This is a genomic window from Aeromonas sp. s3, assembly GCF_040907805.1.
GTDB lineage: Bacteria > Pseudomonadota > Gammaproteobacteria > Enterobacterales > Aeromonadaceae > Aeromonas > Aeromonas dhakensis.
The window spans coordinates 225,449-456,134 of the sequence record NZ_JBFOCQ010000006.1 but is presented as its reverse complement, the minus strand read 5'-3'; the positions used below and the strand labels follow the sequence as shown (position 1 = coordinate 456,134).

Genomic DNA, 230,686 nt, shown 5'->3' with positions numbered 1-230,686 from the left:
GAAATCCCGGTTGAAGAAGTTATCTTCGCCCAGAAGATGATCATCGAGAAGTGCAACAAAGCCCGCAAAGTGGTCATCACCGCCACCCAGATGCTGGACTCCATGATCAAGAACCCGCGTCCGACCCGCGCCGAAGCCGGCGACGTGGCCAACGCCATCCTGGACGGTACCGACGCAGTCATGCTGTCCGGTGAGTCCGCCAAGGGCAAATACCCGCTGGAAGCCGTGACCATCATGGCCACCATCTGCGAGCGTACCGATGCCGTGATGCCGTCCAACCTGTCTGCTGCCAACGACAGCAACAAGCTGCGCATCACCGAAGCGGTCTGCAAAGGCGCGGTAGAGACCTCCGAGAAGCTGGACGCCCCGCTGATCGTGGTTGCCACCGAAGGCGGCAAGTCTGCCAAGGCCATCCGCAAGTACTTCCCGAAAGCCTGGATCCTGGCCATCACCACCAACAAGAAGACCGCAGCCCAGCTGGTGCTGACCAAGGGTGTGGTTGCTCACGTGGTTGACAGCATCGCCTCCACCGACGATTTCTATCGCATCGGTAAAGAAGCGGCCCTGGCCAGCGGCATGGGTCTGAAGGGTGACGTGGTTGTCATGGTCTCCGGTGCTCTGGTACCGAGCGGCACCACCAACACCGCTTCTGTTCACGTTCTTTAATCGGAACTGAACAAGCTGAAAACGGCGCCCGCGGGCGCCGTTTTTTTTATCTCGCCCCCCTGCTGCCCCTTTCTGCCCGGTGTTAGAATCCACGCGGATTTAATCCAAGTGGGACATCTCCCGAATATCGCGTAATAACCCGGAAGTTTTATGCTCTCAATACCGTTCAAAAGAGCCTCGGCCACCCTGTTGCCGCTGCTCTGCTTACTCGTCAGTCTCTGCGCCCCGCAAGCCATGGCGCAGGACGTGCCCCAACGAACCAGCGTACAACGGGCACTCGACGCCCTCGGCAAGTCGGACACCCTCACCGTCAGCCAGCAGGCCGACCAGAAATTCCTGACCGACACCCTCACCCTGCTCGACAGCATCGAGAAAGAGAAGAGCAAGGCCAGAAGCCAGAACGAGCGGGTTCGCTCCCTGCCGGCCGAGCTGCGCGACATCAGCGCCAGACTGGATGCCCTGACCCAGGGCAAGAGCGCCGAGCAGATCAAGAGCGAATACGCCAGCATGAGTCTGAGCGAACTGGAGAGTCGCCAGCCCGACGTCATGGCCAACATGCAGGATGCCCAGGAGGCCCTCGGCACCATCGGCAGCCAGCTCACCAACCTGCAGACCCTGCCGGAACGGGCCCAGGCCAGCATGAGCCGCGCCTATCAGCGCAGTCAGGAGATCCGTACCCGCCTCAACGCCGGTGACGGGGTGAGCAGCGCCGAGAAGATGAAGCTCAATGCCGAGCTGGCCCTGCTGGATCTGCAGCTGGCCAACCTGCAGAAGGAGCTGGACAACCGCACCAGCATGCAGGATCTGGCGGTCAAACAGCGCGACTACCAGACCGCTCGCCTCGCGAGCGAAGAGCAGAAGCTGCAACTGCTGCAGGAGCAGAGCAGTGCCAAGCGCCTGGGCGACACCGAGAAGACCGCCGAACAGACCGGTGAGCTGGTGGCCGCCGCCGACAGCCCGCTGGTGCAAAAGGAGCAGGAGCTCAACCACCAGCTCAGCCAGCAGCTGGTCAGCGCCACCGCCAGCCTCAACTCGCTGGTGCAGAAGAACCTGCAGGCCAAGAGCTGGCTGGAGCGCGGCACCCAGACCGAGCGCAACCTCAACGAACAGGTGCAGATGCTCAAGGGCAACCTGCTGCTGTCGCGCATCCTCTATCAGCTCTACCAGCAGCTGGAGTCCTCCCCCTCCACCCTGGTGAAGAACCTGGAGGAGCAAATTGCCGACCTGCACCTGGCCCAGTTCGAACTGAGCCAGCAGCGTGACCAGCTGTTCCAGAAGACCCAGTATCTGGACAACCTGATCGCAAGCAGCAGCGAGCCGGTAAGCGAGGAGGACAGAGCCAGCCTCTCCAAGCTGCTCGACACCCGCATCAGCCTGCTCGATCAGCTCAACCGCCAGCTGGATGCCCAGCTGACCAACGCCATCAGCCTGCAGCTGACCCAGCAGCAGCTGGCACGGATCTACTCCTCCATCGAGTTCACCCTGCAGCAGCACATCTTCTGGGTGAGCAGCAACAAGCCCATCGACGGCAAGTGGTTCATCAGCTGGCCGGCCCAGGCCTACAAGCAGGCCTCCGACTGGGTGCTGAAACCGGACTGGAGCGGCTGGGGTGAAACCTTGCTGCCCATCACCCTGCTAGCCCTGCCGCTGCTGCTGATAGGTGGCCTGCTGATCTGGAAGCGTCCGACGCTGATCGAGCGGCAGAAGAAGATCACCAAGGATCTGGGGCGCTTTCGCCAGGACAGCCAGTGGCATACCCCGGCAGCCCTCTGCTATACCGTGCTGCAACGCCTGCCGGGCAGCCTGTTCATCCTGGCTGCCGGCCTGCTGCTGACTGACTGCGGTCTGCTCAGTTCCAAGCTGATTTTCCAGATCACCCTCAACCTGGCACTCGGTTATCTGGTGTTCAGCGTCTATCTGGCGGTGATGCGACCGGGCGGCATCGCCGAGAGCCACTTCCGCATTCCGAAAGCCGATCTGCAGGCCAAGCGCACCAGCATGCGCTACCTCTGGGTGCCCTTGCTGCCGCTCATCATGCTGTCGACCAAGGCGGTGGTGGAACCCTCCTCCCTTGGCAACGACGTGGTGGGTCAAGCGCTGACTCTGGCCCTGCTGGGGCTGGCCGCCTACCTGGTGTTCCCCATCTCCCGCGCCCGCATCAAGGGCGAGGCGAGCATGCAGCAGTCCATCACCGCCATCGCCCTGGCACTGGCACCGGTGGCGCTGATCGTGCTGGTGGGACTGGGCTACTACTACACCGCCCTCAAGCTGACCGGCCGGCTGATCGAGTCCTTCTACCTGCTCATCCTCTGGAGCCTGGTCTACCGTACCGCCCTGCGCGGCCTTGAGCTCGCGGCCCGTCGCCTGGCCTATCGCCGTGCGGTGGCCAAACGCGAACACAAGGCCCAGGAGGATGCGGAAGGGGGAGACACCATCGAAGAGCAACCCATGGATCTGGAGGATGTCAGCCAGCAGTCACTGCGTCTGACCCGCACCGTGCTGCTGCTGATCTTCGGCGTCGCCTTCTACTGGCTCTGGTCCGATCTGGTGGCGGTCTTCTCCTACCTCGACAGCATGGTGCTGTGGCACCGCACTGAAGGGACAGGGGCCAATGCCGTGATGTTCCCCATCAGCCTGAGCGACGTGCTGATAGGCTTCCTGCTGCTGGGCGGCGCCTGGTCGCTGGCCCGCAACCTGCCGGGTCTGCTGGAAGTGCTGGTGCTCTCCAAGCTGAACCTGGCCCAGGGCACGGCCTACGCCATCACCACCATGCTCAACTACGTGCTGATCGGGGTCGGCTCACTGACCGCCCTCTCCATGATGGGGGTACAGTGGGACAAGCTGCAGTGGGTCGCCGGTGGTCTGTCGGTCGGTATCGGTTTTGGCATGAAGGAGATCCTCTCCAACTTCGTCTCCGGCATCATCATACTGTTCGAGCGTCCGGTGCGGATCGGTGACACCGTCACCATCGGCTCCTTCTCCGGCACCGTCTCGCGGATCCGCATTCGCGCCACCACCCTGACCGACTTCGACCGCAAGGAGGTGATCATCCCCAACCAGCAGCTGATGACCGAGCGGCTCATCAACTGGTCGTTGAGCGATACGGTCACCCGGGTCATCGTACGGGTAGGTGTGGCCTACGGTTCGGATCTGGAGCTGACCCGCACCCTGCTCAAGCAGGCGGCGGACGAGAACAGCCGCGTGCTCAAGGATCCGGCGCCCATCGTCTACTTCCTCACCTTCGGTGCCAGCACCCTGGATCACGAGTTGCGCTTCTTCGTGAGCGAGCTCGGCGATCGCAACCCGGCGGTGGACGAGCTGAACCGCAAGATAGACCAGCTGTTCCGCGAAAACGGCATCGAGATCGCGTTCAACCAGATGGATGTCTACATCAAGAACATGAAGGACGAAGAGCAGAAGGTGGAGTCCGACTCCGCTCAGCCTCCCGCCCTGCCGGGCCCCCAGCCCGGTTAAGACAGCTCCTCATCTCGTTCGAAGGCCCCGCAAGGGGCCTTTTTTGTGTCGGTGGCCCACCGCTTGCGCTGGTTTTGTGACGGGCCGGCCAGAATGGGGCACGGTTTGTCGCTAGCCTGAAACGCTTGCCTCCCCGGATGAGGGGCCTGCCAATCCCGGTCGGCCGCGATACACTGAGGAGCCGATCCCCCACATTTGCCAAGGTGCGCCATGAGTTCCCAACCCTCTCTGCTCTCTTTTCTCGGCTCTCCCCTGCTCGGGGTGGCCGCCACCTATGTCGACCCCGCCAGCAAGGAGACCGGCGTCTACATCTGCGGGGTCGAGATCCAGCCAGACGACGAGCTGCTGCTGACTTTCCCCAAGGGGCACCAGCTGACGGTGGGGGAGAAGATCACCCTGCATCTGGACAACCGCACCGGGGTCGACGAGTACGACGCCTCCTTGAGCGTCTATCGCGTCTCCTACAAGGGGGTGATCGCCCGCACCGCTCCGGACAGGGTGCAGGTCACCCCGCTGCAGTTCGAGCTCTGGTACGGCAACCGGGTGGTCTACGGCTTCGCCCAGCCGGGCTATCAACATCCGGCCGATGAACGCCCCGCTAACGAGCTGCCCGTCACCCCGCTCACCGGCCTGCCGGTGCCTGACTTGCGTGAGGTTGAGAACAAGATCGGGGTGCTGGTGACCCGGGCCCAGTCACAGCCCCACACCACGGTACTGGCGTTTCTCTCCTCCGATGAGGACGACATCTTCTTCATCACCTTCCCCGAGACCTTCAAGTCGCAGTTGCTCAAGCGCGACGGCCGCTGCCACTTCGCCATCGACTCGCGGGCGGTGTTCACCTACACCCGCGCCATCGAGTGGAACTACACCATCATCGCCGCCGATGCTTACCAGATCCCGCAGGATCACCCGCTGTTCGAACCTATCCGCGCCGCCTTCGTGCAGAAGAACCCGTGGGAAGTGGGCTTTTTCAGCCACCCGCTGGTGGAGCTCTACCACCTCAAGGCCCGCCAGGTGGTCTGCCCGGGCCGGGCAAAAGAGTAGGTCCAGCCGGGCGCGAAAGAGGATAAGATGGCCTGCGGTTGCCCATGACAAGGAGTGAGAAACAGATGCAGCAGGTCGTTTATGTGGCGAGCCCCGCCAGCCAGCAGATCCACGTGTTTGCCCTGGCCGCTACTGGGGAGCTCACGCCATTGCAGGTGGTCGACACCCCGGGCCAGGTCCAACCGCTGGTGATCAGCCCGAACGGGCGCTGGCTCCATGCCGCCGTGCGCCCCGATTTCGCCCTGATCAGCTATCGCATCGAGGCCGATGGCCGGCTGGAAACGCAGGGATCGGCACCGCTGGCGGGCAGCGCCTCCCACACCGCCATCTCGGCCGACGGCCGCTTCCTGCTGGCGGCCTCCTATGCCTTCAATCAGGTTACCCTCTCCGCCATCGGCGCCGACGGCCGGGCAGAGCCCCCCCACCAGCAGCTCGACGGCTTGCAGGCCGCCCATTCGGTCACCCTGCTGCGTGCAAATAAACAGGGCGAGCAGGAAGTGCTGGTCGCCTGCCTCAAGGAGGATTGCATCCGCCGCTTTCTGCTCTGCAAGGAGGGGCGGCTGCGCCCCCATCCGCTGGGGGATCTGGTGACCGCCAGCGGCGCCGGGCCGCGCCATCTGACGCTGCACCCGAGCAATGGCGACCTCTATTGCCTCAACGAGCTCGACTGCACCATCAACCGCTACCGACCCACCGCCGATGGCGGGATCCGGCTCTGTCAGAGCCTCTCCATGCTGCCAGCCGGTTATCAGGGGGAGCGCTGGGGGGCGGACCTGCACGTGACACCCGACGGGCGTTTTCTCTACAGCAGCGAGCGGGCAAGCAGCCTGCTGACCCAGTTCGCCATCGCACCGGATGGCGAGCTCGGCGTGGTCGGCCACTTCCCGACCGAGACCATGCCCCGCGGTTTTGCCATCGATCAGAGCGGTCGCTGGCTGCTGGCGGCCGGGCAGGCTTCCCACCAGCTGGCGGTGCATCGCATCGACCCGGTCAGCGGCACCCTGACCCTGCTGGCACGCTATCACGTAGGGGACGGGGCCATGTGGGTGCTCGTACTGGCACGCCATCAGCCATGATCAACAGACAGCAAAAAGCCATGGCAATGCCATGGCTTGCAAACCAGCGCCCAGGGTTACTTTGCGGAGATCTCTGCCAGAAAACCGACCAGGCGTTGCCAGGCAAGGGCATCGGCTTCGGCGTGGTACCTGTCTGATCCAAACACACTGAATGCGTGAGGGGCACCGCTGTAACTGGTCGCTTCATGGCTGATGCCGGCGCTCTCCAGCTCGCCGATCAAGGCGGCAAACTGCCCCAGGCTGACCGCCTCGTCAGCACTGCCATGCTGTATCAGCACACGTCCCCTGACCCGTTGGTAGTTCTGGCCTGGCGGCGTCTCCAACCCGCCATGCACGCTCACTGTACCGTGCAGATCCGCCCCGCTGCGGGCCAGCTCCAGCACGGCGGCCCCTCCGAAACAGTAACCGAGCGCAACAACCTTTTCCGGTTTGCCTCCCAACCTCGTGGCCTCGGCCAGCGCCCCGGCGAGCAGGGCCCGCATGCTCGCCCTGTCCTGGTATAGCGCCCCTGTCAGCCGCTTTTTATCCTCCACCTCAGTGGGTCTCACACCAACGCCGAACAGATCGGCGGCAAACACCCGGTAACCCAAGGCCGCCAGCATGTCGGCACGCTTCATTTCATACCCGGTCAACCCATCCCAGTCATGGACCAGCAGCACCAGGGTTGACTGCTGACTGGCCCCCGCCAGATGATAACCTTCGAACGTCCGCCCTTCGACCTGATACCTGACGGACCCGGCCTGCAATCCTCCTGCCCACAGAGCCCAGAACAGGACAAGCATCTTGGTTATTCCCATCATCCACTCCTCTGCCTTGACGGCCAGCTCGCTGACGCCCGGCGTTCACACCCTGAACTGTTTGAGCAGGCTGTCCAACTGAGCCGACAGCTGGCGCAAATCACTGCTGGCATCGGCTACCTGCCCCACCCGCGCCGCACTGTCGTTGTTGAGCCCGGCAATGCGATTGACGCTGTTGCTGACCTCTTCCGCCACCGAGTGCTGCTCTTCCGAGGCCTGGGCGATATACATGTTCATTTCACGGATAAGGCCGACCTGGGTCTTTATCTTCTCTACCGAGAGCTGCACGTCGGCGGCTTGCGCCCCCGCCTGGGAGGCCTTGTCCTGACTTTGCTGCATACCAGAAACCAGATTGTGGGTCGCCTGCTGCAAGCGCGCGATACTGGCACTGATCTCCTCGGTCGACTGGCGTGTACGGCCGGACAGCGTTCTCACCTCATCGGCCACCACGGCAAACCCGCGCCCCTGATCCCCGGCTCTGGCCGCTTCAATGGCGGCATTGAGGGCCAGCAGGTTGGTCTGTTCGGCAATGCCGTTGATCACTTCGATGATGTTGCCGATGCTGCTGCTCTCGCTCGACAAGGAGCGGATCAGGTTGGCGACCCGCTCCACCTCGCCGACCAGCTGATGAATGGCTTCATTGGCCTGGCCGGCCAGCTTGTAACCCTGCTCCACATAGAGGCTGGCTTCATCGGTCGCACCGGATGTCTTGACCGCATTGCCCGCCACTTCCTGTACCGCATGACTCATCTGGGTGATGGCGGTCGCGACCTGATCCAGCTCTGACTGCTGTTCGGCGCTGCCATGCCGGGTATCGGTCGCCAGCGAATCGCACAGCTCCGCCGTCTGCAAGACGCCTGCCGACAGGGTGTTTATCTCCGACACTGTCCCTTGCAGCTTGGCAATGAATTGATTGATGTTGCCAGCCAGCGCCCCCATCTCGTCATGCCGGCGGATCTTGAGGCGCTGGGTCAGATCCCCATCTCCCTGGGCCAGGTCGAAGACTGCGGAGTTCATCTGCCGCAAGGGGCGCAGCACATTGCGATGGATCAAGACCATCAGCAACAGAATGATGCCGACGTCCAGCACCACTATCTGCCAGACGGTGGTGATGAGCAGATGGCGCAACTGGATCAAAATGGCCCGATCACTGCTGACCACCAGCAGATTGGCCACCGTCTTGAGCTGGCCGTTGTCGTCGTAGACCAGCTCATGGCTGGCGTGGCTGCCCAGATCGGCGGGCAGCTTTGCCACTACCTGAATTTCACCGGCATCATCACGGACAAACCCCGCAACCAGCTTGTCCTTGTTGACCACCAGCAGGCTGCTAAGCGCATCGGTGGCCAGCTCGGATTTGAGGGATGCCTCGACAAAAGCCGATTCGTAATTCCACAGCGGACCAGGCAAGGAGAGCTGCAACCGGCTGATGGCCTGCTCCACCATCTCGGCCTGTCTGCGATAGCTCTCCTCCCTGGCGGCGTTGTAGTTATATCCACCAAACAACACCAGCAGCAGACTCACCGACAGGGAGGTCAGCACGGCAATCCTGAACGTCAGACTATTCCAACCCATGGTTCCCTCCCGATATCGGCAACGACGTCTTGTTACAACTTAATGGTACTTGGCATTGATCTTGTCGATGGTGCCATCCGCCTTCATGGCGGCCAGGATCTCGTTGAGCTTGTTGATGAGCTCATCCGGGGCTTCCTTGTTGAAAGCCAGGCTCATCTGGGTTTCCTTGAACACAAACACCGGCTTGGGACTGGACGTCTTCTCCTGGGCGGCCAGATAGGGGGCCAGGTACTCCCCGGTCGCCCAGAGATCGATGCGACCAGCCTCCAGTTTCTTCACGTTGGCGGTATCGTTGGCCGCCAGCTGCAGCTTGCCAAACCCTTGCGCCTTGAGATATTCGGCAGCAGCATCACCGTTGTAGCCCCCAACCGAATACTGCTTCGCATCTTCCAAGGAGTTGACCGTGATGGTGGAAGATGGATTGGCAAAGAAAACCCAGTTGTTGTTGACCAGCGGCCCGACCCACTTGAAGAGGTTTTCCCGCTCCGGCGTGCGCGTGGTGGAGTACAGGGCGGTATTGGGCGTGCTGAGGGTATCTTCGTAGGCACGCTTCCAGGGCATCATGCTCAGCTTGTATTCGACCCCGGCCCGCTTGAACAGCTCCTCCACTACCTCCGTGGAGAGGCCGACTATCTTGCCCCCCTCCCCCTGCATGTTGAACGGCGGATAATCCTCGGTCATCACGTTCAAGGGTGCCGCCTGTACGGCTCCCAGCGCCAGCACCGAAGAGGCCGAGAACAGGGCGCTTTTCCACAACAGTTGATATTTCATTGCAACCTCACTTTGCTCACAGCTCGTCCCTCAATGTCCGCACCAGTCGATGTGCGGACCCTTACGACCCTTACCGGATCGTGCCGGCTTGCACGGTTTGCCGCGCCTTCGTCATGTCGGCGGCAAGCAGATGGGGTGGTTTAACAGGGTGCAACGGCCAGAACAGCATCATAAGAAGAGAGGAAGAGGCATCCCATGATGGGGGGCATAAACGCCTCTTTTTTCATACTGATCCGCACAGCACAGTGTCAAACCTGACCTTTAGCAAAGGTCAGGAACAGGGATCCGTCAAATGGCGCCCTGGCCATACAGGCTTCAATCAACCCCTATTTTGAGGCTGGCGGATACTCTCGGACGACAACGCCTGCCGGCGAGCAAGCTATTGACTTTATACACACTAAGCCTCCGCCGGCCCAGCAATGTGTCAGATGGCGGAAAAGAGAGAGGCCACCCTGAGGTGGCCTCTGCAAGACAGGGATACGCCGTCCGTTGACTCAATCCTTGGCACTCTCCATGGCACCCTCTTCGGAGTGCTGGGGCAGGATGAGGTTGAGCAGGATGGCGGCCACCGAGGCCAGACCCACGCCCGCCAGGGCGAAGTCACCGATCTTCATCTCCAGCGCGCCGACACCCACGGTCAGGGTCACGGCCACGATGGCGATGTTGCGCGACAGTCCCAGATCCACCTTGGACTCCACCAGGGTCTTGAGACCGATGGCGGCGATGGATCCGAATAGCAGCAGCATGATGCCGCCCATCACCGGCATCGGGATGGAGGTGAGCAGGGCGTTGAACTTGCCGAAGAAGGCCAGAATGATGGCGAACACCGCGGCCCAGGTCATGGTGACCGGGTTGAAGTTGCGGGTGATCATCACGGCGCCGGTCACTTCGGCATAGGTGGTGACGGGAGGGCCACCGATGAAGCCGGCGAAGCAGACGCCGATGCCGTCACCGGCCAGGGTACGGTGCAGCCCCGGATTCTTGGTGTAATCCTTGCCAGTCACGCCACCGATGGCCAGCACGCCACCGATGTGTTCGATACAGGGGGCAATGGCTACCGGCAGCATGAACAGCGCCGCAGCCCAGTTGATCTCCGGGGTCACGAAGTGGGGCAGCGCCAGCCAGGGGGCGTTGACCATGCCGTCGAAACTCACCTGACCCATCAGCACGGCAGTGACATAGCCCGCAATCACACCACACAGGATGGGGATGAGCTTGATCCAGCCCTTGCAGAACACCGCCGCAATCAGGGTGACCGCCAGCGAGATGCCAGCCAGGGTCAGCGCCGTCGAGGCAGGCATCACCTGCTCACCGCCGGCACGGCCCATGGCCATGTTGCAGGCCACCTGGGCCACCGACAGGCCGATCACCATGATCACCGGGCCGATCACCACAGGCGGCAGCAGCTTGTGCACAAAGCCCATGCCGCGGGCGCGAATGAGCGCGGCCAGGATGAAGTACATGAAACCGGCGGCAAACAGACCGAACATGGTGGAGGGCAGGCCCCAGGTCTGGGTGGCGTAAATGATGGGGGCGATGAAGGCAAAGCTGGAACCGAGGAAAATCGGGACCTGGCGACGGGTGCAAAGCTGGAACAGCAGGGTGCCTACACCGGCGCCAAGCAGGGCCATGGAGGGGTTCAGTCCGGTGAGCAGGGGCACCAGCACCATGGCACCGAAGGCGACAAACAGGATTTGCAGCCCGGCGACGCTTTGCTTGACTAAGGAAAACATGGATGTCCTTAATTTTTTGATAACTGACAGGGATAATTGACACTTTTCAGTTATCACAAGACTTTTTCAAGGCACTGAATGAGCCATTCGGCTTCATTTGTTGCCTCTTACTGCTTGGGGAGGGCATGAAACTGGCTTTTTAGGCGGGATTCGTTGCTACAAGCATCGAGGAAGCGATTTTACGCACTTTTATGGCCGGCGCCAATCGTTTTTCCATGCTGTTTTGTTTGTCAATGGCTCCCCTGCCCCTCCATCAGCCCACCCTATACTTGATGACGTGAACCCAGCCGGACAAGGAGTCCCCCATGTCACTGCCCGCTTTCAAGCCCAGCCAGCGCCGACTGCTGGTGGGTTCGGCCATCGCCCTGGCCCTGTTTGCCACCCCGCTGAGCTATGACTTCAGCCACCATCAGTGGCAGGTGAATCAGGCCTATGCCAAGTCCTGTTTCGTGACCGGCACCCGCATCCTGATGGCCGACGGGAAGGAGCGTCCCATCGAGACCCTGCAGGCCGGTGAACGGGTGCGGGATCAATATGGCTGCAGCAACCTCATCCTCGCGGTCGAGCGGGTGCTGCTGGGAGCGCGCCGGCTCTACGGGCTCAACCGGCTGGCTCCCTTCTTCACCGCCGAGCACCCCTTCCTGACCACCCGGGGCTGGGCGGCCATCGCACCGGCCATGACCCGCACCGAAAACCCGACCCTCGCCGTGCTGCCGCTCTTTACCGGCATGCACCTGCTGGGCTGGTCGGAGCACGGCTGCGCTGGCAACCTGGCGCTGGCTCCGCAGCCTGCCCTGCTGCTGCTGGAGTCCCTCTGCTGGATTGATGCCCCACCCACCACGGCACTGTTCAACCTGATCCTGGATGGCAACCACAGCTATATCGCCAATGGGCTGATCGTTCACAACAAGGATGGCGACGGCAATAGCGGTGGGGGTGACAGTGGTGGTGGAAGCAGCAGTGGTGGTGGAAGCAGCAGTGGTGGCGGCGGTAGTAGCAGTGGAGGTGGAAGCAGCAGCGGTGGAGGTGGCAGTGACAGCGACGGCGGCAGCAACAGTGGCGGTGGTGGCAGTGACAGCGACAGTGACAGTGACAGCGATGGTGGCAGCCATGGCAGTGACGACAACGGCGGTGGGGAGCACGCCGGCGGCGAACAACATGCCGGAGGGGATCGCCATGCCGGTGGTGAACAGCATGGCGGCGGGGAGCGCCACGCCGGCGGCGATCGTCACGGTGGTGGACGAGGCCTGGGCAATGGCCTCGATGACAACGGAGTGGATGCCGTCGATGCCAATGGCAACGAGATCCGGGGTGATGGCACGGTCGATGACAAGGGGGTTGATGCCGTCGATGCCAACGGCAACGATATCCGGGGTGATGGCACGGTCGACGACAACGGCATGGACGCCGTCGATGCCAATGGCAACGAGATCCGGGGCGACGGCACGGTCGACGATCGCGACCAGACCCTGACCGATGCACAGGAGCAGGCCCTGATCCAGCAAGGGTTCAACAGCAAGGAGCAACCATGAGCCGTTATCTGCTGATCTGCCTGGCGCTTTGGCTGTCCGCCTGTGCCAGCCAAAGCGCCGCCCCGCTCTACCACCAGATGGACAAGCAGGACGTGGCGCTCGCCAACCAGGCCCTGGCCGAGGCGCTGCAAACCCGTCCCAAGGGTCAGAGTTTCACCTGGTTCAACCCCGCCAGCCGCCACTCGGGCAGCGTCACGCCGCTGCGCACCTTTCGCCATCCCAACGGTCTCTGGTGTCGCGACTATCGCGAGCAGCTCTACATAGGTCAGGCCAGCCAGCAGTGGCAGGACACCGCCTGCCGCAGCAAGGCGGGGCACTGGCTGCCGCTACGCGGCTGACAAGATAGCTGACCGCTCAGGTGACAAAACAAAGAGGGGTGGCCATGGCCACCCCTCTTCTATTGCAACTATTGCAAGTGCAAGCTTACGCCCGTCATACCCGGCGGTAGGGCAGATAGACCGGCTCCCACATGTGGTTGAGGATGTGCTGCTGCAGATCCTGGCCGATCAGCGGGTGGGAGGGATCCCGCCGCACTATGTCCTTGAGCACCGCCGTCGCTACATGCACTGAGATGCTGCGCAGCTCGCGAATGCGCGGATAGACGGCCCCCTTCGCCAGGTCCACCTCGCTCACGCACTCCGCCAGCGCAAAGGCCGCGGTGGTGAAGATGTCGGGGCTTATCTCGCGGATCTGACTGACGATGGCTGCCAGCCCCACCCCCGGGAAGATGAAGACGTTGTTGCCCTGGCCGACCCGGAACTCCTGCCCCTCGTAGTGCACATCCTTGAACGGGCTGCCGGTGGCAACGATGGCCTTGCCCTGGCTCCAGCGATAGATGTCCTCCGGCAGCGCCTCGCAGTTGGCGGTCGGGTTGGAGAGCGGGAACACCATGGGGCGCGCGCAGTGGTTGAGCATCTGCTGGATATGCTGCTCCTTGAAGGCGCCACCCGCACCGCTGGTGCCCAGCAGTACCGTGATGGGCACGTGGCGCAGCACGTCGGTCAGGTTGGCCTTGCCGGGCACTTCGGTGTCCCAGCCCGACAGCAACAGGCCCGGCTTGGCATAGCGGCGCTTGTATTCGTCGAGCCCCTCGCGGTTGTCGCACACCAGCCCCTGGGTATCCAGGATGTAGATGCGATCGCGGGCCGCCTGGGGGTCCAGCCCTTCGCGGATCATGCCCGCACAGATCTGATCCGCCACCCCGACCCCGCCGGCACCGGCACCATAGACCAGGTAGTTCTGCTGGCCCAGGGTCTCGCCCTTGACCTTGACCGCCCCTATGATGCCCGCCAGCACCACGGCCCCAGTCCCCTGGATGTCGTCGTTGAACGACGGCAGCGACTGCTGATAGCGGGAGAGGTTGTTGAAGGCGTTGGACTTGCTGAAGTCCTCCCACTGCAGCACGGCGTTCGGGAAGTGGCGCTTGACCCCGGCCACGAACTTGTCGATGAAGTCGTCGTACTCCTTGCCGCGAATGCGCTTGTGGGGCTGACCCAGATACATGGGGTCATCCAGCAGCGCCTGGTTGTCGGTGCCCACGTCCAGCGCGATGGGCAGGCAGCAGGCGGGATGGATGCCGGCACCCAGGGTATAGAGGGAGAGCTTGCCGATGGGGATGCCCATGCCGCCCACCCCCTGGTCACCGATCCCCAGGATCCCCTGGCTGTCGGTCACGACTATGATGCGCACCGACTTGGCATCGAGATGACGGGCCAGGGAGCCCATGTCCTCGACGTTCTTCGGGGTGATGTAGAGGCCGCGCGGCTTCTGGAAGCGGTGGCTGAACTCCTGGCACGCCTTGCCCACGGTCGGGGTATAGATGTAGGGGGTCATCTCCTCCACGTGGCGCGCCAGCAGGGCGTAGAACAGAGTCTCGTTGCGATCCTGCAATGCCCGCAGGTTCTGATACTTCTCGATGTCGCTGCAGGCGCTCAAAAAGCCCTGATAAACCCGCTCAAGCTGGGCTTCAAACGTTTGAACCTGGGGAGGCAACAGGCCGTCGAGCTCGAAGTCGGCGCGTTCCTGTTCGGTGAAGGCGGTACCCTTGTTGAGGTTGCGATCGTTGAGCAGATCGGTGCCAGTCAGTGCAACGGGGCGAAAATCTTGTCCCTGTGCATCTTTCCACAGCAGATATTGTCCGGTAGCCATAGTCATTCTCTTTGATTTACGTGAAATTGCCGTTCGGCAGGAGAGCAAGACTCATAATGAAATCAATCATATGACGTTTGGTCGTTTCATTTTGTGAGCTTGGGCATACCCTGCGGCCAAAAACCGTGGCAGGACGGACTTCGGCCTCATTCAGACCATTCCCGTCGGCCATGCTGCCACTGCAGCGGCGCTGAGCAGCAGGCATAACAAAGGGGCGCCGCAGCGCCCCTTCTCTTTCATTTTGATATCTTGGTCAATCTCAGCCGGACTTGCCCGTTTTAGGCTCGTCGAGCTGGTGCTTCACCTCTTCATACCAGAGGTCGTGGTGCTCCTTGGCCCAGGTCTCGTCCACCTCGCCAGTCACCATCCCCTCCAGCGCCCCTTCCAGTTGGAACAGGCCCATGTAGATATGGAAGATAAAACCGCAGATAAGGATCAAGGCGCCGACTATGTGGATAAAGCTGGCCCACTCCATCTGGCGGCGCAGCTGGCCGAAGATGGGGAAGTCGAGGAACAGCCCGGTCGCCACCACAATGCCGCCAAACCAGATGAGCAGCCAGAAGATCGCCTTCTCGCCGCCGTTGGAGAAGCCCGCCGAGGGGTGACTCCCCTTGTGGGGTCCCAGCATGCCGCCCGCCTTCATGAACCACTGCACATCCACCATGTTGACGATGTTGTGGCGGAACCACTTGATGAGCACCCCCATCAGGCAGAGGAAGAAGAGCGGCCCCACGTAGTTGTGGAACACCTTGGCGAACCAGATCCAGTTCTCCCACACCCCGAGGCTCACCACCGGCTTGATGAAGTACTTGCCGTAGATGATGGCCAGCCCCGACCCGGAGAGGGTCAGGAACATGGCCGCCGTGGTCCAGTGCAGCGCCCGATCCAGCCGACTCCAGCGCTTGAGCTTGCGCCCGGTGCGCGGTTTGGAGAGCTTGGTCGGCCCCACCACCAGATACATCAGACCGCACATGGCGAGCGACCCGAAGATAGCGATGGCACCGAGCGGCGACACCCACTTGGTCTTCACCTCGAACCAGAGCTGGCCCGGCACCGAGATAAGCACCCCGTGCTCCGGCGAGCGGGAGGTAGTCACCCCCTCCTGCCCATCCTTCACCGCCCGCCAATAATCGGCGCCGGCAAAGCCGATCGTCTCCTTCTGGGCATCGGCAAAGCCAGGTGCACTGAACAGCAGCAAGGCTGTCAGCAGCCCTGTCAGCCAGTGTCTCATTGGCCACCCTCCTGCTTGCCAGGCTTGAGCCCCTTGCCTCTGCCATCGCGGGGTTGGCTGGCGTCGTGGAACAGATCCTGCTCATCCCCGCCCCAGCCCGCGTGAGGGGCGCCGCGATAGGCCACCCGCTCGCGGAAGATGTCGGAGATGACCTGCGCATCCCCCGCCAGCAGCGCCTTGGTGGAGCAGAGCTCGGCACACATGGGCAGCTTGCCCTCGGCAATGCGGTTGGCGCCGTACTTCTGGCGCTCCGCTTCGCTGTGATCCTCTTCCGGGCCACCGGCGCAGAAGGTGCACTTGTCCATCTTGCCCCGATCGCCAAAGGCAGCGGTCTTCGGGAACTGGGGCGCCCCGAACGGGCAGGCAAACAGGCAGTAGCCGCAACCGATACAGAGATCCTTGTTGTGCAGCACGATGCCGTCGTCGGTGTGATAGAAGCAGTCGGCCGGGCAGACCGCCATGCAGGGGGCGTCGGTGCAGTGCATGCAGGCGACCGAGATGGAGGTCTCCCCCGGCAGGCCGTCGTTGAGGGTTACCACCCGGCGACGCTGGATGCCCCACTCGAGGGCATCGTCGTTCTCGTTCTTGCACGCCGTCACACAGCCGTTGCACTCGATGCAGCGCTTGGTGTCACACATGAATTTCATTCTGGCCATGGGATCAGGCTCCTACTTTGCGAAAACGGCACAGGGTGACCTTGGTCTCCTGCATCTGGGTGACCGGGTCATAACCATAGGTGGTGACTATGTTGACCGACTCCCCCAGCACATAGGGGTCAGACCCTTCCGGATATTTGGCTCGCAGATCCTGGCCCTCGAAGTGGCCGCCGAAGTGGAACGGCATAAAGGCGAGCCCAGGTTTGACCCGCGGGGTCACCAGCGCCTTCACCTTGACCCGGCCCCCTTCCGGCCCCTCGACCCACACATCCTGACCGTCGCGCACACCAACGTCGTTGGCATCCGCCGGGTTCATCTCGACGAACATCTCCTGCTGCAGCTCGGCGAGCCAGGGGTTGGAGCGGGTCTCGTCGCCGCCCCCCTCGTACTCCACCAGACGGCCGGAGGTGAGGATGATCGGGAACTCCTTGCTGACATCCTTCTCCTGCACCGAGGCGTACTGGGTCGGCAGGCGCCACAGGCTCTTCGAATCAGGCCAGGTGGCGTAGTCGGCCAGCAGATCCCGGCGCGGGGTGTAGAGCGGCTCGCGGTGCTTGGGCACCTGATCCGGGAAGGTCCACACTACGCAGCGCGCCTTGGCGTTACCGTAGGGGACGAAGCCGTGCTTGATGGCGACCCGCTGGATGCCGCCGGAGAGATCGGTCTTCCAGTTCTTGCCCTCGGCCTCTTTCTTCTCGGCCTCGGTCAGCTCATCCCACCAGCCAAGCTGTTTCATCAGGTCGGCAGTGATCTCGGGATAGCCGTCTTCCACCTCGCTCCCTTTCGGCCAGGAGTCTTCGGCGAGCAGCGAGACGCCCTGATACTCGATGCCGAAGCGGGCGCGGAAACCGCCGCCCCCTTCCGATACCGGAATGCTGGTGTCGTAGAGGATGTGGCTGCCGGGATGTTTCATCTCAGGGGTGCCCCAGCAGGGCCAGGGTAGACCATACACTTCGCCGCTGACCGGGCCGCCTTCGGCCTTGAGGTTGGTCTTGTGGAAGGTGTGCCAGTTCTGCTGGTGCGCCTTGAGCCGCTCCGGGCTCTGGCCGGTGTAGCCCACGCTCCACATGCCGCGGTTGTATTCGCGGGTGATGTCTTCCAAGAGCGGCTCGTTGTTCTCCACCTTGATGTGCTTGAACAGCTCATCGGCAAAGCCGAGCTTCTTGCTCAAGAGATACATGATCTCGTGGTCCACCTTGGATTCGAACAGCGGCTCGACCACCTTGTCGCGCCACTGCATGGAGCGGTTGGTGGCGGTGACGGAACCATAGGTCTCGAACTGGGTGGTGGCCGGCAGCAGATAGACGCCGTCGGTGCGATCGTTCATCACAGAGGCGACGGTGGGATACGGGTCGACAATCACCATCATGTCGAGCTTTTGCATCGCCTTCTTCATCTCCGGGCCGCGGGTCTGGGAGTTGACCGCATGGCCCCAGTAGAACATGGCGCGGATGTTGGCACCCTGCTCGATGAGATCGGCGTTCTCCAGCACACCATCCACCCAGCGGGAGACCGGAATGCCGTTGTTGTTCATCGGCAGCTTGCCGTTGTAGGCCTTGTTGTCAAAACGGGCCTTGATCCACTCGTAATCCACATCCCACACCCGGGCCCAGTGCTTCCAGGAGCCCTCTTCCAGCCCGTAGTAACCGGGCAGAGAGTCTGAGGTGACGCCAAAGTCGGTGGCACCCTGCACATTGTCGTGACCACGGAAGATGTTGGTGCCCGCCCCGCTCTTGCCCACGTTGCCCAGAGCCAGTTCGAGGATGCAGTAAGCGCGGGTGTTGTTGTTGCCGGTGGTGTGCTGGGTCCCCCCCATGCACCAGACCACGCAGCCGGGGCGATTGTCTGAAAGCAGCTTGGCGGCGCCATAGACCTCTTTTTCACTGAGGCCTGTCACCCGCTCCACTTCCGCCGGGGTCCAGCGCGCCACCTCTTTTTGCACCTCGTCCATGCCAAAGACGCGAGTGCGGATGAACTCCTTGTCTTCCCAGCCATTCTTGAAGATGTGCCAGAGCATGCCCCAGATAAAGGCGACGTCGGTGCCCGGACGCAGGGAGAGATACATGTCCGCCTTGGCAGCGGTGCGGGTGCGACGCGGGTCGACCACCAGGATCTTGCAGCCGTTGCGCTCTTTCGCCAGCAGGATGTGCTGCATGGCGACCGGGTGGGCCTCCGCCGGGTTGGAGCCGATGAACATGATCGACTTGCTGTTGTGCATGTCGTTCAGGCTGTTGGTCATGGCGCCGTAACCCCAGGTGTTGGCGACCCCGGCCACCGTGGTGGAGTGGCAGATCCGCGCCTGGTGATCCACGTTGTTGGTGCCCCACAGGGACGCCATCTTGCGAAACAGGTAGGCCTGCTCGTTGGAGTGCTTGGCGGAGCCGAGCCAGTAGACGCTGTCGGGGCCGGACTCCTTGCGAAGACGCAGCACCTCATTGCCCACCTCTTCGATGGCCTGATCCCAGCTGATGCGCTGCCACTTGCCGCCCACCAGCTTCATCGGGTACTTGAGGCGACGCTCGCCGTGGCCGTGCTCGCGCAGGGCTGCACCCTTGGCACAGTGACCGCCAAGGTTGAAGGGGTGATCGAAGGCCGGCTCCTGACCGGTCCAGACGCCGTTCTGCACCTCGGCATAGACGCCGCAGCCCACCGAGCAGTGGGAGCAGATGGTGCGCTTCACCTCGACCGGCACCCCGGCCGCCACGGTCTTGGCCTCGGCCCGCTGCATCATGGCTGGCGCCAGCCAGCCGGCGGCCACGGCGCCGCCGGCCACCAGACCGGAATTGACCATAAAGGCGCGACGTGTCAGCCCCTGACCGCGAGCGGCCCCATTATTTTGCAAGCCGCCTTGCAAGCTGCCCTGCTCGCCCGCCTGGGGCTGCTCGGCACGTTTCGTCAGTTTCATGAGTTCTCCTTCACTGATCCGGCTCAGTCGGTGCCGCGCAGGGTGCGATAAAAGTCGTGAACATGGGGGGTCTCCCGATAGCCCTTGTCAGGCTCGGTGTCGTGGGTCAGCACCTCTTTGCCCACCACCCGGCCGGTGGCACCGGCCAGCACGCCTATGGTGGCGACCACGCCAACTCCCTTGATCAGATTGCGGCGGGACGGGTCTTTCAGCTGTTCATCGCTCATTCTTGTGACCTCTGTTTTTGTAATGTCCGGCGCCTGCGCGCCAGCTTCGCGTCCAATGGGATATCTCGTCTTTTCGTTTTGTTATGCGCAGAACTTGTTATGCACAGCGTGTTATGCACAGATAGGGGCGTTCAGCCCGGCACCACGCAGGCGCCAAACGGCAGGCGCAATTCGTTTTCCAGCTTGAAGAAATCTTCGGCAAGGGCCCCGACTGCCCGGTAAAAGCTGCCCCCTTTCGCCTGTTGCTGATCGCTGCAGCAGGCGAGTACCCAGGGGGCAAGGTGGCGCTCATAGAAGCGGTTGCGATCCGGGTGCTGCTCGGCAATCAACACCGCCATCACCTCACAGAGGGCGGCCAGGTGATCTTCCGGCTCGCACACTCCGCTCTGGCGCTCAAAACCGAGGGACTGCAGATCAGCGCGCAGTACCGCCAGCGGCAGCTCCATCAATGAGCCGGTGAGATACCAGGAGGCAAACGGCACTATCTCCCCGCGCCCCAGCCCGATAAAGAGATCCTGATACTCCTCGGCAAGCTCGTGCTCGTGATGGCTGCTGGCCGCCAGCTGCACCAGTCCCAACCCTCTGGCAAAGGGGCCGGGCATGGCTTGCAAGCCTTGTAGCCAGGCGAGCTGTTCGCCACGAGGGGCGGCGCGCCAGAGGCTCGCCAGCAGGGCGTAGAGATCGGCGCTGCTCTGTTCCAGTTCGGTCATGGTCAGTTCGCCAGCCTTTTCATTATGTGGTTCGCTCATCACTGACCCCTCACACCTTGAGCTGGGAGACGGGATCCGCCGCCAGCGCCGCAAACACATCCTTGACCCGGCAGTCCTCGCACATCAGCAGCCGCTGGGCGGCCTCGTTCTGGAAGTGGGAGTGACCGGCCAGTTTTTGCTGGATGCGGCGGATAAGGGAGGCCGGCGCGAACGGCTTGGAGCAACGAATGCAGCACGCCGCCTCTTCGGCTTTGAGGCTCTGCACGGCGCGGCGTGCCTCGGGCACCGGTTGCAGGCGGGGCGTGAGCACTATGGCCTGCTCGGGGCACGCCTTTTCGCACATGCCGCACTGGATGCAGTCCTGCTCGATAAAGTTGAGACCGGGCGTGTGCCCCACCGCATGCAGGGCACGGCTCGGGCAAACCGCCACGCAGCCCATGCAGAGGGTGCAGTCAGCTTCTTTCAATTCAACGCTGCCGTAAGGGGCGCCGTGGGGCACCGCCAGCGGCTCGCGGCCGCCATTGTTGGCTTGCCAGAGGGCATCGAAGGCGGCGAACAGGTTCTCCCGCTTCTCCCCCTTGAGCGGTTTGTCCAGCAGGGCAACGGTTGGCTGGCCGGAAACAGGCTCACCAGCATCAGTGTCAAACAGAGCGATGCGATCGGCAGCAAGCCCAGCGCCCGCCAAGAGCACGGCGGCGCTCGCCAGCTCCCGCTCAACCAATGCCCGCACACTGGCAGGGGCATCGTCGCCCAGCGCGATGCGCACCGCGCTGGCGCCATAGGCGAGGGCGGCCAGCCAGCTCTCGATGCCTAAGCTGGCGCTCTCCTCCACCCAGACCGGCAGCCAGTTGGCGGGCAGGCGGGTGAGTTCGGCTTCCACCCATTCGCGCTCGTTATCAGCGGCGATCAGCAGCTGGGGCGCGTCGCCCCCCGCCTCCCGGTAGTGCTTGAGCAATCGGAAGAGGTAATCGCCGCTGGTGTTGGCATCGGGCTGGTGATAGGCAATCGCCCCGGTCGGACAGGCCGAGGCGCAGCTGCCGAAGCCCTGACAGAGATGGGGATCGATCTGGATGCGACCATTGATGGGCTTGAGGGCATCGGTCGGGCAGACATCGAGGCAGCGGCTGCAACCGGGCACGCCGCGGGCGGTAAAGGCGCAGGCCTCGGTGTCGAGGCGAAAATAGCGTGGCTTGTCGAAGATACCGGTGAGGGCACAGAGCTCAGCAAGCCGTTCGGCCAAGCCCGCGTCATCGGCAAGATGCAGATAACCCACCGGCGGGCGCTCCAGCGCAAACAGCGGGACGCGGCCCAGATCAGCCACCAGATCGAAACGCGGTTCGCTACCGACCGTCGCTTGTTGTGGAAAACAGAGCGCAGCCAGAGAAATACGCTCCCCCTGCCCATTGAGGCCGGTGAGCTGGAACTGGCCGAGATACCCGGTCAGGCCCGGCTCGCGCAGGGTCAGGGCATCCAGGGCGGCGGTAACCTCGAAGATGGCCTCGAGATCCGCCGCCTCGGCATCATGGACCGCTTCGGTCACCAGCAGAATGGGCGTCACCCCGTCTGGCAGCAGGCTGGCGGCGCGGCGAATGCTGTCTTCCGGGCCGACCAGCAGAAGGCGCCCCTGACTCTGGTAGGAGACGGTGGCCGGGATCAGGTTGTCGGTCTTGACCGTATGCTGCAGGGCATGGGCGCGGGCACGTTCATTGCGCGCGGCCACGCCATCGGCGGTCAGAGTTGCGACGGATGTCGTTATGGGTTGTTCGATGCTCACATGCACTCCTGTGCGCGCCACCTCGTGGGATGGCGTGCTTGTTGGTCAGCTGGGAGAGCAAGAGCCGAGCCAACTCCCCCAGGAAAAAAGTGACTGGCAGGGAGTCAGGATCCCAAATGCTCCATTCCCCCATCCTTGACTGGGACATTTTGTCCATCATGGTCAACCAAAATGTCCCGATCGTCGGTGGGGGTTTGAGAATGGTTATCAGCCAGCCCTTGCGGCTCGCTGGTTATGGCCGTGGCGGCCACCGTCGCCGGTTCGGGTACGGCAGCGGTTACGTGAGGGGCTTCACCATCCGGCGCCATCGCCTGCTCCACCAGCCAGTTGCGCAGCCCGGCGCTCAGGGCTGCGGGCAGCAATTCGGGCTGGCTGAAATCCTGGGTGTAGTCGTCGAGCCCATCTGGCTTGTGAGTGCGAAACATGGCCCGCAGCGCCTTCTTGTCGGGGAGAGCCGGTTTCTCTGAAGGGGCCGTTTTGGGCTCTGATCCGCGCGGCTTGTCCCCTTCGATGGGGAGCGGAACATCACTCCCCTTGTCAGTGCTGACTACGGGGCTATCCAGCGCAGTATCTGGCATTTCACCTTCGCCACTGCCTTCGATGGGGGTCGCAATCACCTCGGGGGTGGCCTCTTGCCGTGGCTGCAATGCCTGATGCTTGCGCGCCTCACTCTTGCGAGACGACCAGCGCTTTAGGAACTCACTCATGGGCGCTGTTTCCGCTGTGGCGACCATGCTTGCGGCCATCGGGGCCGGTGGCCTTGACGGCGCCGCAGCTGGCTTGATCCTGGCTGTCGACACCGAGCTGATCCTGCGCCCGTCCCTTGCCCTTCTTGCCCTTGCGACGGGCCTCCAGCAGCTCGCCGTGACGGCCGATAAAGGCCTCCACCCAGGCTTGCAGCGCTTCGGGCAGCGGGCAGGAGAGTACCTGCCGCTCACCATCCATATAGGCGGCGGCCACGGTCTGGCTCAGGGTGAGGCCATCGGCCACAAAGCCACTGTCCACGCGGCTTCCGGTCACAAACAGACGGGGCGAGCCGGAGCTCAGATTGAAGCGATAATCCCCCCGTTCGTCACGAAACAGGGTAAGGGGCAAGGCGCCGGCAGCTTCAGGCTCGGCGGGATGGAGCGCCGCAATCTCGAAACGGCGGCTCTGCCAGCGGCCCACCTGGCTGTCGATGGCATTTAACTCCAGCTGCAGCCAGCGCTGCGGGGAGAGGGGTTTGGTTGTCTCTTGCACTGTCACGGCTCCCATCAGAAGGTCTCTGCCGGGCCGCCCTCCCCCTTGCTTAGCCCCAGTCGGGGAAGGCCAAGACGGAAAATTCAGGGCAGCCACGGCCATCAATGGGATAAGACTTAGCAAGAGTGGGGCCAAGGCAGATTTGGTGGTTGATGGGGGCTTTGATGGGGGCTTTAATGCAGGTTGGCGCGTTGTGCGGGATATGGGTTGGCGCTGAGCGTAGGTTGGTGCAGAGCGCAGCGAAGTCCAACATGCGGCGTAACACCAATCCGCCAGCGCCTAATCAGTAGGGATGGCAATAATCAAATAAGGCCGAATTATCCGATTATTGCCTTTGGAAATTGCTCGCGGTAAACGTTGGGCTTCACTTCGTTCAGCGCCAACCTATGATTCAGCCCAATATTCAAGATCTCATATTAAATCACATATCTTTTCACTGTTCTTGCAATAGCCAACACTGAATCCTCAAAACCATTACAGATGACCTCTGCACTGTCTTTCTTTATTCTGTTTAACCATTCATTTGTGTCTTGAGGGTAAGGATCTACAACTAATAAATCAGCATGAGACTCCTCTAATGGCTGCCAAATATGAGAATCATGCTCGATATATTTTATACCGACTAAAACTATTAGGTCTGATGTCGAGATAACACCCTTATAATCTTCTTTAACTTTATTAATTAATGCCGAGTTAATTACTACCCGTTTCCCTTTTTCGTATAGAGAGAGCACAGGACTCAGATCACTATTTCTAGGATCACCACACCAGCTCACAACTTCCTCATGTGTAGATACAGCATCGGTTTGCAAACCTTCAAAGAAGGTTCCACAACCGATCATGGTATTACCACTAAAACTACAACCGTTTGGAATTCTAGGTAGAAAGTTTGATGAACCATGAGGCTTTAATACGTTAACCCCTTGACCTGAGCAGTTATAATCCGATGGATAACCAGTCAACCCCAAAGCCTGCTCAATTAATGTGTCATAATTTAATGTAACAATATTAATCTCACTCATATATCTACGAAGCTTATTGAAAAGTCTCGCATATGCATTCTCTGGTGTTATTTTAAATTTAGAAAGATAGCATGCAATTTCTTTTTGCAATGGATTTATCTTTCTGCTGTCGTTGGCTATGTATGCCATGCCTTCTTCAAAGCCACGCTCAATAAAAACATCTTTAATATCTTGTGGTAATGCGGCAAATGCTCTGTTTAAAGACACCAGATTGTCAAAAAGATAATTTCCTAATGGAGGATTATATGGAATGGTTCTACCAGAACCATAACTTGCACCAGCACCAAAAATCAATGTTATCAATCGATCCCCCTAAAATAAGACCACCATATCATTTAAAAGCACATCATTAATATGACACTACCATCATGCTAACAAACAAATAAACTAATGACATTCAAAATAATGTCCAGCTTTCGCCCACTGCATCAATACTGTTTGGCACCGACATTTTCTATGCTCATATCTACATGAATATGGAACAAAACTTGCTGTATCCCTCCCCTTAGATCCAGGCAACCGGTCGCGAGGGGCCCATGACACCGACCTTTATCAAAAGCAATGCCGCCGCCCAGCTCACCATGGCCGTCGAGGTGATGGATGAGCAGGGCACGCTGCAAACCCGCCAAATCGCCTGTGAGCGGCCACTGACGGTCTACCTCAACTGGAAGGAGATAGTAACCCTGATGACGCTGGGGGCCCGCCCCGAGGCGCTGGTACTGGGTTATCTCAAAAATCAGGGCTTTATCGAGGATATTTCGGCCATCGAGTCGGTGATCGTCGACTGGGAGAGCGAGGCCGCCGCCGTGGTGAGCAGCCAGCAGGCCGCCGATCTCGACAAATCCTTGGAGAAGAAGACCGTCACCTCCGGCTGCGGTCAGGGCACCATGTATGGCAGCGTGATGAAGAAGCTTGAAGGGGTGGTATTGGCGGCGCCCGAGCTTAAACAGAGCACCCTCTACGCCCTGCTGAAAGCGCTGTCGGCCCATAACGAAACCTACAAGATGGCCGGTGCCGTGCATGGCTGCGCCATCTGTCGCGGCAGCGAAATCCTCTCCTTTGTCGAGGACGTAGGGCGCCACAATGCGGTGGATACCCTGGCAGGCGAGCTCTGGATGCGCGGCGAAAGTGGCCACGACAAGATCTTCTACACCACCGGGCGGCTCACCTCTGAGATGGTGATCAAGGTGGCGCAGATGGGCATTCCGGTGCTGCTGTCGCGCTCCGGCGTCACCCAGATGGGGCTGGATCTGGCCCGCCAGCTCGGCATCACCATGATTGCCCGCGCCAAGGGGCGCCATTTCGAGGTCTTCAGCGGCCACGGCCAGCTGGTGCTGGACGAGAAGCCGCCGGTGCTGGCGCCCAGTTCGGCCGGTCGCGGGATGCGGGATTAAATCATGAACGAGTTGATGAGTACCCAGCAGATCGCGCTGTATCTCGATCAGACCAGCCAGAGGGCCAAACGCAAGCCATGAACGAGTTTATGAACGTGAAGCAGGTGGCCGAATACCTCGATCTCAACGAGAAGAAGGTCTACCAGCTCGCCAACGAGGCGCGCATCCCCGCCACCAAGGCGACCGGCAAGTGGCTGTTTCCCCGCTCCCTGCTCGATCGCTGGCTGCTCGGCAGCTGCCACGAGGGGGTGATGAACGACCGGCTGCTGCTGGCGGGCTCCGACGACGTACTGCTGCACTACGCCAGCAGCCGTTTGGCCCAGCAGCTCGGCACCCAGGCACTGGTGGGTTACACCCCGTGCGGCACCCGTCAGGGACTGGCGATGCTGGCGCGCGGCCATGTGGATCTGTGCGCCATCCACTGGGGCCAGGCCGAGGAGGCCCACCTGCGTCATCCCGCGCTGGTGCAGCAGTATCAGGGCCACCGACAATGGGTGATCGTTCATGGATTTCGGCGGGTGCAGGGGCTGGTGCTGCGCCGGGGCTTGCAACCGAAAGAGGCGAGACAGGCGCTCGACTGGCGCTGGGCCATGCGCCAGGAGGGGGCCGGCAGCCAGCGCGCCCTGCAGGAGTGGCTGCAAACCCAGGGGGAGTCGCTGACCCGGCTGGAGCGCACCCTCGAGGTCAACAGCGAGCGGGAGCTGGCCGCCGCCATCAGCCGTGGCGATGCCGATGTCGGGCCCGGTGCCCAGAGCACCGCCACCGAGTTTGGCCTCGACTTTATGCCGCTCTCCCAGGAGTGCTTCGATCTGGTGATGCCGCAAGGGGTCTTCTTTCGCACCCTGCTGCAGCAGCTGATCGGCTGGCTGCAATCCCCCGAGGGGCGCGAGCTGGCGGCCCGCCTAGGCGGCTATGACCTGACCCAGAGTGGCAAGCTGGTGTGGAGCCCGCAGTAAGTATCCCCTCACTCGCCCGTAAAAAAGCCCGCCACTATTGGCGGGCTTTTTTGTGCCTCACTCTGAATTGCGACAGTCACATCCCTCCCCCTTGAGGGCAATGCGCACCCTTCAAGTTCGGTAGGCTTTTTATGATGTCGTCATGACTGGGGCTCGACGCTTGCCTCACGCCCCTCGGCGTTGAGGGCGATGCGCCACCCTTCAAGCTGGGCTGGCTCGCCACCGCTGGCCAGCCGGGCGTGGCTGCGCAATCGGATGGTAAAGCAGCTGCCCTGCCCCGGGGTGGAATCTACTAACAGCTCCCCGCCCCAGCGGCTGATGATGCGGTGGCTCAGGGCCAGCCCCAGCCCGGTGCCGGTGGCGCGGGTGGTGAAGAAGGGGTCGAAGATCTTGTCGATGATGGCCGCCTCGATGCCGCTGCCGTTGTCGATGACCCGCACCTCGGCCCCTTGCAACTGGCCGGCCTCGTCGAACCAGTCACGGCTCTCGACCCGGATCTCCCCCTGCTCCCCCAGCGCATGGCTGGCGTTGACCAACAGGTTGATCAGCACCTGCAGCAGCTGCTGGCGATCCGCCTCGATGGGCTGCTGGGCCCTGAGATCAGCCACCAGGTTCACCTGCTGCTGGCGCAGGGCGGAGCGCACCAGGGTCAGGCTCTCCTCGATGATGGGGGTGAGGTGCTGCCACACCGGCGCCGTCTCGTAGTCGCCGGGGCGGGAATATTGCAGCAGGCTGCGGGTGATGGCGCGAATGCGCTCGATCTGGGCCAGCACCAGCGCCAGCTCTTCGCCCACCGGCTCTGCCGCCTCCCCCAGCTCCAGCTTCATCAGCTCCACGTTGCCGAGGATCACCGCGAGCGGGTTGTTGATCTCGTGGGCCACCCCGGCGCAGAGCTCGCCGAGGGCCGCCAGCTTCTCGCTGATCAGCAGCTGCTGGCGGGCCTGGGTCAGCATATGGATGTGGTGCTCGAGCTCGGCGGTCTTCTGCTCCAGGCTCTGGGTACGCTCGGCCACCTTCTGCTCCAGTTCGTCGGCGCTGCGGGCCAGCTGCTGGCGGTGCGCCGCCTGGCGATCCAGCATGGCATCGAACTGGCGGCCGAGCTGGGCCAGCTCGTGATCGGGGTCGAGGTAGAGCTCGCCGATGCGGGCCGGCCGACCCGCCTGCACCTGACGCACCACCTTGTGCATCCGCTCGATGGGGGTGAACAAGTCCCGCGCGCCGCGATAGACCAGCAGGCCCGAGAGCAGTAACAGCAGCACCACGCCGGAGCCCAGCTCCAGCAGATTGGTGAGGTAGGTGCGAACGATGGGCCACTCGAGAAAGCCGACGTAGAGCATGCCGATGCGCTCGCCATTGGCGCCCAGCAGCGGCTCGTAGCCCGACACATACCAGGCGTCGTGCACGAAGGCGCGGTCAATCCAGGGCTCGCCGCGGCCCAGCACCTGTTCGCGCACCGGCGCCGAGGCCCGGGTGCCCACCGCCCGCCCCAGCTGCTGGCTGCTGCTGGCGGGCACGTTGGTGCTCACCCGCAGATCGCCGAGAAACAGGGTGACGCTGCCGATGCTGCCGGCCGGCAGGGTGTTCTTGGCGAACACCTGGCCCTTGAGCTCGTCCACCAGCCGGGTGCTGCCGTTGATAAGCTCGCCCCCCTCCAGCACGCCCCAGAGGCTGCCGTCCCGCCCCATCACCGGGGTCAGCGAGAGGCTGATCAGACCGCGGGTCTCCTGCCCAGCGCCCGGCTCCAGCTCTTTGTCCAGCACGGCGCGGCTGGCCAGCGCCGGCGAGAGCGCCAGCAGTTGCTCCCGCGACCAGACCACGAAGTGGCTGACGCTGCGCCCGGCGGCGAGGGCCGCGCGATCCTGCTCTGGCAGCTGATCCAGCTCGCTGCCGCTGCGCAGGCGCAAAAAGTCGAGACCGTAGTTGGCGGCGAGCGGCATCACCCACTGGCGCAAGCGGGCGGGGGATTCACGCAGCTGCAGCTGGAAGGCCCAGGCATCGCGCAGGTGCTCAAGGTGCTCGGCCTGACGCTGCTGCTGCACGCTCACCGCGTGGTGGGCGACGCCAAGGTCGCTGCGCACCGTGGTGAGCAGGTTCTGCCAGCTGTAGGTGAGGGTCCAGTAGAGGGTGAGCCCTATCATGCCGGCCAGGGTCAGCATGATGGGCACCGAGGTGAGCAGCAGCAGGCGCCAGCGCACCTTGGTTCTGAGCAGCCCCGGGAGCTGCGCCAGCCTCACGGCTCACTCCGGCGGCAAGGGGTGAGCCGGCTCATTCGATGGCCCACTCCTTGAACTTGCGCTCCAGGGTCTTGCGCGCCACCCCGAGCACCCGGGAGGCGGCCGACTTGTTGCCGTCAAAGCTCGCCACCACCTGCAGGATGTGGGCCTTCTCCACCTCGGCCAGCGCCCACTCTAGCGGATAGCCCTCCTCCCCCCGTCCCGACTCGGCCGGCTTGGCGCTCTGCCAGTATTCGGCGGGCGGCTTGCCCAGCAGCAGGCAGCGCTCGATCAGGTTACGCAGCTCGCGCACGTTGCCGGGCCAGGGGTAAGCCTGCATGGCTACTACATCTTCATGGGTCCAGTGCAGGGCGCCCATGCCCATCTCGGCGGTGAGCTGGCGGGTAAAGTGGTGCACCAGGGCGGGGATGTCGTCGATGCGCTCGCGCAGGGGCGCCACCGGCAGCGCCACCACGTTGAGGCGATAGAAGAGGTCTTCACGAAAACGGCCCGCCTCCACCTCCGCCTTCAGGTTGCGGTTGGTGGCGGCGACGATGCGCACATCCACCGAAAGCTCCCGCTCGGCCCCCACCGGGCGGATGGCCTTCTGCTCCAGCGCCCGCAGCAGGGAGGCCTGCATGGCGAGCGGCATCTCGCCGATCTCGTCCAGAAAGAGGGTGCCCTGGTGGGCGACCCGGAACAGGCCGTCGCGCCCCTTGCGGGCGCCGGTAAAGGCCCCCTGCACGTGGCCGAACAGCTCGCTCTCCAAAAGCTCGGGGGCGATGGAGGCGCAGTTGAGCGGCACGAAAGCCCCCATCCGGCCGGAGAGCTGGTGCAGGGCGCGGGCCACCAGCTCCTTGCCGGTGCCGGACTCCCCCTCCACCAGCACGGCGGCGTTGGAGGGGGCGACCCGGGCGATCAGCGTCTTGAGCTCGCGGGTCTTGGCGCTGTCGCCGATCAGGGTGGGCGGGAACAGCTTGCTCACCTCCCGGCGCAGCAGCAGGTTCTCCCGCTCCATCTGGCGACGCTCGATGACCCTGTCCACCGCCTGCACCATCTGATCCAGGTTGAAGGGCTTGAGAATGAAGTCGCTGGCACCGAGTCGCAGCGCCTTGAGGGCGGTCTCCATGTCGCCGAAACCGGTCATGAAGATGATGTCGCTGCGCCGGGTGGCGGGGTCGATGGCCTCGTGCCACTCGATGCCGGAGCGCCCCGGCAGGCGGATGTCGGCAATGATGAGATCAAAATGCAGGCGACAGCGCAGGGCTTCGGCCTCCTCCACGCTGGCGGCCGTCTCTATCTGGGCGAAGCGGCGGGCCAGCGCCTTGGCGAGAAAGCTGCGCATGCCGGGTTCATCGTCGACGATGAGCAAGGAGAGGGCGGACCAGCGGCTGGCGGGTGCAGTCATGAAAAAAGTACCTCAGATTCGACAAGGTTCCGGGATTGTCCCACCGACCTTATAAACTGTGGGACATTTTGTCGCTAACCGGCCCCAAGTGCCAACTCCGTTTATTAAAAGCGACGGTGCCATCACGCAATTAGGGTGCTTAACCAACTGTTTTCACATTAAAAACCGTGCCGAACAGGGCATGTGGTCAGCTTGGCACCCTGCTTGCTTACTCCTGCCCTCTCTCCATCACCGGGTACCCTGACATCATGATCACAGCCACAGTGCGCAAACGCCTCGCCCTTGCCCTCTCCTCCGCCCTGCTGCTGAGCCTGCCGCTCTGGAGCGCTGCCAGCCATGCCGAGACCAGGGCGCCCATCCGCCTCGCCACCACCACCAGCACCGAACAGTCCGGCCTGCTGGGCTGGCTGCTGCCCCAGTTCACCAAGGAGACCGGCTACCCGGTGCAGGTGATGGCGGCCGGTACCGGCCAGAGCCTGAAGATGGGCGAGAACGGCGACGCGGATCTGGTGATGACCCACGCCCCCTCTGCCGAGAAGGCCTTCGTCGAGGCGGGCTTTGGCATCGAGCCGGAGCACCTGATGTACAACGACTTCGTCATCGTCGGCCCGGCGAAAGATCTGGCGGGTCTTGGCAAGCTGCACGACGCTGCCAAGGCGCTGCAAACCATCAAGGAGAAGGGGCAGACCTTTATCTCCCGCGGGGACGAGTCCGGCACCCACATCAAGGAGAAGACCCTGTGGCAGGCGGCCGACGTCAAGCCCGAGTTCGCCGGTTACAAGTCCATCGGCCAGGGCATGGGGCCAACCCTGACCATGGCTTCGGAGCTGGGTGCCTACACCCTGACCGACCGCGGTACCTGGCTCGCCTACCAGAGCAAGCTGGATCTTGCCGTGCTGCTGGAGGGGGACAAGCGGTTGTTCAACCCCTACCAGGTGATCCTGGTCAACCCCAAGCGCTACCCGGATCTCAACACCGAAGGAGCCCGTACCCTGAAGAACTGGCTGGTCTCAAAGCACGGCCAGCAGCTTATCGGTGACTTCAAGGTGGCCGGCCAGCCGCTGTTCGTGGCCGACGCCAAGCCGCAGTGATGCCAAGGCCGATCCTGCTCGAGATGCCTCTCGCCACCTTGAGTGACGGAGGCGCCCGATGCCGACCCTGATCGAAACCACACTGGCGGCCCTTTCGCTGCTGTTCAGTGGTGACGCCGAGCTGTGGCAGGTGGTGGGGGTCTCCTTCTCGGTGTCGGGCCTGGCGCTCGGGCTGGTGCTGCTGCCGGCCCTGCTGCTCGGCTTCGCGCTGGCCTATCTGCCCATTCCGGCGCGCTGGCTCTGGCTCTCCTGCATCAATACCCTGCAGTCGGTGCCGACCGTGGTGATTGGCCTCTTGCTCTACATGCTGCTGTCGCGGGCCGGCCCCTTCGGTGACTGGAAGATGCTGTTCACCCAGCAGGCCATGGTGGTGGGGCAGATGCTGATCGCTTTTCCGGTCATCGCCACCATGGCCCACGCGGCGTTCGTGCAGAGCGACCGGCGCGCCTGGGAGACCGCCCGCACTCTGGGGCTCTCCTGGCCCAGGGCGCTGCTCGGGCTGATGCGCGAGTGCCGCTTCGGCCTGTTGGCGGCGGTGATCGGCGCCTTCAGCCGGATCGTCACCGAGGTGGGCTGCTCCATGATGGTGGGGGGCAACATTTTGCACTTCACCCGCAACATCCCCACCGCCATCGCGCTGGAGACCCAGAAAGGGGCCTTCACCCAGGGGGTGGCGCTCGGTATCGTCTTGCTGAGTCTGGCCCTGCTGCTCAACCTGTTGCTGACCGCGTGCCGTGGTCACAGCTACCTGAAGAACTGACCATGGCACAGCGCACGATTATCCATAGCCAAATGCTGCTGACCCCACCGCTGTCGCGGTCACGGTTATGTGAAGAACCGATCATGCCCCCACCGTCCATCCACCGGAGTACGCCATGGCCCTGACCGCCCACCAGCTGATGATGCGCTTTGGCGAGCGCGACCTGTTCCAGATTGAGCAGCTCTCCATCGCGGCCGGCGACGCCGTCTGGCTGCGCGGCGCCAACGGGGTGGGCAAGACCACCTTGCTCAAGATCCTGGCCGGCCTGCTCACCCCCACCAGGGGCCACACCAACCTCCCCTCTGGCTGGCGCGGCAAGCTCGGCCAGTGGCTCAAGCGCGATCCGGGGCCGGGCCGGGTCACCTACCTGCACCAGACTCCCTACCTGTTTGATCGCAGTGTGCACGACAACGTGGCCTGGGCCCTCGGCCATCGCGCCGCCGACGAGGTGCGGGTGTTCGAGGCGCTGCGCCGGGTCGAACTGGAGAGCCTGGCACGGGAGCACATCAGCATTTTGTCTGGCGGCGAGCGTCAGCGGCTGGCCATGGCCCGCGCCTGGGCACTACAGCCCGCCTTTCTGCTGATGGACGAGCCCACCGCCAATCTGGATGCACATTCGGTTGCCCTGATGGCCGCCATGGCGCAAGATCTGCGGGAACAGGGCAGCGGCCTGGTCATCATCAGCCACCAGAGCAACGATCTGACCGACCTGTGCGAGCGGCAATGGACCCTCGCCCGGGGCCGGCTGCATGAACCCACTCCTTTGAAAATCATCGAGCGACATGACCTCACACAGCGAACCTCGTACTGACCGCTTTCCCGTCTCCGCCGTGGTGCTGGCCGGCGGCCGCGCCACCCGCATGGGGGGCGCCGACAAGGGCTGGGTCGAGTTGGCGGGCCGCCCGCTCATCGACCATGTGCTTGACCGGCTGAGACCCCAGGTGGACGAGATCCTGATCAACGCCAACCGCAGCCAGGCCCGCTACCAGGCACTGGCCCCGGTCATCGGCGACGACAACCCCGACTATCTCGGCCCGCTGGCGGGCATGCAGGCTGGCCTTGGTGCCGCCCGCCACGACTGGGTGCTGTTCGTGCCCTGCGACGGCCCCGCCCTGCCCCGCGATCTGATGGTGCGCTTTCGCGCCGCACTCACCCCGGCGACCGAGCTGGTGGTGGCCCATGACGGCGACTGGCTGCAACCCGTGGTGGCCCTGCTGCACAAATCGCTGCTCCCCTCCCTGTCCGCCGCGCTGGCCGAGGGGGAGCGCAAAATCGATATCTGGTTTGCCCGCCACCAAATGGCGGTGGTGAGCTTTGCCGACCAGCCGGATGCCTTCATCAATCTCAACAGCCCGGACGAGCTGGCCGCCTACGAGGCTCGCCTGCCAGACGCCGCCACCGGACAAGGAGCCACCTCATGACCCCGGCCCCCACCCTGCCCCTGCTCGGCTTTGCCGCCTGGAGCGGCACCGGCAAGACCACCCTGCTCGAGCAGCTCATCCCTTTGCTGGTGAGCCGCGGTCTGCGCCTCGGGGTACTCAAGCACGCCCACCACGACTTTGACATCGACCAGCCGGGCAAAGACAGCCATCGCCTGCGCAAGGCCGGCGCCAGCCAGATGATGGTGGCCTCCCGCCGCCGTCACGCCCGCATCGTTGAGACCGATCTGGGTGAGGCCGATTTTCGCGAGCTGCTGGCCAGCTTCGATCAGCGCAGCCTCGACCTGCTGCTGGTGGAGGGGTTCAAGCATGAGCACTTCCCGAAAATCGAGCTGCACCGCGCCGCCATCGGCAAGCCGCTGCTGTTCCCGATTGATCGCGACATCATCGCCCTGGCCAGCGATCAGCCCGCAGAGACCACCCTGCCCCGGCTCGATATCAATGATCTGGAGGCCATCGCCGACTTCGTCTGCTGCTGGCTCAAGGAGAGTCAGACGCAGGAGCAGGAGGCTGGCAACGGCTTTCTGTCGGTCGAGGCTGCCCGCAACGCCATTCTTGATGCACTCGACCCCGCCACCGCCTGCCGCGACCTGCCGCTCGCCCGCTGCCACGGCGCCGTACTGGCAAGCGACCTGGTGAGCCCCATCAATGTGCCGCCCCACGCCAACTCGGCGATGGATGGCATTGGCCTGCGCAGCGACGATCTCGCCGCCGGCCGCTGGCAACTGGTGGCGGAAGTGCTGGCGGGTCAGCCGCGCAGCGAGCCGGTGCTGGCCGGACAGGCGGTGCAGATCATGACGGGCGCCCCGCTGCCCCCCGGTGTCGATACCGTGGTGATGCGCGAAGAGACCCGGCTTGACGGTGAATGGGTCAGCGTCAGTGCCCCCGTCAAAGCGGGGCAGAACGTGCGCCAGGCCGGGGAAGATCTGGCGCTGGGCGCAGTCGCCATCGCGGCCGGCACCCGCCTCGGCGCCCCTCAGCTCGGGCTTGCGGCTTCTCTGGGACAGGCAACCCTGACGGTGCGCGCACCGCTCAAGGTGGCGCTGTTCAGCACCGGCGACGAGGTGCAGGCACCGGGCGAGACGCTCGCCCCCGGCCATATCTTCGACAGCAACCGCTTCACCCTGATGGCGCTCATCGCCGGGGCTGGCTGCGAGGTGATGGACCTTGGCATCATCCCCGATGATCCCGCCATCCTGCGCCGGCAGCTGGCACAGGCCGCGGCCGATGCCGACCTGGTGCTGAGCTCGGGTGGGGTGTCGGTGGGCAATGCCGACTTCATCAAGCAGGTGCTCGCCGAGCTTGGCCAGATCGCCTTCTGGCGCATCCAGATGCGGCCGGGCCGCCCGCTCGCCTTCGGCAAACTGGGGCAAACCCCCTTCTTCGGCCTGCCCGGCAACCCGGTAGCGGCCATGATCTGCTTCCTGCAATTCGTCGAGCCCGCCATCGCCCGCCTGCAGGGCCGGGAGTGGCAGCCGCTGCGCCTGTCGGCCCTGGCCGAGCAGCAGATGAAGAGCCGACCGGGACGCACCGAGTTCCTGCGCGGCATCTTCCATCAGGACGCCAGCGGCGTGCTGCGGGTACGCACCACAGGACCGCAGGGCTCCGGCATCCTCAGCTCCATGAGTGATGCCAACTGCCTGATTGAAATTGTCCCCGCCCAGCCGGCCATCGCGGTCGGCGAGCGGGTCTGGATCCACCCACTCCAGGGACGAGTGGCCTGATACCGGTCTCCACCCCGCCGGGCGTGGCGGGGTGGCTGCCCCCATGAATCCGAGGCTTGTCCCTTGCGCCTGAATGCCCCCCTCTCCCGACTCGATCTGCTGATCTACGGTCACTACCGCATCGTCCACGGCCTGCGCATCGCGCTCGCCTTCATGCTCACCTTTCTGCTGACCCGCGAGCTGAAACTGCCGGAAAGCACCTGGCCCCTCATCACCCTGGTGGTGGTGATGGGCCCCATCTCGTTCTGGGGCAATGTGCTGTCGCGTGCCCTACAGCGGGTGGTCGGCACCATCTTCGGCGCCAGCTGCGGGGTGGTGGCGCTCTATCTCGAGCTCTACTCCCTGCCGCTGATGCTGCTGTGGTGCGGCTGCATCATGTTTCTGTGCGGCTATCTGGCGCTCGGCAAGCGCCCCTACGTGGGACTGCTCATCGGCATCACCCTCGGCGTCACCATGGGGGCCATGCCTGGCGACATCGAAACCGCCCTGTGGCGCAGTGCCGACGTGATCCTGGGCTCATTGCTGGCGCTGCTGTTTTGCAGTATCTATCCCCAGCGCGCCTACAGCCACTGGCGGCTGCAGGTGCACGATACCCTGCAGCAGGCCCAGCGGCTCTATCACACCCACCTATCCCCCAACGTGCTGGAGCGGCCGCGGCTCGCCCACAGCCACGCCAGACTGCTCTCCAAGATGGTGAGCCTGCGTCCCCTGCTGACCCCGGCGGTCAAGGAGACCCGCCTTGGCAGCGCCCTGTTCGAAGCGATCCAGACCACCATGCGCAACACTCTCTGCACCCTGGAGATGCTGGCCAACACCTACTGGCGCGATCGTCAGAGCCACTTTCTGATGCAGAGTACCCCTGAGCTGCGCGCCTGCCAGCAGGCAACCGAGGCGCTGATGAGCGAGCTGGCGCTGATGCTCAAGAGCGGCGAGCTGCAGGGCTCGGAGCTGGCCATCAGCCGTTTGCAGGAGGCGGCCGGCAGGGTGCGGATCGACGCCGGCGGCGAGGCCGCCATCAGCGGCTATCTGTGGCTCAACCTGCAGCTCACCGAACAGCTCACCCACCTGCGCCGGCTGCTGGGCCTGGTGATGCATCCACCCCGCAGCCAGAGTCGCCCATAGCAAAACGCCCCGCAAAGCGGGGCGTTGTCGTCTCAGGCCACGGCCTCAGGCCATGGCGGGGTGGCGGCTTGCCAGCTCCTCCAGCTGGGCCGGCGTCAGGGTCGACACCAGCCGGCCGTCGAAGTAGATGTCCAGCAACTCGCCGCGCTTCTCGCCGCGCATCAGGCTGCTGCGCCCGTCCAGGTAGTGTACCTCCATCTGGGCGGTGCGCTCGTCCGGGTAGCTCACCTCCACCTCGCGTACCCCTTGCGGCAGCAGGGCCAGCGGCACCTTGTTGAGGGAAGGATCCAGGTGCTGGTTGACCTTGATCAGGGCGTCCAGCTTCTGATCCACCAGCGCCGGCGACTTGCCGGTGATGGGGTTCTTGCCCGACCAGAATTCGATGGTGTTGAACACAAAGAGATCCGCGGTGGCCGCCAGACCGTAGACCGGCGAGAGCAGGATGAAGACCCCGGCCCGGCCGTAACGGTTGTCCACCACGCTGAGGTTGCCCTTGGTCACCATGGAGGAGAGCCCCATCTGCCCCATGCAGCCGCTCAGTCCCACGCTTGCCACCACACCTGCCAGCAGCGCCAGCGCCCCGCCCTCTCTTCTCGTTGCCATCGTCTTCATCTGCTCCAGAAATATTGAGGCGGCAAGCCTAAACAGGCTGCCGCCGACGGGCAATTCACAAGCAGGGAGCGATACAGCAGGGGTTCAGATTGGGATTTCGACTGCTCATATTGCGTGCAGGTCGTTGAAATAGTGGTCAAGGCGGCCCGCATGAAGGCAGGGCCGCCAGCAGACTAGATGGAGAGGCTGGAGACGGTCGCCGAGACGTTGTTGGCCTCCTGCCGGATCTCCACCATCACCTCGTTGACCTTGTCGATCTGCTGCTTGCCGAGCTCGGCGCTGCCGGCCACCCTGGCCATGTCGTCGGTCACTCTGGCGGTCAGCTCGCGGTTCTTCTGCACCACCTTGGCTATCTCGTCGGTGGAGAGCGACGTGCGGGCCGCCAACTGGCGCACCTCGTCGGCCACCACCGCGAAACCGCGCCCCTGATCGCCGGCGCGGGCCGCCTCGATGGCCGCATTGAGAGCCAGCAGATTGGTTTGATCGGCAATGCTGCTGATGGTGGAGACGATGGCCTCTATGCTTCTGGACTGCTCGTTGAGCTGGTTGATGAGCAGGATGGTCTTGTCCACCTGCTCGCTGATGAGCGACGAGGTCTCCACCACGGAGCGCAGCAACTCTGCCCCCTGTTCGGCACAGCGCAGGGTCTCCTGCGCCGTGGCGTGAGCCACCTGGGTGGCATCGCGCACCGCATGGCTCTTGGTGACACGATCAGTAATGTCGCTGGCAAACTTGATGACCCGGCTCACCTTGCCGCTCTCGTCGCGAATGGGGTTGTAGGTGGCCTCCAGCCAGATCGCCTCGCCATGGCTGTTGCGCCGCAGGAAGAGCCCGGACTTGAACTGTCCCTGAGCCAGCTCTTCCCAGAAGCGGGGGTTCTCCTCATAGAAGGCGTCATCGCACAGGATCCGGTGATTGCGCCCCTTGAGCTCGTTCAGGGTGTAACCGACGCAACTCAGGAAGTTGGCGTTGGCCGAGAGGATGTCACCGCTCGGGGTGAATTCGATCATGGCAAGCGAGCGTTCGAGCGCCTTGGAGACCGCCTCCTGGTTAAGCAGCTGCTGATGCTCGGCGGTGACGTCGCTGGCGATCTTGATCACCTGGGTCACCCTGCCCTGCGACTTTACCGGGAAGTAGCTGGCCTCCAGCCAGACCACCTCGCCCCGCTTGTTGCGGCGCGAGAAGATGCCGGACTTGACCCTGCCCTGCTTGAGCTGGGCCCAGAACTGCTGGTACTCGGCGGAGCGAGCCAGCTCCTGGCTGCAAAACATCCGGTGGTGCTGACCCTGCAGCTCCATGGCGCTGTAACCCATCAGGCTCAAAAATGGCTGATTGGCCTCCAGGATCTCGCCATCCGGGGTGAAGATGATGGTCGCGATCCCGGCCTTGACCGCCTCCACGAAGCCCTGTGACTCGGCGAGCTGTGCCTGGCAGGCCTGCAGTTGCGCCTTCAGCTTGTTATTGAACATGGGTGTCATACCTCTGTAATGACCTGACAAGGTGGGAACGGGCACAAGACTCGGCGTCAAGGTGAACCGGCACGAGCCTGTTGAGGCTGATCATAGTTGAGCATGGTGACTCGATCAGAATTTGGCCGAGATTTTGCCACAGCCAGGGAGAGGTTGGCAGCGCCCGTATCCCGTTGGCAGGCGTGATACGGGCAGGGCAGCAAGCGGGATCACCCGGGTTGCCACTCCAGATAGGCGGGGTTGCTAACAAACCCCATCCGCTCGTAGAGCGGGCGTCCCTCTTCGCTGGCATGGAGCCAGACCCGGCCCAGCTGCTGCTCCCTCGCATAGTCCGCCATCTGGTCCAGCAGGGCACCGGCCAGTCCCTGCCGGCGATAGGCAGGTAGGGTATACATGTTGAGCAGATAGCCCTCCCTCCCCGTCAGATTGCCGGGATAGGGCGGGCGCACGAAGAGCGCCAGGGTTGCGCTCGCCACCACCTCGCCATCCACCTCCGCCACCCAGGAGCGGGCACTCTCCTCGGCCTGCGCCGTGCTGAAATAGGCGGTGGTGGCCTGCCACAGCGGCAGATCGGCCAACGGCTCGCTCAGCTCCCCCACCTCGCAAAACAGCGCCATGCGCAGGGTCACCAGCGCGGGAATGTCTGCCTGTGTTGCCTGCCGGATGATCATCGCCTCTCCTCCTTGTGATGAAATGAACAGGCACCCCGCAGGGTGCCTGATGAGAGTGCCAGTGTGGCGGCTTCATGCCCGTCTGACAAGGCGCCACTGATCCAGGGCCAGCGGCCCCGCCCCCCACACCGCCAGGGTCAGCAACATCCAGCCCCACAACTGGTGATCGTAAAAGCCGCCGGCCCAGAGGGCGGGATAGGAGAGCACCGCCATGATGTTGAAGGCAAACAACAGGGCGGCGACCGGCCGGGTGAAGAGCCCAAGCAGCAGCAGCACCGGCAGCAGCAACTCGGTGGCCGTCCCCAGCCAGGCTGCCCACTGCCAGGGCAGCAGCGGCACCCGATACTCGAACTCGAACAGGTAGAGGGTGCTGTCCCAGGCGCTCAGCTTGAGCCAGCCGGAGCGCAAGAAGACCGCCGCCACCCAGCATCTGGCCAGCAGCAACAGGGCGCCGCTCAGCCACCAGGGGGCGGCCGGCCCCAGTTGCTGCATCAGGGGGAACTTGTGGTTTGTCATCGAATTTACTCCAGCGTTGAGGTCACATCGACCAGCAGGCCCAGGGTGACGAGGCGGGTCAGATACTCTGCAGCCTGCGGATCTTGCGCCAGTAGGCTCGACAGGGCGATGCCCTGGCGGCAGCCATCCAGCAGGCGCCACTCCCCCTCGCTCAGGCGCAGCGGCAATACCCGGCAATCGGACTGCTTCTTGAGGGCAAGCCAGGCAGGGGCCGCCAGATCGTGCACCGCCTCCCCCTGGTGCAGAGCCATCTGCCAGAGGGCCTCCACCGGGCGAAGGCTGTCGAACAGAAGCAGATCACAGGCCGGGATCAGCACCAGCGTCTGCCAGGCCGCTGGCGGCAGGGCCGCCACCCGCTCGGCCGGCCAGTGGCGTGCCTCGGGGGCCAGCAGACTGGTGCGCTCCAGTGCCCACTCGAAGCGGGCAAGCTCCCCCAGCCAGGGCAGTTCGGCGGTGGTGGGCAGCCCTGCAAGCCAGTCGCCAAAGCCGGCGCCGTAGTGCATCACGCACCCTTCGCAGAGGGGCTCCGCCAGCACGAAGCCGCGCGCCGCGGCGTCGAAAAACGCCTCCCCCACCATGGCCTTGACCGCCGGGTAGCTGCCTGCCAGCACCTCGCCAAGGCTCAGGATGAAGTGGTTGCGATAAACCTGCAGCACGGCATCGGCCGGGAAGAGGAGGGAGTGGACGTGGGGCAGGATGGCCTCGCTCTGGCCAAGCAGCCCCTCGGCAAACTGCTGCTGCCGGTGGGCCAGCTCAGACATGGGCGGCCTCCGACGCAAGATAGGCGGCCATGGCGGCATCCAGCAGGGTGCTCGCACGTTCAGCCTCCGCCAACAGCACGGGGAGCGGCGGTATTTCGAGATCCCACTCGATCAGGGTGGGGATGGCGCGCTGGCGGCAGATCTCGGCATAGAGGACCCAGACCGGCTCGCTCACCGGCGCGCTGTGGGTATCGATATAGAGGTGCCCCTGCGGCAGGGACTTGTCGGTAAAACCGGCCAGGTGGATTTCGCCCACGGTGGCGATGTCGATGGCAGCCAGATAGTCACGGCACGCAAAGCCGTGGTTGAAGGCACTGACGTAGAGGTTGTTGAGATCGAGCAGGATGCCGCACTCGCTGCGCCGTTGCAACTCGGCCAGAAACTCCCACTCCGGCATCTCTCCCGCCAGTTGCAGGTAAGAAGAGGGGTTCTCGATCAGCAGCCGGCAACCGAGTGCATCCTGCACCTGCATGATCTTGTCGCTCATGGTGAGCAGAGCCTCCCGGGTATAGGGGATCGGCAGCAGATCGTTGAAGTGACGCCCCCCGATGCTGCCCCAGCTGAGGTGCTCCGAGATGCGCACCGGCTTGATGGCGCCGGCCAGGACCGAGAGGCTGGCAAGGTGAGCAAGGTCGAGCCCATCGGCCGACCCCAGGGACATGCCGACCCCGTGCAGGCTGACCGGATAGTGCCGGGCCAGCTCGCTCAATACCTGAAAACCCCGGCTGTGCCGTTCGAAGTAATTCTCGCTGTGCACCTCCAGCCAACCGACGGCCGGCAGGGTACGCAGCATCTCGTCGTAATGGGGGGTTCGCAATCCAATACCAATCAAGGGGTTCATCGCAAAGACTCGCGGTTGGCCATAAAAAGAGAGCCACGGTGCACAACACCGTGGCACCCAGCCTTACTTGGGTTGCAGCGAACCGCCAGCCAGCTTCTCGCACAGCCCCTTGGGCACCACCACGAAGGCGTCGCCCTGGGCATCCATCTTGGCGGTGCCGGCGCAGGAGTTGGTCTTGGTCGCACAGTCGTTCTTGCTCGCCTTCACCACGCCGTAGCACTTCTCCTTCTCGTCGGCAGCCATGGCCGGGGCGGCAATGAACTGGGCGCCGAGGGCCAGCAGACCGGTCATGGCGGAGGCGATGGCAGTGCTCTTTTTAACGTTCATTCTCTGTTCCTTCTGATTGTGTGTGGTGTGCCCGATCATTCGCGACCGGATGCCTTCCATAGAACCGGCACTGCGACGAAATGATTTCAAAAAAAATGCAAAATCGGCACATCTATAAAAAACACAATTAGTAGAACACTGTTTTAAAAGGAGTTTTTAGGATTCTCTCGGCCCCTGGGCATTGACATCAAGACGGCGACAGAGACGATGGCATGACGGTGACGGGGTAACCGGTTCGCCTCCCCGACCATCCCGACGCGGGTCTGCCGGCACATTTTCACCAGCGCGCGGCGGCGAGAGACGAGCTGATCGCAAGACAAGATGAATGGAAAGCGCCGAGCGGGCTGGGTCGTCAGAGCGATCCGGCCGGCCGGTTTATCTGCGGGCTGTAGTGGTTGAGGCGCTGATGCTCAGGGGTGAGCAGTTGCCCGGGCGAGCGCCCGGTAAAGAAGTGACAGCTCTTGATGAAATGGGGCTGATCGCAATAGCCCTGTTCCAGCAGGGCATCGAGCGACGGGGCACCCGACAGCAGCTGGCGCAGCGCCCTTTGAAAGCGGACGGTACGCAGAAAATAGCGGGCATCTACCCCGAGATGGCGGCGCAATCGCCGCTGAAAGGTGCGTGCGCTCATCCCCAGTTGCTGCTGCAACTCAATCGCCGGCGTGCCGTAATAGAGCCGCTCTATCGCCCGTACCAGCGCAAGATCCCGCGGCGGACGACTCCCTACCTGCTGGCGCAACCAGGCCCCCAGCGCCCCTGCCCCCTCCAGCATCAACCACTGCGGGTCGGGGCAGACAATCCCCAGCTCATCGAGGGACAGCACCCGATCGCTCAACTGCTCGAGCGGCACGCCAAACAGATCGAAACAGGCCGAAGAGCGCAGCCGCAGCCCCAGCAGATGAGTCTGGCCATGGGCGGCAAAACGCAGGCGAGCATGGCGCGGGCAGAGCAACACGGCAACCCCCGTGGCCACGGTGACGGTGCGGTGCAAATCTGCTGATGAGAGGATCGTGATGGTGAGGGGAGCCCCCAGATTGAACAGGATCTCGGCCCCGGTGCCGGGGAAGATCTCAGGCATCGGCTGGGGGTGGCCAAGGCGCCACTCCCAACCTTGCGCCAGCCAGGGCGCCAGATCGGGAGCGGGCTGAAATTTACGGCACTGCATCATGGCGGGCTGCGATATTGCTCACTGGCTCGGTTCGGAGGCGGACAGGAAGAGGGTATCACCGCTGACATGGTCGAGACAGGGATGGCGATCGAAGCGCACCACGCCTATCTCCATGCGCCCTGCAGCCGCCTCCACCATGGCGGCGACCCCCAGGTGACCGAACCCGGCACACAGCTCCACCGCCCGGATCCCCTCCCGATATAGCTCGTCGAGCAGTTCACGGCCTCCCTGGTAGTCGGGCACGGCGATCGTCTTCACATGGACTTTCTCCGTCTTGACCCAGCTGGCGTGGCGGGCGGGATCCGCCCCCGGGGCGACGAAGATGAAGGCGGCCTTGAAAATATCGGACATATAAAAAGCTCCTCGGTTCAATGAGTCGCCACTCTACCCGGGATCCCGCGGGCCGGATTGTACCGCGGCGCCACCCACCCTCACCGTGCAAGACAAAACCTGGCGCAAAGGGCGCCATACAGACCTCATTTCTCCCTGTTGAATGCAATTTGCGCGGCCAGGGGCCATAAATGCAAAAGAGACAGCCGAAGCTGTCTCTTTTATCATCAAGCCGGGACCTCAGTAGAAGATCCGCTCGCCGCGCTCGCTCATCTTGAGCCATACCGGTTTGGTGCTGGTTTTGCTCCAGATCCGGTGCAGATAGCTGTAGAAACGGGCCCGGTCGCTGCGAAACAGCATCACGGGGAAGGCCAGCATACCCACCAGCAGCACATAGAGGCGACGAAGAATTATCTGAGTAAGGGAATAGGGATGAAACATGATAGCACTCCTCACTGGTAAGACCACTGAGCAAAGATTACTCCACAATTTGTAGGATTACTACACCAGGAATCCCATTTTTTCGCAAAAAACGCCCTAAAAAGCCACAAAGTGAAATTGGGTTACATCCATTAACTTACTGGCAACAAAAGCTGGCAAAGTGGCCGCGTTTGACCAGATTTAATGAGTTGGTAGTCAACATGGAGTCAAGGCGATGAAACCCGCAGAAATGGCGATCATAGGGATCCTGGGCCTGCTGATCTGGTCGGAATGGCAGGACTGGCAGCTCAACCGGGCCGACAGCATCACCCTGGCCTACAAGGGGGCCCCCACCGTCAGCCTGTGGCAGTGCGGTCAGTTGAAACAGAAGATGATGGATGTGACCGAACACTCGGCCGAAGTGCAGTTTCAGTACCGGGGACAGGACCTGACACAGGTAAACCGCTATCTGGAGCGGGAGTGGCAACAGCAGGGTTGCGAACAGCTGTTGCTGCAGCAGGGATACTGATACGACAAAGCGCCGCACGAAACGGTCGGTATCGGAAAATTCAGAAATGTAGAAGATGGAGGCACGTTCCGGAGTCGAACCGGACTAAACGGATTTGCAATCCGCTGCATAACCGCTTTGCTAACGCGCCATGCTGACAAGGCATTGCCTTGAAAGTGATATCCATGATTGGTGCCATGGAAAATTGGAGCGGGAAACGAGACTCGAACTCGCGACCCCGACCTTGGCAAGGTCGTGCTCTACCAACTGAGCTATTCCCGCATTACTGCTTGTGTGCCAGTTGCCTGACAACGAGGCGCATTATACGTACCCCGAGCAGAGGCACAACCCTTTTTTCTCACTTTCAGCCCTTTCTCGTGCTGTTTGCTCAGGGTTTAGACGGCTTGCCCAAAAAAAACGCGCCAGGCTGTGACCCAGCAGGCGAATTCAAGATAAAGTCATTGAAATGATTAGCCTTTAATCAGAGACTTGCGGCGGTTAGTAACCGGATTCTCAATTGAAAATCTCCCGATGAAATGGATCTTCAAGCCTCGTGGACTCAGGCCGCAGCTGATGCTGGCATTTTTTATGCTGGCCATGGTGCCCTTCCTGGTTGTCACCCTGTTTTTCCTCTATAGCCACGGCAAGGATCTCACCACCCAGACCTCCAACCATCTGGTTTCCGTTCGCAACATCAAGAAGAGCCAGCTGGAAGATTACTTCGGCAACCTCAAACAGCAGATCATCAACTTTTCCCAGCAGGATTTTGCCGGCAACAGTATCGGTCGCTTCTACGGCTTCACCGGCGCCTTCGAGAAACTCGGCACCACACCGCAGGAGGCCCGCGCCCGCGCCCAGGCCCGCTATGTGCCGGGCTCCTGGGATCAGTTGCAAAAGCCCGACAACACCCCCGACATCGAGCCCTCCATCAGTGCCCTGATCCTGGCGGACGAGATGTATGGCCGGGTGCATCAGCGCTTTCATCGCGGCTACGCCGACATGGTGCGCAAGTCCAACTACAGCGACATCTTCCTGATCGACCTCAACGGCGACGTGGTCTATTCGGTCACCAAGCGCGCCAACTTCGCCACCAATCTGCTCTCCGGCCCCTACCAATCGAGTGGTCTGGGCCAGACCTTCGCCAAGATCAAGCGGCGCCTCGACGGCGGCCAGAAGCCGCAACAGATCTTCGAGTTCACCGATTTTGGCCGCAACGAACTGACCGGCCAGGTGGTCGCCTACATGGCCGCCCCCGTGATGCAGTACGACTATGTGCGCGGCGTGGTGATCTTCGAGCTGCTGCCGGACAAGCTCAACCAGATCATGGCGGAGCGGGAGGGGCTCGGTGCAACCGGTGAGACCATCCTCATCGGCCCGGACAAGCGGATGCGCGCCAACGCCTGGCTGGCGCCCGAGTTCAGCGTGGAGAACAGCTTCAGCCCCAACTTCCGGCCGCTGCAGACGCCGCTGGTGGTCAAGGCGCTCTCCGGCGAGCAGGGGGTCGGGCTGTTTCGCTCCTACCACGAGGACGAGGTGCTGGCCGCCTACACCCAGGTGAAGGTGTTCGACACCGAGTGGGCCTTCATCGCCGAGATCTCCACCAGCGAGGCCTATCGCCCCATCCGCCAGCTGGAAACCCTGGTGATCCTGCTGGGGGCCGGCTCATTGCTGCTGCTGATCCTCTTCTCCCGCTGGCTCTCCCACTCCATCACGGCGCCGCTGCGCTCTCTCACCGCCGCCGCCGAGCAGGTGGCCGACGGCGCCCTGGATCACCCCATCGCCATCGCCCGCACCGATGACGACATCGACCGGCTTGCCCAGGCGTTTCGCCACATGCAGCGCTCGGTGAAGGACAAGATCGAACTCATCGAGCGCCAGACCCAGGAGCTGCAGCAGCAGGTCAAGCTGACCCACAAGCAGAACCTCAGCCTGCAGCAGGCGGACAAGCTCAAGGATGAACTGCTGGCCAACACCTCCCACGAGCTGCGCACCCCCATCCATGGCATCAAGGGGATGGCCGAGTCCATGCTCGCCAGCCAGCAGGATCTGACCGAAGGGCAGCAGAAACAGCTCGGGCTCATCATCAAGAGTGCCGACGGCCTGGCGCGGCTGGTGGACGATCTGCTCGACTACCACCAGATGCGCTACGGCCAGTTGGAGATCCACCCCCAGCCTGTCTCCTCCAAGGGGGTCATCCGGCTGGTGCTGGATCTCTGCCAGCACCTGGTGCAGGCCAAACCCCTCACCCTGGTGGACAAAACCCCGGCCGAGCTGCCGCCTGTGCTGGCGGACGAGCAGCGGCTCGAACAGGTGCTCTACAACCTGGTGGGCAACGCCATCAAGTACACGCCACAGGGCAAGGTGGTGCTAAGCGCCCTGGTGGAGGGCAACTTCCTGCACATCCGGGTGACCGACACCGGCATCGGCATCGCCAGGGATCACCTGGAGCACATCTTCGAGCCGCTGGTGCAGATGAGCCCGGAGGTGAGCAAGCAGGGGGCCGGCCTCGGCCTCTCCATCACCCGCCAGCTGGTGCACCTGATGGGGGGCGAGCTGTTCGTGGAGAGCGAGCCGAGCGTCGGCTCCACCTTCTCCTTCACCCTGCCGCTCGCCAGCGGCAAGGCCGGCAGCCTGACCCTAGACAGCCGCCAGATAGAGCATCAGCTGGTGCGCCAGCAGCCGCTCGCCCTGCCGGAGTGGGAGAGCGATGACCTCCCCCCACCGCCCGAGGATGCGCCCCTCATCCTGGTGGTGGACGACGAGCCCATCAATTTGCACATATTGCGCCACCTGCTGCAGCCCTGCGGTTATCGCATCCTGCCCAGCAGCGACGGCCACGACGCGCTGACCAAGCTGGCCCAGGAGCCGGTCGACCTCATCCTGCTGGACGTGATGATGCCCACCCTCTCCGGCTTCGACGTCTGTCGCCGGCTACGGGAGCAGCATCCCAAGGAGAAGCTGCCGGTACTGCTGCTCACCGCCCTCAACCAGCCCAAGGATATCGAGGAGGGTTTCAACGCCGGCGCCAACGACTACCTGGTCAAACCCTTCTGCAAGGAGGAGCTGTTCGCCCGGGTCAGGGCCCTGCTGGAGGCGAGCGCCGGGCGCGCCTCTCTGGTGGAGAACCGCTTGCTCAAGCAGGAGATAGAGCACCGGCTGGTGCTGCAGGAGCAGCTGCATCAGGATCAGCAGCGGCTGCTGGCCCTGCTCGGCGAGGGGGCCGACCCCATGGTGTTCATCGATGGTCAGGGCACTGTGCTGTTCGCCTCGCGGGTGCTGGCCCGCCTGCTGGGCCAGGAGCCGGAAGCCATGGAGGGGCAACCGCTGGACGACTGGCTGGCCAGCCCGCTGGCCAGCCAGTGGCCCGGGCTGCAGGCCGGCCAGGAGCAGTCGCTGGCGTTTCTGGTGGCGGGCCAGAGGGACGAGCTCAACGCCCGCGCCCTGCCCATCAGTCTGGGGGGGCAGGCCGCCTACGCGCTGGCCCTCAGCACAGAGTCGCGGCCCGACGAAAACCGGGTGATGGCGCTGGAGAATGCCCTCAAGAGCCTGTCGCGCCAGGCCATCATCGAGGATGGCCAGCTGCTGGGCGAGCTGAGCCGGCTGGGCGGGGAGTTCCGCTCGCTCGCCGACGATCTCATCCGCCAGCAGGATGACGAGCCATTGCGCCGCGCCCTGGTGGACACCATGCGGCTTACCCTGGATGCCTGGCAGCAGAGCACCGGCAAGGGCAAGATAGTGCTGGCCGAGAAAAGCAAGCTGTGGCGGGTCTACATGGACCGCTCCAGCCCGCAGACCCGCACCCTCGACAAGTACCTGAGCCTGGATACCCTGCCCAAGGCGCCGCGCTGGAAGACGGTGGTCGCCACCGCCGAATACGTGCTCAGCCACGGCCCGCTCAACGAGGCCCAGCGCCAGCAGTTGCACCACAGCGCCCAGACCCTGCGCCAGCTCGCCACCCGCAAGAGCTAGCGCATCCCCTCCCCGCCCCCATCTCCAATCTGAGCCCTGGCTCACACTTGGCGGGGCGGTTTTTTTTTGTGCAAAATTAAGCCCGCTCACCACGTCAAAACGAGAGCCGATCCAATTCACACAATTGTCATGAGGGGCAGATTGACGGGGACTTATTACGTCAGAGCAATTAACATAACCTCATGATTTAAATCGAGTTAAAAGCCATTTTGACGAAATTGACGTGATGGCGCCGATTTTTACGATATCGACGATCTGAACAGTTGTTGTTTTCCTGTTAACTCTGCTTTGCTAGGGACGTTGGATGACACAACTACAAGGGTGAAAAACCTGACCAACATTGAGGGCCGACCTCCCCAGCATGCGATGTCGGTGCTCAAATCCAAACAAGGAATATAAATAAGAAAGGAAATAATATGCTTGCCAAAGTATCCAAAATCTCTACTGCTGTAATGCTGGGCACCATGATGCTTGCCGGCGCTGCCGGCAACGCCATGGCGGCCGACAACAAGACGGTGCTGACCCTGGTCGCACAACAGGAAACCGCGTGGGTCAAGAACTTCAACCCCTTCCTGCAGGCGGGCCTGCTGCACACCACCCGTCACTTTATCTATGAACCCCTGGTGATCTTCAACGATATGCAGGGCGGCAAGCCCGTTTATCGTCTGGCCACCCACTTCGAGTTCAGCAAGGACCTCAAGTCCGTCACCTTCGATCTGCGTGACGGAGTGAAGTGGTCGGACGGTCAGCCCTTTACCGCCGATGACGTCCTCTTCTCCTTCAATCTGGTCAAGGCCAACAAGGCGCTGGACGAGCGCTCAATCTGGACCCAGATCAAGAGCGTCGAGAAGCTGGCTCCCAACAAGATCAAGTTCGACCTGACCGACGTCAACACCAACGTGGTGAACGACCTGGTGCTGGTGCCCATCGTGCCTGAGCATCAGTGGAAATCGGTGAAAGACCCGGTCGCCTTCACCAACGACAAGCCGGTCGGCACCGGTCCATTCACCGAAGTGGACAACTTCTCCGCCCAGCTCTACACCCAGTGCCGCAACCCGCACTACTGGGACAACGCCAACCTCTCCATCGACTGCCTGCGCATGCCGCAGATGGCCACCAACGACCAGGTACTGGCCGCGGTGATGAAGGGTGACGTGGACTGGTTCGGCTCCTTCGTGCCGGACATCGAGCGCCTCTACGTCGGCAACGATCCCAAGAACAACAAATACTGGTTCCCGGCCTCCGGCACGGTGGCGTTCAACGTCAACTTCCAGGCCAAGAAACCGGGCAACCACGAAGCCTTCAACGACGTCAACTTCCGCCGCGCCTTCTCCATGGCGATGGACCGCCAGTCCATGGTGGACATCGCGGGCTACGGCTACCCGACCGTCAACGAGTACCCGTCAGGTCTGGGCAAGGCGTTCGACTCCTGGAACAACCCGGAAGTGGACAAGAAGTACGGCAAGTACAACAAGTTCGATCTGGAAGGCGCCAAGGCCCTGCTGAAACAGGCCGGCTACAAGGATTGTGACGGCGACAAGTTCCTCGACACCCCCACCTGCCAGAAGATCGAGTTCAAGGTGCTGGTACCGAACGGCTGGACCGACTGGGTCAACACCGCCCAGATCGGCGTGGAAGGGTTGCAGGCACTGGGCCTGAACGCCAAGACCGCCACCCCGGAAGCCACCGTCTGGACCGAAAACCTGATCACCGGTGACTTCGACGTCGCCCTGCAGGGTTACTTTGCCGGTGCCAACCCGCACAAGTACTTCGAGACCGCCTTCCACTCCCGCAACATGGGTGAGCGCGGCAACCGCTTCGCGGCGCCCCGCTACAAGGATCCGGCGCTGGACAAGTTGATCGACGACTTCACCCAGACCGCCGATGCCGCCAAGCAGAAGGAGATCATGTTCGAGATCCAGGACAGGGTCGGTGCCAACCAGACCATCATCCCGGTATTCAACAACCCGACCTGGTACGAATACAGCACCAAGCGTTTCCACGGCTGGTTCAGTGCCGACAACCCGGTCGCCAAGCCGCAGGTTCACCCGGACACCCCGGAGCGTCTGCTGCACGTGTTGTCACTCAAGCCGAACAGCTAATCAATCCCGGCCCCCTGCGGGGGGCCCTCTTCCCCGCCCATTCCCCTTATCTCCCGGCTCTGCCGGGGTTGGGGTAACTATGCCCTGCGCGGGGCGGACCAGCAGTAAAAGGTATCATCATGGGATTCATACTGAGACGCTTTTCCTTCTATCTGGTCGCCTTTCTGGTGGCCGCCACCATCAACTTCCTGCTGCCCAGAGCCATGCCGGGGGACCCCGTCTCCGTCATGTTTGCCCGGGCCGGCGCCATGATGGAACCCGCCGCGCTGGAGGCCCTCAAGGCTACCTTCGGTTTCGTGGACGGCCCCATCGGCACCCAGTTTCTCACCTATGTGAAGAGCGTCTTCACCTGGGATCTCGGCACCTCGGTGCGCTACTACCCCCAACCGGTCGCCGACGTGCTCGGCCGCGCCATCGGCTGGACCCTGTTTCTGGTGGGCACTTCCACCATTCTGAGCTTCTCCATCGGTTCCATCGTCGGCATCTTCGCCGCCTGGCACCGGGGCGGTCGTCTCGACAGCATCCTCTCCCCGCTCACTCTGGTGATGCAGGCCATTCCGCCTGTGGTCATCTCGCTGCTGGCGCTCTTCCTGTTCGGGGTGAGCCTGGAGTGGCTGCCCATCGGCTACGCCTACAGCCCGGAGATCACCCCCGACTGGGGCTGGGAGCACATCAAGAGCATCCTGACCCACGCCATCATGCCGGTGGGCACCCTGGCCATGGTGCAGGTGGGGGGCTTTCTCATCACCATGCGCAACAACATGATCAACCTGCTGGGCGAGGACTACATCACCATGGCCAAGGCCAAGGGGCTCTCCAGCAACCGGGTGATCTTCAACTACGGCGCCCGCAACGCCATCCTGCCGAGCGTCACCGCCCTCTCCATGGCGCTCGGTTTCGTCATCGGCGGATCCCTCATCACCGAGGTGATCTTCAACTATCCCGGTCTGGGCCTGACCCTCTATCAGGGCATTCTGGCCCGCGACTACCCGCTCATTCAGGGGCAGCTGCTCATCATGACCATCACCATGCTCAGCTTCAACTTCCTGGCCGACGTGCTCTACGTCTTCCTGGATCCCCGTCTGCGTACCGGAGGCAAATAAGATGCGCATGCCGACTATTCTGAAAATCCTGCTGGGCAACAAGAAGGCCGCCTGCGGCCTCTTCATCGTGGTCAGCTTCGTGCTGATGGCCCTGTTCGCCCCCATTCTGGCCGGCAACGAACCGACCAAGCGGGTGGCCCGCCCCCACCAGCCCCCCAGCACCGAGTTCGTGATGGGCACCACCCGCATGGGCCACGACATCTGGGCCCAGTTCACCAACGGTGCCCGCATCTCCCTGATGGTGGGCTTCAGCGCGGGCCTGCTGGTGTGCGCCCTCGCCGTCGCCATCGGCATCACCGCCGGCTACTTCGGCGGTCTGGTGGACGAGTGCCTCACCTTCCTGATGAACGTGGTGCTGGTGATCCCCAACCTCCCTCTACTGCTGGTGCTGGCCAGCTTCATCGGGGAGGCGTCACCGGCGGTCATCGCCCTCATCATAGGCTTTACCTCCTGGGCCTATGGCGCGCGGGTCATCCGCGCCCAGACCCTGGCCCTGCGCGAGAAAGAGTTCGTCATCGCCGCCGAGGTGCTGGGGGAGCCGGCCTGGCGCATCATCCTGGTGGAGATATTGCCGAACCTCATCTCCATCATCGGGGTGAGCTTCATCGGCTCCATCATCTACGCCATCGTCACCGAGGCGACCCTGGAGTTCCTGGGCCTTGGCGACCCCACAGTCGTGAGCTGGGGCATCATGCTCTACAACGCCCAGACCTCGAGCGCCATCCTGGTCGGCGCCTGGTGGGAGATCCTGGCCCCCTGCTTCGCCATCGCAACGCTCGGTGCCGGTCTGGCCCTGCTCAACTTTGCCATCGACGAAATCGCCAACCCGCAGCTGCGCTCCCACAAGGGGCTCAATCGCTGGAAGAAACTCGCCGCCCCCGTCACCACGCCGGTACCGGCCGTACAGGAGAAGACAGCATGAGATCGCAACAACCCCTGCTGTCGGTACGCAACCTCTGCGTCGACTACATCACCGAGAACGGCGACGTGCGCGCCGTCAACTCGGTCAGCTTCGACATCGCCCCCGGTGAAGTGTTTGGCCTGGCCGGCGAGTCGGGCTGCGGCAAGTCCACCGTCGCCTTCTCGGTGGCGCGGCTGCACAAGCCGCCCGCCTACATCAGCGGCGGCGAGATCCTGTTCAAGGGGGAGAACATCCTCCACTACGGCGATGAGCGGCTGCGCAGCTACCGCTGGCAGCAGGTGTCGGTGGTGTTCCAGTCCGCCATGAACGCGCTCAACCCGGTGCTGCGCATGGAGGAGCAGTTCTGCGACGTGCTGCTGGCCCACAACCCGGGGCTGACCCGCTATGAGGCGATCAAGCGCGCCCAGGAGCTGCTCGCCATCGTCGACATCCACCCGAGCCGGCTCAAGGACTACCCGCACCAGTTCTCCGGCGGCATGCGCCAGCGGCTGGTGATCGCCATCGCCATGGCGCTCAACCCCGAGCTGCTGATCATGGACGAGCCGACCACGGCGCTCGACGTGGTGGTGCAGCGGGAGATCCTGCAGAAGGTCTATGCGCTCAAAGAGAAGTTCAACTTCTCCATCCTGTTCATCACCCACGACCTCTCGCTGATGGTCGAGTTCTGCGATCGCATCGGCATCATGTACGCCGGTGAACTGGTGGAGGTGGCGCCGGCCAAGGCGATCCTGACCGCGCCGCTGCACCCCTATACCAGGGGGCTCGGCAACTCCTTCCCGCCCTTGCACGGGCCGAAGAAGGTGCTGGAGGGGATCCCGGGCACGCCGCTCAACCTGCTGGAGGTGCCGGTGGGCTGCCGCTTTCAGGCCCGCTGCGGCAAGGTGCACGAGCGCTGCCGCCAGCAGTACACCAAGCTGGCCGAGATCCGCCCCGGCCAACAAACCGCCTGTCACCTCTATGAGGCGCAGGATGAGCAACAAGATCCCCTGATCTATCTGGACAAGGCCGCTGGCTGTTAAGGATGTCTGTCATGCAAATCGCCCAAACCGACGCCCCCATCATCGAAGTCCAGCACCTCTACAAGGACTTCCCCGTCAACTCCAATGCCATCAAGAGCGGCAAGATGCGGGCCCTCTCGGACATCACCTTCAACCTGCACCGGAGCCGCGCCCTGGCGGTGGTGGGAGAGTCCGGCTCCGGCAAGAGCACCATCGCCAAGATCATCGCCAAGATGTACAAGCTCTCCGGCGGCCGCATCCTCTATCGCGGCCGCGACCTGGAGGAGTTCAACAAGGGCACCGCCCTGCTCGACTACCGTCAGAGCGTGCAGATGGTGTGGCAAGATCCGTTCGGTTCGCTGAACCCGACCCACACCATCTACCACCACATCGCCCGCCCCCTGCTGCTGCACAGCAAGGTGATCGACAAGAAAGATCTGCCCGACATGGTCTATGGCCTGCTGGAGAAGGTGGGGCTCACCCCCGCCAAGGCGACCGCGGCCAAGTACCCGCACCAGCTCTCCGGCGGCCAGCGCCAGCGGGTCAACATCGCCCGCAACCTGGCGGTGGAGGCGGAAGTGGTGCTGGCGGACGAGCCCACCTCCATGCTCGACGTCTCCATTCGCATCGGCATCCTCAACCTGATGGAGCAGATGAAGGACGAACTCGGCGTCTCCATGCTCTACATCACCCACGACATCGCCACCGCCCGCTACGTGGCCGAAGATCTGGCGGTGATGTACGTCGGGCACATGGTGGAGTGGGGCGAGGTGGACGAGATCCTGCACCACCCCCAGCACCCCTACACCCAGCTGCTCATCTCGGCGGTGCCCGACCCCGAGAAGAGCATCCACGCCGAGCTGGAGGGGGGCCGCAAGGGGGAGATCCCGCTCTGGACGCCGGAATCCTGCGGTTGCCCCTTCGCCGGGCGCTGCAATCAGGTGATGCCGCGCTGCAAGGAGACCCTGCCCCCCGTCAGCAAGCTTGCCGACAACCACTTCGTGCGCTGCTACCTCTACGAGTGAGGGTGAGCCTTGAACCGGCCGGACAGCAGTGTCCGGCCATGCCTCGATACGGGGCTGCCATAGCCCCGTGATGTGCCTCACCGCCTGTCGGTGAACCACAGGAGTAATACCTCGATGGAACTCTTGATCAATCAGGTGGGTTACCCGTGCGACGGGGAGAAGATCGCCCTGCTGCAAGCCACCCCCGCCCATGATCTCGGCGGCTATGTCAGGCTGCAACGCCAGGGTGATGGCCAGATCCTGTTTGAAACCCCGTTGCAAGCGGCCGGCAGCGTCCCAGGCTGGCAGGGCCGCGCTTACTGGCGCGCCGACTTCTCGGCATTCCAAGAGCCCGGCCACTATCGGCTGGAGGCGATCACCGCCCAAGGCATTGTCCGCTCTACCCGCTTTGTCATCGGCCCCGATCTGCTGGCCAGCCGCTGCCTCTCCGACGTCATCCACTACTTCAAGGGACAGCGCGCCAGCGGCGCCTTCGATCGGGCCGACCGCAGCGCCCGTCTGTTTGGCACCGACCTGCGCCGGGACGTGCACGGCGGCTGGTTCGATGCCAGCGGCGACATGAGCAAATACCTGAGCCACCTCTCCTACGCCAACTACCTCAACCCCCAGCAGACCCCCATGGTGGTCTGGGCCCTGCTCAAATGCCGGGAGCTCTTGGCCCCGCGCCGCGACATCGACGGGGTGAACCTCTGCAAGCGGCTCAATGACGAGGCGCTGCACGGCGCCGATTTTCTCTGCCGGATGCAGGATGAGTCGGGCTTCTTCTACATGACCCTGTTCGACAAGTGGAGCAAGGATCCCGCCCAGCGCGAGCTGTGCGCCTACGCCACCCAGCAGGGGCTCAAGTCCGCCAACTGGCAGGCCGGTTTCCGCCAAGGGGGCGGCATGGCCATCGCCGCCCTGGCCCGCGCCGCCCGCGAGAGCATCGGCGGTGACTTCGATACCAACCATTACGCCGAGGCGGCCCGCCGCGGCTACCTGCACCTGCGTGAGCACAACCTCGCCTATCTGGATGACGGGGTCGAAAACATCATCGACGACTACTGCGCCCTGCTGGCGGCGGTCGAGCTGACCCGCACCCTGGGCCCAGAGTGGCTGGCAGAGGCCAGAGTGCGGGCCGACAAGCTCTGCGCCCGCCAGCACCCTCACCCTGAGCTCGGCCACTACTGGTCGGCCAACGACGATGGCTCGCGCCCCTACTACCACGCCGCCGAGGCGGGCCTGCCGGTGCTGGCCCTGCTGGAATACGTGGGGATCGAGCCGGACTGGGAGCGCAAGAGCGCGGTGCAGCGGGTGATCGAGCAGGCGCTGGCCGCCGAGCTGGCGCTCTGCGCCCGTGCGGGCAATCCTTTCTCCCTCGCCCGCCAATATGTGAAAGGGGTGGATGAAGCGCCCCGCGTCAGCTTCTTTATGCCCCACCACAACGAGTCGGGTTACTGGTGGCAGGGGGAGAACGCTCGCCTCGCCTCGCTGGCGGCCATGGCGTTTGCCGCCGCCGCGCAGTTGCCCCACCAGAGCCGCTTGCTGCGCACCTTCGGCCAGCACCAGCTCGACTGGATCCTGGGGCAGAACCCCTTCAACGCCTGCATGCTGGCGGGTCACGGCAGCAACAATCCGAGCTACACCGCCGGTTATCCCAATGCGCTGGGGGGGATCTGCAATGGCATCACCTCAGGGTTTGATGACGAAAACGAGCTGGCCTTTATCCCCGAGGCCTACAAGGAGCGGCTGGATCAGAACTGGCGCTGGGGGGAGCAGTGGATCCCGCACGCCGCCTGGTTCGCCCTGGCCATCACTTGGCAGAATGCGCAGGGAAATGGAGGTCGACATGATTGAGTACTGGGTCGGGGTCGATGGTGGCGGCACCCATACCCGCGCACGCATTCGGGATCGGGCCGACAAGCTGCTCGGCGAGGGACGCGCCGCTGGCTCCAACCTGGAGCTTGGCATCGAGATCGCCCACGGCAACGTGCTGGCCGCCATCGAGCAGGCCCGTCTCGAGGCCGGACTGACGGAGGATGCCCAGCAACGGATGGGGGTCGGGCTGGCGCTCGCCTCCGCCGAGCTGGCCGACTGCTATCACGCCATGCTGACCATGCCCTTCCCCTTTGCGAGCGTGCGGCTCACCTCCGATGCCTTCGGTGCCTGCCTGGGCGCCTTTGGCGGCGAGGAGGGTGCCATCCTCATCGCCGGCACCGGCTCGGCCGGGCTCATCTATCGCCACGGCCAGCTGCACACCTGCTCCGGCCGCGGCTTTCCCATCTCGGATCTGGGCAGCGGCGCCTGGCTGGGGCTGCGCGCCATCCAGCAATCCCTGCTCTGCCACGACGGCATCCTGCCCCCCAGCACATTGGCCATCCGCTTGCTCGATCACTTCAAACGGGATCAGGCCGAGGTGGTACGCTGGGCCGCCCGCGCCATCCCCGCCGACTACGGCCGCTTCGCCCCCTGGGTGTTCGATGCCGCCAGCGACGGCGACGAGCTCGCCTGCCAGCTGCTGGAGGAGACCTGCCAGCAGCTGGCCACCCTGCTGGAGGGGATGCGCCAGCTGGGCGCCGACCGGATTGCCCTGCTCGGCGGCATCGGCATGCGCCTCGCCCCCCGTCTGGCGCACCTGCCGCTGGTCAGCCCCGGCGCCGACGCACTGGAGGGGGCCATCCTGTTTGCCAAGACGGAGGCGCTGCCATGCCTGCACTCCTGAACCGGGCCAGCACCGGCACGCCCTCCCCTCAACCATCGCCAGCCGCCTTTACCAGGGCGGCCGGCCCCCTGCTCGTGCAACCAAAGGAGTTTTCATGTCTGCACCCCTGATCCACACCCAGGTCGACCGACGCGATGGTGACGACGTCTGGTTTCGTTTCAGCCTGAGCCAGCTGCCGGATGCCCCCTGGAAGCTCCACTTCTGCCTGGCCCGTCACATCGACCCCGGCTCGGTAGAGGGAGGGGAGCTTGAGCGCCAGAGCGGCAGCTACAAGGTCTTGATCCCGCAAACGGGGGCCAGCGAGCTGCGCTTCTGCTGTCGCAGCACCCCCATCAAGCGCCTCTCCGACATGCCGCGCGGCTTCTTCCTGAGCCTGCCCCGGGCCAGCAGCGGCCCCCAGCTGATGCCGGTGGAGCTGACCGGCGAGGAACTGGGCCTGCCACAATCCGCCACTGCGGCGCCGGATCTGCCCGAGGTGGAGCCCCTCGCCGGCATAGTGCCACAGCCGGATCGGCTGTTGCTGCTGGAGGGCAACTTCCGGCTGGCGGAGCGCGCCCACGTCAGCGGCCCGAGCCCCCTGCTCGGCCCGCTGCTGGCCCACTTCAACGAGCTGACCGGGCTCGCACTGGCGCAGGATCACGACGCCGAGATCCGGCTGGTTGAAAGCGGCCTGGGTCCCGAGGCCTACCGGCTCACCATCACCCCGGAGGAGATAGTGATTGCCGCCGGCGGCGAGGCAGGTTGGCGCCATGGCCTCGTCAGCCTGGCCCAGTGGTATCTGCAGCACGGCGAGAGCCTGCCCTGCATCGAGCTCAGCGACGCGCCGCGCTTCGGCTTTCGCGGCATCTTTCTCGACTGTGCCCGCCACTTTCACTCCCTCGCCACCCTCAAGCGCCTGCTCAAGCTGATGAGCCTCTACAAGTTCAATCGCTTCCACTGGCACCTGACCGATGACGAGGGGTGGCGCCTCGAGATCAAGGCCTTCCCTCAGCTGACCGAGCTGGCCGCCTGGCGCGGCCACGGCCTGGCCGTCGGGCCCCAGCTGAGCGGCGGCCCCGAGCCCTATGGCGGCTACTACACCCAGAGCGAGGTGCGCGAGCTGGTGGCCTATGCTGCCGGGCTTGGCATCACCATCATTCCGGAAATTGACATCCCGGGTCACTGCCACGCCGCCATCAAGGCGCTGCCCGAACTGCTGGTGGAGGAGGCCGACCGCTCCCGCTACCTGTCGGTGCAATATTTTGACGACAACGTGCTCAACCCGGCGCTGCCCGGCACCTATCAATTCCTGGAAGCCGTGATGGACGAGGTGTGCGAGCTGTTCCCGGGGCCGCTGGTGCACATGGGGGGAGACGAGGTGCCCAGCGGGGTCTGGACCGACAGCCCCGCCTGCCAGCAACTGATGAAGCAGCAGGGCTATCAGGATTGTCGCGAGCTGCAGGGCCACCTGCTGCGTCATTGCCAGCAGTACCTGGCCGGCAAGGGCAAGCGGATGCTGGGCTGGGAGGAGATTTTGCACGGCGACAAGGTGAGCCGGGACGCCACCATCTTCGCCTGGACCAGCTTCCAGGCCGGGCTCGACGCGGCCGCTGCGGGTTATCCGGTGGTGATGGCGCCGGCCCAGCACCTCTATCTGGACCTTGCCTGGAGTCAGGACATCCATGAACCCGGCCTCTACTGGGCGGGCACCCTCAATCTGGCGCAGGTCTACGCGTGCGACCCGGCCCCAGCCGATTTCCATGCCAACGATAACATCCTGGGGGTGCTGAGCCCCTTATGGTCGGAACTGATCACCTCTCGCGATCGTCTCGACTATATGTTGTTCCCGCGCATGCTGGCGACCGCCGAGGTGGCCTGGAGTGCCCCCGCCCGCAAGGGGTGGGAGCACTTCGCCGCCCGTCTGCCGGGCCAGCTGCAGATCCTCGACCAGCTCCAGGTGCGTTACCGGGTACCGCAGAGGTAGTGTTATCTTTTTTCCTTGGCGGCCTATGGCCGCCTTTTTTTTACGATTAACCAACAAAACATCAACTTGCCCCTACCATTCATCCGCCATTGTTGGCAAAATTCAGCCCCCTATGAAGCCGGTCTGCCACCTGCTGGCGCGAGCCTGCGGCCATCTCCAGATCTGCCACAATAACAACGACAAAGTTATCAACAAGAACATCGGAGCGTATTCCTATGGCCCGCAGAGACGTCCATACCCTGGACAGCGAAGTGGAGTTTCCTGCCGACGAACAACTGGTCTCCACCACGGATCTGCGCGGGGTGATCACCTACGCCAACCCCGCCTTCTGCCGCATCGCCGGCTACTCGGTCGACGAGCTGGTCGGCCACAACCACAATCTGGTGCGCCACCCAGACATGCCCAAGGCGGCCTTCGCCGATCTCTGGGCCCGCCTCAAGGAGGGCAAGCCCTGGCGCGGCATGGTGAAGAACCGCTGCAAGGATGGTCGCTACTACTGGGTCGATGCCTATGTGACCCCCATCTACGAGGGCAACCGGATCAGCGGCTACCAGTCGGTGCGCTGCAAGCCCGATCCCCAGCTCAAGCGCATCGCCGGCCAGGCTTACCAGGCCTTGCTCAAGGCGGAGCGCGGCACCGGCAGCCGCCTCCCCTCCCTCGCCCGGGTGCGCGCACCAGCCATCGCCCTGCTGCTGCTCGGCCTGATGGGCTGGGCCTTCGCCAGCCAGGGAGCCATGACCGCCCTGCTGATGCTGCTGCCCCTGCTGCTCATCGGCGGCGCCTACTGGCGTGAGCTCTTCGCCCTGCCGCTCTATCTGCAACAGCTGGGCCGCGAATACGACAGCCTGACCCGGCTGGTCTACTCAGGTGACGGCCCCGGCGCCATCGCCGATTTTCACATCAAGATGCTGCAGGCCCGCATCCGCACCGTGCTGGGCCGGGTCAACGATGCGACCAATCCGCTGCAGGCCCTGGCCAGCAACCTGAAACAGGCCTCCCATCAGGCCTGCCTCGACATCAACGAGCAGGATGCCCAGACCCAGCAGATGGCCGCCGCCATGACCCAGATGGCCAGCACGGCCCACGAGATTGCCCGCAACATCCAGGACTCCAACGGTCAGGTGAGCGAGGCGCGCAGCCGCTGCCAGCACACGGACAAGCAGCTGGCCCAGACCGAGCAACGCATCGAGCAGCTCGCCAGACAGGCGGAGCTCGCCTTCAACTCGGCGGTGGAGCTCGCCAGCGAGTCGGAGCGGATCGGCAGCGTGATGGGGGAGATCCAGGGCATCGCCGACCAGACCAACCTGCTGGCGCTCAACGCCGCCATCGAGGCGGCCCGGGCTGGCGAACAGGGGCGCGGCTTTGCGGTGGTGGCCGACGAGGTGCGCACCCTGTCGACCCGCACCCACAAGGCGACCGAGCAGATCCAGGGCAGCATCCAGCAGATCCAGCACACCCTGGGCCGCTGGAAGGGGATGATGCAGGAGAACCTGCAGCAGACCCGCGAGTGCGCCGAGATGACCCGTCAGGGCTCCAGCAGCCTGCATACCGTGCTGCAGGAGATCGAGCTGGTGACCGAGTTCTCCACCCAGATCGCCGCCGCCGCCGAGCAGCAGCAAACGGTGGTGGAGGATATCAGCCGCAGCATCCACCAGATCTCCGAATACTCCCACGCCAACAGCCAGAAGATGCAGGAGGTCGACGACTCCAGTCAGGAGCTGCTGGAGCGGGCCAGGCAGCTCAAGGGGCTCAGCCAGACCTTCGGCTGACACATTTGCCAGTCACCCGACAGAAGCGCCACAATGGCGCTTCTGTTGTTTTTGACGAGTCAACTTCATGAGAACGGAATCGACCCCAGCCCCGCTGAACAAGGTGGCCCGCATCGAGGCGATCCTGGCCCTGATCCCGGCCGGTCGCGTGGTGAGCTATGGCCAGGTGGCGGATCTGGCGGGACTGCCAGGCCGGGCCAGGCTGGTGGGCAAGGTGCTGAGGGAGACCGACAAGGTGCTGCCATGGCACAGGGTGCTGGGCGCTGCGGGCACCATATCGCTGCCCAAGGGGTCGGCAGGCTTTGACAGACAGGCGGGATTGCTGCAGGAGGAGGGGGTGCCCGTGATTGGCGGGCGGGTCAGGATGAAGGAGTGGCAGTGGCAGCCCGACCTCGCCGAGCTGCTGTTTCTCCTGCCCTTCTGACGATGGCGGCCCGCCTCACCGAGTGATGGGGGCCAGGATCTCGTCGCTGCGCACCTGCACCGGGATGGTTTCGTACTCCCGCTGCAGCAGCACCAGCAGACTCTGCTTGTCTACTTCCAGCACATAGGCGGTTCCTTCCCGGGTCAGACAGGTCATTCCCGGCCGGATCTCGTTAATCTCCATCACAACCTCCGTGTCCAGCGCTGCCATCCTTGCAGCGGTTTCAGTATACCGCCATCCGAAAACAAAAAGGCCCCAGCAAGGGGCCTCTTTCATCAGAGTGTGAACTGCGCGCAATCACGCCTTCTTCGACTTGGCCAGGCTCTCCTGCCACTTGCCGTTGTCGTAGTGCGCCGTCCAGCCGGTCGCCTTGCCGTTGACCTCGGTCATCACGTACTGCTCCTTGGTCTTGCGACTGAAGCGCACGATGGAGGCGTTACCGTCAGGATCTGACGCCGGGGCATCAGCCAGGTACTGGTGCTTGGGCGACAGGCGCTCCTTGAAGCGCTTGAGCTCTTCCACCAGCGGCGCACGAGTCTCGCGGGATTTGGGGAAGTTGCTGGCAGCCAGGAACAGACCGGCGGCCCCGTCACGCAGCACGAAGTGGGCGTCGGACTGGGTGCATTTCAGCTCCGGCAGCGGTACCGGATCTTCCTTCGGCGGCGCGATATCACCGTTTTTCAAGATCTTGCGGGTGTTCTTGCAGGTGTCGTTGGTGCAACCCATGTACTTGCCGAAGCGGCCGTTCTTGAGCTGCATCTCGGATCCACAGCGGTCACACTCGATGCTCGGCCCTTCGTAGCCCTTGAGCTTGAACTGGCCTTTTTCAATTTCGTAGCCGTCGCAATCCGGGTTGCGGCCGCAGACGTGCAGCTTGCGGCTGTCGTCGATGATGTAGGCATCCATGGCGGTGCCGCACACGCCGCAGCGGTGCTTGGCACGCAGGGCCTCGGTTTCCGCCTCGTCACCGTCGGTGGCGGAGACGAACTCGTCGGCGGAGACCAGGTTGATGGTCTTCTTGCAGCGCTCTTTGGGTGGCAATGCATAGCCGGAGCAGCCGAGGAAGACCCCGGTGGTGGCGGTGCGAATGCCCATCTTGCGGCCACAATCCGGGCAGTCGATGTCGGTCAGCACCATCTGGTTGGCACGCATGCCCCCCTCTTCCACCGGCAGATCCGCTTTTTCCAGCTCCTGAGTGAACTCGGCGTAGAAGGCATCCAGCACCTTCTTCCACTCCAGGCTCCCCTCGGCGATGCCATCGAGCTTGTCTTCCATCTTGGCGGTGAACTCGTAGTTCATCAGCTCGACGAAGTTCTCCACCAGCCGGTCGGTGACGATCTCGCCCATCTTCTCGGCGAAGAAACGGCGGCTCTCGACCCGCACATAACCACGGTCGACGATGGTGGAGATGATGGAGGCGTAGGTGGACGGACGGCCGATGCCGCGCTTCTCCAGCTCGCGCACCAGCGCCGCTTCGGTGAAGCGCGCGGGCGGCTTGGTGAAGTGCTGGCGCGGATCCAGTTTGACCAGTTTCAGCACTTCGCCGACGGTCACCGCCGGCAGCTGGCTGTCTTCACCCTTGCGGCCCATGGGCGGCAGCGCTTTGGTCCAACCGGCGAAGCGCAGGGTGCGGCCGCGCGCCTTGAGCTCGAACTCGCCCGCCTTGACGGTCAGGGTGGAGGAGTCGTACTGGGCCGGGGTCATCTGGCAGGCGACAAACTGACGCCAGATGAGGTCATAGAGCCGCATGGCGTCCGGCTCCATCCCTTCCAGCATCTCGGCCGTCACCAGCACGCTGGAGGGGCGGATCGCCTCGTGGGCCTCCTGGGCATTGGCCTTGGCACCGTACAGGTTCGGATCGCTCGGCAGGTAGGCGGCGCCATACTGCTCGCCGATGTATTCCCGCACCGCCTCGACCGCCTCTTTGCTGAGGTTGGTTGAGTCGGTACGCATATAGGTGATGTAACCCGCTTCATAGAGGCGCTGGGCCATCATCATGGTCTTCTTGACCCCGAAGCTCAGCCGGGTGGAGGCCGCCTGCTGCAGGGTGGAGGTGATGAAGGGGGCGGACGGTTTGGAGCCGGTCGGCTTGTCTTCCCGGTTCACCACCTTGTAGTCGACCCCTTCCAGGGCGGCCACGGCGGCGAAGGTTTCGGCCTGGGTTACCGGCTTGAAGTCGGCGCCGTTGCGGCTGACCACCTCCATCCGCAGATCGGCGTTATCACCGGTCAGCAGGTCGGCGTTGAGATCCCAGAACTCCACCGGCACGAAGGCCTTGATTTCGCGCTCTTTGTCGACGATGAGGCGCACCGCGACGGACTGTACCCGGCCGGCGGAGAGGCCGCGGGCCAGCTTCTTCCAGAGCAGCGGGGAGACCATGTAGCCCACCACCCGGTCGAGGAAACGACGGGCCTGCTGGGCATTGACGCGGTGAATGTTCAGCTCGGACGGCTGGGCGAACGCCTCCTGGATGGCGGTCTTGGTGATCTCGTTGAACACCACGCGCTTGTAGCGGCTGTCGTCGCCGCCGATGATCTCGCGCAGGTGCCAAGCGATCGCTTCCCCCTCTCTATCCAAGTCGGTTGCGAGATAGATGGTGTCGGCCTTCTCGGCCAGACTCTGCAACTCGCTGACCACTTTTTCCTTGCCGGGCAAAATCTGGTAGTTGGCCTGCCAGCCTGCGGTCGGATTGATCCCCATCCGTGAGAACAGGGCATTGCGCTCCTTGGCAGCCTTTTCTGATTCGCTCAGCTTGATGCCGCGAATGACAGGTTTTTTGGGCTCGTTGCTGGCGCTGCCGCTGGTCGGCAGATCGCGCACGTGACCAACGCTGGATTTCACCACGTAGTCCTTGCCCAAATATTTGTTGATGGTCTTGGCCTTGGCCGGAGACTCCACTATGACCAGTGATTTGCCCATGCTGTAACTATTATCCTCATTGCACCCGACGGGGTTGGTGTGCGGTTTTGTGGGGCTGTATAAGAGATTTGACGGGAAAAAGCAATCTTGTGAGCAAATTTGCCCAGCAGCCCGAACCACCTTGCTTCTTTATTTATTAATGCGAAGCCGAGCCGCGGGAAGCAACCGCTTTTTTATTTTTATGCTATATCCACCCTCTTTTTATATTGGAAACGACATAACCAACCGCTCTTGTAACATAACAAACCAGTTTCGTTATCAGCTTGTTACAAAAGACAAAATCTCCTTATAATGGCTGCATCCCGCAGCATTGTGCGCGGAAGGAACCGCTACCCATATAAAAATCGAAAGGATGTACTCAATGAAGCACTTCGAGGTCAACTTCGACGGCCTGGTCGGCCCGACCCACAACTATGCCGGCTTGTCCTATGGCAACGTCGCCTCCCAGAACAATGCCAAGGAAGCGTCCAATCCGAAGGAGGCCGCCAAGCAGGGTCTGCGCAAGATGAAGGCCTTGACCGACCTCGGCATGGTGCAGGGGGTACTGGCCCCGCAGGAGCGGCCGGATCTCGCCACCCTGCGCCGCCTCGGCTTCACCGGCAACGATGCAAGCGTCTTGGCCCAGGCAGCCAAACAGGCGCCCGCCGTACTGGCCGCCTGCTACTCGGCCTCCAGCATGTGGACCGCCAACGCCGCCACCGTCTCCCCCAGTGCCGATACCCAGGATGGCCGCATCCACTTCACCCCCGCCAACCTGACCAACAAGTTTCACCGCTCCCTCGAGCCCGAGGTGACCGGCCGCATCCTGCGCGCCGTGTTCAACAACGACCGCCACTTCTATCACCATCAGCACCTGCCGGAGAACGATCACTTCGGTGACGAGGGGGCCGCCAACCACACCCGGCTGTGCCGTGCCTATGGCGAGTCCGGGGTCGAGCTGTTCGTCTATGGTCGCAGCGCCTTCGACGTCTCCCAGCCCGCCCCCAAACGCTACCCGGCCCGCCAGACCCTGGAAGCGAGCCAGGCCATCGCCCGCCTGCACGGTCTGGGGGACGAGAGCGCGGTCTTCATCCAGCAGAACCCGGACGTGATCGATCAGGGGGTGTTCCACAACGATGTGATCGCGGTGGGCAACCAGAACGTGCTGTTCTTCCACCAGCAGGCGTTTCTCAACACCACCTCGGCGCTGGCCGAGGTGCGCGCCAAGTTCGGTGACGGCGAGCTGCACTTTATCGAGGTGCCCACTGCCGAAGTGTCGGTGCAGGATGCGGTGAAGTCCTATCTGTTCAACACCCAGATCCTGACCCTGCCGTCCGGTGAGATGGCCATCATCGCCCCCACCGAGTGCCGCGACAACCCGGCGGTGTCGGCCTATCTGGCCAAGCTGGTGACCCTGGGGACCCCGATCAAGGGGGTACACTACATGGACGTGAAGCAGAGCATGAAAAACGGCGGCGGCCCCGCCTGTCTGCGACTGCGGGTCGCCATGAACGACACCGAGCTCGCCGCAGTCAACCCGGCCTGCCTCATCAACGACGGCCAGTTTGCCCGCCTGGACGCCTGGGTGGAGAAACACTACCGCGACAGCCTGGCGCTGGACGACCTGCGCGACCCGGCGCTGGTCATGGAGTCCCGCACCGCGCTGGATGAGCTGACCCAGATCCTGAAACTGGGCTCCGTCTACCCGTTCCAGCGCTAAGGCGCTCCTACGCTATAAAAAAGAGAGCCGGGCAAGTGCCCGGCTTTTTGTTGCTCTTTGAACGGCTTCCTAGAACCTGTTTTCGAACTGTCGCGAGAGGTCGTCAGCAAGGTGAAGAGCAGCGCAGGAACCGGAGCGTATAGACATGCGTGAGCCTCCTGATTAAAAACAAGCGAGCAGCACATGAGCCTTGATCACGACCCCGCAGTAAGGTCGGAACAGGTTCTTAGCGCCACGGTCCTTGCTGCCACAGCCGACCAAGACCGGACTCCAGCGCCACGGCAGCCTGCTGGCCCAGCTTCTGGGTCAGGCTCTTGGGCTTGCTGTAGCGAATGCCGACCACCTTGTGCTGGCTGGCCTGGGCCAGCAGATAGTCATCGCTGGTGCAGAGGCTGTCCACCAGCCCGAGCTGCTTGGCCTGGCTCGCCAGCCAGTGCTCGCCTGTGGTGACCTTGTCGATGTCGAGAGCGGGTCTGTGCTCGGCCACGAATGCCTTGAAGCGCTCGTGGATGGCGCCCAGCTCCTCGCGAAACTTCTCGCGCCCCTGATCGTCGTTCTCGCCGAACATGGTGATGGTGCGCTTGTACTGGCCGGCGGTGTGCATCTCGAACTCGATGTCGTGCTTTTTCAGCAACTTGTTGAAGTTCGGCAGCTGGGCGATCACCCCGATGGAGCCGACGATGGCGAACGGCGCCGCCAGGATCTGATCGGCCACGCAGGCCATCATGTAGCCGCCGCTCGCCGCCACCTTGTCGATGGCCACGGTCAGCTTGATGTCACGATCCCGCAGCCGCTGCAGCTGGGAGGCCGCCAGACCGTAACCGTGCACCACGCCGCCGCCGGATTCGAGCCGCAGCAGCACCTCGTCGCCCGGCTGGGCCACCCCTATCACGGCGCTCACCTCTTCACGCAGGGAGGCCACCTCCCTGGCATCCATGCTGCCGTGAAAATCGATGACGAATAGCCGGCTGCGGGCATCTTCGCTCTTGGCTCGCGCCTTGTGCTCGGCCTTGCGCGCCTTCTCCAGCTGCTTGCGCTCCGTCTTGCCAGCCAATGCAGCCTGCAACTGATGACGCCCCTGCTCCAGCTCGCTGGAGAGATCGGTCACCACCAGCTCCCCCTTGCGGGATTTGGGCTGACGGCTGCTTACCACCATCAGGATGACGGCGCCGATGGCGAGCAGTAGGGTAATGGTCTTGGCCAGGAACAGGCCGTATTCGGTCAAAAATGCCACTTGATGCTCCACTGGTGTGCCCCCTGGGGGACGATTTTTTCACATTCTAGGGAGTTTGCCCGGTGCGCGCAAAAACTCTGCGTCAACCCGTCAGAAATGCCAATCGACAATCACAACCCCTCTGATTTATTCACATTTTTGCCATCTCATACTGGTCAAACGCCGTGCGGGATCAGTACACTTGCCCCTCTATAGCCGGGCGCATCAGCCACGAATTGTTAACAGGAGTTGTCATGTTCGATTATCAGGCCCCCCAGGATCTGCTCAAGGACAAGGTCATTCTGGTCACGGGTGCCGGTGACGGCATCGGCCGCGAAGCGGCACTCACCTATGCGGCCCACGGCGCCACCGTGATCCTGCTCGGGCGCACCAGCGCCAAGCTGGAGGCGGTCTACGACCAGATCGAAGCGGCCGGCCACCCGCTGCCCGCCATCGTGCCGGTGGATCTGAAGGGGGCGACCGCCGCCCACTATCGCGGCATGGCCGAGACCTTCGCCCAGCAGTTCGGCCGTCTCGACGGCGTGCTGTTCAACGCCGGCCTGCTCGGCACCCTGTCACCGTTCGAACACATCCAGGAGCAGGAGTGGGACGAGGTGATGCAGGTCAACGTCAAATCCGAATTCCTGCTGACCCAGGCGCTGCTGCCGCTCATTCGCCAGACTGCCAAGGAGCACGGCGATGCCTCCATCGTCTACACCTCCTCCAGCGTGGGCCGCAAGGGCCGCGCCTACTGGGGCACCTATGCCATCTCCAAGTTCGCCATCGAAGGCATGATGGAAGTGCTGGCGGACGAACTGGAGAACACCTCGGTGCGGGTCAACACCCTCAACCCGGGCGGCACCCGCACCAAGATGCGGGCCAGTGCCTTCCCGGCCGAAGATCCGCAGACCCTCAAGACTCCGGCCGACCTGATGCCGCTCTATCTCTATCTGATGGGAGTGGACAGCAAGGGCAAAACCGGCCAGACCTTTGTGGCCCAGCCCAAATAAATCAACAAAATAACCCCAACCCTGCGCGGCATGGGGTTAAATTCAATAGGGTGCCGTCGGCACCCTGTTGCGAATATGGCAAGGCCAGTTCCATCCAGTCCCTTATCAGGTTGAGATATGTTTCGTCCCAAGAGCACGTTTGAGCAATGGCGGATCTTTCAGGCCGTGGTGGACTGTGGCGGCTACGCCCAGGCCGCCGAGGCGCTGAACAAGAGCCAGTCCTCCCTCAATCATGCGGTAGCCAAACTGCAGCAGAGTCTGGGGGTGGCCCTGCTGGAGGTGAGAGGGCGCAAGGCGGTGCTGACGCCGGCGGGGGAGATCTTCCTCAAGCGGGCCCGTCAGCTTAGCCAGCAGGTGGAAGAGCTGGAGAACCTGGCCAACAACCTGGAGCGGCAATGGGAGCCGCAGATCAACCTCTATGTGTCAGTGATGCAGCCGCGCGAGCGGCTCTATCGGGCGCTGGCCCACTTCTATCCCCGCAGCCGGGGCTGCCGGGTCAATCTGCACGAGCGCATCCACTGCCACTTCAATGCCCTCCAAGTGGGGGATCTGATGCTCTCGGAACATCTGCCTCACGATCGCACCGGTCTGCCGCTGGACGAGGTGTGTCTGCTGCCGCTCTGCGCGGCCGATCACCCGCTCGCCACCCAGGGCGGCGCCATCGCTGCCGAGGCGCTGGCCGGCCACAACCAGATCAGCCTTCACCCCCCCATTCACCGCTCGGTGGACTGGAACGATGCGGACGACACCGGCTGGAAGGCGACCCACTACCACGAGGTGATCGCCATGCTCAAGCTTGGCCTCGGCTATGCCTGGCTGCCCCGCCACCTGGTGCAGGAGGAGCTGGCGAGCGGCGAGCTGGTGGCGCTGGATCTGGCTGGTGGCAACGAGCGCCACCTCTATACCTATCTGCTGACGCCGTCGGCCGACGCCCTGGGCCCGGCCACCGAGCTGCTGCTGCGCTGCCTGCGCAACGAATATCAGGACGACAGCGACCGCTAGTCTCCGGTCCCGCCACTCACCTATTCATTCACCCATCGAGGTAGGCCAGCTCCAGCTCCTACCTCAGACATTCGGCACCCGCCAGCAGGCGGCCAGTGCCAGCAGCGCCAGTCCCATCGCCACCATGAAGACCCCGTGGAAGCTCCAGATCTCCGCCACAGTCCCCGCTATCGCCCCCGCCATGATGGAGCCGGTGCGGATGCTGTTGGCGAACAGGGTAGTCGCCACCCCGGCGCGACCCGGCATCAGATCCTGGAAGTAGGACATGCCGATGCCGGCGACGATGCCGATGAAGATGGCGTTGAGCAGTTGCAACGCAATGAGGGCATGCTGGCTCGATAGTGTCACCAGCCCCACGTAGAAGCCGACCCCGGCCAGCACCGCTAGCAGCATCATGGGGCGCTTGCCAAAACGCTGGGTGTAGTGACCCGCCAGCAGCATGAAGGGGATCTCGAGAGCCGCCGCCGTGCCCATCAACACCCCGGCCAGCTTCTCCTCCAGCCCCAGCTCGCGAGTGATGTAGAGCGGCATGTTGATGAGGTACATGCTGTTGCAGGTCCACATCAGGGTGGAGGCGATAAAGAGTGCCCGCACCGACGGATCCCGCCAGCTACTGACCCGCTCCACCTCGCTGTCCATCACCGGCAGCGGCAACGAGGGCAGCCAGCGCCACACCACGAAGGCGCAGAGCAGATAGGCCAGCGCGGAGGCGAGGTACATCACCTCGAAGCCGTAGCCGATGGCCAGCGCGAAGGCGATGGGCGGCCCAATCACCCAGGCCAGCGAGAACTGGGCCCGCAGCACCGAGCTGAACATGTCGGCCCGCTTGTTGCGGCTGTCAGCATATTCCCGCGCCAGCGCGAACAGCTGGGGGCTGGCGGTGGCGGCCAGGCTCGCCAGCAGCACCCCCAGGCTCACCAGCAGCCAGTATTGCCGGTTCCAGGCAAACAGCAGGGAGAGCACCACGCCGGCGAAGCAGCAGCGCAGGATCAGCCGCTTGCGATCCCCCTTGTTGTCGGAACGATGGCCGAGCCACTGGCTGATGAGGATGCCGATCACCGCGTTGACGGTATAGAAGAGCCCCACCAGGAAGGGGCGCACCTGCACCTCCTCGGCCAGGAACAGGCTCAGGGTGGGCACCTGCAGCGCCACCGCCACCCCGGTCATGAAGGTCACGGCCAGAAAAGAGAGCGAGACGGGATCCGTCCTGTTGCGAGCAGCAGTCAGCAAGCGCATAGAATTACCACTGATTGGAGGGAAGAAAACTGGCCAAAATTCGGCAAGTGCATGAAATGGCGCCGCTTATTTTATGTCATTATCAAGAGCCACCTCAAGGCTTGCGACCCCGTCCCCGACCCCGTACAGTGAAAGCCCACTGGCCAGCATAAGGATTTCACATGTTTGATTTTGACCGGGAAATAGATCGCAGCGGCACCATGAGCCTGAAATGGGACAAGTACAAGGGACAGGACGTGCTGCCCATGTGGGTCGCCGACACCGACTTCGTCTCGCCCCCTGCCGTCGTCGAGGCCCTCACGGCGCGGGTCGCCCACGGCATCTTCGGCTACTCGCGCCCCTCTCCCCGGCTGATCGAACTCATCATCACGCGGTTGGCCAGCCGCTATGGCTGGACCATCCAGCCCGAGTGGCTCGTCTTTCTGCCCGGGGTGGTGCCCGGTCTCAACCTGGCCTGCAAGGCCTGGAGCCAGCACGGGCGTGGCATCATCACCCCCAAGCCGGTCTACTACCCCTTCCTGCAGGCGCCGGGCTTCAACGACCGGCCGCTGCTCACCGTGCCCATGGTGGAAGAGGCCGGTCGCTGGGTACTGGATATCGAGGAGCTGGAGCGCCAGGCGCCGGCGGCGGATCTGCTGCTGCTGTGCAACCCGCAAAACCCGGGCGGCACCGTGTTCACCCGCGAGGAGCTGCTGGCCATCGACGCCATCGCCGAGCGCCACAATCTGGTGATCTGCTCCGATGAAATTCACTGCGACCTGTTGCTGGACAAGGACGCCCGCCACATCCCCTACGGCGCCATCAGCCCGGCGGCGGCCGAGCGTTCGGCGGTGATGATGGCCCCGAGCAAGACCTTCAACATCGCCGGGCTCTGCTGCGCCTTCGCAGTGGTGCCCAATGCCCGTCTGCGCCTCAAGCTGCAGCAGGCGATGCGCGGCATCAGTGCCGACGTCAACCTGCTGGGCTTCGTGGCCGCCGAGGCGGCCTATGAAGGGGGCGAACAGTGGCTCAGCGAACAGCTCGACTACCTGGCCGCCAACCTGGTGCTGATCGAGCAGGCGGTCGCCCGCTGGCCCGGCATCAAGCTGGCGCGCCATCAGGCCACCTACCTCGCCTGGATCGACGTGAGCGCGTTGGGGCTGGACGATCCCATCGCCTTCTTCGAGCAGGCCGGGGTGGGGCTCTCCCCGGGTGCCCAGTTTGGCGACGGCCAGTTCGTGCGGCTCAACTTCGGCTGCACCCGGGCCCGCCTCGTCGAGGCATTGGCCCGCATGGAGAAGGCCATCCTGGCTCGCCGCTGAGCCCCTGCGGGGCGGCGCCGGCCGACCCCGCAATATAATCTGTCCGACCCGATCCGTATCCGCACGCAATAGGGTATATTTTGGCGACACCCCACCCCGGCCATCCCGGGGCGCCAGGGGCCACCCAACACGGCACCGGCCGCCCTCTTGCGGGCAACGGCCCGATGCCAACCGGGATGGGACTGACCCATCCTTTTTATCAGCCAATGATCCGGTTCACTATGTTCCAACGCGTCTTGCACCTTCTGCCCATCCGGCTGCGCCGAGCCCTGCCCTGGCTGGCAGCGACCCTGGCCCTGCCCCTGCAGGCCGCCACCTATCTCACCATCGGTACGGGGCCGCTGAACGGCGTCTACTACCCGACCGGCGGCGCCATCTGCCGGCTGCTCAATGAAGAGAGCGGCAGCCACGGCCTGCACTGCTCGGTGCAGAGTACCTCGGGTTCCCTCGCCAACCTGAAGGCGCTGGCGCAGGGCAACATCCAGCTGGCGCTGGTGCAGTCGGACGTACTGCATCACGCCGCTCACGGCACGGGCCCCTTCCAGGGCCAGCCCCCCGCCGATCAGCTGCGCAGCCTCTACCGCCTCCATCAAGAGTCGCTGACCCTGCTTGCCAGCGCCAACAGCAACATCAACACCCTGGCCGACATCGAAGGCAAGCGGGTCGATCTCGGCAACCCGGGTTCCGGGGAACGGGTCACCAGCCAGGCACTGCTCGACGCCATGGGCTGGCAGGCCAAGAGCTTTGCCCCCCTCATCCCCGCCGCGGCCAACAACCGGCTGGAGGGGCTCTGTGACGGTACCCTGGACGCCGCCTTCGTGGTGGCGGGCCACCCCAATCAGGCCATCGGCGATCTCACCGGCCGCTGCAAGGCGCGCCTCATCCCCATCGAGGGGGAACAGATAGACAGGCTGCTCAAGCAGCACCCCTACTATCAGCGCGGCCGCATCGGCGCCAACCTCTATCCGGGCCAGACCAGCGGAATCAACACCTTCGCCGTCACCGCCGAGCTGGTGGCGCTGGCCAGCCTGCCGGATAGCGAGGTGCGCACCGTGCGCGACGTGTTGAGCGGCCGGCTCAAGCAGTTTACCCGCCTCCACCCGGCACTGACCCAGCTCACCCTGGAGGGGATGCTGGGTGAGGCGGAAGTGCCGCGCCACGCCGGCATGGCGGATGCCCCACCCGTCCTGCTGCCCGAGACCCTAAGCCCGGCTCCGGCGACCTCGGAGGCCCTGGCGACGTCAGCGGCGCAGCCCACCGAAGTGGCGCACCCCGCCGGTGAGGACGCGAAGCCAGCTGCCAGCACGACGGGCGCCCCCTCCCCGGAAGGTACGCCCGCCACCTCCTCCAGGCAGACTCCTGGCGCCCTGCTGCCGACCTCCTCGGCAGCCGCAGCCACCGAGCAGGGCGCGAGTACCGTGCTCGAAGGGGCCGCCGTGGAGCAGGGCGGCACGCTGACGGGCACGGCTGCGCCAAGCCCCTCTGCCGTGATGAGCGGGGCACAACCCGCCTCGCCGGCGCCCGCCGAACCGGCATCGACAGCACCGCCACCGGCCGCACCAAGCGGCGCCTCACCGACCGCAGAGGGCACGCCTGCCCAGTAAGACCGCCAAACAGCCACAACGAAAGAGGCCACCCAAGGGTGGCCTCTTTTTATTTCGATATTGGCTGGACTCAAGCCCTGGCGTCCGGCAACGGTGCCGGGCGCTGGATCTCCTGCTCCACCCAGTGCAGCAGTTGCTTGATGGCGCGCGACAGCACCTGGTTCTGGCGCACCACATACCCTAAGCTGGTGCCGGGGAAATCGGTGAGCCGGGTCACCGGGGCGGTCAGCTTGAGCCGCGGGTGAATGGAAAAGTCCGGCACTATGGCCACCCCGAAGCCCGCCTCGGCCCAGTCTAGCTGGGCGTCCACGCTGCCCACCTCCATGATGCGACAGCTGGGCAGACCGAGCAGCGGCAGGGAGGGGTCGATAAGCGCCCGGGTACGGGTGTCGTGGCCCAGCAGGATCAGGGTCGGCTCGTCGAGGGGATCGCTCTCCCCCGCCTGCGCCCGCGCCTGCCAGCGGGCGAGACCGTGGCCCAGTGCGCACCAGGTCACCTGCTGCAACTCGGTATAGAACAGCGGCTCGCTGCGCTTTTGCGCCATCACGAAACCCAGATCCGCCTTGCCCGCCTTGACCAGCTCAGCCGCCTGATCCGAAGTGGTGTTGAACAGGGTGAGGTCGATGCCGGGGAACTCCTGCTTGAAGCGCTGAAAGGGCTGAATGAGCAGCAGGCGCGAGATGATGTCGCTGGCGGCGATGGCCAGCGTCCCCTGACTCAGCTGGTTGAGGGCGTTGAGATCGGACTGGCAGAGCTGCAGCTCGGCGATGGCGCGCTCGGCGCTTTGCAGCAGCCGCTCGCCGGCCTGGGTCAGCCGAAACGGGCTGCGCTCGATGAGTTTGACCCGGGTGGCCTGCTCCAGATTCTTGAGGTGCAGGCTCACATTGGGCTGGGTCATGTGCAGTTCGGTGGCGGTCTGGCCGAAGTGCTGCAGCCGAGCCAGGGTGACGAAGGTGTGCAGCCAGTGGATGTCCAGCATGGGGATCCTCTTGTGCCGCCCGGCAGCGGCCACCCTGCTCGACAACGGCGAGGCGGCGCGACCAGGGAGCAGTTTGCCGATAAATTCGCCGCAATTATATGACTCTCTTATCGGAATTATAAAGATAATTAATTTTTCTAATCCGCCCCGGCCTCCTAGGATGATCGCCTAACGTCTTAGGAGAAAGAGTCATGTCGTCTATCGTAGTCGTAGGTGCCAACTGGGGTGATGAAGGCAAAGGCCGCATCGTGGATTATCTGGCAGGCCAAGCCGGCGCCAGCATTCGCTTCCAGGGCGGCAACAACGCCGGCCATACCGTCGTCAACGACCTTGGCACCTTCAAGCTGCACCAGGTTCCGAGCGGTGTGTTCAACCCGGATTGCCTGGTCGTGCTGGGCCCGGGCATGGTGATCAGCCCCGAGAAACTGACCGTCGAGCTGGACGAAGTGAAAGCCTCCGGCGTCACTCCCAAGCTGGCCATCTCTGATCGCGCCACCCTCTGCCTGCCGCTGCACGCCATGGAAGATACCCTGGAAGAGCAGCGCCTGGGCGACGGCGCCTACGGTTCCACCCGTCAGGGCATCGCCCCTGCCTACGGCGATCGCGTCATGAAGAAAGCGATCCTGGTGGGCTGGCTGAAGCAGCCGGAAGTGCTGGTCGAGCGCATTCAATTCTTCCTCGACTGGAAACTGCCGCAGCTCAAGGCCCTCTACCCGACCTTCGAATTCAACCAGACCGCCCAGGAGATGGCTGACTGGCTGCTGGAAGTGTCCGCCCCCTGGATCGACTCCGTCTGCAACGTCAGCATGCCGCTCAAAGCGCTGCAGGCCGAAGGCAAGACCCTGCTGTTCGAAGCCCAGCTGGGTGCCGGCCGTGACCTGATCTACGGCGAATACCCCTGGGTGACCTCCTCCCACGTTTCCGGCGCCTATGCCGGCATCGGTGGCGGCCTGCCGGGTCTGCGTCCCGAGCGCGTCATCGCCGTCGCCAAGGCATTCAGCACCTCCGTCGGTACCGGCACCCTGCTGACCGCCATGGAGAACCAGGACGAGTTCCGCAAAATTGCCAACGAATTCGGCGCCACCACCGGCCGTCCCCGTGACGTCGGCTACTTTGACGCCGTTGCCACCAAGAACGGTGTCGAGCTGCAGGCTGCCAACGAAGTGGCGCTGACCAAGCTGGACTGCCTGACCGGTCTGCCGGATCTGAAGATCTGCGTCGCCTACGAAGGTGCCCACACCGAGAACCCGATCTGGCCGCAAACTGCCGGTCTGAAGCCGGTTTACGAAGTGATGGAAAGCTGGAGCGAAGACATCACCGGCTGCCGTACCTTCGCCGAGCTGCCCAAAGCGGCTCAGCAGTACGTACTGCGCATCGAAGAGCTGCTGGGCGTACCGGTGCCGATGGTTTCCGTCGGCCCGGGCCGTGACGAGATGATCCTGCGCTAAGTCGCGCGATCAGCTGTCAGCACAGTAAAAAACCGGCATCCATGATGCCGGTTTTTTTATGCCCGGACGCGCTACTGCGCTTTCTCAGCCCCCACCACAAATCAACACAACGACTCACATCATGGCGGCAAGATGGCCACTTTGAGCCGTTAGGTTACTCACCTCATCTTCCTCTTCGCTAGACTGATCCCATCATCCACCGAGGAGCCTCACCATGAAGATTGCCAAGCGTACCACCCTGCTCTCCCTGCTGTGCATGGCGGCCCTGCCCGCCAGTGCCATGACCCTGAAGAGCAGCGACATCCACGAAGGCCAGCTGATGGACAAGGCCTTCAGCTTCAACGGCTTTGGCTGCAGCGGCGACAACCGCTCGCCCCAGCTGAGCTGGCAAGACCTGCCCGCCGGCACCAAGAGCGTCACCATCACCGCCTATGATCCAGATGCCCCCACCGGCAGCGGCTGGTGGCACTGGCTGGTGGTGAACCTGCCGGCCAGTCAGAGCGAGCTGCCGAGCAACGCCTCGGGCAAGCTCAAGCAGGGGCTGGAGCTCAAGACCGACTTCGGCAGCCAGGGTTACGGCGGCCCCTGCCCGCCCGCCGGCCACGGCATGCACCGCTACCAGTTCACCGCCTGGGCTCTGCCCCAGCCCCTGGAGGTGAAGGCAGACACCCCGCCCGCCATGGTAGGCTACATGCTCAACAGCATGGCCCTTGGCAAGGCCACCCTGACCGCCACCTTCGTCACCCCCTAGGAGCCAGCCGGATGAGCACGCCGCTGCTGCAACTGCACCACTATCTCGGGATCCGCCAGCAGCCGCTGCACCGGGTGCTCATCTATGCCCCCACCATCATCTGGGTGGAGCAGGGTCACAAGCAGTTGTGGTGGCAGGAGAAGCGCCTGGCGTTCGATCAGGCGAGCTGGCTGCTGATCCCGGCCGGTCACCAGCTCACCTTCGTCAACCAGCCGGAGCAGGGCAAGTTTCGCTCCCGCGCGCTGACCCTGCTGACCCCGCCCCCCGTCGACTGGCTCAGCGCCGCCCAGGCCGGCCCGCTCAAAGAGCCGCGCCTGACGGTCAGTCCGGCACTGGCCTTCTGTTTCGAGCTGGTCTGCTCCATGGCGCAGAGGCGGCTCAATGAGGCCACCCAGGCCCAGCTGCTGCAGGGCTTCTATGCCGAGCTGCAGGCCGCCGGCGGGCTCGACCTGCTGTTTCCCGCCCACACCATGACCCTCGGCGAGCGGCTGGCCCGCTACCTCGGGGTGGAGCCGGGCGCCGATCACACCCTGGAGGGAGTCGCACCGCACTTCGCCATGAGCCGCGCCTCCATGGCGCGCAAGCTGGCCGCCGAGGGGCGCAGCTTTCGCCAGCTGCTGACCCAGGTGCGCATGAGCCACGCCCTCACCCTGCTGCAGCAGGGGCTGGCGCCGCTGGAGACGGCCCTCGCCTGTGGCTACGACTCCCCCAGCCGCTTTGCCGCCCGCTTCAAGCAGGAGTTCGGCCTGACCCCCTATCAATACCTGCGCACCTGCCCCTCCTCTCTCTCGCTGGCTGCCGCCAGACAAGTAAACAGTTACTAAAATATCGAATTATGTAACCTCGTGTAACCGGGTGATCCGGCTCACACCAGCCCCTCCGGCACTGTGACGCAGCGCCAATAATCCCCTCAAAATCGCCCTATAATGGCTCTCGCAAACGATTTCACTAAAACAAGCACTAAAAAACACCTTCCTTAACCTACAAAAACTGTCATTGGAGCGAGAGATGTTTCGTAAAAATTTACTATCCGTCACCCTGAGCGTTGCCCTGTTCGGCCTTACTGCCTGCAACGGCAATGACTCCAGCAGCCCGGCCGCCCCCAGCGCCACCCTGGCGAACCAGTATCAGAACGTGATCGACCGCAGCGGCACCCCGCGCCAGTTCCGTGACTTTGACAGCTACTCCAACCTCAAATACAACCCGCTGCTCGATCTCGGTGCCTGGCACGGCTTCCTGCTGCCCGCCAGCGACAGCGAGTGGGGCGGCTTTACCGGCCCCATGGTCATCGCCGAGGAGTACAGCCTGTTCTTCGCCAGCGAGTTGGACAAGCTGACCCTGAGCGACGAGAGCGGCCGCGCCTTCCCGCTCACCAGCGCCAGCAAGCAGGCGCTGTACGCCATCCCGGGGGCGCTGGTGCAGCGCTTCGAATTCGAACCCTTCACTCTGGAGCTGGAGCTGCGCTACGGCGATGCCCGCACTGCGCTGGTTCGTACCCGCCTCATCAACCACACTGATGCACCGCTCACCCTCAAGCTCAGCTGGCAGGGGGAGCTGCTCAACCAGTGGGATGCCAACAAGACGGTCGCCGAGCAGTACCCCGCCTGGACCCGCACCATCAGCCAGACCGAGCGCGGCGTGGCATTCCAGTTCGGCAAACTGCGCAGCACCTGGAACATCATGCAAAGCGGCAGCGCCAGCTACCGCATCGATCGCACCCTGCCCAGTCGCACCACCCTCGACGAGCAGAGACTCGGCTACGTGAGCGAGGCCAGCCTCACCCTGGCCGCCAAGGGCCAGCAGGATATCTACACCCTGCAGAGCTATGTCCACAGCAGTGCTGAAGCGAGTCGTTTCGAGCAGAGCCGCCAGGCGCTGCTGGCCGACCCCACCAGCCATTTCGACGACTCCATCCGCCGCTGGGAGGATTACCTGGCGCGCGGCCTCTCCAATCAGGGGATCCCGGAATCGGAGCGGCGTATCGCGGTCAAGGCGATGGAGACCCTCAACGGCAACTGGCGCTCACCGGCCGGCGCCATCCTGCACGACGGGGTGACCCCCTCCAACACCGCCCGCTGGTTCGACGGGGTCTGGGCCTGGGACAGCTGGAAGCACGCCTATGCCATGGCCCACTTCAACCCCGAGGTAGCCAAGAACAACGTGCGCGCCATGTATGACTACCAGATCCAGGCCGATGACCCGGTCCGGCCGCAGGATGCCGGCATGGTGATCGATGCAGTCTTCTACAACAAGCTCGCCGATCGGGGCGGCGACGGCGGCAACTGGAACGAGCGCGACACCAAGCCGCCTCTCTCCGCCTGGGCCATCTGGGAGATCTACAGCGCCACCAAGGACAAGGCCTTCATCGCCGAGATGTATCCGAAGATCCAGGCCTATCACGACTGGTGGTATCGGGCGCGGGACAACAACCGCAACGGCATCATCGAATATGGCGCCACCCGCCACGTCGAGCACAACGACGAGTTCGGCAACATCACCTTCAAGGTGCAGTACCCGACGGGAGCACCGGTCGGGCTGGATCTGTCGAGCTGTACCAATGAGGGTGATGGCTGGTATGGCTGCGCTGGCATGGCGCTCTACCAGCAGGTATTGAGCGTTGGCGGCTACGCCGACATGGATATCGGCGCCCAGCACGGCGCCGGCTGGGAGTCCGGCATGGACAACGCCGCCCGCTTCGGCTTTATCGAGCAGGATCAGCTCAAGCGCTATGCCGACAAGACCTATGGCGGCGACCTGGCCCGTGCGCGGCAGGACTGGAACGTCTTCTTCTTCGAGAACCATCAGGACGATGGTAGCCTCATCGGCTTCTCCATCGATCAGGAGTCGGTGGAGCTCAACGCCTTCCTCGCCAAGGAGAAACGCATCCTGGCCGACATGGCCGAGCTGCTCGGCAAGCCTGACGAGGCGAGCCGCTATCGCGAAGGGGCGACCCAGCTGGCTGGCTACATCAACAGCTGCCTGTTCGATGAGGCCTCCGGCTTCTATTACGACCGCCAGATAGCCCAGGGGGATCTGCCCGACGCCAACGGCTGCGTCGGCAAGCTGTTGACCGCCCGCGGCCGCGGCCCGGAAGGGTGGAGTCCGCTCTGGGCCGAGGTGGCGGACCAGGAGAAGGCGGCGCGGGTGCGCGAGGTGATGCTCAATGCCCAGGAGTTCAACACCAGGGTGCCGCTCGGCACGGCGGCGCTGACCAACCCGGCCTATGACCCCGACATCTACTGGCGCGGCCGGGTCTGGCTGGATCAGTTCTACTTCGGGGTGAAGGGGCTGGAGAACTACGGCTATCGCAGCGATGCCCAACAGCTCGTCAACAAGCTGTTTGCCAACGCCGAGGGGCTGGCGGGCAGCGGCCCCATCCGCGAGAACTACAACCCGGAGACCGGCGCCATGCAGGGGGCCAGCAACTTCAGCTGGAGCTCGGCCCACCTCTACATGCTCTACCGCAACTTCCTGAAAACAGAGGGCTGATCCCTCTTTGCAGGCATGAGCCAACAAAAAGGCCTCCGCAAGGGAGGCCTTTTTTATGGCGGCGCCAAAGGTGGCGACTTACTTGACGGTCACCCGGGCAAACTTGCGCTTGCCGACCTGGTAGACGGCGGTGCCGGCACCGATGAGTGCCTTGCCATCTTCCAGCTTCTCGCCGTCAACCTTCACCGCGCCCTGCTTGATCATCCGCAGCGCTTCGGAGGTGGTGGCCACCAGATCGGCGTCTTTGAGCAGGTTGGCAATGGCCAGCCCTTCGCCTTCCAGTGCCAGCTCGACTTCCGGCATTTCGTCCGGAATGGCGTTCTTGGAGAAGCGCTGGGTGAAGTCTTCGTGGGCCGCTTCAGCCGCCGCTTCGTCGTGATAACGGGCGATGATCTCCTTGGCCAGCCAGATCTTCACATCGCGCGGGTTGAGAGTGCCGGCAGCGATGCCTGCCTTGAACTCTTCAATTTCAGCCAGCGGACGGAAGGAGAGCAGCTCGTAGTAGTTCCACATCAGATCGTCGGTGATGGACATGATCTTGCCGAACATCTCACCCGGAGCATCATGGACGCCGATGTAGTTGCCTGCGGACTTGGACATCTTCTTGACGCCGTCCAGGCCCACCAAGAGCGGCATCATCAGCACGCACTGGGTCGCCATGCCGGCATCTTTTTGCAGCTCGCGGCCCATCAGCAGGTTGAACTTCTGATCGGTACCGCCGAGCTCGACGTCCGCCTTCAGCGCGACCGAGTCATAGCCTTGCAGCAGCGGATAGAGGAATTCGTGAATGGCGATGGACTGGCCGTTGCTGTAGCGCTTCTTGAAGTCGTCGCGCTCCATCATGCGGGCCACGGTCTGCTTGGCCGCCAGCTTGATCATGCCGGTCGCGCCCAGCTCGCTCAGCCAGGTGGAGTTGTACTCGATGCGGGTCTTGGCCGGGTCGAGGATCTTGAACGCCTGCTCTGCATAGGTGAGGGCGTTGTGCTTGATGGCCTCTTCGGAGAGCGGCGGACGGGTGGCGTTCTTGCCGGAGGGGTCACCCACCATGGCGGTGAAGTCCCCGATCAGCAGGATCACTTCATGGCCCAGATCCTGGAAGGTCTTCAGCTTGTTGAGGATCACGGTATGACCCAGATGAATGTCGGGAGCCGTCGGGTCCATCCCCAACTTGATGCGCAGCGGGCGCCCTTCCTTCAACTTGGCGACCAGTTCTTCTTCCACCAGAATTTCTTCCGCTCCGCGCTTGATCTCGGCTAGCGCCACCTCGAGCTGGGACATTTTTTGACTCTCCAATCACGATTCCACAGGGCCAGACATATTACTGGAATGGCGGGCCAATTGGAAAGGCGGTAAACTCCGACATTCTTCCCGGCTCAACTTCGTCTGCTTCTCATGGTCATTTGGCACGCCTTCAACTCTCTTCCTCACTGGCACCGCAAGATGGTGCTGATCCTGAGCATCATGGTGATGATGCTGGCGGCCTGGCCCAGCGAACAGGCGGTCGCCACCCGGGTCGATGACAACGGCAACGAGCTGGCCATGGAGCAGCAGGTCGACGAGGAGGCGCTGCTGGCCGAAGCCAAGCCCGTCGCCCCGCCCAAGCCGAGCTACATCACCAAGCAGGTGAAGGTACGCAGCGGCGACAACATGGGGGTCATCTTCCAGCGCCTCGGCCTCAGCACCACGGATCTGCACCTCATCGATCAGCTGAACGGCACCGACACCCTGCGCCTGCTCAAGCCAGGCCAGGAGCTCACCTTCAAGCTCACCAAGGGCGGCGAGCTGCACAGCCTCTACTATCCCCACAGCCTGGAGCAGGCGCTCAAGGTGAGCCGCAAGGATGAAGGGTTTGTCGCCCGGGCGGTCAAGCTCGAGCTCGACACCCGCGAACAGGTGGCCAAGGGGGAGATCCGCTCCAGCTTCTGGGGCGCCGCCGTCGACGCCGGCATGACCGAGGATCAGATCATGGATCTCGCCGCCATCTTCGGCTGGGATATCGACTTTGCCCAGGACCTGCAACCGGGGGACAGCTTCCGGGTGGTGTATGAGGAGAAGTTCCAGGATGACGAGCGGGTTGCTTCCGGCGACATCCTGGCCGCCGAGTTCGTCAACCAGGGCGCCATCTACCGCGCCGTGCTGAACGAGGATGGCAACTACTACACCCCGGATGGCAAGGCGATGCGCAAAAGCTTCCTGCGTGCGCCGGTCAACTTCAAATACATCAGCTCCAACTTCAATCCGCGCCGTCTGCACCCGGTCACCGGCAAGGTACGCCCCCACAACGGCATCGACTACGTGGCGCCGGTGGGCACCCCCATCATGGCGGCCGGTGGCGGCAGCGTGGTGGCCGCCGGCTACAACCAGTTCAACGGCAACTACGTCTTCATCAAGCACGCCGGCAACTACGTGACCAAGTACCTGCACCTCTCCAAGCGCACCGTCAACAAGGGGCAGCGGGTGAAGCAGGGCCAGACCATCGGCAATCTGGGGGGGACCGGCCGGGTCACCGGGCCGCACCTGCACTATGAATTCGTGGTGGGCGGCGTGCACAAGAACCCGCGTACCCTCAACCTGCCGCAGGCGGAGTCTCTGAGCGGGCGGGCGCTGGCCAGCTTCAAGGCACAAGCCATGCCCCAGCTGGCCAAGCTGGACAGCCCGGAGCTGCAGTTGGCCCAGAACAAGCGGGCCAACGGCGGCAACTGACCTACAAGGAACAGTCATGAGCGAGCGTTATATCGGCTTGATGTCCGGTACCAGAATTCGGCATGGGATCGAGGCCGCTTCCTCTCTCACGTACTTTTTCCCGACCTGCAAGTAAGGAAGCCCCATGACTGAACGCTATATAGGCTTGATGTCCGGTACCAGCATGGATGGTATCGATGCCGTGCTGGTACTGATCGATGGGGATCAACTGCGGGTCGAGGCGGCCGTCAGCCACCCCTGGCCCACCGCCCACGAGCTGCACGCACTCAGCACCCCGGGCGACAACGAGATCGATCGCATGGGGGTGGCCGACAACCTGGTCGCCCGCGAGTTTGCCGCCGCCACCCACGCCCTGCTGGCCAAGGCAGGGCTGACTCCCAGGGATATTCGCGCCATTGGCAGCCACGGCCAGACCATCCGCCACCGTCCCCAGCTCGGCTTTACCCTGCAGATCGGCAACGCGGCCCTGCTGGCGGCGCTGACCGGCATAGACGTCATCGCCGATTTTCGCACCATGGACATGGCCCTCGGCGGCCAGGGGGCACCGCTGGTGCCCGCCTTCCATCAAGCCTTCTTTGCGCGCCCTGGCGCCCTGCGGGTAGTGCTCAACCTCGGCGGCATCGCCAATATCTCGGTGCTGCCGGGCCAGGCCGACGGCGTCTATGGCTTTGATACCGGCCCGGCCAACACCCTGCTCGACGGTTGGTATCGCCGCCATCACCCCAAGGGGGGCGGTTACGATGCCGGCGGCCAGTGGGCGGCCAGCGGCCAGCTTATCCCCGAGCTGCTGGAGCAGCTGCTGGCCCACCCCTACTTTGCCGCCCCCCACCCCAAGAGCACCGGGCGGGAGATGTTTACCCTCGATTGGCTCGATGGCGAGCTGGCCGGCCGCGCCCATGCCCCGGCGGATGTGCAGCGCACCCTGCAGGCGCTCACCTGCCACAGCATCGCCCGCCAGCTGCCCGTACTGGCTGATGCACAGAGCAGGTCCGAGCTCTATGTCTGCGGCGGCGGCGCCCATAACGCCCCGCTGCTGGCGGAGCTGGCCAGCCTGCTGCCCCGCTGGCGCATCGCCAACACGGCCGAGCTGGGGATCGCCCCCGACTGGATGGAAGGCGCGGCGTTTGCCTGGCTGGCACAGCGCTTTATCCACCGCCAACCCGGTAACCTGCCGGCTGTCACCGGCGCCAGCCGCCCTGCCGTGCTGGGTGCCCTCTATCCCACCTGAGCCATACCTGGTCCAAGGCGCCGCCTGAACAAGGCTCCTGCAACCCAGGCGGCCGACCTCTCAAACACCAGACCCAGTCGCGCCGACCATGGGGCGATACCGGTTTTTTCCGCCAGAACAGGGCAACGCGGCAGCGCTATCTTGTCCGGGCTCCAGGCACAAGGTTTACACCCGCTGAACCAGCCTGCCCCCCCTGTTGCATCCTTCGCCCGATATCGGCTGGGCTGGAACATCCGTCCTGATATTTGCCCCTGATGGCGCTTGTCCCACGCTGCAATTTCATTGCATAAACCTGACGGGTGCCATCTGGAAAATAACGGCAGCCAATATCTGGCAAATAACGGCTGCCCGCGGCGAGCTTTGCCTGCAAATAAGCCGACAGCCATGCAAGATCGCTGAATGATATGTCAGTGACCGACGAATGGGCACAATAACCGCCCCCGGCTAGCATATTTTCCATGCATATGATAGCCCCTTTCAACGCAATGAAATGCATAGCCATGCATAGTTTTTTGCATTAACAGCGAAATAGTGCCAATCATTAACGCTTTATTCACAGGGCCGATCGCTGAGCATGATGGCGGGAAGCCGCGCCATTCGGCCTTCACCACCATAACGCACTATATGAAGCCATTTATCCCGTCATTTATCGTGCATTGAATGCCATTCTGGCTATATTTCAGAGCGTTGAGCCACCTCATAGAAATGCGATCCCGGTTTGCATCCCCTGAATACCCTTCATAGAATCCTCTCGTCTGAGATAACCAACCCAATCCATACCTCTGTTATCCGATCGCCTGCACAGGCGACCTTGACTCAATATGCGAGGCGATGTTTGCCACCCGTCATAATTGGCGGGAATGGCCGGCTATTGCCGAAATAAAGAGGAGAGCCCGCTCGTTGGCGAGCCGGGCGGCCATCAGAAGATAAGGGAGGGTGACCCGTACCTACACCAATAATGATTGAAAAAGGAGTATCGCCATGAGTGGTACCATCATCAAGTCAGCCAGAAATACCGCCAATGCACCGCAGGATCTGAGCCCCAGCACCCAGAGCGTGGCCTTCTCCCACTACAACAATATCTCCGCCCAGCTGCCGGTCGACCCGAAAACGGGCGCGCTGGTCGCAGGGGATATCAAGGCGCAGGCCAGACAGTGCCTCACCAATATCAAGGCCATCGTCGAGAGCATCGATCATGTGATGGATGACGTAGTCAAGATCACGGTATTTCTCAAAGAGATTGCCGATCTCGACGCGGTCAACGCCGTCTATGGCGAATTCTTCCCGCGTCTGCTGCCGACCCGCACAGTGCTGGCGGTGGCCGGTCTACCGCTCGGCGCCGCCGTGCAGATGGACGCGCTCATCTCCAACGGCGAAGGCACCTTCCCGCAGGCCCCCTGCCCGCTGCTGAAGCTCTCCCGCAACAGCGACAAGGCACCGCAGGATCCGCTCTCGACCCATACCGTCGCCTTCTCCCACTACAACAATATCGGTGCCCAGCTGCCGGTCGATGCCGCGTCGGGCCAGCTGGTCGCCGGCGGTATCCAGCAGCAGGCGGAGCAGTGCCTGCGTAACATCAAGCACGTGCTGGAGAGCATCGATGTGCCGTTTGACGATATCGTCAAGGTCACCGTCTATCTGACCAGCCTGGCCGATCTGGACGCCGTCAACGAGGTTTACACCACCTTCTTCCCGGACTCCGCCATTGCCCGTGCCGTCGCCTACCTGCCGGCTCGCAGCGTGATCGTGGCCGCCGCCCTGCCGCTGGGCGTCCGGGTGCAGATGGATGCGGTCATCTCCCACGGTGACGGCACCCCGCCACAGCTGGTGGAAGACAGACACAATCTGGTGATCCGCGCCCGCAACACCGACAAGGCACCGCGCAGCCCCCTGCACACCCAGACTGTCGCCTTCTCTCACTACAACCATATCGCCGGCCAGTTGCCGCTCGATCTGGCCACCGGCAAGATCCTGACCGGTTGCATCAAAGAGCAGACCGCCCAGTGCCTCGGCCATATCAAGACCATCGTCGAGAGCATCGGCCACGTGATGGACGATATCGTCAAGGTCAATATCCAGCTGAAGAACATCGCGGATCTGGCGGACGTGGATGCCATCTACACCAAATACTTCCCGGCCTACCTGCCGGCCCGCACCGTGATTGGCGTGAGCGAGCTGCCCGCCGGCGCCCTGGTGCAGATTGATGCGGTGATGTCCAACGCGGAAAGCACCCCGCCGCAGGCGTAAGGTTTGTTGAAATAAAAAGAGACCGGCTATATGCCGGTCTCTTTTTTGGTAACACGAGGGAATATTCTTCTTATGGCATCGACACAGATGCGCGAACGTCCAATTATGCGTCGCTAATCGAACCTATAGGCTAATAATGCGCTATCAAATATGGCGCTTCAGTTCAGCTTCCCACTGCTTGAACAATTTAAAATCGCTCTCTGCCCTGCTCTTGGCCGCTGTGAACCACTGCACTCCGACCTCATCAGAATGTCTGAATTCCAACCTGAACTCATACTTGGTGCTAATCACCAGCGCCAGACATGCTCCAATCAAAAATGCAATGGCAGGAAGAATCCATGTAATAACCTGACCTTGTGCATCCGTTGGCACAAATATGAACAGTAGACTGGAAGCGATGGCCCCCAACATAATCATATTGAGTATTTTGTCTTTCCAGGAAAGGACCCGAACCTGTACGTTCGATATTTTACCGAGATCATAACTATCTTTATTGACTTGCAGCTTTTTTGCTGACTGATTGATGACAATGGAACAAGACATGGGAAAACTCCATTTCAGATATAGGTCACATGACATTTTTATAATTAACAACGGCACATACAGAATTGACCAGGCCCCGGAAAGCTTGCCGCTTGATGCCATCACCAGGCAGCGACACATAGCTTACGTCACGTTGGCTGAATGAAAACGGCCGAATATCCATGGAGAGCTGATGATGACGGGGATGGTCGGCAGGAATGGTATCGTATGGCGCTATTTTTGGAAGTAACTTGCAAAGAAAAAGCGAGATGGATCAAGTAATCGATCCGGCCAATCTTCACATCGACAGACTCACGCTCGCCATGCCAAATTCGCCAATAAAAAACGCCCCCCATCTTGCGACGGAGGGCGTTTGATTTTCCAGCTATTGGGCCTGCGCGGCCCAACGTTCAGGAATTACAGGGGCGATTACAGGGACTCTGCGGTCGCAACCACGTTTTCCACGGTAAAGCCGAATTCCTTGAACAGCAGCTCGGCCGGCGCAGACTCACCGAAGGAGCGCATGCCGATGATCTTGCCGCCAAAGCCCACGTACTTGTACCAGTAGTCGGCGATGCCGGCTTCGATGGCCACACGCTTGGTGACGGAGGACGGCAGCACGGACTCCTTGTACTCGGCGGATTGAGCGTCGAATACGTCGGTAGACGGCAGAGAGACCACGCGCACGGCACGGCCCTTGGCAGTCAGCTGCTCATAGGCGGCCACGGCCAGTTCCACTTCAGAACCGGTAGCGATCAGGATCAGCTCCGGCGTACCGGCGCAATCCTTCAGCACGTAGCCACCCTTGGCGGTGTCGGCCAGCTGCTGGGCGGTGCGGTCCATCTGGGCCAGGTTCTGACGAGAGAAGATCAGAGAGGTCGGGCCGTCGGTTCGCTCGATGGCGTGTTTCCAGGCGATGGCGGATTCAACCTGGTCACACGGGCGCCAGGTGCTCATGTTCGGGGTCAGACGCAGGGAGGCGATCTGCTCGACCGGCTGGTGAGTCGGGCCATCTTCACCCAGACCGATGGAGTCGTGGGTGTAAACGAAGATGGAACGCTGCTTCATCAGGGCAGCCATGCGCAGGGCGTTGCGGGCGTACTCCATGAACATCAGGAAGGTGGCGCCGTAGGGGATGAAACCACCGTGCAGGGCGATACCGTTCATGATGGCGGACATGCCGAACTCGCGTACACCGTAGTGGATGTAGTTGCCGGAGGCATCGTCGTTGGTCAGGGACTTGGAACCGGACCACATGGTCAGGTTGGACGGAGCCAGGTCAGCGGAACCACCCATGAATTCCGGCAGCAGCTTGCCGAAGGCTTCCAGAGCGTTCTGGGAGGCCTTGCGGGTAGCGATCTTGGCCGGATTGGCCTGCAGGTTTTCGATGATCTTGGCAGATTCGCTTGCCCAGTTGGCCGGCAGTTCGCCAGCGCTGCGGCGCTTGAACTCGGCAGCCAGCGCCGGGTGAGCGGCTTCATAGGCGGCAAACTTGGCAGCCCAGTCGGCTTCCAGGGCAGCGCCCTTCTCCTGACCGTTCCACTCGGCGGCGATGTCGGCCGGGATCTCGAACGGTGCGTGGTCCCACTTCAGGAAGGCGCGGGCAGCGGCGATCTCGTCGTTGCCCAGCGGAGCACCGTGGCAGTCATGAGAGCCGGACTTGTTCGGGGAACCGTAACCGATGATGGTGCGGCAGCAGATCAGAGTCGGCTTGCCGGTCTCGGCCTTGGCGGCTTCGATGGCGGCGTTGATCGCTTCCGGGTTGTGACCGTCAACGGCCGGGATGACGTGCCAGCCGTAGGCTTCGAAGCGCTTGACGGTGTCGTCGGTGAACCAGCCTTCCACGTGACCGTCGATGGAGATGCCGTTGTCATCCCAGAACGCGATCAGCTTGCCCAGTTGCAGGGTGCCGGCCAGGGAGCAAGCCTCGTGGGAGATACCTTCCATCAGGCAGCCGTCGCCCATGAAGGCGTAGGTGTAGTGGTCAACGATGTCGTGACCCGGCTGGTTGAACTGCTCGGCCATGGCTTTCTCGGCGATCGCCATGCCCACGGCGTTGGTGATGCCCTGACCCAGCGGACCAGTAGTGGTCTCGACGCCCGGCGCGTAGCCGTACTCCGGGTGACCCGGGGTGCGAGAGTGCAGCTGGCGGAAGTTTTTCAGATCATCGATGGAGAGGTCATAACCGGAGAGGTGCAGCAGGGAGTACAGCAGCATGGAGCCGTGGCCGTTGGAGAGGATGAAACGGTCGCGGTCGGCCCACTTGGGGTTGTTCGGGTTATGTTTCAGGTGGCTGCGCCACAATACTTCGGCGATATCCGCCATTCCCATGGGGGCGCCCGGGTGACCGGAGTTGGCTTTTTGAACGGCATCCATACTCAATGCACGAATGGCATTGGCAAGCTCTTTACGAGAAGGCATCTGTATCTCCTGCGATTGCTTCATTTGATGGCCAAGATTAAGGCGCGTCATTGTCCCAGCAGGGGGCGCGGCGTGCAAATATTATCTGGGCGAATAAAGCCGCTTTGGGAGCTCAATCGCTTTTCTTGACGGGGCAAACGATTGAGTCATGACCACTATCTACCCCAAATGGGGTGAAGAACGGATCTTGTTCGGCCAGGGGGCGGCAAAACCAAAATAGTGCTGGCAATCGAGGGGGTCGCTAACTAAAATGGACGTCCAGATGTAGATACCTCTACAATCATCCTATCATCACCCGGTTATTGCTGCGGCGATAACCCCAGACAAGCTGAGAATCCCATCATGGCAAAGCTGTTTACTTCCGAGTCGGTCTCCGAAGGCCATCCCGACAAGATTGCGGATCAGATCTCCGATGCGGTCCTGGACGCCATCCTCAAGCAAGACACCAAGGCACGCGTTGCCTGCGAGACCCTGGTCAAGACCGGCATGGTCATGGTGGCCGGTGAAGTAACCACCACCGCCTGGGTAGACATCGAGCAGATCGTGCGCGACACCGTGCGCGAGATCGGCTACACCCACTCCGACATGGGCTTCGATGCCGACTCCTGCGCCGTGCTGAACGCCATCGGCAAGCAGTCCCCGGACATCAACCAGGGCGTTGACCGCAGCGATCCGCTGGAACAGGGCGCGGGCGACCAGGGCCTGATGTTCGGCTACGCCACCAACGAAACCGACGTACTGATGCCGGCCCCCATCACCTACTCTCACCTGCTGGTGAAGCGTCAGGCCGAAGTGCGCAAGAATGGCACCCTGCCGTGGCTGCGTCCGGATGCCAAGAGCCAGCTGACCTTCGCCTACGACGACGCCGGCAAGATCATCGGTGTGGATGCCGTGGTGCTCTCTACCCAGCACGCCGAATCCATCAGCCACAAAGACCTGGTTGAAGCGGTGCGCGAAGAGATCATCAAGCCGGTGCTGCCGGCCGAGTGGATCAACAAGGACACCAAGTACTTCATCAACCCGACCGGCCGTTTCGTTATCGGCGGCCCCATGGGTGACTGCGGTCTGACCGGTCGCAAGATCATCGTCGACACCTACGGCGGCATGGCTCGTCACGGTGGTGGCGCCTTCTCCGGCAAGGATCCGTCCAAGGTTGACCGCTCCGCTGCCTACGCCGCCCGCTACGTGGCCAAGAACATCGTCGCCGCCGGTCTGGCCGATCGCTGTGAAGTGCAGGTCTCCTACGCCATCGGCGTGGCCGAGCCGACCTCCATCAGCGTCGAGACCTTCGGCACTGCCAAGGTGACCGAGGATCTGCTGGTCAAGCTGGTACGCGAGCACTTCGAACTGCGCCCGTACGGCCTGATCCAGATGCTGGATCTGAAGCGCCCGATCTACCAGGCTACCGCCGCCTACGGTCACTTCGGTCGCAACGAGTTCCCGTGGGAGCAGACCGACAAGGCCGAACTGCTGCGTTCCGCCGCCGGCCTGTAAGCGTCGCGCTTGTGGTATAAAGGGGAGCCTGGCTCCCCTTTTGCTTGTCCGCCATTTGCCGAGAACCCGATGTCCGCCACCGCTACCCGCCTCGACCCCGCCCTGCACGAGCAGCTGCTCACCCGCATCGACGCCTGCTTTGTGCAGGCCGAAGCACGCCTTGGCCGCTCCTTTCCCCGCCCGCAGGTGCACTGCAACATGCGCGGTCGGGCGGCGGGGTCGGCGCGGCTGCAGACCTGGGAGCTGCGCTTCAACCCGGCCCTCTATCAGGCCAACCAGCAGGCGTTTCTGGCCGAGGTGGTGCCCCACGAGGTGGCCCATCTGCTGGTCTATGCCCTGTGGGGAGAAGGGCGCGGCAAATCGCGGGTGCTGCCTCACGGCCGCCAGTGGCAATCTGTGATGCGGGAGCTGTTCGGCCTCGAGCCCAGAACCACCCACAGCTTCGATCTGGCGGTACTGGCGCAGCCGACCATCCCCTATCGCTGCCTCTGCCAGCAGCATCAGCTGTCGGTGCGCCGCCACAACAAGGTGGTGCGCGGCGAGGCCCGCTACCACTGCCGTCGCTGCCGGCAGCCACTGGAACAGCTCGTCACCTCGCAGTAAGCCAGCCGGTGTCGCGCCCTTGTGGTAGGGTGCCCGCCATCGTTCGTCAATCATCCCGTTTGCAAGGAATCCCATGCGTTTCATCTCTTCCCTCGCCCTGACCCTGCTGGCCGGTTTGCCGCTGCTCAGCGCGCCCCTGCATGCCCAGACCTTTCGCGAAGCCAAGCAGGATCTGGTCAAGCTCTACCGGAGCCAGCCCGCTGTCACCACCATCTACTGCGGCTGCAACATCGACTATCAGGGCAAGAAAATGAGCCCGGATCTGGCCAGCTGCGGCTATGAGCCGCGCAAGCAGCCCAAGCGTGCCGCCCGCATCGAGTGGGAACACGTGGTGCCGGCCTGGGAGTTCGGCCACCAGCTCAAGTGTTGGCAGCAGGGGGGCCGCAAGAACTGCGGCAAAAGCAACGAGTTCAACCAGATGGAGGGGGACATGCACAACCTCTTCCCCGCCGTTGGCGAAGTGAACGGCGATCGGGCCAACTTCCGCTTCTCCGACTGGAACGGCACCCCGGATCAGTACGGCCAGTGCCGGATGCTGGTGGATTTCAAGGAGCGCCGGGTGCAGCCACCCAAGGGGCCGGTACGGGGCCAGATTGCCCGCGCCTACCTCTACATGAGCCAGCAGTATGGGCTGCGTCTGGCGGCGCAACAGCGTAAACTGTTCGAAGCCTGGGACAGGCAGTACCCGGCCGACGGCTGGGAGTGCGAGCGCAACCGCCGCATCGGCAAGCTGCAGGGCAATACCAACCCCTTTATTGAAAAGCAGTGCCAGTAACCCCATTTGACCTGGGAGGGGGATCGCCCCCTCTTATCATGAAACCCTTCACCCTCGGTCTCGTGAGCCTTGCTCACCGCCGTGCAGTAGGATATTGAAGGGTTTCCAAGCAAGAGACTGACTATCAGCCATGCGCATTCCACGTATCTATGAACCGGCCGCCCTGCAGGTGGGCCAGACCCTCGCCCTGTCGGAAGACGGCGCCAACCACATCGGCCGGGTACTGCGCATGCAGCCGGGTCAGCAGCTCGAGCTGTTCAACGGCGACGGCAACCAGTACCCCGCCACCATCGCCAATGTGGGCAAGAAGTCGGTGGAGGTGACCATCGACAGCTGCGAGCAACGCTCGGTGGAGTCACCGCTGGCCATCCACCTGGGTCAGGTGATCAGCCGCGGCGACAAGATGGACTTCACCATCCAGAAATCGGTGGAGCTGGGCGTCACCTGCATCACCCCGCTCTTCTCCGAGCGCTGCGGCGTCAAGCTGCCGGCCGATCGGCTGGAGAAAAAACGCGAACAGTGGCAGAAGGTGGTGATCAGCGCCTGCGAGCAGTGTGGCCGCAATACCGTGCCCGAGGTGCGCATGCCGATGGAGCTGGACGCCTGGCTGGCGGAAGAGACCAAGGAGCTCAAGCTCAACCTGCACCCGCGCGCCCCTTACAACATCAACACCTTGCCGGTTCCCGAGCATGGCGTGCGGCTGCTGATCGGCCCGGAAGGGGGCTTGTCCAGCGACGAGATCGCCCGTACCGTGCAGGAAGATTTCAAGGAGATGCTGCTGGGGCCGCGGGTGCTGCGCACCGAAACCGCCGCCCTGACCGCGATTACTGCGCTGCAGTGCCGCTTTGGCGATCTGGCCTAACTCCCGGAGCCTGCCAAGGCGGGCTCCTCTACAGAAGGAACAGCGGATGACCATTAAACTCGGCATCGTGATGGACCCCATCTCGGCCATCAACATCAAGAAGGACTCCAGTTTCGCCATGCTCGAAGAGGCGCAAAAGCGCGGCTACGAGCTGTTCTATCTGGAGATGAAGGATCTCTACATGGAGGCCGGTCGCGCCTTCGGCACCATGCGTCCGCTCACCGTCAAATATGACTATGCCGACTGGTACAGCCTCGGCGAGGTGGTGGATCAGCCGCTCTCCAGCCTGGACGTGATCCTGATGCGCAAGGATCCCCCCTTCGACACCGAGTTCATCTACGCCACCTACATGCTGGAGCGCGCCGAGGACGAGGGCTGCCTCATCGTCAACAAGCCCCAGAGCCTGCGCGACGCCAACGAGAAGCTCTACACCGCCTGGTTTGCCGAACACACCCCGACCACGCTGGTGACCCGCCGCGCCGACAAGCTGCGCGCCTTCCACGCCCAGCACAAGGACGTGATCCTCAAGCCGCTGGACGGCATGGGCGGCGCCTCCATCTTCCGCATGAAGGAGGATGACGCCAACGTCGGCGTCATCATCGAGACCCTCACCGCTCACGGCAGCCAATACTGCATGGCGCAGACCTATCTGCCCGCCATCAAGGATGGCGACAAGCGGGTGCTGGTGGTGGACGGTGAGCCGGTACCTTACTGCCTGGCCCGCATCCCGGCCCAAGGGGAAACCCGTGGCAACCTGGCGGCCGGCGGCCGTGGCGAGGCGCGCCCCCTGAGCGAGGCGGACTGGGCCATCGCCCGCGCGGTGGGCCCGACGTTGAAAGAGAAGGGGCTCATCTTCGTCGGCCTCGACATCATCGGCGATCGGCTGACCGAGATTAACGTCACCAGCCCGACCTGCATCCGCGAGATTGAAGCGGCCTTCGACGTGCACATCACCGGCATGCTGATGGATGCCATCGAGCGCCGGCTGGCCAAGGCTTAAGCCGTCCCAGCCCAGCAGTGACGACAGACTATAAACAACAGAGGCGACCCAGGGGCCGCCTCTTTTCTATCCATCCATCTATCCAGCGTCAGTCCCCTCAGCAGCGGAACTGCCCCACCTTCTCCTTGAGATCCCCCGACAGCTGCTCCAGCTCGTGACAGTTCTGGTTGAGCTGGGTGGCCGCCCCGGTAGACTCGGTCGCGATATGGGCGATGTTGACCACGTTGCGGGTGATCTCCTCGGCCACCTTGCTCTGCTCCTCCGCCGCCGTGGCAATCTGGGTATTCATCTCGTTGATCACGTTGACCGAGCTGACGATCTCGCCGAGCGCCTGACCACAGGCCAGCACGGTTCGGTTGGACTCCTCCACCTGTTCCAGCCCCTGCTCCATGCTGCTGGCCGCCTGATTGGCCCCCTGCTGCAACTTGACGATGGTCTTGCCGATCTCTTCGGTGGAGCGCTGGGTACGCTGGGCCAGGGTGCGCACCTCGTCGGCCACCACCGCAAAGCCACGCCCCTGATCCCCTGCCCGCGCCGCCTCGATGGCGGCGTTGAGTGCCAGCAGGTTGGTCTGCTCGGCGATGCCGCGAATGGCGTCCATCACGCTGCCGATGTCCCGGCTGTCATCCGCCAGCTGGGTGATCATGGCCGCCGTGTTCTGGATCTGGGAGGAGAGGTGTGACATGCGCGCAATGGCATCCTCCACTATCTCGTGGCCGTGCCGTGCGCTGTCGTCGGCATGACGGGCCGCATCGGCCGCCTGGTTGGAGCTGTTGGCCACCTCGGCTACCGTGCTGCTCATCTGGTTCATGGCGGTCGCGGTCTGATCCGTCTCCGCCTGCTGCTGGGCAAACCGCTGGCGGCTCTCGACCCCGATATGGGCCAGCTGGGCCGAGGCCCTGGCAAGCTGCTCGGCAGTCTCGTTGATTTGGGCGATGAGGCCGCGAAAATGGCGGATCACCTCGTTGAGGGAGTGCGCCAGGCTGCCCATCTCATCCTTGCGCAGCACGGGGGCCAGCCGGCTCAAGTCGAGATCCGTCTGCATGCCGCGCAGGATCTGCCCCATGGCCGCCAGCGGCTGGCTGACGCTGCGCCCGGCCCAAACCCCGATAAACAGCACACAGCCCCCCACCACCACAAACAGCGCGACAAACAGCTGGGTCAGCTGCTGCCTGAGCTGGTTGAGCTCGGCCACGTTCTCTTCCGCCTCTTTTAGCTGGAACGCCACCTGATCGCTCACCGCATCGCTGACCGGGTCGATCACCTGATAGAGCGGCATGATGGCGGCGGCAAGCGCCGCGTTGTGTTCGCCCGGCGAGCCCTCCAGCAGCCCCATCACCTTTTCTATCTCCCGGTTGGCAGCGGCAAACAGCGCCTCCACCTTGTCCGCCCGCCTGCGCTCCTCGTCACTCATGTCGTGGCTGCGATACTGGCGCCAGATGGTGGCGATCTCCTGCTGGGCGGCGCTCATATCGGCCTTGGAGCGGGCCGGTTCGAAGCCCCCGACGTTGGCCTTGTTGGCGGCATCGATCACCTTGACCGCATAGAGATCGGCGATCTGCTTGAGCTCCTTGAGCTGGACCACCTCCCCCTGATACATGGCGTTGATGCCGGTCATCAGCCGGGACATCGCCTGGGTTGCTCCTATGACCAGCAACAACAGCGCCAGCAGGGGAACCACACAGCCCAGGATCAACTTCTGCCTGATTGAAATACCTTCCATGGCTTTCTCTCCACTGAAACAGATTGACTGGTCTGAACCGGCCGCCAAAAAGCGGTTTTGCCAGACGAAGCGAGCTGCCATAATTGACTGCAAATACCTTTGCAATATTTGGCCCATATGCAAACACTGCAAAATCACTTCCTGCTCGCCATGCCGAGCCTCACCGACCCCTATTTCGAGCGCTCGCTGGTCTATCTGTGCGAGCACAACGAAGAGGGCGCCATGGGGCTGGTGGTCAATATTCCGGTGGACATGTCGCTGGAGACCATGCTGGATCAGCTCAAGCTGGCACCGCCCGCCAACCCGGAACTCAAGCAGCCGGTGCTGCAGGGGGGGCCGGTTCACGCCGATCGCGGCTTCGTGCTGCACAGCTTCCGCCCCGGTTTCAACTCCACCCTGCAGGTGGGGGATGAGCTGATGGTCACCACCTCCAAGGACATACTGGAGACCCTGGGTACCGAGGAGGCACCGGCACACTGGCTGGTGGCGCTCGGTTACGCCGGCTGGAGCGCGGGGCAACTGGAACAGGAGCTGGTGGACGGCGCCTGGCTGGTGATCCCCCCCAATCCGGATCTGGTGTTCAAGACCCCCATCCACCAGCGTTGGCAACGCGCCGCCGCCAGCATCGGGGTCAATCCCGTTCACCTGTCCAGCGACATCGGCCACGGCTGATGCAATCTGCTGTGCAATTTGCGACGCATTCTGAGGAAATTACCCAATGTCATCACGCAGTATCATGGGCTTTGACTACGGCACCAAGAGCATAGGGGTCGCCATCGGTCAGGAGCTCACCGGCACGGCCCGCCCGCTGCGCGCCCTCAAGGCCAACGACGGCATCCCCAACTGGGACGAAATAGATAAGCTGCTCAAGGAGTGGCAACCGGACCTGCTGGTGGTGGGTCTGCCGCTCAACATGGACGGCACCGAGCAGGAGATCACGGTGCGCGCCCGCAAGTTCGGCAACCGCCTGCACGGCCGTTTCGGCAAGCAGGTGGAGTTCAAGGACGAGCGGCTCACCACCACCGATGCCCGCGCCCGCCTGTTCGAACAGGGTGGCTATCGGGCGCTGGAGAAGGGGAGCGTGGATGGCGTCTCCGCCCAGCTCATCCTGGAAGCCTGGATGGAAGAGCAATACGACTGATCTGCCGGGGTGAGGCGCTCGTGCGCCTCACCCCTTCTGCCCCTCTCAGGCCTTGGCCTGCGACAGTTCCTCCTCCTCGCCATGGCGCTCACCGGCCTGCATCATGCGGTTGAGCCTGGGCACCATCAGCCCCATCACCCCCGCCACCAGCAGAGTCACCAGACCAATCTTGCCGAACACGTCCGTGTAGATGGGCAGGGTCTGCAGCGGATCCGTCACCCCTTGCGGCACCGCGGTAAAGGTCGCCACATAGCCCCCGAGCAGGGAGGCCATCGCCTGGGTCAGGAACCACATGCCGAGGATGAAGCCCATCAGCCGCTGCGGCACCAGCGCCGCCACCATGGCCAGCCCCAGGGCGCTGATCATCAGCTCCCCCAGACTCTGGAACAGATAGATGAGCACCATGAACCAGGGCGAGGTGAGCCCCTGCGCATCGGCAAACCAGATGCCGGACGCCGCCGCGGTGAGAAAACCGAGGGAGCAGAACAGCATGCCCAGGGTGAACTTGAGCGGCATGGTGAGATCCCGCCCCTGGCTGCCCAGCCGGGTATAGATCATCGCCAGCACCGGGCTGCCCAGCACCACCCAGAAGGGGTTGAGCGCCTGGAAGCTGACCGGGTTGACGGTCACCCCCAGCATTTCATGGTGCATGTTGTTGATGGCAAAAAAGTTGAGCGAAGTCGGCATCTGGGCATAGAGCACGTAGAACACCACCGCCTCCAGCATCAGCACGAAAGCCACGTACATCTTGTTGCGCCCGACGCTGTCAAGCTTGAACGCCTCGCGAAAGAAGAAGACCACCACGGCCAGGGTCACCGTCATCAGCACCATGTTGGCGATCACCACGTGGTGCATCAGCCAGGCGCAGAAGAAGACCAGGGCGACCGAGCCCAGCAGCACCAGCAGCAGCTTGCCGTAGTCGAGCGGCAGGTGATCGGGGGCCGAGCCAATTCCCTTGACCATGCGGCGGCAGGCGAAGAAGGTGAGCAGGGCGATCACCAGGCCAACCCCGCACAGGTTGTAGGTCACTGTGTAGCCGTAGTGATCGGCCACCACGGGAGCCAGCGACAGGGAGATAAGCGAGCCGACGTTGATCGACATGTAGAACAGGGTGAAGGCGCCATCCAGCCGGGGATCACCGGGCTCGTAGCACTTGGCGAGCAGGCTGGCGGGGTTGGCCTTGAACAGGCAGTTGCCGACGGCGATGGTACCCAGTGCATAGAAGATGAGGTCGGGGTTGTAGATGGACATGCCGGTCATGAAGTAGCCGATGACCAGTACGATGGCCCCCAGCACCATGGTGCGCTTGGTCCCCAGAATATGGTCACCCACGTAACCGCCCACCGAGATGAGGCCGTACACCAGCGCCGAGAAGGCACCGAAGGTGATGAAGGACTGCTCCTGGGAAAAGCCCAGCTGCTGGACGAAGAACACCGCCAGCAGGCCCTGGACGCCGTAATAGCCGAAGCGCTCCCAGAGCTCGACGAAGAAGATCATGAAAAAGGGTTTGGGTTGTTGCAACAACCCGGTCGGGGTGGATGGACGCATGCTAACCTACCTGTCTGTATGTATTTTCTTATTCATGTGAGCGGCCCCGCAGCCGGGTTGGCCAGGGGTCGCAAGCTTGCTGCCGCGATGCAGACGAAAGGGGGAACAGGCCGGCTGGCCCGGATGGGGTGATGTTGAGGGGGCGATGGTTTTCGCCATGCCATGAACCTCCCTGCTCGGGTCATCGACCCCTTGCTGGCGGCAGACCGAATATCGGCGGGCAACCAAAAATGGGGGATCGAACGGGCCTTCCTCTCCTGCCGCGACTCGCTTCCAGTCAAGATGGCCCGGCATTCACCGCATAACGTTAAAACATCGAGCAATCATCACTATTTATGATAATTAACCACATATGAAGCAAATAAGCCGTAGATCACACTTATAAAAATACACAATGTGATATTTTCTAATGCTATTGGATAAGTTTTTTTGTGAATAAAATCTTAATTAAAAGCATCATTGCGCAATTTTTCGTGCTTGCGATATCTTCAGTTTGTTCACTTCATATGTGCTTGAGCCCTGTACTCTAGCCTTGAGGAAAACCTAGACTGCTCGCAGGTTGTTCTTTCCAAATGTTCAAATTTCATGAACATTAGTTTTCAGTCATCAATAGAGTATCTAAAGAAATCCACGTTCACTGGATGTTGGCGATATCGTACAGTAACTTCAACCCGAACGAACTGGTACAATGTCTAATAGCAATCTGGCCCTAGAGCAGCAGAAATTCCAAGAGCTGGAGGCCCCCATCACAGAGGTCTATGTCTGGCTGGCCTGTAGCCATAAAAGCACTCGAGATAGCGTATTAGCAGGGGAGCTGCCGAGTATTTCGGTAACGGTTATGGCGCTATCGCATGACCCAGAATATGAGTCAGTGTGGCAACAGCCGGGATAATGCGCCGATGAAACACCGGTTCATAAGCTTGGAGACAGAGTGGCTACTGACAACAGGATATATGAGTCTGCGGGAAGCAAGCGGAATATCAGCCACTACCAGAAGGATTACTACAATTGGTGGCGTCCGCATCAATACAATGATGGAGTGTCGTAAGAAGAAAAAATCGGCTAACCGAGTGTCCGAAGTTAGTTAGCCACTACAATGCGGCCTGTAATTTGCTAACGTCGAAATGCTGTAGACCGATTTCTAGATGCCAAAACGCTCTGGCCAATGCGCTGTGAAAATTACAACCTTAAGCGGCTACATCATATATTGAAGTACAAAACCTCCGATATGATGTATCGGAGGTTCTGAGTGCCAGAAGTTAAGTGAAAATGTATAAACCTATTTCAGGACTAGACAACTCATCCACGTACAGCAAGCGGCTCAGCTGCCCCGCCGCCAGTGGTAGCGGCGCTCGGGCCGGCCGCGCTGGCCGTAGTTGAGATCCACGTCCACCCTGTCCTCCGACTCCAGATACTCCAGATAGCGGCGCGCCGTGGTGCGGCTCAGGGACAAGCGCAGCGCCACCGTATCGGTGGAGAAGGCGCTGTCCGGCTCGCCCGCCAGCAGCTCCAGCACCTGGCGCAGGGTGATGGCGTCGATCCCCTTGGGGGTGTCGCGCACGTCGCGCCCCTGAGGCCTCACCTTGCCCATCAACCGGTCCAGATCGCTCTGCTCGAGGGAGCCGCGCTCGCAGATGCGCCGGTGCAGAGTGAGGATCTCGTCCAGGCTCTGCTGGATGCGAAACAGCCGCAGCGGCTTGATGATGTAATCCTGCACCCCCTGATTGAGGGCCTGCTGGATGGTCTCCACGTCGCAGGAGGCGGTCACCATGATGACGTAGGCTTCGCGGTTGTGGCTGCGCAGCCGGTTCACCCACTCCAGGCCGGAGCCGTCGGGCAGCGAGATGTCCACCAGCAGCAGCTGCGGCTGGGCCGCACGCATCATGAGATCGGCCTGGGTCAGGCTTTCGGCCCGACCCAGCAGGGAAAATCCGGGGGTGGAGGAGACCAGCTCGGCCAGAATGGATCCTATCCGTTCGTCATCCTCGATCACCAGCGTGAAAATGGGCTCCATAGATCACACCAATTGGTTTTTATTCAAGTAGATACCGAACAGGGTCGTCTGTTCGGCGGTGCGGCGCCATTCTATCACACCCCCTCGCCTGGCCACCGTCTCCTTGACCAGGAACAGACCGACACCGTGATCGCCGGTCTGGCGACTGATGCCGTAATCAAACAGATGGTCCGCCAGCGCCTCGTCCACCCCCTCGCCGCTGTCCTCCACCTCGATCACCAGCCGGCGCCCGAAGTCGTTGAGGGAGATGAGCACCCGTGGCGGACACTGCTTGCGCCGGGCCCAGGCGGCGCGGATGCCGTTGTCCAGCAGGTTGCCGATGAGGGTGATGAGATCCGCCGACACCGCCGCCGGGTACTCCCCCAGCGCCGAATCGGGATCCAGCACCAGCTCCACCCCGAGCTCGCGGGCCCGGCTGAACTTGCCGAGGATGAGCCCGGCCACCGGCTTGTCCTCGATGGCCCGCAGCAGATCGTGCAGCATGGTCTGGCACGCCTCGCTCTCCTGCTGGATCAGCTCCACCGCCTGCTCCACGTGGCCCAGCTGCAGCAGGCCGGAGAGGCTGCTGAGCTTGTTGGCGAACTCGTGGGTCTGCATCCGCAGCATCTCGGCATACTGGCGCAGGTGGGTCACCTGCATGCCGAGACTGCCAGTCACCTCGGGGCGGCTGAAGATCAGCAGCCGGCCGGGGATCTTGCCCTCCACCGCCTGCCAGCGCCCGACGAACGACTCGCCGTGCACGGTGAAACCGAGCTCGGTCTCGACCTGGGTCAGGGCGGGAGCGAGCGGCGGCGACAGCTCCGAGAGCGGCTGGCCGAGCAGGGCGTGGCGGCCGGTGCCGGGCAGGCGCAGCTGGTAAAACGCGGCGCTGTTGAGCATGCGGATGTGGCCGCGGGAGTCGAGGGCGATCACCCCCTCCGAGATGTGCTCCAGCACCAGCTCCTGCAACACGAAGCGATTGACTATGGTCTCCGGCTCCAGATCCAGCAGGGTACGCCGCAGTCGATGCTGGACCCAGAGCGCCAGCAGCAGACCGCAGCCCAGCACGGCGCCGATGGCGCTGATGAGCAGGGCGATCCGATCCAGGTAGATGCTCTCCACCGTCTGCATCAGATACCCCACCACCACGGCACCGATAGCGCGCCCGTCAGGCCCGATCACCGGGGCGAAGCAGCGGATGGCCGGCCCCAGGGTACCCACGTCCTTGGAGCAGTAGCTGCTGCGCTCGTTGAGGGAGGGCCAGATATCCTCGCCGCGAAACAGACCACCCACCAGCTCCGGGGAGGGGTGGCTCAGCCGGCGGGCGTGCTCGTCGGTCACCACCATGTAGGCGGCATCGGTGCGGCTGCAGATCCCCTGCACATAGTCGCGCAGGCCCGGATCGCTCCCCCACTGCAGCGCCTGCACCACCCGGCTGTCTCCCGCCAGTACCCGCGCCAGATCCCCCCCCTTGTCCTCCAGATTGCTCTCCAGCAAATGGCGGATGAAGAGCGCCAGCAGGCTGCCCAGGATGACGATCAGGAGCAGTGACAGGCCCAGGGAGAGGGTGACCAGTTGGTGACGCAGTTTCATCGATTAGCCTTGCAACATCAGGACGCGGACCAATAGTGCGGGCGCCACCAGGTCTGGTCAATCAAAGGTGCGGGATCACCGGCAAAATCGGCCACCCCCTCGGCACGGGCACACAGTGCCACCGCCCTCGCCACGGCGCGGGCCACCTCCCCCACCTGCTCGATGGGGGGCAGCAGCCGCCCCTCGGCCAGCGGATAGGCGCCCACCGCCTGCACCGCAGCCCGCAGCATGCCGTCGCTGATGCGCCGCGCCTTGACCGCGCAGGCCCCCAGACCAATGCCCGGGAACACATAGACGTTGTTGCACTGGGAGACCACCCGCGCCGCGCCGCCCACCTCCACCGGCGGGAAGGGGCTGCCGGTCGCGAGCAGGGCCCGCCCGCCGGTAGCCTGCCACACCTGGGCCGGGGTCGCCTCGGCACTGCGGGTGGGGTTGGAGAGCGGCAGGATCACCGGCCACTCGCACACCTCCCCCATGGCCGTCAGCACCGCCTCGTCGAACAGGCCGCCCTGACCGCTCACTCCGATCAGCACCCCGGGGCGCAGCCGCTCGATAAGCGCTGGCAGGGAATTGCACGCCTCCCCCGCCGGGCGGGCAAACGGCTGCTGGGCCGGGGTGAGCCCGGCCCGGTCCAGACAGACCAGACCGTCCTGATCGAACAGCTGCACTCGCTCCGGGCTGCCCGCCAGCTGGGCCAGCATGGCGGCGATACCGCAGCCGGCCGAGCCCGCGCCGACGATCAGCACCGGGGTATCCGCCAGCGCGCTGCCCGCCTGCTGCAAGCCCGCCAGCACGCAAGCCGACGCCACCGCCGCCGTGCCCTGGATGTCGTCGTTGAACATGCAAAGCTCGTCGCGGTAGCGGGCCAGGAGGTTCGCGGCATGCTTGCCGGCGAAGTCCTCGAACTGCAGCACTACCTGGGGCCAGCGTTTGCGAATGGCGGCCACCACCTTGTCCATGAACTGGTAATAGGGCTCGCCATCCACCCGCCGGGCCTGCCAGCCGAGGTAGGAGTCATCTTCCAGCAGCTCGGAGTTGTTGGTGCCCACGTCCACGCACAGCGGCAGGGTGCGCGCCGGGTTGATGCCGCCGGCGGCGGAGTAGAGCGCCAGCTTGCCGATGCAGATCCCCATGCCGCCGATGCCGAGATCGCCTAGCCCCAGCACCCGCTCGCCGTCGGAGATGACGATGACGTCCACCTCCTGCTCCACCGCCGCGAAGATGTGGTCCAGCTCGTCCCGGTCGTGCCAAGAGAGGTAGAGGCCGTGGCTGCGCAAATAGAGATCGCTGTGGCGCTGGCACGCCTCCCCCACCACAGGGGTGTAGATGATGGGCAAGAGCTCCGGCAGGTGGTGGCGCACCAGCTCGTAGAACAGCACCGGGTTGTCTTCCTGCAGCTGGCGCAGCAGCAGGTGCTGATCAAACGGACTCTGCATGGCCGAAACCAGCCGGTAGATGCGGCGCCGCTGCTGGGCCAGCGACTCCTCCTTGTGGGGCATGCGCCCCATCAATCCCTGACGCTTGCGCTCGGCATAGGGCAGGCTGGTGCCCATCATGATGTCGTTCATTATCTTGTTCCTTATGCCAGCAGCGAGATGAGCAGGGTCGCCAGGATCAGCATGACGGCGCCCCCGAGACGAGAGGAGATCTGGGCAAACGGCATCAGCGTCATGCGCTGGGCCGCCGAGAGCACGGCCACGTCACCCGTGCCCCCCATGTTGGCCATGCACAGGCCACCGGTGATGGCCGCCTCTATGGGGTAGAAGCCGATCATCCGCCCTACCAGCGCCGCCCCCAGGGCTCCACCAAGCACGGTCACCAGCACCAGCACGAAATAACTGACGGAGAAGGCGCTGATGAGCTCGGGGATGCTGGTGTAGGCGACTCCGATCCCCACCAGCAGGGAGGGGGTCAGGTTGGTGACCACGAACTGGTACCAGTCGGCCGCCGCCTGCTCGTAGCGACGGGGCAGCAGGCCGCTCACCTTGATGACGGCCACAGCCAGGATCATCAGGGCAAAGGGGTGCATGGGGATGAAGTTGCCGAGCAATGAGCCCAGCACGAACATGCTGGAGCTGATGAAGAGCCCCAGGCCCAGACTCTCCAGGGTCGGTGCTTGCGCCTTCTCCTCGGCCACGCCATCGGCACTATCTTTGATCATCAGCTTGCCGTTGCCGGTCAGGGAGGGGTAGCGGCGACCGAGACGGGCCAGCAGGGTACCCACCAGAATGGCCAGGGTGTTGGCGATCACTACTGCCGGCACCATGCGCGACAGCAGATCGGCACTCGACATCTGCAGCGGCCCGGAGAGGATCTCCACCAGCGGCACTGCGCCGGCCCCCATGCCGCCGCCCATGATGGGCAGACCGATGAGCAGCACGGCATTCTTGAAGCCGTAGCCCATCAGGGCGCCCACCAGACCGACGCTGAGCAGCGCCAGTGCGACGCCCCCCAGGATCACCGGCAGGTAGCGCATGGCGGCGTTTTTCAGCAGGGCGCCGCTCATGCCGAACACAGAGCCGGTCACCAGGCTGGCGATGAAGAAGTTGAGAAAGCCCCCCTCCTTCATGAAGCCGATGATCACCTGACCCGCCTCGACGGGCAGGATCCGGTATTCAAACAGGGCGGCGCCGCCGAAGATGGCGAGTATGGTGCCACCCCCCAGGTATTCGCGGATGGGGGTGATGCGCTCGCCGAGCTCGGTCAGCAGGGTGCCGAGCACGAACATCAGCGCCAGCGCGCCGACCATGCCGAGCGGCAGCGAGCCGTTCCAGCCCGAGAAGAGGACGCAGGTGGCGAGGCCCAGAAAGATCATCATGGGCATGCCGGCAATCTGTCGACCGCCGAACAGGGCGGTTCTGGTGTGTGGGGTAGAGAGGTTTTTCATTGTTATGCTCCAGCGTGTGGTGTGGCGCCACTCTAGAGATCTCCGCTCCTCCTGTCGGTTAGCCCGCCAACAAAGGCATATAAAAACATTAAATTCTTAAACGCTATGGCCTGCGGGCAAGGTTGGCACCCATTTTACATGGGGGTATTTCCGTTCCTGTCATCGTCATTAAATCCCCCCGACACGCACTCTTTTGCACTTTAAAGCGGCGCTTGAAGCGGTCATTATCAAATAGCGATCAAATAACCAACGCTGCAACCAACAATAATGGCTGCCAGGTTTGGCAGTGGTGAATGATCACCCGGTACAAGGCAAGGGTGATCCCCTGATCAACAAAAACGCTCCGGCCAGGAGCTGCCGGGTGATAAAAAGGAGGATGATGACAGCTCAACAGCGATCGCTGAGCTTGTTACAAGCATGGCGCTCCCGCTGGCAATGGCGGCTTGCAGCAAGAGGATAAAGGGTGCGGGCAGGCCCTGTGACAGGCTGCCCTCTCAATCTGATGTGCGGTTGTCACCGACCGAAAGACTATTCGGCTAATAACAATGGAATATTGGCAGGGTCAAATTCATGACAGGTTTCGGCATTTTCCAGGCTGAGTCCATAATGGCCGTCGACCACATATTCCACGTCCACCAGCAGACTCTCGATGGCGAGATGGGCGTCACCCGATTCATATCGTTCCACAGCTATCATCTCCCTGTTTAGCTGACTCATCAATATTAGTGAATAAAAAACAGAGTGCCGCATTTATATAATACTTTTTTGCATCGTCTAATTAGGGTGCACATAAAAAGCTGTGACTATTTTCATGCCATCCCAATAAACGACTCGCTTTATTTCGCCGGGCCCTGCCGACCATATCCAGCCTTCTGATTCACTCAAAAGTGCCGCTGCTCCCAACTCACCCCTTCACCCATGCTGTTTGAGCTCCACCAGAGACCTACCTCCAAATTTCATAAACAAGATCGCGATCACACTATTTACTTAGCCTGCTAAATAATTACAATGCTTAGCAAGCTAAGTAAAAGGAGAGTCTCATGATGAAGGATCTGGAAATGCTGCGCGAGCTCTCCCTCGCCGAGCGGGTCGGCCGGCTGCATCGACTGTGGCGCACCGTGGCCGATCTCGAGCTGGCCCCCCTCGGCCTGACTCATCCCCGCTGGACGGCGCTGTGGAAGCTGAGCCGGCTCGGCGGCCATCTCAGCCAGAAGACCCTGGCCGAGGCGCTGGAGATCGAACTCCCCTCCCTGATGCGCACCCTGGGCCAGCTGGAGGAGCAAGGTCTGGTGGAGCGCCACTGCTGCAGCCAGGACAAGCGGGCCCGCATCGTCACCCTGACCCCGGCTGGCAAGGCGCTGCTCGACCAGATTGAAGATCGCATCATGGAGATACGCCGGGAGCTGCTCGCCGGCATCAGCCAGCGGGAGCTGGAACAGTTTGAAGATATCGTGCACCGCATCTGTGCCAATGCCCTCGGCAAGATAGGTGCGCAGAGTGAAGAGAGAGAATGAGATGACCCCGGATCAACAATTCCAACGCTGGATCAAATGGGCCATGGGCGCCTTCGTACTGGTCTTTGCCTATTTCCTGCTGGCCGACCTCAAGATGCCGCTCACCCCGCAGGCCATGGCGACCCGCGTCGTCACCAAGATGGCGCCCCAGGTCAGCGGCAAGGTGATGGAGGTGGCTGTCGCCAACAACCAGCACGTCAAACAGGGCGACCTGCTGTTTGCCCTCGACCCGGCCCCCTTCGAGCTGGCGGTAGAGCAGGCTCGCCTCGCCCTGGCCCAGGCCGAGCAACAGAATCGCCAGCTCGATGCCACCCTCAACGCCGCCAGCGCCGATTTCAGCTCGTTGCAGACCCAGGCCGCCCTCAAGCTGCGGGAAGCGGAGCGTATCGACGCCCTCTATCGCCGCCACATGGTCTCCGAGCAGCAGAAGGATGACGCCGACAGCGCATTTCGCACCGCCCAGGCCAACCTGCTGGCCAGCAAGGCCCGCATGACCCAGGCCAGGGTCAACCGCGGCCTGCCCGGCGACGACAACCTGCTGCTGCGCCAGGCCCGCAACCGCCTCGCCCAGGCCGAGCTCAATCTCGCCTACAGCCGGGTACACGCCAGCCAGGACGGTATCATCACCAACCTGCAGCTCAAGCCCGGCAGCTTCGCCGCGGCGGGCGCCCCGCTGCTGGCGCTGGTCTCCGAGCAGGTGGACGTGATCGCCGATTTTCGCGAGAAGAGCCTGCGCCACGTAGATCAGGATAGCCTGGCCCTGGTCGCCTTCGATGGCGAGCCGGGCCGCCTCTATCCCGCCCGGGTCACCAGCCTGGATGCCGGGGTCAGCGCCGGTCAGTTCGATGCCAACGGCCAGCTGGCCAGCCCCACCGAGTCGGATCGCTGGGTGCGCGATGCTCAGCGTCTGCGCCTGCATCTGGCGCTGGAACAGCTGCCCGCCCATCTGCCGGCCGGTGCCCGTGCCACCGTGCAGCTGCTGCCCGACAACGCCCTGACCGGGCTGCTGGCCCGCGCCCAGATCCGCCTGCTCAGCCTGCTGCACTACATCTACTGAGGTGACGGCAATGAACCTGTGGCACAGACCCCTCACCGCCAATGAACTGCGCCAATGCCTGCGCATCGCCTTTGGCAGCACCAGCGGCTTTCTGCTCTGCAAGCTGTTCGGCTGGAACTACGGCGTCTTCTACACGGTGACGCCTGTGCTGCTGCTGGGCATGGTGCCGGTGATGAACGGTCATGCTGCCCGCCAGCTGATCGCCGCCGCCGTGGTCTGCGGGCTGGAAGTGGGGCTGCTGGGGGGGCTGTTTGGCGGCCATCCCGGCCTGATGATCCCCATCGCCTTCCTGCTGTTTCTCTACCGTTTCGCCGCCATGTCGCGGGGCAGCCTGTTTCTGTTCGGTGCCAACGGGGTGCTGAGTCTCAGCATCATGCTGCACTTTGCCAGCTACCCGCAGACCGATCTCAACGACCTCATCTTCAGCAACCTGTGGGCCAGCGTGCTGTCGGTACTCATCGCCTACCTGATGACGGCGCTCATCCCCGACGTGGAGGAGCGCCCCAAGCCGGCCCCCTCCCCCAAGGCACCGCACCGGATGCGGCACGAGGCGCTGCTTGGCGCCAGCATCGCCACCCTCTCCTTCATGGTGTTCCAGCTCTTCGATCTGCGGGACTCCATGTCGGCCCAGGCCACCACCCTGCTGGTGCTCTTCCCCATGCACTGGGACGGCGCCCTGAGCTATGCCCGCAAGCGGGCCATGGGCACCCTGCTCGGGGTGAGCTTCGGCCTGGTCGGCCAGCTGGTGCTCTACGACTGGTCCGGACTGTTGATCCTGGTTGCCCCCCTGCTCTGGCTCGGCGCCATGCTGTTCAGTCATGCCCACGTGAAGGAGGCGAGCGGTTCCGGGGTCGGCTTCGGCGCCCTCACCACCCTCGGCATCCTGTTCGGCCAGTACCTGACGCCCGGCAACGATCTGGTGTTCAGTGCCCTCTACCGGGTCAGCAGCATCTTGTTTGCCATCGTCGCCACCCTGCTGGCCTGTTACCTCATCCACCGACTGCTTAACCGTTTCGAGGCCACCCGGTTCGGTTATTGACCCCCTGTTGTTAGCTCAAGGATGTGCTGCCTTTCGCCCCGCTATGCCTACCGGGGCGTTTTTTTGCCCTGTATCTGGCAGCGCCTGCGGCCAGCCCCAGCAACTATGCTTGCTAGGGCAGTTGGCAACGGGAGAGAGACCATGACACACGCAACCCACATTCACTGGCTGGTTATCTGTCTTCTGCTGATGGTGGGAAGCGCCCGGGCCGAGTCTGTGCTGATCGCCGCGGAAGATGACTGGGCCCCCTACTGCGTTCTCGACAAAGAGAGCGGCCAGCCGCAGGGGCTCGCGCCCGAGCTGGTGAAGGCAGCCTTTGCCGCCGAGGGGGTCGAGGTGGAGTTTCGTACCATCCCCTTCGCCCGCTGCATGTACGAGGCGCGCAGCGACAAGGTGCTCGGCTGTTTCGATGCCACCATTACCGAGGAGAACCGTTACCAGTACTTCTGGCACGAGACCCCCATGTTCGAGGAGGATCTCGCCATCTTCGCCCTGGCCAGCGAACCGCGCCGGGATCTCAAGCTCACCTCGCTGGAACAGAAGACGGTGGGCATCACTCTCGGCTACACCTACCCCACCGATTTCATGGAAAACCCCAGGATCACCCGCTTTCAGGCCAAGTCAGACACCCAGATCATCGAGATGTTGGTGCGCGGCCGGGTCGACTACATCCTGATGAACGAGATGCCGGGCTACCTCAAGATCCAGCAGAAACAGCTGAGCGGGAAGGTGGTCAAGGTGGGCAAGATCTCCACCGACGGTTTCTGGCTCGCCTTCTCCCGCGCCCACCCCCGGGGTGAGGAGATGGCCAGTCGCTTCGAAGAGGGGCTGCAGAAGATCAAAAACAACGGCACCTACGAGGCGCTGGTGCGCGCCTTCGAGGCCAGACTAGGCCTGCATTGAGCCCATACTCATTAGTGCTTCTTTTGACGCCCATGGACGCATCTCGACGCAAGCCGGGTCGAGCGGCATTGCCCCCCTTGGGCAAGCTGTTAGGATCACGCCCGGATGACACCGATGGAGAATCAACATGAAGCACGCCAACCTTCTGCTGCTGGGCATTACGACCCTGACCCTGCTGAGCGGCTGCGAACGCGGCGCCGACCCCCTGAGCGTGACCGGCGGCGACCCCGTCACCTATCTGTGCGAACAGGGCCAACGGGTACAGGTGCGCTACTTCGCCCTCTCCGATCAGAGCCTGAACTTCGTCAAGCTGGCGCTGCCGGATGGCAAGGACTACACCCTGCCGCAGAGCGTCTCTGCCTCCGGCGCCCGCTACACCGACGATCGCGAGGCCGTCTGGTGGAACAAGGGCGACGAGGGCTTTGTCGAGATACGCGACAAGGATGGCGAGTGGCAGAGCGTCTACAACGACTGCAAGCAGCAGTAAACAACAACCCCGGCCAGGCCGGGGTTGCTCATTACTCCACTTCAATCTCGTAGCGACCCACCACTCGCACCGGAATGGCCTGCGGGTTCTGCTCCGACACTCGATAACGGGTCTTGGCCAACCCCGACAGGGCGATCAGGTCCAGCACGCCGGGCGGCTCCGAGGCCAGGATCTCTGGGCTGAACAGATTGCCGTTGGAGTCGATGAGATAACGGATCTCCACATAGCCCTTGACGGGCCGCTTGGCTGGCGCGCCGCCCACCGGTTCAAACGGGGGCACCTCGCCATCCTGCACCCAGTATTTGCCAAGCTCCGCCATGGTCACCTCCAACGGTGGCTGGTTCAGTTTCACGGTGGGACTGGGGCTGGCACAGCCCCCCAGCAGGCCGAGCACAGTGCCCAGCAGCAAGAACTTCAAACCCATTCAACACTCCTTGTTGAGTCAGATCAGAGGGGTCACCCCTCCCCGGCAGGGTTGCCGGCCCATTACTGTAACAATCGGAACCCATTTGAACAGCATAAAAAAAGCCAACCCCATCGGGTTGGCTTTTAGCAAAGAGGTTCAACGTCAGCCGCGCTTGTCGCTGACCACCAGCCAGAGGGCGTGCACCATGCCGGGCAGACCGCCGAGCAGGGTCAGCACTATGTTGATCAGAAAATGCAGGCTGAAGCCCACCTGGATAAAGGCACAGACCGGCGGCAGGAAGATGGCCAGCAGGATCTTGAGCAGATTGTTCATCTCGGATTTCCTCGTCAACGATGTCACAGGGATTGGAATGGGCTAACCATAAACATCCCTGGCCTCAACTGCAAACCAGACAGGGAATGCGCTCACCCCCTTCCCGCCAGGCGTTGAGGTCGTGGATCTGCTGATTGCTGCTGCCACGCCAGAGCAGGCCGGGATCCGCCAGCCCCTGCTCGAACTTGCCGTCCACCAGCACGTCCAGCAAGGCCACCAGCTCGCGCTGGGCCGGGCTGAGCTCGCCAAGCAGATAGCCGGTCCAGCACCAGATGTCCTTGCCGGGGCACTCGGCACGTACCCGCTGCACCAGCGCCAGCACATGCGGCACGTTGGCGGGGTGGAGCGGATCGCCGCCGGAGAGCGACAGTCCCCGCCGCTTGATGCGCGTGTCGTTAAGATCCGAGATGACGCGATCGCTCATCGCCTGATCAAACGGCTTGCCACCATCGAGCCGCCAGGTGCTTTGGTTGTAGCAACCGGGGCACTGGTGTTCGCAGCCCGAGACGAACAGGGTGGCACGGGTGCCTGGGCCGTTGATCACATCGACCGGATAGTACTGGTGGTAGTGCATCTTGTCTCTCGATTCACGGTTTGGCAGGCAGGTGATGATGGATGCCCCCTCATCCCCAGCCCTTCTCCCACTCTTTTCAACCTGAGCGGGAGAAGGGAGCAAGGCAGTACAAACAGCACCTCGGCCGGTTCCCTCTCCCTCTGGGAGAGGGTTAGGGTGAGGGCTCGGCTCACATGTGTTTGACCCGGCGTTTGACCTCTTCCTGCTTGCCCGCATTGAAGGGGCGTGCATCCGGGCTGCCGAGGTAGCCGCAGACACGGCGGGTCACCGACACCTTGGCCGGGTCGTGGTTGCCGCAGCGCGGGCAGGTGAAGCCCTTGGAGGTGCACTCGAACTCGCCGGTAAAGCCGCACTCGTAGCACTCGTCGATGGGGGTGTTGGTGCCGTAGTAGGGCACCTTGTCATAGCTGTAGTCCCAGACGTTCTCCAGCGCCTCCAGGTTGTGCTGGATGTTGGGGTACTCGCCGTAGCAGATGAAGCCGCCGCTGGCGATGGGCGGATAGGGCGCCTCGAAGTCCAGCTTGTCGTACGGATTGACCTGCTTTTCCACATCGAGGTGGAAGCTGTTGGTGTAGTAGCCCTTGTCGGTCACCCCCGCCACCACGCCAAACTCCTTGGCGTCGATGCGGCAGAAGCGCGAGCAGAGGTTCTCGCTCGGGGTGGAGTAGAGGCTGAAGCCGTAGCCGGTCTCCTCCTTCCACTCGTCGGTGGCCGCCTTTAGGCGCTCGACGATGGAGATGGCCTTCTGCTGCAGCTCGGCACTGTCAAACAGGTGAACCTGCTCGCCAAACAGGGCGTTGATGGTTTCGTGCACCCCGATATAGCCAAGGGAGATGGAGGCGCGACCGTGCTTGAAGATCTCGCTGACATTGTCGTCCGCCTTGAGGCGCACGCCGCAGGCCCCTTCCATGTAGAGGATGGGGGCGACCCGGGCCTTGACGCCATCGAGGCGCTTGATGCGATACATCAGTGCGGTCTTGGCTACCCGCAGGGCGGCATCCAGCTTGTCCCAAAAATCCGCTTCATCGCGGGATTTGAGAGCGATGCGTGGCAGGTTGAGGCTCACCACCCCTAAGTTGTTGCGCCCTTCGTGGACCAGCTCGCCGTGCTCTTCGTAAGCACCGAGGAAGGAGCGGCAACCCATGGGGGTCTTGAAGGAGCCGGTCACCTTGACCACCTGGTCGTAGTTGAGGATGTCCGGGTACATCCGCTTGGAGGCACACTCCAGCGCCAGCTGCTTGATGTCGTAGTTGGGATCGCCCGGCCGATGGTTGAGGCCATCCTTGATGGCGAACACCAGTTTCGGGAACACTGCGGTCTTCTTGTTCTTGCCAAGGCCGGCGATGCGGTTGCTCAGGATAGCCCGCTGGATCAGGCGTGACTGCCAGCTGTCGCCAAGGCCAAAGCCGAAGGTGACGAACGGGGTCTGACCGTTGGCGGTGTGCAGGGTGTTCACCTCGTACTCCAGCGACTGGAAGGCGTCGTAGCACTCCTTCTCGGTGCGGGCCATGGCGTAGGCATCCACATCGCCGATGCCCCACTCCACCGCCACTTCCCGGTGCTTCTCCCAGCTGATGGTCACGTAGGGAGCCAGCACTTCGTCGATGCGGTTGATGGTGGTGCCGCCATAGATGTGGCTCGCCACCTGGGCGATGATCTGGGCGGTGACCGCGGTGGCGGTGCTGATAGATTTGGGGGTGTCGATCTCCGCGTTGCCCATCTTGAAGCCGTGGGTCAGCATCCCCTTCAGGTCGATCAACATGCAGTTGAACATGGGGAAGAAGGGGGAGTAGTCGAGATCGTGGAAGTGCAGATCGCCGCTCTCATGGGCCTGCACCACGTCGCGGGGCAGCATGTGGCTGGTGGCGTAATGCTTGGCGACGATGCCCGCCAGCAGATCTCGCTGGGTCGGGATCACCTTGGAATCCTTGTTGGCGTTCTCGTTGAGCAGGGCCGCGTTGGTCTGCTCCACCAGGCCGCGGATCTCCTGGGCCAGCCGGCCGCGGGCCTCGCGGGCCTGATCCCGGTCGTGACGGTATTCGATGTAGGCACGGGCGATGGCCTTGTCGTCGGAAGCCATCAGATGGTTCTCGACCCGGTTCTGGATCTCGTGGATGTCCACTTCTCCCCGCCCTTCCAGCTCCTGGCTGACGGCGGCGGCAATGCGCTCTGCCAGCGCCGGACTGGCCTGATTGACCGCCTCCGCCGCTCGGCCCACCGCCTCGGCAATCAGCTGGGCATTGAATGGTGCGCGACATCCATCACGTTTGATCACAACCGGTTTCATGGAGTTTCCCCGTTAAAAAGGCCAGGCTCTCGCCCTCGGCTTACCCTTGTTTGGCCCCCTTCTCCACGCCTCGTCCTCGGCGCAAATAAATTCAGCCGAGGCTTGACAAGCCTGGGCTGACGATGAGAAGGGAACAGCTTTTACACAGCTTAATAACACAACATATAGGGATTAAAAACGAATACAGCCCTATATGTGGTGTCTATTAGGCACCAAAGCGGGGTCGTATTTCTTGATCCAGAACAGGTTTTTAGGCGAGTGGCGCAGTTCCCGACCAGCCACAAAAGGCACCATACGAGACCACTCTCAAGCCTGGTGCGGGCTAGCGCCCGATGCCGGCCAGCGAGAAAAAGATTTCCCCTCCGACAGTAATTGACCGGCACCGGCTGGCCCAGGAGTGAACATAATGAATGACAACACCTCTGTGCCGATGGGAAGCCATATGACCAAGCCTTTGTTGCTGCTACTGTTGCTGTGCCCCCTGTCGCTGCGGCTGTGGGCTGCCGAGATCCTGATGATCAGCAGCTACCATCCCGAGTACCTGTGGGATCAGAGCTACAACGCCAGCCTGGTGGCCAACCTCAAGGGCGAGCACCACATCAGCCACTTCTACATGGATACCAAGCGCCGCCCCGCCGAAGAGTTCGACCAGATCGCCGAACGGGCGCTCGCCTACTACCACCAGGTGAAACCGGATCTGGTGGTGCTTGGCGATGACAACGCCATCAACTACCTTGCCACCAGCATCGCCTCCCTCGGCACCCCGGTGGTGTTCCTCGGCATGAACGAGAACCCGCGCCACAAGGGGCTGGTCGGCCACCCCAAGATCACCGGCGTGCTGGAGCGCCCCCTGCTCAAGCGCAACATCAGCGAGATGAGCCAGCTGATGGGGGGGATCAAGAAGGCACTGGTGCTGTTTGATTCGAGCAACGTGGCCCTGACCGCCATCGAGGATGAGTTCAAGACCCAGACCGAGTTGCGGGTCGGCCAGACCCGGGTCAACAGCCAGCTGCTCGGCGACTACGACCTGTGGCAGGAGGCCGTGCTCAACGCCAGGCAAAACGGCTATCAGGCGATCTTCATCGGCCTCTACCACACCCTCATCGATGAGCAGGGCCACCACGTGGATGAACGCCAGGTGCTGGAGTGGACCAGTGCCCACAGTCCGGTGCCGCTGTTCTGCTTCTGGGAGTTTACGGTGGGCAAGGGCAAGGCCATCGGCGGCCTGGTGCTGGATGGGCACGATCAGGGGGCCAAGGCGGCCGAGCTGGTCAATGCCATTCTGGAGGGAGCCCAGCCCAAGACCCTGGCGCCGCGGGCTGCCCTGCGCGGCGAGTATGTGTTCAGCAAGAGCGAGCTGGCCCGCTGGCAGCTCACCCTGCCCGACAAGTGGCGCTACAAGATCCTCTGGCGTGATTAAGCCTCGATCATTGCCCCCATAACAAAGAACCCGGCCATGCCGGGTTCTTCGTTTATCTGGTTGAGCCAGCGACTCAGCCCTGCAGCGCCTGCTGCAACTCCTCTTCGGTCCAGACGGTGATGCCGAGCTCCTGGGCCTTGGCCAGTTTGGAGCCCGCCGCCTCCCCCGCCACCAGCACATCGGTCTTGGCCGACACCGAGCCCGCCACCTTGGCGCCGAGCGCCTGCAGCGCCGCCTTGGCGTCGTTGCGCGACAAGGTGGTGAGAGTGCCGGTCAGCACGAAGGTCTTGCCGGCAAAGGGCTGCTGTGCGGCCTCCTTCTTCTCGATGGCGGGCCAGTGGATACCGGCGGCCAGCAGGGCCTCCAGCACCTCGATATTGTGGGGCTGGCGCAGGAAGTAGTAGACATGCTTGGCCACCACGTCCCCCACGTCGGCCACTTCCAGCAGCTGCTCCACCGAGGCGGCACGCAGGGCGTCCAGAGTGAGGAAGTGGTTGGCGAGGTTCAGCGCAGTCGCCTCCCCCACTTCGCGGATCCCCAGCGCAAACAGGAAGCGCGGCAACGTGGTGCTGCGCGCCGCATCGATGGCCGCCACCAGATTGAGGGCCGATTTTTGCCCCATCCGCTCGAGCCCGGCCAGCTGGATGGCGTTGAGGCCGAACAGATCGGCCGGGGTCTTCACCAGCCCCTTGTCCACCAGTTGCTCCACTATCTTGTCGCCGAGACCGTCCACGTCCATGGCGCGGCGTGCGGCGAAGTGCTTGATCGCCTCCTTGCGCTGCGCCTCGCAGAACAGGCCGCCGGAACAGCGGGTCACCGCCTCCCCTTCCAGCCGCTCTACCGCAGAGCCGCACACCGGACACTCGGTCGGGAAGAGGATTTCACGGGCATCGCTTGGACGCTGGGCCTCCACCACCGCCACGATCTGCGGGATCACGTCCCCGGCCCGGCGCACGATCACGGTGTCGCCGATCATGACGCCAAGGCGCTCGATCTCGTCGGCATTGTGCAAGGTGGCGTTGGAGACGGTGACACCGCCGACGAACACAGGTTTGAGCTTGGCCACTGGGGTCACGGCGCCGGTGCGGCCGACCTGGAACTCGACGTTTTCGAGCAGGGTCATCTCCTCCTGGGCCGGGAACTTGTGGGCGGTGGCCCAGCGCGGTGCACGGGCCACGAAGCCAAGCTCCTCTTGCAGGGGAATGGCATCCACCTTGTAGACCACGCCATCGATCTCGTAGGGGAGTGCGCCACGGCGGGCCAGGATGTCGTCATGGAACGCCTGGCAACCGGCGGCCCCCTCCTTGAGCTTCACCTCCGGGCTGAGCGGCAGCCCCCAGGCATTGAGCCGGGTGAGGCGGCCGTAGTGGGAATCCCCCAGCAGTTCGCCACCGACCCCCACCCCATAGGCGTAGAAGCTGAGCGGACGGCTGGCGGTGATGCGTGAATCGAGCTGGCGCAGGCTGCCGGCGGCGGCGTTGCGCGGATTGACGAACACCTTCTCGCCGGCGGCCAGCGCTCTGGCGTTCATCGCCTCGAACCCCGCCTTGGGCATGAAGACCTCGCCGCGCACTTCCAGCCGAGCCGGCCACCCCTCGCCACGCAGGGTCAGGGGAATGGCCTTGATGGTGCGCACGTTCTCGGTGATCTCCTCACCCGTGGTGCCATCGCCCCGGGTGGCGGCCTGCACCAGCTGGCCATCCACGTAGAGCAGGCTCACCGCCAGGCCGTCCAGCTTGGGCTCGCAGCAGAAGGTGAAATTGACCTCCCGCTTGAGGCGATCACTCATGCGCTGTTCGAACGCCTGCAGCTCTTCGCTGCTGAACACGTTGTCCAGGCTCAGCATGGGGATCTCGTGGCGCACCTGCTTGAAGGCGGTGAGCGGTTGACCGCCCACCCGCACGCTCGGCGAGGCCGGGGTTTTCAGCTCGGGATGGTCGGCCTCCAGCGCGATCAGCTCGCGCATCAGGCGGTCGTATTCGGCGTCCGGCACTGTGGGGTTGTCCAGCACATAGTACTGATGCCCATATTCGGTAAGCAGCTCACACAGTTGACGGTGGCGGGAGAGGATATCGCTCATGAAAAAGTCTCGAAGTGTGATGGAAAAACCGGCCAGCGGAGCAATAAAAATGCGGCACCTGGGTACCGCACTTTTGATTCATTCGACCCGCCTGGCGTATTAGTCGCGACTGGCCTCGTAGGCGGCCAGCTCGTGCCGGTAACGGGCGATGGTCTCGTCGCTCAGCGGGCTGCGATCCACGTCAGTCAGCATGGCATCGAGATCGCTGGCCAGCTGGTCGGCAGACTGCAGCATGTGCTCAAAGGCAAAGGCGGCGTTGCTGCGCAGCGGCAGTTGCATGAAGAGCGACACACCCGGAGTGGTGAACTGCTCCATCCGGTACGGGTTGAAGGTACCCGGCTTGACCATGTTGATCATGGAGAAGAGCACTTCGCCCTTGCCGTTGAGATCCTCGTGGCGATGGAAGATGTCCATCTCGCCAAATTTGAAGCCCAGCGCCAGCAGGGAAGAGATCAGGGTCGCCCCCTGCAGGTCGTGGCCGGGGCGCGCCATCAGGTTGATGACATAGACATCCTGCCAGATCTTCTCGACCGGCTGACGTTCAATCTGCGGCTCCTGCACCGGCTCTTCATAGGCGGGCTCCTCGTAGGCAGGCTCGGGGGCTGCGTAACGGGGCTGCGCCTTGTATTCGGGCGCGGCGGCCTGGGCCTGTTCACGGGCACCAAAGGTGGGTGCGGTGGCGTAGGCTGGCTCCACCAGCGGTTCTTCGTCCAGCGGCTGCAGCAGCGGTTCGCGCTGTGGACGGGAACGGTGCACCGGGGTACGACGGATCACCTGGGCAGGCTTGCGCACCGGCGCGGCAGGCACCTCCTCGACGGGCTCGGCGACCGGCTCCTCATACTCCTCCTCGTCATAGACGGGAGGCGGGGGCACGGGGCGAGCGGCAGGCTTGCGTACCACGGGCGGCGGCAGATCGGCGTCATCATCTTCTTCATCATCGAAGGCGGGCGCGGGGGCGCGACGGCTGACGTCCGGCTGGCGAGGTTCATCATGGTGGAGCTTGGGCTCGGCACGACGGCCACCGCTGACCACTCGCACCTGACCGATGCCATCACTGTCGAAGGCGTCGTTGTCACGGTCCCGTGATTTGGATTCCATCCGACCCAGAGGTTTCTCTTTGATCGGTGCCTGACGATTCTTTCTGTTGCTCCACAACCCGTGAATGAGCAATGCCGCGATGGCAATACCGCCCAGGGCAACCAAGATGTAACGCAATTCCTGCATTAGCTGCTTCTCTTTCTAGTTTTGCTCAGCCAAAGCGACGGCTTCACCGATATCGACCGACACTATGCGCGAAACCCCGGGCTCTTGCATCGTGACGCCAACCAGCTGCTCAGCCATCTCCATGGAGACCTTATTATGACTGATGTAAACGAACTGTACTGTGCTCGACATCTCTTTGACAAGAGAACAGAAGCGACCGACGTTCACTTCATCGAGCGGTGCATCCACCTCATCCAGCAGACAGAAAGGTGCCGGATTGAGTCTGAAGATGGCAAAAACCAGCGCAAGAGCGGTTAACGCCTTCTCCCCCCCGGAAAGCAGGGCAATGGTAGCATTCTTCTTACCCGGAGGTCTCGCCATGATGCTCACTCCGGCCTCCAAAAGATCATCGGAGGTGAGCTCAAGCCAGGCACTGCCCCCACCGAACACTTTTGGAAACAGGGATTTTAAATCTTCGTTGACCTTATCGAAAGTGTCACGGAAGCGTATTTGTGTCTCTTTATCAATTCTTTTAATGGCTTGGCTCAAGGTTTCCAGCGCCTGCTCCAGATCCTGGCACTGGTTTTCCAGGTAGCTTGCGCGGGTTTTCGCCTCTTCATACTCCTCCAGCGCCGCCAGGTTGATGGCGCCAAGCGCCTCCACTTGCGCCTCCAGGGTCTGGATCTCCTGGCGCAGCTTGCCGCGATCAGCCGCTATCAGCACCGCCTGATCGAGATCCACCAGCCGTACCCCCAGCTCTTCGAACTGCTCGTGCAGCCCCTGCCGGCGGGTGAGGTTGCGTTCGCGCTCGAGCCGCAGGGTCGCCAGCTTCTCCTGTATCTGCACCAGCTGCTTGTGATCGGCGCTTCTGGCCTGCTCCAGCTCGGTCAGCTGGCGCTCCAATTCTGCAAGCCGCTGATGACAGGCAAGTTGCTGCGCCTCGAGGCTACGCTGCTCGGCCAGCAGGGGCGACAGATCCTGACTCGAAGTGGCCCCCGGCTCCTTGAGTTCGGCCAGCTCCAGCCCGAGGCGGGCCAGCTCCTGCTCGCGCAGGGTGATGAGCTGGCGCAGGTTCTGCTGCTCCAGTTGCAGCCGCTGGCAGGCGGCCTGCTGCTGTTCACGACGCAGGCGGGCCTCTTCCACCGCCCGATCCGCCGCGCTCGCCTGCTCCTGGGCGAGCAGCAGCGCCTCGGCAAGCAGCTCCCCCTGCTCCTGCAGCTCGCCGAGGGCCGCTTCATCCTGCTCAAGCCGCTCCCCGGCCGACACCAGCCGCTGCGCCTCCTCAGCCTGCTCCTTATCCAGCCGGATCAACTCCTCTCCCAGCTGGCCGAGGCGCTGCAACCGCGCCTGGCGCTGCCCTTCACGCAGGCTCCAGGCCTCGCGCAGTTGCTGCCACTGCTGCTCCTGCTCACGCAGGGTGCGCTGGGCCAGTTCATGGGCGCTGTGCAGCTGGGCCCGCGCCGCATCGGCGGCGGCAAGCTGTTCATCGAGCCGGCGCAGCGCCTCCCGGCCCGCGACCAACTCGCTGTGCAACCGCTCACGTTCGCCGAGCAGCGCCAGGGTGCCGAGGGCCATGCCCTCCCCCAGATCCGCCCAGTTGGGGCCGAACCAATCACCGGCAGGAGTGAGCAGCGACTCACCGGCAGAGAGGCTGTGCAGGCGGGCCTGCGCCTCCTCCCGGCTCTCTGCCAGCCAGATGGCGTTGAGGAAGGCGGGTATGTGCTCACCGCCCAGTTGCGCCGCCAGGGTGCCGGCAACCGCCGGTCGGGCCGGACCAATCCAGAGCCCGGATTGCGCCAGATTGCACTCGTCCGCCGGGGTGGCGGTGAGCCAGCGACCGAGCACCTTGTCCAGCCCCCGGGCCCACTCGGGGGGGACCTGCAGCCGATCCGCCAGGGTGGCACCCGCCATCTGCTCCCCCAGGATCTGATCCAGGGTGGCGAGGCGAGCCTCCAGTTCGCGCAGCAAGCCCTGCTGGCGTCCCTGCGCTGCCTTGAGCTCTTCGTGGCGGGCCACGCCGGCCTGCCAGGCCGCTTCGGCTTCTTCATGGCGGGCGCGAGAGAGCGAGAGCGTCGCCGCCAGCGCATCGAGCGCCGGTTGCAGGTTCTCCCCCTCCCCACCGAGGGGGCCGGCCTGTTCATCTTCCAGCTTGAGACGGGCGAGCCGGGTCTTGGCCTGCAGCTCCTGCAGGCCGTTCACCTCGGCGCGGGTCTGGTTGAGCCGCCCCTGCAACTGGCCAAGCTGCTGCTGCCACAGCTGCTGGCGCTGGCGCGCCTGCTCGAGCCGCTCGCCCGCCGCCGCGCGCACGCTCTGCTGGTCGGTAAGCAACTGCTCACACTGCTCGAGGCGCGCCGACGCTACCTCCCCCTGCAGAGTGCTTTCGCCCAGTTGTTCCAGCTGGTCGGCCAGCTGGGTCTTGAGCCCCTCGATGCGTTCGCCGAGGGCCTGCCGCCTCGCCTGCCAGTCACGACCGAGTTCGGTTTGGTGCAGTTGCTGCTGCTCGAGGCGGGCGATGGCCTGACCGCCGAGAAAAATCTGTTGCTGACGGCTTGCCTGTTCGGCCTGCGCCTCCTGGCGGGCGACCGACAGGGTGACGTGGCGCCCCTCATCGGCGGTGCGCTTGGCATCGAGGGCCGCCAGCGCCTGCTCGGTCTGGGCCAGTTCGGTCTTGGCCTCGCCCAGACGCGTCTCCAGCGCCCACAATTCCGAGCCGATCAGCTCGGCGCGAGCAGCGCGACTGCGGCTCTTGAGCTGCTTGTAGCGCTCGGCGGTCTCGGCCTGGGCTTTGAGATGGTCGAGGCGCGACCCCAGTTCGCCGCGGATGTCGCCGAGGCGCTCCAGGTTCTCCTGGGTATGGCGGATGCGCTGTTCGGTCTCCCGGCGCCGCTCCTTGTAGCGGGAGACCCCGGCGGCCTCTTCCATGAACAGCTTGAGATCGGCGGGGCGGGACTCCACCAGCCTGCTGACGGTGCCCTGCTCTATGATGGCGTAGCTGCGCGGCCCGAGGCCGGTGCCGAGGAAGAGGTCGGTCACGTCCTTGCGGCGGCACTTCTGGCCGTTGATCTGGTAGTGATTGGAGCCGTCGCGCAGCACTTCGCGGCGCACCGAGATCTCGGTAAAGCGGCCGAACTCGCCGGGCACCCGGTTGTGGGGATTCTCGAACACCAGCTCCACCGAGGCACGGCCGTGGGCACTGCGGTTGATGGAGCCGTTGAAGATGACGTCGGTCATGTTCTCGCCGCGCAGATGGCGGGCGGAGCTCTCCCCCAGCACCCAGCGCACGGCGTCGATGACGTTGGATTTGCCGCAGCCATTGGGCCCCACCACGGCAGTCATGTCGGCGTTGAGTTCGATGCGGGTCGGCTCGACAAACGACTTGAAGCCGGCGAGTTTGATCAATTTCAGACGCATGGCGGCCTATGTCGGTAACGAAATAAAGAGGAGGCGGGCAGGCGACTTTACCAAATCAAAAGCTTGTTTGTAATATGCTGGCAGTTTCCCATGAACAGATGGAGCTCCGATGAGCCACTCCCCCCGTATGGTAAAAGACTCGATCAGCGGTGCAGACTACTTTCTGCGCGGCTTCTCCCTCATTCGCCAGCCCGGCATCCGCACCTTCGTGCTGATCCCCCTGCTGGTCAACTTCGTGCTGTTTGCCGGGGCCTTCTACGCCCTGCTGCTGCAGCTGGATGGCCTGTTCGCCTGGCTGCACCAGCAGATCCCGAGCTGGCTCGACTGGCTGGACTACCTGCTCTGGCCCATCGCCCTCATCACCATACTGGTGGTCTTCTCCTTCCTGTTCAGCTCGGTGGCCAACTGGATAGCCGCCCCCTTCAACGGCCTGCTGGCGGAGAAGGTGGAGCAGGCGCTCACTGGCGAGGCCGCCAACGACACCGGCATGCTGGACATCGTCAAGGATGTGCCACGCACCTTCGGCCGCGAGTGGATCAAGCTCAAATACTACCTGCCCAAGGCCATCGGCTGCCTGATCCTGTTCCTCATTCCGGTGCTGGGCCAGACCCTGGCGCCTGTGCTCTGGTTCCTGTTCAGCGCCTGGATGATGGCAATCCAGTATGTCGACTATCCGTTCGACAATCACAAGATCGACTTCATCACCATGCGCGACGCCCTCAAGCAGCGCCGCGGCAAGTGCCTGAGCTTCGGCGCCCTGGTCACCCTCTTCTCCGCCATCCCGGTGGTGAACCTGTTCGTGATGCCGGTCGCCATCTGCGGCGCCACCGCCATGTGGGTCGATCACTACCGCAGCGAACAGCTCAAGCGCTGACCCGGACAAGCATGATGAAAAATGGGGGCGAAAGCCCCCTTTTCATTACTTAATCTAATGCATATATGAGTTTGCTTGTCCCGCCAGCGCTAGATTGTTAGGATGCGGGCCTTTCTCGCACCCTGGGATATCTCATGTTACATGCACTCTTCTTGCTGGGCCTGGTGGCCGAAGGGATGACAGGCGCGCTGGCCGCGGGCCGGCGACGGATGGATTTGTTCGGCGTGGTGATCATCGCCTCGGCGACGGCCATCGGAGGCGGCACCATCCGCGATGTGCTGCTGGGCCATTACCCCCTGCTCTGGGTCGAACACCCGGAGTATGTGCTGCTGGTCGCCGGCGCGGCCATGGCCGGCGTCATCTCGGCACCGCTGATGCGCTATCTCGGCAAGCTGTTCATGGCGCTCGATGCCCTGGGGCTGGTGGTCTTCTCCATCTTCGGTGCGGCCAGGGCGCTGGAGATGGGTCACGGCGCCGGCATCGCCTGCATCATGGCGGTGGTGACGGGGGCCTTCGGCGGCGTGCTCAGGGATCTGCTCTGCCAGCGCATTCCGCTGGTGTTTCGCCGCGAGCTCTATGCCGCCATCTCGCTGGTGACCGCCGCCCTCTACTGCCTGGCGCTGGATCAGGGCCTGCCCAACGACTGGGCCGCCTTCGGTGCCATCGGCATCGGCTTCGTGCTGCGCCTGCTGGCGGTGCGCTTCAAGTGGGGGCTGCCCACCTTCCACTATCAGTACGCCGCACACTGAGCGCGCCAGCTTCTGGCGAGCCGGTACGGATCACAGCCAACAAAAAAGCGCCGGTCAGGCGCTTTTTTGTTGGGCAAGGGGGTAGCAACTGCCTCAGTTGATCCCTTCCGAGCTGAAGAAGGTCGCCTTGTCGGCGATGAAGCGGATCTTGATGTTCTTGCCCTCATCGCCCCAGATGCAGCTGGTGGTGCCCAGCGCATCGTCACAACGCTCGGCCTTGCCGAGGATGCTGCTCGCCTCGGCGTAGCTGATCCCCATCTTGAGCTTGTCGTAGTTTTCGCGGTTGAGCTTGCCACAACCGGTCAGCAGCAGGGCAATCAGCCCGCCAAGCAAAATATGTTTCATCTGGTTCTCCTCTGCATGGTGTCCAGAGCCTACCAGCTCGGCCACCCCGCTGACCAGTCACCCGCCGGGCCGATGCGGCCAGCAAACCGCCGTTACCAGCTGCGCACGGGCCCGGTGTCGAGGTGTACAAAGTTGTCACTCGGATAGTAACCGACGCCGCCCACCTTGAGATGAAGCGCCGCCTTGCGCAGGTGCGCCAGCTGTACCCCGGGGATCCGCACGTCCACCGCCTGCCCCAGGGTGTGGTAGCTGTGTTTGGCCACCCCGCGGCTGCGACTGCGCTTCTGGCGATTGGTCACGGGGGAGCGATAGCCCGAGATGAGCTGGATTTCGCCGTGGCGACCCAGCTTGTGCTGCAGCAGGTAGAGCTGGTCGAACAGCTTCCTGTCGATGTTGAACACTTCGTTGCGACGGTAGTCGCGAAAGATGTGGTTGAGCTCGGCCAGCCCGTCTTTCAGATAGCGTCCATCTTCCCAGTAGCTGGTGCGCACCCGCTCACCGGTATTGAGATTGAAGAAGCTGAGTTCACGTCCCGCCGTACTGCGACTCGCCATGGCGGGGAAGGACAACAGCGAGCCCCCCAGCAGGCAACCGGCACCCAGCAGCAGGCGACGTCGGCTTATCTCTTGATCAAGCATCCCTTGTCCGTCCATCGCAATGTTGAGGTGAAACCGTTGAATGAATTTGATACAGGCGCTTGAAACTACCCGCCGAGCCGGCCGCTGTCAAACCGCAAGGGGCCATGAAAAAGCCCGGCGCAGGCCGGGCTTTTCACTCTGTGGCGAGGATCACAGCAAGCGACTCTGGTAGCTGACTCGATCAAATCCATAGATGTCGTTGCGCAGTTGCTGACGTCCCTCCTCGTCGATCCAGCTGCTCCAGTAGACGGTGAACACCGGGATCGGAGTGGTCAGCGGCAGCCACTTGGTCTGGCTCTCTTTCAGGATGCTGGCCACCTTGTCGGGCTGGTAGCGGGAGTCCGCCAGCAGCAGCTCGGCCAGATCGTCGGCGTGCTCCACCCGGATGCAACCCGAACTGAAGGCGCGCGCCCCCTGCTCGAACAGTGCCTTGCGCGGGGTGGAGTGCAGGTAGATCGCCTCGTTGTTGGGCAGATAGAACTTGTAGCGACCCAGTGCATTGTGATCGCCCGGCTTTTGCCGCAGACGATAGGGGAAACCGGACGCCAATGCCTGCTGCCAGCCCTCTTCGGTGAACTGCACCGGATTGCCTTCGCCGTCGATCACCTCGAACTGCTCGCGATTGAGGTAGGCGGGGTCACGCCCCAGCTTGGGCAGAATGTCCTTGCTCAGGATGGAGCGCGGCACGTGCCAGGCCGGGTTGAGCACAATGGAGCGGATCTCGCTGGCGAGGATCGGGGTAGCCCGCTGCTCCTTGCCGACGATCACCCGGCTGGTAAACACCTCGTTGCCGGACTCCACCACGCTCAGCCGATAGTCGGGGATGTTGACCAGCACGTAGCGGGCGCCGGAGAGCTGATCCACCAGATCGCGTCGCCACAGGTTGCGCAGCAGCAGACTGGCGCGCACCTCGGGCCCGGTGTTGAGCCAGCTGCGGGTCTGCCGGCCTATGATACCGTCGGCGGTCAGGCCGTGACGGCGCTGGAACTGCTTGACCGCCTGCAGGGTGTCATCGTCGTAGGTGGCGTCGTCATGGCGCGGGGCCGTATCGCCCAGCTCGTTGAGGATGGAACGGATCTGGCCCAGCTCAGGAGAAACCTCGCCGGCTCGCAGGGTTGGCATGGTCAGGGTCGGCCACTTCTTGGCCATGGGCAGCGCCAGCAGCTTGCGCACTTCCTCGCGCACCACCTCGTATTCCGCGACCTGGGGTCTGAGCTGCTTGACCTGTTCCAGCAGGTTGTCGCCGGCCGGCTCGTGAGCCAGCGGCTTGTTCAGATTGAGTTTGAGGGTCTGCATCTGCTCGCGGGAGACCAGATCCATGGCGCGCCATGCCTGCTGGAACCGGGCCAGCTTGCCGAACGCCTCGTCATAGAGGGCGCCGCGCTGATCCGCCGGCTTGGCCTGCAGCTTCTTCCAGAGCGTATAGAAATCCGGGTGCAGCTGGGCCAGCACGGCCTCCTGCAGTTGCTGCTCCAGCTCTTGCCTGGCCTGCTCCGCCGTCCGGTTCTGATACCAGTCATGCTGCTCCGCCGCATTGCTCACCACCACCTGGCCTTCGCTGGCCTGTGCCATGGCCGCTGGCCAGCAGCCCAGCCAGATCAGGTTTGCCAATGCCAGCCAATACTTCTTCCCCATGCTTACCTCAAGATCGGTTCACTTCAATCCGTCAGACCCGGCGGTCAAGGCGCTCATCATGCGTGAATGCCCGCGACTTTGCTAGCCGGCGGGCGCATAGCGCCGCCAGATAATGTCATACTCATTTGTTGCTTTAAACTTGGCCAGCTCGCGATTGAACTCCCGCACGAATTCGGGGGACAGCCGTTTCTTGCTGAACATGAAAAAGGTCGGTGCTTCATATACGGCCATGGCATGGGGCACGATCAGATCGCTCAACCCCTCCTTCTTCAAGCCCCAGGGGGTGGCCAGCACATCGCCGAGGAAACCGTCGATGCGTCCCAACACCAGCTTGCCGTAGTTCTGCTCGTCGTTGACGACGCTCACCTGGGCGGCATAACGGCGTAGCAGCTCGCTGATCTCGGCGCCGTAGTAGTAGTCCTTGGTGACCCCCAGGGTATGCCCGTCGGCCAACCAGCTCGCCAGATCGGTATCGGAATAGGCGTCTGACTTGCGGATCCAGAGCACGCTGCGGCCCGGATTGTAGGCATCGGAAAACCAGGCGTAACGGGCACGATCCTCGTTGAAGTAGGCCTCCATGGCAATGTCGACTACCCCCAACTCCAGGCCGTGCAACACCCGTTTCCAGGGCATCTCCACGTAGCTGGCCTTGCAATCCAGCCGTTTGAGCATGGCGTTGAGCGCTTCGATGGCAAAGCCCTGCAGCTCTTTCTTGCCGGCCGCGGACTCGAGGTAATAGTGATAGGGCGGCCAGTTGTCATAACCGATCCGCAAGGGAGCAGGACACAGCGCATTTGCCGATACCAGCGGTGTCAGCAACCAGAGCATCCAGCAGCAGAGTTTCAGCTTCATGGGTCATCCTTGACGGCGTATCAGCTCATCATAAATCGGCCTCGGCAAAATGGCGACAGATCCTGCCACAGGGATGCAGACCATGATCGGGCGCCGAAAAAGCGGCACCGCCCGAGCAGAAAAGGGGCCCGGCCGGCCCGCCACAACAGGACCTGGGGGCTAGCTAAAAAGAGGGAGAAGCGACATTTGGAACACCAATCAGAAAGGGGTTAATATGTGACCAAATATATTTTTGTGATCCACTATGCTTTTTTTGCAATTGGATTAGCATATGCGCGAAATCAGCCTACAAACCGTGAGGCGCAGAGAGTGATATGACGTACAAAAAGTTTGGTTTTCTGACCGCCATCATGGCGCTGAGTGGTTTCTATCTCTACACCCTCTATCTGGCCGCCCACCCCAACGTGAGCCTGGCCTACAAGCTCTATTACCTGGAAGGCAAGACCCGCTTCTGGGAGCACAACTCCAGCATGACCTACCAGCCCGGCAACGAGCTCAATCTGACCAAGCCGAGCCGCTTCCTCTCCAGCGAAGGCTGGGCCAAGAAACCGAGCGCGGACGGCACCGAACTGAGCGGCCAGGGTGGCCTCTATTTCGTGCTGCCCAAGCAGCAGGCACAGCCGGAAGAACTGACCATCCAGGCCCGGGTCAACAGCCCGCAGGCCGGCGCCCTGCTCAAGGTGGCACTGGGTCACGATTTCACCACCACCGTCAAGCTGGCCAAGGCCGGCATCAACGAGATCCGCCTCAGCCTGCCGGGCGAGTCGCTGACCTCGGATCCCAAGCGTCCCAACTTTCTGGCGCTCTCCGCCCCGACACCGCTCAATGTCCAGTCGGTGCGCTTGACCGTCGCCCAGTAAGACGTATTCTCCAATACGCTGTTTTATAAAATAATTTTCCAAATAAGGAAGTTTTCATGTCGCATGCCGATTTTCGACTCTCTCTGATCGTTCCCGTTTACAACGAGGAAGAGAGCATAGATGCCTTCATCAACGCGATAGATAACGAACTGGCGCCGCTCAAGGATCAGCTGGAAATAGTATTCGTCAACGACGGCAGCCGCGACCGCACCCGTGAGGTGGTCGAGCAGGCCATCGCCCGCGACCCGCGCGTCACCCTGGTCAACCTGGCCCGCAACTTCGGCAAGGAGGCGGCCATGACCGCCGGCCTGCATCACGCCAAGGGTGATGCCGTGGTGCCGATGGACGTGGACCTGCAGGATCCGCCCTCGCTCATTCTCGAATTCGTCAAGCTGTGGCAGACCGGCGACTACGACACCGTCTACGGCATCCGGGTGGATCGCAGCGCCGACACCCCGATGAAGCGCCTCACCGCCGGCGGCTTCTACCGCTTCTTCAACGCCCTCTCCACCAGCACCAAGCTGCCGGAGAACGCCGGTGACTTCCGCCTGATCGACCGCAAGGTGGTCGAGGCGATCAAGCAGCTGCCGGAGCGCAACCGCTTCATGAAGGGGCTGTTTGCCTGGGCCGGTTTCCGCGCCGTCGGCGTGCCCTACGAGCGCCCCGCCCGCCACGCCGGCGAGACCAAGTTCAACTACTGGAAGCTGTGGAACTTCGCCCTCGACGGTCTGATGAGCTTCTCCAGCTGGCCGCTGCGGGTATGGAGCTACGTCGGCGTCGGCGTCTCCTTCGTCGCCTTCCTCTACATCCTCAAGATCGTCACCCAGGTGGTCTTCTTCGGCATCGACGTGCCGGGTTACGCCTCCCTGATGTCGGTGGTGCTGTTCCTCGGCGGCATCCAGCTGCTGTCGCTCGGCATCATCGGCGAGTACATCGGCCGCATGTTCGTGGAAGTGAAGCAGCGCCCCGTCTACCTCATCGAAGGGGTCTACGGCCAGTATGCCAAGCAGGATGAAGAGCCCAAGCAGGACGCCGCCAGCGGCAGCAAGAAGAGCGCCGGCAAGAAGACAGCTGCCGCTAAGGCCGCTGATGACCAGCAGGAGCAGGCTTCTCAATGATCTCCCGCGAGGAATTCTGGCGGCTGGTACGTTTCGGGTTTGTCGGCGGGGGGGCCACCCTCGTCGATCTGGGCACCTCCATCGCCCTGTTTCACACCTGGCCCACCATCTCGGAGCACCTGGTGACGACGCTGGCCTTTGCCATCGCCTTCTGGTTCTCCTTCTTCGGTCACCGTTACATCACCTTCCAGAAACAGGGTGCCGCCAGCAAGTTCCTGCTGGTCGCCCTCTTCTCGCTGGCGGTGCGTAACCTGATATTGAGCGGTCTGCTGTTTGCGGGTCTTTCCGGTCTGTTACCGGTGGTGATCGCCACCCTGACGGTCACCGTGCTCACCTACCTCCTCTCCAGGATCTGGGTATTTGCCTGATGAATGACATGACTACCACCACTGCCCCCGACCAGGCGGCGCCCTATCGCCCGTCACTTCGCATCAGCGGCCGCGACTGGCTGATGATCATCGCCGCCTTCGTGCTGAGCCGGGTTGCCCTGTACGGCATGGGTTACTTCGGCGTCCAGCTCTACGGCGCCACCGACATAGGCCCGCTGCAGGCCTATTGCCAGTTCGACTGCGTCTGGTTCCAGCGCATCATCGAGAACGGCTACGATCTCTACCCGCGCTGGCTGAGCAAGGGCAACGCGGCCAACTGGGCCTTCATGCCGCTCTACCCGATGATCTCCGGCACCCTCTCCAACCTGCTCAACGTCGAGAGCCTGATCGGCCTGATGCTGGTGGCCAACCTGGCGTTCTTCGCCAGCCTGCCGCTGATGCTGCTGGTGCTGCGCCAGCTCAAGCTGGGTGACGATACCGCCCGCTTCGGTGTCTGGCTGCTCGCCTTCTCCCCCTTCTCCGCCTACTTCGTCTCCGGCTATACCGAGTCGATGTTCATGGCGCTGATGCTGGGGATGTTCCTGTTCGCCTATCGCCAGCAGTGGCTGATGGTAGCCCTGCTCGGCGTCTTCATCTCCGCCACCCGCAACCTGGGGGTGATGATGGTGTTCCCGGTGCTGATCCTGGCGCTGCAGGCCTACGGCTGGCGCGAGTTCTTCCGCTTCACCGAGCGCGCCTTCAAGGTGGTGTTCACCCTCTGGATGATCCCGCTCGGCCTGTTCGCCTACATGTTCTATCTCTATCACCTCACCGGTGACGCGCTGGCCTTCAAGCATATCCAGGTGGCTTGGGGCCGTTACATGGACAGCCCGCTGGACTGGTGGCTGAGCGGCTTCGAGCTGGGCGGACGCAAATCCTACCTCTCCATCATGGTGATGTTCGGCTGGGCGCTGAACCTCTATCTGTTCAGCCAGAAGCGCTGGGCCGAGGCGACCCTGATGTTCATCTGCTGCACCATTCCGCTGATGACAGGGCTCAACGCCATGCCGCGCTACATGTTCGGCCTCTATCCCACCATGCTGGCGATCATCCTGCTGACCCATCGCTGGCCGGCCATTCGCCCGGCCGTGCTCTGCCTGAGCGGCATGGTGGCCTCCTTCATCGCGGTGGCCTTCGTCAACTTCAAGTTCTTCACCGTGTGACGAAGGTGGCAATGCAACAAGCCGGTCTATCGACCGGCTTTTTTTATGGGCACGACACCCCGCTCACACTTTTCCACTCTTGAAAACGTAACCATTTGAACTGATGTCACAAATCGACGGTTTGCCTGTCCAAGCGCGCCCTCATGCCTCCTAGAATGAGCCCCATTGACGGCAATCTGGTCCGCTTAACCCCAGCAAGGAATGGCTTATGCGTCGCACCCCCTCGGTTTCTTCCCTCTGGCTCGCCCTGCTGGCCTGCCCCCTCTTCCTCCCTCAGGCCATGGCCGCCGAGGTGCGCCTCTACGTGGATGACCAGCCGGTCGGCACGCCGCTGACGCTGGACAAGGGGGCGGTGCAGCTGACCCATCCGCTCACCAAGGGGAGCCACCAGATCCGCATCAGCGACGCGGGCAACAGTTGCGGCACCAGCTTCGGTCCGAGCGAGGCCAAACCGCTCCCCTTCGGCACCGCCCAGCCCATGGACAAGTGCAGCAAGGGGCAGCACTTCAACCTGCGGGTGATGCTGGCGGGGGATTATGAGTTCACCTTCAACCCGGATACCCCCAGCCTCAAGGTGCTGCGAGCCACCAAGAAGAGCGAGTTCAAACGCCAGCCGCCAGCGGAGCCCTGCATCAGCTGGGATGGCGGCCCGGTTACCGTATCCCTGAAAGGAGTCTGGCCCGACGGCACCCAACTGCGGGATGCCTACTCCGGCCAGCAAGGGGTGGTAAAAGGCGGCAAGCTTAGCCTGACACCGAGCAAAGAGAGCGGCGGCCTGCTGCTGCTCGAGCCGGTCAAGGCGGCCACAGCGGCCCCCTTCAGCTGGGATCAGGCGAGCGTCTATTTCCTGCTGACCGACCGCTTCAACAACGGCGATCCCGCCAACGACCACAGCTTCGGTCGCCAAAAGGACGGGCAGGATGAGGTGGCCACCTGGCACGGCGGCGACTTCAAGGGGCTGACCGCCAAGCTCGACTACATCAAGCAACTCGGCATCAACGCCATCTGGATCACTCCCATGGTGGAGCAGGTGCACGGCTTCATCGGTGGCGGCGAGCAGGGCAACTTCCCCTTCTACGCCTACCACGGCTACTGGGCGCTCGACTTCACCAAGATCGACCCCAACTACGGCGACGAGGAGAGCCTGAAGACCCTGGTGGACGAGGCGCACAAGCGCGGCATGCGCATCATCCTCGACGTGGTGATGAACCACGCAGGCTACGCCACCCTCGCCGACCTGCAAGATCTGGGGCTCACCGACCTCACCCAGAACACCGGCAAACTGCCGGCCCGCTGGAACCAGTGGCAACCGAGCGGCGGCCTCAACTGGCATGGCTACAACCAGTTTATCGACTATCAATCACCCGCCTGGAGCAAGTGGTGGGGCCCCGACTGGATGCGGGCCGGCCTGCCCGGCTACCCGCAGCCCGGCACCGACGACGTCACCGGATCGGTGGCGGGGCTGCCGGACTTCCTGACCGAATCCACCAAGCCGGTGGGGCTGCCGCCGCTGCTGGCGGCCAAACAGGACACCAGGGCCAAGGCACTGCCCAACGCCACCGTGAGCGACTATCTCATTGCCTGGCACACCGACTGGGTGCGCCGCTTCGGCATCGACGGCTTCAGAGCCGACACCGTCAAACACCTGGAGCCCGAGGTGTGGGCCCGCCTCAAGCAGGCCGGCACCGCCGCCCTCAAGGAGTGGAAAGCCGCCAACCCGACCAAGAAGCTCGACGAGCTGCCCTTCTACATGGTGGGCGAGGTGTGGGATCACGGGGTGGCCAAGGATTTCTGGTATCAAAACGGCTTCGATTCGCTGATCAACTTCGACTATCAGCGCGAGTTCGCCCTGCACCAGGCCCAGTGCCTGGCCAGCGCCGAGCCCACCTACGCCAGTTATGCCAGCCGCATCAATCAGGATCCCGAGTTCAACGTGCTGAGCTACATCAGCTCCCACGACACCAAGCTGTTCTTCGGCGACTATCAGGACGTGCCACTGCAGCGCCGGGTCGCCAGCAGCTTCATGCTGCTGCCGGGCGGCATCCAGATCTACTACGGCGATGAGTCCGGCCGCGGGCTCGCCAAGGATGGTGGCGTGTTCGATCAGGCGGTGCGCAGCGACATGAACTGGCAGGAGCTGGCCAGCGGCGAGAAGGCCGAGCTGGTCAAGCACTGGCAGCGGCTCGGCCAGTTCCGCGCCGCCCACCCGGCGGTGGCGGCGGGCAGCCACAAGAAACTGGCCGACAGCCCCTATGCCTTCGTGCGGGAGAAGGGGGATGACAAGGTGGTGGTGGTGTTCGCCGGCCGCCAGCCGTAATCCAGCTTAAGGAATCAAACCCAAACAGAGAGGGGAGCCAGTGGCCCCCTCTCTGTTTACACCAGTCATTCAAACCGGCGGTTGCGCCAGCGGGTTCACTGCGGCTGACGGGCCGCCGCCGGCCACTGCAGACGCGCCTTGACCAGGGTCTGCTGCCACAGCGGCCAGGCCAGCAGCGCCTGCTGATAGGCGCCCGCCTGGCCGGGCAGCTGGATGCCGTAGCTCGCCAGCCGGTAGGCCATCACCGCATAGAAGGCATCGAGGATCCCCGCCTCGCCAAAATAGAAGGGGCCCCGCGCCTGGGACCAGATGGTCTGCAGCCGGGCCAGCTCGCCGATGGCCTCCACCGGCGGTTCGCTGCGGGTCGGGGCGCCGAGGAAGAAGGGCAGCAGGGTACGGATCTGGCGAAAACCGGCGTGCAGCTCGGCGCAGAGGCTGCGGGCCAGCGCCCGCTCGGCCTGTGATGCGGGATAGAGCTGGCGATCGGGGCAGAGCTCGTGGATATATTCGGCGATGGCCAGCGAGTCGTGCACCCGCACACCGTCGTGATCGAGCCAGGGCACCAGGCCGGCGGGGGCCAGCCGCTTGAGCCGCTGCAGATCCTTGGCATCTTCCAGATCGAACACCTGCTCCTGCCACTCCAGCCCGCTCATGGCCAGCACCAGCGCCGCCCGCATTGCCCAGGTGGAGCCAGTGCCCACCGTCAATACCAGAGATCCCATCTATTGCCTCCTGCATGGGTTGTTCATGACCATCCCATCTGCCCCAATGGCACGACATCCGACGGTCGCTTCACATTTGCGCGCCGGCAGGTTTGACCCTCTCCGGGAGCGGTGCTAGTTTGATTTTCCAAAACAATCAGTTAGCAACAATGTGAGCAATGGACAGCCAATTTACCATCGTCATCGCAGATGACCACCCCCTGTTTCGGGGCGCCCTCTATCAAGCGGTGCACATGGCCATCGACGATGCCCAGCTGCTGGAAGCGGACTCCATCGACAGCCTGGCCCACCTGCTGGGGGAACACCCGGAAGTCGACCTGCTGCTGCTCGATCTCAAGATGCCGGGGGCCAACGGTTTCTCCGGTCTCGCCCACCTGCGCGGCCAGTATCCCGACCTGCCCATCGTGGTGGTGTCGGCTTCGGAAGAGCCTGCCATCATCCAGCAGGTGCTGCGGCTCGGCGCGCTCGGCTTCATCCCCAAATCGGCGCCGATGAAGGAGCTGGTCAACGCCCTCAATACGGTGATCGGGGGTGACAACTGGGTGCCGGCCGGCATCTCGCTCCACCCTGAACCCTGTGAGGGCACCGATTTTGCCAGCAAGCTGGCCAGCCTCACCCCCCAGCAGTACAAGGTGCTGGTGATGCTGCGCGACGGCAGCCTCAACAAGCAGATCGCCTGGGAGCTCAACGTCTCCGAGGCCACCATCAAGGCCCACATCACTGCCATCTTCAGAAAACTCGGCGTCAAGAACCGCACCCAGGCGGTCATCGCCCTGCAGCAGATGGATATCAAGGAGAGCTGAACCCTCCCAGCAAGCCTGCACATCATCTACCACTCGACAAATAGCACGGTCGTACTTTATGCTGCCCCGGTCTATGAAGGAGAGTGTGATGAGCAAGGGCCGGCTGACCCGCGACAACATTTTGCAGACTGCGTTCGAGCAGGCGAGCCAGCAGGGGCTGGAGAGCCTCACCATCGGCTCCCTTGCCAGCGCCTGCGAGATGTCGAAAAGCGGCCTGTTCGCCCACTTCCAGTCCCGCGACAACCTGCAGATCGCCGTGCTGGAGTACGCCGCCGAGGTGTTCCGGGAGCGGGTGATCCAGCCGGTGCGCCAGCAGCAGCACGGCAGCCAGCGAGAGAAGCTGACGGCCTTGCTGCAGGCCTGGCTGGCCTGGAACCAAAGCTTTGCCGGTCGCTGCATGTTCCTCGACGCCTGGACCTCGGCCCAGGAGGGTGAGGTACAGCAGGCCGCCCGCCAGCTGGTGCGCTTCTGGCTCGACTACCTGGCCCGCCAGGTGGTGCAGGGACAGAGCGAGGGCGAGTGGCGCAGCGACATGGATCCCTGGCGCGCCGTCTACCGCCTCTACGGCCTCTATCTGGCGGATCAGGTGTTCAATGCCCTCGATCTGTGTCAGGATCCGGCCCGCCACTTCTGGCCCGAAGTGGAGACGCTGCTGGATGGCTGGCGCTGATGGATTGACCTCTCTTTTTTAAAACCGACAAAAAAGCACGACCGTTCGCACATAAAAACCACAGGATGACCATGAGCAGCAAGATCTACTTCAACACCCGCCGTTTCAGCCCGAGCAAATGGTTGCTTGGCCTTGGCACCCGCTTGCACCACACCCTGGCCCCCGCTCATGCCAAGCGTACCGCCAGCAAGCTGCTGCTCACCCCCCAGCGCAACCAGCGGGATGACACGGTCCCAGCCGGACTGGTCAAACAGGCCGTGCACACCAGCGAAGGCACCCTGATGAGCTACCGGCTCGGCCAGGGGCCGGTCTGGCTGCTGATGCACGGCTGGTCAGGCAGCGCCAGCCAGTTCTACCCGCTGATGAGCCACATTGCGGCCCAGGGCTTCACGGCCATTGCCTACGATCACCCGGCGCACGGCCACAGCGCCGGCCATACCGGCCACTTGCCCCGCTTCGTGCGCGCCTTCGACGAACTTGTGGAGAAGATGGCGGCGGAGTGCGGCCCGCTGCAGGGCGTCATCGCCCACAGCATGGGGGGCGCCGTCACCCTCTCCAGCCGCCGACGCGAGCTGGATGCCCTGCCGCTGCTGCTCATCTCGCCGGTGCTCGACTACGTGCCCCAGCTCTACGGCATGGTGGCGCGCTCCGGCTACTCCATCCGGCTGTTCGATGCGGTGGTCAAGGAGATTGAGCAGGAGTACCAGCACCCCTTGAGCACGGTCGACCCGCTGGGGCGGCTCGCCGGCCGCAGCGGGCCTGCCATCATAGTGCACGACGAGGAGGATCGCTTCGCCCCGCACGGCGATTCCCTGCGCGCCACCCAGGATGGTCGCACCCGGCTGGTGAGCACCCGCGGCCTCGGCCACGGCCGCATTCTCGCCAGTGCCCCGGCCTTCGCCGCCTTCGATCAGCTGAGTACCGCCCGCAGCAACCACTGAACAGCCTCAAAAAGGGCCTGCAAAAAATGGTTGGCAGGCCTGTTTTTATATTTGATACAGCGTCTTATAGTTAAATTGCTCGGTGGCAACACCCCCAGTGGCATGCATAAGGCGCAGTATCATGGCCAGACCCAACACAGCTCTTCTGTTGACCGGTGGTGGTGCCCGCGCCGCCTACCAGGTCGGCGCCCTCAAGGCGATCGCCGAGTTCTATCCCCGCAATCTCGGCATACCGTTTCCCATCCTGTGCGGCACCTCGGCCGGCGCCATCAATGTCACCGCGCTGGCCTGCTACGCCTCCTGCTTTCATCTGGGGGTGCGCAAGCTGGAGTGGGTCTGGCGCCGTTTCGAGACCCACCACATCTTCGACTTTCACCCGGGGCGCCTGTTGTGGCGACTGATGTACGAGGGCTCGGCGGGGCTCGTCAATCCCCACACCAACCACGCCTTTCACCTGTTCGACAACGCGCCGCTGCGCCGCCTGCTGGATCAGCTCATCGACTATCACCGCATCGACGACAACATCCTCTACGGCAGCCTGGAGGCGCTGGCCATCACCGCCTCCGACTACGACGACGGTCTCTCCACCACCTTCTTTCAGGGGAGAGCCGAGCACCTGCCGTGGGAGCGGGCCAGACGGCGCGGGCTGCGCACCCTGCTCACCTCGGATCACCTGCTCGCCTCCTCGGCGCTGCCGTTTGTCTTCCCGGCCACCCACATCGGCGAGAAGTTCTACGGCGATGGCTCCATCCATCAGCTGAGCCCGCTCAGTCCCGCCATCCACCTGGGGGCAGAGCGGATCCTGCTGATCACCCTGGATCCACCGGCGCACACGGCCCCCACCTTTCACCATGGCCACCTGACCAGCTCCAACATCGCCAGCCACCTGCTGGACACCGTCTTCACCGATACCCTCAACTCGGATCTGGAGCGGCTGTGGCGCATCAACCAGACCCTGGATCTCATCCCGGAGCGGGAGCGCAACCGGTTGAAACTCAAACGGGTGGAGACCTGCGTGCTCAAACCAAGCCAGGATCTCGACCTGCTGGCGCTGGCCTACCTGCGCAAGCTGCCAGTGCATCTGCGCCGCCTGCTGCGGGTGCTGGGGGTGACGGGGGACGAGACCAGCAGCCTGGCCAGTTTCCTGATGTTCTATCCCGGCTACTGCCAGCAGCTGATCAAGCTGGGCTACCTGGATACTCTGAACGAGCGCCAGCGGGTCGAACAGTTTCTGGGGATAGAGGAGGAGGTACGGGTCGAGGCCTGAGCCGGAGTATTCAAGGGAAGCGGGGACGGCATTGGCAGCAGGGCTGGTGCAACATGGGCTCAGGGATCAGCGCCCCTCCAGCAGGCGCTGCTCCGCCTGCTCCACCGCCACCGCATTGCCGAACAGCACCAGCTTATCCCCCGTCGCCAGCACCAGTTCGGGTCTGGGCTCCAGCCGCTGTGTGCCCCGCTGCACCTCCCTGATCCGCACCGCATCGACCCCCAGCGCCTGCACGCTGCGCCCCACCGCCCAGGCCTGCTCGTGCAGCAGCACGGGGTGCAGCCGCTCGAGCAGCTGATCCGTCTCCAGGTTGCCGGCGCTTTGATCTCCCCAATAGAAGCCGTGCAGAAAGCGATACTGGTTGCTGCGCTCATGCTCCATGCGCCGGATCACCCGGCCGATGGGGATGTCGCAGTTGAGCAGCAGGTGGGAAACCAGCATCAGGGCCCCCTCCTGGGACTCGGGGATCACCTCGAAGGCCCCCGCCCGCTTGAACGCCTCCAGGAAGCTGTCGTCTCGGGTGCGCACCAGCACCTTCACCTCCCCCGCCAGCTCCCTGATGAGCGCCAGCATGGCCTCGACCCGCTTGGGATCGTCAAAGGTGATGATCACCAGCCTGGCCCGCAGCAGGCCGGCGGCCAGCAGGATGTCGCGCCGGCTGGCATCGCCGAACGCCACCTGCTCCCCCGCCGACTTGGCCTCGCTCACCCGCTCGGGATCGAGATCCAGCGCCAGGAAGGGGATCTCCTCCTGCTTGAGAAAGCGGGCGCAGGTCTGACCGGCCCGGCCAAAGCCCGCGATGATCACGTGCTGGCTCTTGCTCAGGCCCGACTGGGCCACTTCGGAGCGGGTGAGCAGGGCCGGATCGGTGAGGGAGCGGGCCAGCTGGTGAGCCTGTTGCACCAGCCAGGGGGTCATGGCGATGGAGGTGACCCCGATACCGATGAGCAGGGAGACCAGCCGGTGGTCGAGCAGACCGTGGTGGTTGGCCAGTGCCAGCAGCACGAAGCCGAACTCCCCTACCTGGCTCAGCATGATCCCCGCCGCCATGGCGTCGCGCTTGCGCTCCCCCATCAGCCGGCCGGCCAGCAGCACCAGCAGCGACTTGAACAGGATGAGGGCCGGTACGCTCAGCGCCACCAGCCACCAGTCCAGCGCCACCCGCTGCCAGTCCATGGTCATGCCGATGGTGATGAAGAAGAGCCCCATCAACACGTCCCGAAACGGCCGGATGTCCACCTCCAGCTGGTGACGGTAGTGGGATTCCCCCAGCATCATGCCCGCCAGAAAGGCCCCCAGCGCCATGGAGAGACCCATCCACTGAGTGAGCGAGGCAGCCAGCAGCGCCACCAGCAGGGTGCTCAGCACGAACAGTTCGTCGGAGCGAGCCCGTGCCACCTCGTGAAACAGCAGCGGCAGCAGCCACTTGCCCACCGCCAGCAGGCTCAGCAAGGCAAACAGCCCCTTGAGGGTGGCCCAGGCGATCTCCGCCAGCAGGGCGCTGCCCTGGATCTCCGGCCGGGCCAGGATGGGGATCATCACCAACAGCGGCACCACCGCCAGATCCTGAAACAGCAGCACGCTCACCCCGAGCTGGGCACGGCGGGTGTGCAGCTGCTTCTGATCCCCCAGCTGCTTGATCACCACGGCGGTGGAGGAGAGCGCCAGAGTGCCCGACACCACCAGTGCCTGGGCCAGACTCAGGCCCCACCACCAGGCGATGGCAAAAAACAGCAGGGAGGTGAGCAACACCTGCAGGCCACCGACCCCGATCACCAGTCGGCGCATGGCGATGAGCCGGGGCAGCGAGAACTCGAGCCCGAGCGAAAACATCAGAAAGACGATACCGAGCTCGGCGATGGTCTGCATGATCGCCTGGCCGGTGATCACGGCGGCGCCATGGGGGCCGAGCACGACCCCGGCGAGCAGGTAGGCGAGGATCACCGGCTGGCCCAGGCGCCGGAAAATCGCCACCAGCAGGACGGCGGCAAGCAGCAGGATCAATACGTCTGCGTACAATATTTCCTCCTTTTTTATCTACTTAAGCCTAGCCAGCCGCCCTTGTTAGCATCGAACATATTTTGGGCACAGGTATTGCAGGTAAGCAGCAGGAAGTAGGTTGTTTGAGGGCTGTACCGTGGAAAACACATCATCATTGAGCGGTTTGGGACATGGCATCGAGCAGTGGGTTCGCCAGATGGAGCGGCTCACGCCGCTGGCAAGCCAGGATCGCAACCAGCTGCTCGAGCAGTTGCTGGTGCAGACGGATCTGGGCAGCCTGCTGGCAACTTTTGCCGATCGTGCGGCAAGAATTGTCCGGATCCACAGCCTGCACTTCGACTGCGGCCAGCCGCACACCCTGATCCAGCATCCACCCCAGGCCAGCCTGACCCTGCACAGCTACCCGTTCGAGCTGCGCGGTCAGCATGGCCAGCTGCTGGGCCAGCTGCACTACACCCTCGAACACGCCCTGAGCGGCAGTCAGCAACGGGTGCTGCAGCAGTATCATCAGCTGCTCAGCCTGCCGCTGCCCCTCTATCTGCGCCTGTCACAGCTGGAGCTGCAGGTACGGCTCGATCACCTGACCGGGCTCGGCAACCGCTCCTACTTCGACGAGGCCATCGGCCGCGCGGTGGAGCAACACAGCCGGGAGTCTCACGGGTTGGTGCTGGTACTGCTGGATCTCGACAGCTTCAAGCAGATCAACGACACCTGGGGTCACCCGGTGGGCGATCTGGTGCTGAGCCGCTTCGCCCAGCTGCTGACCCACTGCATCCGCAGCACGGATCAGGCGTTTCGCCTCGGCGGCGACGAGTTCGCCCTGCTGCTGCAACCCGCCGAGCCCGAGGCCTGGCGCCCGGTCTGGCTGCGTCTGCAGCACATGTTGCTGACTCACAAGGAGCTCAGCACCTTCTCGGTCGGCTGCAGCCTGGGGGCCGCCAGCTGGCAGTCCGGGGTGGACGTGCACAGCCTGTACGAGGCAGCCGATGCCCACCTCTACGCCCGCAAGAAGGCGGGCAAGGCCGGCCTGCTGGACTGAACCGGCCAGCCGCTGAATACGACAAGGCCGGCATATGCCGGCCTTGTTCGTTTGCTGCAGAGAGGATTACTGCGGGGGCTGACAGGCCGCCGCCGGCAGCCAGTGCCAGGCCAGGCCAGGTTCCTGCGTCATGAATCCGTCACAGAGGAACAGCTCGCCTACCGCCGCCACCTGTTCGCCGTAATAGAGGATGGGAATGCGGCCACGCTGCCAGGAGGGCACCCCATACTCCTGCAGCAGCTTCTTGAGGCGCCGGCTGCCGCCGCGCCCCACCGGCTTGAGCATGCTGCCAGCGGCCACCCCGAAGCGTACCGACAGCGGCTCGTCCGCCCCTGGCAGCCGCAGCCCCTCGCCCTCCGTCCGCGAAAGCAGTCGCACCTCGCCGAGCCCGTCCGGCAGGATCAGCGTCTCCCCCACCCTCAACGCCAGCTGCTCGTGACGAGGCTGCAGTCCGGGTCGCACCAGATGAAGCCGGCCCTGAAAGCGGCGGCAGCTCTGCCCGCCCCAGTTGAGCTGGGGATTGGCGTCTTCCCGCGCCTGCGCCACCTCCTGCCAGAGCAGACCGAGCTGCTCGCGGGAGGGCATCTCGCCCCCCTGGCGGCGGATCCAGTAACGCAGCAGGTTGTTGCGCCGGGTGCCTGACAGGGCCAGCAGCGGCGTGATCTGCAGCGCCTCTCCTGCCGCCGCCAGCCGCCAGTCGGCCTCTGCCAGCTCCTCCAGCAGCGCCTCCTGCTCGGCGCACAGCGCCATGCTGCGCGCCGCCGTCTGGGCCATGGCGGGCCAGCGGGCCTTGAGCTGGGGAATGAGCTGCTGGCGCAGGAAGTTGCGGTCATAACTCACATCCTGATTGCTCTCATCCTCCACCCAGCCATAGGGGAGGCTGGCCGCCGCCTCGGCCAGCTCGGTCCGGCTCACCTCGAGCAGCGGGCGCAGCAGCAAGCCGCCGGCAAAGGGCTGGCTCGGCACCATGCCCGCCAGCCCGCGCAGACCGGCACCACGCTTGAGCGCCAGCAGCAGGGTCTCCAGCTGATCGTCCTGATGATGGGCGGTGAGCAGCCACTCCCCCTCCCCCAACTGGGCGGCGAGGGCCTGATAGCGGGCCTCCCGCGCCTGCGCCTCCAGGCTGTCGCCGCTGCTCCGCTGCAACTGCACCCGCTCGACCAGCAGCGGCACCGCCAGTTGCTGACACACCCCTTCACAGTGGGCCACCCACTCGTCGGCATGTGGGCTCAGGCCGTGATGGACGTGCAGGGCGCGCAGGGCAAGGCCGTGGGCGTGAGCGAAGCGGGCCGCCAGCACCAGCAGCACGGTGGAGTCGAGCCCGCCGCTGAAGGCCACCAGCAGGCCGCGGGAACCTTCGGGCGCAGGCAGAGTCTGACAAAAGCGAGAATAAATACGAGAAATCATAGGCTTCCCCAATACGACCAGGCGGATCTTAGCAGAGTCGGGCTTATCAAGCGCTAACCCGACTGCTAGAGTGAATCGCTCCCTGCGTGGGCAAGGAAGCCGTATAACCCGAATTGGAATCAAAAAATGAACAATAAGAAAAGCATACTGGCCGGCCTCATCGGGCTGGCCCTGCTGGCAGGCTGCAGTCAGGCGCCGGATACCAGCAACAAGCACTCAGGCCTCGCGCTGGCCAACATGGACACCAGCGTCAAACCCGGCGATGACTTCTTTCGCTACGTGAACGGCCACTGGCTGACCACCGCCAAGATCCCGGACGACAGACCCGCCGATGGCGCCTTCTACCTGCTGCGGGACAAGTCCCTGGCGGACGTGCGGGTGCTGGTGGAAGGGCTGGATGGCAAGGCTGCCGCCGGCACCCAGGCCCAGCAGATCCGCGATCTCTACCACAGCTATCTGGATCAGGCGACCCGGGATGCCAAGGGTACTGCTCCCCTGCTGCCGATGCTGAGCGAGATCGAGCAGATCAAGAGCAGCCAGGATCTCGCCCGCGCCTTCGCCCAGAGCGGTCGCAACGGCGGCGGCGCCCCCTTCGGCTTCTGGATAGACGCCGACGCCAAGGCCCCGGACAGCTATGCGGTCTACCTCTACCAGGCCGGCCTCAGCCTGCCGGATCGGGACTACTACCTCAAGACGGATGCCGCCAGCCAGGCGCTGCTCAAGAAATACGAGCAGCACATCGCCACCATGCTGGGTCGCTTCGGCGAGCCGGATGCCGCCGCCAAGGCCAAGCGGGTGCTGGCCCTCGAGAGCAAACTCGCCAAGATCCAGTGGGACAACGTCAACCTGCGGGATCGGGAGAAGAACTACAACAAGGGGCCCCAGAGCGAGCTCAAACGCCTCGCCCCCGCCATCGACTGGGACGCCTACCTGAGCCAGGCCGGCCTCGCCGGTCAGAGCAGCCTCATCATCGGCCAGCCGAGCTATCTCGCGGCCCTGAACGAGGTGATGAAGCAGACCCCGATCGGCGACTGGCAGGCCTACCTCAAGTGGCAGCTCATCACCGATTACGCCCCCTACCTCGACAGCCAGACCGATGCCCAGAACTTCGCCTTCTTCGGCACCACCCTGAGCGGCACGCCCAAGCAGCGCGCCCCCTGGGAGAGGGCGCTCGGCGTGCTGGACGATCATCTGGGTGAGGCGGTCGGCAAGCTCTACGTGGAGCGCTACTTCCCGCCCCAGGCCAAGGCCCGCATGGAGCAGCTGGTGGAGAACCTGCGCACAGCCTACGGCCAGAGCATCGAGGAGCTGGACTGGATGTCGCCAGCCACCAAGGCCCAGGCCAAAGAGAAACTCGCCAAGTTCCGCCCCAAGATCGGCTACCCGGACAAGTGGAAGGATTACAGCGCCATCGCGATCCGCGCCGACGATCTGGTGGGCAACCTGCAGCGCGCCCGCGCCTTCGAATACGCCGACAACCTGGCGCGCCTCGGCAAGCCGGTGGACAGAGACGAGTGGCACATGTCGCCGCAGACGGTGAACGCCTACTACAACCCGAGCAACAACGAGATCGTCTTCCCGGCCGCCATCCTGCAACCGCCCTTCTTCGACATGCAGGCGGATGACGCGGTCAACTACGGCGCCATCGGCGGGGTGATCGGTCACGAGATGGGTCACGGTTTTGATGATCAGGGCGCCAAATCCGACGGTGACGGCGTGATGCGCGACTGGTGGACGCCGACCGATCTCAAGGAGTTTCGCTTCCGCACCAGCCGGCTGGTGGCCCAGTACAACCGCTTCGAGCCCATCGCGGGGCAGTTCGTCAACGGCCAGTTCACCCTGGGGGAGAACATCGGCGATCTGGGCGGCCTCACCATCGCCCACAAGGCCTATCTGCTGTCGCTGGATGGCAAGGAGGCCCCGGTGCTGGACGGCTTCACCGGCGAGCAGCGCTTCTTCCTCGGCTGGGCTCAGGTATGGAAAGGCATGTATCGCCCCGAGCTGATGCAGATGCTGCTCGCCTCGGATCCCCATTCGCCACCGGAATACCGGGTCAACGGCGTGGTGCCGAACATCCCCGCCTTCTACGAGGCGTTCAACATCCAGCCGGGTGACAAGCTCTATCTGGACCCGGCCAAACGGGTCAAGATCTGGTAATGACGGCCCCGCTGAGGGGCGGATGACGCGAACCGGCGGGGACTGCCCGGCCGGTTCGCACAGTGACACAGGTGGCGGGTAACCGCCGCCGCAGTAACAAGGGTCAAACCGATGAAAGCCTTGCTCATGACACTCGGCCTGCTCACCCTGCCCCTCGCCAGCCAGGCGGCGGACGGGTTCTTCAAACAGCTGACGCTCCCCTCAGGCCAGGTAGTGACCGTCAGCGAAGGGCGCGGCGAACCTGCCTCCACCGGCAGCTACGACGTGCGCCTCTACTCCGGCGCCAACCCCCAGTTCCCGCTGGATCAGTTCATCGACGGCAAGGTGCTGCCGCGCGATGGCAGCATCAAGGAGCTCAAGCTGCTGGATCTCAACGGCGACAAGCAGCCCGAGCTCATCGTCGTGGTGGAGAGTGCCGGCAGCGGCAGCTACCTGAGCGCCGACGCCTTCACCCTCAACCCGCAGGAGGGGGTGGAGAACTTCAACCACGTGGAGGGGCTGGCCCCCAATGACGATGTGATTGAGGCCCTCAAGACCCCGCGCGACTGACATCCCCATCACCACGCCCCGCCCAGCGGGGCGTTTTTTTGTCCTGCCGCTGACAAAGCGCCTTCCCGCCTCATCCACAGGGCACCGCCATGGATAGACGGTTATTTTTTCTGCGCTTATAATCGCCGCACCGTGCCATAACGAAACACAAGGAGGTAAAAAATGGTTATCCAAGCGTGTCCGATGTTCTCGGCTCGCCTGTTCGGCACATTCGCCTGCTCTTGCCTGCATACCATCGCGCTGCGATAGCGGGTTCGAGCAAAGCCGACTCCCTTCCATACCGAGACTTTTCTCGACTCTGCCGTTGTCGCCAGCGCTCCTGATGACAGGGATCTTTGATCCCGCGATTTAAGAGAGCAAGAGCATGACAACCCTGATGAGTACCCATTCCCTGCAGATGAGTGCGGGGCACCTTCCGTTATTTGACCACCTCGAACTTGGCATTCGCGCAGGCGACCGACTCGGCCTGATTGGCGCCAACGGCTGTGGCAAGAGCACATTGCTGGCGCTGCTGGCGGGCGAGCGCACGCCCCAGGCTGGCCGGGTCGTGCAGGCTGCCGCCTGCCGCTGCGAGTTCGTGGCCCAGCAACTGCCCGCCAGACTTTCACCCCTCGGCACCCGCGCCGTGCTGCTGGATGCGCTGGGCAACGACCCGAGCGCCGAGTGGCAGGTGGACAAGCTGCTGACCGAACTGCAGCTGGAGGCCCAGGCCACGCTGCCGGTCAGTGCGCTGAGCGGCGGCCAGCACAGCCGGCTGCAGATAGGGCGCGCCCTGCTGCGCCAACCCAACCTGCTGCTGCTCGATGAGCCCAGCAACCACCTGGACCTGCCCGCCCTGCTCTGGCTCGAGCAGTTTCTGCTGGGCTGGCGCGGCGCCTTCGTGCTGGTTTCCCACGACGCTCGCCTGCTGGACAGAGTCACGGATCAGACCCTGATCCTGCAGGGTGGCCAGCTGCACCGCTTCGCCCTACCCTGCAGTCAGGCCCGGGCGGCGCTGGCCGCCGAGGATGAGCAGGCCCGCCTGCGCCGGGCCGACGAGCAAAAGGAGATAGACCGCCTGAGCGCCAGCAGCAAACGCCTCGCCATCTGGGGGCGGGAGCATGACAACGAGAAGCTGGTGCGCCAGGCCAAGTCCATGGAAAAACGCATCGCCCGCCTGCAGGAGGAGCAGAGTCAGGTGGCGGCGCTGGCCCCCTGGCGGCTCGAGCTGCGCGGACTGAGCCTGCCCGCCGACACCCTGCTGCGACTGGAGGCCCTCGATGTGTCACCAGCACCGGACCTGCCGCCGCTGCTGCGGGCCGAAGGGCTCTGGTTGCGGGCGGGGGACAGGGTCGCCCTGCTCGGAGCCAACGGCACCGGCAAGTCCTCCCTGCTGCGCCAGTGCTGGCGCGAACTGGTCGCGCAGAGCCCGCAAGCGGGCTGGTACTGCCACCCCGGCGCCAGCATCGCCTATTACGATCAGTCCCTGCAGCAGCTGGCTGACGACGCCACCCTGAGCGACGCCCTCTACCCGCTGGCCCCTCTGCCGGAGACCACCCGGCGTCAGGCGCTGATCCGGGCGGGTTTCCCCTATGCCCGCCACGGTCAGCAGGTGCACACCTTGAGCGGGGGGGAGCGGGCACGGCTGCTGTTTCTCGCCCTGTCGCTCGGCAGCCACCACATGCTCTGGCTCGACGAGCCCACCAACCACCTGGATCTGGCGGGCAAGGAGGAGCTGGCCGAGGCGATTGCCGCCTTCCCGGGGGGCGTGCTGCTGGTCTCCCACGACCGGGAGCTGATCGAGCGCGGCTGCAACCGCTTCTGGCTGATCAAGGATGGCCGCATCCAGGAGGCTCACAGCGCCGAGCGGGCCTATGCCGAGCTGCTCGGCGATGCGCCCTCGCCGGCAGCCGACAAGGCAGACCTGGCCGCCCCCGCCATGGGGCAGGCCCCGGCCGGCCCGGCGGATGACGAAGAGGCGCTGCTGGCACGCTGGTATGAACTCGATGCCCTGCTCGCGGCCGATCTGGCCCGCAAGCCCAGGCACCAGACCCCGCGCCTGCAGCAGCAGTGGCGTGACGAGCTGGCGCGCCTTGCTGACCTGCTCGGCTTTGCCTGACGCCAGCCAGCATCATCCATCCTTTATCACTCAACTCACGCGGCCAACTCAGGTTGGCCGCAAGGAACCATCATGACTGACTCAATGTTTCCCGAAATCCGGCTCGATCCCGTCAGCGACGCCGATCTGCCCCACATCTTCCGCGGCCTGTCCGATCCGCGGGTCGTCGCCTACTACGGCGTCAGCTACGACAGCCTGACGGCGTGCCAGGCCCAGATGGATTGGTATACCGAGTTGACCCGCACCGACCGTGGCGCCTGGCACCTCATTCGTGACCAGCACACGGGCGAACCGCTCGGCGCCATCGGCTACAACGATGCCGACCCTGAGCACCGGCGGGCCGAGCTGGGCTACTGGCTCTATCCCGAACATTGGGGCAAGGGGGTGATGAGCGCGGCGCTGCAACTGTGGCTGCCGCTCACTTATCGCACCACAGCGCTGCACCGGCTGCTGGCGGTGGTAGAGGAGCCCAACCGCCCCTCCGCTCGCCTGCTGGAGCGGGCCGGCTTTCACTACGAGGGCACCGCGCGGGAGTGCGAACGCAAGGGAGATGGCTTCATCTCCCTGCGCCACTACGCCATCTTGCGCAGCGACCTGCCCGCCAGCCGCTGAACGGAAGCAAAAAGCCCCGCACTGCGGGGCTTTTGTCGGGTTACTTGATGGCGCAGACACGATCATCTGGCGCCGAGCGGCGACCTCTGCGCCGCCATAACGAGAAGCAGCCATACCCCAGACTGAGCACGACGGCATAGAGCACCTGGGAAGCGAGCGCCACCAGCACCAGGGCGCAGAGCAGTACGCTTATCCCCGCCAGCCCCTTGCCAACCCCGCCGAGCAGACGCCAGCCCGCCGCCATGCAGAGCAGGTAGACCAGCACGAAGTTGCCGTTGGCGTAGCGGATCAGCTCATCGAGGGGCAACCGCAACCAGATGATGAGGGTGATGCAGAGCAGGCAGATGAGCAGTACCAGACCGAGCGCCCGCAGCGGCGCGCCGCGAGCGGTAAGCACCGCCAGCGAGGGGGGCAGCTTCCCTTCGCGTGCCATGCTCCAGATAAGCCGGGCAAAACCCTGAATGTAGATGTTGATGCTGGCAAAACAGGAGAGGTAGCCAAGCACCGCCACCAACCACTTGGCGGTGGGGCCGAACAGCAGGGAGAGCAGGGCCGGAATGGCGGTGGCGTTGGTCGCCTCATCGCCGTAGAGGCCATATTTGAGCACCACCAGCGAGTGTATCCAGTAGATGAGCCCCGCCAGCAGCACCCCGCCGAGCAGGGCCAGCGGATAGTCCCGCTCCGGTCGCTTGAACTCCTCCCCCATGTGGGCGAAGGCCTCGAGCCCCACGAAACACCAGAACATCACCGCCAGCGCGGTGGCCATGGCGGGCCACTCATCCGTCGTCGGCAGCGGCCGGGCGGCGTCGCGCCAGCTGATATCCCCCTTGAACCAGATGAGCAGGGTGAGCCCCAAAATGGCGAGCGCGATCAGCAGCTGCAGGTTGCCGGAGGAGCGCGCTCCGCGCAGCCCCAGCAGAAAGACCCCGAGCAGGGTGAGCAGCTGGATGGCCCACAGAGTCCACTCCCCCAGATCGAACAGGGCGTGCCAGAAGCCGGCGGCGATCATCAGGGCGGCGGGCAGGCCCACCGGCAACACCGCCAGAAAGAGGAAAGCGGAGAAGCGTTCGGCGCCGTTGCCAAAGGCGAGGCCAATCAGGTGTGGCGCCCCGCCGGCATGGGGATAGCGGCGGCCGAGGCGGGCGAAGGTAAAGGCGATGGGCAGCACCAGCGCAATCAGCAGCAACCAGGCCCAGAGCGAGGCCCCACCCGCCAGCGAGGCGGCGGTCGCCGGTACCACGAAGATCCCGGTGCCGAGCAGCGAGGTGGCGAGCAACCCCATCCCCTGCCAGAGCCCGAGATCCTTTTTCAACCCAGACATATCCTTTTGTCCTGTCTAGAAAAACATCCCGCCATGTTAGGCCTGCCCCGCCCCTTTGTTAAGGGCGGCGGCGAGAATATGCCCGGTTTTATGCAAGGCCGTAGCCCTGGACAGCGGCCATAAAAAAAGCCGCCTCTTGCGAGGCGGCTTCTTCATTCAAGCGGGTAACCGGAGTTATCAGGCAATCAGCTTGTAGATGATACCGGACATGGCGATCAGGCCGATGATGGTCACGAAGCCGTTGCTGATGTTGCCAGCGTATTTGCGCATGGCCGGCACCTTGGTGATGGCGTACATCGGCATCAGGAACAGCAGCATGGCGATGATGGGGCCGCCCAGGTCTTCAATCATGCCGAGGATGCTCGGGTTGATGGTGGCGATGGCCCAGGTGGTCAGGATCATGAACACGGCAGTGACTTTGTTCAGTTGCTTGGTGTCAACGTTCTTGCCCTTCTCGCGCAGCGCCTTGGCCATCAGGCCGTTCATGCCCTCTTGCGCACCCAGGTAGTGACCCAGGAAGGATTTGCTGATGGCAACCATGGCGATCAGCGGAGCCACGGTGGCGATGACCGGGTTGTCGAAGTGGTTGGCCAGGTAGGACAGGATGGAGATGTTCTGTTCCTTGGCAGCAGCCAGGTCAGCCGGAGAGAGGCTCAGTACGCAGCTGAATACGAAGAACATAACGGTCATCACCATCATGACGTGGGCGCCCAGCAGGATGTTGCTGCACTTCTTCTCGGCACCTTCACCGTAACGACCCTTGTTGTCCACCGCGAAGGAGGAGATGATCGGGGAGTGGTTGAAGGAGAACACCATGACCGGGATGGCCAGCCACAGGGTCTTGATGAAATCGCCGTTGAAGGCATCACCCAGCGCCGGGGCTTCGGTGATGATGGCACCATTCCAGTGCGGGATCAGGTAGAGCGCCAGGCCCATCAGGGTGATCACGAACGGGAATACCAGCACGCTCATCGCTTTGACGATGACCTGGCCGCCCAGACGAACAACCGCCATCAGACCCAGGATCAGCGCCAATGACAGCACGGCACGGGGAGGTGCAGTCATGCCCAGCTGGTGAACAATCAGGCTCTCGACTGTGTTGGTGATGGCGACCGAGTACATCAGCACGATCGGGTAGATGGCAAAGAAGTAGAGCAGGGTGATGAACTTGCCTGCGGTCTTGCCGAAGTGCTCTTCCACCACTTCGGTGATGTCGCCGTCACGGGTGGAGCCGGACAGCACGAAGCGGGTCAGGCCACGGTGGGCGAAGAAGGTCAGCGGCAGGGCCAGGATCAGCATGGCAACCAGCGGCCACAGGCCACCTACACCGGCGTTGATCGGCAGGAAGAGCACACCGGCACCGATGGCGGTACCGTACAGACCCAGCATCCAGACCACATCGGCCTTGTTGATGCCACGGGAAGACGCATTACTGGCTAAGTTGCCTTCTACTGCAATGTTCATGTCAGACATAGGGGTGTTCCTGTCATCAAGGAAAATAGAAAATATCTAGTCAACCGGGCGCGATGCCCTGTCCCATTTCCCTGGAACGCCTGCAGTTCATCCCTGTTTTATTCTCATTCCCATCGCTCCGGCAAACTGGTCATCACTCCATGTAACAACCAAATTGCAACAAACAGACCGGTGGGGAGTGGGCCCGAGGGCCGCAAACGCGTCAGTTTTTACAACCCACTAACACGCCTTTGTTTCGATGAGCTGACTCTAATTAAATCCCCTTAGCGATCACAGTGTTTTTTTGAATTAATCAACCAAAGTTTGATTGGAATCGCCTTTCTGGCGTCATAGATCACGTTTCGAGCCCAATTTTGTGAACAGCTGTTAACAAATAACGGTAGTTTCACCCGTATCTATATCCTTATGGGTACAACAATTTCGCTACATGTGTCTGTTTGTTGGCCACGTTGTGCCTTGCCCTGCCCTGGCGTACCCTGTTGTTCAACATTTTTCCGCTGAATTAATATGGCCATCACCCGTACCGACCTCGCCGAACTGGCGGTGTTTGCCGCCGTCGCCCGTCACCAGAGCTTCAGCAAGGCCGCCCTCGAACTCGGGGTCTCGGCATCCGCCCTGAGCCACAGCCTGAAAGGGCTGGAGACCCGGCTGGGGGTGCGGCTGCTCAACCGCAGCACCCGCGCCGTGGTGCCCACCGAGGCGGGCCAGCGGCTGCTGACCCAGCTGCTGCCGACCCTGAACCATCTGGAGAGCGCACTGGACGAGCTGACCCGTCACAGCGACGAGCCGGTGGGACGGCTGAAGATCTGTGCACCGCGCGGGGCCATCGACGACCTGCTGGCCCCGGTGTTGATCGATTACCTGGTGCGCTACCCGCGCATGCAGGTGGAGGTGGTGGAACAGGAGCTGATGCCGCGCCTCATCGAGGATGGTTATGACGCCGCTATCTTCTACGGCGATCTGCTGCCCAAGGAGATGATCGGAGTACCGCTCGGGCCGCCCCAGCGCTATCTGGTGGTGGCGGCGCCCGCCTATCTGGCCGAACACGGCACCCCGCAACACCCTCGCGAGCTGTCGCGCCACGCCTGCATCGGCTACCGGCTCACCCCCTCCCATCACTACCGCTGGGCCTTCGCCGGGGAAGAGGGTTCCCTGCTGGAGATAGAGGTGACGGGTCCGCTCACCACCAGCACGCCGGCCCTCTATCTGGGGGCGGCCGAGGCGGGGCTGGGGCTGGCCTACTGTCTGGAAGAGGAGGTGAGCCAAAAAGTGGCCCAGGGGAAACTGCTCACCGTGCTGGAGCCCTGGTGCCCCACCTTTGCCGGTTTTTATCTCTTCTATCCCAGCCGGCATCAGCTGGGCAGCGGCTTGCGGGCTCTCATCGACATGCTGAAAGCCCACTATAAACCGACCAATTACTGAATATTGCTCATCAATCCTTCAAGTAGAACCAGGATTATCTCAAAAACAATATTAATCTAGACTGTCTGCTCGATAATCGAACTCCCCAAGAGAACAGATATGTCTGCCTATTTCACTCTGCGCCAGCGGGCGATGACCCGCCGTTTCTGGGGCTATGCCCTCCCCTCCGTCATGGCCATGCTGGTATCCGGCGCCTACTACCTGGTCGATGGCATCTTCGTCGGCCACTACGTGGGGGCCGCCGGCCTCGCCGGTATCAACCTGGTCTACCCGGTCATCATGGTGCTGATCGGCCTTGCCGCCATGATCAGCATGGGGGCGGCCACCGCCATCTCCTTCCAGCAGGGCGCCAGGAACACCGGGCTGGCCCGCCAGGCGCTGGTCAATGCGCTCTGGCTGCTGGCGGGGCTGGGCACGGTGGCGCCGCTGCTGCTGCACTACTGGCACATCGACATCCTGCTGGCACTGGGCATCGAGCAGGGCACCGACACCTGGCAACAGGCCAGCGACTACCTCTACTGGATCGGCGGCGGCACCCTGCTGCTGGCCTGCAACCTGGCGGTGCCCTATCTGCTGCGCAACGATGGCCGGCCGCGGCTCGCCATGCTGCTGGTCAGCGGCGGCGCCATCCTCAACATCATCCTCAACTACATCATGGTGGGCCGGCTGGGGCTGGGGCTCATCGGTACGGCTCAGGCCACCCTCATCTCGGAAGGGGTGGTCAGCCTGCTGGGCCTGGGTTACTTCTTTACCCGTCACGCCAGATTGCGACTGGAATGGCGCCAGCTGCTGCCCAGCTTGCCGGCCATGCCCAACCTGCTGTTCACCGGTCTGCCGAGCCTGATCGCCCAATTCAACCTTGGCCTGCTGCTGATGCTGCACAACAGCCAGCTGATGGTGCACGGCTCGGTCAAGGATCTGGCGGGCTTCACCGTGGCCGGCTACACAGAGGCGGTGTTCATCGTCATCTTGCAGGGGCTGGCCTTTGGCATCCAGCCGCTGGTCAGTCAGGCGGCCGGCGCCAGGCGCCATCGCGATCTCAAGTTCCTGATGGAGATGGGGCTCAAGATCACGCTCGTCTACGGTCTGGCGGTCTGGCTGCTGATCCAGTTGCTGCCGCGCCAGGTAGCCATGCTCTACACCGGCGATCAGGATGGCGAGCTGCTCGCGGCCGCCATCAGCAGCCTGACCCTCAATCTCGGCGCCATTCCGCTGGAGGGGATCATCATGTTCGGCATAGTGCTGCTGCAATCCATGGCGCGCACCCGTCAGGCGCTGTTCATCTCCATCGCCAAGACCCTGCTGCTGCTGCCGCTGATCTTCATGCTGCCGCTCTGGTGGGGCCGCGACGGCGTGCTGCTGGCCCAGCCCACCACTGTGCTGCTGCTGACCCTGCCGCTGTGCTGGTTGCTGTGGCGCGAGTGGCACCAGCTCAAGCTGGCCTGCGCCCCGCACACCAGGCGCTCGCCCAAGGCGCTTGCCCGTCAGCAGGTCACGCTGGCACGGCGCGCAGGTTGATGCGCGGCTAACCCAGCCGGCTGGCGCAGGTGCGGATCTCGGGCTCGACCAGTGCCTGCTGGGCGGCCACCAGCTGCAGCTCGTAGGCGCCCGCCAGCCAGGTCTGGGCCAGCACCATGTCCACGCTGGCATTGGTGCGCTCGAACGCCGCCACCGGCGTGAAGCCCGCCAGCAGGTTGGCCAGCATGGTGGCGCTCAGCAGATCCCCCACCCCGATGGGCTGACGTTGAAACTCATAGAGGGGGCGCGAGATATGAAACGCCCCCTCTTCGCACACCAGCAGCATTTCGAACCGGTCCAGGCTCAAGCCGGCGCGGCCCAGATGCTTGACCATCACCAGTTCGACACCCCCGTCACGCAGTTGCTGGCAGGCGGCCAGCGCCTCGCTCAGGTTGCAGATCTCGCGGCCGGTGAGCTGCTCCAGCTCCAGCAGATTGGGGGCCAGCAGGTCGGCGCAGGCCAGCGCCCGGTTTTTCAGAAAATCGGCGACGCCGGGCGCGACGATGCACCCCTTGTCGGGATGCCCCATCACGGGGTCGCAAAAATAGCGGGCGGCCGGATTGAGCGCCTTGAGGTGAGCCACCGCCGCCAGGATCTCCTCCCCCTGCTCGGCCGAGCCGAGATAACCGCTCAGGATCGCATCGCACTGCCCCAGTACGCCGATGTCGGCCAGCCCCGCCATCAGCTGGCGGATATGGCCGTTTGGCATCACCATCCCCTGCCAGCCTGCGCTGTACTGGGTATGGTTGGAAAATTGCACCGTGTTGACGGGCCACACCTCCAGCCCCATGCGGCGCATGGGAAACACGGCGGCGCTGTTGCCGGCGCAGCCGAACACCACGTGGGACTGGATGGAGAGAACTCGCTTCATGCTGACTCGCAAAAAAATGGATGAACCAAAATGGGAAAAACGGGCCTTGCGGCCCGTTGTTGTCACTCTCGCTTAACGCAGCACCTTGACGGTGTAGCTGCCATCGGCCTGACGATAGAGGCCGTGGATGTCGGTCTCGAAGCCCGGGTAGTGGGCACCGATCTCGCACAGCATCTCGAGGAACTCGAGCACCGGCAGAGAATCCTGGGTCACCATCTCGCCCGGCAGCACCAGCGGTACTCCCGGCGGGTAGGGCAGGATCATGTTGGCGCTGATGCGGTCCACCATGTCGCGCAGCGGCACTTCCACCACGTTGCCGGCCAGCTCCTGCTGCCAGGCGGCGTGCGGGGTCATCTTCATCTCCGGCAGCACGTCGAACGCCTTGAACATCAGCTCCGGCAGACGGTACTTGCTGGTCAGCTCGTGAATGCGCTGGGCCAGCTCCTGGATGCGCATCCCTTCGTAGAAGCTCGGGTCTTCACGATAGAGGCTCGGCAGAATGCTCTTGATAGTCAGGTTCAGGTCGTAGCCACGCTTGAACTCGGTCAGGGCACGCAGCAGCTGCATTGCCTTGGACTGATCGATACCGATGGAGAAGAGGAACAACAGGTTGTAGGGGCCGGTCTTCTCCACCACGATGCCGCGCTCGTCCAGGAACTTGGAGACCAGGGAGGCCGGGAGACCGCGCTCCAGCAGCTGGCCATCGCGGCCCATGCCCGGGGTCAGCAGGGTCACCTTGATGGGATCCAGGTACATGTGGTCGTCGTCAATGTCCTTGAAGCCGTGCCAGTCATCCTTCGGATCCAGCTTCCAGCACTCGACGGTGTCGATGTCGTCCGGCTGCCATACGTCGAAGAACCAGCCTTCGCTCTGCTCACGCAGGCGCTTGATCTCTTTGCGGAAAGAGATGGCGCGATCGATGGAGTCCTTGATCAGCCGCTTGCCGGTGTTGCCCCGCATCATGGCTGCGGAGATCTCGGTCGATGCCACTATGCCGTACTGCGGCGAGGTGGAGGTGTGCATCATGAAGGCTTCGTTGAAGGTCTCTTCCTCCACGTCACCCTTGATGTGGATCATCGACGCCTGGGAGAAGGCCGCCAGCAGCTTGTGGGTGGACTGGGTTTCGTAGAACACCTTGCCCGGCATGGCTTCGCCGCTCATGCCGCACTTGCCTTCGTAGATCGGGCTGAAGTTGGTGTAGGGCACCCAGGCACTGTCGAAGTGGATGTAAGGGGTGTCCAGCGCCTCCTTGATGAAGCCGGTGTTGTAGAGCAGGCCGTCATAGGTGGAGTTGGTGATCACGGCGTAGCGCGGCGCCTGGGCACCCGGGGTGGCGGCCACCTTGGCGGCGATGGTGTCGCGGCTGAATTCGCTCTGCGGGATACCACCCAGAATGCCGTAGGCGTTGCGGGTCGGACGGAAGTAGAGCGGGGTCACGTCGTTCATCATCATCAGGTGAGTGAGCGACTTGTGGCAGTTGCGATCCACCAGCACGGTACTGCCGGCCGGCGCCGAGTACATGCCGACAATCTTGTTGGCGGTGGAGGTGCCGTTGGTGACGATGTAGGAGCGATCGGCGTTGAAGGTACGGGCGATGTACTCTTCGGCTTCCTTGTGCGGGCCTGAGTGATCCAGCAGGGAACCCAGCTCCGGCATGGAGATGGAGACGTCAGCCTTGAAGGCGTTCGGGCCGTAGAAGTCATAGAAGATGCTGCCGGCCGGGCTCATCTGGAAGGCGGTACCGCCCATGTGACCCGGAGTACAGAAGGTGTACTTGCCCTCTTCCACGTACTTGAACAGCGCCTTGGTGAACGGCGGCAGTATGGCGTCCTGATACTCCTGAGTGGCCTGACCCATCTTGAGGGCGATGTCGTCAGCCATGCCGAGACGGTACTCGAAGAAGTGCACGTTCAGACGCAGGTCGGTCAGGTGAATGTCCAGGGTGGACTGGTCGTTGGCGAAGGCGAAGATCGGCAGCTTCTCGTTGCGATCGTGGATCTCCTTGCACAGACCCAGGGAGTATTTGTCCCAGTCAAAGATGGCGCCGCAGACGCGGGGGTTCTTCTCGATGAGTTTCAGCAAGTCGGCCACATCGACCGGATAGACGACCTCGAAACCCTTGCGCTCGAGGGAGGCTTGCAGCTGGCGAATGGGTTCTTCTTTGAAGAAAACGCCGAGGTGGTTGAGGATGGCAATGATGTTCATCTTGATGCTCCACACGTAAGAGGGCGCTCTCCATCAGGGATGGTGAGTGAAGAGCGCTCGGAAGATAAAAGGGGAAATCAGTTGCTGGGCTGTTCGCTCAGCAGGGCATCGTGCTGACGCAGGCCCAGTTTTTTGGCGTAGAACATCAGGATGATGAGCGACACCACGAAGGTTGCTGTGAGGTTGGAACCCTTGGCCCCCATCAGGGCAATCAGGCAGAAGACGCAGGCCACACCGGAGAAGATCATGGCGCCGATGCTGCGGGAGGTCATGCCCTCGAAGCGAATGAGGTTAATGCTGGAGTAGAAGTAGGGCAGCATGGTCAGCAGCACCGCATCTGTGGTCAGCACGTTGAAGAGATCAGCCGCGTGGGCGGACTGGGAGGTGAAGGCGGTCAGGCCGATCATCAGCGCAGTCATCTTGAGGGAGCCCAGGAGCAGACCCTTCTTGGCCACGCCGTTCTTGTCCACTTCGCCGTAGATTTTCGGGAAGTTGCCGTCGTGGGCGGCGCGCTTGCCCGCCTCGCCCACCAGCATCATCCAGGAGCCCAGCGAGGTGAAGCAGGCCAGGGCGGTAAAGGCGGAGACGAACGGCGCGGACCAGTTGCCGAAGATGACGGAGGAGGCCATGGCAAACGGCGCGCCGGAGGCCGCCACTTCACCGGCCGGGAACATGCCGCTGATCACCTGGGTGGAGAGGATGTAGATGACCCCCGCGATACCGGTGCCCAGCATGGTGGCGAGCGGTACGGTGCGCTTGGGATTCTTCACCATGCCGGAGGAGACGGCGGCAGACTCTACCCCAACGAAGGACCAGAGGCAGATCAGCACGGCGCTGATGACCGCATGCAGGTCGCTGCCGCTGGTGGTGTTCCAGTTCTGGCTGTAGACGGCGGCATCAAAATGGCCCCAGCCCACCAGGGCGGTGCCCACCACCGGCAGCAGGATCAGCACCAGACCCAGGGTACAGAGCCGGCTCACCCAGCTGCCGCCCAGCAGGTTGACCAGGGTGAAGATCCAGACGGCGGCGATGGTGGCCGCGGCGGCCGGGATCGGGCTGTTGAGGATCGGGAAGAAGACGGAGAGGTAGGAGACGCCGGTGATGGCGATGGCCAGGTTGCCGATCCAGTTGGCATGGTAGTAGAGCACACCGGTCTGGAAGCCGAACACCGGGGAGATCTCGCCGGCGTAGGCGATGGGGCCGCCCTCTTGCGGGTTCTTGGTGGCCAGGCGGGCGAACACGAAGGCCAGCCCCATGGCGCCGACCAGGCAGATGGCCCAGCTGAACACAGAGATGGAACCTATGGTGGCCAGGGCCGAGGGCAGCAGCGCGATACCGCTCCCCATCATGTTGCCGGCCACTACACCTGTACAGGCGACAAGGCCGATCTTCTTGCTCGTATCTAGGGACATAAAATCTCCGGGTCGATATTAAGGCATCAAACACACGCTTGGCGGAGCCTTCCGCCAATCAATGGCCACAGACTAGGCCTCTGCGCCCCGGAAAACATAAAGTCCCGCTAAGGGATAAAAACATGAGCAAACTTTTTCAGCCAGCCCGTCAAAGCCGATAAAAACAGAGTTAAAACAGCATGTTGACTGAAGGTGCCGCAAGCATCTTGATAAAATCTTGATATCCGTCGCCCCCCTTGACGAGACCACTCGGTGCCACCCGAACCACCTTGATATTTTTCTGATGACCCGCTGCGGTACAGCTGGGCCAACAACCCCCTCTCCCCCGAACTGCATATGCCAGAGCGACCCCCTTTTCCCCTCACCGCCCTTCATTGCACCGCTCGCTTTGCACGACCTAGGCCCCCCCTGGCCGGCATAACAGCCCCCACACACCAAACGGGCGCAGTGATGACCCGGTGCGATATCGACAAAGGCGGCCAGGTCGCCGGGGCGACGGTCACGGCTGTCGGCATCGACAGGCTGCAGCTGCAAATGGCGGCCGGGGCTTCATCAGCAGAGGATGGAACAGGGGGATGGCGCCACCACAGGACTGCCATAGCCAGTCGTTGCTGCGGGCAAGGGATAGGGATAGGGATAGGGATAGGGATAGGGATAGGGATAGGGATAGGGATAGGGATAGGGATAGGGATAGGGATAGGGATAGGGATAGAAGAGCAAGCCCGAGTGCCTATGGCAAGGCAAGAAACACGCAGGCCGCCCGTGGGCGGCCTGTGATCGGCGGAGCAGAGCGCGGCCGGCGCCGCTCAGAACAGCTTGACCTTGCTCTGGCCCAGGGCGTTGAACAGCGCCGGGGTGAGGGTTTCCATGTTGCTGTAGAAGCCAAGCTGCTGGCAGAGCAGGTAGGTCTGCTCGGTCGCCTCCATCAGGAAGGCCTGGCTGTAGGCATCCCCCGCCGCTTCCGGGTGGCCATCCAGCTCCGCCAGCTTGCCGCGCAATATGTGATAGAGCACAGAACGACCCCGGCTGCCAGCCTCACCCAGCAGACGGTTGGCCTCCTGCTGCTGGCCGCCCAGAATGGCCTGCAGGGTCAGCGCCTCCCACACCCGGGCCGGCTGCAACGGCTGGCTCTGAACCACCCGGGCCAGGTGAGCACCGATCTGCTGCAACCGGTCGCTCTGAGGGGTGCCTGTCAGGGTTGCCAGCGCCTCCCCGGCCAGATAGCGCTCCGCCAGCAGCAGCGGCTGGTCCGGCTGGCTGGTCAGCGACTTGTCGAGCAGCTCGACGCCGCGCTTGAGGGCCACCGGATCCTGGCTGTTGATGTAGTAGTGCGCCTCCATCATGGCCATCAATGCGCCGTCATCAGTGGGCCAGCCCATGCCAGGCTGCGCGTCGGGCTGATTGAGGGCGCTCAGCAGATCCCGGCTGCTCGCCTGCAAGACCCCGTGCACATTGTGGCGACTGAGCTGGTACTGGTGGCTGAACAGCACCCGGTTGGTGTTGATGTTGCGGTACTCCAGATCGAGATAGGTGCCCCCCGGCTGGCGGGAAACCCGCACGCTCAGCTCCTTGCCGGGCAGAATGCCCCCCATCAGGGTGTTGGCACCGTACTGCACCCGCAGCGGCGTGGCGGCAGCCACCTCCCCCATCAGGGCGCGGGTGATGCCGTCGGCGAGGCGCACGTTCTCGTTGCTGCCATCCATGCCGGAGTGAAAGCGAAACACCAGCAGCTCGGGATCCAGCATAGAGTGCACCTGAGGGCTGGCGTGCTGATAACTGAGCAGGCTGACCAGGGTGACCAGGATCGCCACCACGAAGATGTCGAACCCCACCAGCTTCCAGCGGCTGCCCCCCTCCCTGGCATGGGTGGTGACGGCGCGGGTCAGCGGGCCGGCCGGGAAGGGAGTGACGTTGGCCTGCTCCTCTTCTTCATCGATGGCTGGCACCGCGAGCGGCGGCCGGAGGGCATTGACGCTCTCCTGCTCGCCTGCCATCACCACCGAGACCACCTGCTGCGGTCGCACCGGCGCCACCAGCTTGTAACCGCGCTTGGGCACGGTGACTATGTAGTCGGCGGCATCGTTGCGGCCATCTTTGAGGATCTTGCGCAGCTCGAAAATGGATTGGGTGACCACCTGATCGGTCACCTCGGCGCCGTCCCACACCTCGTTGATCAGGCTGTCGCGCCCGAACACGGTACCGGCGTTGCTCGCCAGGAAGCGCAACAGATTGACCAGCCGGGGCTCGAGGTAGACCTCGCGGTCGGGGCGACACAGCATGTTGTCGTCAACGCTCAGGGTCCAGTCGTGGATCTCAAAAACCGATTCGCTCATGATTCACTCGCTGCAGATGGAGACGATGCAAGATGAGAGTGACGTAACACCGGGCGGCTGAACGGGCAGCAGGGCGCTGCAAAAGGCAGTGCCGCCGGCAGGGTGAACATTCCTGTGAGTCAGGCCGGGCTGGCCTGTTTACGTCCGCAGAGCGTCCTTGCGGGCATGCCGATCGGGTCGATCGGAAAGGGTCACTTTAAGCAAAACGGGAGTGGGATCCCACTTTTTTTGGCCACAAATCGCCGCTGAATTGATCCAACATGGGGGTTTTGGCAAACATCGTGCCAACAGGTATCCATATGGACAGGATTTTTCCCTGCCGACAGGGCGTCTGCCGCCATAAAAAAGAAGGCCCCCGCAGTGCGAGGGCCTTTCATCATCCATTTGTTCCCGACTGGGCTCAGCAGTAGCCGTAGCCCAGCAGACGCTGGTAGCGCTGCTCCAGCAGCTGCTCGTTGTCGAGCGGACGCAGGGCGTTGAGATCCTGCTGGATGCGGTCTTTCAGGTGCTTGGCCATCTTCTCCACGTTGCGGTGGGCGCCGCCGAGCGGCTCCTCGACGATGTTGTCGATGAGCTTGAGCTCTTTCAGACGCTGGGCCGTGATGCCCATGGCATCGGCAGCCACCGGCGCCTTGTCGGCGCTCTTCCACAGGATGGAGGCGCACCCTTCCGGCGAGATGACGGAATAGGTGGAGTACTGCAGCATGTTGACGCGATCGCCGACACCGATGGCCAGGGCGCCGCCGGAGCCGCCTTCACCGATCACGGTGCAGACCACCGGCACGGTCAGACCGGCCATCACTTTCAGGTTGCGGGCAATCGCTTCGGACTGGCCACGCTCCTCGGCACCCACGCCCGGGTAGGCGCCCGGGGTGTCGATGAAGGTGATGATCGGCATCTTGAAGCGCTCGGCCATCTCCATCAGGCGCAGGGCCTTGCGGTACCCTTCCGGGCGCGGCATACCGAAGTTGCGCTTGATCTTCTCCTTGGTCTCGCGCCCCTTCTGGTGGCCGATGACCATCACAGGCTCGCCGTCCAGACGGGCGATGCCGCCGACGATGGCCTTGTCATCGGCATAGGCGCGATCGCCGGCCAGCTCGTCGAAATCGGTGAAGATGTGCTCGATGTAGTCGAGGGTATAGGGGCGCTGTGGATGACGCGCCATCTGAGACACCTGCCAGGCGCCCAGATCGCCGAAGATCTTCTTGGTCAGCTCTTCGTTTTTCTTCTCCAGCCGACGAATATCTTCGCTCAGATCCACGGCACTGTTGTGCTCGCTCACATGGCGCAGTTCATCGATCTGTGCCTGCAACTCGGCGATCGGCTGTTCAAAATCCAGAAAAAGACTCATAGGGACTATAGATCCTCTAATCAAAAACCAATTCAACCCGCTCTCGTCCCAGCAGGACGCGCAAGTCATCTATCAGTTGATCGGTGGGCGTCACCCGCCACTCGGTGCCGAGCGTCAATCGCACCCGGGAGCCGGGGCGACGATAGTTTACCTGAACCGGACAGACTCCGGCACGGGCGGGCTCCAAAATCTCGCACAAACGCGGGAAAAAGCGATCATCGATTCGCTGTTCATCGAGAGAGATGCGGATTGCCCTGGCAAAACGCTCTCTCGCATCGTTGATATCCAGTAATTCACGGGCCGACATTTTAAGGCCACCGGAGAAGTCATCAAAGCTGACCTGTCCAGAAACCACCAAAATACGGTCTTTTTGCATCAACTCTTCATATTTTTCCAGCGCTTCACTGAACAGGGTCACATCGAGGCGACCGGAACGGTCGTCCAGGGTGAAGATCCCCATCTTGTTGCCACGCTTGGTCACCATGCTGCGCGCCGCGATCACCAGCCCCGCCGCCGTGGTCACGGTATCGCGGGAGGTGGGATGCAGATCGCACAGGCGACCCGAGGTGTAACGACGCAATTCGCCGCTGTACTGGTTGATGGGGTGACCGGTCAGGTAGAGCCCGAGGGTCTCGCGCTCCCCTTCCAGCCAGACCTTGTCGGGCCAGTGCGGCACGTTGGCGAACGCCTTCTTGACGTCGTCTATCTCCTCGGTGAGCACGCCGAACATGTCGACCTGCCCCACCGCCTGGGCCTTGGCGTGCTGCTCGGCGGCGCGCATCGCCTCCTCCAGGGTCGCCATCAGGGCGGCTCGGTGAGGGCCGAGCCGGTCCATGGCGCCGGAGAGGATAAGCTTCTCCATCACCCGCTTGTTGAGCTTCTTGATGTCGACCCGGTTGCAGAAGTCGAACAGGTCGCGGAACGGGCCATCCCGATCCCGTGCTTCCAGGATCGCATCGATGGGACCTTCCCCCACCCCCTTCACCGCGCCGATGCCGTAGACGATATGACCGTCCTCGTTGACGCTGAAGCGGTAGCGACCGGTGTTCACATCCGGCGGGATCACGGTCAGCCCCATCCGCTGGCACTCGTCCACCAGGGTCACTATCTTGTCGGTGTTGTCCATATCGGCGGTCATCACCGCCGCCATGAACTCGGCCGGGAAGTGGGTCTTGAGCCAGAGGGTCTGGTAGGAGACCAGCGCATAGGCGGCGGAGTGCGACTTGTTGAAGCCGTAGCCCGCGAACTTCTCCACCAGGTCGAAGATCTTCATCGCCAGCTCGCCGTCGACGCCGTTCTTGATGGCGCCCTCTTCAAAACCGGCCCGCTGCTTGGCCATCTCCTCGGGTTTTTTCTTGCCCATCGCCCGGCGCAGCATATCCGCGCCCCCCAGGGTGTACCCGGCCAGGGTCTGGGCGATCTGCATCACCTGTTCCTGGTAGAGGATGATGCCGTAGGTGGGCTCCAGAATGGGTTGCAGACTCTCGTGCTGCCACTTCTCGTCCGGATAGGAGATGGCTTCATTGCCGTGTTTGCGGTCGATGAAGTTGTCCACCATGCCCGACTGCAGCGGGCCCGGCCGGAACAGGGCCACCAGAGCGATCATGTCTTCGAAGCAGTCCGGCTGCAGCCGCTTGATGAGATCCTTCATGCCGCGGGATTCGAGCTGGAATACCGCGGTGGTTTCGTAGCGCTGCAGCAGGTCGAACGAGCGCTTGTCGTCGATGGGGATGGCGGCGATGTCGACCGGCGGCTTGCCCTCTTTGGCAAGGCGCGGGTTGATCATGCCAAGGGCCCAGTCGATGATGGTGAGCGTGCGCAGACCCAGGAAGTCGAACTTCACCAGGCCGGCGTACTCCACGTCGTTCTTGTCGAACTGGGTGACCGGGTGATGGCCCTCGTCATCGCAGTAGAGCGGCGCAAAGTCGGTGATCTTGGTGGGCGCGATCACCACGCCACCAGCGTGTTTGCCGGCGTTGCGCACCACCCCTTCCAGCCGGCGCGCCATGTCGATGAGATCCTTGACCTCCTCGTCCTGCTCGTAGAGCTCGGGCAACTTGGGCTCGGCCTCGAACGCCTTGGCCAGGGTCATGCCGGGATCCGGCGGAATGAGTTTCGAGATGCGATCGACGAAACCGTAGGCGTGGCCCAACACCCGGCCCACGTCTCGCACCACCGCCTTGGCCGCCATGCTGCCGAAGGTGATGATCTGGGACACAGCATCCCGGCCGTACATCTCGGAGACGTGCTCGATCACCTCGTCCCGTCGGTCCATGCAGAAGTCGACGTCGAAGTCGGGCATGGAGACCCGCTCGGGGTTCAGGAAACGTTCGAACAGCAGGTCAAATTCGAGCGGGTCGAGGTCGGTAATCTTGAGGGCGTAGGCCACCAGCGACCCCGCACCCGAACCCCGGCCCGGGCCGACCGGGATGCCGTTGTCCTTGGACCACTGGATAAACTCCATCACGATGAGGAAGTAACCCGGGAAGCCCATCTGGTTGATCACCTTCAGCTCGATGTCGAGGCGCTCGTCGTACTCGGGACGACGCTCGGCCCGCACCGCCGGATCCGGGAACAGGAACTCGAGCCGCTCCTCCAGCCCCTCTTTCGACTTGGCCACCAGGAAGTCTTCGGTGGTCATGTCGCCGGTGGGGAAGTTGGGCAGGAAGTATTCACCCAGACGCACCGTCACGTTGCAGCGCTTGGCGATCTCCACCGTGTTCTCCAGCGCCTCCGGGATGTCGGCGAACAGCTCGCACATCTCGTCCTGGCTGCGCAGGTACTGCTGCGGGCTGTAGCGGCGTGGGCGACGCTTGTCCATCAGGGTGTAGCCGTCGTGGATGGCGACCCGGATCTCGTGGGCGTCGAAGTCATCGGCGGTGAGGAACACCACCTCGTTGGTGGCCACCACCGGCAGCGCAAACTCGCTCGCGAGGTTCACCGCCATGTGGAGGTAGACCTCCTCGTCGGGGCGACCGGTACGCAGCAGCTCCAGATAGTAGGCGTCGGGGAAGTGGGTCTGATAGAAGGCGACGCACTGCTCGGTCATCTGGCGGTTGCCCTTGAGCAGGAACTTGCCTACGTCCCCCTCGCGACCGCCGGAGAGCACGATCACCCCCTTGGCGTGCTCGACCAGCCACTCCTTGTCGATGACCGGCCGCCCCTGCACATGACCGCGCTGATAGCCACGGGAGATGAGCAGGGTGATGTTCTGGTAGCCGTCGTTGTCCATGGCAAGCAGAGTGAGGCGAAACTGCTCGTCGCCGAGTTCACTGCTCTGCACCCAGAAGTCGGCCCCGACCAGGGGCTTGATCCCCTTGCCGTGGGCGGCGCCATAGAAGCGCACCAGGCCGCACATGTTCATCTGGTCGGTCAGGGCCAGCGCCGGCATGTTGTCGGCCGCCGCGGCCCCGACAATGGGGTTGATCTTCTGCAGACCATCCACCATGGAGAAGTCGGTATGCACCCGCAGGTGAATGAAACGGGGGTCAGCCATCGTCATGCCCTCTCATTACGCAAGCAGCCATCGCTTAGACAAATCAGCATGGGTTATTCCACTCCCAGTGCGCGGCGCACCGGTTTGAAACTTTGACGATATTCTGGCAACGGGCCGCGCTCGGCCAGGATGGCAAGGTGCTCCGCAGTCGGATAGCCCTTGTGGCGGGCAAAGCCGTACTCGGGATGGCGGCTGTCCAGCTCGGTCATCTCCGCATCGCGAGTCACCTTGGCGAGGATCGAGGCGGCACTGATGGCGGCCACCAGGCTGTCGCCCTTGACCACGGCGCGGGCTTCCATCGGCAGAGCCGGGCAGCGGTTGCCATCGATGAAGACCAGCTCGGGCGTGACCTTGAGCCCCGCCACGGCGCGCTGCATCGCCAGCATGGTGGCGTGCAGGATGTTGAGCTCGTCGATCTCCGCCGGGCTGGCACGGCCGATGGCGAAGGCCAGCGCCTTCTCTTTGATCTCGTCAAACAGGGCGAGCCGCTTCTTCTCGGAGAGCTTCTTGGAGTCGTTGAGCCCCTCGATCGGGTTGGCCGGGTCGAGGATGACGGCGGCGGTGACCACGTCTCCCACCAGGGGGCCACGGCCCACCTCGTCCACACCGGCAACCAGCTTGTCGTCAGGAATATCGATCATCATCTTGTAGCCTTGAATCAAAACAGGCCCCGCAGGGCCTGGCGTCGCGTTGGCGCAGCCACACTGGCCGCCCGCTCTCTACCGACCCAGCAGCTCGGCCACCGCCTCGGCGGCCTGGTGGTCGGCATTGCAGCGAATGAGCTGATGGAGCTCGGTGAAGGTGTTTACCAGCGCGCTGTTGTCGTGCTCGAAATACTTGCTCACCTCGACCACCAGGTTCTCCGGGGTGCACTCGTGCTGGATAAGTTCGGGCACCAGCATGCGGCCGGCCAACAGGTTGGGCAGGGAGACGAATTCGGTCTTCACCAGCCGCTGGGCCAGCCAGTAGCTGAAGGGCTTGAGCTTGTACCCCACCACCATCGGCTTCTTCACCAGCATGGCTTCAAGCGCCGCGGTGCCGGAGGCCAGCATCACCACGTCGGCGGCGATCATCGCCTCGCGGCCCTGCCCTTCCAGCAGCACCATGTCGAGATCCGGCGCCACGTCGGCCTTGATGGCCATGAACTGCTCGCGCCGCTTCTGGTTGACCAGCGGCACGATGAAGCCGAGATCCGGGTAGCGCACCGTCAGGTGCTTGCACGCCTCGAGAAACAGGGGGGACATGAAGCCCACTTCCGCCGTGCGGCTGCCCGGCAGCACCGCCAGCCAGCGGCGGTTGGCGTCGATGCCGAGGGTTCTGCGCACCGCGGCCTGATCCGGCACCAGCGGGATGTCGTCCGCCATGGTGTGGCCGACGAAGCGGCAAGGGGCATCAAAGCGGTCGTAGAAGGCTTTCTCGAACGGCAGGAAGGCGAGCACCATGTCGGTGGCGGCCTTGATCTTGTGAATGCGGTTCTGGCGCCAGGCCCATACCGAGGGGCTGACATAGTGAACCGTCTTGATACCGGCGCGGCGCAGTTTCAGCTCCACCCCGATATTGAAATCCGGTGCATCCACCCCGATGAAGATATCGGGCGGATTGGCGATGAAGTGGCGCAGCAGTTCGCGGCGGACCTTGAGGATGCGCGGCAGACGGCCCAGCACCTCGGTGATCCCCATGACGGAGAGCTCTTCCATCTCGAACAGGGCCTTCACGCCGAGGGCCTGCATGCGCGGCCCGGCGATCCCTTCGAACTGCGCGTCCGGGTAGCGGGCCTGCAGCTCACGTACCAGACCGGCAGCCAGAATGTCGCCGGAGACCTCTCCGGCGACGATACCGATGCGAACCGGATCAGGCACGGATGATCCCGCGCTCGTTGTCTTTGAGGAAGTCCACATAGAGCTGGACGGCCGGCTCGGCTTGCGCCATCTCGATCAGCACAGGCAGCACCTCTTCGACGGTCTTGCCGGAGCGGAAGATCTCCTTGTAGGCGCGCTTGACGGCGGAGATCGCCTCAGGCGTGTAACCGCGGCGACGCAGCCCTTCGGAGTTGACCCCGAACGGTTTGGCGTAGTTGCCGGCTGCCATCACGTAGGGCGGCACGTCCTTGTTGAGGGCGGCGCAGCCACCGACGAAGGCGTGGGAGCCGACGCGGCCGAACTGGTGGATCGCGGAGAGACCGCCGAAGATCACGAAATCGCCGATCACCACGTGGCCCGCCAGGGTCGCGTTGTTGGCGAAGATGCAGTTGTCACCGATGATGCAGTCGTGGGCAACGTGAACGTTGACCATGAACAGGTTGCCGCTGCCGATCCGGGTCAGAGACTGATCCTGGATGGTGCCGCGGTGCACGGTACAGTTCTCGCGAAAGACGTTGTTGTCGCCGATCTCGAGGAAGGTGCGCTCGCCGGCATACTTCTTGTCCTGGCAATCCTCACCGATGGAGGTGTGCTGGAAGATCTTGTTGCCACGACCAATCTTGGTCGGGCCCTTGATCACCACATGGGAGCTGACCCAGGTGTTGTCGCCGATTTCCACCTCGGCACCGATGACAGAAAAGGGGCCGATTTCAACCCCTTTACCGATGACGGCAGACTCATGGACGACGGCAGTATCGTGAATGATGGCAGTCTGGTCGATCACGTGTGTTAAACCTCGCGTTTGGCGCACATCAGCTCGGCGGTACAGACCACTTCACCGTTGACCGTGGCCACACCGGTGAACTTGGCGATACCGCGACGCTCTTTCAGGAACTCCACGTCGAGCACCAGCTGATCGCCGGGGCCAACCGGACGCTTGAAACGAGCGTTGTCGATTGAGGCAAAGTAATAGAGTTCGTTGGGGGACGGCTTGCCCACCATGGTAAACGCCAGGATACCGGTGGCCTGTGCCATGGCTTCCAGGATCAGCACACCGGGGAACACCGGCTTGGCCGGGAAGTGCCCCTGGAAGATCGGCTCGTTGAAGGAGACGTTCTTGATGGCGCGCAGGGTCTTGCGCTCATCGCTGATCTCGTAGTTTTCCACCTTGTCCACCATCAGGAACGGATAACGGTGGGGCAGCAGATCCATTATTTCCTGGATACCCAGGCTCTTCTTTTCAGTAGTCAAAACAGTACCCTATACCAATCGTGATTATTCTTGGTCCAGCTTCTTCTCAAGCTTGCTCAACCGCTTGTGCATCTCTTCGATACGCATCACCCGGGCGGCGGTCTTGCGCCACTCTTTATTGGTTTGCAGGGGGATGCCGGAAGAGTAGACACCGGGCTCGGTAATGGGTCGCATCACCATGGCCATGCCGGTAACGGTGGCCTGGTCGCAGATCTCCATATGCCCGTTAAAGACGGAGGCGCCGCCAATGATACAGTATTTGCCGACCTTGAGACTACCTGCCATCACGGTGGAGCCCGCCACGGCGGTGCCGTAGCCGATCTCGACGTTGTGGGCGATCTGGCACTGGTTGTCGATGATGACGTTGTCAGCGATGCGGGTATCTTCCAGCGCGCCGCGGTCGATGGTGGTGCAGGCACCGATCTCGACCCGGTTGCCGATGGTCACGCCGCCGAGCTGGGGGATCTTGATCCACTCGCCACGCTCGTTGGCATAACCGAAACCATCGGCGCCGATCACTGTGCCGGATTGAACCAGACAGTCGGTGCCCATGGTGACGTCGTGATAGAGGGTGACGTTGGCCCACAACCGGGAGCGGGCTCCCAGTCGGGTATTCTTGCCAACGAAACAGCCCGGACCGATGCGCACATCATCCCCCAGCACCACGCCGGATTCGATCACCGCATTGGCCCCGATGGCCACTCTCTCGCCCAGTTGCACGTCCGCCGCGATCACCGCGCTCGGATGGATATCCGTGGCCGGCTGCGGCGTGGTGTCCAGCAGTTGGGCAACCCTTGCAAAGCCCACGTAGGGGTCTTTGAGCACCAGGGCATTGGTGGGACAAAATGGCAGATCCGCTTCTGTGATGAGCACGGCGGTCGCCTTGCTCTGCTCCAGATAATGCCGGTACTTTTTATTGGACAGGAAGGTGATGTCCCCCTCCCCGGCCTTTTCCAGTGTCGCTACCTTGCGGATTTCCAGGGTTCCGTCGCCATGGACCTGGGCCCCCAGTTGCTGGGCCAGCTGTGCGAGAGTGAATGCCATCAATTAGTTGCTCTTGCTTACCTGAGAAATAACCTGGGCAGAGATGTCCAGCTTGCTGGCGGCGTACGGGGCGGCATTGCGCTCCAGCACCAGATCGTAACCATTGCTCTTGGCGATGGAGTCGATGGCAGCCTGCACCTTGGTCAGGATCTTGTTGCGCTCTTCGGACTGACGGCGACCGTTGTCCTGTTCAAACGCCTGACGCTTCTGGTTGAACTCCATCTGCAACTTGGCCAGCTTCTCCTGGCTTTGTTTTTTCTGGTCGGCGCTCATGAAGGCTTCATCCTTCTTGAACTTCTCGACCAGTTTCTGACCATCGGCTTCCAGCTTCTGCAGCTCGCGCATGCGCGGCTCGAATTCGCCTTTCAGCTTCTTGGAAACGGCTTCACGCTGGGGCAGCTTCTGGAAGACTTCGCCCATGTCGACCACGGCGATCTTGGTCTCGGCCAAGGCGGAGCCCATGCCGGCAGCCATCAGTGCAAAACTCAAACCAGCTACTTTCAACGCTTTATTCACACTTACTCCTTGTTCCCTCATGTGAGGGCTACCTGATTTACCTGATTATGCAAGTGGTACCCGGACCGACTTGTTACCTGGTGAGGCACGCAGGCTGCGCGTCCCATCATTGAATACCCCCACCATTGGGTGGGGGCAAGGTCCGTCCTTAGAAGGTACGGCCGATGTTGAATGAGAAGAACTCGGTCCGGTCGCCCTCGTACTGCTTGAGCGGACGGGCAATCGCGAACACCAGCGGGCCCATGGGAGAGAGCCACTGCAGCGACAGACCGGCCGAGGCGCGGTAGTTGGTCGGATCCGAATAGTCGGCCAGATAGTTGCAGCCGCTGAAGCAACGGTTGCGATACTGGTCATAGTCGAAGGTGGTATCCCACACCGAGCCGGCATCGATGAAGAAGCTGGTCCGCAGTTGCGGCTGATAGGTCTCGGACGCAAACGGCGTCGGCACTATCATCTCGAGGGAGGCGACCGCCAGGGCGTTGCCGCCCACCGAGCTGTCGGTGCCCTGGATGACGTCGTTGCCGCTCAGGTTGTAGTAGTAGAGCGCCTTCGGACCGACTGTGTTGCTCTTGAAGCCGCGCAGGGTGTCGAAACCACCGGCGAAGTAGTTCTCGAAGAACGGCAGTACGTGGTCATAGTTGCCGTTGCTGCCGTAGCCGTTGCCGTAGGAGGCACGCGCCTTGGCCATCAGCACCCACTTGTGATCCGCATCGAACGGGAAGTAGTGCGCGTCTTCCGCGTTGAGCTTGAAGTACTGCAGATCCATACCCGGCACTGTGACCTTGGCGTTGACCCGCTGACGATCACCGGCGGTCGGGAACTGGCCCTTGTTGAGGGTGGAACGGGTCCAGCCGGCGGTGACGTCGACGGTGTTGAACACCATGCGGTTGTCGCCATCCTTGTTCTTGCTGTACACCTTCCAGAACTCATCCACCTGCAGATAGGGGTTGGGCTGGGACAGTTTGTTGTTTTCGACCCCGAGGCTGAAGTCGAGACGGTTGTTCTCGTTGACCGGGAAACCACTGGAGAGGCGGAAGCCGATGGTGGTGTTCTCGTAGTCCACGATGTTGGCGTCGGCCGCACTGAACTGGTTGTAGTAGAGACGACCGCCCAGGCTGACCCCGTCCACGGTGAAGTAGGGATCGTTGTAGCTGAGGTCGACGCTCTTGGAGTACTTGTTGGTACTGGCGGAGATGCCGATCTTCTTGCCGGTCCCCATGAAGTTGTCCTGCTGCAGGCCCGCCTGCAGGCTCAGGCCCGACTCGGTACCGTAGCCGACACCGGCGTTGATGGAACCGGCCGGCTGCTCCTTGACCTTGAAGTCCAGATCGACCTGGTCATCGCTGCCCGGCACCCGCTTGGTGTCCACTTCGGCGCTCTCGAAGAAGCCGAGGCGGTTGAGACGGGTCTTGGACTGCTCGACGCTGTCGGAGGAGAGCCAGGTGCCCTCCATCTGACGCATCTCGCGGCGCAGCACTTCGTCCTTGGTGGTGACGTTGCCACTGAAGTTGATGTTGCGCACGTAGACGCGCGGGCCCGGCTCGATGTTGACGATGAGCTCCACTTCCTTGGTCTGGTCGTTGACCTGCGGGAAGGTGACCACTTTCGGGTAGGCGTAGCCGTAACGACCGAGGAACTTGGAGAGCACCTCTTCGGTATGGGTCACCTGGCTGGCGGAGTAGATGCTGCCGGTCTCGATGGGGATGAGCCCCTTCATCTCGCCGCCGCGATCGATCAGATCACCCTTGAGCTGGATGCCGGAGACCTTGTATTGATCCCCTTCCTTGACGTTGAGGGTGACGTAGACCCCCTTCTTGTCCGGGGTCATGGAGACCTGGGTGGACTCCTGCTGGAAGCGGATGTAGCCGCGGTCCATGTAGTAGGAGCGCAGGGTTTCGATGTCGCCGGCCAGCTTCTGTTTCTGGTAGCGCTGGTCGCCGGTGAAGTTCCACCAGGGCACGTCATCCTTGAGGGAGAGCTGGGCCAGCAACTTCTCTTCCGGGAAGACGTTGTTGCCGACGATGTTGACCTGCTGGATCTTGGCCGCTTCCCCTTCCACGAAGGTGAACTTGAGGTCGACCCGGTTGCGCGGCAGCGGGGTGACGATGGCCTTGACCTTGGCGGAGTACTTGCCCACGCCGTAGTAGAAATCTTCCAGCCCCTTCTCGAGGGAGCTCAGCACGGTGCGATCGAGGGGATCACCCACCCGGATGCCGGAGGACTCCAGGCTCTGGGTCAGTTGCTCCTCCTTGATGTCCTTGTTGCCGGAGAATTCGATGCTGGAGATGGTCGGCCGCTCCTTGACCATCACCTGCAGTACCTGGCCGTCGCGGTAGACCTTGACGTCCTCGAAGTTGCCGGAGGCATAGAGCTTCTTGATGGCGTTGGCCAGCGCGACTGAGTCGACGGAATCGCCAACCCGGATCGGCAGGTTCAACAGGGCGGCACCCAGGGTCACCCGCTGCAGACCTTCAACCTGAATATCTTGCACCACAAAAGAGGCAGGGGCCGCCTGGGCCAGGAAACTGGCACCCAGCAGGCAACTCAACACCAATGCTTTTTTAACAGCCATTTTGTTCTTATGTGTCCTTGTTGATGCTCTGGCCTCAGAGGCGAGCGAAATCATTAAACAGCGCAATACCCATCAGTAACATCAGAATGGCGGCGCCAATCCGGAAACCCACTTCCTGAATTTTTTCCGATACCGGCTTGCCGGTAACCGCCTCGATGAGGAAGTAGACCAGATGGCCACCATCCAGCACCGGCAGGGGGAACAGGTTGATGATCCCCAGGTTGACGCTGATCAGCGCCAGGAAGCCGAGGAAATAGACCAGTCCATAGTCGGCACTGCTGCCCGCCCCCTTGGCAATGGAGATGGGGCCGCTCAGGTTGTCCAGCGAAACGATGCCACCGATCAGCTTGCCGATCATGTCGAAGGTCAGGGTGGTCAGGCTCCAGGTCTTCTGGGCGCCCTGCCACAGGGCTTGCAAAGGCCCATACTGTAACAGAATCCGATACTCATCCGGTAATGGAACCAGTTGCGGCGACAGGCCGACGAAACCGACCAGCTGGCCCCGCACCTTCTTGGCATCCGGAGTAAGGGTCAGGGTCAGCTCGCTGCCCGCCCGCTCGACGGTCACCTCAAGCGGCTGCCTGGGCGACTGCTGCACCTGGTGGACAAACTGGGCCCACTCGGTGATCGCCTCATCCCCTACCCGCTTGATGCGGTCACCAGCCTGGAGGCCGGCCTTCTCGCTGGCGCTCGCGGCCACCACCGCATCGACCACCGGCAGCACCTTGCCGCCCAGCGGCACTATCCCGAGGCTCCCGATGGGAGACTCCTTGTCGGGATCAAACTTCCAGCCGGCCAGCTGCAGGGTTTTGTCCACCGCATAACTGGTGTTGGCCGCCTTGAGCTTGAGCTGGACCGAGTCATCGCCAAGGTGGCTGATGAGGGCATAGGTGACACTCTCCCAGTCACCGGTCTCCTCGCCGCCGACGCCGACGATCTCCATGCCGGGCTCCACCCCGGCCGCCGCCACGATGGAGGCGGGACGCACCTCGCCCACCACGGGTTTGACGGCGGGCACACCGATCATGAACATCAGCCAGAGCGCGAACAGGGCAAACACGAAGTTGGCCATGGGGCCGGCTGCGACGATGGCCATCCGCGCCCAGACGCTCTTGTGGTTGAAGGCGTATTGCTCGTCACCGGGCTTGAGCTCGTCGACCCGGCCGTCCAGCATCTTGACGTAACCGCCAAGGGGGATCAGGGCCAGCACGTACTCGGTGCCATCCTTGCCAAGCCGGCGCCAGATGGCCTTGCCAAAACCGATGGAGAAGCGCTCGACCTTGACGCCGCAGCGGCGGGCCACCCAGAAGTGGCCGAATTCATGTACCGCAACCAGCAGCCCGAGGGCAACGATAAAGGCACCAATGTTCCACAACACACCGCCCATCAGCCCATCACCTCGCATTCATGCATGGTCCTGTCTCCGACAATCAGGGTGAAGGCAGCACAATGCCACGAAATACTTCTCATCAGCTAAGCTCCTCAATCAAATTGTGAGCACGGGCACGGGCCGCCCCATCCAGCGCAATCAAATCGTCCAGCGAGCCGACATCCGTGCCGCCCAGGGCGAGCATGGTGGCCTCATTGACTCTGGCAATATCCATAAAACCGATCCGCTCTGCAAGGAAAGCCGCTACGGCCTCCTCGTTGGCGGCATTGAGGGCCGTGGTCGCGGCCTGACCCTGCTGACAGGCATGCATGGCAAGCTGCAGACAGGGATAGCGCTCATAGTCGGGACGGATAAAGCTGAACTCTCCGACACTGAAGAAGTCCAAAGGTTCCACACCGGACTCGACCCGAGCCGGATAGGCCAGGGCGTGGGCGATGGGGGTGCACATGTCCGGGTTGCCGAGCTGAGCCAGCACGGAGCCGTCCTTGTACTGCACCATGGAGTGGATGACCGACTGGGGATGGATCACCACCTGGATCTGCTCGGGCGCCGCGTTGAACAGCCAGCGCGCCTCGATATACTCCAGCCCCTTGTTGATCATGGTGGCGGAGTCGACCGAGATCTTGGCCCCCATGGACCAGTTGGGATGGGCGATGGCCTGGGCCGGGGTGACATGGGCCAGCTCGCCGATGTCGGTGTAGCGGAACGGGCCGCCGGAGCCGGTCAGCAGGATCTTGCTGATCCCCGCCCCCGCCAGGTCGCAAAAGCCCGGCTGGCGCTGAATGGCCTCGGGCAGGCACTGGAAAATGGCGTTGTGTTCGCTGTCGATGGGCAGCAGCTCGGCGCCGTGCTCGCGTACCGCCTCCATGAAGAAGGCACCGGACATCACCAGCGCCTCCTTGTTGGCCAGCAGGATGCGCTTGCCGGCCCGCACGGCGGCCATGGTGGGCGCGAGGCCGGCGGCACCGACGATGGCCGCCATCACGCTGTGGGCATCGGGGTGAGCGGCCACGTCACACAGGGCGGCCGGACCGGACAGCACCCGGGTGGCGCTGCCGTGGGTCTTGAGTTGACCGGCCAGCTCGGCGGCAGCCGCCTCATCCACCATGACGGCGAAACGGGGGGAAAACTCGAGGCAGTCGCGCAGCATGGCATCCACGCTGCGGGCCGCCGTCAGCGCCAGCACCTGCCAGCGCCCAGGATTGTGCCGCAGTACCTTGAGCGTACTCTGACCAATGGAGCCGGAGGCTCCCAGAATCACCAGGTTATGCATCAAAACTCCCGCTGTATGACGAATGGATGGCACCTGCGGCCTGCCGGATCATCGGGCAGTCCATCAGAACTCCTGGCTGAGCAGCAGGTAGCTGAGCAGGAACACCGGCAGGGCGGCGGTCAGGCTGTCGATACGGTCGAGAATGCCGCCGTGACCGGGCAGCAGGGTCCCTGAATCCTTGATGCCGGCCTCGCGCTTGAACATGCTCTCGGTCAGGTCACCGAGCACAGAGGCGAGCACCGCCAGCAGGGAGCAGAACAGCACTATGGCCATCTTGGCGGGCACGAAGCCCATGAACCAGGTCACCCCCACCGCCAGCAGGCTGGCGGTAAACAGGCCGCCACACATGCCTTCGATGGTTTTACCGGGGCTCACGGCCGGCGCCAGCTTGTGTTTGCCGAACGCCTTGCCGAAAAAATACGCGCCAGAATCTGCCGCCCAGACCAGTCCCATCACAAACAGCAGGATCCAGGCTCCCATCATGGGGTCGTGATAGAAGTTGTAACCACGGATGGCCACCAGGGACCAGAAGAAGGGCACCAGGGTCACCAGACCAAACAGGGATTTGAGCCAGATGGACTCCTTCCACAGCTTGGCGCTCTGGGGGTAGCGCAGCACCAGCAGCAGCCCCAGCAGCCACCAGCTGACGGCGGTCCAGAGCACGCCCATCACCAGCGGATGCAGGTGGGGAGTCCACAACTGCTCCACCGGCAGCCAAAACAGGCTGGCACCGAGCAGCAGGCAATAGACCAGCGGCAGCCACTGTTGCGGTTTGGCGGAGACAAAGCCGCTCCACTCGCGGCTGGCCAACAGAAATACCAGGGATGCCAACAGGGCAAAGAATTTCAACGGCAGAAAAAAGAGGGCTCCCAACACCAGGGGAACCAGTAGCAATGCGGTAATAATTCGTTGTTTTAGCAAAAGAAGCCTCTCTCTTGGGAGGGGGGTTAGCCGGTCTGTTGCTCGGCGATCAATTCCCGGATCTGTTCACCGGTGCAGCCAAAACGGCGCTCACGGGAGACGAAGGAGGCCACGGCCTCGCTGAACTCGGCTTCGCCGAAGTCGGGCCACAGCACCGGGGTAAAATAGAGCTCGGCATAGGCGAGCTGCCACAGCACGAAGTTGCTGATACGATGATCGCCACCGGTACGGATCAGCAGATCCACCGGCGGCAGGTCGGCCATGCACATCTCGCGACCAAGCAGGGTTTCATCAATCTGGTCGGCCGACAATTCACCTGCCGCCACAGCCGTGGCCAGCTTGCGGGCCGCCTGGGTGATGTCCCACTGGCCACCGTAATTGGCGGCGATGTTGAGGGTCAGCCCCCTGTTGTTGGCGGTCAGCGCCTCCGCCTTGGCGATTTTGGCCTGCAGCCGTTCGCTGAAGCGAGCGGTATCACCGATCACCTTGAGCCGAATGCCGTTGCTGTGCAGCTTCTGCACCTCGCGGCCCAGCACCGTCATGAACAGCTCCATCAGGGCACTGACTTCCCCTTCCGGACGGCGCCAGTTCTCGCTGGAAAACGCAAACAGGGTGAGCGCATCCAGCTTGGCACGCGCAGCAAAGGTTACCGCCTCGCGAACGGACTTCACGCCGGCCTTGTGGCCATAGACCCGCATCTTGCCACGGTTCTGGGCCCAGCGTCCGTTGCCATCCATGATGATGGCCACATGACGAGGCAAGGACGAATTGGCACAATCACCTACGGCTGCCAAAAGCGACATTCATTTCTCCCACAAAGACAAAAGCGCCGTGCAGGGGCACTACACGGCGCTCGTAATATACCTGTCAGAGGCTTAGATTTCCATTAGCTCCTTTTCCTTCACGGCCAGCGCATCGTCTACCAGCTTGATGAAGGAATCGGTCAACTTCTGGATCTCTTCCTGGGCACGACGGTCGTCGTCTTCGGAGATCTCCTTGTCTTTGAGCAGGGCCTTCAGATCGGCGTTGGCATCGCGACGAATGTTGCGAATGGCAACCCGGGCACCTTCCGCTTCGGCACGCACGATCTTGGTCAGATCACGACGGCGCTCTTCGGTCAGCGGCGGCAGCGGCACGCGCAGGGTCTGGCCGTTGCTGGACGGATTCAGGCCCAGATCGGAGGTCAGGATGGCCTTTTCCACCGCCTGGATCATGGAGCGATCGAAGATGGAGATGGAGAGGGTGCGGGCATCTTCTGCCACCACGTTGGCCAACTGTTTCAGAGGAGTGGCGGCACCGTAATACTCCACCTGGATGCCGTCGAGCAGGCTCGGGTGAGCGCGGCCGGTACGGATCTTGGACATCTGGGTCTTGAGCGACTCGACACTCTTGCCCATACGGTCCTTGGCGTCGTTTTTAATCTCGTTGATCACAGTGGTTTTCCTTTTGGCGAACGAGCCGTCTACCGGCCCGTATCTATCTTATTTGCTGGCGTCATGGACAAACGAGCCGGAGCTCACGCTTGTCTCACTTGCTGACATGGTGGATCAGGGTACCTTCCGGCTCACCCATGATCACCCGACGCAGCGCACCCGGCTTGTTCATGTTGAACACGCGGATCGGCAGATCGTGGTCGCGGGCCAGAGTAAAAGCAGCAAGATCCATCACTTTGAGTTCTTTTTCAAGAACTTCATCATAACTCAGTTCATGGTACAGCACGGCATCCGGGTTCTTGACCGGATCATCCGTGAACACGCCATCCACCTTGGTGGCCTTGAGCACGACGTCAGCTTCGATCTCGATCCCGCGCAGACAGGCCGCAGAATCGGTAGTAAAGAAGGGGTTGCCGGTACCGGCGGAGAAGATCACCACCTTGCCGGCGCGCAGCTGGCTGATGGCTTCAGCCCAGACATAGGAGTCACAGATGCCTTGCAGGGAGATGGCAGACATCAGACGGGCATTCACATAAGCACGATGCAGGGCATCACGCATGGCCAGACCGTTCATCACGGTAGCCAGCATACCCATGTGGTCGCCCACCACGCGGTTCATGCCCGCCTTGGCAAGACCGGCACCACGGAACAGGTTGCCGCCACCGATGACCAGACCGACCTGAACACCCAGCTCAACCAGTTCTTTGATCTCTTGGGCCATCCGATCCAGCACCGCCGGATCAATGCCAAAACCCTCGGATCCTTGCAGGGCTTCACCACTCAACTTCAGAAGAACACGTCTGTATGCAGGCTTGGGATTGGTACTCATGTCACTGATTCCTGGTCATATAAAGACCGCGACATAAGTCGCGGTCTGGGGAAACGGAAAAACCGGTTCGATTAGGCCTTTTGAGCGGCCGCGATTTGAGCTGCTACTTCTGCAGCGAAATCGGTCTCTTGCTTCTCGATGCCTTCGCCCACTTCGAAACGGGTGAAGGAAACAACGTCAGCGCCTTCTTTCTTCAGCAGCTCGGCAACGGTCATGGAAGGATCCTTCACGAACGGCTGACCAGTCAGGGAAACCTCACCGGTGAACTTCTTCATGCGGCCTTCAACCATCTTCTCGGCGATCTCTTTCGGCTTGCCGGAGTTGATGGCGATGTCGATCTGGATTTCGCGCTCTTTGGCAACGACGTCGGCAGACACATCTTCCGGCTTGACGAATTGCGGGCTGTTGGCAGCAACGTGCATGGCCAGATCTTTGGCCAGCTCGTCGGTACCGCCGACCAGCTTGGTGATAACACCGATACGGGAACCGTGAACGTAGGTGCCCAGGTTGTCACCTTCAACCAGCATCACGCGACGCAGGTTCATGTTCTCACCGATCTTGGCGATCAGGTTGGTGATGGTCAGCTCTACGGACTCGCCGTTGCCGAAGTCGGCGGCTTTCAGCGCGTCAACGTCAGCAATCTTCTGGGTAGCGGCGATCTCAACGATTTTCTGACCCATGGCCAGGAAGCCGGCATCCTTGGAAACGAAGTCAGTCTCGCAGTTCAGCTCGATCATGACGGCAACGTTGCCTTCGGTACGGGCGAAGATCACACCTTCAGCGGCGATACGGCCAGCTTTCTTGGCGGCTTTGGCCTGACCGGATTTGCGCATGTTTTCGATAGCCAGTTCGATATCACCGTTGGCTTCTTCCAGTGCTTTTTTGCAATCCATCATGCCAGCGGCGGTGCGCTCGCGCAGTTCTTTTACCAGGGCGGCAGAAATGTTTGCCATGTCCAGTATCCTCGGTCTTGAATTGACAAGAAACAGGGGCCACAAGGGCCCCTGCTAACCAATTACATCAGCTTGGTTAATAAGGGCTTTGCAGTCCTTATCAATTACTCAGCTTCAACGAAGCCATCTTGTTCGGCTTGAACAACGATGTCCTGAGCGCGAGCTTCCAGTACGGTGTCAGCAGCAGCATTCAGGTACAGCTGAACGGCACGGATAGCGTCGTCGTTACCCGGGATGACATAGTCAACGCCGTCCGGGTTGGAGTTGGTATCAACGATGGAAACTACCGGGATACCCAGGTTGTTGGCTTCTTTGATAGCGATGTGCTCGTGGTCGGCATCGACAACGAACAGAACGTCAGGCAGGCCGCCCATGTTCTTGATACCACCCAGGCTCTTCTCCAGCTTTTCCATTTCGCGAGTACGCATCAGCGCCTCTTTCTTGGTCAGCTTGTCGAAGGTACCGTCTTGGCTCTGGGTTTCCAGATCTTTCAGGCGCTTGATGGACTGACGAACGGTTTTCCAGTTGGTCAGCATGCCGCCCAGCCAGCGGTGGTTAACATAGAACTGGTCGCAACGCTCAGCGGCTTCTTTTACGGCTTCAGACGCGGCACGCTTGGTACCTACGAACAGTACCTTGCCCTTCTTGGCAGCTACGGAGCTGATGAAGTTCATGGCATCGTCAAACATCGGAACGGTTTTTTCCAGGTTGATGATGTGAACCTTGCTGCGGGCACCGAAGATGTAGGATTTCATTTTCGGGTTCCAGTAACGAGTCTGGTGACCGAAGTGAACGCCGGCTTGCAGCATGTCGCGCATAGAAACTTTAGCCATTTTATACCTCTGTATTGGGGTTAGGCCTCCACACATCCCATATAACCGACCCGTTAAGGCACCCCGGCATATGTGTCGATGTGTGTGTGTTGTTTAAGTAAGGGTGATGGTACGGGGAGACAAGTTCCCCATTCCGGCGCGCTTTATACCATAACTTTGGTCAGGACACCACCAGCCGCACCGCTAAAAATGGATCCCTGCCGAGCAGGTTGCGGCACCGATTTGACGCTGTGATGACAATCACACTGGAAGTAAACGGGGGTTGGGGATAAAATTTTGGCCTGATTGCAAACGCATCTATTTTTCATTACCTGATTGCCGGACATCACAGGATGCGCGGTCAGGTCCCAAGAGAGATCCCATGTCCATTAAAATCAAGACACCGGAAGAGATTGAAAAGATGCGCGTTGCCGGCCAACTGGCCGCCGATGTGCTGGTCATGATCGCCCCCCACGTCAAGGCGGGCGTCACCACCGACGAACTGAACACCCTCTGCCACAACTACATGGTCGACGTGCAGCAGGCCATCCCTGCCCCGCTCAACTACCATGGCTTCCCCAAGTCCATCTGCACCTCGGTGAACGATGTGATCTGCCACGGCATCCCGAACCACAAGAAGCTGCGCGAGGGTGACATCATCAACCTCGACATCACCGTCATCAAGGATGGCTACCACGGTGATACCTCCGCCATGTTCATCGTGGGCGAGACCACCCCGCTGCGCCGCCAGCTCTGCAAGGTGGCTCAGGAGAGCCTCTACGCCGCCATCAAGCAGGTGCGTCCCGGCATGTGCATCACCGAGATCGGCGCCGTGATCCAGCCCATCGTCGAGAAGGCCGGTTTCTCCGTGGTACGTGACTACTGCGGTCACGGCATCGGGGCCGAGTTCCACGAAGAGCCGCAGATCCTGCACTACCGCAACGGCGGCAAGCTGGAGCTCAAACCGGGCATGTGCTTCACCATCGAGCCCATGGTCAACAGCAAGAAGTACCACTGCAAGGTCAACCCGAAGGATGGCTGGACTGTGACCACCAAGGATGGCGGCGACTCCGCCCAGTGGGAGCACACCCTGCTGGTGACCGAGGATGGCTGCGAGGTGCTGACCCTGCGCCCGGACGACACTATCGACCGTCTCATCAAACACGGTTAACATCAAACCCCGGCCCCTCGCCGGGGTTTTGTTTTTATCAGCCGCAGGCCCCGCACGGCGGCCTGCGACAAGAGTGTGAGACGCCATGGACGCCAGCCTGCTTTCCCCCCATCTGCTGCCCGACGATCAGCTCACCCGCGAGAACTGCAAGGAGTACCTGAGCCGTTTTCTCGGCTGGCTGCACGCCCGCTTCGACGCCGGTGACAACATCATCGAACTGGTGGCCACCCGCTCCGAATACATGGACCAGCTGCTGACCCGGCTGTGGCAGAAATTCGGCTTCGACAAGACGGAGCTCACCCTGATCGCGGTGGGAGGCTATGGCCGCGGCGAGCTGCACCCCCACTCCGACATAGACCTGCTGATCCTCTACGAAGGGGACGAGCTGGACGAGGTGCTGGGGCTGCGCATCGGCGAGTTCATCACCCTGTTGTGGGATCTCAAGCTGGAGGTGGGCCAGGCGGTGCGCAACGTGCGCGAGTGTATCGAGCAGGGGCGCGGCGACATCACGGTCGCCACCAACCTCATCGAGGCGCGCTACATCACCGGCCGCGAGGCGGGCTTCCAGCAGCTCAAGGAGGCCACTGGCCCCCAGCACTTCTGGCCAAGCGAGCAGTTCTTCAAGGCCAAGCGCGAAGAGCAGGCCCAGCGCCATCAGCAGTTTCTCGGCACCGCTTACAAGCTCGAACCGGATCTCAAGTGCAATCCGGGGGGGCTGCGCGACATCCAGACCCTGGCCTGGGTGGCTCGCCGCCACTTCGGCGCCACCACCCTGTTCGAGATGACCAGCCACGGTTTTCTCAACCGGGCCGAGTATCGCGAGCTGCTCGACTGCCAGAATTTCCTCTGGAAGGTGCGCTTCGCCCTGCACATGGCCATCAACAAGGGCGACAACAGGCTGCTGTTTGACCGCCAGCGCACCGTGGCCCAGATGCTGGGCTTCGAGGGGGAAGGCAACGCCCCGGTCGAGCAGATGATGAAGCGTTTCTATCAGACGGTGCGACGGGTCTCCGAGCTCAACGAGATGCTGCTGCAGCTGTTTGACGAGGCGATCCTCGGCAACACTGCCATGGACGTGCGCCGCCTCTCCGACGAGTTCCAGCTGCGCGGGCGCCTCATCGATGCGGTGGATAGCGAGCTGTTCGGCCGCGATCCCGCCGCCATCCTGCGCCTCTTCTACCAGATTGCCCAGCACCCGGAGATTGCCGGCATCCACTCCGCCACTCTGCGCCAGCTGCGCGAGGCGCGCCGCAAGCTCAACTGCTGGCTGCAGGACCTGCCCGAGTGCCGCCGCCTGTTCATGGCGCTGCTGCGCCACCCCAACGGCATCGGCCAACCACTCAGCCTGATGCACAAATACGGCATCCTGGCCGCCTACCTGCCGCAGTGGAACCTTATCGTCGGCCAGATGCAGTTCGACATGTTCCACGCCTACACGGTGGACGAACACACCCACCGGCTGCTCAAGAACATCCACCAGTTTCCCAACCCGGCCAGCCGCCAGACCCACCCGCTCTGCCACGAGGTCTTCACCCGGCTGCGCAAGCCGGAGCTGCTCAGCATTGCCGCCCTCTTTCACGACATCGCCAAGGGGCGGCGCGGCGATCACTCCGAGCTCGGCGCCGTCGATGCGCTGGAGTTCTGCCAGCTGCACGGTCTGGATCGCTACGAGAGCCGGCTGGTCGCCTGGCTGGTGCGCCATCACCTGCTGATGTCGGTCACCGCCCAGCGCCGCGACATCTACGACCCGGACGTGGTCACCGACTTTGCCCAGAAGGTGCGCGACGAGCAGCACCTCGACCTGCTCTACTGCCTGACAGTGGCCGATATCTGCGCCACCAACGACACCCTGTGGAACGACTGGAAGGGCACCCTGCTGCGCGAGCTCTACTTCGCCACCCAGAAAGCCCTGCGCCAGGGGCTGGAGAACCCGCCTGACATGCGGCTGCGGATCCGTGAAAACCAGCGTCAGGCCAAGCAGTTCCTGGCCCAGCGCGATGTGCCGGAGGAGGCCATCAACCAGCTCTGGAGCGATTTCAAGGCCGATTATTTCCTGCGCCACACCCCGGAGCAGATCGCCTGGCACTGCCGCAAGATCATCGAGCACGGCGACAACCCAGCGCCGCTGGTGATCATCGGCAAGCACCCGACCCGCGGCGGCAGCGAGGTGTTCATCTACTGTCGCGACACCCCGAATCTGTTCGCCACCGTGGCCTCGGCGCTGGATCAGAAGAACCTCAACATCCACGACGCCCAGATCATGAATTCGCGCAGCGACTACGTGCTCGATACCTTCGTGGTGCTCGAACCCAACGGCGAGCCCATCAGCCCCAACCGCACCGCCACCATCAAGAAGGCGCTGGAGAAGGCGTTGCAGGAGCCGGGCAAGCTGGTGCTGCGCAGCAAGCCCCTGTCGCGCCGCCACCGCCAGTTCAGCGTACCGACCCGAGTGGTGTTTCTGCCCCACAAGGGGGAAAACCGCCACACCCTGCTGGAGCTGACCGCGCTCGACACCCCGGGCCTGCTGGCCCGCATCGGTGCCGTGTTCCAGCAGTGCGGCCTGTCGCTGCACGCCGCCAAGATCACCACCATCGGCGAGCGGGTGGAGGACTTCTTCAGCCTCACCACCCTGGCCGGCGAACCCCTGACCCAGACCGAACAGCAGGCGCTGGAGGAGCGGCTGGTCAATCAGCTCAACCCTGTGGAGAGTGCTGAAGGGTAGGCCCATGGCACCCCGGACCGGCCTCACAAGACCCCGTTTATCAGCCTGATTTTTCAGTCAGAACAAATGGTTGGGCCACTCGAGTACAATAAATCGCCGTTCTTGTGAAGAAATCGGCCCGGGCCCTTAAAAACAGTTGGAAAAGTGTGATACAACAAACGGAATTTTTTAAAGGAAACCTGTCATGACCGAGTTGCAACAGATCATCGAAGCGGCCTTCGAGCGCCGTGATTCCATCACTCCCGGCTCCGTCGATGCCGCCACCAAGGCCGCCATCCTGCAAGCCATCGACCTGCTGGATTCCGGCAAGGCCCGCGTCGCCGAGAAGATTGCCGGCGAGTGGGTGGTGCACCAGTGGTTGAAGAAGGCGGTGCTGCTCTACTTCCGCATCAATGACAACGGCATCATCAAGGGCGACGATGCCCAGTACTACGACAAGGTTCCCCTCAAGTTCTCCGACTACAGCGCCGAGCAGTTCAAGGCCGCCGGTGTGCGCGTCGTGCCCCCTGCTACCGCCCGCAAAGGCTCCTTCATCGCGCCCAATACCGTGCTGATGCCCTCCTACGTCAACATCGGCGCCTTCGTCGATGAAGGCACCATGGTCGACACCTGGGCCACCGTGGGCTCCTGCGCCCAGATCGGCAAGAACGTTCACCTCTCCGGCGGCGTCGGCATCGGCGGCGTGCTGGAGCCGCTGCAGGCCAACCCGACCATCATCGAGGACAACTGCTTCATCGGTGCCCGTTCCGAAGTGGTGGAAGGGGTGATCGTGGAGGAAGGCTCCGTCATCTCCATGGGCGTCTTCATCGGCCAGTCCACTCGCATCTATGACCGTGAAACCGGCGAGATCCACTACGGCCGCGTGCCGGCTGGCTCGGTGGTCGTCTCCGGCTCCCTGCCCTCCAAGTGCGGCAAGTACAGCCTCTACGCCGCCGTCATCGTCAAGAAGGTGGATGCCAAGACCCGCGCCAAGGTCGGCATCAACGCCCTGCTGCGTTCCATCGACGAGTAAGCGGTTTTGCTGTGATTCAAAGGGCGCCTGATGGCGCCCTTTTGATTTTGGCGCCCCTGTCACAGGCAAGCCACACCGGCTCGGTTAAGATAGACGTGACAGGATCGTTTCAAACCGAGGAAGCCTGATGTACGAGAATCTGAAGAGCCTGGGTATCCAGGATCCCGCCTCCGTCGACAGCTATACCCTGCGCCAGGAGGCCAACCACGACATCCTCAAGATCTACTTCAAGAAGCAGAAGGGCGAGTTTTTCGCCAAGAGCGTCAAGTTCAAATACCCGCGCCAGCGCAAGACCATGCTGGTCGATTCGGGCACCCATGAGTACAAGGATGTCACCGAGATCAACGCCAATCTGAAATACGTGGTGGACGAGCTCGACAACCTGACCCAGGGCGTGCACGTGCAGGCCGACCCGGACATCAAGCAGAAGATCTTGCGCGACCTGCGCCACCTGGAAAAAGTGGTGCAGAACAAGATCAGCGAAATCGAGCGGGATCTGGAAAAGCTCTAAACCGGTCTGATGCAGCAAAGGCGCCCACGGGCGCCTTTTTCATTGGGTCACACCAGACAGGCGCCATCAGGCCAGCCCCGCACATGCCCCGCCGCCCAAACGCGGCCCAGCAAAAAGGGAGGCTTGCGCCTCCCTTTTCGGAACTCGGAATGAAAGCAGGGATTAGTTGCTCTTCATCCAGATGTCCATGTCGGTTTTCAGGTTGTCGGACTTGGTACCGAAGATGGCTTGTACGCCAGAACCTGCAACCACCACACCGGCGGCGCCCAGTTTCTTCAGACCGGCCTGGTCAACCTTGGCCACATCCTTCACGCCGACACGCAGACGGGTGATGCAAGCGTCCAGAGAAGCAATGTTCTCCTTGCCACCGAAGGCAGTGACCAGTGCGGCAGACATCTCGTCCTTGCTCTGACCAACGCTCTCTTCAGCAGTTTCGTCTTCACGGCCCGGGGTCTTCAGGTTCATGGCACGGATGACCACGGTGAAGACCACGTAGTAGATGACGGCATAAACCAGACCCAGACCCACCAGCAGCAGCATGTGATCGGCACGCGGGGATTGCACCACGAAGTCGATGAAGCCGTTGGAGAAGGTGTGGCCGTGTACCACGCCCAGGGAGTTGGTCAGCACGTAGGCCAGACCGGCCAGCACGGCGTGGATGGCGTACAGTACCGGGGCGATGAACAGGAAGGAGAACTCGATAGGCTCAGTGATACCGGTCAGGAAAGAGGTCAGGGCGGCAGAGGCCATGATACCTACGATCTTGGCGCGGTTTTCCGGCTTGGCGGAGTGCGCGATGGCAAACGCGGCGGCAGGCAGACCGAACATCTTGAACAGGTAGCCACCGGCCAGCTGACCGAAGCCGTTGCCGGCAGCGCGGGAGGCGTCGTCAGCAGTCAGGAAGCAGGTCATGATGCCGTGTACGGTTTCGCCAGCGGCGTTGACACAGGTACCAGCCTGATAGAAGAACGGCACGTTCCAGATGTGGTGCAGACCGAACGGGATCAGTGAACGTTCAACCACGCCGTAGATACCGAAGGCCAGTACCGGGTTCTGGTTGGCAGCCCAGTCGGAGAAGGCACCGATGGCGGCACCTACCGGCGGCCAAATCACGGACAGGATCACGCCCAGACCGATGGAGACGAAACCGGTGATGATGGGCACGGCGCGCTTGCCGGCGAAGAAGCCCAGGTACTCGGGCAACTGAATCTTGTAGAAGCGGTTGAACGCCCAGGCTGCCACGCCACCGGCGAGGATACCACCCAGTACGCCGGTCTCGATGGTCTCGACGCCCATCACGGGAGCCATCACCTTCAGGGTGGCGCTCATGATGCCGTAGCCAACGATGGCAGACAGGCCGGATACGCCGTCGTTATTGGTAAAGCCGAGTGCCACGCCCACGGCGAACAGCAGGGCCATCTGACCGAATACGGAACCACCGGCCTGCTCCATCAGCTGGGAGACAATTTCCGGCAACCAGCTGAAGTGGGCAGCACCCACCCCCAGCAGAATACCTGCAACGGGCAAGACCGATACTGGCAGCATCAGCGCCTTACCGACCTTTTGCAGATTAGAGAAAGCATTTTTTAACATGTGTGCGCTCCTGAATGGAATGTCTTACCGTAGACGCTTCAGTCCAATTTATAGACGACCAAGAACATCATCTCTCATCGGCATGAATTCGACGCGGGTTTGTTTATTTTGACCAGCTGAATATAACCCAGCAGATCGCAAATATCTTCCATCAGGGGTAAGCGAATAAAAAATTTGGAGGGGAGATCACAAGATAATTTAGGCAGGAACCTTCGGCTAATTACAGCTATATTTCGGCATATTCATGCTAAACCAGAAATATGAAAAGTGCTGTTTCGCATTGTATTTTAGCCAATCAAAACAATACACCACGAAACACAATGTAACTTAATGTAACTATTTGCTGTTTTTTCTATTTTAGTCTACCGATTAAAAAGGCCTCCAACAAGGGAGGCCTCAAATAAATATTATTTTTTAAAGACCGGACAATATTCAACCTTTCTGGGAACGCTTGACCGCATCCACAAAGACCGATTTCGCCTTGGTCGAACCTGCCCGTTCCGCTTCGCTGACCAATCTCATCGCCTTGTCGATGTCACCGGCTTTCACCGCTTTCTCGATCTGGGATTGATAGAAGGCCTCGGTTTCGCTCAGCATGGGGGCACTGCTCTTGACTGCGCCGGCGGTCGCCAGGGGCACGACAAGCTTGTTTGGTGCCGTGTTGACTACCGGGGTGTTGGCATCAATCACATCCTGATAGACGGGCTTGTAATAGTTGCTCTCGGTTTTGACGCCACTCAAGTCCTCCACAGAGAGGCTGACCACGCCCCAGGGGGAGTGCGGAATGACGGGGTCTTTTTCACCATAATCAACCACCCCCAGCGACTTGGTCATCAGCTTGGAAGGGCTCAGAATGGTGGTTGTTTTGTCCAGACAACTCTGGTCTGTGTAGATCACCATGTAACTTTCGTTATTGGGGTTACCGACATAGGAGCGATCCACGGTAAACACAGCTTCCATGCGATCCCCCTGCAGCATGCGTGCAGGCTCGTACTTGAACACGTCGCTGCCCAACTTGCGGGTCACATTGAATTTGGAATCAAGCATCAAGACGGTTGGGTTGAACAGCGATTTGTCGATCAAGCCATCAACCGTGATGCGCAGGTCACCGGAGTTGACCGGCAACCGGAAGGCGGCGAAGTGGCTTTTCCCTTCGCTGAAAGCGTAAACGGGAGAGCTGCCATCAATGGGGATAAGCTTGGTTGCGCCCGGTTGTATGTCCTGAAACGGCAGACTGGAGACATCGCGACAGCAGCTGCTAACCGTAGCCAATTGGCTCATCGCAACGTCGCGATTTCCCATGATGGACTTGAACTCCTGAGTCGGCGCTACCGTCGTTTCCAACGTGGCGCACCCACCCAGCACAACAGAACAGAATACAGTCAAGGCTAATCTGGAATATCTCATCGCGTGACCCTAAGAAACGTGTTGTAAAAAAAGAGCCCCCGTCATGCGGGGGCACTTGCAGTCATGACGTCAACAGATTACCACCAAGCTTCAGCTTGAACACCGAAGTTCCAGGAATCGTCCTGTTTCACGCCATTGGCATCCGGGCGGAACTGACCGTCAGAATCCAGGTAGGAAGCGTAGACGCGGATTTCCGGACGGGCCCAGAAGCTGGAGCCAGCGGACCAGGCCTGAGCCAGGGTGTATTTCTTGCCGATGGTGCTGGTTTCGGTGCCATTGTTCGGCTTGTAGCTGTCATGGTGATAGCCAAGCTCGGCGATGGTCTTCATGGTGTCATTCCACTTGTACATCGGGCGAACGACAACGGAGAAGGTATCCTTGTCAGCGCTGTCATTGTCGATGTCACTGGCAGTACCGTAAACCAGCTGGTGACCAAACTCGACCTTGTCGCCAACCGGCAGCACGCCCCAGTTGATGAAGCGCCAGCCATCGCCCTTGGCGGCAGATTGGCTCAGGCCGCTGCCAGAACCGCTACCGTAGTCAACAGCCTGAGAGGCATAACCGTCGGCGAAATACTGAACCACGGTCTTGTTGAAGCCACCCAGCATGGATTGGGTCAGCTCGGCGGTCAGCATGTGGCCGTTTTTCTCGTAATCTTTGCTGCCCAGAGCCGCTTTCTGCTCATCGGTCAGGTTGCCGCGGGCGTAGTCATAGCCCAGCTCCAGGGAGCCGTCTTTCCACAGCGGGATACCAGCATAACGCAGGTCCAGTACGTCGGTATCAACACGCTTGTCGACACCAACACCACCTACAAACTGATCGTAATCTTCCCACGGGTCGTTACGCAGCCATGCAAAGGAGAGCTTGCCCGGACCAGCCTGGATGTTTTCTACACCAGCACCGGCACCAGACACATCCCAGTAGTAGAAGTCGGAGATGTGGATGTCGTGACGTTGATAGTAACGCTTACCGGCCCACAGGGTAGCTTCCGGCGCGAAGCCCAGCACGCCCTTGGCCTGGACGTTGAATTGACGCAGAGCAAAGTCGGCATCGCTGCCGCTGGTGCTTTCCCAGTCACGACCCTGCTGACCGGAAACCATTGCAAACATGGAGTCTACGTAGAAGGACTTGCCGTCCTTGTTGTAAGCCTCTTGACCCAGCTGAACTTCGCCGTAGGTCTCGGCTTCGTTGCCCAGACGACCGACTTTCTGTTTGCTGTAAGTTTGCAGGCTGCCGTTATCGGAAGTACCGACACCGGAACGCATGTAGCCGTGGAAATCAACGGCGAAGGCGGCTTGGGAAGCCAGGGCTGCGGTTACTGCTGCAGCGATCGGGAGCCACTTTGCTTTCATTTTCATTTTCCTTATTCCCGCTGTGAGGAGTGTGATCCTGAATATCCAAGTTCTTATCACCGTAAAAACGTTTGGGTGATAACCGAGGCCGATTATAGGTAGCCAATTTCGGGACAAACATGAGCTGATTCACAAAATGGCGACAAATCGCCCAGCATTGGCCGCAGAGGGTTTTATGAGATGGATATACGTAAATTCATGCAACAACTCACCAAATATCATGGTTTAAATGCAAAAAGATCCACCATGAAACCGCTACCAGCAATTAATTCGCTTCGAAGATTAAGTGATAAATATTCAAATTGATGACAAAAACATGACTGAAATCGCTTTCAATGGGGAACTTTTAAATTTGAGACATGTCAGCTGGCGCCGAAATAAATCACTGAGCAAACAAGGAACGGTTTGAAAAATAACCGGAGAAATAACGGGTAAATATGACCAGTTGAGGCTGGCCTGCCCCACAAAATAAATATCCCCGCCAGACGGACTGAACGGGGATCTATAAGTGATGAAAAAGAGTGGTCGCTAGAGTTTATTTAGCCAGTCATTGAGCCAGGCCAGCGCCACTTTTTCCGGTTCATCGTCGACGGTGGCATCTATTTCCAGGCGGGGCAGCAGAGGGCTGGCGCCAAGCTCCTGCAGCAGTCCATCGAGGTGGCGACCGGCGCCGCAGAAGTGCTCATAGCTGCTGTCCCCCATGGCGATGAGGGCATAACGCCACCCTTTCATATAGGGCGCTCGATCAGTCAGGGCAGTAGCCAGTGGTTGCAGATTGGGCGGAATGTCGCCCTGGCCGGTGGTGGCGGTGATGACCAGCAAGAATCGACTCGCATCCAGATCTTCCAGCTCGGCCTCCTCGAACACCCGACAGCCGTGTCCCGCCTGTTCCAGCCGCGCAGCCAGCGTCTCGGCCACCAGCATGGCAGCCCCGTACACGGTTCCCACCACTATATCTATCTGCACCATCACGACCCCCTTTGACCAACATGGATGCCCAGCATGCCACAGCGCGGAGTCAGGCAACACCCCGAACGCCTCAGTAGTCGCTCTCGCTGGCAGGCCAGCCCAGTGCGGCAAAAAGCTGCAGCACGTGTGACCCCAACGGGGCCTGGATGCGCATCGGCACCTTCAGCACCGGGTGCTGAAAGCTGAGGGTGCGAGCCACCAGCAGCAGGCGATCACAGCCATAGTGCTCGCGAAAGAAGCGGTTGTGGCGGCCATCGCCGTGGGTGGTGTCACCGACGATAGGGTGGAACAGATGATCGAGATGGCGGCGCAGCTGATGCTTGCGACCCGTCTTGGGAAACAGGCGGACCAGGCTGTAGCGACTGGTAGGGTGTTTCTTGGAAACCGCATGGGGCAGCTCGACCTGATGCAGGCGACGAAACGCGGTCACCGCCTCCTGGGCCGGACGATCCGGATCGCTCATGGCATCGGCGATCTTGTCCAGCTGCTCCTTGAGGGGGTAGTCGATCACCCCCTGCTCCGGAGCCCAGCCTCGCACCAGAGCCAGATACTCCTTGTGGACCTGACGAGCGGCAAAGGCTTCGGTCAGGGTGCGGGCCACGGCAGGATCGAGGGCAAACAGCAGCACCCCCGAGGTGGGTCTGTCCAGCCGGTGTACCGGGTAGACGTGGCGACCGCCGATGAGATCCCGGGTCATCTGCATGGCAAAACGGGTTTCGGCCTTGTCGAGCCAGCTGCGATGCACCAGCAGACCGGAGGGCTTGTTGACCGCCACCAGCCAGTCATCCTGGTAGAGCAGGGTCAGCTTCATCTCGCCGTCGTCTTGAGTGGTGCAAGCATCTGAACTGCCGCCCGTCTGCGTTTTCTTCTGATGACCCTGGGTCTGCTCGCTCATCATTGTTCGACCACTTTGCCGGAGAGCAGCAGATCGAAGCGGGCGATCAGGCGCAGCAGGGCTTCGACCTCGGCCAGCTCTTCCTTGTAGACTTCGCTGGCCATGGGATAGAGAGAGACGCTGCTGGGCAGCGGCGCCTGCAGCAGCACCAACTGCTCCATGCGCGGGATCAGCACGAACTGCAGCCACTGATCGAAGCTCAGGGTATCGACGCAAAACGGCAGCTCGCTGGCCAGGGCCTCTTCCCCCGGATGGGTCGCTTGCCAACGTTCCAGACGTTGCAGTTCGGCGGTCAGTTCGCCCAGCAGGCCGGCTACCAGCAGATATTGATTCATTGCGCTCTCTTCCTCATCACCACGTCCCCGGTTCGCGGTTCAGTCAACAGCAAACCGGGCTTTGCAAAAAAGGGCGCTACTATACACCCTCCCCCCCGCTCTCTGCCATGCCCCCGGCGGCCATCCGTACGGGTCGCCGCCGGCCGCAACACGCCTCCCCGCTGGCTATCTTGTGCCAGCGCCTTATAATCGGCCCGCATCACCCTTAGCCGGATCACCTCATGTCCACCATCAATACTCTGACTGACTTTCTGACCCAGGCCGATACCCAGTTTCAGCTGTTCGACATGGGTCGCCAGGTGCGGCCGCTGGCGAGCGACACCTTCGTGCGCATCGAGCAGCAGCAGGAGCCCTACCCCTGGCCCCTGCAGCAGCACGCCTGGCTCGGCGTCCACTTCTTCCAGCCGGCCGAGTCGCGCCACTACCTCTGGTTCCTCAAGTTTGCTCTCGACGAGCGCGGTCTGCTCATCTCGAGCGGCCCCAAGCACTTCATGGATCAGGTGGTGGAGACTCTGGGCTACAAGCTGACCGGCGAGCTCGATGAGGAGAAGGCCCAGCGGCTGGCCGAGAATCCCTACACCTTCCGCCCGGCCGAAGCCAAGATGGCCAGCCTGCACGCCAAGCTGGCACGCCAGCTGGAGCAGGCCCCGTCCGCCTATTACGACGGGCTCTGCCACTACCTGTCCGCTCCCTCTCCCGAGGGGTGGCAGACCCTCGGCGTACAGGGCTTTGCCGATCTGGCGGAGCGGCTGCAGGATGAGCGCAACCTGGCGCTGGTGTGCAAGGCGCTGCCGAAGCTGCCGCAAGAGCCGCTCTACGCCCTCTGCCAGAGCCTGGAGAACGCACCGCTGCCGCCGGCCGTACAGGGCGCCCTGTTCGAGCGCATCGGCAAGGAACAGGAGTGCGCCGAGCCCAACGCCGAGACCCTGGCCTACCTGTGTCGGGCGCTGGCCTCCTGTAACGGCAGCAGCATGCGTACCAACAAGCTGCTGACCCTGCTGCAAACCCAGCCGAGCCCCGCCCTGCTGCTGGCCATCGCCGGTCGGCTCTGGCCCGATCTGAAGGATGCCGCCCTGCTCAGCCTGTTCCTGGAGCAGCTGGCCCTGCAGCCGACCCAGTTCTTCAATCAGGTATTTGCCGAACTGGTGACCCTGCCGGCCCTGCGCAATGATATGCTGGCCAGACTGCGCGACCCCGAGCGCAGCGACGCCCTGGGCCAGGCCATCGGCCGCCTGTTCGCCTCGGCCTGATGATAGCGGCGCCCCGCCACCCTGGCGGGGCGCCGCCCGACACGGACACACCGCAAAAGGAGCCCGCGATGGGTGAAGTGCTCGCCATCTTGCTGCTGACCCTGGCTGCAGGTGCCTTCTGGCACCAGCGTCGCCAGGCCGAACTCGCCTGGCAATACATGCGCCGCTACTGCCAGCATCACGACCTGCAACTGCTGTCGCTGGCGCGCAGCCACCGGGCGCTGGCCCACCGACCGCTGCGCCTGCTCACCTATTACGAGTTCGAATTTTCCAGCGATGGCGAGAGCCACTACCTGGGACAGCTGCGCATGCAGGGGCTGCTGGTGGTCGGCGTTGACCTCCCGCCACATCGGGTACCCAGCCTGTAAATCTCCCTCCTCGGGGCGAGCCTATACTGTTCTGGAATGTCTTTTCGGAGAGATGAGATGGAGTTCCTGACCCACGATCTGGCCGCCCTGTTTGCCCAGCTGGGGCTGGCCAACGACGAGCTGAGCCTGCACCGCTTCATTCACGAGCACCGCCTCGACAACCAGACCCTGCTGCCGGAAGCCCCCTTCTGGACCAGCGCCCAGGCCAATTTTCTGCGCGATGCCCTGTGGAACGATTCGGACTGGTCGGAAACCATCGACGAGCTGGACGTACTGCTGCGCCGGCACGATTGACCCGCTTCCCGCTTTTCAGCCCCTCGCGCTTTGGTTAAGCTCTGTGCCCCGTCCAGCCCCTATATTCCCATGCCGTGCAGGAGCACTCATGTCAGCCCAAGAGATCATCCGCATCGCCAATGAACTGGCGGCCAAGGGCATCGCCCCCACCACCGCCATGGTCAAGGCCCGCCTCGGCCAGCCCGTTCCCATGGCCGAGTTGCTCAAAGTACTGAGCCAGTGGAAGCAGCAACCCGCAGCCGCCCCGGAAGTCGCCAGCCCGGCGCAGGAAGCCCCCGCTCCCGCCGCCGAGCCTACCCTGCTGCAGCTTGCCGAACGGCTCGAACGTCTCGAACGCAAAGTGGATCGGCTGACCGAGCTGCTGCTCCAGCAAGGGAAGCCGTGAGCCATGTACATCCTCGAACTCTGCTTTGAGTGCTACCGTGACACCTCGCTGGGCGAGGCCGAGCGGGCCATCGTCAACTACCTCGACATGCTGCGCTATCAGGGCCAGATCCTCGGCCGGGAGTTCCCCACCAGCATGCACGAGGGCTACTTCGTCAGCCGGGTGGTCTGCCCGGAGCAGGACAGCCTGCACCCCGACAACCAGAGCGAACAGGTCAAGCTGGCGGAGCAGGGCCTGCACCAGGCCGGGCTGCTCGCCCCCAAACTCCACCTGCAGGGGGCGGACCTGCTCTCTGACAGCACCGACCCCTGCGGCCATGATGGCGAGCGCCCCAGCTGGATGCTGCTCTATACCAGCTTCCTGCACACCTGCTCGCCGCTGCGCTGCGGCGATCACTTCGCCCCCATCCCGCTCTATCGGCTGCCGGCCGTCGCCAACGGCGACCACAAGCAGATCATCAAGTGGCAGGAGGATTGGGAGGCGTGCGATCAGCTGCAGATGAACGGCTCCATCGCCGAACATGCGGCGCTGCACGAAATCGGTGAGGTGGGCAGCCGCCTCCAGCGCCGTGGCAGCGATCTCGGCAAGCGGCTGGAAGCCCTGACCGGCATCCCCACCTACTACTACCTCTACCGGGTGGGTGGCCGCAGTGCGGCCGAGGAGAAGGCTCGCCCCTGTCCGGGCTGCGGTGGCGAGTGGGCGCTGGCCGAGCCCTTGCACGAGATCTTCGACTTCAAGTGCGATCCCTGCCGGCTGGTCGCCAACCTCTCCTGGGATTTCAAGGACTGAGCCCGGCGGTGAACCAAACAAAAACGCCTTGCCGGTCGGCAAGGCGTTTTTCATTGTGGCTGACGCCACTTATTGCGGCAGGGTCTCCAGCCGCTCCAGGAACGCGGGCAGAGAAGGCGCCAGCACAAACCGGCGGCCCGAGTCGAGCCACTCCAGCCACACCTGACCACTCTCGTTGTCGAGCGATACCAGCGTCATCTCGTTGCGGGTGGTGGCGATGAACAGGGAGGGGCTGCGCTTCAACTTGCGCAGCATCAGCAGGTGGCCGATGAGGTTCTCCTTGAGCAGGTCGAGATCCGCCTCGTTCCAGGGCAGCACAAACTCGAGCCGCAACCCCTTGTAGAGGCAGGGCACAGGGCGACTGAACCAGCCACCAAACAGGGCCTGCGCGGCCGGGTGCAGGGTCAGCTCGAGCGCCTCGTTCATCGCCGTGAAATCGGCGGGCTCGGCGCGCTGATGCGGGCGCCAGGCGACCCGGCCTTCCTTGGGTTCATCCAGCTCGCAGGGGGAGCGCCAGTCCGCCTCCCACTCGCACAGGGGCAGCCCTCGCCTCGCCTCGCCGTCGCGCTGCCAGCGCAAAAAAAAGTGTTCCAGGGCAGACAAGACTTGATCCGACATCGAAATTCCCCACAATTGCTGCCAAAGTCCGCTATTGCACCATCAAAGCCATGAGCAGACAAGGTGAAGCGCGGATCGCCAGCCGGCACTCCCCGCCTTGCCACCCCAAGCGGGGCCCATGCCTCTGCCATCGCCCATTCAACGTTCGAGTCACACAGATGAGCAAACAAGATAGATACGCCGGCGCCAGCGCCCTGCAGGGGCTGAGCCTCGGCCAGCAATCGGCCTACATCAGCCAGTACACCCCGGCCCTGCTGCAGCCGGTGCCCCGCAGTATGAACCGCGACGACCTCGGTCTTGGCGGCGAGCTGCCGTTCCAGGGCTGCGACGTCTGGACCCTGTACGAACTCTCCTGGCTCAATGCCAAAGGCAAACCCATGGTCGCCGTCGGCGAGATCTCGGTGCCTGCCACCAGCGCGAACCTCATCGAATCCAAGTCGTTCAAGCTCTATCTCAACTCCTTCAACCAGACCCGCTGCGACTCGCTGGAAGCGGTGCAGGCCATGCTGGTCAAGGATTTGAGCGCCTGTGCCGGCAGCGATGTGAGCGTCACCCTGTTTCCGCTGGCCCAGGCTCCGCACCACATTGCCGCCCTGCCGGGCGAGTGCATCGACGAGCAGGATATCGAGGTGGACTGCTACGAGTTCGATGCCGACCTGCTGCAAGGTGCGGCCGGCAGCCTGGAGGTGGAAGAGACCCTGCACAGCCACCTGCTCAAGTCCAACTGCCTGGTGACCAGCCAGCCGGACTGGGGCTCCGTGGTGATCCACTATCGCGGCCCGCAGCTGGACCGGGAAAAACTGCTGCGCTACCTCATCTCGTTTCGCCAGCACAACGAGTTCCACGAGCAGTGCATCGAGCGGATCTTCACCGATCTCAAGCACTTCTGCGCACCGAGCCAGCTGACCGTCTACGCCCGCTACACCCGCCGCGGCGGACTGGACATCAACCCGTTTCGCAGCGACTGGGAAGTGGTGCCGGCCAACCTGCGCCTGATCCGGCAATAATCCGCAGGCCCTGCCCCCGTCGCTCTGCGCCGCCAGCGCCCGGATAACGGGGCTGGCGCGCAATCTGTCAGTAAACTCTGGACGCACGGGGGCGGGCTTGGATAACATGCCCTCACTCCCGTGCTGCCCTTAATCCAATGAATCAACTGTTTTTTCTGGCAATGATGATGTCCTCCCTGTCCGCTCCTGATCTGGATCTGGCCAAGGAGCAGTTGTCCATCGATCTGCAACAGGCCCAGACCCTGGTGCTGACCGATCCTGCCAGATGCGTGCAGATCACCTCCGCCTTCCTTGCACGCACGGCCAATAATCCCAAGCAAATCATCAGCAATCGCCAGGAGTACGGCTACCGTGAGCCGCTGTTGAGCTATGGCACCGCCGCCCAGGCCACCGGTGCCCACCTGCTCAAGGGGGAGTGCCTGCTGCAACTGGGCCAGTTCCAGGCCGCCCAGAAGTCCCTCGATCAGGGCATCGCCATGGCGGCCAAGGAGCAGCAGCTGGAGCTGCAGGCCCACGGCCTCTACCTCAAGATCCGCAGCCAGAACCTGCTGGAACGCTCCCACGGTGCCAGCAGCGGCCTGCTCGGCCAGCTGGAGACCCTGCTCAGCACCCCCAGCCTGAAAGAGAGCCAGCTGCAGGTTTACAGCCGGCTGTTGCGCACCAATGCCAGCATGGAGGCGCACCAGTTCGACGAGGCCAAACGCCAGCTGGCCGAAGCCCGCCGCTGGGCGGATCAGACCAAGAACCCGCTGGCCAGCGCCTGGGTCAGCGCGGTGAGCGGCGATCTCTACCACGCCCTCAAGCAGCCGCAGCTCTCGCTGGGCGACTACATCGATGCCCAGCAGCAGGCCAGGGGCCTGCAGGATCCCCTCTTCCTCGGTCTGCTGTCGAACCAGATAGTGAACCTCTATGAAGAGGAGCAGGAGCCGCAGAAGGCGCTGCAATATGCCAATGAGGCAGCCAACTACTTCCACGCCCTCGGCAACCCCTCCCTGCTGAGCGACGCCCTCATCGTGCTGGCCCGCCTCAATCGGGAGCAGGGCGAGATGAACATGGCGCTGGTCTACTTCTTCAACGCCCTGGATCTGCTGGACGAGGGCACCAACCGCACCCGCATCGCCAACCTCAAGTATGAAATTGGCAAAACCTATCTGGAAACCGGCAACCTGACCCTGGCCCGCAACTACCTCACCGCGGCCCGCCAGTCCCACGAGCTGGGGGATGACAAGGAGCCGCTGATCGACACCCTGCTGCTGCTGGGCGAGCTGCACCTCAAGCAGAAGGAGGCGGGCATCGCCATCCTGCAGCTGGAGAACGCGCTGGCGCTGGCCAACCAGATCGGCGACACCCAGCGCCAGTTCGAGATCTTCCGTCTGCTCTCGGCGGCCTACGAGCAGAAGGGCTATCTGCAACAGGCGCTGGAGAGCTACAAAAACTTCCACCAGCGCAGCGAGCAGGTGCGCCAGCAGCAGGTCGATCTGGAGCAGGAGGCGATCCGCGACAACTACGCCCAGGTGGAGCGTGAACAGCAGATCAAGGAGCTGGAGCAGCAGCTCAGCACCAGCAAGCATCAACAGGATCGCTACCTCTGGTCGAGCGTGATAACCGGCCTGCTGCTGACCCTGTTCATCTACCTCTTCTTCACCCTCTGGCTCAAGCTGCGAGTCGCCCGCCTGCAGGGCAAGCAGCTGGGCGAGGCGCTGCTGCTCGAGCCACGCACCGGGCTGGCCAACTGGCAGCGACTGATGAGCCGCTGGCCGCGGGAGATGGCCAAGCGCCAGCAGCGCTCCGAGCGCTGGTATCTGAGCGAGCTGCCCAGCAGCGAATTTGACGACAAGCTGCACTACCTGCTGTTTCGGGTCCCCTTCCTAGTCAACAGCCTGGAGCAGCACGGCTATCAGGTGAGCCGCGAGATAGAGCAGGCCTTCGGTGCCTACGTCAACGGCCTCACCCCGCAGGATGGCCGCATCTACGACCTTCGCGAAGGCCATCTGCTCTATGTGGTGCCCCAGCGTCATGTGGAGGATCTGCACCGGCTGGCCCGCGAGCTGCTCGCCGCACTGGCCGAGTTCCCTTGCCAGCATCCGCTCGATCGCCACATCAGCCTCGGCATCGTCAGCCACCCCTTCCTGCCCAAGGCGGCTACCGCCCTCGATCATCACGGGCTGTTCGACCTCTGCTATCTGGCGCTGGCAGGAGCCATTCAGCTCAGTGAAAAATCCCAGCAAAGCGTCTGGTTGGAGCTGGCTGCCATCGATTGCCAGCAGGCCGCATTTTTTAATGGGGATGTGTGGCAATGCTGCTTGATGGCAATTGACAAGGGACTGGTAAAAGTAAATTCTTCTCATGAAAAGCAATGGGTTAATTGGCTTCAACTTTCACGGAAGAGAGTGCCGGTTGATCAGTGACGAATAGATAATCAACTGGGTCTGGAACTGGGTTCGACCGCTGTTGCTATCCAACACAACAACGATAATGACAACAGGGCGACCTGAATAATGAATGATATCGCTGCCGTAGCCGGACAACTGGCCAGACTCAGGGAATCCCTTCAGCAAAAACAGCTGGAGCTGGACGGCATTGTCTCCTTCTCCGATACCGAGCGCGCCCGCAGCATCCAGTTCATCGCCAAGCTGATGCAGGCCTGCCGCGGTCACGACCGGGAGCTGGACAACAAGCTCGCCAAGCTCAAGCAGAAACTCGACGGCAACCCGCCGCTCTCCTCCCTCGACGCCGATCTCGCCATCATCGAGAAGCTGCTGCAGCAGCACGGCAACGCGCTGGAAGAGTCCATCTCCCTGACCAGGTCCGCCATCGAACTCGGCTCCAAGCAACTCAAGGCGATCAAGGGCTTCCCGGAAGATACCCGCAAATCCCTCAAGGAGTTTCTGGCGAGCCCGGATGGCTATGGCATCGGCGATCACCAGAAGAAGGTGATCCGGCTGCTGGAGTTCTACCAGCAGGCCATCAAGATCCAGCTGTTGCCCAGCCAGCCTCTGCTGGCCCAGAGCAGTCAGCCTGAGGCGGTCACCGATCTGGCCGCCCCCGAGCCGGATGCCCCCTTTGACGTCAAGATCCACGCCCACATCGCCGACGAGCTGCAGCGGCTCATCACCGAGCTCGACTTTGCCGGTGCGGTGGGCGAGAGCCTGGCGGACATTCGCCGCCAGCTGCTCAATGGCATCACCCCTCCCCTTCTGGCCGAGATCTGCCTGCAGGTGATAGAGCTCATCATCGAGGGCACCCGCGAGGAGCGCAAAGCCTCCCAGGCGTTTCTCAGCACCCTCAACGAGAGCCTCTCGGCGGTCCACTTCAGCTTTACCGAATCCCTCGACGAGGGGCGCGCCCTGCAAAGCGCCACCCTGGATACCCGCAAGGCCATCGACAGGGAGCTCAAGGCCATCGACCATACCCTGGCCAGCCATGACACCATTGATGACCTCAAGGGGGCCATCTCCGGTCACATGGGGGCCATCAACCTGCTGCTGCAGGACAGGGAGGCCATGGCCGCCCGCGAGCGCCACCTGCTGACCCGCCTCTCCACCATGGAGGCCAAGCTGCGGCTGATGAAGGAGGAGACCGCCGAATACAAGAAGCGGCTCACCATCCAGAAACACAAGCTGTTCCTCGACAGCCTGACCCAGGTGCACAACCGGGCAGCTCTCGACGAGCGGCTCGAGCTCGAATACAAACGCTGGCTGCGTTACAACACGCCGCTGTGCCTGGCCATCATCGACATCGACCACTTCAAGCACATCAACGACAACTACGGCCACATGGCCGGTGACAAGGCGTTGAAGGTGGTGGCCAAGGCGCTGCAGGGTGCCCTGCGCGACACCGACTTCATCGCCCGCTTCGGCGGCGAGGAGTTCGTGGTGCTGCTGCCGAACATCAACCCGGACAAGTTCCAGAAGCCGCTGGAGACCTTGCGCCAGACCATCAAGAGCATTCCGTTCCGTTTTCGGGATGCCAGGGTCGAGATCACCATCTCCATCGGTGCCACCCTGTTCAGGGAGGGGGACCACACCACGGATGCGTTCGAGCGGGCCGACAAGGCACTCTACAGCTCCAAGAACTCGGGTCGTGATCAGGTCAATCTGGCCTGATAGGCGACTAAAAAAGCAGCAAACGCACTTTCCCCCTATTCCCCTGCCCCACCGCTTACATCTACTATCAAATTCAAGGGATGCCACAGGGCATCCCGTTTTCTCCCCAGGGAAAAGCACAACGATAACAAGCGAGTGAAAGGGGAACCTATGATTACGCACATCAATCCAGTCGGCAGCATGGACTTGCTGTCCCAGCTCGAGGTGGACCGCCTCAAGCAAACCGCCTCCAGCGATATCTATCAACTGTTTCGCAACTGCTCGCTGGCGGTACTCAACTCCGGCAGCCATACCGACAGCTCCAAAGAGATACTGGAGCGCTTCAAATCCTTCGATATTCATGTGATCCGGCGCGAGCGCGGGGTCAAACTCGAGCTGTTCAACGCCCCCGAGCACGCCTTCGTCGATGGCGAGATCATCCGCGGCATTCAGGAGCACCTGTTCTCCGTCCTGCGCGACATCCTCTACGTGTCGACCCAGCTGGAGTCCAACCGGCTGGTCAACCTGACCAGTTCCACCCACATCTCCAACGTGGTGTTCGCCATCCTGCGCAACGCCAAGGCGATCCTGCCTGGCGCCGATCCCAATCTGGTGGTCTGCTGGGGCGGTCACTCCATCAACGAGATCGAGTACCAGTACACCCGCGCGGTAGGCAGCGAACTGGGCCTGCGTGAGCTCAACATTTGCACCGGCTGCGGTCCGGGTGCCATGGAGGGCCCGATGAAGGGCGCCGCCGTCGGCCACGCCAAGCAGCGGGTGCGCAACGGCCGCTACATCGGTCTCACCGAGCCTTCCATCATCGCCGCCGAGCCGCCCAACCCCATCGTCAACGAGCTGGTGATCCTGCCGGACATCGAGAAGCGGCTGGAGGCCTTCGTGCGCCTCGGCCACGGCATCATCATCTTCCCGGGCGGGGTCGGCACCGCCGAGGAGCTGCTCTACCTGCTCGGCATCATGATGCACCCGGCCAACGAGCGGCAACCCATGCCCATCGTGCTGACCGGCCCGAAAGAGAGTGCCGACTACTTCCGCGCCATCGATGACTTCGTCAAGGCGACCCTGGGGGAGGCGGCCACCAGCCTCTACCGCATCATCATCGGCGATGCCCCCGAGGTGGCCCGGGTGATGAAGGAGGCGATGCCGAAGATCCGCGAATACCGCAAGTCGGTAGGGGATGCCTACTCCTTCAACTGGTCCCTCAAGATCGAGCCGGAGTTCCAGCTGCCGTTCGAACCGGATCACGCCAACATGGCCAGCCTGGATCTGCACCGCAACCAGCCGCCCCAGCTGCTGGCGGCCAACCTGCGCCGTGCCTTCTCCGGCATCGTCGCCGGCAACGTCAAGGAAGGGGGCATCCGCGCCATCGAGAAGAAGGGGCCGTTCAAGATCCATGGCGACAAGGAGCTGATGCACCTGATGGACAAGCTGCTGGAGAGCTTCGTCAGACAGCAGCGTATGAAGCTGCCGGGCAGCCAGTATGTACCCTGCTACGAAATCGTGCGCTGACGGGCAGCACAGATGAAACGAGGGGCGCATGGCGCCCCTTTTTTATTGCTGCCAGCCCTTCGGCCATCAATCCCCCATTGAGCCCGCTGGTTTGTTACAATGGGGCGTTCCGACTGCCAAGAGTGCCCCATGTCAAACCCAAGGCCACACCTGCTCATCATCGATGCCCTCAACCTCATCCGCCGGCTGCACGCGGTGCAGGCTCAGCAGGCGCTGACTCCGGCCCAGGCGTTGATCGCCACCCGTGCCAACCTCATCAATACCTGCCGCAAGCTGCTGGCCGGCAGCGAGCCGACCCACGTCATTGCGGTGTTCGATGGCGAGGTGCACAGCTGGCGCAAGGAGGTCTATCCCGCCTACAAGGAGGGACGAACCCCCATGCCGGCCGAGCTGCGCGAAGGGCTGAACGAGCTGCAGGATGCCTTCTGGGAGTGCGGTGTCGATGCCCTGCTCTCCCAGACCGACGAGGCGGACGATCTCATCGCCACCCTGGCCAGCGGCATTGCCCAGCACGGTGCCAGCGCCACCATCATCTCCACCGACAAGGGCTTCTGCCAGCTCATCTGCCCGCAGATCCGGATCCGCGACTACTTCAACAAGCGCTGGCTGGATGCCGCCTTCGTCGAGCAGCAATACGGGGTGACCCCGGCCCAGCTGGTGGACTTCTGGGCCCTGACCGGCATCGGTGGCTCCAACATCAAGGGGGTGCCCGGCATCGGCCCCAAGACCGCCACCCAGCTGCTGCAGCAATACGGCGATCTCGCTGCCATGCTGACCGCCTGCCAGCAGGAGGACGCCGCCAAGCCTTTGCTCAAGCTGCGCCAACACCAGGATGAGGCCCTGCTGGCCCAGCGACTGGTACGGCTGCAGCGGGACATCCCCCTTGGCTTCAACCTGCGGGAGATCCGTTATCCGCCCGCCCCGGATGCCTGATGACGCTATCTCGCCAAGCATGACCGGACTCACTCTCGCTGTTGACAAAAACAGATAGAATGTAAAGAAACATGGAGGGTTAGGTGGAGAAATGGTATAAAACCGCCGAATCCTCCCCCTCTGTTCCCTAGAAGTGGATACGTCTCATGTCAAAAAGAAAAATTACCGTCATCCCGGGCGACGGCATCGGCCCCAGCATCATCGAATCCGCCATCCAGATCCTGACCCACGCCGGCTGTGACTTCGAATACGAATACGCCGACGCCGGTCTAGTGGCGCTGGAGAAACACGGCGAGCTGCTGCCCCAGGCCACACTCGACCTGATTGAGAAGAACAAGGTCACCCTGAAAGGGCCTCTCACCACCCCGGTCGGCGGCGGTTTCACCTCCATCAACGTCTCCCTGCGCAAGAAGTTCAACCTCTACGCCAACGTGCGTCCCGTGCTCTCCTTCAAGGGCACCCGCAGCCGTTACGACAACATCGACATCATCACGGTGCGCGAAAACACCGAAGGGATGTACTCGGGTGCCGGTCAAAAGCGCAGCGATGACAACCAGAGTGCGGAGGCGATGAGCATCATCACCCGCGAAGGGGCCGAGCGCATCGTCAAGTTCGCCTTCGAGCTGGCCCGTCAGGAAGGGCGCAGAAAGGTCACCATCATCCACAAGGCCAACATCCTCAAGTCCACCTCCGGTCTGTTCCTGGAAGTGGCCCGTGAGGTGGCCAACCGCTACCCGGACATCCAGAGCGAAGAGATGATCGTCGATGCCGCCTGCATGAACCTGGTGATGTACCCGGAGCGCTTCGACGTCATGGTCACCACCAACCTGTTCGGCGACATCCTGTCGGATCTGTGTGCCGGTCTGGTCGGCGGCCTCGGCATGGCGCCGGGCGCCAACATCGGTGATGGCGCCGCCATCTTCGAAGCGGTGCACGGCTCTGCCCCGGACATCGCCGGCAAGAACATCGCCAACCCCACCTCGGTGATCCTCGCCTCCATCCAGATGCTGGAGTATCTGGGCATGCAGGAAAAGGCCGAGCGCATTCGCGAAGCGGTGCGCGCCACCATCGAATCCGGCGACCGGGTGACCCGGGATCTGGGGGGCAACGCCTCCACCAGCGAGTTCACCCAATCCATCATAGATCGTTTGTAATTGGTGCCAACTTGTTGATTTAAAAAGGGAGCTTCGGCTCCCTTTGTTTTATCTCACCGCGCGCTCCCCCCTTTGTCGATTGGCTACTATGTTCAATAGATAAGGGATAAGGAGATCCATTATGCGCGCTATCGTTACCCTGTTGCTCATCAGCAGCAATGTCATGGCAATAGACAGACCGGTCGAGAATGCCTGGCCCCAGCTGCCGCCATCCACCCAGCCGGCCAGCCAGGTCTGGCAATCCACCCTGGATACCAATGACCTGCTCAAGGCTCCCAAACCCCTCTCCTTCGGGATGGATGTCGTCACCGACAGCAATGGCAACAGTCAGGTCACTCCCTATCAGAAGCTCAACCTGACCGCCGAGAAGAGCGTCAGCCTCTCCTTTGAGCAGCACAAGCCCAGGATCAAGTTCAAGACCGCCGGCATGAACACCTCTCTCAAGCTGCGCAGCAACGGCGTCAAGCTGGAGTTCAGCCCGACCGATCGCACCATACCGCTCGACATCGAGCTCAAGCTTACCGATGGCGAATCCTCGCTGCGTTTTGACTATCGCTTCTGAACGCAAGCCGAATAAAAAGGCCGACAACCTCGAGGTTGTCGGCCTTTTTGTCAGCCCATGTCAGCCAGCCTTCACTCCTGGGGGGAGAGCTTGGAGACCCAGTACTTGTTGAAGACGTGCACCGTGATCTCTTCGCGATCGTGGTAGAGCTGCTTGGCCTGAATGATGAAGCCGCCGTCGATCTCCGCCAGCAGTTCACGCAACACTTGGATGTTGTGCACCGCCTCGGCGTAGCGCTTCTTCATCGGCAGCTTGAGGTTGAACATGGCTTCCTGGCAATCACCCTCGCGAAACCAGTCGGCGATCATGTGGGTCACCCGTGCCGGCTTGTCGACCATGTCACACACCAGCCAGTAGATATTCTTCTTGCTGGGACGCCAGACAAAGCCGTCATCGCGGATGTGCTTGACCTGGCCGGTATCCATCAGGGATTGCGCCATCATGCCGTTGTCCACCGCGGTCACCATCATGTCGCGACGCACCAGCTGATAGGTCCAGCCGCCCGGGCAGGCACCGAGATCCACCGCCTTCATGCCGGAGCGCAGCCGCACGTCCCACTCTTCCCGCGGTACGAACACGTAGAAGGCCTCTTCCAGCTTGAGGCTGGAGCGGCTCGGCGCATCGGCCGGGAAGCGCAGACGCGGGATCCCCATGTGGAAGGCTGAGTTGTTGAAGGAGTAGGAGTAACCCAGCAACACATGGTCGTTGGCCAGGAAGAAGGCGTGGAACACCGGACGGTTCGGGGTCTCCTTCTTGGTCAGGATCTCGTTGCTGCGCAGCGCCTGGCGCAGCGGCACGGTGAATTTGCGGCAGAAGGCGGAGAGCTCCTTCGCCTCGTTGGTGTCGGCCGTCTCCACCCGCAGATCGCCGCAGATGGCGTAGTCGCGGGTCGCCTCGATGATCGGGGTGATCCGATCCGCCAGATCCAGCTCCTTGAGCTCGCAGGTCACCACCAGCATCTGGCGGATGAAGATGAGCTCCTTGAAGGGCAGCTTGCGCGCCAGCAGGTCGGCCTCTTCCTCACCGTAGCATTCGAAGATGATGTAGCCGCTGTCGTCCTTGACCCGGGCAAAGCCATAACACTGCATGTTAGTGGCTCGTTCGGTGATCTCTGCCGCCGCCTCTTTCTCAAAACCGGGGCGGCAATAAAGCAGCAGATTATTCATTCTTTCCTCCAAGACGACAGCCGGCCCACATCAGGGCCGCCCATCCCAACATAAAACAGAGGCCACCGGCCGGGGTGATGAGCCCCAAGCCCTTGCTGCCAAGCAGCACCATGGCGTAAATACTGCCGGAGAATCCCAGGATCCCCAGCACAAAGGCGGAGCCAGCCAGGTTGATCACCTTGCTGCGCACACCGCACCACCCCAGCACCAGCAGGGCCAGGGCGTGAAAAAACTGATACTGCACGGCGGTATTGAACGCCGCCAGACGCGAAGGGTCGATGCCGGTGGCCGCCAGACCGTGGGCACCATAGGCGCCCAGCATGGTCGCCGTCAGGCCGAAAAAGCCCGCCAGCACCAGCCAATGTCGATGAAATTGCATCCCTTGCCTCCTTGTTGTCCCGCGCCAGCCTCAACCCCGCGCCGGGATGGTCGCAATGAAATCCTTGATCCGTTCGGCCGCCTGGCGCAGGTTGCCCTGCTCGCTCGCACCGCTGCTCTTGCGCGGTTTGAAGCCATGATCACCATCGGTCAGCCAATGGACCGATACGGCGGATGAGAAGGGGAAATCAGCCAGTTCGGCACGGGTGCCGAAGGTATCGCGCTCCCCTTGCAACAGCAGGGTTGGCGTCTTGATCTGCTTGAGCACCTCGCCCCGCCAGCGGTCGGGGTTGGCCGGGGGGTGGAAAGGATACCCGAGAATGAGCAATCCTGCAGCATTCATCTCGTCCTCACTCTCCTGATAGAGTTCGGCCGCCATCCGCCCACCCATGGATTTGCCCGCCAGAAACAGTCTGGGATGGGCAAACTCCTCGATCATCTGGCGCCAGTGGTCGAGCAGGACAGGCTGCCGGTCCGGCGGACGACGCTTGCCATCCAGGGCGCGCTTGCTCATGTAGGGAAAGTTGAAACGCACCACCTCGATGTCGGGCCCGGCCAACAGCCGTGACAGCTCGGCCAGAAAGGCGTGCTCCATGCCCGCCCCGGCGCCGTGGGCCAACAGAATGCGAACGGGGGCATCAACAGCCCCCTCCCGGATCACCTCATGCATCGGCCAGTCGGGCCCGACGACGGGCCTCCTCCTGCTCCACCAGTTCCAGCATCCAGTCGCGAAAGGCGACTATCTTGCCCTGATCGGACTGCTGCTCCTGGCACACCAGATAGAAGGCGTTCTTGCTCACCAGCACCTGCTCGAACGGACAGATGAGGCGACCGGCCTCTATCTCTGGCTGGGCCAGCACGCTGTGACCAAGGGCCACCCCCTGGCCGTGAATGGCGGCCTGGATCACCATGGTGGAGTGGCTGAAGATGGGCCCCTGGTTGACGTTGGGGGCATCGATGTCGAGCTGGCGAAACCAGGCCTTCCAGTCGCGACGCGAGGTGTCGTGCAGCAGGGTGTGGCGGGTCAGATCGTCCGGGGTGCGCAGCGGCTTGGGGCCGGTCAGCAGCAGCGGTGAACAGACCGGGATCAGATACTCGGTGTGCAGCTTGTCGGCCCGCAGGCCGGGCCAGTTGCCGCGTCCGTAGTAGATGGCCACGTCCACGTCGTCGGTGAGCGAGCCCTCGTCCATGTCCACCGCCTTGATCCGCACGTCGATGTCGGGATGACGTTCGCTGAACTTGACCAGCCGCGGCACCAGCCACTGGATGGCGAAGCTCGGCTGCAGAGAAACGGTGAGCGCGCCCTTGGCGCTGCGGGCCAGCAACTTGTCGGTCGCCTCCGAGATGGAGGTGAAGATGTCCTTGATATCGAGGAAGTAGCCCTGCCCCTCCTCGGTCAGCAACAGAGAACGGTTCTTGCGGCGAAACAGCTTGATACCGAGGTACTCTTCCAGCGCCTTGATCTGGTGACTGATGGCGGCCTGGGTCACGAACAGCTCCTCCGCAGCGCGGGTGAAGCTTAAATGACGAGCCGCGGCTTCAAACGCTTTCAGTGCGTTGAGCGGGGGTAAACGACGAGACATGAGACCAGCCGACGATGAGTTTTTCTAATGGGCCGCATTATAATTTGTCGGTTGCGGGTCGACCAGTGAATAAACATAATTCGCTTCGCAATCCGTTGCCATATGGCTCACTTTTTCTCTTCCATGTTGGTTTACATGTGATTTTTGTGAGTCTCTGGAGTGCGATTGTGGTGTTGTGTTTCTTCCTCTGCGGGAAGAGGGGCTTAAATCGGACCGATTTAACCCAGTCTGTCATCTGAATGTGTTTGGCGCCTCCGGTTGGAAGGCGCCTTTTTTCTTATCCCTATACCTTGAACTGCCCCACCAGTTGCTGCTGCTTGTCGGCCAGCGCCGACAGCTCGCGACCATTTTCGGCGGAGCTGGCCGCCTCGGCCCGGATGGTGTGGCTCACATCGCGAATGTTGCTGACGTTGCGATTGATCTCGTCCGCCACCCCGCTCTGCTCCTGCGCCGCCCTGGCGATCTGCTCGTTCATCTGATGAATGGTGCCGACCGCGTGGATGATCTGCTCCAGCACGCTGACCGACAGGTCCACCTTGGTCAACGTCAGATCCGCTTGACCGTGGCCGGTCATGATCGCCTTCACCACCGCCTCGGTGCCGGATTGCAGCTGGCCGATGAGGGTCTGGATCTCGACGATGGCGTTCTGGGTGCGGCCCGCCAGATTGCGCACCTCGTCCGCCACCACCGCAAAACCACGGCCCTGCTCGCCGGCCCGCGCCGCCTCGATGGCGGCGTTGAGCGCCAGCAGGTTGGTCTGCTCGGCGATCCCCTGGATCACCACCAGGATGTCGTTGATGTTCTCGCTGTTGGCTGACAGGTGCTCCACCACCGGCTTGGCATCGCTGATCACCGCCATCAGCTTGCGCATCGCCTCCTGGGTGTCGGCCACCACGTACTTGCCCTCCTGCGCCGCCGTGTCGGCCTCGTTGGCAGCGGCCACCGCCGAGTTGGCGTTGCTGGCCACCTGCAGGGCGGTAGCGCTCAACTCCTCGAACGCGGTCGCCACCAGGTCCACCTCCTGATACTGAGCCTGCATGCCGGCACTAGTGCGCTCGGCGACGCTGGCCGCCTGCTCCGCGCTGGCCCGGGTGCCGGCAACGGTATCTATGACCTGGCTGATGGTACTCTGCAGCTTGTTCAAGAAGCTGTTGAACCACTTGGCCAGCTCGCCAATCTCGTCGTCACGGCGCAGCTCGATGCGCTGGGTGAGATCCCCCTCGCCGCTGGCAATGTCCTTGAGACGGGCCACCACGGCGCGGATGGGGGCCACTATCTGATGGGCCATCAGCCAGATGCAGATCAGCGCCACCGCCGAGATGAGGCCACCGATGAGCAGCTGGGTCATCACGCTGCGGCTGGCCTGGCCGGAGAGATCCTCCTGCAGTTGAAGGGCTGAGGCGAGCACCACGCTGCGCGGCAGCTCGATGTAGATGCCCCATTTCTGTTCCGTACCGCGCATCTTGACCGGTACGAAGGTCTGCAGCAGGTTGCCGTCCGGACTCCAGCGACTGGCCACCTGCCCCTGGCCCAGCCAGCCCTGCAAGGCGGCCGTCAGGGTCTGATACTGCTGACCGAGCGGACTGCCCAGGGTGACGTCGAAGCCATCCACCCCGGCGACACGGCCCTGGCTGCTCACCAGCAGCACCTTGCCCTGCCCCTCATAGAGCTCCTGATCCATCTCCTTGACCAGACTCTGCAGCGCGGTCAGCGAGATATCGACCCCGACCATGCCGAGCAGCTTGTCTTGCTCCAGCAGAGGCACGGTCACCGAGGTCATCAATACCTTTTGCGACCCCACATCGTCCAGATAAGGCTCCAGCAGACAGAGGGCCTTGCTGCGAATGCTGCAGCGATACCACTCGTTCTCCACCCCGCCGGCCGCGGTCGGGCTCTCGTCCGCCAGCACGGATTCGTCCTGCACCTCGGGTTCAATCTTGCCGTCGACCCGCGCCCAGTAGGTGGAGAAACGCCCCTGATCGTTGGAGCCCAGCGCGCTGGAGCCGTGGTAGTTGCTGTCTTCGCCGTCGAGCTGGTCCGGCTCGAACACCGCATAGACGCCGAGCAGGTGATCGGAGGAGGCTGCCGCGTCATGCAGTTGCTGGTTGACGGCGGTACGCAGTGATTCGGAGGAGCCGAAATTGTCGGCCGCGTTCTTGCGCTGGAACAGGATCCCCTGGCCCAGCAGGGTCGCCCGGAAGTAAGCTTCGTCCAGATAACTGGTCACCTTGGCCGCCTGCTCCGAGCCCATCGCCTTCATCCAGTTTTCGGCCGCACTCTGGGCTTCCGCCGTGGTAGAAGTCAGCACCTGATCCTGCATGTTGGCAGCACTGAAGAGAGAAGAGGCCACCAGGGCACCGGCACTGGCCAACAAACAACAACCGGCGATCAGGGTGATCCGCCCCTGAACAGAAAGAGAACTCATGCCACCATTTCCTAGCTTCATACTGATGTGATCAGTGTATCGGTTTTAGAAACAAAAACTTAACCTTATCACGCTAAATCCAGGGCAAGTTGGTTCACTTCGCCGGCCGCCGGCAGGCCGACTACCAATCCCAGTAGCCGAATGGGTTTGCCCTGTGCCCGCAGCAAACCTTCGTGCAACAGATCGTGAAACCGTTCCGGTTGGTAACCCCCGCGCCGATAGACGGTGGTCTGCTGAAAATCGGCAAACTTGAGCTTGATCCCCTGCCCCATCAACTGCTCCTTGCCGTGGCTGGCCGAGAATCGCTGCTCCAGCTCGGGAATGAGCCGGCTCAGCACCTGCCAGCAGGCGGCCTCATCCAGCACGTCGCTGGCCAGGGTTGTCTCCACCCCTATGGTCTTGCGCACCCGCTGAGCCTGTACCGGCTGCTCGTCGTGGCCCCAGATCCGCCCGGCCAGCATCTCCCCGAGCTTGCCGAACCGGGCGATCAGCTCCTCATTGCCGAGCTGACGGGCATCTTCGCAGGAGTAAAGGCCGAGCGACTCCAGCCGATCCGCGGTCTTGCGACCGATGCCGGGCAGCTTGCCGAGGGGGAGCTGGCGCACGAACTCATCCACCTCCTGCGGCCGTATCACGAACAGGCCGTCCGGCTTGCGCTGCTCGGAGGCGAGCTTGGCCAGAAACTTGTTCGGCGCCACCCCGGCCGAGGCGGTCAGCCCCAGCTCGGCGTTGATCGCGGCACGGATCTCGCGGGCCATCAGGGTGGCACTGCCGTCACAGCAGGGGCTCATCGTCACGTCGAGATAGGCCTCATCGAGGGAGAGCGGCTCCACCTGCTCGGTGTAGCGCAGAAAGATGGCCCGCAGCTGGCGGGAGACCTCCTTGTAGACCGCCATCCGGCCGGGAATGAGCACCAGCGGCGGGCAGAGCTTGCGTGCCAGGGCGCTCGGCATGGCGGAGCGCACCCCGAAGCGACGCGCCACATAGTTGCAGGTCGAAATGACACCGCGCCTGTCCGCCGAGCCACCGATGGCCAGCGGTACCTCGCGCAGGGCCGGGTTGTCCCGCATCTCTACCGCGGCATAGAAGCAGTCCATGTCGATGTGAATGATCTTGCGCATACCACTGTACGAATAAACAGGTAACCTGCCTATGCTAACCCAGTGTTGTCATTTCTGCCATCGGCATGAAATGACGGGCCGACATAGACTCTTAAGGCACCATTTATAATCCATCGCACAAGGAGAATGAGATGAAGGGAGTCTGGCCGGGGTTGGCTCTGGGGCTCTGCCTGCTGCTGCCGCAGCAGAGCAATGGCAAGGACAATCCGACCGCCGAGTGCAGCTGGTTGCACGAGCGCATCAAGGCGCTGGAGAAGGCCATCAAACAGGGGGACGAGCTAGGTACACAGGAGGAGCTGGCACGCTGGCGGGCCGAATTCAACAAGAAGGAGTGCCAGCGCTACGACTACTGAGCGCTCGCCATAAAAAAAAAGGGCTGACCCCAGGGTCAGCCCGTTTTGCGTTCGACATGGGTGCGAGAGCCCCTGCCCGCTCAGATGATCCGGTTCTCGGCCAGCATCTTGCGACGGGCCTCTTCCTTGGCCATCTTCTTCTTGCGGTTGTCGCAGGGTTCCGGGCAATCACACTCTTTTTCGATACCTATGCTGCCAAGTCCGCCACAGGAGCCGGAGATGGTCTTCTTCTGGAAGATGTAGCCGATGGCCATGGCCACCACTACCACCAGAAACACCCCGAAGGTGATCAAAAAAATCTGCATGTTACCGCCCTTTATTTTCTAACCAGATACTGTTTGAAGGCATCGGAGTAAGACTCCTCGAAACCCTCATCCGTCTTGGTGATCACGAAAATGGCCAGCCCCCGCTCCTTGGCGTAGGCCAGGCTCTTCTCGGGTCCGAGCACCATGAACACGGTCGCCAGCCCGTCTGCAGTCATGCAGGAGGGGTGGATCACGGTCACCGACACCATCCGGTGCTGGATAGGCTTGCCGGTCATGGGATCAATGGTATGGGAGAAGCGCTTGCCGTCCAGCTCGTAATAGTTGCGGTACTCGCCCGAGGTCGCCACCCCGTTGTCGCCCGCCACTATCACCTCCTGCACCGAGCCGGCGTTGGCAGTCGGTTTCTCGATGGCGACGCGCCAGGGGTGACCCTTGCCGTTGACGCCATTGATCCGCAATTCGCCGCCGATCTCAACCAGATAGTTGCGCGAACCCAGGGACTCCAGATACTCGGCCACCTTGTCGACGCCAAAGCCCTTGGCAATGGCGGAGAGATCCACGTAGAGATCCGGGATGTCCTTTTGCAGGGTATCGGCATCGACGGAGGTGATCACGTGCAGATTGCCGAGCCCGGTCTTCTGGCGGGTCTGGGTGATCAGCTCGTCAGACGGCGTCTTGGTCGGGCGCGCGTCGGGCCCGAAGCCCCACAGATTGACCAAGGGGCCGACGGTGACGTCCAGCGCCCCGCGGCTCTCACGGCCAATGTGAATGGCCTCGGTCACCACCCGCGCGGTATCGCGGGAGACCACCACGGGCGTCGAGCTGCGGTGCTGGTTGAAGCGCGACAGCTCGGAGTCCGGCCGGTAGGTCGACATCTGATCGTTCACCCGCTCCAGCAGCACATCGACTTCGGCCTGGAACTTGGCGGGATCGGTGATAACGTTGTCCGCCACCTTGATGGAGTAGTAGGTACCCATGGTGCTGCCGGTGATGTGGATCTCCGGCTTCGATTGGACCGTTTGTTCCTGACCGCACCCAGTCAAGAAAAAGGCTAGCCCGAAGGCTAGCCAGGTCTTTACAACACTGTGCATTGATTAACCACCAAAGTCATCCAGCAGGATGTTCTCGTCTTCAACGCCAAGGTTTTTCAGCATGTTGATGACGGCAGCGTTCATCACGGGAGGACCGCACATGTAGAACTCGCAATCTTCCGGCGCCTCGTGGTTCTTGAGATAGTTCTCGAACAGCACGTTGTGGATGAAGCCGGTGTAGCCGTCCCAGTTGTCTTCCGGTTGCGGATCGGACAGGGCCACGTGCCACTGGAAGTTGTCGTTCTCGGCCTGCAGCATGTCGAAGTCTTCGACATAGAACATCTCGCGCTTGGAACGGGCACCGTACCAGAAGCTCATCTTGCGCTTGGTCTTCAGACGGCGCAGCTGATCGAAGATGTGGGAACGCATCGGCGCCATACCGGCACCACCACCGATGAACACCATTTCCGCGTCGGTGTCCTTGGCGAAGAACTCGCCGAACGGACCGGAGATGGTCACCTTGTCGCCCGCCTTCAGGCTGAAGATGTAGGAGGACATCTGGCCGGGAGGGGCAGTCCAGTTGCTGGGCGGCGGGGTCGCAATCCGCACGTTCAGCATGATGATGCCGAACTCTTCCGGATAGTTGGCCATGGAGTAGGCACGGATGATCGGCTCGTTGACCTTGGACTCCAGCTCGAAGATCTTGAAGCGATCCCAGTCACCGCGATATTCGGTAGGAATATCGAAGTTCTTGTACTGCACGTGGTGGGCAGGCGCTTCGATCTGGATATAACCACCGGCGCGGAACGGCACGCTCTCGCCATCGGGGATCTGCAGCTTGAGCTCCTTGATGAAGGTGGCCTTGTTGTCATTGGAGATGACGGTACATTCCCACTTCTTCACCCCGAAGATCTCTTCCGGCAGCTCGATGTCCATGTCGGAACGGACGGTGACCTGACAGGCCAGACGCTCGCCATGACGGGCTTCGCCCTTGCTGATGTGATCCAGCTCGGTCGGCAGGATGTCGCCGCCGCCGGATTTCACCCGTACCTTGCACTGACCACAGGAGCCACCGCCGCCGCAGGCGGAGGAGACGAAGATACCGCTGCCGGCCAGCACGCCGAGCAGCTTGCCACCCGCCGGGCTGGTCACAGCCTTGGCCGGGTCGCCGTTGATGCTGATTGTCACGTCACCGGCGGTTACCAGCTTGGACTTGGCGAACAGAATGACTGCCACCAAGGCCAGCAGGATCACGGTGAACATGACCACACCCAGAATAATTTCCATCTATATTTCCTTTCCGATTACAGGGAAATACCAGAGAAGGACATGAAGCCCAGCGCCATCAGACCCGCGGTGATGAAGGTGATGCCGAGGCCACGCAGGCCTTCCGGAACATCGGAGTACTTCATCTTCTCGCGGATCCCCGCCATCGCCACGATGGCAAGCATCCAGCCGGCTCCAGAACCCACGCCATACACCACGGACTCAACGAAGTTGTAGTCACGCTGCACCATGAAGGAGACGCCACCGAAGATGGCGCAGTTCACTGTGATGAGCGGCAGGAAGATACCGAGGGCGTTGTAGAGGGCCGGGAAATACTTGTCCAGCGCCATCTCCAGGATCTGTACCAGGGCCGCAATCACCCCGATGAAGGTGATGAAGCTCAGGAAGCTCAGATCCAGACCGGACACCAGGGCACCGTCTTTGAGCACGTAGTTGTAGATCAGGTTGTTGGCCGGCACGGCCACGGTCTGAACCACGATAACGGCGACACCCAGGCCCATGGCGGTCTTGACCTTCTTGGACACCGCCAGGAAGGTACACATCCCCAGGAAGAAGGAGAGCGCCAGGTTCTCGATGAAGATCGAGCGAATCAACAGACTGATATAGTGTTCCATACCTTAATCCTTCGCCTCCACCTGCTTGGGATCCTTGGTGCGTACGCCCCAGATGATCAGACCAATGATGAAGAACGCACTCGGCGGCAGCAGCAGCAGGCCGTTCGGCACATACCAGCCACCATTGTTCACCAGCGGCAGCAGTTCGATGCCGAACCAGGTGCCGGAGCCCAGGATTTCACGCACGGTGGCCACGGTCAGCAGCACGGCGCCATAACCCAGACCGTTGCCGATACCATCCAGGAAGGAGGGCAGCGGGGCACTCTTCATGGCGTAGGCTTCGGCACGGCCCATCACGATACAGTTGGTGATGATGAGGCCGACGAACACCGACAGCTGTTTGGAGATGTCGTAGGCATACGCCTTGAGCACCTGGTCAACCACGATAACCAGCGAGGCAATCACCGCCATCTGGGCGATGATCCGCACGCTGTTCGGGATCTGGTTGCGGATCAGGGAGATGAACAGGTTGGAGAAGGCGGTGACCGCGGTAACGGCCAGCGTCATCACAAACGCAGTCTTCATCTGGCTGGTAACGGCCAGCGCGGAACAGACACCCAGCACCTGCAGTGCGATGGGGTTGTTGCCGAGCACAGGCGTCAACAGCAACTTTTTCATTTCGCTCTTGTCAGCCATTGTTGATTTCTCCTGCACGAACCTTGGCCAGGAAAGGACCGAAGCCCTTGGGACCCATCCAGAAGTCGAAGGTATGCTGTACGCCGTTACCGGTCAGGGTCGCGCCGGACAGGCCGTCGATCTCATGCTCGGAACCAGCCGGAGCATGACCCTTGATCACCCGCAGCGCAGGCTGACCGTTCTGGTCGAACAGCTTCTTGCCGACGAACAGCTCGCGCCAGGCCGGGTTCTCGACTTCGCCACCCAGACCCGGGGTTTCACCGTGGTCGTAGTAGGTGATGCCCTTGATGGTCTGGCCATCGGCCGCAACCGCTACAAACGCATACATGGTAGACCACAGACCCTGGCCGTAGATCGGCAGGATGATGTTGTCGACCTTGCCTTCGGCATCTTTGGCGAAGAACACCGGGACCAGCTTGGAGATCTGACGCAGACCGGCCTTGTCGTCGGTCGGAGCCAGGCGAATGTTCTGGGCAGGATCTTTGGCGGCGACCTTGGTGTCGAAGTTGTCGGCATCGCCGTCAACGAACTCACCGGTGGCCAGATCCACCAGACGCGCTTCAATCTTGTCGCCATACAGCTTGGCCAGGTCACGCTTGGCCACGGCGCTGATGTCGACGCCGGCGACGGACAGGATGTTACTTTGCTTGTCCAGCGCCTTGTTTTCCAGCTGGGCCGGACGCAGACCCACGGCGGCCACGGAGACCACGATGGAGCAGACCAGACACAGACCGGTCACTACGGCGAGAGTGCCGGTAGTAGAGTCTTTATTAAACGCCACGAGCGATCCTCCGCTTGATGTTCGCCTGTGCCACGAAATGGTCAAACAAGGGGGCAAACAGGTTGGCAAACAGAATGGCCAGCATCATGCCTTCCGGGAAGGCGGGGTTCACGACCCGGATCAGCACCACCATCACGCCGATCAGGGCGCCGTACCACCACTTGCCCTTGTTGGTGAAGGCAGCGGAGACGGGGTCGGTCGCCATGAAGGCCATACCGAAGGCGAAACCACCCAGCACCAGGTGCCAGTGCCACGGCATATTGAACATGGGGTTGGTGTCGGAACCGATGACGTTGAACAGCAGGGAGGTAGCTACCATGCCGATCATCACGCCGGCGATGATGCGCCAGGAGGCGATGCGCATGTAGACGATCATGGCCGCACCCAGCAGGATCATCAGGGTGGAGACTTCACCGATGGAACCGGGCAGGTTGCCAAGGAATGCGTCCATCCAGCTGATGCTCTGGCCGGTGGCACCGTTGATCAGCGCCATCTGGCCGCCCTGGGCCCACTGGCTCAACGCGGTTGCGCCCGAGTAGCCGTCGACGGCAACCCAGACTGCATCACCGGAGATTTGACCCGGGTAGGCGAAGAACAGGAAGGCACGACCCGCCAGCGCTGGGTTCAGGAAGTTCTTGCCGGTACCACCGAACACTTCCTTGGCCAGCACCACACCGAAGGTGATACCCAGGGCAGCTTGCCACAGGGGCAGCTCGGGCGGCACGATCAGCGCGAACAGGATGGAGGTCACGAAGAAGCCTTCGTTGATCTCGTGCTTGCGCACCATGGCGAACAGCACTTCCCAGAAACCACCGACGATGAAGACGGTGATGTAGATCGGGAAGAAGTGGGCTGCACCGATCAGCATCTTGCTGCCGACGCCGGCCACCGCCGGATCCAGGGAGGCACCCAGCAGGGTAGCCAGGGCATATTGCCAGCTGCCGGCCCCGGCGGCCGTGCCCAGATGGGCGATGGCGGCGATGGACTGGTTGCCGACGTTGTACATGCCCCAGAACATGGCCGGGAACACGGCCAACCACACCATGATCATCATGCGCTTCAGATCGATCGCATCACGGACGTGGGCGGCATTGCGGGTCACGGAACCCGGGGTATAAAACAGGGTGTACGCCGCTTCGAACAGGGCATAGTACTTGGCGTACTTGCCACCCGGCTCGAAGTGATGTTCCATATTTTCAAGAAGTTGCTTGAAACTCATCGCTTAACCTTCCAGTTCAATCTTGGTCAGGCACTCACGCAAGATCGGGCCGTACTCGGTCTTGCCGGGGCAGACGAAGGTACAGAGCGCCAGATCTTCCTCATCCAGCTCCAGGCAGCCGAGCGCTTGCGCATTGTCGGTATCGCCGGAGACCAGATCCCGCAGCAGCAGGGTCGGCAGGATGTCGAGCGGCATCACGCGCTCATAGTTGCCGATAGGCACCATGGAGCGGTCACTACCGTTGGTGGTGGTAGTGAAGTTGATGAGCTTGCCCTTCACCAGGTGAGAGAGGGTGGTACGGGTGATGGAGAACTTGCTGGCGCTGGGATTGACCCAACCCAGGAACTCTTTCTCGCGACCTTCACCCAGTACGCTGACCTGATTGTGGTAGCGACCCAGGTAGTCATGGACCCCTTCAGCCTTGGCACCGCTCAGCAGGGAACCGGAGATGACACGATTCTCGTCCGCACGCAGCTCGTTGTTGGTGAGCTGGCTGATGCAGGCTCCCATGCGAGTACGCAGCAGACGCGGCTTGATGACGTTCGGGCCGGCCAGGGCGATCACCTTGTCAGTATGGATCTGACCGGTGGTGAACAGCTTGCCGTAGGCGATCACGTCCTGATAGTTGATGTGCCACTGCACTTTCTTGGCACCGACAGGGTCCAGGAAGTGGATGTGGGTACCGGGCAGGCCGGCAGGGTGCGGACCGACGAACACCTCTTCCTTGACTTGCGCCAGGGAAGCGTGCGGCAGGCTGCCTTCGCCCTTGCAGACATAGACGGAACCATCGGTCAGGCGGGTCAGCACGGCCAGACCGTCGAGGAACGCCTGGGACTGTTCCTTGATGATCAGCTCCGCATCGGCGGCCAGCGGGTTGGTGTCCATGGCGGTGACGAAGATGGCACGCGGGGTGGAACCCACGGCCGGCACCTTGCTGAACGGGCGGGTACGCAACGCAGTCCATTGGCCGGACGCGACCAGGATCTCCTGCACCTTGCTGCGTTCGAGCTTAGGCAGCTCGACGGAAGCAAAATGCTCGAAGGTCACCTGCTCGTCGGACCCATCGATATCGATGACAACGGATTGCAGAATGCGCTTGGCACCACGGTTGATCTCTGAAACCACACCGGTGGCGGGGGCCGTGAATTTAACGCCGGGATTCTTCTTATCTTCGAAGAGCTCCTGACCTTTAATGACGCGATCACCTACTTTGACAAACATAGTAGGACGCATCCCCACGAACTCTTCGCCGAGTGTAGCAACACGGGTGATGGCCGGGCCATCGTAGATTACTTGCTCCGGAGCACCCAGCACGGGGATGTCCAGTCCTCTTTTAATTGTAATCATACTCACTTGCACTACCGTTAAGGGAAGACAGGTTGGTTAGCGCCGAGAAATACATCACGACGAGTTGTTGAATGAGCCCGTTGATGTTGCGGCAAGATGTCGAAGAAATAAACAAATCAGCAACATACAGAGTCATTCAAAAGCGCCTGAGTTTACCACCTATGGCAAGTTTCCTGCCATGCAAAATGGGGAAAATCCCCGCTCTATCACAAAATCATCGCAATTTAATCGCGTCGCTTTTTCTCGTGAAACCTCAGGCGCGGCCTCGAGTTAGCCATCATTACCCCAAAATAGGTAATAATTTTTATGTTCGAAAAAGGATTAGAAATCTTGATGGCGCGGTGGGAGGGCGACGCTCCCCTCATGAGTACGAAACGTCGCCGAAACAGGTTTTGAAATTGTTAACTGGTCGAAGATTGAGTAATCAATTCGTCAATAGTCTTAAGAGAGTCCATTTTTGCTGACGCAGCTGGGGGTGCTCGGTGCCTGCTCCCGTTGTTGCCACTCCTGCTCGGTATAGGTATGCAGCGCCAATGCATGAATGGCCCCCGCCAGCTCGTCGGCCAGCACCGCATTGACCTGACGATGGCGCCCCAGCAGGCGCTGTCCTTCAAACGCCTGGCTCACCACCACCACCTTGAAGTGGCTCTCCGAGCCCGGCGCCACCCTATGCATGTAGCTCTCGTTGATCACTTCCAGGTGGCTGGGGGACAAGGCGGCGGCCAGCTTGGCCTCGATCTGTTGTTGCATGGTCACGAGCAAAACTCCCAAAATGGATGTCCGGCCATTGTAGCCAGGGTTGGCCGGATGACGAAATCGGGCGGTGCCGGAAAATTCCGCTTGCAGCCCTGCCGGGCTGGTGAAATTCTCCGCCCCCGCTAGAATAGCGCCACTTTGCGCCCCACCGGGGCCCGTTACATGACTCAGCTGGACAATTCGCCTATGCAAACCCTTCTCGACACGGCCCACTGTCGCCTGACCCTGTATCGCTATCCACGTCAGCAGCAGGATCCCTTGCAGGCCTGGGATGCCGCCGACGAGTATCTGATCAACACCCTGGCCGAGGAGCCCCTCGAGCAGGATGGCCCCGTCATCATCATGAACGACGGTTTCGGGGCGCTGGCCGCCAGTCTGCACCCTCATGCCCCTGTCTGCGTCACCGACTCCCACATCAGCGAGCGGGCGACCCTGGCCAACCTGGCAGAGAACGGCCTGGATCCCGCGGCCATCCGCCTGCAGGATGCGCTGGCTCCCCTGCCCGATGCCCCCGCGCTGGTGGTGATCAAGGTCTCCAAGTATCAGGCGTTGCTGGAGCAGCAACTGCTGACCCTGCGCGGGGTTGTTACCCCTGCCACCCGCGTCATCGCCGCCGGCAAGGCCAAGGACATCCACACCTCCACCCTGGCGCTGTTTGAGAAATACCTGGGGCCGACCCGCACGTCACTCGCCTGGAAGAAGGCGCGCCTCATTCACTGCAACCCGGCCGCAGCGCCCGCCGAGCGCCCCGCGCTGGCCAACCCCTTCCCCACGGTCTGGCCGCTGGAGGGCACCGACATGCTCATCCACAACCACGCCAACGTGTTCTCGCGCACCAGCCTGGATATCGGCGCCCGCTTCATGCTGGACAATCTGCCGATCCACAGCGCCCGCAAGGTGATCGATCTGGGCTGCGGCAACGGCGTGCTGGGGCTCTCCCTGCTGGCGCGTGACAACGAGGTGGAGGTCACCTTCGTCGACGAGTCCCGCATGGCGGTCGCCTCGGCCCGGCTCAACGTCGAGCACAATCTGCCGGCGGCCCTGCCCCGCGCCCACTTTATGGTCAACAACTGTCTCGACGACGTGCCTGCCGGTTCGGCGGATCGGATCCTCTGCAACCCGCCGTTCCATCAGTTGCAGGCCATCACAGACCACATCGCCTGGCAGATGTTCAGCGATGCCCATCGGGTGTTGCCCAAGGGCGGCGAACTCTGGATAGTGGGCAACCGTCACCTGGATTATCACAACAAGCTCAAGCGCCTGTTTGCCAACGCACAAGTCGTTGCGTCGAACAGCAAATTCGTTATTTTGAAAGCCATCAAACGTTAAACGCCATCAAACGCGAAAGGAAACCCATGATGAAAAAGTCACTCTTGCTGCTGGCCGCCCTGATGCTGGGTGGTTGTGCGACTCACTGGCCGGAGAGCGCCCTGCTCAATCCGCAGGTGATCCCCTCCAACCAGCAGTACTACTCGGGCAACCGCATCACCCTGGAAGGGGTGGACAAGCGTGAAGCCGCCTACGTCTTCTCCATCAAGAAAAAAGAGAAGGCCGCGGTACTGGTCAACAGCAGCCAGCCCCTCAACAGCCTGCTGGCGGAGAAGCTCGCCGAAGGGCTGCGCAGCCAGGGCCTGGAAGTAGGCAACAGCGGCACCACCAACCTGACCCTGGCCATCTCCACTGCCGCGGTCACGGTGGAAGAGAAGACCTTCACCTATGTCACCAAGTCCCGCGTCAGCCTGCAGGTGATCGCCGACTTCCAGGGCAGCAAGCTGACCAAACAGTTCAACATGTCCTCCAGCAAGGAAGGCCCGGGCGAGCCGAGCATGGCCGAACTGGAGTCCACCCTGAACCAGCAGCTGGGCAGCGTACTGCAGCAGATCATGGCTGACACCGCCCTGCGCGGTTATCTCAAGGGTCAGCCGAGCTGAGCAAGGAGCGAATAAATGAAAAAACTCTGGTTACTGGCCATGCTGATCGCCCCGCTGGCGTTCGCCGGCCCCAAGGTCAGGATGGAGACCAACCACGGCAACATAGTGGTGGAGCTGGCCCCCAAGCAGGCGCCGCAGACGGTGAAGAACTTCCTGCGCTACGTGGCAGATGGCAGCTATGACGGCAGCATCTTCCACCGGGTGATCCAGGACTTCGTGGTGCAGGGGGGCGGCTACAACCAGCAGTTCCAGCAACTGCCCACCTTCGACCCCGTGGTCAACGAGTCCAAGGGCGGCCTGCCCAATAAGCGCGGCAGCATCGCCATGGCCCGCACCCAGGCGGTCGACAGCGCCACCCGCCAGTTCTACTTCAACCTGGTCGACAACAACAACCTCAACGCCAATGCCGGCGCCGGTTACACCGTGTTCGGCCAGGTGGTGCAGGGCATGGAGGTGCTGGACAAGCTGGCACAGGTGCAGACCGGTTACAGCCCCATCCTGCGTGCCAACGACGTGCCCACCAGCCCCATCATCCTGAAGAAGGTGGTCTTGCTGGCGGACAAATAACGCGGAGCGGATCACAATCCGTCATCCCCGCAGTCCGGGTCGCCGGCGCCCCTTTCTATACTCTGGCCTTGCCCCGATATCCGGGGCCAGGCCCACGAGAGGAGAAGGAGGTTCCGGTGACTTGCAACGACTACATCGCCCAGCACGCCATCCCGCTGGCCCAGACGGTTCGTCACTTTCTGGCACGAGAGATCCCCTATCAGCAGCTGGAAGATCTGAGCTGGCAGCTGTTGTCCCACTGGCAGGATCTGCCCCATGTCCCCACCGACAAGAGCCCGGCCTCCGAGCAGGAGGGGGTGTTCTGGCACCTGCTGCACAGCCTGCATCAGTGGGATGAACAGCAGATCATCGCCGACGTCTGGCTGCGTCTGCAGCTGATGGAGTGCGCCAATTTTCTGACCACGGACGGGCCGCTGCCGCGCCACTGCATCGGTCTGCGCCCCTGAATATAGTGCCCTCCCCTGCCCGGCTTGCCTTGGCTATCCAACCCGAACCTGACAAAATGGCGCAATTTTCCCAGAGGAGTCAGGTATTTGAACACTGTCCGTACACCGAGCTGGCGCGCGTCGCTCGCCGTCTACCTTGAGACTCGGGTTCTCATCCTGTTTGCCATGGGGTTCTCTTCCGGCCTGCCGCTGCTGCTGGTGTTCGGCACCCTCTCGTTCTGGCTGCGCGAAGCGGATGTCAGCCTGACCGACATCGGCTACATGAGCTGGGTGGCGCTGGCCTATGGTTTCAAGTGGTTGTGGTCACCGCTGGTGGATCGGCTGCCGCTGCCACTGCTCTCCCGCTGGCTGGGCCGGCGCCGCAGCTGGATGCTCTTCTCCCAGCTGCTGATCGCCGCCTCGCTGGTAGGCATGGCCTTCTGCGATCCCAAGACCCAGCTCGCCCAGCTGGCCCTGTTTGCCCTGCTGGTGGCCTTCGCCTCCGCCACCCAGGACATCGTCATCGATGCCTATCGCATCGAGTCGGCCCCCGAGCGGCTGCAGGCGGCCATGGCGGCCTCCTACATGACTGGTTACCGGCTGGCGATGATCATGGCCGGTGCTGGCGCACTGGCACTGGCCGCCTGGCTCGGCAGCAACGACGGCTACGACTATCGCGGCTGGCAGCTCACCTACCTGCTGATGGCGGGGCTGATGTCCCTCGGCGTCATCACCACCCTGTTCTGCCACGAACCCGTCATTGATCTTGCCGCCCAGAATGAACAACAGGCGGCCCGCAAGACCCTGCTGCTCGCCCGCGGCTGGCCGGCTGGGCTGGCCGGTCTAGGTGCCTGGAGCTACGAGGCCATCTGGTGTCCGTTCGCCGATTTCTTTCGCCGTTATGGCGGCTCCGCCCTGCTTATCCTCGGGCTCATCGCCTGCTATCGCATCTCGGACGTGGTGATGGGGGTGATGTCCAATAGCTTCTATGTGGACATGCAGTTCAGCAAGACCGAGGTGGCCACCATCACCAAGGTGTACGGGGTTATCATGACGCTGGTGGGGGCCGCCCTCGGCGGCGTGCTGGTGATGCGTTTTGGCACCCTGCGCATTCTGTTCCTCGGCGCCCTGCTCACCGCCAGCACCAATCTGCTGTTTGCCCTGCTCAATGAAGTGGGCCACAACCTCGAGCTGCTGACCATGATCATCTCGCTGGACAACCTCAGCGCCGGCATCGCCACGGCTGCCTTCGTCACCTATCTGTCGAGCCTGACCAACGTGGCCTTCTCCGCCACCCAGTACGCCCTGTTCAGCTCGGTGATGCTGCTGCTGCCCAAGCTGCTGGCGGGCTTTTCCGGCCGCTTCGTCGAGCAGTTCGGCTACAGCAGCTTCTTCATCAGCACCAGCCTGCTCGGCATTCCGGTGCTGATCCTGATCGTGTTGGTTGCCAAACGAGGAAGTGCCTTGTTACCGCAATCGGATAAATAGCAAGCGTTTGCGTAAAATTGGGGGTGATTAGATTCACACTTCCGAATAAAGTTCCCTGGTGCTGGTTTATCCGGTGAATTTATTTGGCTAGAATCCCTTCCGCTCCTTGTGGGCAGGCTACGGAAAACCTCAACTAACGCACAAGAGACCAATAAAATGGCCAAATTTACCAAGACTCTGATCGCTGCCGGTCTGCTGGCTGCCGCCGCTACCCCGGCTTTCGCTGCTGACTACAGCGGTGACATCCACAAGAATGACTACAAGTGGATGCAGTTCAACGTCATGCACACCATCGACCAACGTCCTTTCACTGCAGGTGCTGAAGATTACAACGACACCTACTTCGAAATGGAATTCGGTGGTCGTTCCGGCCTGTTTGACCTGTACGGTTACGTCGACGTCTTCGATATCTTCGACTCCCGTCACAGCGACAAGCACAAAGGTCAGAACCTGTTCATGAAGTTTGCGCCGCGTATGTCTCTGGATGCGCTGACTGGTAAAGATCTCTCCTTCGGTCCGGTGCAAGAGGTTTACATCGCCTCTCTGAACAACATCGGCGACAACCAGATGGAAAACATGATCGGTCTGGGTGCTGATGTACAAGTGCCTTGGTTCGGCAAAGTGGGCATGAACCTGTATGCTCGTCACGCCACCGAAAACCAGTTCTTCACCGAAGAAGAGGGTGAGTGGAACGGTTACTGGTTCGCCATGAACTGGTTCAAGCCTTTCTACACCTTCAGCAACGGCAGCTTCGTCTCCTATCAGGGTTACCTGGACTACGCCTTCGACCTGGACACCCACAACCGTGCTGACCGTACCAGCGACAACCTGGCTACCTTCCACGGTATCTACTGGCACTCCGATCGCTACGCCGTCGGTTACGGCCTGAAGTACTTCATGGATGCCTACGGCACCAAAGACGGTTCCACCGCCTACGACGGTACCCCGTGGAAGAGCTCTGGCTTCAGCCACTACTTCTCCGTTACCTACAAGTTCTAATCGAACGGGTATCAGGGATACAAAAAACCGGAGCAGCTGCTCCGGTTTTTTTATGGCTCGATGGCGGCTAATAAGGGAGAGCCGCGCCCTCCCCGGCCATCCATCAGTCGCGGAAATTCTGGAACTGCATCGGCTGACCCAGCTCGGCACCACGCACCAGCGCCATGGTCTCCTGCAGGTCGTCGCGCTTCTTGCCGGTGACCCGCACCTCGTCGCCCTGAATGGCGGCCTGCACCTTGATCTTGGAATCCTTGATCAGCTTCACCAGCTTCTTGGCAACTTCCTTGTCGATCCCCTGCTTGAACTTCACGGTCAGGTGGAAGCGCTTGCCGGAGTGAACGCTGTCACCCACGTCCATGGAGCTGTTCTCGATGTTGCGCTTGAGCAGGGCACCGCGCAGGATCTCGACCATCTGCTTGAGCTGGAAATCGGCATCGGCCTCCAGTTTGACCTCTTCCTTGTTCAACTCGAAGCTGGCTTCAACACCACGAAAATCGAAACGGGTCGCCAGTTCACGATTGGCGTTGTCGACGGCGTTCAACACCTCGTTCATTTTGACTTCAGAGACAATATCGAATGACGGCATAGTGGGCTCCTCATGTTGCGCTATAAGGGGGCAAATCTACCAGAATTACGGCAAATTTGCTGATTTCGATGGGACTGCTCTGCTAGAATCCCCTGCGCACAGGAATGGCGAGACCCGTTAGAACCTGTTCAGTATCTGTCGCGAGAGGTCGAAAGCAGGTGAGGCGCAGCGCAGGAGCCCGCTTGTATATGCATAGATGGGCTTCCGGCTTCACATGCGCACGCCTCGTATAAGCCTTGAACACGACCTCGCAGCAAGATCATGAACCCGTTCCATGTGTCCGCCAGGCGACATCTTCACTTATCCCCGGCAGGTGGTTGACTGGAATGCAGCCCCTACCTTGATTGAGTCTCTCCATGCCAAGCGGATCACGCGATTACAACCTGACACACAGTCGACACACCCCCTCTCCCCAATGGACCCTGCTGGGCTGCGGCGCCCTGGGCGGCGTGTTTGCCTCCCTGTTGACTCAAAGCGGCCAGGCCACTCGCGTCTTGCTGCGCGAGCGCCACCGCGCCACCCTGCACCCCGGCATCGACTTCACCTCGCTGGAAGGCCACACCCAGCTCATCAACATCGAGCGCGGTTTCATCAGCCAGCCCGGCCAAGTCAAACGGCTGCTGGTGATGACCAAAGCCGGCCAGGTCATCGAGGCGCTGACCCCGCTGGTGGGCCAGCTGGCAACCGACGTGCCCATCGTGCTGCTGCACAACGGCATGGGGATCGCCGAACAGGTGGTCGCGCTGTTCCCCCACAATCCGGTCATCGCCGGCGTCACCAGCCACGGCGCCATGCAGAGCGGCCACTTCGTGTTCCGCCACACCGGCAAGGGCGAAACCTGGCTAGGCCCGGTCAACGAGGCGGCCAGAGCCCATGCCGCCCTGGCGGACGAGCTGGCGGCCGCCCTCGGCCAGGCCGGCTGGGATGAGCAGATCCAGGCGCGCCAGTGGCAGAAGCTGGCGGTCAACTGCGCCATCAACCCGCTCACCGCGCTCTACAAGCTCAAGAATGGCGAGCTGGCCGGTCCGCGCTTTGCCGATGCCCTGCAACAGATCTGCGTGGAAGTGGCGGACGTGATGCAGGCCGAAGGCCAGCCCACCGGCAGCGACGAGCTGCTGCGCCGGGTTATGACGGTGGTGGAGCTCACCGCCGACAATTACTCTTCCATGTATCAGGACATGGAGCAGGGGCGCGAGACCGAGATTGAGGCCATCACCGGCTTCCTGCTGGCCCGGGCGGCCAGCCACAGCATCGCGGTGCCGGTCAATCAGGGTCTCTATCAGGCCATCAAAGAGAAGCAGTGAGCCCATCGGGCTCGCCAACGCAAGGAGCAACGGATGAGCGTACTGGTACTGGTCGCCCCCGGGTCGGAAGAGATCGAGACGGTCGCCATCGTCGATACCCTGGTGCGCGGGGCCATCGAGGTGGTGCTGGCCTCCTGCTGCCCCGCCGGGCAGCGCCAGATCAGGGCCTCCCGCGGGGTACAGCTGGTAGCGGATTGTCACCTCGACGAGCTGGCGGATCAGGAGTTCGAGGCCATAGTGGTGCCGGGTGGCCTGCCCGGCAGCGAGGTTATCCGCGATACGCCGCGCGCCATCGCCCTGCTCAAGGCACAGGCGGCAGCGCAGCGCTGGCGGGCAGCCATCTGCGCTGCCCCCGCCGTGGTGCTGCTGCACCACGATCTGCTGGGGGAAGCCCGCGCCACCTGCCATCCCGGCTTTCAGGCCCGCTTGCCTGCGGCGCAGCTCAGCATGGCGCGGGTGGTGACCGATCAGGCTCATCACCTCATCACCAGCCAGGGGCCGGGCACCGCCATTGAGTTCGCCCTCGCGCTGGTGCGGGTGCTGCGCGGTGACGAGGCTGCCCGCGCGGTGGCCGGCCCCATGGTGCTGCCCCCCTCCTCACCCATGCCCTGAGTAAATAGCCCTCTCGCAATGACAGAGCGCCCCTTGCCAATTGGCAAGGGGCGCTCTGCTTTGAGGCGAACTGCAAGCAGTCAGCCGGTTCAGCTCCGCCTCAACTGAGCATTTCGGGCCTGAGCTGCTCCATCAGCAGGTGGTTGTCGCTGTAATCCACCGGGATGGCCACCACCGCCGGCCCGCTCACCGCCATGGCGGCGCGCAGGGTCGCTCGCAGATCCTCGGCGCAGGTGACGGCAAAGCCGGCCGCCCCGAACGACTCGGCATAGGCCTTGAAGTTGATGGGGCCAAAACTCACCCCTGAGCTGCGGCAGTACTTTTTCTCCTCCTGCATCGCCACCATGTTGTAGCCGTTATCGACCCAGATGATGTGCACTATGTTGGACTTGAGCCGCACCGCGGTCTCCAGCTCCATGCTCGACTGCATGAAGCTGCCATCGCCAGACACCGAGATGATCTTCTCCCCCGGGCGCACCATGGCGGCCCCGATGGCCCAGGGCAGCGCCACCCCCATGGTCTGCTGACCGTTGGAGATGAGCACCTGGCGGGCCCGGAAGCTGTAGAGGTAGCGGGCAATCCAGATGTGGAAGCTACCCATGTCCACGCACAGGGTCATGTCCTGCCCGATGATGTCCTGCAGCTCCTTGACGATGCGCAGCGGATGGATGGGGGTCCCCCCCAGCCGGCCGGCATGTTCGGCGAGTTGATGGCGCTGGGCGCGGATCTCGCCGAGCAGCGCGGTAATGGCCGGATCCCGCGCCAGCGGTTGGTGCAGCATCCGGGTCAGCCGCGCCAGGTTGGCGCTGATGGAGCCCACCAGCTCCACCGCCGGGCAGTAGCTGCTGTCGATCTCCGCCGGCAGCGCATCGATGTGCAGCAACTGGCGTTCACCGGTGCTGTTCCACAACACGGGATCGTATTCGATGGGGCTGTAGCCGATGCAGATCACCAGATCCGCATCCTGCAGCAGCTTATCCCCCGGCTGGTTGTTGAACAGCCCCACCCGTCCGGCGAAGTCATCGAAATGGTGGGTATCCACCACCCCGGCTGCCTGATAGGTGCCGGTCACCGGCAACCGGCTCTTGTCGAGGAAGGCGCGCACCGCGAGGGAGTTCTCCGGCCGGCTGGCCAGCAGGCCGAGCAATACCACCGGCTTGTGAGCCCGCGCCAGCAGGCTCAGCGCCCGATCGATACCGCTCTCGTCGGCCGCTCCCGGCTCCGGGATGGCACTCGGCACCAGAATGGCGCCGTCGGTCGGCTCGTTGATGATGTCCATCGGCAGGCTGACGAAGGCCGCCCCGGGCCGCCCCAGCTCGGCGCTGCGAAAGGCGTTGGCCATCACCTCGGAGAGGGCTGAACCGGTGCCCACCTGGGCGCTGAACTTGGTAACCGGCCGGCACAGGCTGACGGTATCCAGGCTCTGGTGGGTCAGCTTGAGGCCGTCGGCCCGCCGCACGGCTCCGCCCAGCGCCACCATGGCATCCCCTTCCGAGGTGGCGGTGGCAAGACCCGTGATGAGGTTGGCGCAGCCCGGCCCCGAGGTCACCAGCGCCACTCCGGCCTTGCCGGTCAGCCGGCCGACGGCGGCAGCCATAAAGGCGGCATTCGCCTCGTGACGCACCACTATGGTTTCGATGGGGGAGTCCTCCAGCGCATCGAATACCCTGTCTATCTTGGCCCCGGGAATGCCGAATACCTGCTTGACCCCCTGCGCCTCCAGATGGCGCACCACCAGTTCGGCCCCACAGGCCCAGTGTTGATTTTCCATGATGTCACTCCTTGTTAAGCGAAGGGCTCAGCCTTCGGCGGCGCGGATGGCGCGGTCCAGATCGGCGGGATTGAGGTCGGCCTGCTGAAAGGCCGGATTGCGGGGCAGCTCGATGTTGAGGTGTTGCACCACCGACAGCTGCAGCTGGCCGTGGCCCATGGCGTAGTCGAGGATATGGCCGCCGCCCCGGCGATCCTCGGTGATGAAGTGCTCGTGATAGCCGGCCACATTGATCCCCTGCACGAAGGGCGGGCAACGAAAGCCGACCAGGGTGCCGCGCCGCTGGCTGAACGAGAACAGCGGCTGAGCCTCGATGGCCTCCAGCATGGGCTTGTAGGGGGGACTCTGACAGGGGACGGTGCGCACCTGCGCCTGCTCGAACAGGCCGTCGAGTCGAAAGGCGACGAAGACGTTGTCGGTGCCCACCAACCGATCCACCCACTGGTGGATCTCCTCGCGGCTCAAGGGGTGATCGAAGCGGCGCTGCAGGCAAGGGCGAAAGTGGGTCATCACCGCGAACGGGGTCTTCTGCTCGGCTCTTGCCGGACGGGCCGAGCCGTCAGCCTTGAGCTGGTGGATCTGGCGCTCGAACGCAATCAGCTCGCCGTCGAGCCGGTTGAAGGTCCCGAGACCGAAGTCACCGTGGCGCAGCAGGTCGGCCATGGTGGTCTCCCCCTCGTAAACCCCCGCCAGCAGGGCGCTCATCAGGGAGCTCTGGTAGACCTCGCCGCCCCCCTGGCGAGCCTGCCAGCGAGCAAACTGCTGGCTGATCTCGATGGCGCAGTCACATGATGAATTGGTTTCCATTTGGATTTCACCTCCAATCCTGTTAGGTTGGCAAATCAGGATTCAATAGTGACCAAGATCACAGTTTGACACCAATATCCAAACCCATCAGCTTCGAGACGTACCAGATATGGAATTCCGTTACCTGCGCTACCTGGTGGCCGTGGCAGACAAACAGAGCTTTACCCGCGCCGCCGAGGCGCTGGGCATGGCCCAGCCGCCGCTCAGCCAGCAGATCCGCAAATTCGAACAGGAGGTGGGCACGCCGCTGTTTCACCGGCTGACCCGCAGTGTGGAGCTGACCGAGGCGGGGCTGAGCCTCTATCAGGATGCCAAGGGGATACTGGCGCAGACCGAGCAAGCCATGCAGAAGGCCAAGCGCATCGCTCGCGGCCAGCTGGGTTCGCTGCGCCTCGGCTTTGCCGGCTCCACCGTGCTGCACCCGAGCGTGCTGCAACTCATCCACGACTTTCGCCAGGCCTGGCCGGAGGTCAGCCTGCACCCCATCGAGAACAGCATGCCCAATCTGGTGCGCGATCTGGTGAGCGAGGAGCTGGATGCCGCCATCCTGCGCCTGCCCTGCAGCAGCAGCTCGGCGCTGGCCCACCACCTGATCGATGAGGAGGAGATGCTGATCGCCCTGCCCCCGCACCATCCGCTGGCCGGCAGTGGTGCCATTCCCATTGAGGCGCTGGCGCAGGATCCCTTCATCCTGTTCCCTCGCGAGCTCGGACCCGGGCTGCACGACGCCATCACCCAGCGCTGTCAGCGGGCCGGCTTCAGCCCCCGCCTCGGCAGCCAGAGTCCGCAGGTGATCTCTACCGTCGGCATGGTGCAGGCCGGTTTCGGGGTCGCCATCATCCCGCGCTCGGTCAGTGAGCTGCACCCCCACGGCGTCAGCTATCACCCCATCGCAGATGAACCGCTCACCACCCGCATCAGCCTTGCCACCCGCCGCCATCCCCGCCAGAAGAGCCTGCAGCATCTGATTGGGCTGATCCCGCGCCAACCTTGAATCAACGTCATGCTGAACTTGATGATAAAGAGGGGAACTTTAGAGACAGGAGCTGTCGATTTCATAGCGACACCACATCTCTATCAGCTTGGACTTGGCACTCATAATGCTATATTTTGCCGGCTCAATTTGGCTAATCAGCAATTATGTGGAGCTGGAAGCCGGCATGCTTGGAGATTCTCCCGACGCCCTGAACCATCCAATCAGGAACCCCAGAAACGTTATGAAATAGGTGAAAATCAAGATGATATTGATCAATATCTTATAGTAAACACTCTCAACTTCCTCTATCTGAGTTGGATTGAAATCATTATTCAAAAAAACAATAACACTTCCATCTGGATTTTTTTCTATACTCACAACCAAGCCAGAAAGCGAATATCTTTCTGAAATTTCATCGCCATAAACATAGTGTAAAATACCACTAACAATGACATCATGATTGATTATCGGACTGATTATTCTTTTTACT

General features: G+C 62.5%; 201 protein-coding genes, 2 tRNA genes and 1 pseudogene (2 of these 204 cut by a window edge). 96 read left to right on the top strand and 108 right to left on the bottom strand.

The annotated features are described in order from the left end of the window. The 4 genes from pykF to AB5Y98_RS02755 all read left to right on the top strand — a co-directional run. Positions 1 to 666, top strand: the 3' end of a protein-coding gene (gene pykF, locus AB5Y98_RS02770; protein WP_368231281.1) for a pyruvate kinase PykF. The gene continues 747 nt to the left of window position 1, outside the view; the window shows 666 of its 1,413 coding nt (coding positions 748-1,413); its start codon lies beyond the left edge, outside the window; its stop codon occupies positions 664 to 666. A 150-nt stretch (positions 667 to 816) separates the two neighbouring features. Further along, positions 817 to 4,140 carry a mechanosensitive channel MscK gene (mscK, locus tag AB5Y98_RS02765; RefSeq protein WP_368231280.1) on the top strand — a complete coding sequence of 1,108 codons (3,324 nt, stop codon included), beginning with the start codon at positions 817 to 819 and terminating at the stop codon, positions 4,138 to 4,140. Positions 4,141 to 4,350: 210 nt separating this feature from the next. Next, positions 4,351 to 5,184, top strand: a complete 834-nt coding sequence (locus tag AB5Y98_RS02760; protein WP_368231279.1) for a hypothetical protein — start codon at positions 4,351 to 4,353, stop codon at positions 5,182 to 5,184. 65 nt (positions 5,185 to 5,249) lie between these two features. After that, on the top strand, positions 5,250 to 6,260 hold the full coding sequence (locus AB5Y98_RS02755; RefSeq protein ID WP_368231278.1) for a beta-propeller fold lactonase family protein: 1,011 nt from the start codon (positions 5,250 to 5,252) through the stop codon (positions 6,258 to 6,260). A gap of 56 nt (positions 6,261 to 6,316) precedes the next feature. Here AB5Y98_RS02755 and AB5Y98_RS02750 read toward each other — a convergent pair whose 3' ends face one another. From AB5Y98_RS02750 to AB5Y98_RS02735, 4 genes are all read right to left on the bottom strand, one after another. After that, positions 6,317 to 7,057 carry a dienelactone hydrolase family protein gene (locus AB5Y98_RS02750; RefSeq protein ID WP_368231398.1) on the bottom strand — a complete coding sequence of 247 codons (741 nt, stop codon included), beginning with the start codon at positions 7,055 to 7,057 and terminating at the stop codon, positions 6,317 to 6,319. 45 nt (positions 7,058 to 7,102) lie between these two features. Further along, a complete protein-coding gene (locus AB5Y98_RS02745; protein WP_005303170.1) occupies positions 7,103 to 8,629 on the bottom strand; it encodes a methyl-accepting chemotaxis protein in 1,527 nt (508 codons plus the stop codon). Positions 8,630 to 8,668: 39 nt separating this feature from the next. After that, entirely contained in the window at positions 8,669 to 9,400 is a 732-nt protein-coding gene (locus AB5Y98_RS02740) for an ABC transporter substrate-binding protein (protein ID WP_017781973.1), read from the bottom strand. Between the two features lie 494 nt (positions 9,401 to 9,894). Then, positions 9,895 to 11,133, bottom strand: a complete 1,239-nt coding sequence (locus AB5Y98_RS02735; RefSeq protein ID WP_192897091.1) for a uracil-xanthine permease family protein — start codon at positions 11,131 to 11,133, stop codon at positions 9,895 to 9,897. 305 nt (positions 11,134 to 11,438) lie between these two features. On the opposite strand from AB5Y98_RS02735, the gene AB5Y98_RS02730 reads away from it, so the two are divergent. Next, on the top strand, positions 11,439 to 12,665 hold the full coding sequence (locus tag AB5Y98_RS02730; protein ID WP_368231277.1) for a hypothetical protein: 1,227 nt from the start codon (positions 11,439 to 11,441) through the stop codon (positions 12,663 to 12,665). Further along, complete coding sequence (locus tag AB5Y98_RS02725; protein WP_368231276.1) at positions 12,662 to 13,003, top strand: RT0821/Lpp0805 family surface protein; 342 nt, start codon at positions 12,662 to 12,664, stop codon at positions 13,001 to 13,003. The genes AB5Y98_RS02730 and AB5Y98_RS02725 overlap by 4 nt, the downstream gene beginning before the upstream one ends. Before the next feature lie 94 nt (positions 13,004 to 13,097). On the opposite strand, the gene AB5Y98_RS02720 is transcribed toward AB5Y98_RS02725, so the two are convergent. From AB5Y98_RS02720 to AB5Y98_RS02675, 10 genes are all read right to left on the bottom strand, one after another. Then, positions 13,098 to 14,813: an NAD-dependent malic enzyme gene (locus AB5Y98_RS02720; protein ID WP_368231275.1), complete on the bottom strand. Its 1,716-nt coding sequence runs from the start codon at positions 14,811 to 14,813 to the stop codon at positions 13,098 to 13,100. A 259-nt stretch (positions 14,814 to 15,072) separates the two neighbouring features. Continuing rightward, positions 15,073 to 16,044 carry a formate dehydrogenase subunit gamma gene (locus tag AB5Y98_RS02715; RefSeq protein ID WP_368231274.1) on the bottom strand — a complete coding sequence of 324 codons (972 nt, stop codon included), beginning with the start codon at positions 16,042 to 16,044 and terminating at the stop codon, positions 15,073 to 15,075. Beyond that, complete coding sequence (gene fdh3B, locus AB5Y98_RS02710; protein WP_005303185.1) at positions 16,041 to 16,700, bottom strand: formate dehydrogenase FDH3 subunit beta; 660 nt, start codon at positions 16,698 to 16,700, stop codon at positions 16,041 to 16,043. The genes AB5Y98_RS02715 and fdh3B overlap by 4 nt, the downstream gene beginning before the upstream one ends. A gap of 4 nt (positions 16,701 to 16,704) precedes the next feature. Next, a complete protein-coding gene (locus AB5Y98_RS02705) occupies positions 16,705 to 19,605 on the bottom strand; it encodes a formate dehydrogenase subunit alpha (protein WP_368231273.1) in 2,901 nt (966 codons plus the stop codon). A gap of 23 nt (positions 19,606 to 19,628) precedes the next feature. Beyond that, positions 19,629 to 19,832 (bottom strand): transcriptional initiation protein Tat, encoded by a 204-nt coding sequence (locus AB5Y98_RS02700; RefSeq protein WP_005303194.1) that lies wholly within the window; start codon positions 19,830 to 19,832, stop codon positions 19,629 to 19,631. Between the two features lie 131 nt (positions 19,833 to 19,963). Then, complete coding sequence (locus AB5Y98_RS02695) at positions 19,964 to 20,581, bottom strand: molecular chaperone (protein WP_368231272.1); 618 nt, start codon at positions 20,579 to 20,581, stop codon at positions 19,964 to 19,966. Between the two features lie 10 nt (positions 20,582 to 20,591). Next, the gene (locus AB5Y98_RS02690) at positions 20,592 to 22,316 is read right to left on the bottom strand and encodes a 4Fe-4S binding protein (protein WP_368231271.1); all 1,725 of its coding nucleotides are present in this window, start codon (positions 22,314 to 22,316) and stop codon (positions 20,592 to 20,594) included. 104 nt (positions 22,317 to 22,420) lie between these two features. Beyond that, the gene (locus AB5Y98_RS02685) at positions 22,421 to 23,023 is read right to left on the bottom strand and encodes a DUF3306 domain-containing protein (protein ID WP_368231270.1); all 603 of its coding nucleotides are present in this window, start codon (positions 23,021 to 23,023) and stop codon (positions 22,421 to 22,423) included. Beyond that, positions 23,016 to 23,570 carry a DUF3305 domain-containing protein gene (locus tag AB5Y98_RS02680; protein ID WP_368231269.1) on the bottom strand — a complete coding sequence of 185 codons (555 nt, stop codon included), beginning with the start codon at positions 23,568 to 23,570 and terminating at the stop codon, positions 23,016 to 23,018. The genes AB5Y98_RS02685 and AB5Y98_RS02680 overlap by 8 nt, the downstream gene beginning before the upstream one ends. Before the next feature lie 401 nt (positions 23,571 to 23,971). Continuing rightward, positions 23,972 to 24,880 carry a hypothetical protein gene (locus tag AB5Y98_RS02675; RefSeq protein WP_081050928.1) on the bottom strand — a complete coding sequence of 303 codons (909 nt, stop codon included), beginning with the start codon at positions 24,878 to 24,880 and terminating at the stop codon, positions 23,972 to 23,974. A gap of 233 nt (positions 24,881 to 25,113) precedes the next feature. Between AB5Y98_RS02675 and AB5Y98_RS02670 the strand changes: the two genes are divergently transcribed. After that, positions 25,114 to 25,971 (top strand): formate dehydrogenase accessory sulfurtransferase FdhD, encoded by an 858-nt coding sequence (locus AB5Y98_RS02670; protein ID WP_279451360.1) that lies wholly within the window; start codon positions 25,114 to 25,116, stop codon positions 25,969 to 25,971. Positions 25,972 to 26,060: 89 nt separating this feature from the next. After that, the gene (locus tag AB5Y98_RS02665; protein WP_029299489.1) at positions 26,061 to 26,927 is read left to right on the top strand and encodes a helix-turn-helix transcriptional regulator; all 867 of its coding nucleotides are present in this window, start codon (positions 26,061 to 26,063) and stop codon (positions 26,925 to 26,927) included. A gap of 140 nt (positions 26,928 to 27,067) precedes the next feature. Here the strand turns inward: AB5Y98_RS02665 and AB5Y98_RS02660 are convergent, their stop codons facing one another. Both AB5Y98_RS02660 and AB5Y98_RS02655 read right to left on the bottom strand, forming a co-directional pair. Then, positions 27,068 to 29,161 carry a cache domain-containing protein gene (locus tag AB5Y98_RS02660; protein ID WP_368231268.1) on the bottom strand — a complete coding sequence of 698 codons (2,094 nt, stop codon included), beginning with the start codon at positions 29,159 to 29,161 and terminating at the stop codon, positions 27,068 to 27,070. A 31-nt stretch (positions 29,162 to 29,192) separates the two neighbouring features. Continuing rightward, positions 29,193 to 30,548, bottom strand: coding sequence for a sigma-54 dependent transcriptional regulator (locus AB5Y98_RS02655; protein WP_201882624.1), 1,356 nt, complete (start codon positions 30,546 to 30,548; stop codon positions 29,193 to 29,195). Positions 30,549 to 30,796: 248 nt separating this feature from the next. On the opposite strand from AB5Y98_RS02655, the gene AB5Y98_RS02650 reads away from it, so the two are divergent. The 6 genes from AB5Y98_RS02650 (at position 30,797) to AB5Y98_RS02625 (ending at position 36,684) form a co-directional block, all read left to right on the top strand. After that, complete coding sequence (locus tag AB5Y98_RS02650; RefSeq protein ID WP_368231267.1) at positions 30,797 to 31,639, top strand: substrate-binding domain-containing protein; 843 nt, start codon at positions 30,797 to 30,799, stop codon at positions 31,637 to 31,639. Between the two features lie 58 nt (positions 31,640 to 31,697). Beyond that, the gene (locus tag AB5Y98_RS02645; RefSeq protein WP_005303218.1) at positions 31,698 to 32,399 is read left to right on the top strand and encodes an ABC transporter permease; all 702 of its coding nucleotides are present in this window, start codon (positions 31,698 to 31,700) and stop codon (positions 32,397 to 32,399) included. A 115-nt stretch (positions 32,400 to 32,514) separates the two neighbouring features. Further along, positions 32,515 to 33,210: an energy-coupling factor ABC transporter ATP-binding protein gene (locus AB5Y98_RS02640; protein WP_017781957.1), complete on the top strand. Its 696-nt coding sequence runs from the start codon at positions 32,515 to 32,517 to the stop codon at positions 33,208 to 33,210. Continuing rightward, the gene (gene mobA / locus AB5Y98_RS02635; protein ID WP_368231266.1) at positions 33,182 to 33,820 is read left to right on the top strand and encodes a molybdenum cofactor guanylyltransferase MobA; all 639 of its coding nucleotides are present in this window, start codon (positions 33,182 to 33,184) and stop codon (positions 33,818 to 33,820) included. The genes AB5Y98_RS02640 and mobA overlap by 29 nt, the downstream gene beginning before the upstream one ends. After that, positions 33,817 to 35,562: a bifunctional molybdopterin-guanine dinucleotide biosynthesis adaptor protein MobB/molybdopterin molybdotransferase MoeA gene (locus AB5Y98_RS02630; RefSeq protein WP_368231265.1), complete on the top strand. Its 1,746-nt coding sequence runs from the start codon at positions 33,817 to 33,819 to the stop codon at positions 35,560 to 35,562. The genes mobA and AB5Y98_RS02630 overlap by 4 nt, the downstream gene beginning before the upstream one ends. 63 nt (positions 35,563 to 35,625) lie before the next feature. After that, positions 35,626 to 36,684 carry an FUSC family protein gene (locus AB5Y98_RS02625; protein ID WP_368231264.1) on the top strand — a complete coding sequence of 353 codons (1,059 nt, stop codon included), beginning with the start codon at positions 35,626 to 35,628 and terminating at the stop codon, positions 36,682 to 36,684. Between the two features lie 45 nt (positions 36,685 to 36,729). Here AB5Y98_RS02625 and AB5Y98_RS02620 read toward each other — a convergent pair whose 3' ends face one another. From AB5Y98_RS02620 to AB5Y98_RS02575, 10 genes are all read right to left on the bottom strand, one after another. Beyond that, on the bottom strand, positions 36,730 to 37,350 hold the full coding sequence (locus tag AB5Y98_RS02620; RefSeq protein ID WP_368231263.1) for a DUF3332 domain-containing protein: 621 nt from the start codon (positions 37,348 to 37,350) through the stop codon (positions 36,730 to 36,732). Positions 37,351 to 37,469: 119 nt separating this feature from the next. Next, positions 37,470 to 38,765 (bottom strand): PAS domain-containing methyl-accepting chemotaxis protein, encoded by a 1,296-nt coding sequence (locus AB5Y98_RS02615; RefSeq protein WP_065016884.1) that lies wholly within the window; start codon positions 38,763 to 38,765, stop codon positions 37,470 to 37,472. A 209-nt stretch (positions 38,766 to 38,974) separates the two neighbouring features. Further along, a complete protein-coding gene (locus AB5Y98_RS02610) occupies positions 38,975 to 39,436 on the bottom strand; it encodes a GNAT family N-acetyltransferase (protein ID WP_368231262.1) in 462 nt (153 codons plus the stop codon). A gap of 72 nt (positions 39,437 to 39,508) precedes the next feature. Then, positions 39,509 to 39,952 carry a DoxX family protein gene (locus tag AB5Y98_RS02605; RefSeq protein WP_017765071.1) on the bottom strand — a complete coding sequence of 148 codons (444 nt, stop codon included), beginning with the start codon at positions 39,950 to 39,952 and terminating at the stop codon, positions 39,509 to 39,511. Between the two features lie 5 nt (positions 39,953 to 39,957). Next, entirely contained in the window at positions 39,958 to 40,713 is a 756-nt protein-coding gene (locus tag AB5Y98_RS02600) for a putative DNA-binding domain-containing protein (protein WP_368231261.1), read from the bottom strand. Continuing rightward, positions 40,706 to 41,554, bottom strand: coding sequence for a DUF692 domain-containing protein (locus AB5Y98_RS02595; protein ID WP_368231260.1), 849 nt, complete (start codon positions 41,552 to 41,554; stop codon positions 40,706 to 40,708). Before AB5Y98_RS02595 ends, AB5Y98_RS02600 begins: the two co-directional genes overlap by 8 nt. Before the next feature lie 63 nt (positions 41,555 to 41,617). Beyond that, the gene (locus AB5Y98_RS02590; protein WP_005303242.1) at positions 41,618 to 41,881 is read right to left on the bottom strand and encodes a DUF2282 domain-containing protein; all 264 of its coding nucleotides are present in this window, start codon (positions 41,879 to 41,881) and stop codon (positions 41,618 to 41,620) included. Between the two features lie 352 nt (positions 41,882 to 42,233). After that, entirely contained in the window at positions 42,234 to 43,049 is an 816-nt protein-coding gene (locus tag AB5Y98_RS02585; RefSeq protein WP_368231259.1) for a helix-turn-helix domain-containing protein, read from the bottom strand. Between the two features lie 18 nt (positions 43,050 to 43,067). Further along, complete coding sequence (locus tag AB5Y98_RS02580) at positions 43,068 to 43,400, bottom strand: DUF6506 family protein (RefSeq protein ID WP_117402685.1); 333 nt, start codon at positions 43,398 to 43,400, stop codon at positions 43,068 to 43,070. Between the two features lie 219 nt (positions 43,401 to 43,619). Next, a complete protein-coding gene (locus AB5Y98_RS02575; protein ID WP_005303249.1) occupies positions 43,620 to 43,820 on the bottom strand; it encodes a YbfA family protein in 201 nt (66 codons plus the stop codon). Between the two features lie 214 nt (positions 43,821 to 44,034). Here AB5Y98_RS02575 and AB5Y98_RS02570 point away from each other — a divergent pair, with 214 nt between their 5' ends. Further along, a complete protein-coding gene (locus tag AB5Y98_RS02570) occupies positions 44,035 to 44,328 on the top strand; it encodes a hypothetical protein (protein WP_017765066.1) in 294 nt (97 codons plus the stop codon). 56 nt (positions 44,329 to 44,384) lie between these two features. Here AB5Y98_RS02570 and AB5Y98_RS02565 read toward each other — a convergent pair. Beyond that, positions 44,385 to 44,458: transfer RNA gene (locus AB5Y98_RS02565), tRNA-Cys, on the bottom strand. A 55-nt stretch (positions 44,459 to 44,513) separates the two neighbouring features. After that, a tRNA-Gly gene (locus AB5Y98_RS02560) sits at positions 44,514 to 44,589 on the bottom strand. Between the two features lie 249 nt (positions 44,590 to 44,838). Between AB5Y98_RS02560 and AB5Y98_RS02555 the strand changes: the two genes are divergently transcribed. From AB5Y98_RS02555 to AB5Y98_RS02505, 11 genes are all read left to right on the top strand, one after another. Then, entirely contained in the window at positions 44,839 to 48,276 is a 3,438-nt protein-coding gene (locus tag AB5Y98_RS02555) for an ATP-binding protein (RefSeq protein ID WP_362850728.1), read from the top strand. 416 nt (positions 48,277 to 48,692) lie between these two features. Further along, positions 48,693 to 50,378 (top strand): ABC transporter substrate-binding protein, encoded by a 1,686-nt coding sequence (locus AB5Y98_RS02550; RefSeq protein WP_005303255.1) that lies wholly within the window; start codon positions 48,693 to 48,695, stop codon positions 50,376 to 50,378. A 119-nt stretch (positions 50,379 to 50,497) separates the two neighbouring features. Beyond that, positions 50,498 to 51,481 carry an ABC transporter permease gene (locus AB5Y98_RS02545; RefSeq protein WP_005303257.1) on the top strand — a complete coding sequence of 328 codons (984 nt, stop codon included), beginning with the start codon at positions 50,498 to 50,500 and terminating at the stop codon, positions 51,479 to 51,481. 1 nt (position 51,482) lies between these two features. Continuing rightward, positions 51,483 to 52,403 carry an ABC transporter permease gene (locus AB5Y98_RS02540; RefSeq protein ID WP_017778439.1) on the top strand — a complete coding sequence of 307 codons (921 nt, stop codon included), beginning with the start codon at positions 51,483 to 51,485 and terminating at the stop codon, positions 52,401 to 52,403. Next, entirely contained in the window at positions 52,400 to 53,422 is a 1,023-nt protein-coding gene (locus AB5Y98_RS02535) for an ABC transporter ATP-binding protein (protein WP_211028368.1), read from the top strand. The genes AB5Y98_RS02540 and AB5Y98_RS02535 overlap by 4 nt, the downstream gene beginning before the upstream one ends. An 11-nt stretch (positions 53,423 to 53,433) precedes the next feature. After that, a complete protein-coding gene (locus AB5Y98_RS02530; RefSeq protein WP_368231258.1) occupies positions 53,434 to 54,426 on the top strand; it encodes an ABC transporter ATP-binding protein in 993 nt (330 codons plus the stop codon). A gap of 114 nt (positions 54,427 to 54,540) precedes the next feature. Next, positions 54,541 to 56,262 carry a glycoside hydrolase family 9 protein gene (locus AB5Y98_RS02525; protein ID WP_368231257.1) on the top strand — a complete coding sequence of 574 codons (1,722 nt, stop codon included), beginning with the start codon at positions 54,541 to 54,543 and terminating at the stop codon, positions 56,260 to 56,262. Continuing rightward, entirely contained in the window at positions 56,255 to 57,127 is an 873-nt protein-coding gene (locus tag AB5Y98_RS02520; RefSeq protein ID WP_368231256.1) for a BadF/BadG/BcrA/BcrD ATPase family protein, read from the top strand. The genes AB5Y98_RS02525 and AB5Y98_RS02520 overlap by 8 nt, the downstream gene beginning before the upstream one ends. Before the next feature lie 94 nt (positions 57,128 to 57,221). After that, complete coding sequence (locus AB5Y98_RS02515; protein WP_368231255.1) at positions 57,222 to 59,090, top strand: beta-N-acetylhexosaminidase; 1,869 nt, start codon at positions 57,222 to 57,224, stop codon at positions 59,088 to 59,090. Positions 59,091 to 59,305: 215 nt separating this feature from the next. Continuing rightward, positions 59,306 to 60,859, top strand: coding sequence for a PAS domain-containing methyl-accepting chemotaxis protein (locus AB5Y98_RS02510; protein ID WP_017765059.1), 1,554 nt, complete (start codon positions 59,306 to 59,308; stop codon positions 60,857 to 60,859). Between the two features lie 67 nt (positions 60,860 to 60,926). After that, positions 60,927 to 61,283 carry an MGMT family protein gene (locus AB5Y98_RS02505; RefSeq protein WP_005303274.1) on the top strand — a complete coding sequence of 119 codons (357 nt, stop codon included), beginning with the start codon at positions 60,927 to 60,929 and terminating at the stop codon, positions 61,281 to 61,283. 15 nt (positions 61,284 to 61,298) lie between these two features. Here the strand turns inward: AB5Y98_RS02505 and AB5Y98_RS02500 are convergent, their stop codons facing one another. Together AB5Y98_RS02500 and topA are read right to left on the bottom strand one after the other, a co-directional pair. After that, positions 61,299 to 61,466: a hypothetical protein gene (locus AB5Y98_RS02500; RefSeq protein ID WP_005303277.1), complete on the bottom strand. Its 168-nt coding sequence runs from the start codon at positions 61,464 to 61,466 to the stop codon at positions 61,299 to 61,301. 114 nt (positions 61,467 to 61,580) lie between these two features. Next, positions 61,581 to 64,202 (bottom strand): type I DNA topoisomerase, encoded by a 2,622-nt coding sequence (gene topA, locus AB5Y98_RS02495; protein ID WP_010633259.1) that lies wholly within the window; start codon positions 64,200 to 64,202, stop codon positions 61,581 to 61,583. Between the two features lie 361 nt (positions 64,203 to 64,563). On the opposite strand from topA, the gene astB reads away from it, so the two are divergent. Then, positions 64,564 to 65,901 (top strand): N-succinylarginine dihydrolase, encoded by a 1,338-nt coding sequence (astB, locus tag AB5Y98_RS02490; RefSeq protein ID WP_010633258.1) that lies wholly within the window; start codon positions 64,564 to 64,566, stop codon positions 65,899 to 65,901. Between the two features lie 226 nt (positions 65,902 to 66,127). Here astB and sohB read toward each other — a convergent pair whose 3' ends face one another. Then, positions 66,128 to 67,135 carry a protease SohB gene (gene sohB / locus AB5Y98_RS02485; protein WP_010633257.1) on the bottom strand — a complete coding sequence of 336 codons (1,008 nt, stop codon included), beginning with the start codon at positions 67,133 to 67,135 and terminating at the stop codon, positions 66,128 to 66,130. A 233-nt stretch (positions 67,136 to 67,368) separates the two neighbouring features. On the opposite strand from sohB, the gene AB5Y98_RS02480 reads away from it, so the two are divergent. Next, entirely contained in the window at positions 67,369 to 68,124 is a 756-nt protein-coding gene (locus tag AB5Y98_RS02480) for a YciK family oxidoreductase (RefSeq protein ID WP_010633256.1), read from the top strand. Between the two features lie 117 nt (positions 68,125 to 68,241). Beyond that, on the top strand, positions 68,242 to 69,126 hold the full coding sequence (locus tag AB5Y98_RS02475) for a LysR family transcriptional regulator (RefSeq protein ID WP_010633255.1): 885 nt from the start codon (positions 68,242 to 68,244) through the stop codon (positions 69,124 to 69,126). Between the two features lie 63 nt (positions 69,127 to 69,189). Here the strand turns inward: AB5Y98_RS02475 and AB5Y98_RS02470 are convergent, their stop codons facing one another. Then, positions 69,190 to 70,362: an MFS transporter gene (locus AB5Y98_RS02470; protein WP_010633254.1), complete on the bottom strand. Its 1,173-nt coding sequence runs from the start codon at positions 70,360 to 70,362 to the stop codon at positions 69,190 to 69,192. 161 nt (positions 70,363 to 70,523) lie between these two features. On the opposite strand from AB5Y98_RS02470, the gene AB5Y98_RS02465 reads away from it, so the two are divergent. Further along, a complete protein-coding gene (locus tag AB5Y98_RS02465) occupies positions 70,524 to 71,663 on the top strand; it encodes a MalY/PatB family protein (protein ID WP_368231254.1) in 1,140 nt (379 codons plus the stop codon). A 221-nt stretch (positions 71,664 to 71,884) separates the two neighbouring features. After that, positions 71,885 to 73,267, top strand: a complete 1,383-nt coding sequence (locus tag AB5Y98_RS02460; protein ID WP_368231253.1) for a TAXI family TRAP transporter solute-binding subunit — start codon at positions 71,885 to 71,887, stop codon at positions 73,265 to 73,267. A 70-nt stretch (positions 73,268 to 73,337) separates the two neighbouring features. Here AB5Y98_RS02460 and AB5Y98_RS02455 read toward each other — a convergent pair whose 3' ends face one another. Then, complete coding sequence (locus tag AB5Y98_RS02455; protein ID WP_010633251.1) at positions 73,338 to 74,246, bottom strand: LysR family transcriptional regulator; 909 nt, start codon at positions 74,244 to 74,246, stop codon at positions 73,338 to 73,340. Positions 74,247 to 74,437: 191 nt separating this feature from the next. Here AB5Y98_RS02455 and AB5Y98_RS02450 point away from each other — a divergent pair, with 191 nt between their 5' ends. From AB5Y98_RS02450 to ygjK, 4 genes are all read left to right on the top strand, one after another. Continuing rightward, positions 74,438 to 75,694 (top strand): adenylosuccinate synthetase, encoded by a 1,257-nt coding sequence (locus tag AB5Y98_RS02450; protein ID WP_005303296.1) that lies wholly within the window; start codon positions 74,438 to 74,440, stop codon positions 75,692 to 75,694. Positions 75,695 to 75,908: 214 nt separating this feature from the next. After that, positions 75,909 to 76,445, top strand: coding sequence for a YbhB/YbcL family Raf kinase inhibitor-like protein (locus AB5Y98_RS02445; protein ID WP_099359571.1), 537 nt, complete (start codon positions 75,909 to 75,911; stop codon positions 76,443 to 76,445). Between the two features lie 11 nt (positions 76,446 to 76,456). Then, positions 76,457 to 77,269: a helix-turn-helix transcriptional regulator gene (locus tag AB5Y98_RS02440; RefSeq protein WP_368231252.1), complete on the top strand. Its 813-nt coding sequence runs from the start codon at positions 76,457 to 76,459 to the stop codon at positions 77,267 to 77,269. A gap of 184 nt (positions 77,270 to 77,453) precedes the next feature. Then, positions 77,454 to 79,934: an alpha-glucosidase gene (ygjK, locus tag AB5Y98_RS02435; protein ID WP_368231251.1), complete on the top strand. Its 2,481-nt coding sequence runs from the start codon at positions 77,454 to 77,456 to the stop codon at positions 79,932 to 79,934. Between the two features lie 78 nt (positions 79,935 to 80,012). Here ygjK and tyrS read toward each other — a convergent pair whose 3' ends face one another. Then, on the bottom strand, positions 80,013 to 81,212 hold the full coding sequence (gene tyrS / locus AB5Y98_RS02430) for a tyrosine--tRNA ligase (protein ID WP_024941863.1): 1,200 nt from the start codon (positions 81,210 to 81,212) through the stop codon (positions 80,013 to 80,015). Between the two features lie 114 nt (positions 81,213 to 81,326). Here tyrS and AB5Y98_RS02425 point away from each other — a divergent pair, with 114 nt between their 5' ends. The 3 genes from AB5Y98_RS02425 to AB5Y98_RS02415 all read left to right on the top strand — a co-directional run bounded on the left by AB5Y98_RS02425 (position 81,327) and on the right by AB5Y98_RS02415 (position 86,112). Then, entirely contained in the window at positions 81,327 to 82,637 is a 1,311-nt protein-coding gene (locus AB5Y98_RS02425) for a peptidoglycan DD-metalloendopeptidase family protein (protein ID WP_368231250.1), read from the top strand. Between the two features lie 124 nt (positions 82,638 to 82,761). Continuing rightward, entirely contained in the window at positions 82,762 to 83,865 is a 1,104-nt protein-coding gene (locus tag AB5Y98_RS02420; RefSeq protein ID WP_024941865.1) for an anhydro-N-acetylmuramic acid kinase, read from the top strand. 981 nt (positions 83,866 to 84,846) lie between these two features. Then, positions 84,847 to 86,112, top strand: coding sequence for a RidA family protein (locus AB5Y98_RS02415; protein WP_024941866.1), 1,266 nt, complete (start codon positions 84,847 to 84,849; stop codon positions 86,110 to 86,112). 144 nt (positions 86,113 to 86,256) lie between these two features. Here the strand turns inward: AB5Y98_RS02415 and AB5Y98_RS02410 are convergent, their stop codons facing one another. Together AB5Y98_RS02410 and tkt are read right to left on the bottom strand one after the other, a co-directional pair. Beyond that, entirely contained in the window at positions 86,257 to 86,655 is a 399-nt protein-coding gene (locus tag AB5Y98_RS02410; RefSeq protein ID WP_017781926.1) for a hypothetical protein, read from the bottom strand. Between the two features lie 408 nt (positions 86,656 to 87,063). Then, positions 87,064 to 89,055 (bottom strand): transketolase, encoded by a 1,992-nt coding sequence (tkt, locus tag AB5Y98_RS02405; RefSeq protein ID WP_368231249.1) that lies wholly within the window; start codon positions 89,053 to 89,055, stop codon positions 87,064 to 87,066. A 342-nt stretch (positions 89,056 to 89,397) separates the two neighbouring features. Between tkt and metK the strand changes: the two genes are divergently transcribed. The 5 genes from metK (at position 89,398) to gshB (ending at position 93,789) form a co-directional block, all read left to right on the top strand. Further along, positions 89,398 to 90,549: a methionine adenosyltransferase gene (gene metK, locus AB5Y98_RS02400; protein WP_368231248.1), complete on the top strand. Its 1,152-nt coding sequence runs from the start codon at positions 89,398 to 89,400 to the stop codon at positions 90,547 to 90,549. Positions 90,550 to 90,618: 69 nt separating this feature from the next. Beyond that, a complete protein-coding gene (locus AB5Y98_RS02395; protein WP_010633241.1) occupies positions 90,619 to 91,152 on the top strand; it encodes a SprT family zinc-dependent metalloprotease in 534 nt (177 codons plus the stop codon). Between the two features lie 73 nt (positions 91,153 to 91,225). Further along, on the top strand, positions 91,226 to 91,927 hold the full coding sequence (locus tag AB5Y98_RS02390) for an endonuclease (protein ID WP_368231247.1): 702 nt from the start codon (positions 91,226 to 91,228) through the stop codon (positions 91,925 to 91,927). A 130-nt stretch (positions 91,928 to 92,057) separates the two neighbouring features. Beyond that, positions 92,058 to 92,789, top strand: a complete 732-nt coding sequence (gene rsmE, locus AB5Y98_RS02385) for a 16S rRNA (uracil(1498)-N(3))-methyltransferase (protein WP_216973229.1) — start codon at positions 92,058 to 92,060, stop codon at positions 92,787 to 92,789. Between the two features lie 46 nt (positions 92,790 to 92,835). Continuing rightward, positions 92,836 to 93,789 carry a glutathione synthase gene (gene gshB, locus AB5Y98_RS02380; RefSeq protein ID WP_005303321.1) on the top strand — a complete coding sequence of 318 codons (954 nt, stop codon included), beginning with the start codon at positions 92,836 to 92,838 and terminating at the stop codon, positions 93,787 to 93,789. A gap of 97 nt (positions 93,790 to 93,886) precedes the next feature. On the opposite strand, the gene AB5Y98_RS02375 is transcribed toward gshB, so the two are convergent. Next, complete coding sequence (locus AB5Y98_RS02375) at positions 93,887 to 95,512, bottom strand: methyl-accepting chemotaxis protein (RefSeq protein ID WP_368231246.1); 1,626 nt, start codon at positions 95,510 to 95,512, stop codon at positions 93,887 to 93,889. 117 nt (positions 95,513 to 95,629) lie between these two features. Here AB5Y98_RS02375 and AB5Y98_RS02370 point away from each other — a divergent pair, with 117 nt between their 5' ends. Together AB5Y98_RS02370 and ruvX are read left to right on the top strand one after the other, a co-directional pair. Further along, positions 95,630 to 96,184 (top strand): YqgE/AlgH family protein, encoded by a 555-nt coding sequence (locus AB5Y98_RS02370; protein ID WP_005303325.1) that lies wholly within the window; start codon positions 95,630 to 95,632, stop codon positions 96,182 to 96,184. 46 nt (positions 96,185 to 96,230) lie between these two features. Further along, entirely contained in the window at positions 96,231 to 96,653 is a 423-nt protein-coding gene (ruvX, locus tag AB5Y98_RS02365) for a Holliday junction resolvase RuvX (RefSeq protein WP_005303327.1), read from the top strand. A 45-nt stretch (positions 96,654 to 96,698) separates the two neighbouring features. Here ruvX and dtpB read toward each other — a convergent pair whose 3' ends face one another. Beyond that, on the bottom strand, positions 96,699 to 98,201 hold the full coding sequence (gene dtpB / locus AB5Y98_RS02360) for a dipeptide/tripeptide permease DtpB (RefSeq protein ID WP_368231245.1): 1,503 nt from the start codon (positions 98,199 to 98,201) through the stop codon (positions 96,699 to 96,701). An 818-nt stretch (positions 98,202 to 99,019) separates the two neighbouring features. Between dtpB and AB5Y98_RS02355 the strand changes: the two are divergent. Further along, positions 99,020 to 99,249: pseudogene (locus AB5Y98_RS02355) on the top strand (integrase core domain-containing protein); the annotation flags it as partial. Positions 99,250 to 99,522: 273 nt separating this feature from the next. Here the strand turns inward: AB5Y98_RS02355 and AB5Y98_RS02350 are convergent. The 5 genes from AB5Y98_RS02350 to AB5Y98_RS02330 form a co-directional block, all read right to left on the bottom strand. Next, entirely contained in the window at positions 99,523 to 100,215 is a 693-nt protein-coding gene (locus AB5Y98_RS02350) for a response regulator (protein ID WP_005303332.1), read from the bottom strand. Positions 100,216 to 100,218: 3 nt separating this feature from the next. Continuing rightward, positions 100,219 to 101,787 carry an ATP-binding protein gene (locus AB5Y98_RS02345; protein WP_368231244.1) on the bottom strand — a complete coding sequence of 523 codons (1,569 nt, stop codon included), beginning with the start codon at positions 101,785 to 101,787 and terminating at the stop codon, positions 100,219 to 100,221. A gap of 17 nt (positions 101,788 to 101,804) precedes the next feature. Beyond that, positions 101,805 to 103,355, bottom strand: coding sequence for an oxaloacetate-decarboxylating malate dehydrogenase (gene maeA / locus AB5Y98_RS02340; RefSeq protein ID WP_368231243.1), 1,551 nt, complete (start codon positions 103,353 to 103,355; stop codon positions 101,805 to 101,807). An 11-nt stretch (positions 103,356 to 103,366) separates the two neighbouring features. Further along, entirely contained in the window at positions 103,367 to 104,674 is a 1,308-nt protein-coding gene (locus AB5Y98_RS02335) for a 2-hydroxycarboxylate transporter family protein (RefSeq protein WP_139725397.1), read from the bottom strand. A gap of 528 nt (positions 104,675 to 105,202) precedes the next feature. After that, on the bottom strand, positions 105,203 to 105,394 hold the full coding sequence (locus AB5Y98_RS02330) for a hypothetical protein (protein WP_017764158.1): 192 nt from the start codon (positions 105,392 to 105,394) through the stop codon (positions 105,203 to 105,205). 320 nt (positions 105,395 to 105,714) lie between these two features. Between AB5Y98_RS02330 and slyA the strand changes: the two genes are divergently transcribed. The 5 genes from slyA to AB5Y98_RS02305 all read left to right on the top strand — a co-directional run bounded on the left by slyA (position 105,715) and on the right by AB5Y98_RS02305 (position 109,674). Next, on the top strand, positions 105,715 to 106,188 hold the full coding sequence (gene slyA, locus AB5Y98_RS02325) for a transcriptional regulator SlyA (protein WP_010634735.1): 474 nt from the start codon (positions 105,715 to 105,717) through the stop codon (positions 106,186 to 106,188). A gap of 1 nt (position 106,189) precedes the next feature. Continuing rightward, positions 106,190 to 107,245, top strand: coding sequence for an HlyD family secretion protein (locus tag AB5Y98_RS02320; protein ID WP_005303344.1), 1,056 nt, complete (start codon positions 106,190 to 106,192; stop codon positions 107,243 to 107,245). A 10-nt stretch (positions 107,246 to 107,255) separates the two neighbouring features. Beyond that, positions 107,256 to 108,284, top strand: coding sequence for a DUF2955 domain-containing protein (locus AB5Y98_RS02315; protein ID WP_005303346.1), 1,029 nt, complete (start codon positions 107,256 to 107,258; stop codon positions 108,282 to 108,284). Positions 108,285 to 108,425: 141 nt separating this feature from the next. Next, positions 108,426 to 109,187, top strand: a complete 762-nt coding sequence (locus AB5Y98_RS02310; protein WP_337079383.1) for an ABC transporter substrate-binding protein — start codon at positions 108,426 to 108,428, stop codon at positions 109,185 to 109,187. A 127-nt stretch (positions 109,188 to 109,314) separates the two neighbouring features. Next, positions 109,315 to 109,674 carry an MliC family protein gene (locus tag AB5Y98_RS02305; protein WP_368231242.1) on the top strand — a complete coding sequence of 120 codons (360 nt, stop codon included), beginning with the start codon at positions 109,315 to 109,317 and terminating at the stop codon, positions 109,672 to 109,674. Between the two features lie 31 nt (positions 109,675 to 109,705). Here AB5Y98_RS02305 and AB5Y98_RS02300 read toward each other — a convergent pair whose 3' ends face one another. The 4 genes from AB5Y98_RS02300 to nrdD form a co-directional block, all read right to left on the bottom strand. Further along, positions 109,706 to 110,098, bottom strand: a complete 393-nt coding sequence (locus AB5Y98_RS02300) for an energy transducer TonB (RefSeq protein WP_017787823.1) — start codon at positions 110,096 to 110,098, stop codon at positions 109,706 to 109,708. A gap of 144 nt (positions 110,099 to 110,242) precedes the next feature. Then, on the bottom strand, positions 110,243 to 110,413 hold the full coding sequence (locus AB5Y98_RS02295) for a YqaE/Pmp3 family membrane protein (protein WP_005343870.1): 171 nt from the start codon (positions 110,411 to 110,413) through the stop codon (positions 110,243 to 110,245). A 64-nt stretch (positions 110,414 to 110,477) separates the two neighbouring features. Beyond that, positions 110,478 to 110,987, bottom strand: a complete 510-nt coding sequence (gene nrdG / locus AB5Y98_RS02290) for an anaerobic ribonucleoside-triphosphate reductase-activating protein (protein ID WP_368231241.1) — start codon at positions 110,985 to 110,987, stop codon at positions 110,478 to 110,480. A 169-nt stretch (positions 110,988 to 111,156) separates the two neighbouring features. Further along, positions 111,157 to 113,274, bottom strand: a complete 2,118-nt coding sequence (gene nrdD / locus AB5Y98_RS02285; protein ID WP_368231240.1) for an anaerobic ribonucleoside-triphosphate reductase — start codon at positions 113,272 to 113,274, stop codon at positions 111,157 to 111,159. Between the two features lie 442 nt (positions 113,275 to 113,716). Between nrdD and AB5Y98_RS02280 the strand changes: the two genes are divergently transcribed. Then, positions 113,717 to 114,694: an ABC transporter substrate-binding protein gene (locus AB5Y98_RS02280; RefSeq protein ID WP_368231239.1), complete on the top strand. Its 978-nt coding sequence runs from the start codon at positions 113,717 to 113,719 to the stop codon at positions 114,692 to 114,694. A 73-nt stretch (positions 114,695 to 114,767) separates the two neighbouring features. On the opposite strand, the gene ligA is transcribed toward AB5Y98_RS02280, so the two are convergent. The 3 genes from ligA to AB5Y98_RS02265 form a co-directional block, all read right to left on the bottom strand. Beyond that, the gene (gene ligA, locus AB5Y98_RS02275; protein WP_319906649.1) at positions 114,768 to 116,774 is read right to left on the bottom strand and encodes an NAD-dependent DNA ligase LigA; all 2,007 of its coding nucleotides are present in this window, start codon (positions 116,772 to 116,774) and stop codon (positions 114,768 to 114,770) included. Positions 116,775 to 116,873: 99 nt separating this feature from the next. Beyond that, positions 116,874 to 117,998: a cell division protein ZipA gene (gene zipA / locus AB5Y98_RS02270; RefSeq protein WP_368231238.1), complete on the bottom strand. Its 1,125-nt coding sequence runs from the start codon at positions 117,996 to 117,998 to the stop codon at positions 116,874 to 116,876. A gap of 15 nt (positions 117,999 to 118,013) precedes the next feature. Next, a complete protein-coding gene (locus AB5Y98_RS02265) occupies positions 118,014 to 121,388 on the bottom strand; it encodes an AAA family ATPase (RefSeq protein ID WP_368231237.1) in 3,375 nt (1,124 codons plus the stop codon). Positions 121,389 to 121,497: 109 nt separating this feature from the next. On the opposite strand from AB5Y98_RS02265, the gene cysZ reads away from it, so the two are divergent. Then, positions 121,498 to 122,262, top strand: coding sequence for a sulfate transporter CysZ (gene cysZ, locus AB5Y98_RS02260; protein WP_368231236.1), 765 nt, complete (start codon positions 121,498 to 121,500; stop codon positions 122,260 to 122,262). 134 nt (positions 122,263 to 122,396) lie between these two features. Further along, positions 122,397 to 123,011, top strand: coding sequence for a trimeric intracellular cation channel family protein (locus AB5Y98_RS02255; RefSeq protein ID WP_005303366.1), 615 nt, complete (start codon positions 122,397 to 122,399; stop codon positions 123,009 to 123,011). 93 nt (positions 123,012 to 123,104) lie between these two features. Here the strand turns inward: AB5Y98_RS02255 and AB5Y98_RS02250 are convergent, their stop codons facing one another. The 4 genes from AB5Y98_RS02250 to AB5Y98_RS02235 all read right to left on the bottom strand — a co-directional run bounded on the left by AB5Y98_RS02250 (position 123,105) and on the right by AB5Y98_RS02235 (position 126,481). Further along, complete coding sequence (locus AB5Y98_RS02250; RefSeq protein ID WP_005303367.1) at positions 123,105 to 123,356, bottom strand: hypothetical protein; 252 nt, start codon at positions 123,354 to 123,356, stop codon at positions 123,105 to 123,107. Between the two features lie 92 nt (positions 123,357 to 123,448). Further along, positions 123,449 to 123,994, bottom strand: a complete 546-nt coding sequence (locus AB5Y98_RS02245; RefSeq protein WP_005303369.1) for a DUF882 domain-containing protein — start codon at positions 123,992 to 123,994, stop codon at positions 123,449 to 123,451. Between the two features lie 150 nt (positions 123,995 to 124,144). Beyond that, on the bottom strand, positions 124,145 to 125,629 hold the full coding sequence (locus AB5Y98_RS02240) for a murein L,D-transpeptidase (RefSeq protein WP_368231235.1): 1,485 nt from the start codon (positions 125,627 to 125,629) through the stop codon (positions 124,145 to 124,147). Positions 125,630 to 125,710: 81 nt separating this feature from the next. Next, positions 125,711 to 126,481: a substrate-binding periplasmic protein gene (locus tag AB5Y98_RS02235; RefSeq protein WP_368231234.1), complete on the bottom strand. Its 771-nt coding sequence runs from the start codon at positions 126,479 to 126,481 to the stop codon at positions 125,711 to 125,713. 314 nt (positions 126,482 to 126,795) lie between these two features. Between AB5Y98_RS02235 and AB5Y98_RS02230 the strand changes: the two genes are divergently transcribed. The 5 genes from AB5Y98_RS02230 (at position 126,796) to AB5Y98_RS02210 (ending at position 132,307) form a co-directional block, all read left to right on the top strand. Next, positions 126,796 to 127,341 (top strand): hypothetical protein, encoded by a 546-nt coding sequence (locus AB5Y98_RS02230; protein WP_005303374.1) that lies wholly within the window; start codon positions 126,796 to 126,798, stop codon positions 127,339 to 127,341. Between the two features lie 56 nt (positions 127,342 to 127,397). Next, positions 127,398 to 128,459: a glycosyltransferase family 2 protein gene (locus tag AB5Y98_RS02225; protein ID WP_124249174.1), complete on the top strand. Its 1,062-nt coding sequence runs from the start codon at positions 127,398 to 127,400 to the stop codon at positions 128,457 to 128,459. Further along, complete coding sequence (locus AB5Y98_RS02220; protein WP_005303379.1) at positions 128,456 to 128,827, top strand: GtrA family protein; 372 nt, start codon at positions 128,456 to 128,458, stop codon at positions 128,825 to 128,827. The genes AB5Y98_RS02225 and AB5Y98_RS02220 overlap by 4 nt, the downstream gene beginning before the upstream one ends. Next, entirely contained in the window at positions 128,827 to 129,990 is a 1,164-nt protein-coding gene (locus tag AB5Y98_RS02215) for a membrane protein (RefSeq protein WP_005303381.1), read from the top strand. Before AB5Y98_RS02220 ends, AB5Y98_RS02215 begins: the two co-directional genes overlap by 1 nt. A 208-nt stretch (positions 129,991 to 130,198) precedes the next feature. Further along, positions 130,199 to 132,307: an alpha-amylase gene (locus AB5Y98_RS02210; RefSeq protein ID WP_368231233.1), complete on the top strand. Its 2,109-nt coding sequence runs from the start codon at positions 130,199 to 130,201 to the stop codon at positions 132,305 to 132,307. A gap of 95 nt (positions 132,308 to 132,402) precedes the next feature. Here the strand turns inward: AB5Y98_RS02210 and AB5Y98_RS02205 are convergent, their stop codons facing one another. Then, positions 132,403 to 133,029 carry a glutathione S-transferase gene (locus AB5Y98_RS02205; RefSeq protein ID WP_019839068.1) on the bottom strand — a complete coding sequence of 209 codons (627 nt, stop codon included), beginning with the start codon at positions 133,027 to 133,029 and terminating at the stop codon, positions 132,403 to 132,405. A 158-nt stretch (positions 133,030 to 133,187) separates the two neighbouring features. On the opposite strand from AB5Y98_RS02205, the gene AB5Y98_RS02200 reads away from it, so the two are divergent. The 4 genes from AB5Y98_RS02200 (at position 133,188) to AB5Y98_RS02185 (ending at position 136,710) form a co-directional block, all read left to right on the top strand. Continuing rightward, a complete protein-coding gene (locus tag AB5Y98_RS02200) occupies positions 133,188 to 133,832 on the top strand; it encodes a response regulator transcription factor (RefSeq protein WP_095593209.1) in 645 nt (214 codons plus the stop codon). Between the two features lie 88 nt (positions 133,833 to 133,920). Next, positions 133,921 to 134,502, top strand: coding sequence for a TetR/AcrR family transcriptional regulator (locus AB5Y98_RS02195; RefSeq protein ID WP_368231232.1), 582 nt, complete (start codon positions 133,921 to 133,923; stop codon positions 134,500 to 134,502). Between the two features lie 71 nt (positions 134,503 to 134,573). Continuing rightward, the gene (locus AB5Y98_RS02190; protein ID WP_368231231.1) at positions 134,574 to 135,443 is read left to right on the top strand and encodes an alpha/beta hydrolase; all 870 of its coding nucleotides are present in this window, start codon (positions 134,574 to 134,576) and stop codon (positions 135,441 to 135,443) included. 121 nt (positions 135,444 to 135,564) lie between these two features. Beyond that, positions 135,565 to 136,710 carry a patatin-like phospholipase family protein gene (locus AB5Y98_RS02185; RefSeq protein ID WP_368231230.1) on the top strand — a complete coding sequence of 382 codons (1,146 nt, stop codon included), beginning with the start codon at positions 135,565 to 135,567 and terminating at the stop codon, positions 136,708 to 136,710. Positions 136,711 to 136,776: 66 nt separating this feature from the next. Here AB5Y98_RS02185 and AB5Y98_RS02180 read toward each other — a convergent pair whose 3' ends face one another. Further along, positions 136,777 to 138,729, bottom strand: a complete 1,953-nt coding sequence (locus tag AB5Y98_RS02180) for a cation:proton antiporter (protein ID WP_268038169.1) — start codon at positions 138,727 to 138,729, stop codon at positions 136,777 to 136,779. Positions 138,730 to 138,829: 100 nt separating this feature from the next. Between AB5Y98_RS02180 and AB5Y98_RS02175 the strand changes: the two genes are divergently transcribed. Beyond that, a complete protein-coding gene (locus AB5Y98_RS02175) occupies positions 138,830 to 139,750 on the top strand; it encodes a GGDEF domain-containing protein (RefSeq protein ID WP_005303398.1) in 921 nt (306 codons plus the stop codon). A 66-nt stretch (positions 139,751 to 139,816) separates the two neighbouring features. On the opposite strand, the gene tilS is transcribed toward AB5Y98_RS02175, so the two are convergent. Beyond that, the gene (gene tilS, locus AB5Y98_RS02170) at positions 139,817 to 141,157 is read right to left on the bottom strand and encodes a tRNA lysidine(34) synthetase TilS (RefSeq protein WP_368231229.1); all 1,341 of its coding nucleotides are present in this window, start codon (positions 141,155 to 141,157) and stop codon (positions 139,817 to 139,819) included. 126 nt (positions 141,158 to 141,283) lie between these two features. On the opposite strand from tilS, the gene AB5Y98_RS02165 reads away from it, so the two are divergent. The 4 genes from AB5Y98_RS02165 (at position 141,284) to AB5Y98_RS02150 (ending at position 146,573) form a co-directional block, all read left to right on the top strand. Then, positions 141,284 to 143,314, top strand: a complete 2,031-nt coding sequence (locus AB5Y98_RS02165) for a M13 family metallopeptidase (RefSeq protein ID WP_368231228.1) — start codon at positions 141,284 to 141,286, stop codon at positions 143,312 to 143,314. A 111-nt stretch (positions 143,315 to 143,425) separates the two neighbouring features. Next, positions 143,426 to 143,863, top strand: a complete 438-nt coding sequence (locus AB5Y98_RS02160; protein WP_010634765.1) for a PliI family lysozyme inhibitor of I-type lysozyme — start codon at positions 143,426 to 143,428, stop codon at positions 143,861 to 143,863. A 364-nt stretch (positions 143,864 to 144,227) separates the two neighbouring features. After that, positions 144,228 to 145,961 (top strand): ABC-F family ATP-binding cassette domain-containing protein, encoded by a 1,734-nt coding sequence (locus tag AB5Y98_RS02155; RefSeq protein ID WP_368231227.1) that lies wholly within the window; start codon positions 144,228 to 144,230, stop codon positions 145,959 to 145,961. A 72-nt stretch (positions 145,962 to 146,033) separates the two neighbouring features. Continuing rightward, the gene (locus tag AB5Y98_RS02150) at positions 146,034 to 146,573 is read left to right on the top strand and encodes a GNAT family N-acetyltransferase (RefSeq protein ID WP_368231226.1); all 540 of its coding nucleotides are present in this window, start codon (positions 146,034 to 146,036) and stop codon (positions 146,571 to 146,573) included. A 40-nt stretch (positions 146,574 to 146,613) separates the two neighbouring features. Here AB5Y98_RS02150 and yjeH read toward each other — a convergent pair whose 3' ends face one another. After that, positions 146,614 to 147,894: an L-methionine/branched-chain amino acid transporter gene (gene yjeH, locus AB5Y98_RS02145; protein ID WP_368231225.1), complete on the bottom strand. Its 1,281-nt coding sequence runs from the start codon at positions 147,892 to 147,894 to the stop codon at positions 146,614 to 146,616. 177 nt (positions 147,895 to 148,071) lie between these two features. Further along, complete coding sequence (locus AB5Y98_RS02140; protein ID WP_005303413.1) at positions 148,072 to 149,367, bottom strand: HAAAP family serine/threonine permease; 1,296 nt, start codon at positions 149,365 to 149,367, stop codon at positions 148,072 to 148,074. A 507-nt stretch (positions 149,368 to 149,874) separates the two neighbouring features. Here AB5Y98_RS02140 and AB5Y98_RS02135 point away from each other — a divergent pair. Further along, positions 149,875 to 150,789 carry a LysR substrate-binding domain-containing protein gene (locus tag AB5Y98_RS02135; RefSeq protein ID WP_368231224.1) on the top strand — a complete coding sequence of 305 codons (915 nt, stop codon included), beginning with the start codon at positions 149,875 to 149,877 and terminating at the stop codon, positions 150,787 to 150,789. Between the two features lie 99 nt (positions 150,790 to 150,888). Next, the gene (locus AB5Y98_RS02130; protein WP_195878127.1) at positions 150,889 to 152,307 is read left to right on the top strand and encodes an MATE family efflux transporter; all 1,419 of its coding nucleotides are present in this window, start codon (positions 150,889 to 150,891) and stop codon (positions 152,305 to 152,307) included. 7 nt (positions 152,308 to 152,314) lie between these two features. On the opposite strand, the gene pdxY is transcribed toward AB5Y98_RS02130, so the two are convergent. From pdxY to rpsB, 23 genes are all read right to left on the bottom strand, one after another. Next, the gene (gene pdxY, locus AB5Y98_RS02125; protein WP_005303420.1) at positions 152,315 to 153,178 is read right to left on the bottom strand and encodes a pyridoxal kinase PdxY; all 864 of its coding nucleotides are present in this window, start codon (positions 153,176 to 153,178) and stop codon (positions 152,315 to 152,317) included. Positions 153,179 to 153,250: 72 nt separating this feature from the next. Next, positions 153,251 to 155,383 carry a lysine decarboxylase CadA gene (locus tag AB5Y98_RS02120; protein ID WP_026458905.1) on the bottom strand — a complete coding sequence of 711 codons (2,133 nt, stop codon included), beginning with the start codon at positions 155,381 to 155,383 and terminating at the stop codon, positions 153,251 to 153,253. Positions 155,384 to 155,460: 77 nt separating this feature from the next. Then, complete coding sequence (gene cadB / locus AB5Y98_RS02115; protein WP_042009267.1) at positions 155,461 to 156,795, bottom strand: cadaverine/lysine antiporter; 1,335 nt, start codon at positions 156,793 to 156,795, stop codon at positions 155,461 to 155,463. Between the two features lie 107 nt (positions 156,796 to 156,902). Further along, on the bottom strand, positions 156,903 to 157,109 hold the full coding sequence (locus AB5Y98_RS02110) for a hypothetical protein (protein ID WP_368231223.1): 207 nt from the start codon (positions 157,107 to 157,109) through the stop codon (positions 156,903 to 156,905). A gap of 238 nt (positions 157,110 to 157,347) precedes the next feature. Continuing rightward, positions 157,348 to 157,515: a hypothetical protein gene (locus tag AB5Y98_RS02105; protein WP_368231222.1), complete on the bottom strand. Its 168-nt coding sequence runs from the start codon at positions 157,513 to 157,515 to the stop codon at positions 157,348 to 157,350. 86 nt (positions 157,516 to 157,601) lie between these two features. Beyond that, positions 157,602 to 159,128: a lysine decarboxylation/transport transcriptional activator CadC gene (gene cadC, locus AB5Y98_RS02100; RefSeq protein ID WP_368231221.1), complete on the bottom strand. Its 1,527-nt coding sequence runs from the start codon at positions 159,126 to 159,128 to the stop codon at positions 157,602 to 157,604. A 400-nt stretch (positions 159,129 to 159,528) separates the two neighbouring features. Next, positions 159,529 to 160,479, bottom strand: a complete 951-nt coding sequence (accA, locus tag AB5Y98_RS02095) for an acetyl-CoA carboxylase carboxyl transferase subunit alpha (RefSeq protein ID WP_005303428.1) — start codon at positions 160,477 to 160,479, stop codon at positions 159,529 to 159,531. Between the two features lie 16 nt (positions 160,480 to 160,495). Next, entirely contained in the window at positions 160,496 to 163,975 is a 3,480-nt protein-coding gene (gene dnaE / locus AB5Y98_RS02090; protein WP_005303432.1) for a DNA polymerase III subunit alpha, read from the bottom strand. A gap of 53 nt (positions 163,976 to 164,028) precedes the next feature. Beyond that, positions 164,029 to 164,619: a ribonuclease HII gene (gene rnhB, locus AB5Y98_RS02085; RefSeq protein ID WP_019839053.1), complete on the bottom strand. Its 591-nt coding sequence runs from the start codon at positions 164,617 to 164,619 to the stop codon at positions 164,029 to 164,031. Between the two features lie 75 nt (positions 164,620 to 164,694). Further along, entirely contained in the window at positions 164,695 to 165,834 is a 1,140-nt protein-coding gene (gene lpxB / locus AB5Y98_RS02080; protein ID WP_005303436.1) for a lipid-A-disaccharide synthase, read from the bottom strand. Beyond that, positions 165,827 to 166,618: an acyl-ACP--UDP-N-acetylglucosamine O-acyltransferase gene (gene lpxA, locus AB5Y98_RS02075; protein WP_005303438.1), complete on the bottom strand. Its 792-nt coding sequence runs from the start codon at positions 166,616 to 166,618 to the stop codon at positions 165,827 to 165,829. Before lpxA ends, lpxB begins: the two co-directional genes overlap by 8 nt. A 5-nt stretch (positions 166,619 to 166,623) precedes the next feature. Then, positions 166,624 to 167,085: a 3-hydroxyacyl-ACP dehydratase FabZ gene (gene fabZ / locus AB5Y98_RS02070; RefSeq protein WP_010634777.1), complete on the bottom strand. Its 462-nt coding sequence runs from the start codon at positions 167,083 to 167,085 to the stop codon at positions 166,624 to 166,626. Between the two features lie 24 nt (positions 167,086 to 167,109). Beyond that, on the bottom strand, positions 167,110 to 168,129 hold the full coding sequence (gene lpxD / locus AB5Y98_RS02065) for a UDP-3-O-(3-hydroxymyristoyl)glucosamine N-acyltransferase (RefSeq protein WP_005303442.1): 1,020 nt from the start codon (positions 168,127 to 168,129) through the stop codon (positions 167,110 to 167,112). A gap of 3 nt (positions 168,130 to 168,132) precedes the next feature. Next, positions 168,133 to 168,645 carry an OmpH family outer membrane protein gene (locus tag AB5Y98_RS02060; protein WP_017764121.1) on the bottom strand — a complete coding sequence of 171 codons (513 nt, stop codon included), beginning with the start codon at positions 168,643 to 168,645 and terminating at the stop codon, positions 168,133 to 168,135. Positions 168,646 to 168,793: 148 nt separating this feature from the next. Beyond that, positions 168,794 to 171,217: an outer membrane protein assembly factor BamA gene (gene bamA / locus AB5Y98_RS02055; protein WP_368231220.1), complete on the bottom strand. Its 2,424-nt coding sequence runs from the start codon at positions 171,215 to 171,217 to the stop codon at positions 168,794 to 168,796. Positions 171,218 to 171,251: 34 nt separating this feature from the next. Further along, on the bottom strand, positions 171,252 to 172,604 hold the full coding sequence (rseP, locus tag AB5Y98_RS02050; RefSeq protein WP_017764119.1) for a sigma E protease regulator RseP: 1,353 nt from the start codon (positions 172,602 to 172,604) through the stop codon (positions 171,252 to 171,254). A gap of 82 nt (positions 172,605 to 172,686) precedes the next feature. Continuing rightward, a complete protein-coding gene (ispC, locus tag AB5Y98_RS02045; protein WP_017779850.1) occupies positions 172,687 to 173,880 on the bottom strand; it encodes a 1-deoxy-D-xylulose-5-phosphate reductoisomerase in 1,194 nt (397 codons plus the stop codon). Between the two features lie 63 nt (positions 173,881 to 173,943). Next, entirely contained in the window at positions 173,944 to 174,801 is an 858-nt protein-coding gene (locus AB5Y98_RS02040) for a phosphatidate cytidylyltransferase (RefSeq protein WP_005303453.1), read from the bottom strand. A gap of 26 nt (positions 174,802 to 174,827) precedes the next feature. Continuing rightward, complete coding sequence (uppS, locus tag AB5Y98_RS02035; RefSeq protein WP_017779849.1) at positions 174,828 to 175,604, bottom strand: polyprenyl diphosphate synthase; 777 nt, start codon at positions 175,602 to 175,604, stop codon at positions 174,828 to 174,830. A gap of 72 nt (positions 175,605 to 175,676) precedes the next feature. Continuing rightward, positions 175,677 to 176,234 carry a ribosome recycling factor gene (gene frr / locus AB5Y98_RS02030; protein ID WP_010634784.1) on the bottom strand — a complete coding sequence of 186 codons (558 nt, stop codon included), beginning with the start codon at positions 176,232 to 176,234 and terminating at the stop codon, positions 175,677 to 175,679. Between the two features lie 94 nt (positions 176,235 to 176,328). Next, on the bottom strand, positions 176,329 to 177,063 hold the full coding sequence (pyrH, locus tag AB5Y98_RS02025) for a UMP kinase (protein ID WP_005303458.1): 735 nt from the start codon (positions 177,061 to 177,063) through the stop codon (positions 176,329 to 176,331). A 71-nt stretch (positions 177,064 to 177,134) separates the two neighbouring features. Then, the gene (gene tsf, locus AB5Y98_RS02020; protein ID WP_005303460.1) at positions 177,135 to 178,016 is read right to left on the bottom strand and encodes a translation elongation factor Ts; all 882 of its coding nucleotides are present in this window, start codon (positions 178,014 to 178,016) and stop codon (positions 177,135 to 177,137) included. Positions 178,017 to 178,120: 104 nt separating this feature from the next. Continuing rightward, positions 178,121 to 178,849 carry a 30S ribosomal protein S2 gene (gene rpsB / locus AB5Y98_RS02015; RefSeq protein WP_005303470.1) on the bottom strand — a complete coding sequence of 243 codons (729 nt, stop codon included), beginning with the start codon at positions 178,847 to 178,849 and terminating at the stop codon, positions 178,121 to 178,123. 361 nt (positions 178,850 to 179,210) lie between these two features. Between rpsB and map the strand changes: the two genes are divergently transcribed. The 4 genes from map (at position 179,211) to AB5Y98_RS01995 (ending at position 184,244) form a co-directional block, all read left to right on the top strand. Continuing rightward, entirely contained in the window at positions 179,211 to 179,999 is a 789-nt protein-coding gene (gene map, locus AB5Y98_RS02010; protein ID WP_017787795.1) for a type I methionyl aminopeptidase, read from the top strand. 85 nt (positions 180,000 to 180,084) lie between these two features. Further along, a complete protein-coding gene (glnD, locus tag AB5Y98_RS02005) occupies positions 180,085 to 182,721 on the top strand; it encodes a bifunctional uridylyltransferase/uridylyl-removing protein GlnD (RefSeq protein ID WP_005303472.1) in 2,637 nt (878 codons plus the stop codon). Between the two features lie 184 nt (positions 182,722 to 182,905). Continuing rightward, the gene (gene dapD / locus AB5Y98_RS02000; protein WP_005303473.1) at positions 182,906 to 183,733 is read left to right on the top strand and encodes a 2,3,4,5-tetrahydropyridine-2,6-dicarboxylate N-succinyltransferase; all 828 of its coding nucleotides are present in this window, start codon (positions 182,906 to 182,908) and stop codon (positions 183,731 to 183,733) included. A 127-nt stretch (positions 183,734 to 183,860) separates the two neighbouring features. After that, the gene (locus AB5Y98_RS01995) at positions 183,861 to 184,244 is read left to right on the top strand and encodes a DUF3461 family protein (protein WP_005303475.1); all 384 of its coding nucleotides are present in this window, start codon (positions 183,861 to 183,863) and stop codon (positions 184,242 to 184,244) included. A gap of 162 nt (positions 184,245 to 184,406) precedes the next feature. Here the strand turns inward: AB5Y98_RS01995 and ptsG are convergent, their stop codons facing one another. The 6 genes from ptsG to AB5Y98_RS01965 all read right to left on the bottom strand — a co-directional run bounded on the left by ptsG (position 184,407) and on the right by AB5Y98_RS01965 (position 190,795). Then, positions 184,407 to 185,837 carry a PTS glucose transporter subunit IIBC gene (ptsG, locus tag AB5Y98_RS01990; RefSeq protein WP_005303477.1) on the bottom strand — a complete coding sequence of 477 codons (1,431 nt, stop codon included), beginning with the start codon at positions 185,835 to 185,837 and terminating at the stop codon, positions 184,407 to 184,409. 432 nt (positions 185,838 to 186,269) lie between these two features. Continuing rightward, positions 186,270 to 187,139 carry a MalM family protein gene (locus AB5Y98_RS01985; RefSeq protein WP_368231219.1) on the bottom strand — a complete coding sequence of 290 codons (870 nt, stop codon included), beginning with the start codon at positions 187,137 to 187,139 and terminating at the stop codon, positions 186,270 to 186,272. Between the two features lie 182 nt (positions 187,140 to 187,321). Next, positions 187,322 to 188,596: a maltoporin gene (locus AB5Y98_RS01980; protein WP_010634786.1), complete on the bottom strand. Its 1,275-nt coding sequence runs from the start codon at positions 188,594 to 188,596 to the stop codon at positions 187,322 to 187,324. A 528-nt stretch (positions 188,597 to 189,124) separates the two neighbouring features. Then, a complete protein-coding gene (locus tag AB5Y98_RS01975) occupies positions 189,125 to 189,565 on the bottom strand; it encodes a flavodoxin (protein WP_005303481.1) in 441 nt (146 codons plus the stop codon). A gap of 70 nt (positions 189,566 to 189,635) precedes the next feature. Then, positions 189,636 to 190,463: a tRNA pseudouridine(65) synthase TruC gene (gene truC, locus AB5Y98_RS01970; protein WP_244364866.1), complete on the bottom strand. Its 828-nt coding sequence runs from the start codon at positions 190,461 to 190,463 to the stop codon at positions 189,636 to 189,638. Further along, positions 190,460 to 190,795 carry a YqcC family protein gene (locus tag AB5Y98_RS01965; RefSeq protein ID WP_005303485.1) on the bottom strand — a complete coding sequence of 112 codons (336 nt, stop codon included), beginning with the start codon at positions 190,793 to 190,795 and terminating at the stop codon, positions 190,460 to 190,462. Before AB5Y98_RS01965 ends, truC begins: the two co-directional genes overlap by 4 nt. 221 nt (positions 190,796 to 191,016) lie before the next feature. Between AB5Y98_RS01965 and AB5Y98_RS01960 the strand changes: the two genes are divergently transcribed. The 5 genes from AB5Y98_RS01960 to AB5Y98_RS01940 all read left to right on the top strand — a co-directional run bounded on the left by AB5Y98_RS01960 (position 191,017) and on the right by AB5Y98_RS01940 (position 193,881). Beyond that, positions 191,017 to 192,045 carry a DUF3549 family protein gene (locus AB5Y98_RS01960; protein WP_017784025.1) on the top strand — a complete coding sequence of 343 codons (1,029 nt, stop codon included), beginning with the start codon at positions 191,017 to 191,019 and terminating at the stop codon, positions 192,043 to 192,045. A 68-nt stretch (positions 192,046 to 192,113) separates the two neighbouring features. Beyond that, entirely contained in the window at positions 192,114 to 192,413 is a 300-nt protein-coding gene (locus tag AB5Y98_RS01955) for a DUF3301 domain-containing protein (RefSeq protein ID WP_368231218.1), read from the top strand. A gap of 57 nt (positions 192,414 to 192,470) precedes the next feature. Beyond that, positions 192,471 to 192,707, top strand: a complete 237-nt coding sequence (locus tag AB5Y98_RS01950; RefSeq protein ID WP_005303490.1) for a DUF2789 domain-containing protein — start codon at positions 192,471 to 192,473, stop codon at positions 192,705 to 192,707. Positions 192,708 to 192,795: 88 nt separating this feature from the next. After that, positions 192,796 to 193,092, top strand: coding sequence for a DNA-binding protein (locus tag AB5Y98_RS01945; protein WP_219326308.1), 297 nt, complete (start codon positions 192,796 to 192,798; stop codon positions 193,090 to 193,092). Positions 193,093 to 193,095: 3 nt separating this feature from the next. Then, a complete protein-coding gene (locus AB5Y98_RS01940) occupies positions 193,096 to 193,881 on the top strand; it encodes a Zn-ribbon-containing protein (protein WP_042009249.1) in 786 nt (261 codons plus the stop codon). A gap of 69 nt (positions 193,882 to 193,950) precedes the next feature. On the opposite strand, the gene syd is transcribed toward AB5Y98_RS01940, so the two are convergent. Next, complete coding sequence (gene syd, locus AB5Y98_RS01935) at positions 193,951 to 194,499, bottom strand: SecY-interacting protein (RefSeq protein ID WP_368231217.1); 549 nt, start codon at positions 194,497 to 194,499, stop codon at positions 193,951 to 193,953. Between the two features lie 158 nt (positions 194,500 to 194,657). Between syd and queF the strand changes: the two genes are divergently transcribed. From queF to AB5Y98_RS01900, 7 genes are all read left to right on the top strand, one after another. Continuing rightward, entirely contained in the window at positions 194,658 to 195,506 is an 849-nt protein-coding gene (gene queF, locus AB5Y98_RS01930) for an NADPH-dependent 7-cyano-7-deazaguanine reductase QueF (protein WP_368231216.1), read from the top strand. Positions 195,507 to 195,643: 137 nt separating this feature from the next. After that, positions 195,644 to 197,914 carry a hypothetical protein gene (locus AB5Y98_RS01925; RefSeq protein ID WP_368231215.1) on the top strand — a complete coding sequence of 757 codons (2,271 nt, stop codon included), beginning with the start codon at positions 195,644 to 195,646 and terminating at the stop codon, positions 197,912 to 197,914. Between the two features lie 90 nt (positions 197,915 to 198,004). Then, complete coding sequence (locus AB5Y98_RS01920; RefSeq protein WP_368231214.1) at positions 198,005 to 199,612, top strand: diguanylate cyclase; 1,608 nt, start codon at positions 198,005 to 198,007, stop codon at positions 199,610 to 199,612. 150 nt (positions 199,613 to 199,762) lie between these two features. Next, complete coding sequence (ppnN, locus tag AB5Y98_RS01915) at positions 199,763 to 201,118, top strand: nucleotide 5'-monophosphate nucleosidase PpnN (protein WP_017764101.1); 1,356 nt, start codon at positions 199,763 to 199,765, stop codon at positions 201,116 to 201,118. A gap of 129 nt (positions 201,119 to 201,247) precedes the next feature. Next, the gene (xni, locus tag AB5Y98_RS01910; RefSeq protein WP_005303507.1) at positions 201,248 to 202,051 is read left to right on the top strand and encodes a flap endonuclease Xni; all 804 of its coding nucleotides are present in this window, start codon (positions 201,248 to 201,250) and stop codon (positions 202,049 to 202,051) included. A gap of 146 nt (positions 202,052 to 202,197) precedes the next feature. After that, positions 202,198 to 203,205 (top strand): isocitrate dehydrogenase, encoded by a 1,008-nt coding sequence (locus tag AB5Y98_RS01905; protein WP_368231213.1) that lies wholly within the window; start codon positions 202,198 to 202,200, stop codon positions 203,203 to 203,205. A gap of 121 nt (positions 203,206 to 203,326) precedes the next feature. Further along, positions 203,327 to 203,767 (top strand): hypothetical protein, encoded by a 441-nt coding sequence (locus AB5Y98_RS01900; protein ID WP_005303511.1) that lies wholly within the window; start codon positions 203,327 to 203,329, stop codon positions 203,765 to 203,767. Positions 203,768 to 203,838: 71 nt separating this feature from the next. Here the strand turns inward: AB5Y98_RS01900 and rlmM are convergent, their stop codons facing one another. From rlmM to dinB, 6 genes are all read right to left on the bottom strand, one after another. Then, complete coding sequence (gene rlmM, locus AB5Y98_RS01895; protein WP_005303513.1) at positions 203,839 to 204,933, bottom strand: 23S rRNA (cytidine(2498)-2'-O)-methyltransferase RlmM; 1,095 nt, start codon at positions 204,931 to 204,933, stop codon at positions 203,839 to 203,841. Next, positions 204,926 to 205,312, bottom strand: a complete 387-nt coding sequence (locus tag AB5Y98_RS01890; RefSeq protein ID WP_043171107.1) for a DUF423 domain-containing protein — start codon at positions 205,310 to 205,312, stop codon at positions 204,926 to 204,928. Before AB5Y98_RS01890 ends, rlmM begins: the two co-directional genes overlap by 8 nt. A 30-nt stretch (positions 205,313 to 205,342) precedes the next feature. Next, on the bottom strand, positions 205,343 to 205,981 hold the full coding sequence (locus AB5Y98_RS01885; protein ID WP_201889584.1) for an alpha/beta fold hydrolase: 639 nt from the start codon (positions 205,979 to 205,981) through the stop codon (positions 205,343 to 205,345). Beyond that, positions 205,974 to 206,894 carry a transcriptional regulator GcvA gene (locus AB5Y98_RS01880; protein WP_005303519.1) on the bottom strand — a complete coding sequence of 307 codons (921 nt, stop codon included), beginning with the start codon at positions 206,892 to 206,894 and terminating at the stop codon, positions 205,974 to 205,976. Before AB5Y98_RS01880 ends, AB5Y98_RS01885 begins: the two co-directional genes overlap by 8 nt. A 283-nt stretch (positions 206,895 to 207,177) precedes the next feature. Beyond that, positions 207,178 to 209,319 (bottom strand): methyl-accepting chemotaxis protein, encoded by a 2,142-nt coding sequence (locus AB5Y98_RS01875; protein WP_126882376.1) that lies wholly within the window; start codon positions 209,317 to 209,319, stop codon positions 207,178 to 207,180. Positions 209,320 to 209,387: 68 nt separating this feature from the next. Next, complete coding sequence (gene dinB, locus AB5Y98_RS01870) at positions 209,388 to 210,440, bottom strand: DNA polymerase IV (RefSeq protein WP_201889585.1); 1,053 nt, start codon at positions 210,438 to 210,440, stop codon at positions 209,388 to 209,390. A gap of 131 nt (positions 210,441 to 210,571) precedes the next feature. On the opposite strand from dinB, the gene AB5Y98_RS01865 reads away from it, so the two are divergent. Then, positions 210,572 to 210,793: a hypothetical protein gene (locus AB5Y98_RS01865; protein WP_201885086.1), complete on the top strand. Its 222-nt coding sequence runs from the start codon at positions 210,572 to 210,574 to the stop codon at positions 210,791 to 210,793. An 80-nt stretch (positions 210,794 to 210,873) separates the two neighbouring features. On the opposite strand, the gene nqrM is transcribed toward AB5Y98_RS01865, so the two are convergent. The 9 genes from nqrM to AB5Y98_RS01820 all read right to left on the bottom strand — a co-directional run bounded on the left by nqrM (position 210,874) and on the right by AB5Y98_RS01820 (position 218,724). Next, positions 210,874 to 211,098 carry a (Na+)-NQR maturation NqrM gene (gene nqrM / locus AB5Y98_RS01860; RefSeq protein ID WP_005303529.1) on the bottom strand — a complete coding sequence of 75 codons (225 nt, stop codon included), beginning with the start codon at positions 211,096 to 211,098 and terminating at the stop codon, positions 210,874 to 210,876. Between the two features lie 11 nt (positions 211,099 to 211,109). Next, positions 211,110 to 212,150, bottom strand: coding sequence for an FAD:protein FMN transferase ApbE (locus AB5Y98_RS01855; protein ID WP_005303533.1), 1,041 nt, complete (start codon positions 212,148 to 212,150; stop codon positions 211,110 to 211,112). A 3-nt stretch (positions 212,151 to 212,153) separates the two neighbouring features. Further along, entirely contained in the window at positions 212,154 to 213,377 is a 1,224-nt protein-coding gene (nqrF, locus tag AB5Y98_RS01850) for an NADH:ubiquinone reductase (Na(+)-transporting) subunit F (protein ID WP_005303535.1), read from the bottom strand. A gap of 17 nt (positions 213,378 to 213,394) precedes the next feature. Next, positions 213,395 to 213,991: an NADH:ubiquinone reductase (Na(+)-transporting) subunit E gene (gene nqrE, locus AB5Y98_RS01845; RefSeq protein WP_017764094.1), complete on the bottom strand. Its 597-nt coding sequence runs from the start codon at positions 213,989 to 213,991 to the stop codon at positions 213,395 to 213,397. Positions 213,992 to 213,994: 3 nt separating this feature from the next. Then, positions 213,995 to 214,627, bottom strand: a complete 633-nt coding sequence (locus tag AB5Y98_RS01840; RefSeq protein ID WP_005303545.1) for an NADH:ubiquinone reductase (Na(+)-transporting) subunit D — start codon at positions 214,625 to 214,627, stop codon at positions 213,995 to 213,997. Continuing rightward, positions 214,620 to 215,408 (bottom strand): Na(+)-translocating NADH-quinone reductase subunit C, encoded by a 789-nt coding sequence (locus AB5Y98_RS01835; RefSeq protein ID WP_095593228.1) that lies wholly within the window; start codon positions 215,406 to 215,408, stop codon positions 214,620 to 214,622. Before AB5Y98_RS01835 ends, AB5Y98_RS01840 begins: the two co-directional genes overlap by 8 nt. Beyond that, the gene (locus AB5Y98_RS01830) at positions 215,398 to 216,627 is read right to left on the bottom strand and encodes an NADH:ubiquinone reductase (Na(+)-transporting) subunit B (RefSeq protein ID WP_005303550.1); all 1,230 of its coding nucleotides are present in this window, start codon (positions 216,625 to 216,627) and stop codon (positions 215,398 to 215,400) included. The genes AB5Y98_RS01835 and AB5Y98_RS01830 overlap by 11 nt, the downstream gene beginning before the upstream one ends. A gap of 3 nt (positions 216,628 to 216,630) precedes the next feature. Beyond that, on the bottom strand, positions 216,631 to 217,974 hold the full coding sequence (locus AB5Y98_RS01825) for a Na(+)-translocating NADH-quinone reductase subunit A (RefSeq protein WP_017764093.1): 1,344 nt from the start codon (positions 217,972 to 217,974) through the stop codon (positions 216,631 to 216,633). A 441-nt stretch (positions 217,975 to 218,415) separates the two neighbouring features. Beyond that, a complete protein-coding gene (locus AB5Y98_RS01820) occupies positions 218,416 to 218,724 on the bottom strand; it encodes a BolA family transcriptional regulator (RefSeq protein WP_005303561.1) in 309 nt (102 codons plus the stop codon). A gap of 192 nt (positions 218,725 to 218,916) precedes the next feature. Between AB5Y98_RS01820 and AB5Y98_RS01815 the strand changes: the two genes are divergently transcribed. The 6 genes from AB5Y98_RS01815 (at position 218,917) to AB5Y98_RS01790 (ending at position 224,140) form a co-directional block, all read left to right on the top strand. Beyond that, on the top strand, positions 218,917 to 220,059 hold the full coding sequence (locus AB5Y98_RS01815; RefSeq protein ID WP_368231212.1) for a methyltransferase: 1,143 nt from the start codon (positions 218,917 to 218,919) through the stop codon (positions 220,057 to 220,059). A gap of 29 nt (positions 220,060 to 220,088) precedes the next feature. Continuing rightward, positions 220,089 to 220,661, top strand: a complete 573-nt coding sequence (locus AB5Y98_RS01810) for a YajG family lipoprotein (protein WP_010634807.1) — start codon at positions 220,089 to 220,091, stop codon at positions 220,659 to 220,661. A 15-nt stretch (positions 220,662 to 220,676) separates the two neighbouring features. Continuing rightward, positions 220,677 to 221,228 carry a peptidylprolyl isomerase gene (locus AB5Y98_RS01805; RefSeq protein ID WP_166463360.1) on the top strand — a complete coding sequence of 184 codons (552 nt, stop codon included), beginning with the start codon at positions 220,677 to 220,679 and terminating at the stop codon, positions 221,226 to 221,228. A gap of 116 nt (positions 221,229 to 221,344) precedes the next feature. Continuing rightward, the gene (locus AB5Y98_RS01800) at positions 221,345 to 221,674 is read left to right on the top strand and encodes a hypothetical protein (protein WP_017781863.1); all 330 of its coding nucleotides are present in this window, start codon (positions 221,345 to 221,347) and stop codon (positions 221,672 to 221,674) included. Between the two features lie 87 nt (positions 221,675 to 221,761). After that, positions 221,762 to 223,141, top strand: a complete 1,380-nt coding sequence (locus AB5Y98_RS01795) for an MFS transporter (RefSeq protein WP_139753042.1) — start codon at positions 221,762 to 221,764, stop codon at positions 223,139 to 223,141. A gap of 156 nt (positions 223,142 to 223,297) precedes the next feature. Next, positions 223,298 to 224,140, top strand: coding sequence for an outer membrane protein OmpK (locus tag AB5Y98_RS01790; RefSeq protein ID WP_010634810.1), 843 nt, complete (start codon positions 223,298 to 223,300; stop codon positions 224,138 to 224,140). 103 nt (positions 224,141 to 224,243) lie between these two features. On the opposite strand, the gene AB5Y98_RS01785 is transcribed toward AB5Y98_RS01790, so the two are convergent. Beyond that, entirely contained in the window at positions 224,244 to 224,726 is a 483-nt protein-coding gene (locus tag AB5Y98_RS01785) for a YajQ family cyclic di-GMP-binding protein (protein ID WP_005303589.1), read from the bottom strand. A gap of 356 nt (positions 224,727 to 225,082) precedes the next feature. Between AB5Y98_RS01785 and AB5Y98_RS01780 the strand changes: the two genes are divergently transcribed. Together AB5Y98_RS01780 and AB5Y98_RS01775 are read left to right on the top strand one after the other, a co-directional pair. Continuing rightward, positions 225,083 to 226,030, top strand: coding sequence for a ketopantoate reductase family protein (locus tag AB5Y98_RS01780; protein WP_368231211.1), 948 nt, complete (start codon positions 225,083 to 225,085; stop codon positions 226,028 to 226,030). A 33-nt stretch (positions 226,031 to 226,063) separates the two neighbouring features. Continuing rightward, the gene (locus AB5Y98_RS01775) at positions 226,064 to 226,642 is read left to right on the top strand and encodes a DJ-1 family glyoxalase III (RefSeq protein ID WP_368231210.1); all 579 of its coding nucleotides are present in this window, start codon (positions 226,064 to 226,066) and stop codon (positions 226,640 to 226,642) included. 100 nt (positions 226,643 to 226,742) lie between these two features. On the opposite strand, the gene alsS is transcribed toward AB5Y98_RS01775, so the two are convergent. Together alsS and budA are read right to left on the bottom strand one after the other, a co-directional pair. Then, positions 226,743 to 228,413, bottom strand: coding sequence for an acetolactate synthase AlsS (gene alsS, locus AB5Y98_RS01770; RefSeq protein WP_368231209.1), 1,671 nt, complete (start codon positions 228,411 to 228,413; stop codon positions 226,743 to 226,745). A 27-nt stretch (positions 228,414 to 228,440) separates the two neighbouring features. After that, a complete protein-coding gene (budA, locus tag AB5Y98_RS01765) occupies positions 228,441 to 229,220 on the bottom strand; it encodes an acetolactate decarboxylase (protein WP_017787776.1) in 780 nt (259 codons plus the stop codon). A gap of 109 nt (positions 229,221 to 229,329) precedes the next feature. On the opposite strand from budA, the gene AB5Y98_RS01760 reads away from it, so the two are divergent. Next, complete coding sequence (locus AB5Y98_RS01760) at positions 229,330 to 230,214, top strand: LysR family transcriptional regulator (protein ID WP_368231208.1); 885 nt, start codon at positions 229,330 to 229,332, stop codon at positions 230,212 to 230,214. A 144-nt stretch (positions 230,215 to 230,358) separates the two neighbouring features. On the opposite strand, the gene AB5Y98_RS01755 is transcribed toward AB5Y98_RS01760, so the two are convergent. After that, positions 230,359 to 230,686: the 3' portion of a hypothetical protein gene (locus AB5Y98_RS01755; protein ID WP_368231207.1), read on the bottom strand. Its footprint extends 1,439 nt past the window's final position; the window shows 328 of its 1,767 coding nt (coding positions 1,440-1,767); its start codon lies off the right edge, out of view; the stop codon is at positions 230,359 to 230,361.

Coding starts and splice junctions, on each gene's coding strand:
- AB5Y98_RS01825 (WP_017764093.1), bottom strand. CDS start 217,974: ATGATTACAATTAAAAGAGGACTGGACATCCCCGTGCTGGGTGCTCCG.
- AB5Y98_RS02235 (WP_368231234.1), bottom strand. CDS start 126,481: ATGAAGCTGAAACTCTGCTGCTGGATGCTCTGGTTGCTGACACCGCTG.
- accA (WP_005303428.1), bottom strand. CDS start 160,479: ATGAGTCTTTTTCTGGATTTTGAACAGCCGATCGCCGAGTTGCAGGCA.
- pdxY (WP_005303420.1), bottom strand. CDS start 153,178: ATGAAGCGAGTTCTCTCCATCCAGTCCCACGTGGTGTTCGGCTGCGCC.
- AB5Y98_RS02225 (WP_124249174.1), top strand. CDS start 127,398: ATGTCGCATGCCGATTTTCGACTCTCTCTGATCGTTCCCGTTTACAAC.
- AB5Y98_RS02530 (WP_368231258.1), top strand. CDS start 53,434: ATGCAAATCGCCCAAACCGACGCCCCCATCATCGAAGTCCAGCACCTC.
- AB5Y98_RS02520 (WP_368231256.1), top strand. CDS start 56,255: ATGATTGAGTACTGGGTCGGGGTCGATGGTGGCGGCACCCATACCCGC.
- nqrE (WP_017764094.1), bottom strand. CDS start 213,991: ATGGAACACTATATCAGTCTGTTGATTCGCTCGATCTTCATCGAGAAC.
- ppnN (WP_017764101.1), top strand. CDS start 199,763: ATGATTACGCACATCAATCCAGTCGGCAGCATGGACTTGCTGTCCCAG.
- maeA (WP_368231243.1), bottom strand. CDS start 103,355: ATGAACGACATCATGATGGGCACCAGCCTGCCCTATGCCGAGCGCAAG.
- AB5Y98_RS02230 (WP_005303374.1), top strand. CDS start 126,796: ATGACGTACAAAAAGTTTGGTTTTCTGACCGCCATCATGGCGCTGAGT.
- dapD (WP_005303473.1), top strand. CDS start 182,906: ATGACCGAGTTGCAACAGATCATCGAAGCGGCCTTCGAGCGCCGTGAT.
- metK (WP_368231248.1), top strand. CDS start 89,398: ATGGCAAAGCTGTTTACTTCCGAGTCGGTCTCCGAAGGCCATCCCGAC.
- truC (WP_244364866.1), bottom strand. CDS start 190,463: ATGATGAGCGAGCAGACCCAGGGTCATCAGAAGAAAACGCAGACGGGC.
- dnaE (WP_005303432.1), bottom strand. CDS start 163,975: ATGGCTGACCCCCGTTTCATTCACCTGCGGGTGCATACCGACTTCTCC.
- AB5Y98_RS02140 (WP_005303413.1), bottom strand. CDS start 149,367: ATGTCTGACATGAACATTGCAGTAGAAGGCAACTTAGCCAGTAATGCG.
- tsf (WP_005303460.1), bottom strand. CDS start 178,016: ATGGCAAACATTTCTGCCGCCCTGGTAAAAGAACTGCGCGAGCGCACC.
- AB5Y98_RS01955 (WP_368231218.1), top strand. CDS start 192,114: ATGGGTGAAGTGCTCGCCATCTTGCTGCTGACCCTGGCTGCAGGTGCC.
- AB5Y98_RS02135 (WP_368231224.1), top strand. CDS start 149,875: ATGGCCATCACCCGTACCGACCTCGCCGAACTGGCGGTGTTTGCCGCC.
- AB5Y98_RS02395 (WP_010633241.1), top strand. CDS start 90,619: ATGTCCGCCACCGCTACCCGCCTCGACCCCGCCCTGCACGAGCAGCTG.
- AB5Y98_RS02415 (WP_024941866.1), top strand. CDS start 84,847: ATGAGTGGTACCATCATCAAGTCAGCCAGAAATACCGCCAATGCACCG.
- AB5Y98_RS01810 (WP_010634807.1), top strand. CDS start 220,089: ATGAAAAAGTCACTCTTGCTGCTGGCCGCCCTGATGCTGGGTGGTTGT.
- AB5Y98_RS02425 (WP_368231250.1), top strand. CDS start 81,327: ATGGTCATTTGGCACGCCTTCAACTCTCTTCCTCACTGGCACCGCAAG.
- AB5Y98_RS02615 (WP_065016884.1), bottom strand. CDS start 38,765: ATGTTCAATAACAAGCTGAAGGCGCAACTGCAGGCCTGCCAGGCACAG.
- AB5Y98_RS01945 (WP_219326308.1), top strand. CDS start 192,796: ATGTCAGCCCAAGAGATCATCCGCATCGCCAATGAACTGGCGGCCAAG.
- AB5Y98_RS02680 (WP_368231269.1), bottom strand. CDS start 23,570: ATGGGAGCCGTGACAGTGCAAGAGACAACCAAACCCCTCTCCCCGCAG.
- dinB (WP_201889585.1), bottom strand. CDS start 210,440: ATGCGCAAGATCATTCACATCGACATGGACTGCTTCTATGCCGCGGTA.
- AB5Y98_RS02535 (WP_211028368.1), top strand. CDS start 52,400: ATGAGATCGCAACAACCCCTGCTGTCGGTACGCAACCTCTGCGTCGAC.
- AB5Y98_RS02700 (WP_005303194.1), bottom strand. CDS start 19,832: ATGAGCGATGAACAGCTGAAAGACCCGTCCCGCCGCAATCTGATCAAG.
- AB5Y98_RS02295 (WP_005343870.1), bottom strand. CDS start 110,413: ATGAACAATCTGCTCAAGATCCTGCTGGCCATCTTCCTGCCGCCGGTC.
- AB5Y98_RS02165 (WP_368231228.1), top strand. CDS start 141,284: ATGAACAATAAGAAAAGCATACTGGCCGGCCTCATCGGGCTGGCCCTG.
- AB5Y98_RS02300 (WP_017787823.1), bottom strand. CDS start 110,098: ATGGGTTTGAAGTTCTTGCTGCTGGGCACTGTGCTCGGCCTGCTGGGG.
- AB5Y98_RS02580 (WP_117402685.1), bottom strand. CDS start 43,400: ATGTCCGATATTTTCAAGGCCGCCTTCATCTTCGTCGCCCCGGGGGCG.
- AB5Y98_RS02155 (WP_368231227.1), top strand. CDS start 144,228: ATGACAACCCTGATGAGTACCCATTCCCTGCAGATGAGTGCGGGGCAC.
- AB5Y98_RS02305 (WP_368231242.1), top strand. CDS start 109,315: ATGAAGCACGCCAACCTTCTGCTGCTGGGCATTACGACCCTGACCCTG.
- AB5Y98_RS02150 (WP_368231226.1), top strand. CDS start 146,034: ATGACTGACTCAATGTTTCCCGAAATCCGGCTCGATCCCGTCAGCGAC.
- AB5Y98_RS02215 (WP_005303381.1), top strand. CDS start 128,827: ATGAATGACATGACTACCACCACTGCCCCCGACCAGGCGGCGCCCTAT.
- AB5Y98_RS02190 (WP_368231231.1), top strand. CDS start 134,574: ATGAGCAGCAAGATCTACTTCAACACCCGCCGTTTCAGCCCGAGCAAA.
- AB5Y98_RS01830 (WP_005303550.1), bottom strand. CDS start 216,627: ATGAGTTTCAAGCAACTTCTTGAAAATATGGAACATCACTTCGAGCCG.
- AB5Y98_RS01960 (WP_017784025.1), top strand. CDS start 191,017: ATGTCCACCATCAATACTCTGACTGACTTTCTGACCCAGGCCGATACC.
- xni (WP_005303507.1), top strand. CDS start 201,248: ATGTCAAACCCAAGGCCACACCTGCTCATCATCGATGCCCTCAACCTC.
- AB5Y98_RS01760 (WP_368231208.1), top strand. CDS start 229,330: ATGGAATTCCGTTACCTGCGCTACCTGGTGGCCGTGGCAGACAAACAG.
- AB5Y98_RS02685 (WP_368231270.1), bottom strand. CDS start 23,023: ATGAGTGAGTTCCTAAAGCGCTGGTCGTCTCGCAAGAGTGAGGCGCGC.
- AB5Y98_RS02440 (WP_368231252.1), top strand. CDS start 76,457: ATGAGCACGCCGCTGCTGCAACTGCACCACTATCTCGGGATCCGCCAG.
- nrdG (WP_368231241.1), bottom strand. CDS start 110,987: ATGCACTACCACCAGTACTATCCGGTCGATGTGATCAACGGCCCAGGC.
- AB5Y98_RS01865 (WP_201885086.1), top strand. CDS start 210,572: ATGAAGGGAGTCTGGCCGGGGTTGGCTCTGGGGCTCTGCCTGCTGCTG.
- AB5Y98_RS02695 (WP_368231272.1), bottom strand. CDS start 20,581: ATGAGCGAACCACATAATGAAAAGGCTGGCGAACTGACCATGACCGAA.
- topA (WP_010633259.1), bottom strand. CDS start 64,202: ATGGGCAAATCACTGGTCATAGTGGAGTCTCCGGCCAAGGCCAAGACC.
- AB5Y98_RS02650 (WP_368231267.1), top strand. CDS start 30,797: ATGATCACAGCCACAGTGCGCAAACGCCTCGCCCTTGCCCTCTCCTCC.
- nqrM (WP_005303529.1), bottom strand. CDS start 211,098: ATGCAGATTTTTTTGATCACCTTCGGGGTGTTTCTGGTGGTAGTGGTG.
- AB5Y98_RS01950 (WP_005303490.1), top strand. CDS start 192,471: ATGGAGTTCCTGACCCACGATCTGGCCGCCCTGTTTGCCCAGCTGGGG.
- AB5Y98_RS02730 (WP_368231277.1), top strand. CDS start 11,439: ATGTCACTGCCCGCTTTCAAGCCCAGCCAGCGCCGACTGCTGGTGGGT.
- AB5Y98_RS02605 (WP_017765071.1), bottom strand. CDS start 39,952: ATGACAAACCACAAGTTCCCCCTGATGCAGCAACTGGGGCCGGCCGCC.
- AB5Y98_RS02390 (WP_368231247.1), top strand. CDS start 91,226: ATGCGTTTCATCTCTTCCCTCGCCCTGACCCTGCTGGCCGGTTTGCCG.
- AB5Y98_RS01985 (WP_368231219.1), bottom strand. CDS start 187,139: ATGGGAAATCGCGACGTTGCGATGAGCCAATTGGCTACGGTTAGCAGC.
- AB5Y98_RS02310 (WP_337079383.1), top strand. CDS start 108,426: ATGACACACGCAACCCACATTCACTGGCTGGTTATCTGTCTTCTGCTG.
- AB5Y98_RS01790 (WP_010634810.1), top strand. CDS start 223,298: ATGGCCAAATTTACCAAGACTCTGATCGCTGCCGGTCTGCTGGCTGCC.
- AB5Y98_RS01855 (WP_005303533.1), bottom strand. CDS start 212,150: ATGCACAGTGTTGTAAAGACCTGGCTAGCCTTCGGGCTAGCCTTTTTC.
- AB5Y98_RS02445 (WP_099359571.1), top strand. CDS start 75,909: ATGAAGATTGCCAAGCGTACCACCCTGCTCTCCCTGCTGTGCATGGCG.
- rsmE (WP_216973229.1), top strand. CDS start 92,058: ATGCGCATTCCACGTATCTATGAACCGGCCGCCCTGCAGGTGGGCCAG.
- AB5Y98_RS02280 (WP_368231239.1), top strand. CDS start 113,717: ATGACCAAGCCTTTGTTGCTGCTACTGTTGCTGTGCCCCCTGTCGCTG.
- AB5Y98_RS02640 (WP_017781957.1), top strand. CDS start 32,515: ATGGCCCTGACCGCCCACCAGCTGATGATGCGCTTTGGCGAGCGCGAC.
- tkt (WP_368231249.1), bottom strand. CDS start 89,055: ATGCCTTCTCGTAAAGAGCTTGCCAATGCCATTCGTGCATTGAGTATG.
- AB5Y98_RS02550 (WP_005303255.1), top strand. CDS start 48,693: ATGCTTGCCAAAGTATCCAAAATCTCTACTGCTGTAATGCTGGGCACC.
- glnD (WP_005303472.1), top strand. CDS start 180,085: ATGGACGCCAGCCTGCTTTCCCCCCATCTGCTGCCCGACGATCAGCTC.
- AB5Y98_RS02705 (WP_368231273.1), bottom strand. CDS start 19,605: ATGAAACTGACGAAACGTGCCGAGCAGCCCCAGGCGGGCGAGCAGGGC.
- cadC (WP_368231221.1), bottom strand. CDS start 159,128: ATGAGCGAATCGGTTTTTGAGATCCACGACTGGACCCTGAGCGTTGAC.
- AB5Y98_RS01975 (WP_005303481.1), bottom strand. CDS start 189,565: ATGGTGCAGATAGATATAGTGGTGGGAACCGTGTACGGGGCTGCCATG.
- AB5Y98_RS02250 (WP_005303367.1), bottom strand. CDS start 123,356: ATGAAACATATTTTGCTTGGCGGGCTGATTGCCCTGCTGCTGACCGGT.
- fdh3B (WP_005303185.1), bottom strand. CDS start 16,700: ATGGCCAGAATGAAATTCATGTGTGACACCAAGCGCTGCATCGAGTGC.
- ligA (WP_319906649.1), bottom strand. CDS start 116,774: ATGAGCGATATCCTCTCCCGCCACCGTCAACTGTGTGAGCTGCTTACC.
- rpsB (WP_005303470.1), bottom strand. CDS start 178,849: ATGGCTAAAGTTTCTATGCGCGACATGCTGCAAGCCGGCGTTCACTTC.
- AB5Y98_RS02240 (WP_368231235.1), bottom strand. CDS start 125,629: ATGGGGAAGAAGTATTGGCTGGCATTGGCAAACCTGATCTGGCTGGGC.
- pyrH (WP_005303458.1), bottom strand. CDS start 177,063: ATGAGTACCAATCCCAAGCCTGCATACAGACGTGTTCTTCTGAAGTTG.
- AB5Y98_RS02130 (WP_195878127.1), top strand. CDS start 150,889: ATGTCTGCCTATTTCACTCTGCGCCAGCGGGCGATGACCCGCCGTTTC.
- AB5Y98_RS02500 (WP_005303277.1), bottom strand. CDS start 61,466: ATGGAGATTAACGAGATCCGGCCGGGAATGACCTGTCTGACCCGGGAA.
- AB5Y98_RS01780 (WP_368231211.1), top strand. CDS start 225,083: ATGCCAAGCGGATCACGCGATTACAACCTGACACACAGTCGACACACC.
- AB5Y98_RS02345 (WP_368231244.1), bottom strand. CDS start 101,787: ATGAAACTGCGTCACCAACTGGTCACCCTCTCCCTGGGCCTGTCACTG.
- nqrF (WP_005303535.1), bottom strand. CDS start 213,377: ATGGAAATTATTCTGGGTGTGGTCATGTTCACCGTGATCCTGCTGGCC.
- AB5Y98_RS01890 (WP_043171107.1), bottom strand. CDS start 205,312: ATGCAATTTCATCGACATTGGCTGGTGCTGGCGGGCTTTTTCGGCCTG.
- AB5Y98_RS01885 (WP_201889584.1), bottom strand. CDS start 205,981: ATGCATGAGGTGATCCGGGAGGGGGCTGTTGATGCCCCCGTTCGCATT.
- AB5Y98_RS02555 (WP_362850728.1), top strand. CDS start 44,839: ATGAAATGGATCTTCAAGCCTCGTGGACTCAGGCCGCAGCTGATGCTG.
- slyA (WP_010634735.1), top strand. CDS start 105,715: ATGATGAAGGATCTGGAAATGCTGCGCGAGCTCTCCCTCGCCGAGCGG.
- AB5Y98_RS02475 (WP_010633255.1), top strand. CDS start 68,242: ATGTTTCGTCCCAAGAGCACGTTTGAGCAATGGCGGATCTTTCAGGCC.
- AB5Y98_RS02195 (WP_368231232.1), top strand. CDS start 133,921: ATGAGCAAGGGCCGGCTGACCCGCGACAACATTTTGCAGACTGCGTTC.
- zipA (WP_368231238.1), bottom strand. CDS start 117,998: ATGCAGGAATTGCGTTACATCTTGGTTGCCCTGGGCGGTATTGCCATC.
- queF (WP_368231216.1), top strand. CDS start 194,658: ATGAGCAAACAAGATAGATACGCCGGCGCCAGCGCCCTGCAGGGGCTG.
- AB5Y98_RS01880 (WP_005303519.1), bottom strand. CDS start 206,894: ATGTCTCGTCGTTTACCCCCGCTCAACGCACTGAAAGCGTTTGAAGCC.
- AB5Y98_RS02120 (WP_026458905.1), bottom strand. CDS start 155,383: ATGAACATCATTGCCATCCTCAACCACCTCGGCGTTTTCTTCAAAGAA.
- AB5Y98_RS01980 (WP_010634786.1), bottom strand. CDS start 188,596: ATGAAAGCAAAGTGGCTCCCGATCGCTGCAGCAGTAACCGCAGCCCTG.
- AB5Y98_RS02315 (WP_005303346.1), top strand. CDS start 107,256: ATGAACCTGTGGCACAGACCCCTCACCGCCAATGAACTGCGCCAATGC.
- AB5Y98_RS02740 (WP_017781973.1), bottom strand. CDS start 9,400: ATGAAATATCAACTGTTGTGGAAAAGCGCCCTGTTCTCGGCCTCTTCG.
- ygjK (WP_368231251.1), top strand. CDS start 77,454: ATGTTTCGTAAAAATTTACTATCCGTCACCCTGAGCGTTGCCCTGTTC.
- cadB (WP_042009267.1), bottom strand. CDS start 156,795: ATGTCCCTAGATACGAGCAAGAAGATCGGCCTTGTCGCCTGTACAGGT.
- AB5Y98_RS02515 (WP_368231255.1), top strand. CDS start 57,222: ATGTCTGCACCCCTGATCCACACCCAGGTCGACCGACGCGATGGTGAC.
- budA (WP_017787776.1), bottom strand. CDS start 229,220: ATGGAAACCAATTCATCATGTGACTGCGCCATCGAGATCAGCCAGCAG.
- AB5Y98_RS01900 (WP_005303511.1), top strand. CDS start 203,327: ATGCGCGCTATCGTTACCCTGTTGCTCATCAGCAGCAATGTCATGGCA.
- AB5Y98_RS02630 (WP_368231265.1), top strand. CDS start 33,817: ATGACCCCGGCCCCCACCCTGCCCCTGCTCGGCTTTGCCGCCTGGAGC.
- AB5Y98_RS02750 (WP_368231398.1), bottom strand. CDS start 7,057: ATGGGAATAACCAAGATGCTTGTCCTGTTCTGGGCTCTGTGGGCAGGA.
- nrdD (WP_368231240.1), bottom strand. CDS start 113,274: ATGAAACCGGTTGTGATCAAACGTGATGGATGTCGCGCACCATTCAAT.
- AB5Y98_RS02410 (WP_017781926.1), bottom strand. CDS start 86,655: ATGTCTTGTTCCATTGTCATCAATCAGTCAGCAAAAAAGCTGCAAGTC.
- AB5Y98_RS02450 (WP_005303296.1), top strand. CDS start 74,438: ATGTCGTCTATCGTAGTCGTAGGTGCCAACTGGGGTGATGAAGGCAAA.
- AB5Y98_RS02540 (WP_017778439.1), top strand. CDS start 51,483: ATGCGCATGCCGACTATTCTGAAAATCCTGCTGGGCAACAAGAAGGCC.
- gshB (WP_005303321.1), top strand. CDS start 92,836: ATGACCATTAAACTCGGCATCGTGATGGACCCCATCTCGGCCATCAAC.
- AB5Y98_RS02465 (WP_368231254.1), top strand. CDS start 70,524: ATGTTTGATTTTGACCGGGAAATAGATCGCAGCGGCACCATGAGCCTG.
- AB5Y98_RS02350 (WP_005303332.1), bottom strand. CDS start 100,215: ATGGAGCCCATTTTCACGCTGGTGATCGAGGATGACGAACGGATAGGA.
- map (WP_017787795.1), top strand. CDS start 179,211: ATGTCCATTAAAATCAAGACACCGGAAGAGATTGAAAAGATGCGCGTT.
- AB5Y98_RS02655 (WP_201882624.1), bottom strand. CDS start 30,548: ATGACTGCACCCGCCAGCCGCTGGTCCGCCCTCTCCTTGCTCATCGTC.
- AB5Y98_RS01820 (WP_005303561.1), bottom strand. CDS start 218,724: ATGCAACAACAGATCGAGGCCAAGCTGGCCGCCGCCTTGTCCCCCAGC.
- AB5Y98_RS02470 (WP_010633254.1), bottom strand. CDS start 70,362: ATGCGCTTGCTGACTGCTGCTCGCAACAGGACGGATCCCGTCTCGCTC.
- rnhB (WP_019839053.1), bottom strand. CDS start 164,619: ATGATGATCGATATTCCTGACGACAAGCTGGTTGCCGGTGTGGACGAG.
- rlmM (WP_005303513.1), bottom strand. CDS start 204,933: ATGAATAATCTGCTGCTTTATTGCCGCCCCGGTTTTGAGAAAGAGGCG.
- syd (WP_368231217.1), bottom strand. CDS start 194,499: ATGTCGGATCAAGTCTTGTCTGCCCTGGAACACTTTTTTTTGCGCTGG.
- AB5Y98_RS02210 (WP_368231233.1), top strand. CDS start 130,199: ATGCGTCGCACCCCCTCGGTTTCTTCCCTCTGGCTCGCCCTGCTGGCC.
- mscK (WP_368231280.1), top strand. CDS start 817: ATGCTCTCAATACCGTTCAAAAGAGCCTCGGCCACCCTGTTGCCGCTG.
- ruvX (WP_005303327.1), top strand. CDS start 96,231: ATGTCATCACGCAGTATCATGGGCTTTGACTACGGCACCAAGAGCATA.
- AB5Y98_RS02205 (WP_019839068.1), bottom strand. CDS start 133,029: ATGGGATCTCTGGTATTGACGGTGGGCACTGGCTCCACCTGGGCAATG.
- AB5Y98_RS01995 (WP_005303475.1), top strand. CDS start 183,861: ATGTACGAGAATCTGAAGAGCCTGGGTATCCAGGATCCCGCCTCCGTC.
- AB5Y98_RS02200 (WP_095593209.1), top strand. CDS start 133,188: ATGGACAGCCAATTTACCATCGTCATCGCAGATGACCACCCCCTGTTT.
- AB5Y98_RS02255 (WP_005303366.1), top strand. CDS start 122,397: ATGTTACATGCACTCTTCTTGCTGGGCCTGGTGGCCGAAGGGATGACA.
- tilS (WP_368231229.1), bottom strand. CDS start 141,157: ATGATTTCTCGTATTTATTCTCGCTTTTGTCAGACTCTGCCTGCGCCC.
- AB5Y98_RS02755 (WP_368231278.1), top strand. CDS start 5,250: ATGCAGCAGGTCGTTTATGTGGCGAGCCCCGCCAGCCAGCAGATCCAC.
- AB5Y98_RS02610 (WP_368231262.1), bottom strand. CDS start 39,436: ATGATCATCCGGCAGGCAACACAGGCAGACATTCCCGCGCTGGTGACC.
- ispC (WP_017779850.1), bottom strand. CDS start 173,880: ATGCATAACCTGGTGATTCTGGGAGCCTCCGGCTCCATTGGTCAGAGT.
- AB5Y98_RS02590 (WP_005303242.1), bottom strand. CDS start 41,881: ATGAACGTTAAAAAGAGCACTGCCATCGCCTCCGCCATGACCGGTCTG.
- AB5Y98_RS02570 (WP_017765066.1), top strand. CDS start 44,035: ATGAAACCCGCAGAAATGGCGATCATAGGGATCCTGGGCCTGCTGATC.
- AB5Y98_RS02745 (WP_005303170.1), bottom strand. CDS start 8,629: ATGGGTTGGAATAGTCTGACGTTCAGGATTGCCGTGCTGACCTCCCTG.
- AB5Y98_RS02480 (WP_010633256.1), top strand. CDS start 67,369: ATGTTCGATTATCAGGCCCCCCAGGATCTGCTCAAGGACAAGGTCATT.
- bamA (WP_368231220.1), bottom strand. CDS start 171,217: ATGGCTGTTAAAAAAGCATTGGTGTTGAGTTGCCTGCTGGGTGCCAGT.
- AB5Y98_RS02460 (WP_368231253.1), top strand. CDS start 71,885: ATGTTCCAACGCGTCTTGCACCTTCTGCCCATCCGGCTGCGCCGAGCC.
- tyrS (WP_024941863.1), bottom strand. CDS start 81,212: ATGTCCCAGCTCGAGGTGGCGCTAGCCGAGATCAAGCGCGGAGCGGAA.
- mobA (WP_368231266.1), top strand. CDS start 33,182: ATGACCTCACACAGCGAACCTCGTACTGACCGCTTTCCCGTCTCCGCC.
- AB5Y98_RS02600 (WP_368231261.1), bottom strand. CDS start 40,713: ATGTCTGAGCTGGCCCACCGGCAGCAGCAGTTTGCCGAGGGGCTGCTT.
- AB5Y98_RS02525 (WP_368231257.1), top strand. CDS start 54,541: ATGGAACTCTTGATCAATCAGGTGGGTTACCCGTGCGACGGGGAGAAG.
- AB5Y98_RS02715 (WP_368231274.1), bottom strand. CDS start 16,044: ATGAGACACTGGCTGACAGGGCTGCTGACAGCCTTGCTGCTGTTCAGT.
- AB5Y98_RS02220 (WP_005303379.1), top strand. CDS start 128,456: ATGATCTCCCGCGAGGAATTCTGGCGGCTGGTACGTTTCGGGTTTGTC.
- AB5Y98_RS02735 (WP_192897091.1), bottom strand. CDS start 11,133: ATGTTTTCCTTAGTCAAGCAAAGCGTCGCCGGGCTGCAAATCCTGTTT.
- alsS (WP_368231209.1), bottom strand. CDS start 228,413: ATGGAAAATCAACACTGGGCCTGTGGGGCCGAACTGGTGGTGCGCCAT.
- AB5Y98_RS01805 (WP_166463360.1), top strand. CDS start 220,677: ATGAAAAAACTCTGGTTACTGGCCATGCTGATCGCCCCGCTGGCGTTC.
- AB5Y98_RS02505 (WP_005303274.1), top strand. CDS start 60,927: ATGAGAACGGAATCGACCCCAGCCCCGCTGAACAAGGTGGCCCGCATC.
- AB5Y98_RS01815 (WP_368231212.1), top strand. CDS start 218,917: ATGCAAACCCTTCTCGACACGGCCCACTGTCGCCTGACCCTGTATCGC.
- AB5Y98_RS02510 (WP_017765059.1), top strand. CDS start 59,306: ATGGCCCGCAGAGACGTCCATACCCTGGACAGCGAAGTGGAGTTTCCT.
- AB5Y98_RS01940 (WP_042009249.1), top strand. CDS start 193,096: ATGTACATCCTCGAACTCTGCTTTGAGTGCTACCGTGACACCTCGCTG.
- AB5Y98_RS02595 (WP_368231260.1), bottom strand. CDS start 41,554: ATGAACCCCTTGATTGGTATTGGATTGCGAACCCCCCATTACGACGAG.
- AB5Y98_RS01775 (WP_368231210.1), top strand. CDS start 226,064: ATGAGCGTACTGGTACTGGTCGCCCCCGGGTCGGAAGAGATCGAGACG.
- AB5Y98_RS01905 (WP_368231213.1), top strand. CDS start 202,198: ATGTCAAAAAGAAAAATTACCGTCATCCCGGGCGACGGCATCGGCCCC.
- uppS (WP_017779849.1), bottom strand. CDS start 175,604: ATGTCGCTTTTGGCAGCCGTAGGTGATTGTGCCAATTCGTCCTTGCCT.
- AB5Y98_RS02725 (WP_368231276.1), top strand. CDS start 12,662: ATGAGCCGTTATCTGCTGATCTGCCTGGCGCTTTGGCTGTCCGCCTGT.
- rseP (WP_017764119.1), bottom strand. CDS start 172,604: ATGGGCGGTGTGTTGTGGAACATTGGTGCCTTTATCGTTGCCCTCGGG.
- astB (WP_010633258.1), top strand. CDS start 64,564: ATGAAGCACTTCGAGGTCAACTTCGACGGCCTGGTCGGCCCGACCCAC.
- AB5Y98_RS02185 (WP_368231230.1), top strand. CDS start 135,565: ATGGCCAGACCCAACACAGCTCTTCTGTTGACCGGTGGTGGTGCCCGC.
- AB5Y98_RS01875 (WP_126882376.1), bottom strand. CDS start 209,319: ATGAGTTCTCTTTCTGTTCAGGGGCGGATCACCCTGATCGCCGGTTGT.
- AB5Y98_RS02455 (WP_010633251.1), bottom strand. CDS start 74,246: ATGCTGGACATCCACTGGCTGCACACCTTCGTCACCCTGGCTCGGCTG.
- AB5Y98_RS02585 (WP_368231259.1), bottom strand. CDS start 43,049: ATGATGCAGTGCCGTAAATTTCAGCCCGCTCCCGATCTGGCGCCCTGG.
- AB5Y98_RS02370 (WP_005303325.1), top strand. CDS start 95,630: ATGCAAACACTGCAAAATCACTTCCTGCTCGCCATGCCGAGCCTCACC.
- ptsG (WP_005303477.1), bottom strand. CDS start 185,837: ATGTTAAAAAATGCTTTCTCTAATCTGCAAAAGGTCGGTAAGGCGCTG.
- AB5Y98_RS02575 (WP_005303249.1), bottom strand. CDS start 43,820: ATGTTTCATCCCTATTCCCTTACTCAGATAATTCTTCGTCGCCTCTAT.
- AB5Y98_RS01920 (WP_368231214.1), top strand. CDS start 198,005: ATGAATGATATCGCTGCCGTAGCCGGACAACTGGCCAGACTCAGGGAA.
- AB5Y98_RS01925 (WP_368231215.1), top strand. CDS start 195,644: ATGAATCAACTGTTTTTTCTGGCAATGATGATGTCCTCCCTGTCCGCT.
- dtpB (WP_368231245.1), bottom strand. CDS start 98,201: ATGCGTCCATCCACCCCGACCGGGTTGTTGCAACAACCCAAACCCTTT.
- AB5Y98_RS02265 (WP_368231237.1), bottom strand. CDS start 121,388: ATGCGTCTGAAATTGATCAAACTCGCCGGCTTCAAGTCGTTTGTCGAG.
- AB5Y98_RS01785 (WP_005303589.1), bottom strand. CDS start 224,726: ATGCCGTCATTCGATATTGTCTCTGAAGTCAAAATGAACGAGGTGTTG.
- AB5Y98_RS01965 (WP_005303485.1), bottom strand. CDS start 190,795: ATGAATCAATATCTGCTGGTAGCCGGCCTGCTGGGCGAACTGACCGCC.
- AB5Y98_RS02720 (WP_368231275.1), bottom strand. CDS start 14,813: ATGGCTACCGGACAATATCTGCTGTGGAAAGATGCACAGGGACAAGAT.
- AB5Y98_RS02645 (WP_005303218.1), top strand. CDS start 31,698: ATGCCGACCCTGATCGAAACCACACTGGCGGCCCTTTCGCTGCTGTTC.
- AB5Y98_RS02420 (WP_024941865.1), top strand. CDS start 82,762: ATGACTGAACGCTATATAGGCTTGATGTCCGGTACCAGCATGGATGGT.
- AB5Y98_RS02320 (WP_005303344.1), top strand. CDS start 106,190: ATGACCCCGGATCAACAATTCCAACGCTGGATCAAATGGGCCATGGGC.
- cysZ (WP_368231236.1), top strand. CDS start 121,498: ATGAGCCACTCCCCCCGTATGGTAAAAGACTCGATCAGCGGTGCAGAC.
- AB5Y98_RS02375 (WP_368231246.1), bottom strand. CDS start 95,512: ATGGAAGGTATTTCAATCAGGCAGAAGTTGATCCTGGGCTGTGTGGTT.
- AB5Y98_RS02670 (WP_279451360.1), top strand. CDS start 25,114: ATGACACCGACCTTTATCAAAAGCAATGCCGCCGCCCAGCTCACCATG.
- AB5Y98_RS02160 (WP_010634765.1), top strand. CDS start 143,426: ATGAAAGCCTTGCTCATGACACTCGGCCTGCTCACCCTGCCCCTCGCC.
- yjeH (WP_368231225.1), bottom strand. CDS start 147,894: ATGTCTGGGTTGAAAAAGGATCTCGGGCTCTGGCAGGGGATGGGGTTG.
- AB5Y98_RS02760 (WP_368231279.1), top strand. CDS start 4,351: ATGAGTTCCCAACCCTCTCTGCTCTCTTTTCTCGGCTCTCCCCTGCTC.
- AB5Y98_RS02335 (WP_139725397.1), bottom strand. CDS start 104,674: ATGAAAAACCTCTCTACCCCACACACCAGAACCGCCCTGTTCGGCGGT.
- AB5Y98_RS02245 (WP_005303369.1), bottom strand. CDS start 123,994: ATGCTTGATCAAGAGATAAGCCGACGTCGCCTGCTGCTGGGTGCCGGT.
- lpxD (WP_005303442.1), bottom strand. CDS start 168,129: ATGGCATTCACTCTCGCACAGCTGGCCCAGCAACTGGGGGCCCAGGTC.
- AB5Y98_RS02545 (WP_005303257.1), top strand. CDS start 50,498: ATGGGATTCATACTGAGACGCTTTTCCTTCTATCTGGTCGCCTTTCTG.
- AB5Y98_RS01840 (WP_005303545.1), bottom strand. CDS start 214,627: ATGGCTGACAAGAGCGAAATGAAAAAGTTGCTGTTGACGCCTGTGCTC.
- AB5Y98_RS02665 (WP_029299489.1), top strand. CDS start 26,061: ATGAACGTGAAGCAGGTGGCCGAATACCTCGATCTCAACGAGAAGAAG.